This window comes from Sinorhizobium sp. BJ1 (genome assembly GCF_002531555.1).
GTDB lineage: Bacteria > Pseudomonadota > Alphaproteobacteria > Rhizobiales > Rhizobiaceae > Sinorhizobium > Sinorhizobium fredii_B.
This window is the reverse complement of the sequence record NZ_NWTH01000001.1, coordinates 113,260-338,441: the sequence shown is the minus strand read 5'-3', so window position 1 is coordinate 338,441 and position 225,182 is coordinate 113,260. Positions and strand designations below refer to the sequence as shown.

The 225,182-nt window shown below is 63.8% G+C and carries 215 protein-coding genes, 2 tRNA genes and 5 pseudogenes (2 of these 222 only partly in view); 114 read left to right on the top strand and 108 right to left on the bottom strand.

The features are described from left to right. Window positions 1–1,651, top strand: partial view of a CHASE2 domain-containing protein gene (locus CO676_RS01665; protein WP_179875390.1) — the 3' portion only. Its footprint begins 236 nt before the window's first position; 1,651 of the gene's 1,887 nt are visible here — the last part of the coding sequence; its start codon lies off the left edge, out of view; the stop codon is at window positions 1,649–1,651. Here CO676_RS01665 and CO676_RS01660 read toward each other — a convergent pair. After that, on the bottom strand, window positions 1,627–2,247 hold the full coding sequence (locus CO676_RS01660; protein ID WP_097519437.1) for a FecR domain-containing protein: 621 nt from the start codon (window positions 2,245–2,247) through the stop codon (window positions 1,627–1,629). The two genes, CO676_RS01665 and CO676_RS01660, sit on opposite strands and share 25 nt — an antisense overlap. A gap of 193 nt (window positions 2,248–2,440) precedes the next feature. On the opposite strand from CO676_RS01660, the gene CO676_RS01655 reads away from it, so the two are divergent. Next, window positions 2,441–3,004 (top strand): sel1 repeat family protein, encoded by a 564-nt coding sequence (locus CO676_RS01655; protein WP_097519436.1) that lies wholly within the window; start codon window positions 2,441–2,443, stop codon window positions 3,002–3,004. Window positions 3,005–3,021: 17 nt separating this feature from the next. Here the strand turns inward: CO676_RS01655 and CO676_RS01650 are convergent, their stop codons facing one another. Continuing rightward, window positions 3,022–4,056: a proline racemase family protein gene (locus tag CO676_RS01650; RefSeq protein ID WP_097519435.1), complete on the bottom strand. Its 1,035-nt coding sequence runs from the start codon at window positions 4,054–4,056 to the stop codon at window positions 3,022–3,024. A gap of 205 nt (window positions 4,057–4,261) precedes the next feature. On the opposite strand from CO676_RS01650, the gene CO676_RS01645 reads away from it, so the two are divergent. From CO676_RS01645 to CO676_RS01610, 8 genes are all read left to right on the top strand, one after another. Then, on the top strand, window positions 4,262–5,068 hold the full coding sequence (locus CO676_RS01645; protein WP_097519434.1) for a phosphodiesterase: 807 nt from the start codon (window positions 4,262–4,264) through the stop codon (window positions 5,066–5,068). A 50-nt stretch (window positions 5,069–5,118) separates the two neighbouring features. Further along, the gene (locus CO676_RS01640) at window positions 5,119–5,427 is read left to right on the top strand and encodes a YkgJ family cysteine cluster protein (RefSeq protein ID WP_014760896.1); all 309 of its coding nucleotides are present in this window, start codon (window positions 5,119–5,121) and stop codon (window positions 5,425–5,427) included. Window positions 5,428–5,613: 186 nt separating this feature from the next. Further along, window positions 5,614–9,321 (top strand): trifunctional transcriptional regulator/proline dehydrogenase/L-glutamate gamma-semialdehyde dehydrogenase, encoded by a 3,708-nt coding sequence (gene putA / locus CO676_RS01635; RefSeq protein ID WP_097519433.1) that lies wholly within the window; start codon window positions 5,614–5,616, stop codon window positions 9,319–9,321. Window positions 9,322–9,564: 243 nt separating this feature from the next. After that, on the top strand, window positions 9,565–10,149 hold the full coding sequence (locus CO676_RS01630) for a YigZ family protein (RefSeq protein WP_097519432.1): 585 nt from the start codon (window positions 9,565–9,567) through the stop codon (window positions 10,147–10,149). A 93-nt stretch (window positions 10,150–10,242) separates the two neighbouring features. Further along, window positions 10,243–11,229 carry an aldo/keto reductase gene (locus tag CO676_RS01625; RefSeq protein WP_097519431.1) on the top strand — a complete coding sequence of 329 codons (987 nt, stop codon included), beginning with the start codon at window positions 10,243–10,245 and terminating at the stop codon, window positions 11,227–11,229. Window positions 11,230–11,276: 47 nt separating this feature from the next. Further along, window positions 11,277–11,708 carry a DUF1810 domain-containing protein gene (locus CO676_RS01620; RefSeq protein ID WP_179875384.1) on the top strand — a complete coding sequence of 144 codons (432 nt, stop codon included), beginning with the start codon at window positions 11,277–11,279 and terminating at the stop codon, window positions 11,706–11,708. A 318-nt stretch (window positions 11,709–12,026) separates the two neighbouring features. Continuing rightward, window positions 12,027–12,704 (top strand): isoprenylcysteine carboxylmethyltransferase family protein, encoded by a 678-nt coding sequence (locus CO676_RS01615; RefSeq protein WP_097519430.1) that lies wholly within the window; start codon window positions 12,027–12,029, stop codon window positions 12,702–12,704. Window positions 12,705–12,832: 128 nt separating this feature from the next. After that, window positions 12,833–13,303: an aminoacyl-tRNA deacylase gene (locus CO676_RS01610; RefSeq protein ID WP_014760890.1), complete on the top strand. Its 471-nt coding sequence runs from the start codon at window positions 12,833–12,835 to the stop codon at window positions 13,301–13,303. 112 nt (window positions 13,304–13,415) lie between these two features. Here the strand turns inward: CO676_RS01610 and CO676_RS01605 are convergent, their stop codons facing one another. Together CO676_RS01605 and CO676_RS35900 are read right to left on the bottom strand one after the other, a co-directional pair. Further along, window positions 13,416–14,330, bottom strand: coding sequence for a helicase (locus tag CO676_RS01605; RefSeq protein ID WP_179875383.1), 915 nt, complete (start codon window positions 14,328–14,330; stop codon window positions 13,416–13,418). A 53-nt stretch (window positions 14,331–14,383) separates the two neighbouring features. Next, window positions 14,384–15,727, bottom strand: coding sequence for a hypothetical protein (locus CO676_RS35900; RefSeq protein WP_245424243.1), 1,344 nt, complete (start codon window positions 15,725–15,727; stop codon window positions 14,384–14,386). Window positions 15,728–15,742: 15 nt separating this feature from the next. Here CO676_RS35900 and CO676_RS35895 point away from each other — a divergent pair, with 15 nt between their 5' ends. Further along, window positions 15,743–16,321 carry a hypothetical protein gene (locus CO676_RS35895; protein WP_245424241.1) on the top strand — a complete coding sequence of 193 codons (579 nt, stop codon included), beginning with the start codon at window positions 15,743–15,745 and terminating at the stop codon, window positions 16,319–16,321. 213 nt (window positions 16,322–16,534) lie between these two features. Here CO676_RS35895 and CO676_RS36750 read toward each other — a convergent pair. The 6 genes and pseudogenes from CO676_RS36750 to CO676_RS01575 all read right to left on the bottom strand — a co-directional run. Further along, window positions 16,535–16,807, bottom strand: a pseudogene (locus CO676_RS36750) (polysaccharide biosynthesis/export family protein); the annotation flags it as partial. A 513-nt stretch (window positions 16,808–17,320) separates the two neighbouring features. Continuing rightward, window positions 17,321–17,397, bottom strand: a tRNA-Arg gene (locus CO676_RS01595). Window positions 17,398–17,549: 152 nt separating this feature from the next. After that, entirely contained in the window at window positions 17,550–19,031 is a 1,482-nt protein-coding gene (locus CO676_RS01590) for a HAMP domain-containing sensor histidine kinase (RefSeq protein WP_097519427.1), read from the bottom strand. 22 nt (window positions 19,032–19,053) lie between these two features. Beyond that, a complete protein-coding gene (locus CO676_RS01585) occupies window positions 19,054–20,478 on the bottom strand; it encodes an FAD-dependent oxidoreductase (RefSeq protein WP_097519426.1) in 1,425 nt (474 codons plus the stop codon). Window positions 20,479–20,497: 19 nt separating this feature from the next. Then, window positions 20,498–21,295, bottom strand: coding sequence for a TVP38/TMEM64 family protein (locus CO676_RS01580; RefSeq protein WP_097519425.1), 798 nt, complete (start codon window positions 21,293–21,295; stop codon window positions 20,498–20,500). A 195-nt stretch (window positions 21,296–21,490) separates the two neighbouring features. Further along, window positions 21,491–23,488 carry a methyl-accepting chemotaxis protein gene (locus CO676_RS01575; protein ID WP_097519424.1) on the bottom strand — a complete coding sequence of 666 codons (1,998 nt, stop codon included), beginning with the start codon at window positions 23,486–23,488 and terminating at the stop codon, window positions 21,491–21,493. A gap of 323 nt (window positions 23,489–23,811) precedes the next feature. Between CO676_RS01575 and rpmH the strand changes: the two genes are divergently transcribed. The 5 genes from rpmH to CO676_RS01550 all read left to right on the top strand — a co-directional run bounded on the left by rpmH (window position 23,812) and on the right by CO676_RS01550 (window position 27,648). Then, window positions 23,812–23,946 (top strand): 50S ribosomal protein L34, encoded by a 135-nt coding sequence (gene rpmH, locus CO676_RS01570; protein WP_012706673.1) that lies wholly within the window; start codon window positions 23,812–23,814, stop codon window positions 23,944–23,946. A 20-nt stretch (window positions 23,947–23,966) separates the two neighbouring features. Continuing rightward, a complete protein-coding gene (rnpA, locus tag CO676_RS01565; RefSeq protein ID WP_041413699.1) occupies window positions 23,967–24,365 on the top strand; it encodes a ribonuclease P protein component in 399 nt (132 codons plus the stop codon). Beyond that, entirely contained in the window at window positions 24,365–26,143 is a 1,779-nt protein-coding gene (gene yidC / locus CO676_RS01560; RefSeq protein ID WP_179875382.1) for a membrane protein insertase YidC, read from the top strand. Before rnpA ends, yidC begins: the two co-directional genes overlap by 1 nt. Before the next feature lie 167 nt (window positions 26,144–26,310). Further along, window positions 26,311–26,964: a ribosome biogenesis GTP-binding protein YihA/YsxC gene (gene yihA / locus CO676_RS01555; protein WP_097519422.1), complete on the top strand. Its 654-nt coding sequence runs from the start codon at window positions 26,311–26,313 to the stop codon at window positions 26,962–26,964. A gap of 144 nt (window positions 26,965–27,108) precedes the next feature. Continuing rightward, window positions 27,109–27,648 (top strand): DUF1269 domain-containing protein, encoded by a 540-nt coding sequence (locus CO676_RS01550; protein ID WP_014760881.1) that lies wholly within the window; start codon window positions 27,109–27,111, stop codon window positions 27,646–27,648. Between the two features lie 66 nt (window positions 27,649–27,714). Here the strand turns inward: CO676_RS01550 and CO676_RS01545 are convergent, their stop codons facing one another. Further along, window positions 27,715–28,428 (bottom strand): anti-sigma factor, encoded by a 714-nt coding sequence (locus tag CO676_RS01545; RefSeq protein ID WP_014760880.1) that lies wholly within the window; start codon window positions 28,426–28,428, stop codon window positions 27,715–27,717. 198 nt (window positions 28,429–28,626) lie between these two features. On the opposite strand from CO676_RS01545, the gene argB reads away from it, so the two are divergent. Beyond that, entirely contained in the window at window positions 28,627–29,514 is an 888-nt protein-coding gene (argB, locus tag CO676_RS01540; protein WP_014327106.1) for an acetylglutamate kinase, read from the top strand. A 170-nt stretch (window positions 29,515–29,684) separates the two neighbouring features. Here argB and CO676_RS01535 read toward each other — a convergent pair whose 3' ends face one another. The 3 genes from CO676_RS01535 to CO676_RS01525 form a co-directional block, all read right to left on the bottom strand. Further along, window positions 29,685–30,461 carry an isocitrate lyase/phosphoenolpyruvate mutase family protein gene (locus CO676_RS01535; RefSeq protein ID WP_097519421.1) on the bottom strand — a complete coding sequence of 259 codons (777 nt, stop codon included), beginning with the start codon at window positions 30,459–30,461 and terminating at the stop codon, window positions 29,685–29,687. Beyond that, entirely contained in the window at window positions 30,458–31,537 is a 1,080-nt protein-coding gene (locus tag CO676_RS01530; protein WP_097519420.1) for a trifunctional transcriptional activator/DNA repair protein Ada/methylated-DNA--[protein]-cysteine S-methyltransferase, read from the bottom strand. Before CO676_RS01530 ends, CO676_RS01535 begins: the two co-directional genes overlap by 4 nt. 71 nt (window positions 31,538–31,608) lie before the next feature. Next, window positions 31,609–32,523 carry a DMT family transporter gene (locus CO676_RS01525; protein ID WP_097519419.1) on the bottom strand — a complete coding sequence of 305 codons (915 nt, stop codon included), beginning with the start codon at window positions 32,521–32,523 and terminating at the stop codon, window positions 31,609–31,611. Window positions 32,524–32,625: 102 nt separating this feature from the next. Between CO676_RS01525 and CO676_RS01520 the strand changes: the two genes are divergently transcribed. Further along, window positions 32,626–33,339, top strand: a complete 714-nt coding sequence (locus tag CO676_RS01520; protein ID WP_014760876.1) for a pyrimidine 5'-nucleotidase — start codon at window positions 32,626–32,628, stop codon at window positions 33,337–33,339. Between the two features lie 18 nt (window positions 33,340–33,357). Here CO676_RS01520 and CO676_RS01515 read toward each other — a convergent pair whose 3' ends face one another. Continuing rightward, window positions 33,358–34,257, bottom strand: a complete 900-nt coding sequence (locus CO676_RS01515; protein ID WP_014760875.1) for an LOG family protein — start codon at window positions 34,255–34,257, stop codon at window positions 33,358–33,360. Between the two features lie 305 nt (window positions 34,258–34,562). On the opposite strand from CO676_RS01515, the gene dapD reads away from it, so the two are divergent. From dapD to CO676_RS01500, 3 genes are all read left to right on the top strand, one after another. Continuing rightward, window positions 34,563–35,420, top strand: a complete 858-nt coding sequence (gene dapD / locus CO676_RS01510) for a 2,3,4,5-tetrahydropyridine-2,6-dicarboxylate N-succinyltransferase (protein ID WP_014760874.1) — start codon at window positions 34,563–34,565, stop codon at window positions 35,418–35,420. Window positions 35,421–35,422: 2 nt separating this feature from the next. Next, window positions 35,423–35,806 carry a DUF805 domain-containing protein gene (locus tag CO676_RS01505; protein WP_097519418.1) on the top strand — a complete coding sequence of 128 codons (384 nt, stop codon included), beginning with the start codon at window positions 35,423–35,425 and terminating at the stop codon, window positions 35,804–35,806. A 152-nt stretch (window positions 35,807–35,958) separates the two neighbouring features. Then, entirely contained in the window at window positions 35,959–37,860 is a 1,902-nt protein-coding gene (locus tag CO676_RS01500) for a DEAD/DEAH box helicase (protein ID WP_097519417.1), read from the top strand. A gap of 111 nt (window positions 37,861–37,971) precedes the next feature. Here the strand turns inward: CO676_RS01500 and CO676_RS01495 are convergent, their stop codons facing one another. Then, on the bottom strand, window positions 37,972–38,880 hold the full coding sequence (locus CO676_RS01495; RefSeq protein WP_014760871.1) for a LysR family transcriptional regulator: 909 nt from the start codon (window positions 38,878–38,880) through the stop codon (window positions 37,972–37,974). A gap of 136 nt (window positions 38,881–39,016) precedes the next feature. Between CO676_RS01495 and CO676_RS01490 the strand changes: the two genes are divergently transcribed. The 5 genes from CO676_RS01490 (at window position 39,017) to CO676_RS01470 (ending at window position 46,327) form a co-directional block, all read left to right on the top strand. Continuing rightward, window positions 39,017–39,832 (top strand): alpha/beta hydrolase, encoded by an 816-nt coding sequence (locus tag CO676_RS01490; protein WP_097519416.1) that lies wholly within the window; start codon window positions 39,017–39,019, stop codon window positions 39,830–39,832. Between the two features lie 42 nt (window positions 39,833–39,874). Next, window positions 39,875–41,077 (top strand): efflux RND transporter periplasmic adaptor subunit, encoded by a 1,203-nt coding sequence (locus CO676_RS01485; RefSeq protein WP_097519415.1) that lies wholly within the window; start codon window positions 39,875–39,877, stop codon window positions 41,075–41,077. Between the two features lie 127 nt (window positions 41,078–41,204). Next, entirely contained in the window at window positions 41,205–44,390 is a 3,186-nt protein-coding gene (locus tag CO676_RS01480; protein ID WP_097519414.1) for a multidrug efflux RND transporter permease subunit, read from the top strand. 160 nt (window positions 44,391–44,550) lie between these two features. Continuing rightward, window positions 44,551–45,747 carry a succinyl-diaminopimelate desuccinylase gene (gene dapE / locus CO676_RS01475; RefSeq protein WP_097519413.1) on the top strand — a complete coding sequence of 399 codons (1,197 nt, stop codon included), beginning with the start codon at window positions 44,551–44,553 and terminating at the stop codon, window positions 45,745–45,747. Further along, the gene (locus CO676_RS01470; protein ID WP_014760866.1) at window positions 45,731–46,327 is read left to right on the top strand and encodes a hypothetical protein; all 597 of its coding nucleotides are present in this window, start codon (window positions 45,731–45,733) and stop codon (window positions 46,325–46,327) included. The genes dapE and CO676_RS01470 overlap by 17 nt, the downstream gene beginning before the upstream one ends. 20 nt (window positions 46,328–46,347) lie before the next feature. On the opposite strand, the gene truA is transcribed toward CO676_RS01470, so the two are convergent. The 3 genes from truA to def all read right to left on the bottom strand — a co-directional run bounded on the left by truA (window position 46,348) and on the right by def (window position 48,735). Then, the gene (gene truA, locus CO676_RS01465) at window positions 46,348–47,091 is read right to left on the bottom strand and encodes a tRNA pseudouridine(38-40) synthase TruA (RefSeq protein ID WP_014760865.1); all 744 of its coding nucleotides are present in this window, start codon (window positions 47,089–47,091) and stop codon (window positions 46,348–46,350) included. Then, window positions 47,091–48,026, bottom strand: coding sequence for a methionyl-tRNA formyltransferase (gene fmt, locus CO676_RS01460; protein ID WP_097519412.1), 936 nt, complete (start codon window positions 48,024–48,026; stop codon window positions 47,091–47,093). The genes truA and fmt overlap by 1 nt, the downstream gene beginning before the upstream one ends. 184 nt (window positions 48,027–48,210) lie before the next feature. Next, a complete protein-coding gene (gene def / locus CO676_RS01455) occupies window positions 48,211–48,735 on the bottom strand; it encodes a peptide deformylase (RefSeq protein ID WP_014760863.1) in 525 nt (174 codons plus the stop codon). Between the two features lie 117 nt (window positions 48,736–48,852). Between def and CO676_RS01450 the strand changes: the two genes are divergently transcribed. From CO676_RS01450 to CO676_RS01440, 3 genes are all read left to right on the top strand, one after another. After that, entirely contained in the window at window positions 48,853–50,091 is a 1,239-nt protein-coding gene (locus CO676_RS01450) for a DNA recombination protein RmuC (RefSeq protein ID WP_097519411.1), read from the top strand. A 51-nt stretch (window positions 50,092–50,142) separates the two neighbouring features. Then, window positions 50,143–51,042: a ribokinase gene (locus tag CO676_RS01445; protein ID WP_097519410.1), complete on the top strand. Its 900-nt coding sequence runs from the start codon at window positions 50,143–50,145 to the stop codon at window positions 51,040–51,042. A gap of 280 nt (window positions 51,043–51,322) precedes the next feature. Continuing rightward, the gene (locus CO676_RS01440) at window positions 51,323–53,683 is read left to right on the top strand and encodes a methyl-accepting chemotaxis protein (RefSeq protein ID WP_097519409.1); all 2,361 of its coding nucleotides are present in this window, start codon (window positions 51,323–51,325) and stop codon (window positions 53,681–53,683) included. 52 nt (window positions 53,684–53,735) lie between these two features. Here CO676_RS01440 and CO676_RS01435 read toward each other — a convergent pair whose 3' ends face one another. Beyond that, window positions 53,736–54,680: a nucleoside hydrolase gene (locus tag CO676_RS01435; RefSeq protein WP_097519408.1), complete on the bottom strand. Its 945-nt coding sequence runs from the start codon at window positions 54,678–54,680 to the stop codon at window positions 53,736–53,738. 252 nt (window positions 54,681–54,932) lie between these two features. On the opposite strand from CO676_RS01435, the gene CO676_RS01430 reads away from it, so the two are divergent. Beyond that, window positions 54,933–55,364 carry an Hsp20 family protein gene (locus tag CO676_RS01430; RefSeq protein WP_014760858.1) on the top strand — a complete coding sequence of 144 codons (432 nt, stop codon included), beginning with the start codon at window positions 54,933–54,935 and terminating at the stop codon, window positions 55,362–55,364. Window positions 55,365–55,413: 49 nt separating this feature from the next. After that, a complete protein-coding gene (locus tag CO676_RS01425) occupies window positions 55,414–55,671 on the top strand; it encodes a DUF1150 family protein (protein ID WP_014760857.1) in 258 nt (85 codons plus the stop codon). Between the two features lie 223 nt (window positions 55,672–55,894). Here the strand turns inward: CO676_RS01425 and CO676_RS01420 are convergent, their stop codons facing one another. The 4 genes from CO676_RS01420 to lnt all read right to left on the bottom strand — a co-directional run bounded on the left by CO676_RS01420 (window position 55,895) and on the right by lnt (window position 60,490). Further along, window positions 55,895–56,608: a tRNA (guanosine(46)-N(7))-methyltransferase TrmB gene (locus CO676_RS01420; protein ID WP_097519407.1), complete on the bottom strand. Its 714-nt coding sequence runs from the start codon at window positions 56,606–56,608 to the stop codon at window positions 55,895–55,897. Between the two features lie 230 nt (window positions 56,609–56,838). After that, complete coding sequence (gene metK / locus CO676_RS01415; RefSeq protein ID WP_097519406.1) at window positions 56,839–58,107, bottom strand: methionine adenosyltransferase; 1,269 nt, start codon at window positions 58,105–58,107, stop codon at window positions 56,839–56,841. Window positions 58,108–58,332: 225 nt separating this feature from the next. Beyond that, a complete protein-coding gene (locus CO676_RS01410; protein WP_014760854.1) occupies window positions 58,333–58,749 on the bottom strand; it encodes a helix-turn-helix transcriptional regulator in 417 nt (138 codons plus the stop codon). A gap of 145 nt (window positions 58,750–58,894) precedes the next feature. Then, on the bottom strand, window positions 58,895–60,490 hold the full coding sequence (gene lnt / locus CO676_RS01405; RefSeq protein WP_097519405.1) for an apolipoprotein N-acyltransferase: 1,596 nt from the start codon (window positions 60,488–60,490) through the stop codon (window positions 58,895–58,897). A gap of 379 nt (window positions 60,491–60,869) precedes the next feature. Between lnt and CO676_RS01400 the strand changes: the two genes are divergently transcribed. Further along, entirely contained in the window at window positions 60,870–61,445 is a 576-nt protein-coding gene (locus CO676_RS01400) for an NYN domain-containing protein (RefSeq protein ID WP_097519404.1), read from the top strand. A 40-nt stretch (window positions 61,446–61,485) separates the two neighbouring features. On the opposite strand, the gene CO676_RS01395 is transcribed toward CO676_RS01400, so the two are convergent. The 14 genes and pseudogenes from CO676_RS01395 to mutS all read right to left on the bottom strand — a co-directional run bounded on the left by CO676_RS01395 (window position 61,486) and on the right by mutS (window position 78,424). Then, complete coding sequence (locus CO676_RS01395) at window positions 61,486–62,634, bottom strand: hemolysin family protein (RefSeq protein WP_014760850.1); 1,149 nt, start codon at window positions 62,632–62,634, stop codon at window positions 61,486–61,488. 12 nt (window positions 62,635–62,646) lie between these two features. Then, the gene (gene ybeY / locus CO676_RS01390; RefSeq protein WP_014760849.1) at window positions 62,647–63,153 is read right to left on the bottom strand and encodes an rRNA maturation RNase YbeY; all 507 of its coding nucleotides are present in this window, start codon (window positions 63,151–63,153) and stop codon (window positions 62,647–62,649) included. Window positions 63,154–63,170: 17 nt separating this feature from the next. Next, window positions 63,171–64,226 carry a PhoH family protein gene (locus CO676_RS01385; RefSeq protein ID WP_014760848.1) on the bottom strand — a complete coding sequence of 352 codons (1,056 nt, stop codon included), beginning with the start codon at window positions 64,224–64,226 and terminating at the stop codon, window positions 63,171–63,173. 114 nt (window positions 64,227–64,340) lie between these two features. Next, window positions 64,341–65,741, bottom strand: a complete 1,401-nt coding sequence (gene miaB, locus CO676_RS01380) for a tRNA (N6-isopentenyl adenosine(37)-C2)-methylthiotransferase MiaB (RefSeq protein WP_097519403.1) — start codon at window positions 65,739–65,741, stop codon at window positions 64,341–64,343. Window positions 65,742–65,823: 82 nt separating this feature from the next. Continuing rightward, a complete protein-coding gene (locus CO676_RS01375; RefSeq protein WP_014760846.1) occupies window positions 65,824–66,639 on the bottom strand; it encodes a 1-acyl-sn-glycerol-3-phosphate acyltransferase in 816 nt (271 codons plus the stop codon). Between the two features lie 36 nt (window positions 66,640–66,675). Then, a complete protein-coding gene (locus CO676_RS01370; RefSeq protein ID WP_014760845.1) occupies window positions 66,676–67,173 on the bottom strand; it encodes an N-acetyltransferase in 498 nt (165 codons plus the stop codon). A gap of 82 nt (window positions 67,174–67,255) precedes the next feature. Continuing rightward, on the bottom strand, window positions 67,256–67,924 hold the full coding sequence (tsaB, locus tag CO676_RS01365; protein ID WP_014760844.1) for a tRNA (adenosine(37)-N6)-threonylcarbamoyltransferase complex dimerization subunit type 1 TsaB: 669 nt from the start codon (window positions 67,922–67,924) through the stop codon (window positions 67,256–67,258). A 214-nt stretch (window positions 67,925–68,138) separates the two neighbouring features. Next, on the bottom strand, window positions 68,139–68,705 hold the full coding sequence (locus CO676_RS01360) for a NifU family protein (protein WP_014760843.1): 567 nt from the start codon (window positions 68,703–68,705) through the stop codon (window positions 68,139–68,141). 107 nt (window positions 68,706–68,812) lie between these two features. Continuing rightward, window positions 68,813–69,304 (bottom strand): universal stress protein, encoded by a 492-nt coding sequence (locus tag CO676_RS01355; protein ID WP_014760842.1) that lies wholly within the window; start codon window positions 69,302–69,304, stop codon window positions 68,813–68,815. A 52-nt stretch (window positions 69,305–69,356) separates the two neighbouring features. Beyond that, window positions 69,357–70,421, bottom strand: a complete 1,065-nt coding sequence (trpS, locus tag CO676_RS01350) for a tryptophan--tRNA ligase (protein ID WP_097519534.1) — start codon at window positions 70,419–70,421, stop codon at window positions 69,357–69,359. A gap of 91 nt (window positions 70,422–70,512) precedes the next feature. Further along, window positions 70,513–70,903, bottom strand: a pseudogene (locus CO676_RS01345) (VOC family protein). Beyond that, entirely contained in the window at window positions 70,900–72,507 is a 1,608-nt protein-coding gene (gene murJ, locus CO676_RS01340; protein ID WP_097519402.1) for a murein biosynthesis integral membrane protein MurJ, read from the bottom strand. Before murJ ends, CO676_RS01345 begins: the two are co-directional and overlap by 4 nt. Beyond that, window positions 72,504–75,353, bottom strand: a complete 2,850-nt coding sequence (locus CO676_RS01335) for a [protein-PII] uridylyltransferase (protein WP_086018034.1) — start codon at window positions 75,351–75,353, stop codon at window positions 72,504–72,506. The genes murJ and CO676_RS01335 overlap by 4 nt, the downstream gene beginning before the upstream one ends. 323 nt (window positions 75,354–75,676) lie before the next feature. Continuing rightward, the gene (gene mutS, locus CO676_RS01330) at window positions 75,677–78,424 is read right to left on the bottom strand and encodes a DNA mismatch repair protein MutS (RefSeq protein WP_097519401.1); all 2,748 of its coding nucleotides are present in this window, start codon (window positions 78,422–78,424) and stop codon (window positions 75,677–75,679) included. A gap of 102 nt (window positions 78,425–78,526) precedes the next feature. Here mutS and CO676_RS01325 point away from each other — a divergent pair, with 102 nt between their 5' ends. Then, a complete protein-coding gene (locus CO676_RS01325) occupies window positions 78,527–80,812 on the top strand; it encodes an NADP-dependent malic enzyme (RefSeq protein ID WP_097519400.1) in 2,286 nt (761 codons plus the stop codon). A gap of 498 nt (window positions 80,813–81,310) precedes the next feature. On the opposite strand, the gene CO676_RS01320 is transcribed toward CO676_RS01325, so the two are convergent. The 5 genes from CO676_RS01320 to CO676_RS01300 form a co-directional block, all read right to left on the bottom strand. Then, window positions 81,311–82,201, bottom strand: coding sequence for a GNAT family N-acetyltransferase (locus CO676_RS01320; RefSeq protein WP_097519399.1), 891 nt, complete (start codon window positions 82,199–82,201; stop codon window positions 81,311–81,313). Window positions 82,202–82,317: 116 nt separating this feature from the next. Next, the gene (locus CO676_RS01315) at window positions 82,318–84,573 is read right to left on the bottom strand and encodes an ATP-binding protein (protein ID WP_097519398.1); all 2,256 of its coding nucleotides are present in this window, start codon (window positions 84,571–84,573) and stop codon (window positions 82,318–82,320) included. Window positions 84,574–84,620: 47 nt separating this feature from the next. Next, the gene (gene lspA, locus CO676_RS01310; RefSeq protein ID WP_097519397.1) at window positions 84,621–85,121 is read right to left on the bottom strand and encodes a signal peptidase II; all 501 of its coding nucleotides are present in this window, start codon (window positions 85,119–85,121) and stop codon (window positions 84,621–84,623) included. Next, the gene (locus CO676_RS01305; RefSeq protein ID WP_097519396.1) at window positions 85,121–85,978 is read right to left on the bottom strand and encodes an RNA methyltransferase; all 858 of its coding nucleotides are present in this window, start codon (window positions 85,976–85,978) and stop codon (window positions 85,121–85,123) included. Before CO676_RS01305 ends, lspA begins: the two co-directional genes overlap by 1 nt. Continuing rightward, complete coding sequence (locus CO676_RS01300) at window positions 85,975–87,099, bottom strand: class I SAM-dependent rRNA methyltransferase (RefSeq protein ID WP_097519533.1); 1,125 nt, start codon at window positions 87,097–87,099, stop codon at window positions 85,975–85,977. Before CO676_RS01300 ends, CO676_RS01305 begins: the two co-directional genes overlap by 4 nt. Before the next feature lie 193 nt (window positions 87,100–87,292). Between CO676_RS01300 and CO676_RS01295 the strand changes: the two genes are divergently transcribed. Then, window positions 87,293–87,745, top strand: a complete 453-nt coding sequence (locus CO676_RS01295; protein ID WP_097519395.1) for a carbon monoxide dehydrogenase subunit G — start codon at window positions 87,293–87,295, stop codon at window positions 87,743–87,745. Between the two features lie 24 nt (window positions 87,746–87,769). On the opposite strand, the gene CO676_RS01290 is transcribed toward CO676_RS01295, so the two are convergent. From CO676_RS01290 to sppA, 3 genes are all read right to left on the bottom strand, one after another. Then, on the bottom strand, window positions 87,770–88,111 hold the full coding sequence (locus CO676_RS01290; RefSeq protein ID WP_014760830.1) for a hypothetical protein: 342 nt from the start codon (window positions 88,109–88,111) through the stop codon (window positions 87,770–87,772). A gap of 121 nt (window positions 88,112–88,232) precedes the next feature. Beyond that, entirely contained in the window at window positions 88,233–88,535 is a 303-nt protein-coding gene (locus CO676_RS01285; RefSeq protein ID WP_014760829.1) for an integration host factor subunit beta, read from the bottom strand. Window positions 88,536–88,656: 121 nt separating this feature from the next. After that, window positions 88,657–89,616, bottom strand: a complete 960-nt coding sequence (gene sppA / locus CO676_RS01280; RefSeq protein WP_097519394.1) for a signal peptide peptidase SppA — start codon at window positions 89,614–89,616, stop codon at window positions 88,657–88,659. Between the two features lie 259 nt (window positions 89,617–89,875). Between sppA and lptC the strand changes: the two genes are divergently transcribed. From lptC to CO676_RS01240, 8 genes are all read left to right on the top strand, one after another. Next, window positions 89,876–90,544: an LPS export ABC transporter periplasmic protein LptC gene (gene lptC / locus CO676_RS01275; RefSeq protein ID WP_097519393.1), complete on the top strand. Its 669-nt coding sequence runs from the start codon at window positions 89,876–89,878 to the stop codon at window positions 90,542–90,544. A gap of 14 nt (window positions 90,545–90,558) precedes the next feature. Next, a complete protein-coding gene (locus CO676_RS01270; RefSeq protein ID WP_097519392.1) occupies window positions 90,559–91,119 on the top strand; it encodes an LptA/OstA family protein in 561 nt (186 codons plus the stop codon). Window positions 91,120–91,133: 14 nt separating this feature from the next. Then, window positions 91,134–91,946 carry an LPS export ABC transporter ATP-binding protein gene (gene lptB / locus CO676_RS01265; protein ID WP_041414872.1) on the top strand — a complete coding sequence of 271 codons (813 nt, stop codon included), beginning with the start codon at window positions 91,134–91,136 and terminating at the stop codon, window positions 91,944–91,946. A gap of 140 nt (window positions 91,947–92,086) precedes the next feature. Then, window positions 92,087–93,649 carry an RNA polymerase factor sigma-54 gene (gene rpoN, locus CO676_RS01260; protein WP_014760824.1) on the top strand — a complete coding sequence of 521 codons (1,563 nt, stop codon included), beginning with the start codon at window positions 92,087–92,089 and terminating at the stop codon, window positions 93,647–93,649. Between the two features lie 190 nt (window positions 93,650–93,839). Then, window positions 93,840–94,412 carry a ribosome-associated translation inhibitor RaiA gene (gene raiA, locus CO676_RS01255; protein ID WP_014760823.1) on the top strand — a complete coding sequence of 191 codons (573 nt, stop codon included), beginning with the start codon at window positions 93,840–93,842 and terminating at the stop codon, window positions 94,410–94,412. 174 nt (window positions 94,413–94,586) lie between these two features. After that, the gene (ptsN, locus tag CO676_RS01250; RefSeq protein ID WP_014760822.1) at window positions 94,587–95,051 is read left to right on the top strand and encodes a PTS IIA-like nitrogen regulatory protein PtsN; all 465 of its coding nucleotides are present in this window, start codon (window positions 94,587–94,589) and stop codon (window positions 95,049–95,051) included. A 263-nt stretch (window positions 95,052–95,314) separates the two neighbouring features. Beyond that, the gene (locus CO676_RS01245; RefSeq protein WP_014760821.1) at window positions 95,315–96,082 is read left to right on the top strand and encodes an SDR family NAD(P)-dependent oxidoreductase; all 768 of its coding nucleotides are present in this window, start codon (window positions 95,315–95,317) and stop codon (window positions 96,080–96,082) included. Between the two features lie 10 nt (window positions 96,083–96,092). Beyond that, window positions 96,093–97,328, top strand: coding sequence for a D-arabinono-1,4-lactone oxidase (locus tag CO676_RS01240; RefSeq protein ID WP_014760820.1), 1,236 nt, complete (start codon window positions 96,093–96,095; stop codon window positions 97,326–97,328). A gap of 262 nt (window positions 97,329–97,590) precedes the next feature. On the opposite strand, the gene grpE is transcribed toward CO676_RS01240, so the two are convergent. Both grpE and hrcA read right to left on the bottom strand, forming a co-directional pair. Beyond that, window positions 97,591–98,214: a nucleotide exchange factor GrpE gene (grpE, locus tag CO676_RS01235; RefSeq protein ID WP_014760819.1), complete on the bottom strand. Its 624-nt coding sequence runs from the start codon at window positions 98,212–98,214 to the stop codon at window positions 97,591–97,593. 158 nt (window positions 98,215–98,372) lie between these two features. Beyond that, entirely contained in the window at window positions 98,373–99,452 is a 1,080-nt protein-coding gene (gene hrcA, locus CO676_RS01230; protein WP_014760818.1) for a heat-inducible transcriptional repressor HrcA, read from the bottom strand. A gap of 157 nt (window positions 99,453–99,609) precedes the next feature. Here hrcA and rph point away from each other — a divergent pair, with 157 nt between their 5' ends. Genes rph through hemW form a run of 4 tightly spaced genes read left to right on the top strand, consistent with a single transcriptional unit; the run spans window position 99,610 to window position 102,667 of the window. After that, window positions 99,610–100,329, top strand: coding sequence for a ribonuclease PH (gene rph, locus CO676_RS01225; protein WP_097519391.1), 720 nt, complete (start codon window positions 99,610–99,612; stop codon window positions 100,327–100,329). A 51-nt stretch (window positions 100,330–100,380) separates the two neighbouring features. Further along, window positions 100,381–100,797, top strand: a complete 417-nt coding sequence (locus CO676_RS01220; protein ID WP_097519390.1) for a VOC family protein — start codon at window positions 100,381–100,383, stop codon at window positions 100,795–100,797. A 33-nt stretch (window positions 100,798–100,830) separates the two neighbouring features. Continuing rightward, window positions 100,831–101,475 carry an RdgB/HAM1 family non-canonical purine NTP pyrophosphatase gene (rdgB, locus tag CO676_RS01215; protein WP_097519389.1) on the top strand — a complete coding sequence of 215 codons (645 nt, stop codon included), beginning with the start codon at window positions 100,831–100,833 and terminating at the stop codon, window positions 101,473–101,475. Between the two features lie 7 nt (window positions 101,476–101,482). Further along, entirely contained in the window at window positions 101,483–102,667 is a 1,185-nt protein-coding gene (gene hemW / locus CO676_RS01210) for a radical SAM family heme chaperone HemW (RefSeq protein ID WP_014760814.1), read from the top strand. 59 nt (window positions 102,668–102,726) lie between these two features. Here hemW and CO676_RS01205 read toward each other — a convergent pair whose 3' ends face one another. From CO676_RS01205 to mutM, 9 genes are all read right to left on the bottom strand, one after another. Next, entirely contained in the window at window positions 102,727–103,341 is a 615-nt protein-coding gene (locus tag CO676_RS01205) for a glutathione S-transferase (RefSeq protein ID WP_097519388.1), read from the bottom strand. A 132-nt stretch (window positions 103,342–103,473) separates the two neighbouring features. Beyond that, window positions 103,474–104,334, bottom strand: a complete 861-nt coding sequence (locus tag CO676_RS01200; RefSeq protein ID WP_014760812.1) for a nuclear transport factor 2 family protein — start codon at window positions 104,332–104,334, stop codon at window positions 103,474–103,476. Window positions 104,335–104,348: 14 nt separating this feature from the next. Further along, on the bottom strand, window positions 104,349–104,831 hold the full coding sequence (locus CO676_RS01195) for an SRPBCC family protein (protein ID WP_014760811.1): 483 nt from the start codon (window positions 104,829–104,831) through the stop codon (window positions 104,349–104,351). Window positions 104,832–104,905: 74 nt separating this feature from the next. Continuing rightward, window positions 104,906–106,183, bottom strand: coding sequence for an RNA polymerase sigma factor (locus CO676_RS01190; RefSeq protein ID WP_097519387.1), 1,278 nt, complete (start codon window positions 106,181–106,183; stop codon window positions 104,906–104,908). Further along, complete coding sequence (locus CO676_RS01185; RefSeq protein WP_014760809.1) at window positions 106,180–106,554, bottom strand: YciI family protein; 375 nt, start codon at window positions 106,552–106,554, stop codon at window positions 106,180–106,182. The genes CO676_RS01190 and CO676_RS01185 overlap by 4 nt, the downstream gene beginning before the upstream one ends. Before the next feature lie 217 nt (window positions 106,555–106,771). After that, the gene (gene dnaA, locus CO676_RS01180; protein ID WP_245424237.1) at window positions 106,772–108,295 is read right to left on the bottom strand and encodes a chromosomal replication initiator protein DnaA; all 1,524 of its coding nucleotides are present in this window, start codon (window positions 108,293–108,295) and stop codon (window positions 106,772–106,774) included. A 925-nt stretch (window positions 108,296–109,220) separates the two neighbouring features. Beyond that, window positions 109,221–109,487, bottom strand: coding sequence for a 30S ribosomal protein S20 (gene rpsT, locus CO676_RS01175; RefSeq protein WP_014766820.1), 267 nt, complete (start codon window positions 109,485–109,487; stop codon window positions 109,221–109,223). A gap of 190 nt (window positions 109,488–109,677) precedes the next feature. Further along, entirely contained in the window at window positions 109,678–110,451 is a 774-nt protein-coding gene (locus CO676_RS01170; RefSeq protein ID WP_014766819.1) for an enoyl-CoA hydratase, read from the bottom strand. Window positions 110,452–110,488: 37 nt separating this feature from the next. Next, the gene (gene mutM, locus CO676_RS01165) at window positions 110,489–111,379 is read right to left on the bottom strand and encodes a bifunctional DNA-formamidopyrimidine glycosylase/DNA-(apurinic or apyrimidinic site) lyase (RefSeq protein WP_014766818.1); all 891 of its coding nucleotides are present in this window, start codon (window positions 111,377–111,379) and stop codon (window positions 110,489–110,491) included. A 229-nt stretch (window positions 111,380–111,608) separates the two neighbouring features. Between mutM and ubiE the strand changes: the two genes are divergently transcribed. The 6 genes and pseudogenes from ubiE (at window position 111,609) to coaBC (ending at window position 117,673) form a co-directional block, all read left to right on the top strand. Next, window positions 111,609–112,385, top strand: a complete 777-nt coding sequence (ubiE, locus tag CO676_RS01160) for a bifunctional demethylmenaquinone methyltransferase/2-methoxy-6-polyprenyl-1,4-benzoquinol methylase UbiE (protein ID WP_097519386.1) — start codon at window positions 111,609–111,611, stop codon at window positions 112,383–112,385. 4 nt (window positions 112,386–112,389) lie between these two features. Next, window positions 112,390–113,964, top strand: a complete 1,575-nt coding sequence (ubiB, locus tag CO676_RS01155; RefSeq protein WP_097519385.1) for a 2-polyprenylphenol 6-hydroxylase — start codon at window positions 112,390–112,392, stop codon at window positions 113,962–113,964. Window positions 113,965–114,168: 204 nt separating this feature from the next. Continuing rightward, window positions 114,169–114,672, top strand: coding sequence for a GNAT family N-acetyltransferase (locus CO676_RS01150; protein ID WP_097519384.1), 504 nt, complete (start codon window positions 114,169–114,171; stop codon window positions 114,670–114,672). 95 nt (window positions 114,673–114,767) lie between these two features. Further along, window positions 114,768–115,621: pseudogene (locus tag CO676_RS01145) on the top strand (helix-turn-helix transcriptional regulator). Window positions 115,622–115,760: 139 nt separating this feature from the next. Next, entirely contained in the window at window positions 115,761–116,303 is a 543-nt protein-coding gene (locus CO676_RS01140) for a YbhB/YbcL family Raf kinase inhibitor-like protein (protein ID WP_097519383.1), read from the top strand. Between the two features lie 164 nt (window positions 116,304–116,467). After that, window positions 116,468–117,673, top strand: a complete 1,206-nt coding sequence (gene coaBC, locus CO676_RS01135) for a bifunctional phosphopantothenoylcysteine decarboxylase/phosphopantothenate--cysteine ligase CoaBC (RefSeq protein ID WP_097519382.1) — start codon at window positions 116,468–116,470, stop codon at window positions 117,671–117,673. 13 nt (window positions 117,674–117,686) lie between these two features. Here coaBC and CO676_RS01130 read toward each other — a convergent pair whose 3' ends face one another. Continuing rightward, a complete protein-coding gene (locus CO676_RS01130; RefSeq protein WP_014766811.1) occupies window positions 117,687–118,535 on the bottom strand; it encodes a class II glutamine amidotransferase in 849 nt (282 codons plus the stop codon). A 257-nt stretch (window positions 118,536–118,792) separates the two neighbouring features. Here CO676_RS01130 and CO676_RS01125 point away from each other — a divergent pair, with 257 nt between their 5' ends. The 7 genes from CO676_RS01125 (at window position 118,793) to CO676_RS01095 (ending at window position 127,499) form a co-directional block, all read left to right on the top strand. After that, a complete protein-coding gene (locus tag CO676_RS01125; RefSeq protein WP_097519380.1) occupies window positions 118,793–119,923 on the top strand; it encodes a Gfo/Idh/MocA family oxidoreductase in 1,131 nt (376 codons plus the stop codon). Between the two features lie 116 nt (window positions 119,924–120,039). Beyond that, window positions 120,040–120,900 carry a MurR/RpiR family transcriptional regulator gene (locus CO676_RS01120; RefSeq protein WP_097519379.1) on the top strand — a complete coding sequence of 287 codons (861 nt, stop codon included), beginning with the start codon at window positions 120,040–120,042 and terminating at the stop codon, window positions 120,898–120,900. Between the two features lie 109 nt (window positions 120,901–121,009). After that, window positions 121,010–122,962, top strand: coding sequence for a 5-dehydro-2-deoxygluconokinase (iolC, locus tag CO676_RS01115; RefSeq protein ID WP_097519378.1), 1,953 nt, complete (start codon window positions 121,010–121,012; stop codon window positions 122,960–122,962). A 120-nt stretch (window positions 122,963–123,082) separates the two neighbouring features. Then, window positions 123,083–124,936: a 3D-(3,5/4)-trihydroxycyclohexane-1,2-dione acylhydrolase (decyclizing) gene (iolD, locus tag CO676_RS01110; RefSeq protein WP_097519377.1), complete on the top strand. Its 1,854-nt coding sequence runs from the start codon at window positions 123,083–123,085 to the stop codon at window positions 124,934–124,936. Between the two features lie 232 nt (window positions 124,937–125,168). Further along, complete coding sequence (iolE, locus tag CO676_RS01105; protein WP_097519376.1) at window positions 125,169–126,071, top strand: myo-inosose-2 dehydratase; 903 nt, start codon at window positions 125,169–125,171, stop codon at window positions 126,069–126,071. Window positions 126,072–126,213: 142 nt separating this feature from the next. Further along, window positions 126,214–127,014 (top strand): 5-deoxy-glucuronate isomerase, encoded by an 801-nt coding sequence (gene iolB / locus CO676_RS01100; RefSeq protein WP_097519375.1) that lies wholly within the window; start codon window positions 126,214–126,216, stop codon window positions 127,012–127,014. Between the two features lie 80 nt (window positions 127,015–127,094). Beyond that, window positions 127,095–127,499 carry a GFA family protein gene (locus CO676_RS01095; RefSeq protein WP_097519374.1) on the top strand — a complete coding sequence of 135 codons (405 nt, stop codon included), beginning with the start codon at window positions 127,095–127,097 and terminating at the stop codon, window positions 127,497–127,499. Window positions 127,500–127,605: 106 nt separating this feature from the next. Here the strand turns inward: CO676_RS01095 and CO676_RS01090 are convergent, their stop codons facing one another. Together CO676_RS01090 and CO676_RS01085 are read right to left on the bottom strand one after the other, a co-directional pair. Next, window positions 127,606–128,589 (bottom strand): NAD(P)-dependent oxidoreductase, encoded by a 984-nt coding sequence (locus CO676_RS01090; protein ID WP_097519373.1) that lies wholly within the window; start codon window positions 128,587–128,589, stop codon window positions 127,606–127,608. 73 nt (window positions 128,590–128,662) lie between these two features. After that, window positions 128,663–129,184, bottom strand: coding sequence for a helix-turn-helix transcriptional regulator (locus tag CO676_RS01085; RefSeq protein WP_097519372.1), 522 nt, complete (start codon window positions 129,182–129,184; stop codon window positions 128,663–128,665). 105 nt (window positions 129,185–129,289) lie between these two features. Here CO676_RS01085 and CO676_RS01080 point away from each other — a divergent pair, with 105 nt between their 5' ends. From CO676_RS01080 to CO676_RS01070, 3 genes are all read left to right on the top strand, one after another. Next, window positions 129,290–130,102, top strand: coding sequence for an AraC family transcriptional regulator (locus CO676_RS01080; RefSeq protein ID WP_041415715.1), 813 nt, complete (start codon window positions 129,290–129,292; stop codon window positions 130,100–130,102). A gap of 81 nt (window positions 130,103–130,183) precedes the next feature. Beyond that, window positions 130,184–131,095, top strand: coding sequence for a DMT family transporter (locus CO676_RS01075; protein WP_097519371.1), 912 nt, complete (start codon window positions 130,184–130,186; stop codon window positions 131,093–131,095). Between the two features lie 13 nt (window positions 131,096–131,108). Beyond that, entirely contained in the window at window positions 131,109–131,801 is a 693-nt protein-coding gene (locus CO676_RS01070) for a phenylalanine--tRNA ligase beta subunit-related protein (protein ID WP_097519370.1), read from the top strand. Between the two features lie 196 nt (window positions 131,802–131,997). Here CO676_RS01070 and CO676_RS01065 read toward each other — a convergent pair whose 3' ends face one another. Next, window positions 131,998–133,581: a peptide chain release factor 3 gene (locus tag CO676_RS01065; protein ID WP_097519369.1), complete on the bottom strand. Its 1,584-nt coding sequence runs from the start codon at window positions 133,579–133,581 to the stop codon at window positions 131,998–132,000. Window positions 133,582–133,679: 98 nt separating this feature from the next. Between CO676_RS01065 and dut the strand changes: the two genes are divergently transcribed. Further along, window positions 133,680–134,150, top strand: a complete 471-nt coding sequence (gene dut / locus CO676_RS01060) for a dUTP diphosphatase (protein WP_179875381.1) — start codon at window positions 133,680–133,682, stop codon at window positions 134,148–134,150. On the opposite strand, the gene CO676_RS01055 is transcribed toward dut, so the two are convergent. Beyond that, window positions 134,143–134,580, bottom strand: coding sequence for an Lrp/AsnC family transcriptional regulator (locus tag CO676_RS01055; RefSeq protein WP_097519531.1), 438 nt, complete (start codon window positions 134,578–134,580; stop codon window positions 134,143–134,145). The genes dut and CO676_RS01055 overlap by 8 nt on opposite strands. Before the next feature lie 133 nt (window positions 134,581–134,713). Here CO676_RS01055 and CO676_RS01050 point away from each other — a divergent pair, with 133 nt between their 5' ends. Then, window positions 134,714–135,625 (top strand): DMT family transporter, encoded by a 912-nt coding sequence (locus CO676_RS01050; RefSeq protein ID WP_097519367.1) that lies wholly within the window; start codon window positions 134,714–134,716, stop codon window positions 135,623–135,625. Continuing rightward, on the top strand, window positions 135,625–135,915 hold the full coding sequence (locus CO676_RS01045; protein ID WP_097519366.1) for an NIPSNAP family protein: 291 nt from the start codon (window positions 135,625–135,627) through the stop codon (window positions 135,913–135,915). Before CO676_RS01050 ends, CO676_RS01045 begins: the two co-directional genes overlap by 1 nt. 6 nt (window positions 135,916–135,921) lie before the next feature. On the opposite strand, the gene CO676_RS01040 is transcribed toward CO676_RS01045, so the two are convergent. After that, window positions 135,922–136,554 carry a LysE family translocator gene (locus CO676_RS01040; protein WP_097519365.1) on the bottom strand — a complete coding sequence of 211 codons (633 nt, stop codon included), beginning with the start codon at window positions 136,552–136,554 and terminating at the stop codon, window positions 135,922–135,924. A gap of 223 nt (window positions 136,555–136,777) precedes the next feature. Between CO676_RS01040 and cysK the strand changes: the two genes are divergently transcribed. Next, window positions 136,778–137,746, top strand: coding sequence for a cysteine synthase A (cysK, locus tag CO676_RS01035; RefSeq protein WP_097519364.1), 969 nt, complete (start codon window positions 136,778–136,780; stop codon window positions 137,744–137,746). A gap of 27 nt (window positions 137,747–137,773) precedes the next feature. Here cysK and CO676_RS01030 read toward each other — a convergent pair. The 9 genes and pseudogenes from CO676_RS01030 to rsmI all read right to left on the bottom strand — a co-directional run bounded on the left by CO676_RS01030 (window position 137,774) and on the right by rsmI (window position 147,461). Then, window positions 137,774–139,305 (bottom strand): annotated as a pseudogene (locus CO676_RS01030) (YifB family Mg chelatase-like AAA ATPase). A 129-nt stretch (window positions 139,306–139,434) separates the two neighbouring features. Further along, the gene (gene gshB / locus CO676_RS01025; RefSeq protein WP_014766789.1) at window positions 139,435–140,382 is read right to left on the bottom strand and encodes a glutathione synthase; all 948 of its coding nucleotides are present in this window, start codon (window positions 140,380–140,382) and stop codon (window positions 139,435–139,437) included. A gap of 284 nt (window positions 140,383–140,666) precedes the next feature. Then, window positions 140,667–141,554, bottom strand: a complete 888-nt coding sequence (locus CO676_RS01020; protein WP_348628049.1) for an endonuclease — start codon at window positions 141,552–141,554, stop codon at window positions 140,667–140,669. After that, complete coding sequence (locus CO676_RS01015; protein ID WP_097519363.1) at window positions 141,551–142,660, bottom strand: sn-glycerol-3-phosphate import ATP-binding protein UgpC; 1,110 nt, start codon at window positions 142,658–142,660, stop codon at window positions 141,551–141,553. The genes CO676_RS01020 and CO676_RS01015 overlap by 4 nt, the downstream gene beginning before the upstream one ends. A gap of 189 nt (window positions 142,661–142,849) precedes the next feature. Beyond that, window positions 142,850–143,692, bottom strand: a complete 843-nt coding sequence (gene ugpE, locus CO676_RS01010) for a sn-glycerol-3-phosphate ABC transporter permease UgpE (protein WP_097519362.1) — start codon at window positions 143,690–143,692, stop codon at window positions 142,850–142,852. A gap of 10 nt (window positions 143,693–143,702) precedes the next feature. After that, window positions 143,703–144,590: an ABC transporter permease subunit gene (locus CO676_RS01005; protein ID WP_041414866.1), complete on the bottom strand. Its 888-nt coding sequence runs from the start codon at window positions 144,588–144,590 to the stop codon at window positions 143,703–143,705. Between the two features lie 119 nt (window positions 144,591–144,709). Beyond that, window positions 144,710–146,008: an extracellular solute-binding protein gene (locus CO676_RS01000; RefSeq protein WP_097519361.1), complete on the bottom strand. Its 1,299-nt coding sequence runs from the start codon at window positions 146,006–146,008 to the stop codon at window positions 144,710–144,712. Window positions 146,009–146,173: 165 nt separating this feature from the next. Next, window positions 146,174–146,542: a YraN family protein gene (locus tag CO676_RS00995; RefSeq protein WP_097519360.1), complete on the bottom strand. Its 369-nt coding sequence runs from the start codon at window positions 146,540–146,542 to the stop codon at window positions 146,174–146,176. After that, window positions 146,532–147,461 (bottom strand): 16S rRNA (cytidine(1402)-2'-O)-methyltransferase, encoded by a 930-nt coding sequence (gene rsmI, locus CO676_RS00990; protein WP_245424235.1) that lies wholly within the window; start codon window positions 147,459–147,461, stop codon window positions 146,532–146,534. Before rsmI ends, CO676_RS00995 begins: the two co-directional genes overlap by 11 nt. A gap of 252 nt (window positions 147,462–147,713) precedes the next feature. Between rsmI and dnaN the strand changes: the two genes are divergently transcribed. The 7 genes from dnaN (at window position 147,714) to CO676_RS00955 (ending at window position 153,152) form a co-directional block, all read left to right on the top strand. Further along, complete coding sequence (gene dnaN, locus CO676_RS00985; protein WP_014766779.1) at window positions 147,714–148,832, top strand: DNA polymerase III subunit beta; 1,119 nt, start codon at window positions 147,714–147,716, stop codon at window positions 148,830–148,832. Window positions 148,833–149,140: 308 nt separating this feature from the next. Beyond that, window positions 149,141–149,743 carry a phospholipid N-methyltransferase PmtA gene (gene pmtA, locus CO676_RS00980; RefSeq protein ID WP_014766778.1) on the top strand — a complete coding sequence of 201 codons (603 nt, stop codon included), beginning with the start codon at window positions 149,141–149,143 and terminating at the stop codon, window positions 149,741–149,743. 14 nt (window positions 149,744–149,757) lie between these two features. Further along, the gene (locus tag CO676_RS00975; protein ID WP_097519358.1) at window positions 149,758–150,339 is read left to right on the top strand and encodes a histidine phosphatase family protein; all 582 of its coding nucleotides are present in this window, start codon (window positions 149,758–149,760) and stop codon (window positions 150,337–150,339) included. Window positions 150,340–150,346: 7 nt separating this feature from the next. Then, window positions 150,347–151,051: an orotidine-5'-phosphate decarboxylase gene (gene pyrF / locus CO676_RS00970; protein ID WP_097519357.1), complete on the top strand. Its 705-nt coding sequence runs from the start codon at window positions 150,347–150,349 to the stop codon at window positions 151,049–151,051. A 129-nt stretch (window positions 151,052–151,180) separates the two neighbouring features. Then, window positions 151,181–151,468, top strand: coding sequence for a DUF1330 domain-containing protein (locus CO676_RS00965; protein WP_097519530.1), 288 nt, complete (start codon window positions 151,181–151,183; stop codon window positions 151,466–151,468). Window positions 151,469–151,771: 303 nt separating this feature from the next. Continuing rightward, entirely contained in the window at window positions 151,772–152,752 is a 981-nt protein-coding gene (locus CO676_RS00960; RefSeq protein ID WP_014766773.1) for a complex I NDUFA9 subunit family protein, read from the top strand. Between the two features lie 238 nt (window positions 152,753–152,990). After that, on the top strand, window positions 152,991–153,152 hold the full coding sequence (locus tag CO676_RS00955; protein ID WP_041414863.1) for a hypothetical protein: 162 nt from the start codon (window positions 152,991–152,993) through the stop codon (window positions 153,150–153,152). A 111-nt stretch (window positions 153,153–153,263) separates the two neighbouring features. Here CO676_RS00955 and CO676_RS00950 read toward each other — a convergent pair whose 3' ends face one another. Further along, on the bottom strand, window positions 153,264–154,070 hold the full coding sequence (locus CO676_RS00950; RefSeq protein WP_014766772.1) for an undecaprenyl-diphosphate phosphatase: 807 nt from the start codon (window positions 154,068–154,070) through the stop codon (window positions 153,264–153,266). 156 nt (window positions 154,071–154,226) lie between these two features. Between CO676_RS00950 and CO676_RS00945 the strand changes: the two genes are divergently transcribed. The 10 genes from CO676_RS00945 to CO676_RS00900 all read left to right on the top strand — a co-directional run bounded on the left by CO676_RS00945 (window position 154,227) and on the right by CO676_RS00900 (window position 166,167). Then, on the top strand, window positions 154,227–154,919 hold the full coding sequence (locus tag CO676_RS00945; protein ID WP_014766771.1) for a glutathione S-transferase family protein: 693 nt from the start codon (window positions 154,227–154,229) through the stop codon (window positions 154,917–154,919). Window positions 154,920–154,929: 10 nt separating this feature from the next. Then, complete coding sequence (gene queG, locus CO676_RS00940; protein ID WP_097519356.1) at window positions 154,930–156,102, top strand: tRNA epoxyqueuosine(34) reductase QueG; 1,173 nt, start codon at window positions 154,930–154,932, stop codon at window positions 156,100–156,102. Continuing rightward, entirely contained in the window at window positions 156,090–156,965 is an 876-nt protein-coding gene (locus CO676_RS00935; protein WP_097519355.1) for an SDR family oxidoreductase, read from the top strand. Before queG ends, CO676_RS00935 begins: the two co-directional genes overlap by 13 nt. A gap of 460 nt (window positions 156,966–157,425) precedes the next feature. Then, window positions 157,426–157,800, top strand: coding sequence for a septal ring lytic transglycosylase RlpA family protein (locus CO676_RS00930; protein WP_014766768.1), 375 nt, complete (start codon window positions 157,426–157,428; stop codon window positions 157,798–157,800). Between the two features lie 132 nt (window positions 157,801–157,932). Further along, on the top strand, window positions 157,933–159,222 hold the full coding sequence (locus tag CO676_RS00925) for an RsmB/NOP family class I SAM-dependent RNA methyltransferase (RefSeq protein WP_097519354.1): 1,290 nt from the start codon (window positions 157,933–157,935) through the stop codon (window positions 159,220–159,222). A gap of 253 nt (window positions 159,223–159,475) precedes the next feature. Continuing rightward, window positions 159,476–160,750, top strand: coding sequence for an imelysin family protein (locus CO676_RS00920; RefSeq protein ID WP_097519353.1), 1,275 nt, complete (start codon window positions 159,476–159,478; stop codon window positions 160,748–160,750). A 48-nt stretch (window positions 160,751–160,798) separates the two neighbouring features. Next, window positions 160,799–162,541 carry a di-heme oxidoredictase family protein gene (locus tag CO676_RS00915; RefSeq protein WP_097519352.1) on the top strand — a complete coding sequence of 581 codons (1,743 nt, stop codon included), beginning with the start codon at window positions 160,799–160,801 and terminating at the stop codon, window positions 162,539–162,541. Then, the gene (locus CO676_RS00910; RefSeq protein WP_097519351.1) at window positions 162,541–163,659 is read left to right on the top strand and encodes an imelysin family protein; all 1,119 of its coding nucleotides are present in this window, start codon (window positions 162,541–162,543) and stop codon (window positions 163,657–163,659) included. The genes CO676_RS00915 and CO676_RS00910 overlap by 1 nt, the downstream gene beginning before the upstream one ends. Window positions 163,660–163,873: 214 nt before the next feature. After that, a complete protein-coding gene (locus CO676_RS00905) occupies window positions 163,874–164,863 on the top strand; it encodes a magnesium transporter CorA family protein (RefSeq protein WP_097519350.1) in 990 nt (329 codons plus the stop codon). Window positions 164,864–165,078: 215 nt separating this feature from the next. Continuing rightward, window positions 165,079–166,167 carry a DUF1513 domain-containing protein gene (locus CO676_RS00900; protein WP_097519349.1) on the top strand — a complete coding sequence of 363 codons (1,089 nt, stop codon included), beginning with the start codon at window positions 165,079–165,081 and terminating at the stop codon, window positions 166,165–166,167. On the opposite strand, the gene CO676_RS00895 is transcribed toward CO676_RS00900, so the two are convergent. Further along, window positions 166,164–166,715, bottom strand: coding sequence for a GNAT family N-acetyltransferase (locus CO676_RS00895; protein ID WP_097519348.1), 552 nt, complete (start codon window positions 166,713–166,715; stop codon window positions 166,164–166,166). The two genes, CO676_RS00900 and CO676_RS00895, sit on opposite strands and share 4 nt — an antisense overlap. A 224-nt stretch (window positions 166,716–166,939) precedes the next feature. Here CO676_RS00895 and CO676_RS00890 point away from each other — a divergent pair, with 224 nt between their 5' ends. The 4 genes from CO676_RS00890 (at window position 166,940) to CO676_RS00875 (ending at window position 170,899) form a co-directional block, all read left to right on the top strand. After that, window positions 166,940–167,326 carry a PaaI family thioesterase gene (locus CO676_RS00890; protein ID WP_223843474.1) on the top strand — a complete coding sequence of 129 codons (387 nt, stop codon included), beginning with the start codon at window positions 166,940–166,942 and terminating at the stop codon, window positions 167,324–167,326. Further along, window positions 167,323–167,961, top strand: coding sequence for a 5'-methylthioadenosine/S-adenosylhomocysteine nucleosidase (locus tag CO676_RS00885; protein ID WP_097519346.1), 639 nt, complete (start codon window positions 167,323–167,325; stop codon window positions 167,959–167,961). Before CO676_RS00890 ends, CO676_RS00885 begins: the two co-directional genes overlap by 4 nt. 106 nt (window positions 167,962–168,067) lie before the next feature. Then, window positions 168,068–169,630 carry a glutamine-hydrolyzing GMP synthase gene (gene guaA, locus CO676_RS00880; RefSeq protein ID WP_097519345.1) on the top strand — a complete coding sequence of 521 codons (1,563 nt, stop codon included), beginning with the start codon at window positions 168,068–168,070 and terminating at the stop codon, window positions 169,628–169,630. Between the two features lie 207 nt (window positions 169,631–169,837). Continuing rightward, window positions 169,838–170,899 carry a succinylglutamate desuccinylase/aspartoacylase family protein gene (locus CO676_RS00875; protein ID WP_097519344.1) on the top strand — a complete coding sequence of 354 codons (1,062 nt, stop codon included), beginning with the start codon at window positions 169,838–169,840 and terminating at the stop codon, window positions 170,897–170,899. A gap of 35 nt (window positions 170,900–170,934) precedes the next feature. Here the strand turns inward: CO676_RS00875 and CO676_RS00870 are convergent, their stop codons facing one another. Beyond that, window positions 170,935–171,399, bottom strand: a complete 465-nt coding sequence (locus CO676_RS00870; protein ID WP_097519343.1) for an Lrp/AsnC family transcriptional regulator — start codon at window positions 171,397–171,399, stop codon at window positions 170,935–170,937. Between the two features lie 211 nt (window positions 171,400–171,610). Here CO676_RS00870 and tatA point away from each other — a divergent pair, with 211 nt between their 5' ends. The 4 genes from tatA (at window position 171,611) to ybaK (ending at window position 174,341) form a co-directional block, all read left to right on the top strand. Beyond that, window positions 171,611–172,780 (top strand): tyrosine aminotransferase, encoded by a 1,170-nt coding sequence (gene tatA, locus CO676_RS00865; protein WP_097519529.1) that lies wholly within the window; start codon window positions 171,611–171,613, stop codon window positions 172,778–172,780. 14 nt (window positions 172,781–172,794) lie between these two features. Next, window positions 172,795–173,433 carry a YitT family protein gene (locus CO676_RS00860; RefSeq protein WP_014766754.1) on the top strand — a complete coding sequence of 213 codons (639 nt, stop codon included), beginning with the start codon at window positions 172,795–172,797 and terminating at the stop codon, window positions 173,431–173,433. Window positions 173,434–173,511: 78 nt separating this feature from the next. After that, window positions 173,512–173,862 (top strand): ArsC family reductase, encoded by a 351-nt coding sequence (locus CO676_RS00855; RefSeq protein WP_041414857.1) that lies wholly within the window; start codon window positions 173,512–173,514, stop codon window positions 173,860–173,862. Between the two features lie 5 nt (window positions 173,863–173,867). Then, window positions 173,868–174,341, top strand: a complete 474-nt coding sequence (ybaK, locus tag CO676_RS00850) for a Cys-tRNA(Pro) deacylase (RefSeq protein WP_097519342.1) — start codon at window positions 173,868–173,870, stop codon at window positions 174,339–174,341. A 5-nt stretch (window positions 174,342–174,346) separates the two neighbouring features. Here ybaK and CO676_RS00845 read toward each other — a convergent pair whose 3' ends face one another. Further along, window positions 174,347–174,802, bottom strand: a complete 456-nt coding sequence (locus CO676_RS00845) for a MarR family transcriptional regulator (protein WP_179875380.1) — start codon at window positions 174,800–174,802, stop codon at window positions 174,347–174,349. A gap of 85 nt (window positions 174,803–174,887) precedes the next feature. Here CO676_RS00845 and CO676_RS00840 point away from each other — a divergent pair, with 85 nt between their 5' ends. Both CO676_RS00840 and CO676_RS00835 read left to right on the top strand, forming a co-directional pair. Then, entirely contained in the window at window positions 174,888–175,574 is a 687-nt protein-coding gene (locus CO676_RS00840) for a glutathione S-transferase family protein (protein WP_097519341.1), read from the top strand. An 84-nt stretch (window positions 175,575–175,658) separates the two neighbouring features. Next, complete coding sequence (locus CO676_RS00835) at window positions 175,659–176,915, top strand: aminopeptidase (RefSeq protein ID WP_097519340.1); 1,257 nt, start codon at window positions 175,659–175,661, stop codon at window positions 176,913–176,915. 57 nt (window positions 176,916–176,972) lie between these two features. On the opposite strand, the gene CO676_RS00830 is transcribed toward CO676_RS00835, so the two are convergent. Then, a complete protein-coding gene (locus tag CO676_RS00830; protein WP_097519527.1) occupies window positions 176,973–177,848 on the bottom strand; it encodes an EamA family transporter in 876 nt (291 codons plus the stop codon). Window positions 177,849–177,975: 127 nt separating this feature from the next. Between CO676_RS00830 and CO676_RS00825 the strand changes: the two genes are divergently transcribed. Next, window positions 177,976–178,473: a MarR family transcriptional regulator gene (locus CO676_RS00825; protein WP_041415705.1), complete on the top strand. Its 498-nt coding sequence runs from the start codon at window positions 177,976–177,978 to the stop codon at window positions 178,471–178,473. Between the two features lie 5 nt (window positions 178,474–178,478). Here CO676_RS00825 and CO676_RS00820 read toward each other — a convergent pair whose 3' ends face one another. The 3 genes from CO676_RS00820 to CO676_RS00810 are packed head-to-tail and all read right to left on the bottom strand — an operon-like array spanning window position 178,479 to window position 181,521. Beyond that, a complete protein-coding gene (locus CO676_RS00820) occupies window positions 178,479–179,069 on the bottom strand; it encodes an NAD(P)H-dependent oxidoreductase (protein ID WP_097519339.1) in 591 nt (196 codons plus the stop codon). Between the two features lie 15 nt (window positions 179,070–179,084). After that, entirely contained in the window at window positions 179,085–180,668 is a 1,584-nt protein-coding gene (xseA, locus tag CO676_RS00815; RefSeq protein WP_014766745.1) for an exodeoxyribonuclease VII large subunit, read from the bottom strand. A 49-nt stretch (window positions 180,669–180,717) separates the two neighbouring features. Further along, a complete protein-coding gene (locus CO676_RS00810) occupies window positions 180,718–181,521 on the bottom strand; it encodes a helix-turn-helix transcriptional regulator (RefSeq protein WP_097519338.1) in 804 nt (267 codons plus the stop codon). A 123-nt stretch (window positions 181,522–181,644) separates the two neighbouring features. Here CO676_RS00810 and CO676_RS00805 point away from each other — a divergent pair, with 123 nt between their 5' ends. Then, window positions 181,645–182,052, top strand: a complete 408-nt coding sequence (locus CO676_RS00805; RefSeq protein ID WP_097519337.1) for a hypothetical protein — start codon at window positions 181,645–181,647, stop codon at window positions 182,050–182,052. A 52-nt stretch (window positions 182,053–182,104) separates the two neighbouring features. Here CO676_RS00805 and CO676_RS00800 read toward each other — a convergent pair whose 3' ends face one another. Then, on the bottom strand, window positions 182,105–183,091 hold the full coding sequence (locus CO676_RS00800; RefSeq protein ID WP_097519336.1) for a Gfo/Idh/MocA family oxidoreductase: 987 nt from the start codon (window positions 183,089–183,091) through the stop codon (window positions 182,105–182,107). A 260-nt stretch (window positions 183,092–183,351) separates the two neighbouring features. Here CO676_RS00800 and CO676_RS00795 point away from each other — a divergent pair, with 260 nt between their 5' ends. Then, window positions 183,352–184,302, top strand: coding sequence for an aldo/keto reductase (locus CO676_RS00795; RefSeq protein ID WP_097519335.1), 951 nt, complete (start codon window positions 183,352–183,354; stop codon window positions 184,300–184,302). 172 nt (window positions 184,303–184,474) lie between these two features. On the opposite strand, the gene CO676_RS00790 is transcribed toward CO676_RS00795, so the two are convergent. Together CO676_RS00790 and CO676_RS00785 are read right to left on the bottom strand one after the other, a co-directional pair. Beyond that, complete coding sequence (locus CO676_RS00790; RefSeq protein ID WP_014766741.1) at window positions 184,475–185,104, bottom strand: hypothetical protein; 630 nt, start codon at window positions 185,102–185,104, stop codon at window positions 184,475–184,477. A 30-nt stretch (window positions 185,105–185,134) separates the two neighbouring features. Then, window positions 185,135–185,905 (bottom strand): SDR family oxidoreductase, encoded by a 771-nt coding sequence (locus CO676_RS00785; protein WP_097519334.1) that lies wholly within the window; start codon window positions 185,903–185,905, stop codon window positions 185,135–185,137. A gap of 227 nt (window positions 185,906–186,132) precedes the next feature. Between CO676_RS00785 and CO676_RS00780 the strand changes: the two genes are divergently transcribed. Next, window positions 186,133–186,624: a ferritin-like domain-containing protein gene (locus tag CO676_RS00780; RefSeq protein ID WP_014766739.1), complete on the top strand. Its 492-nt coding sequence runs from the start codon at window positions 186,133–186,135 to the stop codon at window positions 186,622–186,624. Window positions 186,625–186,721: 97 nt separating this feature from the next. Here CO676_RS00780 and CO676_RS00775 read toward each other — a convergent pair whose 3' ends face one another. Then, window positions 186,722–187,612, bottom strand: a complete 891-nt coding sequence (locus CO676_RS00775; RefSeq protein ID WP_097519333.1) for a LysR family transcriptional regulator — start codon at window positions 187,610–187,612, stop codon at window positions 186,722–186,724. Between the two features lie 190 nt (window positions 187,613–187,802). Between CO676_RS00775 and CO676_RS00770 the strand changes: the two genes are divergently transcribed. The 3 genes from CO676_RS00770 (at window position 187,803) to CO676_RS00760 (ending at window position 189,716) form a co-directional block, all read left to right on the top strand. Continuing rightward, a complete protein-coding gene (locus CO676_RS00770) occupies window positions 187,803–188,798 on the top strand; it encodes an aldo/keto reductase (RefSeq protein WP_097519332.1) in 996 nt (331 codons plus the stop codon). Between the two features lie 158 nt (window positions 188,799–188,956). Continuing rightward, window positions 188,957–189,316 (top strand): nuclear transport factor 2 family protein, encoded by a 360-nt coding sequence (locus tag CO676_RS00765; protein ID WP_097519331.1) that lies wholly within the window; start codon window positions 188,957–188,959, stop codon window positions 189,314–189,316. 16 nt (window positions 189,317–189,332) lie between these two features. Then, on the top strand, window positions 189,333–189,716 hold the full coding sequence (locus CO676_RS00760) for a VOC family protein (RefSeq protein ID WP_097519330.1): 384 nt from the start codon (window positions 189,333–189,335) through the stop codon (window positions 189,714–189,716). Window positions 189,717–189,798: 82 nt separating this feature from the next. On the opposite strand, the gene pheT is transcribed toward CO676_RS00760, so the two are convergent. From pheT to infC, 9 genes are all read right to left on the bottom strand, one after another. Continuing rightward, window positions 189,799–192,225, bottom strand: coding sequence for a phenylalanine--tRNA ligase subunit beta (pheT, locus tag CO676_RS00755; RefSeq protein WP_097519329.1), 2,427 nt, complete (start codon window positions 192,223–192,225; stop codon window positions 189,799–189,801). A gap of 140 nt (window positions 192,226–192,365) precedes the next feature. Further along, on the bottom strand, window positions 192,366–193,448 hold the full coding sequence (gene pheS / locus CO676_RS00745; RefSeq protein WP_014766733.1) for a phenylalanine--tRNA ligase subunit alpha: 1,083 nt from the start codon (window positions 193,446–193,448) through the stop codon (window positions 192,366–192,368). Window positions 193,449–193,603: 155 nt separating this feature from the next. Then, on the bottom strand, window positions 193,604–194,008 hold the full coding sequence (gene rplT / locus CO676_RS00740; RefSeq protein ID WP_014766732.1) for a 50S ribosomal protein L20: 405 nt from the start codon (window positions 194,006–194,008) through the stop codon (window positions 193,604–193,606). Between the two features lie 33 nt (window positions 194,009–194,041). Continuing rightward, entirely contained in the window at window positions 194,042–194,245 is a 204-nt protein-coding gene (gene rpmI / locus CO676_RS00735) for a 50S ribosomal protein L35 (RefSeq protein WP_014330719.1), read from the bottom strand. Between the two features lie 168 nt (window positions 194,246–194,413). Continuing rightward, window positions 194,414–195,781, bottom strand: coding sequence for a sensor histidine kinase (locus tag CO676_RS00730; RefSeq protein ID WP_097519328.1), 1,368 nt, complete (start codon window positions 195,779–195,781; stop codon window positions 194,414–194,416). Further along, complete coding sequence (locus tag CO676_RS00725; RefSeq protein WP_014766730.1) at window positions 195,778–196,443, bottom strand: response regulator transcription factor; 666 nt, start codon at window positions 196,441–196,443, stop codon at window positions 195,778–195,780. The genes CO676_RS00730 and CO676_RS00725 overlap by 4 nt, the downstream gene beginning before the upstream one ends. A 7-nt stretch (window positions 196,444–196,450) precedes the next feature. Continuing rightward, window positions 196,451–196,921 carry a hypothetical protein gene (locus CO676_RS00720; protein WP_097519327.1) on the bottom strand — a complete coding sequence of 157 codons (471 nt, stop codon included), beginning with the start codon at window positions 196,919–196,921 and terminating at the stop codon, window positions 196,451–196,453. A gap of 187 nt (window positions 196,922–197,108) precedes the next feature. Continuing rightward, window positions 197,109–197,687 (bottom strand): hypothetical protein, encoded by a 579-nt coding sequence (locus CO676_RS00715; protein WP_097519326.1) that lies wholly within the window; start codon window positions 197,685–197,687, stop codon window positions 197,109–197,111. Between the two features lie 180 nt (window positions 197,688–197,867). After that, window positions 197,868–198,404 (bottom strand): translation initiation factor IF-3, encoded by a 537-nt coding sequence (gene infC, locus CO676_RS00710; protein WP_080605861.1) that lies wholly within the window; start codon window positions 198,402–198,404, stop codon window positions 197,868–197,870. Window positions 198,405–198,622: 218 nt separating this feature from the next. Between infC and CO676_RS00705 the strand changes: the two genes are divergently transcribed. Beyond that, window positions 198,623–199,429, top strand: coding sequence for an alpha/beta hydrolase (locus CO676_RS00705; RefSeq protein WP_014766726.1), 807 nt, complete (start codon window positions 198,623–198,625; stop codon window positions 199,427–199,429). Between the two features lie 256 nt (window positions 199,430–199,685). Then, window positions 199,686–200,306, top strand: a complete 621-nt coding sequence (locus CO676_RS00700; RefSeq protein ID WP_041414850.1) for a transglutaminase-like cysteine peptidase — start codon at window positions 199,686–199,688, stop codon at window positions 200,304–200,306. Between the two features lie 107 nt (window positions 200,307–200,413). Here the strand turns inward: CO676_RS00700 and mbfA are convergent, their stop codons facing one another. From mbfA to efp, 3 genes are all read right to left on the bottom strand, one after another. Then, entirely contained in the window at window positions 200,414–201,397 is a 984-nt protein-coding gene (gene mbfA, locus CO676_RS00695; RefSeq protein ID WP_097519325.1) for an iron exporter MbfA, read from the bottom strand. Window positions 201,398–201,515: 118 nt separating this feature from the next. Next, the gene (gene cfa1 / locus CO676_RS00690; RefSeq protein WP_097519324.1) at window positions 201,516–202,757 is read right to left on the bottom strand and encodes a cyclopropane-fatty-acyl-phospholipid synthase; all 1,242 of its coding nucleotides are present in this window, start codon (window positions 202,755–202,757) and stop codon (window positions 201,516–201,518) included. Between the two features lie 178 nt (window positions 202,758–202,935). Then, on the bottom strand, window positions 202,936–203,505 hold the full coding sequence (gene efp, locus CO676_RS00685) for an elongation factor P (protein WP_014766721.1): 570 nt from the start codon (window positions 203,503–203,505) through the stop codon (window positions 202,936–202,938). A 161-nt stretch (window positions 203,506–203,666) separates the two neighbouring features. Between efp and epmA the strand changes: the two genes are divergently transcribed. Beyond that, window positions 203,667–204,719, top strand: a complete 1,053-nt coding sequence (gene epmA, locus CO676_RS00680; protein WP_097519323.1) for an EF-P lysine aminoacylase EpmA — start codon at window positions 203,667–203,669, stop codon at window positions 204,717–204,719. Beyond that, on the top strand, window positions 204,716–205,768 hold the full coding sequence (locus tag CO676_RS00675) for a lysine-2,3-aminomutase-like protein (RefSeq protein ID WP_014766719.1): 1,053 nt from the start codon (window positions 204,716–204,718) through the stop codon (window positions 205,766–205,768). The genes epmA and CO676_RS00675 overlap by 4 nt, the downstream gene beginning before the upstream one ends. A 65-nt stretch (window positions 205,769–205,833) precedes the next feature. On the opposite strand, the gene CO676_RS00670 is transcribed toward CO676_RS00675, so the two are convergent. Further along, window positions 205,834–206,499, bottom strand: a complete 666-nt coding sequence (locus CO676_RS00670; protein ID WP_097519526.1) for an OmpA family protein — start codon at window positions 206,497–206,499, stop codon at window positions 205,834–205,836. Between the two features lie 228 nt (window positions 206,500–206,727). Between CO676_RS00670 and CO676_RS00665 the strand changes: the two genes are divergently transcribed. Then, entirely contained in the window at window positions 206,728–207,366 is a 639-nt protein-coding gene (locus tag CO676_RS00665) for an exopolysaccharide biosynthesis protein (RefSeq protein WP_097519322.1), read from the top strand. A gap of 16 nt (window positions 207,367–207,382) precedes the next feature. Here the strand turns inward: CO676_RS00665 and CO676_RS00660 are convergent, their stop codons facing one another. From CO676_RS00660 to CO676_RS00650, 3 genes are all read right to left on the bottom strand, one after another. Further along, on the bottom strand, window positions 207,383–208,408 hold the full coding sequence (locus CO676_RS00660) for a histone deacetylase family protein (RefSeq protein WP_097519321.1): 1,026 nt from the start codon (window positions 208,406–208,408) through the stop codon (window positions 207,383–207,385). A gap of 126 nt (window positions 208,409–208,534) precedes the next feature. Beyond that, on the bottom strand, window positions 208,535–209,062 hold the full coding sequence (locus tag CO676_RS00655; RefSeq protein ID WP_097519320.1) for a GNAT family N-acetyltransferase: 528 nt from the start codon (window positions 209,060–209,062) through the stop codon (window positions 208,535–208,537). 2 nt (window positions 209,063–209,064) lie between these two features. Then, complete coding sequence (locus tag CO676_RS00650) at window positions 209,065–209,643, bottom strand: XRE family transcriptional regulator (protein ID WP_041414849.1); 579 nt, start codon at window positions 209,641–209,643, stop codon at window positions 209,065–209,067. Window positions 209,644–209,786: 143 nt separating this feature from the next. Between CO676_RS00650 and CO676_RS00645 the strand changes: the two genes are divergently transcribed. Together CO676_RS00645 and lepA are read left to right on the top strand one after the other, a co-directional pair. Next, complete coding sequence (locus CO676_RS00645) at window positions 209,787–211,028, top strand: MFS transporter (RefSeq protein ID WP_097519318.1); 1,242 nt, start codon at window positions 209,787–209,789, stop codon at window positions 211,026–211,028. 61 nt (window positions 211,029–211,089) lie between these two features. Then, entirely contained in the window at window positions 211,090–212,925 is a 1,836-nt protein-coding gene (gene lepA / locus CO676_RS00640; RefSeq protein WP_014766713.1) for a translation elongation factor 4, read from the top strand. 59 nt (window positions 212,926–212,984) lie between these two features. Here lepA and CO676_RS00635 read toward each other — a convergent pair. The 3 genes and pseudogenes from CO676_RS00635 to CO676_RS00625 form a co-directional block, all read right to left on the bottom strand. Beyond that, window positions 212,985–213,541, bottom strand: a pseudogene (locus CO676_RS00635) (sugar O-acetyltransferase). Further along, window positions 213,538–214,029 carry a GFA family protein gene (locus CO676_RS00630; RefSeq protein ID WP_097519317.1) on the bottom strand — a complete coding sequence of 164 codons (492 nt, stop codon included), beginning with the start codon at window positions 214,027–214,029 and terminating at the stop codon, window positions 213,538–213,540. Before CO676_RS00630 ends, CO676_RS00635 begins: the two are co-directional and overlap by 4 nt. Window positions 214,030–214,149: 120 nt before the next feature. After that, window positions 214,150–214,605: a DoxX family protein gene (locus tag CO676_RS00625; protein WP_014766710.1), complete on the bottom strand. Its 456-nt coding sequence runs from the start codon at window positions 214,603–214,605 to the stop codon at window positions 214,150–214,152. A 187-nt stretch (window positions 214,606–214,792) separates the two neighbouring features. On the opposite strand from CO676_RS00625, the gene CO676_RS00620 reads away from it, so the two are divergent. Further along, on the top strand, window positions 214,793–215,074 hold the full coding sequence (locus CO676_RS00620; protein WP_014766709.1) for a SelT/SelW/SelH family protein: 282 nt from the start codon (window positions 214,793–214,795) through the stop codon (window positions 215,072–215,074). Window positions 215,075–215,159: 85 nt separating this feature from the next. Beyond that, complete coding sequence (locus CO676_RS00615; RefSeq protein WP_014766708.1) at window positions 215,160–215,507, top strand: VTT domain-containing protein; 348 nt, start codon at window positions 215,160–215,162, stop codon at window positions 215,505–215,507. Window positions 215,508–215,516: 9 nt separating this feature from the next. Here the strand turns inward: CO676_RS00615 and CO676_RS00610 are convergent, their stop codons facing one another. Then, window positions 215,517–216,143, bottom strand: coding sequence for a ribonuclease D (locus CO676_RS00610; RefSeq protein ID WP_014766707.1), 627 nt, complete (start codon window positions 216,141–216,143; stop codon window positions 215,517–215,519). Between the two features lie 212 nt (window positions 216,144–216,355). Here CO676_RS00610 and CO676_RS00605 point away from each other — a divergent pair, with 212 nt between their 5' ends. From CO676_RS00605 to CO676_RS00595, 3 genes are all read left to right on the top strand, one after another. Next, a complete protein-coding gene (locus CO676_RS00605; protein WP_097519316.1) occupies window positions 216,356–216,685 on the top strand; it encodes a hypothetical protein in 330 nt (109 codons plus the stop codon). Between the two features lie 100 nt (window positions 216,686–216,785). Then, complete coding sequence (locus CO676_RS00600) at window positions 216,786–217,817, top strand: hydroxyacid dehydrogenase (protein ID WP_097519315.1); 1,032 nt, start codon at window positions 216,786–216,788, stop codon at window positions 217,815–217,817. A 94-nt stretch (window positions 217,818–217,911) separates the two neighbouring features. Continuing rightward, a complete protein-coding gene (locus CO676_RS00595; RefSeq protein ID WP_097519314.1) occupies window positions 217,912–219,870 on the top strand; it encodes an adenylate/guanylate cyclase domain-containing protein in 1,959 nt (652 codons plus the stop codon). A gap of 87 nt (window positions 219,871–219,957) precedes the next feature. On the opposite strand, the gene CO676_RS00590 is transcribed toward CO676_RS00595, so the two are convergent. Continuing rightward, a tRNA-Leu gene (locus tag CO676_RS00590) sits at window positions 219,958–220,042 on the bottom strand. A 335-nt stretch (window positions 220,043–220,377) separates the two neighbouring features. Between CO676_RS00590 and CO676_RS00585 the strand changes: the two genes are divergently transcribed. After that, window positions 220,378–220,812, top strand: coding sequence for a hypothetical protein (locus CO676_RS00585; RefSeq protein WP_097519313.1), 435 nt, complete (start codon window positions 220,378–220,380; stop codon window positions 220,810–220,812). 102 nt (window positions 220,813–220,914) lie between these two features. Here the strand turns inward: CO676_RS00585 and CO676_RS00580 are convergent, their stop codons facing one another. Then, entirely contained in the window at window positions 220,915–221,244 is a 330-nt protein-coding gene (locus CO676_RS00580) for a DUF6665 family protein (protein WP_097519525.1), read from the bottom strand. Window positions 221,245–221,557: 313 nt separating this feature from the next. On the opposite strand from CO676_RS00580, the gene CO676_RS00575 reads away from it, so the two are divergent. After that, window positions 221,558–223,129 carry a hypothetical protein gene (locus tag CO676_RS00575; RefSeq protein ID WP_097519312.1) on the top strand — a complete coding sequence of 524 codons (1,572 nt, stop codon included), beginning with the start codon at window positions 221,558–221,560 and terminating at the stop codon, window positions 223,127–223,129. A 138-nt stretch (window positions 223,130–223,267) separates the two neighbouring features. On the opposite strand, the gene rpsA is transcribed toward CO676_RS00575, so the two are convergent. Then, a complete protein-coding gene (rpsA, locus tag CO676_RS00570; RefSeq protein WP_014766700.1) occupies window positions 223,268–224,974 on the bottom strand; it encodes a 30S ribosomal protein S1 in 1,707 nt (568 codons plus the stop codon). A 166-nt stretch (window positions 224,975–225,140) separates the two neighbouring features. Beyond that, window positions 225,141–225,182, bottom strand: partial view of a (d)CMP kinase gene (gene cmk / locus CO676_RS00565; protein ID WP_014766699.1) — the end only. Its footprint extends 594 nt past the window's final position; the window shows 42 of its 636 coding nt (coding positions 595–636); its start codon lies beyond the right edge, outside the window; it ends in the stop codon at window positions 225,141–225,143.

The following is a 225,182-nucleotide window of genomic DNA, read 5'->3' as shown; positions in this document are numbered from 1 at the left end:
GGCCGAACTGATATCGCGGCTTGCAGCCGCCGGCGCCAAGGCGATCGCCGTCGACTTCGTCTTCAGTTCCGACTGCGATCCGGCCGCGCCGGTAAACGCCGCGCTCGCTTCGGCGATCGGCGAAGCGCCCGTCGTCCTTGGCTTTCTGGCTGCCGAGCGCGCCCTGGAGCACCCGCGTCCCGTTCCACCGCTGGCGTTGCGGCGCCAGCTTGCCGTCCCTGAGCAATGGTTCATCCAGGGCGCGGAGACGGCCTGCCCCATGTTCATGGATCGGGCGAAAGCGGCGACGGCGGCGTTCCTGGTCGGAGACAAGGATGCCCGTGTCCGCCGCGCGCAGGCCTTCGCCGTTATCGACAACGACGCCTTTCCGGCCCTGGGTATCGAAGCGGGCCGGCTCGGCGCAGCAAGCAGCACGCCGGTGCTTGGCGGAGAGCCAGCCTGGCTGAGGCTCGACCACGCCATCATTCCGCTCGACGCGGACGGCAACCTTCGTTTCGTGGCGAGTTCGCAGGCGGAAATTGCCGCCCGGACGGTTTCGGCTGCCGACGTCATGGCAGACAGGATCGACGAGAGCCGGATCGCCGGCAAACTGGTATTCGTCGGCAGCAGCATGCCGAGCCTCGGCGGGCTGAGGCCTACCGCCTCCATGCCGCTCGAGCCCTCGGTGCAGATCCATGCCGACATAGCCAACGCGATCATGACCGGCTTCGTGCCCTATCGGGACGGCGATCTGCCCGTCATGGAGGCGCTGTTCAGCGTCGCCGCCGGCGTGGTGGCCGCCTATGGCGCGACCAAACTCCGTCCTATGATGACGCTGACGCTCGGCGGCGCGGCGGTGCTTGCCGTCAGTGCTTTCGCCGGCGTTATCTACGCCGCGACCGGCTGGCTCTTCGATGCCGTCGGCATCTCGGTCGCGATGGTGACGATCCTCGTCGTGACGAGCGCGTTGCAGCTCGCCCGGGTGCGCCGCGCCGAAGCGATCGCCCGGCAGAAATTCTCGCAATATCTGCCACAATCTGTGGTGGCCCGCTACATAGACGATCCGGACCGCGGCCGTGTGGCCGGTGAAGAGCGACCCGTGACGGCTGTTTTCACCGACATCGAAGGCTTCTCGACGCTATCACACAAGCTCAGCCCCCGGGAGCTCGTGGCCCTGCTCGACATCTATTTCGCGGAGGTCAACGCGCTCGTCTCCCGTCACGGCGGCATGGTCGACAAGGTGGTGGGCGATGCGGTCCACGCCCTCTTCAACGCGCCGGAGGACCTCGCCGACCATGTCGACAAGGCGATCGATTGTGCTATCGCGATCCACGCACTGGCCGAGGAAATGCGCGCGCGGCCGCAATTCGCCGAACAGGGCTTTGGCCGAACCAGGATCGGCATCGAGACGGGGCCGGCGGTGCTCGGCGAGGTCGGCGCCGGCGGCAAGCTCGACTACACGGCCCATGGCGATGCGGTGAACCTCGCCGCCCGGCTTCAAGAGGCGAACAAGTTCCTCGGCACGGCGATCTGCATCGGCCCGGCCGCCGCCGCGCAAAGCAGCGCCAGGCTTCGGCCGCTCGGCCGGCACGAAATCCGCGGCTTCGGCTCGATGGAGTTGTTCACCGTCGCCGACGGCGAAAGCCCTCACCTCAGACCGACGCTCGCATAGGCTTCCCGGATCCGCGCCTGTCCCCAATTCGTCTGCTCGCTCGGCGCCGCACCGGGACGGTCGATATCCACGCCCTGGCCGGCGGCAAGCATCCGGGTGACGCCGCCGCCTTCGACGCTGACGGCGCCGTGCTCGACGAAGACGGCGAAGGCAGCAGTGCGGCTGGGGCCGCAGAAGAATTTCGTGCCGCGGACGCCGATCATCCCGAAAGCCGTGCGGACCGCGACGTCGACCTTCGGCAGTCCCCGCGGCCTGTCGAAGACCATCCGGCCAACGCCGAGCTCGAGCGTGCCTCCCTCGCCGGCAATGAAGCTGTCGATCAAGAGCTCCGTCTGGGGGCCGAGAAGGATGCGCGTTTCGCTGAGGGCCAGATCGGCAAAGCTGTTGGTGCTCGTCATGACGTAGTCCCGGTCGAGAACGGAGCCGCCTGCAGCGAGCCGCTCCTCCGCCTCGCCCTGCCGGCGGCGAACATTGCCGCGGATCTTCGCCGCCTTGCCGACGACTGAACCGCTCGCGGCCGCGGCCGCTCGGCCGCCGATGACGGCCATGATCAGGCCGCCAAGCACCATCCTTCTTTTCATCTGTAGCTGCGGCATCGGCTTCTCCCCGCTGCTATTGCAGCGCTCCCTGTTCGAGCCTTCGTTCGAGGATAGACCGACGCATCGAGGATGCAAGACGCCCCTTGCTCCGTGCCAGGTTCGAAAGTCGCTCCCGGCCTTGGCTGTTTCGCGCGGAACAGGCACCGCCTCACGCCAGTTCTAGGATAGTGGACGGATAAGGGAGAGTACCATGGATAGCCATATCAAGCCGCCCATTCGCATCGCAAGCGCGTCACTGCTTGCAGCTGCGATGCTTCTGTCCTTCGCCACGATCGCGGCTGGATCGGCAAGCGCCGCCGAGCTCTCGGCCGCCGAACAGTGCGACCGGGAAGCCGGCAGCGACCTCGATCTCGAGCGCAACAGGGCCTTTCCGGCCGTGGCAACGCAAGATATCCGCATCGGTGTTGCGCTGTCTGCCTGCCGCGAGGCCTACAACCAGAATGGCGGCGCGCGGACACAGTTCCAGCTTGCCCGCGTTCTCGACCGGGCCGGCGAGAAGCTGAAGTCGCTTCGAGTTCTCGGCGAGGCCGCGCAAAACGGCCATGCGCTGGCGATGGCTATGTACGGAACACGGCTCGTCGAGCGTGGCGAGGCGGAAGCGGCTTTCGATCTTTACCAGCGCGCCGCGGCAGCGGGCAATGTCGTCGCCGCCCACAATCTCGCCGCCGCCTATCGGGACGGCGTCGGCACGCGAGCCGACGGCGCCTTGGCGGCGCAGTGGTTCGAACGGGCGCAGACGAACGAGCTCCAGTGAGCGCGCACAGCCTGGTTTTACCGGATCTCGCCCGCCTGCGGCCCCCAGGTATCGGTCAGTGCAAAGCCATCGGCGAGCGGATCGAACGGATCGAGCGCCACCTGATGCAGACCGAAGGTCCAGGCCCGGCCGGAAATGGTCGGGATGATCGCTTCCCGCCCGACGACCGTCGTTACGGCTTCGAGGCCCACTTCGAATTCCGAGCCGATAATGGAGCGGGATTTCAGCACGTCCCCCGGCTTGACCTTGCCGCGCGCATGGAGCGTGGCGAGATTGGCCGAACTGCCGGTGCCACAGGGCGAACGGTCGACGCGGCCCGGCCACATGGTCGTGCAGGTTCTGACGGTTCCGTCAGCTTCCGTATCGCGGAACATCACATAGGCAACGCCCTTGATTTCCGGGATTTCCGGATGCACCACCGGCAGCGCGCGGTTGACGATGTCCTTCAGAGCCATACCCGCTTCGACGATCCGGCGGGCATTCGCCTTGTCGATCGTGGTGCCGATCTGGCGGACATCGACCAGCGCGTAGAACACGCCGCCGAAGCAGAGATCGAGCTTGATGCGGCCCCATTCTGGCGTGTCCACCTCGACATCCAGTTCCTGGACGAAGGACGGCACCATGGTGAGTTTTACCCGCTCACAGCGTCCGTCGCGGCAGGTGGCTGTCGCCTTCACGAGGCCCGCCGCCGTATCGAGCATCACCACGGTTTCGGGCTCCTTCATCTCGATCATTCCGGATTCGAGCAGCGCCGTCGTCACGCAGATCGAATTGGAACCAGACATGGCATGGGCCTGGTCGGCCTGCAGGATGATGAAGCCGGCATCCGCCTCCGGCCGCTTCGGCGGCACCAGCAGGTTGACGGAACCGATCGATCCGGAGCGCGGCTCTAGGCAGAGGAAGCGGCGCAGGCTGTCATCCACCGTGTTGATGTGGTTCAGCTGCTCGGCGATCGTGTTGCCCGGGATCTTCGGCACGCCGCCGATCGCCACCTTGCCGATCTCGCCCTCGCAGTGAACGTCCAGCAACTGGATCGTGCGCTTCCATCTCATCACCGTATCTCCGGATATCGCGTCAAAAGGGCAAACTGATATATCAGAGCCGTAAGCTGACCCATAGCGCGTTCATGCTCGAGCCGCAAGAGATCGCCTGTCGGCTCTGGGCGCAACAGCATCACCGCGACCAGCCCAAAGATGCCGCTTGACCGTCGAACGCAAGCGGAGGAGCGTGGCCTATGCATTATTGCGACGCCCGCCCATGACAAAATTCATCGTCTTTACCGACCTTCATATGGTTCCCGACGGCACGACGATCATCGGGATCGACCCCTATCGGCGGCTCGCCAACGGCATCACCCATGTCAACCGCTACCATGCGGATGCGGATCGGGTGGTTTTTGCAGGCGACCTCACGCACCAGGCGGACCGCGCGTCCTATGAACGGTTGAAAGACCTGTTCTCCGAACTGATCCCTCCTGCAGCCACCATGCTCGGCAATCATGATCGGCGCGAGGTTTTCCTGGAGGTGTTCCCGGAGGCTGCGACAGACGAAAATGGCTTCGTGCAGCAGGTGATCGATTTTGCCGATTGCCGTGCCGTTTTGCTCGATACGCTGTTTGCGCCACCCTACGACTACCCGATGAGCCATGCCGGCCATCTGTGCGAAAGGCGCCTCGTCTGGCTCGACAGACAGCTCGGCAGCGCCGGTGACCGGCCGGTTCTGATCTTCATGCACCACCCGCCGCATGCCAGCGGATTTGCGGGTATCGACATGATCCGACTCATCAACGAGGAGCAATTCTACGGGCTCGTGAAACGGCACGGCAATGTCCGCCACATCTTCGCCGGCCACGTGCATCGCACCATCAGCGGTTCCAGCCGCGGCATTCCGTTCTCGATCTTCAAGAGTCCGGTCCACCAGCAGCCAATGCCGTTCGACATACCGGACGCCTCGCTGTCCGTCGACGAGCCGGCGGCCTACGGCATCGCCGTGATCACCGCCGACGGCGTGCTGGTGCATACCGAGGACTATGAGATCGCCAGGCGCGATGCGGTAGAGGCGTGAGAACCGGCTTGGCCATTTCGACGCTTACGGCTTCGTGCTAGGCTAGGCCCATGACTATTTCTCCCATCCAGGACTTCGATTGTCAGAGCTGCGGCGCCTGTTGCGCCTATTCGGCCGAGTGGCCGCGTTTCTCGATGGAAACGGAAGAGGAGCTCGAGCGAATACCGGCGGACTACGTCGCAGCCGACCTTGGCGGTATGCGCTGCGAAAACGAGCGCTGCACGGCGCTCGAAGGCACGCTCGGCAAATTCGTCGCCTGCAAGGTCTACGCCATGCGACCGATCGTCTGCCGGACCTGCATGCCGGGAGACGACGAATGCCTGATGGCCCGCCAACGCCATTTCGGCGCGGCGGCTTGAACATGGGAACATCCGGGTCATTTCCGCCTCACCCGCATGTTTCACCCGCCAGGGCGATCTACATAGAGAAACATCCTGCAGCAGGGCGAATTTGCCGGATGGATGTTCGGCGAATGAAAGCGTATTTTCGGCCACGAATTTCAGGGCGCAAGGCGCCTTGCTACCCCGCGTGGAGGACCGCGTTCGATGAGCCAGACCCAGCTTCAAAAACCCACCGTCACAACCGACGCCGCCCCCGTGCCGTTTACCGACTTCGCGCCGCCGATCCGGCCCCCGAGCACGCTACGCCAGGCGATCACGGCCGCCTATCGCCGGCCCGAGACGGAATGCCTGCCGCCGCTCGTCGAGGCCGCAGCGCTGCCCCGGGAAACGCAGGACGCCGCCGCCAGGACCGCCCGCAAGCTGGTCGAGGCGCTGCGTGCCAAGCATTCAGGTTCAGGCGTTGAAGGATTGGTGCAGGAATACTCGCTTTCGAGCCAGGAAGGCGTGGCGCTGATGTGCCTTGCCGAAGCGCTCTTGCGCATTCCGGACACGGCAACCCGTGACGCACTGATCCGCGACAAGATTGCCGACGGCAATTGGAAGTCGCATCTCGGCGGCGGCCGCTCGCTCTTCGTCAACGCCGCCACCTGGGGCCTGGTGGTCACCGGCAAGCTGACCTCAACAGTCAACGACCGCAGCCTCGCCGCGGCACTGACGCGGCTGATCTCCCGCTGCGGCGAGCCGGTGATCCGCCGCGGCGTCGATATGGCGATGCGGATGATGGGCGAACAGTTCGTCACCGGCGAGACGATCGACGAGGCGCTGCGTCGCTCGCGCGCACTCGAACAGAAGGGCTTTCGCTATTCCTACGACATGCTTGGCGAAGCGGCGACGACCGCCGCCGACGCGAAGCGCTACTACAAGGACTATGAGAACGCCATTCACGCCATCGGCAAGGCTTCGGACGGGCGTGGCATCTATGAAGGCCCCGGCATCTCCATCAAGCTCTCGGCCCTGCACCCGCGTTATTCGCGTTCGCAGGCAGGGCGGGTGATGAGCGAACTGCTGCCAAAGGTGAAGGCCCTCGCCTTCATCGCCAAGACATACGATATCGGTCTCAACATCGACGCCGAAGAGGCCGACCGGCTGGAACTGTCGCTCGATCTTCTGGAGGACCTCTGCCTCGACAAGGATCTCGCCGACTGGAACGGCTTGGGATTCGTCGTGCAGGCCTATGGCAAGCGCTGCCCCTTCGTGCTCGACTTCCTCATCGATCTGGCTCGGCGGGCCGGCCGGCGCATCATGGTCAGGCTCGTCAAGGGCGCCTATTGGGATGCCGAGATCAAACGCGCGCAGCTCGACGGGCTGGAGGACTTTCCTGTCTTCACCCGCAAGATCCACACCGACGTCTCCTATGTCGCCTGTGCCCGCAAGCTGCTTTCGGCGACCGACGTGGTCTTCCCGCAATTCGCCACCCACAATGCCCAGACGCTTGCCACCATCTACCACATGGCCGGCAAGGACTTTCACGTCGGCAAATACGAGTTCCAGTGCCTGCACGGCATGGGCGAGCCGCTCTATGAAGAAGTGGTCGGTCGCGAGAATCTCGGCCGCCCCTGCCGTATCTATGCGCCGGTCGGCACGCACGAAACGCTGCTTGCTTATCTCGTCCGCCGCCTGCTCGAGAACGGTGCCAATTCCTCCTTCGTGAATCGCATCGCCGATCCTAACGTCTCGATCGACGAACTGGTCACCGATCCGGTGGAAATCGTCCGCGCCATGCCGGTCGTCGGCGCGAAGCACGAGAAAATAGCGCTGCCGGCCGAGCTCTTCGGCGCTGCGCGCACGAATTCCGCCGGCCTCGATCTTTCCAACGAGGCGGCGCTCGCCTCCCTGACAGAGACGCTCAAGGCAAGCGCCACCACCGCCTGGACGGCAGCACCGCAACTCGCCGCCGGCTCGGCTGACGGCGAAACGCGCCCCGTCGCGAACCCGGGCGACCATCGCGACGTCGTCGGCTCGGTCGCCGAGACTTCCGAAGAGGATGCTCGACGGGCCGCTCGCCTTGCCGCCGAAGCGGTCCCGAGCTGGGCTGCCGTTCCCCCGGCCGAACGGGCCGCCTGCCTTGACCGCGCCGCCGATCTGATGCAGGCGCGCATGCCGACGCTTCTCGGGCTGATCGTCCGCGAGGCAGGCAAGTCGTTGCTGAACGCCAGTGCCGAGGTGCGCGAGGCGATCGATTTCCTGCGCTACTACGCCGAACAGACGCGCCGCACCCTCGGTCCGGGCCATAAGGCGCTCGGCCCCGTCGTCTGCATCAGCCCGTGGAACTTCCCGCTGGCCATCTTCACCGGCCAGGTCGCCGCCGCCCTTGTCGCCGGCAATCCTGTGCTTGCCAAGCCGGCCGAAGAAACGCCGCTGATCGCCGCCGAAGGCGTGCGCCTCCTGCACGAGGCCGGTGTTCCGGCAAGTGCGCTGCAGTTCCTGCCGGGCGACGGCCGGGTCGGCGCCGCACTGGTTGCGGCGCCCGAGACGGCGTGCGTGATGTTCACCGGCTCTACGGAGGTGGCGCGGCTCATTCAGGCACAGCTCGCCGAGCGGCTCTCGCCCGCCGGCCGGCCGATCCCGCTGATTGCCGAAACCGGCGGCCAAAACGCGATGATCGTCGATTCCTCGGCGCTTGCCGAACAGGTCGTCGGCGACGTCATCGCTTCCGCCTTCGACAGCGCCGGCCAGCGCTGCTCGGCGCTGCGGGTGCTCTGTCTGCAGGAGGATATCGCCGATCGTACCCTGACAATGCTGAAGGGCGCGTTGCACGAATTGGATATCGGTCGCACTGACCGTCTTTCAGTGGATGTCGGCCCGGTCATTTCGGCCGAGGCGAAGGACATCATCGAGAAACACATCGAGCGAATGCGCGGACTTGGCCGCAAGGTGGAGCAGATCGGCCTTGCCGCCGAGACGGAAAAGGGCACCTTCGTGCCGCCGACGATCATCGAGCTGGAGAAGCTCTCCGATCTGCAGCGCGAGGTCTTCGGGCCGGTGCTGCACGTCATCCGCTACCGCCGCGACGCTCTCGACCGACTGGTCGACGACATCAACGCCACCGGTTATGGGCTGACCTTCGGCTTGCACACGCGCCTCGACGAGACGATCGCCCATGTGACGAGCCGCATCAAGGCCGGCAACCTCTATGTCAACCGCAACATCATCGGCGCGGTGGTGGGCGTGCAGCCCTTCGGCGGCCGCGGCCTTTCCGGCACCGGACCGAAGGCCGGCGGGCCGCTCTATCTCGGCCGGCTGGTAACGACCGCCCCGGTGCCGCCGCAGCACAGCTCGGTGCATACCGACCCGACGCTGCTCGATTTCGCCAAGTGGCTCGACGGCAAGGGCGCCACGGCGGAGGCGGAAGCCGCACGCAATGCCGGCAGCACCTCGGCGCTCGGAATGGATCTGGAACTCCCCGGGCCCGTCGGCGAGCGCAATCTCTATGCGCTGCATCCGCGCGGCCGCATCCTCGCGGTGCCGGCGACAGAGAGCGGGCTCTACCACCAGCTCGCCGCGGCGCTCGCAACCGGCAACAGCGTCGTCGTCGATGCGGCCTCCGGCCTGCGGGCCACGCTGAAAAACCTGCCGCACAGCGTCGCGCTGCGCGTCTCCTGGTCGAAGGACTGGACGGCCGACGGCCCCTTTGCCGGCGCGCTCGTCGAAGGCGATGCCGAACGCATCCGCGAGGTTAACAAGGCGATCGCCGCCTTGCCGGGTCCGCTCCTGCTGGTCCAGGCCGCATCGGGCGAGGAAATCGCCCGCAATCCGGATGCCTATTGCCTGAACTGGCTGGTCGAGGAGGTTTCCACCTCGATCAACACCGCCGCCGCCGGCGGCAATGCCAGCCTGATGGCGATCGGCTGAGCCTCTGGCTTTGCCCTCCCCACAAGGGGAGGGTTTAACCTGCCGCACACTCTCCACTGTTCTGGGCGTTGCAGCAGGCTCGATTTTTCGAGCATGGTAGTCGGCCGCAGCGGACACCAAGCCCCTCCCCTCGTGGGGGGGTGGGGAGGGCGATGTCTCAACGCCCCCGTTGCGCCCCGCCAATCGACGACAGATGACCAAGCGCCGTCATTCCGTTATCAGCATTCCAAACGGAAGAAGCGGATGTTCACGCTCCAGCGCATCGAGACCTCGACACAGGAAATCAAGAAGAGCCGCTTTCTGGCGATCGCCGGTCCGATCGACGACGAGCAATCGGCCAAGGCTTTCCTCGCAGCACATTCCGCTCCGGCCGCCAATCACAATTGCTGGGCCTGGCGCATCGGCCAGACCTACCGCTTCAATGACGACGGCGAGCCGAGCGGCACGGCGGGCAAGCCGATCCTCGCGGCGATCGACGGTCAGTCGCTCGACCGGGTCGTGGTCGCGGTGACGCGCTGGTTCGGCGGCGTCCTGCTGGGCAGCGGCGGGCTGATCCGCGCCTATGGCGGCACCGCCGCACTCTGCCTCAGGACGGCGGAAAAGGTCGAGCTCGTCGAGACGCTGCGTGTCACGATCGCCTGCGACTTCGCCGATCTCGCCCTGATCAAGGCCCGGCTCACCGCCCGCGGCGTCGCGATCGCCAGCGAAAGTTTCACCGACACCGGTGCGGTGCTGGCAATCGACCTGCGCAAGGACGTGGCGGAAGCAACCCTCGCGCTCGTGAGTGATCTCAGTCGCGGCAGGGCGATCGTAACGCTTCAAAGCTGAGCGCTCTTTTCCTCGGCATCACAATCATCATACAAATGATCGATAAACCGGCGTGGCGCCGCCACGACGACAAGTGATCGAGGAGGCCTTCAGATGAAGACGAGGATTTTGGGACGGACGGGCGCAAGGATTTCGGAGATCGGATTCGGCGCCTGGCAGATCGGCGGCTCCTGGGGCGACGTCAGCGAGGAGGACGGCAGGCGCGCCCTTCACGCCGCGCTCGACAACGGCGTCACCTTCATCGACACGGCTGACGTCTATGGCGACGGGCGCTCGGAAAAGATCATCGCCGCGGTGCTGAAGGAACGCGGCGGCGAGAAGCCCCTCGTTGCCACCAAGGCCGGGCGGAGGCTCAACCCGCATGTCGCCGACGGCTATACGGGCGGCAATATCGAGGCCTTCATCGACCGCAGCCTCAAGAATCTCGGCGTCGAGGCGCTGGATCTCGTCCAGCTCCACTGCCCGCCGACGGACGTCTACTACCGCCCGGAGCTCTTCGGCGCACTCGACCAGCTGGTGACCAAGGGCAAGATCCGCCATTACGGCGTCTCGGTCGAGAGGGTCGAGGAGGCCCTGAAGGCGATCGAATATCCGGGAATCGCCACGGTGCAGATCATCTACAACATCTTCCGTCAGCGGCCGCACGATCTCTTCTTCGCCGAAGCGAAGAAGAAGAATGTCGGCATCATCGTTCGCGTGCCGCTCGCCTCCGGCCTGCTTTCCGGCAAGATCGGCAGGGACACGGCCTTCGCCGCGGACGACCACCGCAACTTCAACCGTCACGGCGAAGTATTCGACGTCGGCGAGACCTTCGCCGGCGTGCCGTTCGAGGCAGCGCTGGAAGCGGTTGAACAGTTGCGTGCTCTGGTGCCGGCGAATGTGCCGATGGCACAGTTCGCGCTTCGCTGGATCCTCGCGCAGGAGGCCGTTTCCGTCGTCATTCCCGGCGCCCGCAACGCCATCCAGGCTCAATCGAATGCGGCAGCAAGCGCCCTTGCACCGATCGACGGAGCGGCCATGGACGCGATCGCCGCACTTTACGAGCGGCTGATCAAGGTTCATGTTCATCAGCGGTGGTAAGGTGGCGAAGGCGCCGCCTTCCCGGCATTCCGGCCCAAGGCAAGGCCATGATGAGCGAAGCCTCCGATCTCGAGCGTTTCGTCAAGGCGCAGCAATGCGTCTATGAGACCGCGCTGGCGGAGCTTCGCGCCGGGGCCAAGCGGACCCATTGGATGTGGTTCATCTTCCCGCAGATCCAGGGCCTCGGCCATTCCCCGATGGCGCAGCGCTACGCGATCTCGAATGTCGATGAGGCGCGGGTCTATCTCAGGCACCCACTCCTCGGCCGGCGCCTTCTCGAATGCACGGAAGCCGTGAATGCAGTAACCGGGCGCAGCGCACTGGACATCTTCGGCCGGCCGGACGATCTCAAGTTCCGCTCGTCGATGACGCTCTTCGAGGCCGCCGACCCGACCGTCGGCGCTTTCGCAAGGGCGCTCGAGCATTATTACAATGGTGCCAGGGATCCTCGAACGAGGGAAATTCTCGGCAGGATCTGAATGCCGGCCAAACTCAAAGCGATGCGACCGAGATCTGCGTGACGAGCAGCATCAGAAGGGCACAGGCCATCAGACCAGCGATGATCAGCATCAACTCTTTCATCATATAGCGATACACTCAAACCCCTCCTTTCTCCTGGATGGCTTACCAACGGGAATCATGTGGGAATCCGACGCAGCGGTTTTGAGACGCGTCTCATGCACAACATCGTGAATGCGCCGAGAATGGGCACCGGGGCTTGCCGCAAACGTGCCCCACTGCGACGCTAGATTGAGAACACTCGGTTGGGGCGTATAGGCATTGCAAGGAGCTCACTGATGGTCGCCAGATTGATCGTCCAGACCCTCATCTGGTTCGGGATCATGGGAGCTGTTCTCTTCGCCTCGGCCGGAACCTTCGCCTGGCCGGCCGCGTGGATTTACCTCGCCATCATGCTGGCACTTTCGCTGGTCACCGGGCTGCTGCTGGCCTGGCACGATCCGGCACTGCTCAAGGAGCGATTGTCGGCGCCCATCCAGAAGGACCAGCCGAAGGCCGACAAGGTGCTCCTCTCCGTGCTTCTCCTCTTCCTGTTCGGCGCCTTCGCCTTCATGGCGCTCGATGCCGCTCGATTCGAGTGGTCGGCGGTACCACCATGGGCACAGGCCGCCGGGGCGCTGCTGCTCGTTCTTTCCATCGGCTTCAACTATCGGGTTCTGCGCGAAAACAGCTTCGCCGCACCGGTGGTGAAGGTGCAGAGCGAGCGTGGACAGAGGGTGATCACCACCGGCCCCTATCGTTATGTCCGCCATCCTCTCTACAGCGGCAGCCTGCTTTTCGTCGCCGGCACGTCACTGTTGCTCGGCTCCTGGTGGGGGCTGCTGGCTGCATTGGGGCTCGCGGCCCTGCTCGCCATCCGCGTCGGCATCGAGGAAAAGGCGCTCCGCGCCGGCCTTGCGGGATACGACGCCTATGCGGAACGGGTGCGCTATCGGCTCATTCCGTTCGTGTGGTGACCAACGTCAGGAACGTTCCCGTCCGCAAGTCGCCAGGACCCGCCGCGCCCATTCATCGTTGACTCCGCAGACGATCAGGGCAGAATAATTCCTTTCTGCGTCACCACTTTACAGAAGGGACGCCTACGATGACGATCGCAAGGAAACTCCAGAACTATATCGAGACCGAGGGCATCGACTACGACACCGTCCCTCACAACCGTACCGCAACGACCAGCCAGACGGCTGAGGCCGCCCATGTTCCTGGCAACAGGTTGGCCAAATCCGTGGTCGTACACCACGAGATGGGCTATGTGCTCGCCGTCGTACCGGCCACGCACCGGGTCGAGCTCTCGACGCTGCAGGATGTCATGAACCGGCGTCTGGGCCTCGCCTCGGAGGAGGAGGTCAGCACGCTCTTTAACGATTGCGAGATCGGCGCGGTACCGCCCATCGGATCGGCCTATGGTGTCCCTGTCATCCTCGACGAGAGCCTCGACAAGGCCAACGACGTCTATTTCGAGGGTGGCGACCATAGAACGCTGGTGCACATGAGCGGCACCAGCTTCCGCAATCTGACGAGAGATGCGCAGGTGGCCCGCTTCAGCCATCCCGGCTGAAGTGGGTCGAGTTTACGGGTTCTCCGAGGCATCGCGGGCAAATGTTGCCGCGGTGTCTCGTGACGCGACGCTGCACTTCCTGCAGGTACAGGAAAGACTCTAAGCGGCCGAGTCATGGAGCAATCACGGCGGTGACCCTGCCAGCCGGATCGAGGCGGCACCGGATTCGCGCCTGGCGGACTTCGACGCCGTGTTGGCCTCGATAGTCTATGCTCACCGCAAGCGGAGCCGTGAGCGCACCGCTGCGATGCCGCAGCAGGGAACCGGCGCTTGCCGCACGCACCTGCAGGGCGCCAAGCGGCGACGCAGCCGACGCGATTGCCCGACGGCAGACGCGGACCACGGCAGGTGGGGTACCCGGAATCGCTGCAAGCGACAACGGGAATCGCAAGGGGTAACCCCATTCGCCTCGCTCGTGTTGGGCGCGCTTCGCCTTCAACGGCCAAAGGATCCGCGGCAGGACGATGGGTCGTGCGCTCGTTGCGGGAGCGAAGCGGATGATCGTAGTGGCACTGCCACGCCCCGAGGTCCCTGCGGCCCAACCACCTGAAGCATTCCCCCGAGCAGCGGACGCTCCCCCAACGCTGGACAACCCGCCTGTCGAACCGGCACCGGCCGAAACTCCGCCATTGGCACGCCCGACATTGCCGGCCACGCCAGCGCTCGATCCCCCGTTCGTACCGAGCGAAGCCCCAGCTTTCGCACCGCCCACTCCGTTGACATTCGCTCCAAACCGTGCCGAGATGCCTTTGCTGCCGATCGCGGCTCCAGCCTTTGCTCCACCTACTCCGTTGACATCCGCACCGATCCCGGCCGAGGTCCCCTTTTTGCCGGCCGAGGCTCCGGCTTTTGCTCCGCCCACTTTGTCGACGTCCGCGCCGATCCCTGCCGAGGCGCCCTTCTTGCCAAGCCCCACACTGGTGCTGACCCCGACGGGGCCGACTTTGGCGCCGCCACGGATGTCAAGAGCCGAAGCGGGGCCGATTGCAACTGCGATCAAGAATGTGGCTGCTAAGTACTTGCGCATCACCAGGTTCCTCATCTGGGCCTAAGCAGCCCTCTGAAATGCATTCTACTTCTCTACCAGCGCCCAGGCATCGGCGACCGCTTAGGAAGCAACTCGTCGGGGAGCGCGACCGTCATCGATCGCCTTGGCTTGCGGACCTCCACCCTGCGGATTCCCCGCGATTCCGGTTCGCGGACCGATCGGGCGGCCGTCCGTGCAATGGCCTTTGCGCCGTGACTGGCGCGATTACCGGCGCCCACCTTCGGTACACGCTCGATAGCCGTCATCCGGCGTTCATTTTCCCTCCCTGCCGCTGGCAGATCGCGATTCTTCGTCCGATCCCGCTCGTCGTCCAACGCCTCCCGCCGCTCCGATGGGATCCGGCGCAGTTCGTCCTTTGCCGCGTCGCGTTCCCGGCGAGCAGTATCGAGATCGCGCGCGAGCTCCCTTCCCTTCTCGACCTCCAATGCGAACGCTTCGCCAGCCCGCCTTGCGGCGGTCTCGGCGACGTTGCGAGCCTGAACTGCGGCGGCCCGCTCTGTCGCGGCCAGCTTGGCGCGGGCCTCCAGGGCAGCGGCCGATTGGCGCACCACGCGCCCGTCCTCCAATGCCTTGTTCTGAGCCGCTGAGACCCGGCTCAACTCCTCCCTTGCAGCGTCGCGTTCCCGGCGAGCAGTGTCGATATCGCGCGCGAGCTTCCTTCCCTTCTCGACCTCCAAGGCGAGCGCTTCGCCAGCCCGCCTTGCCGCCGCCTCGGCAGCCTTCTGAGCCTCAGCCGCGGCGGCCCGCTCTGACACGGCCAGCTTGGCGCGGGCCTCCAGGGCAGCGGCCGATTGGCGCACCACGCGCTCGTCCTCCAATGCCTTGTTCTGAGCCGCTGAGACCCGGCTCAACTCTTCCCTTGCAGCGTCGCGTTCCCGGCGAGCAGTGTCGATATCGCGCACGAGCTTCCTTCCCTTCTCGACCTCCAAGGCGAGCGCTTCGCCAGCACGCCTTGCCGCAGCCTCGGCAGCCTTCTGAGCCTCAGCCGCGGCGGCCCGCTCTGTCGCAGCCAGATTAGCGCGGGCCTCCAGGGCGGCGGTCGATTGGCGCACTACGCGCTCGTCCTCTAACGCCTTGTTCTGAGCCGCTGAGACCCGGCTCAATTCCTCCCTTGCCGCGTCGCGTTCCTGGCGGGCGGCATGAAGATCACGCGCGGTCTCCCTTACCTTCTCGACCTCCGAGGCGAGTGCTTCGCCAGCCCGCGTTGCGGCGGCCTCGGCAGCCTTCTGAGCCTCAGCCGCGGCGGCCCGCTCTGTCGCGGCCAGCTTGGCGCTGGCGTCCAGGGCGGCGATCGACTGGCGGGCGGCGGCAAGATCGGCTTCGTAGGTTGCAAGCTTTTGCCGTTCCTCATCGACCGCGCGTCTCGCATCAGCCAAGGATACCTCCGCAGCGTGTCGCGCTCTGAGCGCGCCAGCCTTCGATCGAGTTGCTCCAGCGGCTTTGGCCCGCCAATCCAGCATCTCGCGCAATGCCGCCGTCAGATCGCGCGCAAGCCCTTCGGCTCGTTGGCGCTGCCCTTCAAGAGCTCGCCCTTGTTCAGCCGTCAGATCGGCCCCTCTTCGCGCCTGAGAGCCGGCCTCGGCGGCGGTGCGCCGCATCGCATCAAGGTCTCTCCTGGCCGCGGCCAGATCCCGGCGGAGCGTTTCCTCACGGTCATCAGCAGCCGTTTGCGCAGCGTTCTTGATTGCGGCGACTTCCCCGCGCGCCGCGAGGAGCTTCTGCTCCAGCGCGGCGCCCTTGGCGCGTTCGCGCGCGGCCATCTCATGAGCCTCGTTGACCGCAGCTTCCGCAGCCTCCCTCGCTCGCACCACCGCATTCGCTGCCTGCTCGCGTTGAATGCTCATCGCTTTGAGATCGGCCCGCGCGGCACTGAGTTCCTGCGTCAGGGTGGCACGCAGTTGACGCTCCGCAGCGTGATCCCGCTTGTATTGGAATGCATCGTTTTGTGCGGCCTGCCGCGCGGCGCGTGATTCTGCGCGAGCAGCTTCGAGATCCTTGCGCCCGGCCGCCAGGTTACGAAGTAGAGCGTCTGCCCTGAACCGTTCTCGTTCCAGAGCTTGCAATAGCTCCGTCGCCGGCTCTACCCTGCGCTGTTGTTCCGCTGGCGGGCGCCCCTCGACACGTTTGGTCGCGCGCGATGACTGCACGTCGGAAGCCGGCGTTCGTCGGTGGACAGTCGTGACTGGGCGTTCTTGGCTGCCGCTTCTGGCTTGCAAGCGATCGGCTATCAGCTTCGCCAGTTCACTCGCTCGTAGACCCGCCGCTGGCAGACGCCCGATTTCCGGAAGTTCCAGCGTTCCGGCTGTCCCGATCGTAAAAGTGTCGTTAAGCAGCGTCGCCTCGACGACACCGCCAAGCAAGGCATGCCATCCCGAAACGCGTATTTCGACCATGTCTTGCGGGGCGAGCCTGTCGTCAGTTGCTGTTTGATCTTTTGCGGGAGTTCCAAGCAGCATAAGGAGGCAGAACGGGATGAAACGGAGCGTAGCCCTTAAAGAGGCCTGCCGAGCGCGATAGCATGGCGCTGCCGTGGTTCGTCCGTCGCCACAGGGGGATGTAGCGCTCTCGCCCGTCGCCTCGGACGTTTTTGCAAGAGCCATCGTATACCCCTCCGGTCATGCGCCACTGGCACGAAAGCTGTACGTGCGCAGCGCTGATGATTCTCAAGCATAACGTTCAGATTACCAAAGCCAGTCCGCAGCGGTGAGCTTCAAATGAGGCTAGGGCCTATCCCCTATTTTGATTAACTCGCCGCCATCACCTGACTGCGATACCTCGTTAGGCTTAAGTTATGAGCGCTTTTCGTTCGATCCTTACGCAAGGAGGAGGCCCGCCTCAAAGTACAGCGACCTTTGTGCGTCTGAAGAGACGCACGGCGCTGTAGGCATGGCAGATAGGTCAATAAAACTGCCTCAAAGGCAACGTAGTAGCCAAGGAGGCAAAATAGCGTGGCAATAACACTTGGAAAATGGCGCACCCGAAGAGATTCGAACTCCTGACCCCCAGATTCGTAGTCTGGTGCTCTATCCAGCTGAGCTACGGGTGCGTGCCTGAAGCGGTGACCACCGCTTGCGTGGCGATCCTCTAAAGGGTCCTTTCGGGGATTGCAAGCGCCTTTCGGCAAAAAACTTCATTTTTGCAACGGCGGCGGATGGGCCGCAAACGCCGTGCGGCAGCACCCCCGCCGCAACGGAGAATTCAGGAGCGCCCTTTGGCGCGGAAGGCGTCGAGCCGCACCGGGCGGTCCGGCAGCTCGATGCGAAACAGCGTGCCGGGGGTCGGTTTTTCGACGAGCGCGATGGTGCCGCCATGGGCGAGCACCAGTTCGCGGGCGATCGCCAGGCCGAGCCCGGTGCCGCCGGAGCGTGCCGAACCGCGGAAGGCGGCGAAAAGGTTTTCTCGCGCTTTGGCCGGCATGCCGGGGCCGGTATCTTCGATCGAGATCGTCACGACGCTGCCCGTGCGGACAGCGGAGACGGAAATCATCCTCGAGCGGCCGTCCTCGGGCTGATGGTTCGCCAGCGCCTGAACGGCATTGCGGCAGATATTGTGAACGACGCGGAAAAGCTGCTCGCTGTCCGCATCGACCATGATCTCGTCGCGGATCTGGACATCGAATTCAATGCCGCTCTGGCGATCGACTGCCAAGAGTTCGCCGACATCCTGGACAAGCGGGCGGAGTGCCACGAAGCGGCGGTGCGGTTCGGCCTCGGCTGTGCGCCCATAAGAGAGCACCTCCTGCGTGTAACCGACGGCGCGGTCGATGGTTCTGAGCAGCGTCGGCGCGAAGCGCTTGACCACCGGATCGTCGACATCGGCCAGCCGGTCCGAAATGAGCTGCGCCGAGGACAGGATGTTGCGCATGTCGTGGTTGATCTTCGAAACGGCGAGGCCGAGCTCGGCGAGGCTCTTCTGCTGCTTCAAGGTCTTCTGCAATTCGCGCTGCATACTGGCGAGGTGCTGACCGGCGACCGCGAGTTCGTCCCCGCCGTCCGGCGGCACAAGGACGCGTTCCGGACTGGAGGGCTCGTCGGAAAATTCCTGCATGCTCGCCGTCAAGCGCTTGATCGGCACGATCAGCATGCGGTTGATGGCGAGGAAGATCAGTGCCGCGGTGATCAGCGAAATGACGATCGACAGCAGGAAGACGTTACGCGAGTAGACGAGCATGGCCTTGCGCAGGCTCGCATCCTTCATCACCAGCTCGATCGTCGCATCGCTCTCGCCGAGCGGCCCATAGACGCGCATGATGCGGTTGCCGCCGAAAAGCAGCGTATCGAAAGCGTCGCGGATCGCGCCGAGGGCGGTGAAATTGGCAATGTCGTACTCGCCGTCGATCGCCGGAGGCATGTCGACGGTCGCGATCATTCGCGAGGCGTCCTTGCGGCGGATGACGATCGCCTTGGTGCCGGTTGCCATCAGGGTCTCGCGCTGCACGGGGCGCGGCAGCTCTATATTCTGCAGCCCGTCGACGACGACCGCAGCGGCAGCCACGGTGTTCAGCCGGTCCTCTAGCCAGCGGAGCCGCATATTGGCGACGGACGGCACGAAGATCAGCACCTCCGCCAGCATGACGAAAGCGATCGTCAGCAGCAGGAGCTTGCCGGAGAGCCCGCGCAGAAATCCGACGGCCGCTCGCGGCGGCGCACCTTCATTGGCCGGACGTGCGTCTTCTACCATCACCAGTGACTATTCCTTGCCCTCAGCCGAAACACCGCAATAAGCGGATCGCAGAGCGAACGAAACGATTTCGCGCCATTGGAGAATAATAGGAGATCGCCGCCTGTTTTCCAATCTCGGATAGGGTGGGATAGGGCGCGACATAGTCGCGAAAATTCTTGAGCGTCAGCCGGTTGGCAGTGGCAAAGGACCAGAGATTGATCATCTCGCCTGCGCCGGCACCGGCGATACCGGCACCAAGAATCCGCCCGCCTCGGCCGACCACGATCTTGACCATTCCCCGCCCCAGGCCATCGGTTCGGGCCCGATCGTTTCCCGACAGGTCCCAGCGAACCAGTTCGATTGCGTCGAAGCTTGCGCGTGCCTCGTCTTCGGTCGGGCCGACCTGGGCAATTTCCGGGTCCGTGAAGGTGACCCGCGGCACGATGGCCCGGACCTCGCGCGACGGCAGACGGAAGAGGATCTGCTGCAGGACGAGCCGGGCGTGGTAACTCGCCGCATGTGTGAACTGCAGACCCCCGGCCGCATCGCCGATCACATAGACGCGGCGGTTGCTCGTGCGCAGGTCCGCGCCGACGTGGATCCGCTCCGCATCGTGACGAATGCCGGCCGCGCCGAGGTCGAGCGCGCCATAATTGGCAACGCGGCCTGTAGCCAGCAACAGCTCGCTGCCCTCGATATCGAACCGCCCGCTTTGATGTTCGCAGTGCAGCCGGACCCCACCGTCATCACGCTCGACCGAGCGAATGACGGTGCCTTCGTGAAGGACGGTGCCTTCGGACCGCACCGCATCGAGGACGACCGCTTTCAGTTCCGGATCCTCCTTCGAAAGCGCAGACGCCCTCTCGACGACCGTGACGCGGGCTCCCAATCGGCAATGGGCCTGGGCCATTTCGAGCCCGAATGGTCCACCGCCGACGACGACGAGATGTCGTGGCACGGGCATGACCTCGAACAGCGATTCGTTGGTAAGGTAAGGCGTCTCCGCCAATCCCGCGATCGGCGGAATGGCGGGCGAGGAACCCGTGGCGATGACGAAACGCCGGGCCCGTATGAGATGATCGCCAGCGGCGACGGTCCGGTCATCGACGAAACGGGCTGATCCCTGGATGACCTCTACACCGAGCCCCAAGAAGCGCTCGATGGAATCATGCGGCGCGATACCCTCGATCACCGAGCGGATGCGAGCCTGCAGCCTTTCGCCGTCGATGAAGGGTTCCGCCGCCACCAGGCCGAACTCGCCGGCCTGGCGCATCGCCTGTGCCTGCCTGGCCGCCGCGATCAGGGCCTTCGACGGCACGCAGCCATAGTTCAAGCAATCGCCGCCCATCTTACCCTGTTCGACAAGAACGACGGATACACCGAAAGCGGCCGCACCGGCGGCAGCCGACAGGCCGGCCGCACCGCCGCCGATCACGCAGATGTCCGGTTTGAGTATGTTCCCCACGCCACCGCCCTTTTCGCCGTCAGCCTTGTCGACGTGACTTTATTACCCTGTAGGCCAGAGGCAATGTCGCAATCACTGCCAGCGCGAGAAGAGCCAGCGAAATTTCCTTGGTGGCAAAATCCGAAAGCGACAGTGCGTGACCGCTCTCGCCGGCGCGCGCGATCACGTCATCGAGTTCGCAGCCCAGCCACGCATAGGCAAAGGTTGCTGGAACGATGCCGAGAAGAGTGGCGGCGACGAAGGTGCGCAGCTTCACGTCGAAGAAAGCGGGCGCGATATTGACGATGAAGAATGGAAAGATCGGCGCCAGCCGCAAGACCAACAAATAAAGGAACGCATTGCGCCGAAACCCTTCCGCGAGACGCTCCACGAAGCGTCCGGCACGCCGACGCAAGAGATCGCCGAGCACGCCGCGCGCAGCGACAAACAACAGGCTCGAGCCCAAGGTAGCGGCAAGCACCGTGATCGTGCCGCCAAGGAAGGGGCCGAACAGAAATCCGGCAGCAATCGTCAGAACCGATGCCGCGGGGATCGAGAGGACCACCGCCGCGACATAGACAAAAAAGAAAGCCAGGCCGGAGCGGACGGGATAGGCATCGACATGAATGCTCAGCGCCTCCTGATGATGGACGAGCGCCGACAGCGAAACATGGTTCTGCAGCCCGAGGGCGTAGCACGCAATTCCGCCCGCGATCAGCAGCGCAAGCGGCACGGCCCGCCAGAGCGACCGGCTCTCTCCCGATGTGCCATCCTTCCGGCCCAGACGGGCGCGCAGGGCCGTTTCTTCTTCCGCCCTGTTGCTGACACCATGGCTCATGAACTTTGCTTTCGGCGTGACTTACTCTTTGATTTAGAAGGACTCCGGGCCGCCGACCAGTAAAGAATGGTCGCGCCCTTAAACGACAGCGTGAACGGACGGCAATGACAACTCACGTTGCCGTGAGACAGGAAAGCCCGCCGGCGGCTGCCGGCGGGCTCCTCGGCGTCGATTGGCTCTAGCCGCTCTGGCGGCTCAGAACTCTTCCCAATCGCTGCGGGCCGCGGCTGCCGAACCGCCGCCGAAGGCGCGGGCAACCGTTCCCATCATGCGGCGGGCGGGCGATGCGACCGGGCGACTCATCTCCCTTGCAGGCGTGATTGCCCGGGCCGGCTCGCGATCGACCTTGAAATAGGTGATGAGGGTGGCAAGACCGTTGGCTTCGGCGGAGAGCTTGTGCGTCGCTGCATTCGCTTCTTCGACCATGGCGGCATTGCGCTGGGTCACCTGATCCATCTGGTTGATGGCGGTGCTCACCTCGCCCAGCCCCGTCGACTGCTCGCGCGCGGCGGTGGCGATCGAATGGATGTGGTCGTTGATCTTCAGCACGCGCGTCTCGATCTCGCCGAGGGCGGCTCCAGTCGCCTGCACCAGCTTGACGCCGGTCGCCACCTCGCTGCCGGATTTCGAGATGAGCGCCTTGATGTCCTTGGCGGCGCTGGCGGCGCGCTGGGCGAGTTCACGGACCTCCTGCGCGACGACGGCGAAACCCTTGCCGGCGTCACCGGCGCGCGCCGCCTCGACGCCCGCGTTCAGCGCCAGCAGGTTCGTCTGGAAGGCAATCTCGTCGATGACGTTGGTGATCTGACCGATCTCGCTCGAGGCCTGCTCGATGCGACCCATCGCGTCGATGGCGTTGCGGACGACGGAGGCGGATTCGGCCGCGTTTTCCTTCGCTTCCGTCACCATGAGGGTCGCTTCGTGCGCCCGCTCGGTCGAACTGCGCACCGCGGCGGTGATCTCGTCGAGGGCGGCGGAGGTTTGCTCGAGCGCGGCGGCCTGCTGCTCGGTACGCTTCGACAGGTCGTCGGCGGCCGAGCGCAATTCGGATGCGTTGCCGTTGATCGAATCGGTCGTCGAGCGCACTTCGCGCATGGTCTTCTGCAGGGTCGAGAACGTCTCGTTGACATTCTTCTGCAGTTCGGCGAAGGCGCCCTGGAAGTGCCCTTCCATGCTCTGCGTCAGATCGCCTGCCGCAAGGCTCGCGACCACCCGCCGCGTTTCGGCGATGCCACTGTCGACGCTGCCGACGAGCTCGTTGACGCTCGCGGCGAAGCGGTTCAGATCGTCGTTGTCGTAATCCTTGCCGATCCGCTGGGTGAAGTCGCCGGCGGCGGCGGCCGCGACGACGATGCCGATGCTCGACTGCAGGTCAGCGCTCTTTTCGCGCAGCGCCGTTTCCTGGGCATTGAGCTCGTGCACCGCAAGCCCGTTCTGCTTGAAGACTTCGACGGCCGCCGCCATGTCGCCGATCTCGTCCTTGCGCCCGGCAAAGGGCACGTCGACCGAGAGCTCGCCGCCGGCCAACAGCTTCATCCTGCCGGTCAGGTCGACGATCGGCTGGCTGAGATGGTTGGTGCCGATGTAGAAGGCTGCGCCGATACCGGCAGCCATGCCGAGGCCGGCAATGCCGAGGACGATGAGGACGACTGCGCTTTCGAAGGCGGCGATGCCGTTGGTGATGGCTTGAAGGGATTCGCGGTCGGCATCGACGACGACGTCGATCTCCGCCTGGAAGGCCTTGCGGTTGGCACGATTGGCCTCGTTGTTGCCCTGCTCGTTGGCTGCCTGCGGCGACACCTCGCGGCCGAGGCGAGCGGTTTCCGTTCGGAACGCCTTGAATTCATCGGCGCGTTTGGCCACAGCGTCGAAGGCCGCAAGCCTGTCGGCCGGGACCAGCGGGCGCCATTCCTTCAAAAGCGCGTCGATCTTGTCGAGGTTCTTGATGATGCCCTCGGCGAAGGGCGTGGCCTTCTCGATCGTCGGCGCGGCGTAAACCCCGCGCGATTCCATGACGACGGCGGTAACCAGACGATTGAGGCGCTCGCCCTTGAAGCTTCGTTCGGAGGCGTTCTGGAATTGCCCGACCTCGTCGTTGTACTTGGATACGATCAGCAGGGACATGCCGGTGATGGCGATTGCCAACAGGCTCATGATGCCGACGATCAGATAAATCTTTCCGCGAATTCTCATTTCCTGCTCCCCTCCCTGTTGCTCGCGCTTGGCGGGCACAGGCGCACGGTATACACCCATTAGTTAATTCTAAAATGCGTGTGGTTAAAAAAGGGCTCATGACTTCGCTGAAATTTGGCTGAGCGCGATATCGGCCTCCCCGAAGCCGCGTCTTTGGTCGGCCCCCTGTAAGAACGCGGCGGGAATTGACTTTCTCGGACATTTGTCCTTATAAGCCGCGCACGTCCGGTCAAGCTGCCCGAAAGGCGGAGCTGTGCCCGGTAACGTAAACGCTCTTGCAATTTGCAAACCCAAGAAGGGCCGCACACCGCGGTATTAAATAAATGAAGCGTACCTACCAACCGTCCAAGCTTGTTCGCAAGCGCCGTCACGGCTTCCGTGCACGCATGTCCACCAAGGGTGGCCAGAAGGTTCTCGCAGCCCGCCGGGCTCGTGGCCGCAAGCGTCTTTCGGCCTGAGCCGAAGCTGCCCGAAAGCATTGTTTGGGCACATGACGTCAGAAAAAGACAAGATCACTGTCGGACGGCTAAAAAGCCGTCCGCAGTTTTTGGCCGTCAGGGCCGGAGAAGCCCGAAAAGGGCCGCACTTCCTCCTTGAAGTGCTTGACCGCAACGATCCGGAAGGCGAAGCCCGCGTTGGCTTCACCGTTACCAAGAAACACGGCAATGCCGTCGAGCGAAACCGGATGCGCCGACGCCTCAAAGAAGCCGTGCGGCTTTCCGCCGGGTTTGCAATGAAACCCGGACACGACTATGTGATTGTCGCCCGACGCGATCTCCTGAACGTGCCTTTTGACGCATTGACCCGCGCCTTGCAGGATCGCATCGAAAACAAGCCGAAACCGAAGCGGCCGCCGGCCGGTTCCAGGAAACCATGATGGAAAACAACCGCAATTATTTCGTGGCGATAGCGCTCTCGGTGCTGATCCTCGTCGCTTGGCAGTTCTTCTATGTCAATCCAAGGATGGAAAAGGACCGGATCGCTGCGGAAAAAGCCCAGCAGACACAGCAGGCACAGCCCCAGCAGGGCGGCCAGCAGGCCACGCCCGGCCAGGGGCTGCCCGGTGGGGTGGTCCCCGGCGAAAACCGCGACCAGGCCGTCGCCAAGTCTGCGCGTGTCGCGATCGACACGCCGGCGCTTTCCGGTTCCATCAACCTGACCGGTGCACGCTTCGACGACCTGAAGCTCAAGGACTACCGCGAGACGGTCGATCCGAAGAGCCCGGTCATCACGCTCTTCAGCCCAGCGGAAACCGCGGACGGTTATTTTACCGAGATCGGCTATATCGGCGGCGACGCGACCGGCTCCGTACCCGGCCCGCAGACCGTCTGGACGCTTTCGGGCGGTGACAAGCTGGCGCCTGCAACGCCGGTCACCCTCACCTACACGAACGACAAGGGCATCACCTTCGCCCGGACGATCTCCGTCGACGAGCATTACATGTTCCAGATCGTCGACAGCATCAAGAACGGGACCTCCGCTCCGGTCTCGCTTTCCTCCTACGGCCGCGTCACGCGCTTCAACAAGCCGACGACGCCGAGCATCTATGTGCTTCACGAAGGCTTCATCGGGGTCGCCGGCGACAACGGCCTGCAGGAGGTCGGCTACTCGAAAGTTGAAGACGACCAGCCGGTCGAACCGGGCAAGTCGACGGGCGGCTGGCTGGGTATCACCGACAAGTACTGGGCCGCGACGATCGTCCCGCCGCAGGAGACGCCCTTCGATATCCGCTTCTCGCATTTCGCCGACGGCCGCCCACGTTACCAGAGCGATTACAAGAGCGATGCCATCACGGTCGCGCCGGGCCAATCCGCGGAGGTCAAGAACCTCGTCTTCGCCGGCGCCAAGGAAGTGCCGGTCGTCGATAATTACGAAGTGGCCTACGCGATCCCGAACTTCGACAAGCTGATCGACTGGGGCTGGTTCTACTTCATCACCAAGCCGATGTTCAAAATGATGGATTTCTTCTTCCGTCTGTTCGGCAATTTCGGCATCGCGATCCTGATCACCACGATCGTCGTCAAGCTGATCTTCTTCCCCCTCGCCAACAAGCAATATGCCTCGATGGCGAACATGAAAAAGGTCCAGCCCAAGATGGAGGAGCTGAAGAAGAAGTTCGGCGACGACCGCATGGGGCTACAGCAGGCGATGATGCAGCTCTACAAGGACGAGAAGATCAACCCGCTGGCCGGCTGCTGGCCGATCGTGATCCAGATTCCGGTTTTCTTCGCGCTCTACAAGGTGATCTACGTCACCATCGAGATGCGCCACGCGCCGTTCTTCGGCTGGATCAGGGACCTTTCCGCTCCCGATCCGACGACGATCGTCAACCTCTTCGGCCTGCTGCCGTTCGACGGACCGGCCTTCCTGCATCTCGGCGTCTGGCCGATCGTCATGGGCATCACCATGTTCCTGCAGATGCGCATGAACCCGACGCCGCCGGATCCGACCCAGGCGATGCTGTTCACCTGGATGCCGCTGGTCTTCACCTTCATGCTGGCGTCGTTCCCGGCGGGTCTGGTGATCTACTGGGCCTGGAACAACACCCTGTCGATCGCCCAGCAGTCGATCATCATGAAGCGCCAGGGCGTAAGGATCGAGCTTTTCGACAATCTGAAGTCGCTCTTCGCGAAGAGACCGAAGCCGGCGGAATAGCTCGCACCTTCGCTCCTTCCGCAGCCATTGGGGCCCCGGATCAAAGGTGATCCGGGGCCTTTCTTTTTGATGGAACGGCAACTAGCAGGGACGCCACCAGGCGCGGCCGCGCTTGACAAGCGGGCCTAAAAGCCTGATGCCGGCCCGGCAAAAAGGAACGTCAGGACATGTCCGGTAACAACAATCAGAACGCCTCCAGTGTCTTCGGCCGGCCGTGGATCTTCATCCGCGGCGTGCCGGCGATGAAGTTCCTGCCGCCGGAGGGGCCGACGGAGATCGCCTTCGCCGGACGCTCCAATGTCGGCAAGTCGTCGCTGATCAATGCGCTCGTCGGCCACAGGGGCCTCGCCCGCACCTCCAACACGCCCGGACGCACCCAAGAACTCAACTATTTCGTGCCGGACGGCTATTCCGGCGAGGCGGACGACCTGCCGCCGATGGCGCTCGTCGACATGCCGGGCTACGGCTACGCCCAGGCGCCGAAAGAACAGGTCGATGCCTGGACGAAGCTCGTCTTCGACTATCTGCGCGGCCGCTCGACGCTGAAGCGCGTCTATGTGCTGATCGACGCCCGCCACGGCATCAAGAAGAACGACGAGGAGGTGCTGTCGCTCCTCGACAAGGCGGCGGTCTCCTATCAGATCGTGCTGACCAAGACCGACAAGATCAAGGCCGCCGGCGTACCGCGGCTGATCGCCGAAACGCTCGACAAGATCAAGAAGCGGCCGGCTGCCTATCCCGAGGTGTTGTCGACGTCCTCGGAAAAGGGCGACGGCATCGAAGAACTGCGCGCTGCGATCGAACACGCCGTTATGCGCTGAAGCCGGCTTATGCAGCCCCGGAGGCTCTTCGAAAAGAGTCTGTCGCAACTCTTTGAGCCCTGCTCTACCCGGACGCTCCCGCCGCTCTATTTCTGGCTGGGCGACGGCGGGTGCGCGTCGCCTTAAGGGTCAGAGGAGAGAGAGATGTCCGACTTGATCGTCATCGGTTTCGACGCGCCGGAGGAGGCCGACCGGGTCCTCCTGAAGCTCCACAGCCTGAAGAAGGAATATCTGATCGATCTGGAAGACGCGGTCGTCGTGGTGCGCGACACCGAAGGCAAGGCGCATCTGAAACAGAGCATCAACCTTACCTCTGTCGGCGCAGCCTCGGGCCTCCTGTCAGGCTCGCTCTGGGGCGGCCTGGTCGGGTTGCTTTTCCTGAATCCGCTCGCCGGCTTCGCGATCGGCGGCGCGCTCGGCGCGGGGGCCGGAGCTCTTTCCGGTTCGCTTGCCGATTACGGCATCGACGACGATTTCATCAAGTCGCTCGGCAACACGATCCCGAACAACTCCTCGGCTCTGTTCATCCTGGTTCGCAAGGTGCAGCCGGAAAAGGTTCTGGCCGAACTCACCGGGCTCCGCGGCCGTGTGCTGAAGACCTCGCTTTCGCCGGAACAGGAACAGAAGCTGCAGGCCGCCCTCTCCGAAGCGCAGACGCCCTCGCCGCAGGCCGGGACCTTTTGATCCGCTGCCGTGCATCCTGAGAGCAACACCTTCTCCCGGCTTGCGGGGAGAAGGTCGGTCGCGACTTCAGCGATAACCGGCACTGCCCCGCGCCAGGTACGGGCCGCTAGGCGAACCGGTCGGTGAGCCGCCGCGCGGTTCGACGCTGACGGCAAGGGTCGAGCCTTCGGTGATCTTCGTCCGCATGGCGGGAGGAACCCGGAACTCGCCTTCGCCGGACTGCGGCAGCACGCCGAGCGAAATTGCAGGGTCGTTGCCCCGCAGCAGCCAGAATTCGAGGGATTTCTCCCCGTCCTGGCGCGCCGCAACCGGCGTCAAGCGCAAACGCCCGGAGCCGACGTCGAACAGGGCAACGAAACCTATGGCATTGCCCTGCCCCGCCAGGTCGGCCACGAGCGGCCGGCCGCCCGATCCGCCGCCGAACAACCCCGCCAAGGCGATCACAAGAACCGTGACGGCCGCCACGGAGGCAATGGCGAGACTGCGCCAGAAGGACAAGGAATTCCATAATCCGACGGAGTCGCCGACGCCCGCCTGCAGTTCGAACGCCCGGTGTTCGACGGAAGGCAAGGCGCGCAACGGCGCAATCGTTTCATCGGCGGAGTCGAAGGCGGCGAGATTGTTCCGCCAGCGGAGAACCATCGCCGCGAAGTCTCTGTCCGTCGCCATGCGCGCTTCGACCTGACGGCGGTCTGCGGCGGACAGAACGCCCAGCACGTATTCCCCCGCGATCACCTCGTCGCGGCGAGCATCCCCGCTCTCGGGCTTCTGAGTCGTCATCGTTCATTCTCTCTCAGATTGGAGAGATTTCACCGTAGGTTTAGTAGGATCAGCCAAATCACAAATCTCGTCAATCGTATAGACGACCCGTTTTCGCCATCAACCGACGCCATCCTTGAACGACTTATGTTGCGCCCGGATCATTCCATCCGGCGGAAACTTGCGCTAAACAGCAGCGGTATTTTTCGAGGGTCCGTCATGTCCGCATCAGAGAGTGAAATCCAGGCACGCCTGCTCGCCCAGGCCCTGCCCTACATGCAGCGCTACGAGAACAAGACGATCGTCGTCAAATATGGCGGCCATGCGATGGGCAATCCGGAACTTGGGCGCGCCTTCGCCAGCGATATCGCGCTGCTGAAACAGTCGGGCGTCAACCCGATCGTTGTGCATGGCGGCGGCCCGCAGATCGGCGCCATGCTCAACAAGATGGGCATTGAATCGAAATTCGAGGGCGGGCTTCGCGTCACCGACGAGAAGACCGTCGAGATCGTCGAGATGGTGCTCGCCGGTTCGATCAACAAGGAGATCGTCGCGCTCATCAACCAGACCGGCGAATGGGCGATCGGCCTTTGCGGCAAGGACGGCAACATGGTCTTCGCGGAAAAGGCGCGAAAGACCATCAAGGACCCGGATTCCAATATCGAGCGCATCCTCGATCTCGGCTTCGTCGGCGAAGTGGTCGAAGTGGACCGTACGCTTCTCGACCTGTTGGCGCGCTCGGAGATGATCCCGGTGATCGCCCCGGTCGCCCCCGGCCGCGACGGCCATACCTACAACATCAACGCCGATACCTTCGCGGGCGCCATCGCCGGCGCGCTCAACGCGACGCGCCTGTTGTTCCTGACCGATGTTCCGGGCGTTCTCGACAAAGAAGGCAATCTCATCAAGGAGCTTTCGGTCGCGCAGGCGCGCGCACTGATCGCCGACGGCACCATTTCCGGCGGCATGATCCCCAAGGTGGAGACCTGCATGGAGGCGATCAAGGCGGGCGTGCAGGGCGTGGTCATCCTCAACGGCAAGACCGCGCATTCGGTGCTGCTCGAGATCTTCACCGAGCGCGGCGCCGGTACGCTGATCGTGCCATGAAGGCAACCCGCTGTGAAAAATTGCCTCTCACCCTAACCCTCTCCCGGCAGACGGAGAGAGGGGACTGAGGTGCGCGCCGCGAGTACTTTCTCCCCGGGGGGAGAAGGTTCCGGCAGGCGGATGAGGGGCCGACCAGAGGGAAAGGCATTCCGATCAGCCTCCACTGGCAGCTACTTCACAGCGCTCCCGTAAACCTTCTCCGCCTCACCCTGCAGCCAGGCGATCATCGCCCGGTAGGGGAACGGCCCGTAACTGACGCGGCCGACGCCGGCGGCGGCCAGGGTGGGGAGATCCGGTGCCCCCGGCTTCATCATGACATTCACCGGCAGAGGTGATGCCGCGCAGAGCCGGGCGACGAGTTCGGTGTCGGCAAGCCCCGGTGCGAAGAACCCGCTGGCGCCCGCTCCTGCATAGGCCTTGGCGCGGGCGATCGCCTCGTTCATCAAGCCGGCATGGCGCGCCGCGTCGCTCTCCTGCAGGAACAGGTCGGTACGGGCATTGATGAAAAGCGGAACGTTCTGGCGTTCCGCCATCTCGCGGATCGCCCGTATGCGGGCCACCTGATTGTCGATGGGATGGATCCCGTTTTTGCCCACGATCTGATCCTCGAAATTGATACCGATCGCACCGGCATCGATCAGTTGCGCCACATTGGCGGCTCCCTGCGCCGGGTCCTCCGAATAGGCGCCCTCGAAGTCGACCGACAATGGCAGGTCGGTCGCGGCAACGATTTCGCGGGCGATTTCGACCAGCAACTGCAGCGGGATCTTCTGACCGTCGGCAAAGCCATGGGCCGCCGCCACCGACCAGCTTCCGGTGGCAAGCGCCTTGGCGCCGGCCTCGGCCACGCATCGGGCGCTGCCGGCATCCCAGATATTGTAAAGAACGACCGGGTCGCCCTTGCGGTGCAGCGCCGTAAAGGCGCGCGCCCTTTCCTCCTGGTTCATCGAATCTCCTCCGTAAACAGGCCCACAGGTCTCATCTTGCCTTCGTGCCGAAGCAGCCATTGCTTTCGCTCGAGGCCGCCGCCATATCCCGTCAGCGACCCATCCGCGCCGATGCAGCGATGACAGGGGACGACGATCGCGATGCGGTTGGCGCCATTTGCTCTCGCCACGGCACGCACCGCCTCGATGGTAGCGATTTCTCGGGCAATGTCGCTATAGGATCGCGTCTCGCCGATCGGGATTCGCATGAGCCTCGCCCATACCTGGCGCTCGAAGGCAGTGCCATCGAGAGCCAACGGCGTGCGAAATTCGCCCGACTGGCCGGCGAAATAGGCATTGAGTTCCGTAGCGATCTGCTCGATGGGCGCGGTCCTGCCCGGCACGACGGCGGACCGCGCCGTTCGCTTCAGCCTTTCCATCTCGGCCGGCAATGCCTTGCGATCGTGAAATTCGAGCAAATGAAGAAGCGTCTGGTCGGCGACGGCCACCATCGGCCCGAGCGGCGTATCGATCCAATCGGCAAAGAGCAGTTCACGGCCTTGCGCCTTCACCGGCGCCTCGCCGATCAGCCTCGCGAAGGCGGCGCGGAAGCCGCTTGGCGATTCGTAGCCCGCATCGACCTGCGCTTCAATGACGCTCACCCCGGCGGAAAGCTGACGGGCGGCTTCTCCCATGCGTCGCTGACGGGCAAGGTCGAGAAAGGTAACGCCGAGGCTCCGTTTGAAGGCCCGGCGAACGGTCGAGGGATCAAAGCCGCGCCGCACCAGATCGTCCTCGGTCCAGCGACGGTCCGGGGAGCGATCGAGGAGCTTCAGCAGTTGATCGACGAGCGGCTCCTTTCCGGCAGCCTGGTCCAGCGGCCGGCATCGCTCGCAGGGTCTGAAACCGGAATTGATGCAAGCGGCGATGCTGTCGAAAAACAGGGTGTTCTCCCGCTTCGGCTTGCGGGCGGGGCATGAGAGGCGGCAGAAGATGCCGGTGCTCTTCACGCAGGCGAAGGCCTGGCCCTCATAGTCGGAACTGCGGGCCAGGAGCGCATCATAGAGAGTATCGTCGTTCGGCAAATCGAAGAGCATACCGCTTTGTAGCACCGGGCGATCTAGCCGTCCGCCGAAATTCGGGCGTCTATTTCATCGGCTGGGCCCGATTACAGGACAAGCAGCATCACGACGCCGAGGACGATCAACAGGCAGCCGACGAGTTCCAGGCGGTTGATCCACTCGCGGAAGACGAAGAAAGACGTCGCGAAAGTGAACAGCATCTCGACCTGCGCCACCACCTTGACGATCGCCGCCTGCTGCAGCGTCATCGCCATGAACCAGCCGAAGGACGCCGACGAACCGACGAGGCCGACGATGAAAGCGGGCTTCCAGGCGGCGGCGATGCGCTTCAGCTCATTCGGCTCGCGCGCGACGATCCAAAGGAGCATGACGATGGTCTGCAGCAGGATGACGAAACCGAGCGTGAAGCTCGCCTGCATCATGTAGTCCGGCGCGGGCAGGCTGGGTGCCAGCACCAGGGAGGCGGAGCGGTAGGAAACTGCGGAGAGCCCAAAGAACGTACCGGAGAGCAGCCCGATCGCGGCCGTGCGGCTGAAGACCGAGGTCACCAGCGATCGGGCGCTGAGCGTCGTGCGGGCAACGGAAATCAGCATGACGCCGACGACCGAGATGGCGATCGCCACCAGTGTCCCATGGCTCGCTTTTTCACCCAGGAAAATCAGCCCAAAAAGCGCCGCCTGGGCCGGCTCGGTGCGGGAATAAGCGGTGCCGACCGCGAAGTTACGGAAGGAGAAGAGGTGAACCAGCAGGAAGGTCGCGGCGATCTGCGCCAGGCCTCCGACGACAGCCCAGAGGAAAAAGGTCCCGTTCGGCACCGGCAGCGGCTGACCGGCGACACGCCAGAGCACGAGGAGGTAGAGGAGCGCGAAGGGCAGCCCGAAGCCAAAGCGCACGAAGGTGGCGCCGGTCGTGCCCATGGCGCCCTTCAGGTGCTTCTGCATGGAGGAGCGGATATTCTGCAGAAAGGCTGCTGCGACGGTGATGAGAACCCAGGTTTCCATCTTCGCCGGCTAGCATGCGCGGGGGCGACAATCCATCCACAAGCGGACGAGGCGTCAAATAAATCCGTTTTCCTCGCCGGCGCGCCATGTCATAAGGCGGCCATGAAAAAACTCGATCGCCTGCCGACCCATGCCGATTTCGCCCATGTCACCGACTGGGTCTTCGATCTCGACAACACGCTCTACCCGCACCACGTCAATCTCTTCGCGCAGATCGATCGCAACATGACGGCCTATGTAGCCGAAATCCTGTCGCTCGAACCGACCGAGGCGAAGAAACTGCAGAAGGAATATTACCGCGATCACGGCACCACCCTGCAGGGCCTGATGATCCACCACGGCATCGACCCGAACGATTTTCTCGAAAGGGCGCATGCGATCGACTACAGCGTGGTGCCGGCGAACCCTGAACTCGGCGAAGCGATCAAGGCTCTGCCCGGCCGCAAGTTCATCTTCACCAATGGCAGCGTCGTCCATGCCGAGATGACGGCGCGCGCGCTCGGCATTCTCGACCATTTCGATGACATCTTCGACATCGTCGCCGCCGGCTACGTGCCGAAGCCGGCCGGTGATACCTACGACAAGTTCATGAGCCTTCACCGCGTCGACACGCAGCACGCGGCGATGTTCGAGGATCTGCCGCGCAATCTCCTGGTGCCCAAAGCACTCGGCATGAAGACTATTCTGCTGGTGCCGCGCAATCTCGAATATGAATTCGCGGAAGCCTGGGAGACCTCCAGCGACGCCGACGAGCAGATCGACTACGTCACCGAAGATCTGGCCGGCTTCCTGCGGCGGATCGTGGCCCCGGTGTAACGGGCACGCCCGACTAGCCTATCGCCTACCCGTGGCCATCGGTACGGCGCGCGGATCTACCGTTTCGTAGAAGCGGGCGATGATCTCCCAAGCCTCCTCGGCGGTTTCGACGAAATGCACGAGATCGATGTCGTCCGGCGCGATCGTGCCGAATTCGGCGAGCGCCTCGAAATTGATGATCGAGCGCCAGAACTTCTCGCCGAAGAGGACCAGCGGCACCAGCGCCAGTCGGCCGGTCTGCATCAGCGTCATGGTCTCGAACAGCTCGTCCAGGGTGCCGAAGCCGCCGGGGAAGACCGCCACCGCCTTGGCACGCAGCAGGAAGTGCATCTTGCGGATGGCGAAATAGTGAAAATTGAAGGACAGCTCCGGCGTAACGTAGCTGTTCGGCGCCTGCTCGTGCGGCAGAACGATATTGAGGCCGATCGACGGTGCGCCGACATCCGCGGCGCCGCGATTTCCTGCCTCCATGACGCCCGGACCGCCGCCGGTGACGATCACATATTCTTTGTGACCGAGCTTGGCGGACTGCTCGGAACAGAGTCTCGCGAACTTGCGTGCTTCGTCGTAGTAGACCGAAGCCGCTTCCAGGTTCTTGCGCTGCGTCTCGTTCTTGGCCGCCCAGGCTTCGCCGCCCGGCTCCGGAATGCGCGCGCCGCCGAACATGACGACGGTCGAGTTGATGCCGCGCTCCTCGAGCATCATCTCCGTCTTCAGGAGTTCGAGCTGCAGGCGCACCGGCCGCAATTCCTCGCGGCACAGGAAATCGTCGTCGATATAGGCAAGCCGATAGGTCGGAGAGGCCGATTGGGGCGTCACAGGAACGGTCGAAGCGCGCTGCCTGCTTTGCGAGCTGTCTGCCAGCGGATCCCAGACCCCGCCCTTGCTGCGCAAACCGCGCTTCTTCATGCGTCCCATATGTCTCCGTCCCGTCGCGTTCCGAACAGCCGGCATCTCGTCCGGACACGTTCATTCCTGTGCTCGTCAGCCATAAGTGCGTTCTCTGCCGGAAACGAGAGGGCTTGCCAAGTCCCCCGTTTGGAGAGCGGGCCGAAAGGCCCTTCAACTTTTCAGAGCCAGGCACCGCGGCGATACACTTCTTTCAGCTGCAAGCGGGCGCCGCAGCTCTCTGAATTGCCGGTCGAATCCGTCCTTTAATCGGTTCCGATTCGAGGAATTATGCAGTAGAGCTTGCTGGACAACGCGAACTTTAAGGAAATCCGATGACGAACCACGACCTCGCCTCCCTGTCGCAGACGATCGAGACCGCCTTCGATGATCGCGAGGCCGTCAGCACCGGCACGCGCGGCGCGATTCGCGATGCGGTTGAGGCGGCGCTGAACCTGCTCGACAGCGGCAAGGTACGTGTCGCCGAGCGCGGTGCGGACGGCACCTGGACCGTCAACCAGTGGCTCAAGAAGGCCGTGCTTCTCTCCTTTCGGCTGAACCCGATGGAACTCGTCAGGGGCGGCCCCGGCGAATCCGTCTGGTGGGACAAGGTCGCCTCCAAGTTCGACGGCTGGAGCGTCAACGAATTCGAGAAGGCCGGCTTCCGGGCGGTGCCGAACTGCGTCGTGCGCCGTTCGGCCTATATCGCCCCAAATGCGGTCCTGATGCCCTCCTTCGTCAATCTCGGCGCCTATGTCGGCGAGGGAACGATGGTCGACACCTGGGCGACCGTCGGCTCTTGCGCGCAGATCGGCAAGAACGTGCATCTCTCTGGCGGTGTCGGCATCGGCGGCGTGCTGGAGCCGATGCAGGCCGGCCCGACCATCATCGAGGACAATTGCTTCATCGGCGCCCGCTCCGAGGTGGTCGAGGGCTGCATCGTCCGCGAGGGTTCCGTCCTCGGCATGGGCGTCTTCATCGGCAAGTCGACGAAGATCGTCGACCGCGCGACGGGCGAAGTCATGTATGGCGAAGTGCCGCCCTATTCCGTCGTCGTCGCCGGCTCCATGCCGTCCGGCTCGACAATGGCCACCGGCCAGCCGGCGCCGAACCTCTACTGCGCCGTTATCGTCAAGCGGGTCGACGAGAAGACCCGTTCCAAGACCGGCATCAACGAGCTGCTCCGGGACTGACCATGGCCGAGGAGGGGCGGCCGCCGAGCATGACCTGGCTGTTCTTCAGCCCCTCCGGCCGGATCGGTCGCCTGCCCTTCTTTCTCTCCTGGCTTTTCTGGTTCGTCGTCGGCGGCGTCATCCTGATGCAGATGCTGAAATACGAAAATCAGGATGCGGCACTGGTGTTCTGGACGCTGGCGCTGATCGGCTCCGGCGTCGCGTCAACCGTTTCCATTGCCATGCTGGCGATCAAGCGCCTGCACGATATCGGCTATCCCGGACCGCTGGCGCTCTGCCTGTTCATCCCGGTTTTAAGCCCCATCGTCTTCATCGCACTCTGCCTCTGGCCCGGCGCGCAAGGCGCCAACGAATTCGGCGGGCGCCGCAATGGCCCCAGGCGCTGACCGCCCGCCCCTGTACATTCCCTCTCCCAACGCGTATGTAGCGCGCAAATGAACAGGCCGCGATGTTGGCCGCGGCTATCGACGCCTGATGACGACCCGATCCATGGTCCGCTCGTCTGCCGGTGCGACGACCGAAATCCGAAAGACAGGAAATGACAGAGTTCGAAGGGATCGCGCCCTCGATCGCCGAGGCGTTGGCGAAACGCGGATACACCACCCTGACACCGGTTCAAGAGGCGATGCTCGATCCGGCGCTCGACGGTGCCGACGCGCTGGTTTCGGCACAGACCGGTTCCGGCAAGACCGTTGCCTTCGGTCTGGCCCTCGGGCCGACGCTGCTCGGCCCTGCAAGGCAATTCGACGCCCCTGGCGTGCCGCTGGCGCTTGTCATTGCGCCGACGCGCGAACTGGCGCTGCAGGTCAAGCGCGAGCTCGAATGGCTCTATGAGATCACAGGGGCAACGATCGCGTCCTGCGTCGGCGGCATGGATATCCGCAGCGAGCGGCGTGCACTCGAGCGCGGCGCTCACATCGTCGTCGGAACGCCGGGCCGGCTTTGCGATCACATCCGCCGCGACTCGCTCGATACCTCGACGTTGCGCGCGGTGGTGCTGGACGAAGCGGACGAGATGCTCGATCTCGGCTTCCGCGAGGATCTGGAATTCATCCTCGAGGCGTCGCCGGCCGAACGACGTACGCTGATGTTCTCGGCGACCGTGCCGCGCTCGATTGCGACGCTTGCCAAGAGCTACCAGCGCGACGCCGTCCGCATCGGGGTCGCCTCCGAACAGAAGCAGCACGGCGACATCGACTACCGGTCCCTCCTCGTCGCTCCGAGCGACCGGGAAAACGCCATCATCAACGTGCTTCGCTATTACGAGGCCCGCAATGCGATCGTCTTCTGCTCGACCCGCGCCGCGGTGAACCACCTGACGGCCCGCTTCAACAATCGCGGTTTCTCGGTCGTGGCGCTTTCGGGCGAACTCAGCCAGAACGAGCGCACTCACGCGCTCCAGGCGATGCGCGACGGCCGCGCCCGCGTCTGCATTGCGACCGATGTGGCGGCACGCGGCATCGATCTGCCGGGCCTCGAACTCGTCATCCATGCCGACCTGCCAAACAATTCGGAGACCCTGCTGCATCGCAGCGGTCGCACCGGCCGCGCCGGCCAGAAGGGCGTCAGCGCGCTGATCGTACCGGTCAACCAGCGACGCAAGGCGGAGCGACTGCTGGATGGCGCTCGCATCACTGCGACCTGGGCAAAGCCGCCGTCGGCGGACGAAGTAACGCGCCGCGACGAGGAGCGCCTCATCGCCGATCCGACTTTTGATGAACCACCGCGCGACGACGAACAGGCGATCGTGCATGCGCTGATCGAGCGCCATGGTGCAGAGAAGCTTGCCGCCGCCTTCCTGCGGCAGTTTCGCGCTGGCCGCTCGGCTCCAGAGGATCTGGCGGACATCCCGCTTGGCGGCGATCGTGGCAAGACCCGACGCGACGGACCGGTCGCGCCGCGCGACGAGATCGACGCGCCGCGTGCGGACTTCACCGACGGCCAATGGGTTTCGCTCTCGGTCGGGCGCAAGCAGAATGCCGAGCCCCGCTGGCTGATCCCGATGCTCTGCCGCCATGGCAAGCTCACGAAGCGCGATATCGGCGCGATCCGCATGCAGCCCGAGGAAACCTATGTCGAACTGACGGCCGAAGGCGCCGAGCGTTTCCTCTCGGCGATCGGCCCGAACCGGGCGCTGGAAAAGGGCATCCGCGTCAAGACGCTGCCGGGTGCACCGGATAGCTCGCAGCCGCGACAGGACAAGCCAGACTTCGCGAAGAAGCGGCCGCGGCCGGCCGAGGCCGCGTCGGAGCATGGCCAAAGAGACTTCAAACCGAAGCGCAAGTTCGAAAAGAAGCCTCCCCTCACGCAGGACGCGCATCCGGAGAAGCGGGACGAAAAGCCCTGGAGCAAGAAGCAGGGCAAGCCTGAGGCAAAGAAGTCGGGCAGCGACTTCAAGCCGAAAGCCAAGCGCAACAACGCCAAGAACCGGCAGGCCTGATCTCGCAGCGAGGCGCGAAATTGAGGCGCTGCGGCGCCCATCCAACGCCCCGCTCCCTCGGCGAATTGCAGACACCGGCGACGGCGTTGCATGGGTCAAGCGCGAGTCGTGTTACGCGCCGTCGAGCTGTGACTGCGCGACCACCTTCACCACCCAGTCGGCAAAGACCCGCAACCGGCTGCTCAAATGCCTGTTTGGCGGATAGACGAGGTAGATCGGCGTCGGATCGACGTCCCAGTCGGGGAGGACCGGAACCATGGTGCCGGCGCGAAGATCGTCCCGCACCATGAAGAACGGCGCCTGGATCACGCCGAGACCTGCCCGCGCGGCGGCCAGATAGGTCGTCGATTCGTTTGCAGCCACGACATAGCGGCCGTTGATCTCGATCTCCTCGCTTCCGCGCCGGAAATAGAAGGGCATCTGTCGGCCGGTTGGCAGGAAATAGCCGACGACTTGGCAATTCTTCTCAAGATCCGAAGGATGTTGCGGCATCGAGTGCCGTTCGAGGAAGTCCGGCGACGCGCAGGAGACGAATTTCATTTCCGTGATGCGACGGGCAATCAGCGACTGATCCGTCAGCGTGCCGCCGCGGATGGCACAATCGACGTTTTCGGCCAGATAATCGACCGTGCGATCGGACACGCCGAGATCGATCTGGATATCGGGATACTTCCTGTGGAACTCCGGGAGTGCCGGAATGATGATCAGATTGGCGAAGGCACTCGCGGTTTCGACGCGCAGCCGGCCTTTCGGCAGGCTCTGGGCGCTCGAAAGGCTGCCGTCCAGTTCGTCGATGTCGGAGAGCAGGCGCGCGGCGCGTTCGTAATAGAGTGCGCCGTCCGGCGTCACCAGAACCCGCCGCGTCGTGCGGTTCAGGAGCTTGGTGCGAAGATGCGCCTCCAGACCCTGGATCAAGTTGGTGACGGTCGCCTTCGGCATGTTGAGCGAGACGGAGGCCCGGGTGAAATTGCCGGTCTCCACCACTCGAAGGAACACGCGCATGGCCGTGAGCTGGTCCATTTTCAATAGCCAATTGTTCGAAATGACGAATAGTGTAATCAGAAACCGCAGACTATTCCAAACAAAAGACAATGGTATGGTGTGAACGTCGCGGGTTGTCCCTCATCTAGGGATTCACCCATTGTCGAGGCAAGTGATGGAAACGCATTTTACCGAAGAGACGATGCAGACGGGCCAAGGCTCGTGCTGCGCGCGCGTCTACAAGGGTGCGTCGTTGCTCACGCCGCCGCCCGTCGTTTTGCATCTGCACGGCGGTGGCTTCACGGGAGATTCGGTCGCGGCCGGTGAGAAGGTCGCCGGTGCACTCGCCGCTGCCGGTGCAGTCGTCGTCTCGCCGGAATATCCGTCCGCCTGCCTCAATCCGTTTCCGGCGGCGCTCGACGCTGCCTATGCCATGCTGGCTTCGATGCGCAGCCGCTGTCCGCAGTTTGCGCACAAGAAGTCGCTGCTGTTCGTCGCCGGTGAGGAGGCGGGCGGCAACCTCGCCGCCGGCCTGGCGCTGATGGCGCGGGACCAATTTCTGACCGACCTCAAGGGGCAGATCCTGCTGTCGCCGCTCCTCGATCCTTGCCTGGCGACGCCGTCTTTCCGCAAGTTCTGTCCGCAGAGCTCGGTGCAGTCGATCGCCGACGGCTGGCAGCAATATCTGGGCGAAGGCAGCCGCCTGACCCACCCTTACGCGGCGCCTGGCCATTGCACCCGGCTTGGAGGCCTCGTTCCGGCCCTGGTCATTACCAGCGAGGAATGTCCGATGCGCGACGAGGCCAAGGCCTATGCCGAGCGCCTGCGTGGAGCCGGCGTGCCGGTGGAGATGCACGTTCTACCCGGCCGCGCCGCTTGGATTCCGGCCAATGTCTCGGCTCAGGAAAGCTGGCCCGCGCAGGAAGAAACCATATCCGGCATTTTCTCCCGCTTCTTCGAGAAAGCGGGAGCGAAGGCCACACAGACGTAAAGCAGACATTTAGAGCCGGCCCCCGACCGGCAAGGAGAGACCATGACGTCGAGCGTTGCACGCCGCGCCCTTTGGGGCGCTGGCTTCAGTATTCTAATGTCGATCGCCGGCGGAGGAGCCGTCCTTCTCGGCCTGCCGGCGCGCTTCGAAGCGGACGCCGCCACCGAGGCGCCGGCGGCACCGGCCGCGGTTCCGGTTTCCGTCGCCAAGGCGGAATCGCGCCGGATCACCACCTGGGAGAGCTTCTCGGGCCGGCTCGAGGCAATCGAGCGGGTCGAGGTTCGCCCCCGCGTCGGCGGCGCAATCCTCAGCGCTCATTTCCGCGAGGGTGCTCTCGTCGAGAAGGGCGATCTGCTCGTGACCATCGACCCAGATCCCTTTGCGGCGGCCGTCGAGCGGGCTGAAGCGGAGGTCGCAGCAGCCGAAGCTCGGGTGGCACTCGCGAGAACCGAGCTCGAACGTGCCCGCAAGCTTGTGACCACCAGCGCCATCCCGCAAAGCGGCGTCGACCAGCGGCTCAGCGCCTATGATGAGGCGCAGGCAAATGTCCGCTCGGCAAAGGCGGCGCTGCGCTCCGCCCGTCTCGACCTGCAATATACCGAAGTGCGCGCGCCGATCGCCGGACGCGTCGGCAGGCTCGAGGTGACGGCCGGCAATCTTGTTTCCGCCGGCACCGCCTCCCCGATCCTGACGACACTCGTCTCGATCGACCCGATCTATGCGAGCTTCAACGTCAACGAGGAAGTGGTCGCAGCCGCGCTGGCGAAGCTTTCCGCCTCGGCCGGTACCGATTCGATCGAGCGCATTCCGGTGCAGATCGGCACCGCCGCCGACGAGGGCACGCCGATCAGCGGCCATATCCAGTTGATCAACAACGAGGTGGATGCGGCGACCGGCACCATCCGCGTACGGGCGGCGCTCGAAAACCCCGACGGCCGGCTCATCCCGGGCCAGTTCGTCCGTATCCGCATCGGCGATCCGGCACCGGCCGAGAAGCTGGTGATCAGCGACCGCGCCATCGGTTCCGACCAGGACAAGAAGTTCGTGCTGGTCGTCGGTTCCGACAACAAGGTCGAATACCGGCAGGTCACCCTCGGGCCGACCGCTGACGGGATGCGGATCGTCGAGAGCGGCCTGAAGCCCGGCGAAAGCATCGTCGTCAACGGCCTGCAGCGCGTGCGCCCCGGAGTCGTGGTCGCCCCGCAGCCTGCCGAACAGGCAACGGCTTCGATCGCCAAACCATAGGTAAGAGCGCCCGCCTCTCTGAGAAGCAGGGCAGCGCAAAGCAATTCAAACGGCATGCATCGGCGCGCGGCGGAGTTTTCCGCCGTTGACGTCTTCCGCTTGCCTGAAGTTCCCAAGGGGGATCATTATGAACTTCTCACGCTTTTTCGTCGACCGCCCGGTCTTCGCGGGCGTTCTTTCCGTGCTGATCTTCGTCGCCGGCCTGATCGGCATGACCGGCCTGCCGATCTCCGAATATCCGGAAGTCGTGCCGCCGCAGATCGTCGTGCGCGCCCAATATCCAGGCGCCAACCCGGCGGTCATCGCCGAAACCGTCGCCACACCGCTCGAAGAGCAGATCAACGGCGTCGAAGGCATGCTCTACATGCAGAGCCAGGCGACTGCAGACGGCCTGATGACGCTGACGGTCACCTTCGAGCTCGGCACCGACCCGGACCAGGCCCAGCAGCTGGTGCAGAACCGCGTCTCGCAGGCCGAGCCGCGCATGCCGGAAGAGGTGCGTCGGCTCGGCGTCACGACGGTGAAGAGCTCTCCGGACCTGACGCTCGTCGTGCACCTGATCTCGCCGAACGGCCAATATGACATCAACTATCTGCGCAACTACGGAGTCTTGAACGTCAAGGACCGGCTGGCACGCGTCGAGGGTGTCGGCCAGGTACAGATCTTCGGCGGCGGCGACTATTCGATGCGCGTCTGGGTCGACCCGGAAAAGGCCGCCGAGCGCGGTCTCGCCGCGAGCGACATTGCCAATGCCGTCCGCGGGCAGAACGTCCAGGCGGCCGCGGGCGTCATCGGCGCCTCGCCCTCCGTTGCGGGGCTCGACCTGCAGCTCTCCGTCAATGCCCAGGGCCGCCTGAAAACACCGGAGGATTTTGCCAATATCGTCGTTAAGTCCGGCGCCAATGGCGAGATCACCCGCCTCGGCGATGTCGCGCGTGTCGAGATGGGGGCGGCGGACTATTCGCTGCGCTCACTGCTCGACAACAAGGCTGCCGTCGGCATGGGCGTCTTCCAGGCGCCCGGCTCGAATGCCATCCAGATATCCGAAAACATCCACAAGGCGATGGCCGAGCTGAAGCAGACCATGCCGGAGGGCGTCGACTACGAGATCGTCTACGACACGACGCAGTTCGTCCGCGCGTCGATCGAATCGGTCGTGCACACTCTGCTCGAAGCAATCGCCCTGGTCGTGCTCGTCGTCATCGTCTTCCTGCAGACCTGGCGGGCCTCGATCATCCCGCTCGTCGCCGTTCCCGTCTCGATCGTCGGCACCTTCGCGGTGATGTACGTCTTCGGCTTCTCGATCAATGCGCTGAGCCTCTTCGGCCTGGTGCTGGCGATTGGCATCGTCGTCGACGATGCGATCGTCGTGGTCGAGAACGTCGAGCGCAACATCGCGCAGGGCCTCTCGCCGGTGCAGGCGACCTATCGCGCCATGCAGGAGGTCTCCGGCCCGATCATCGCGATCGCGCTGGTGCTGGTCGCCGTCTTCGTGCCGCTCGCCTTCATCACCGGGTTGACCGGGCAGTTCTACCGCCAGTTCGCGCTCACCATCGCGATCTCGACGGTGATCTCCGCCTTGAACTCGCTGACGCTGTCGCCGGCGCTCGCCGCACTGCTCCTTAAGGACCATCACGCGCCGAAGGACCGTCTGACGCGCATCATGGATGCGCTGTTCGGCTGGTTCTTCCGCGGCTTCAACCGCTTCTTCGGAGCGAGCTCGGAGGCCTATGGCCGTGGCGTCGGCGGTATCCTGACGCGCAAGTCGCTCATCATGGGCGTCTACGTCATCCTGCTCGGGGTCACCTTCGCGCTCTTCCGCGCCGTCCCCGGCGGCTTCGTGCCGGCCCAGGACAAGCAATATCTGATCGGTTTCGCGCAGTTGCCGGATGCGGCAACGCTCGACCGCTCGGAGGACGTCATCCGGCGCATGAGCGACATCGCCCTCAAGCATCCGGGCGTCGAGCACGCGATCGCCTTCCCGGGCCTGTCGATCAACGGCTTCACCAATTCCTCGAACTCCGGCATCGTCTTCGTGTCGCTGAAGCCATTCGAGGAGCGCACGACGCCGGAACTCTCGGGCGGCGCGATCGCCATGCAACTGAACCAGGAGTTCGGCGCGATCCAGGATGCCTTCATCGCCATGTTTCCGCCGCCGCCCGTCCAGGGTCTCGGCACGACCGGCGGCTTCAAGCTGCAGATCGAGGACAAGAACGGACTCGGCTACCGGGCGCTCGACGATGCGGCCAAGGCCTTCCTGGCGCAGGCGGCGCAGACGCCGGAACTGGCCGGGCTCTATTCGAGCTACCAGATCAACGTGCCGCAGCTCTATGCCGACCTCGACCGTACCAAGGCGCGCCAGCTCGGCGTCGCCGTCACCGACGTGTTCGAGACGCTGCAGATCTATCTGGGCTCGCTCTATGTCAACGACTTCAACGCCTTCGGCCGCACCTACAGCGTGCGCATCCAGGCCGATGCGAACTATCGCAGCCATGCCGACGACATCGGCAAGCTGAAGGTCCGTTCGCAATCGGGCGAGATGATCCCGCTGTCGGCCTTGTTGAAGGTTGAGCAGACGGTCGGCGCCGAGCGGGCGATCCGCTACAATGGCTTCCTCGCCGCCGACCTCAATGGCGGGCCGGCACCGGGCTTCTCCTCCGGCCAGGCGCAGGCCGCCATCGAGCGGATCGCCGCCGAGACGCTGCCGCCCGGCATCTCTTTCGAGTGGACGGACCTCACCTACCAGCAGATCCTCGCCGGCAATTCGGGGATCCTGATCTTCCCGCTGGCGCTGCTGCTCGTCTATCTGGTCCTCGCGGCCCAGTATGAGAGCCTGCTGCTGCCGATCTCGATCATCCTGATCGTGCCGATGGGCATCATGGCGGCGCTCACAGGGGTTTGGCTGACCGGCGGCGACAACAACGTCTTCACGCAGATCGGACTGATCGTTCTCGTCGGTCTATCGGCGAAGAACGCGATCCTGATCGTCGAGTTCGCCCGCGAGCTCGAGCTCTCCGGCAGGAGCGCCGTCAGCGCCGCGATCGAGGCGAGCCGCCTGCGCCTCAGGCCGATCCTGATGACCTCGATGGCCTTCATCATGGGCGTCGTGCCGCTCGTCACTTCGACCGGCGCCGGTGCGGAAATGCGCTCGGCGATGGGGGTCGCGGTCTTTGCCGGGATGATCGGCGTTACCGCCTTCGGCATCTTCATGACGCCGGTCTTCTACGTGCTGATCCGCAAGCTTTCAGGCGAGCGTCCGCTGAAGCACGCAGGCGCCCATATCGAAGCTCCGCATCTCGCCCCGGGCGAATAGCGTTCCTGCGGCATCGGCATCCAGCGGGCCGGACGATCGTCCGGCCCGCTCTCGTTTCAACGGCTCGCGCCTGTCTCATCGGGCGTGACAGTTGAGGACCGATCGGATAAACCAGCAATCTCAGTTCCTTGGCCCACCGGCTCCGCAGGCATTCCGCTCGATGTTCCCGACCGATCCGATTTCTAATCTCGCCGCTCTCATCCATTGCCCCTCGGTCACTCCGGCCGAAGGCGGCGCGTTGACGGCTCTCGAAACGATGCTGGCGCCGCTCGGCTTCACAGTCGATCGGGTCGTCGCGAGGGCGGCGGGAACGCCGGATATCGAGAACCTCTATGCCAGGCTCGGCGCCGAGGGCCCGCATCTGATGTTCGCCGGCCATACGGACGTCGTGCCGGTCGGCGACGAAGCCGCCTGGACCCATCCGCCCTTTTCTGCCGCGATCGCCGGCGGCGAAATGTACGGGCGGGGCGCCGTCGACATGAAGGGCGGCATTGCCTGCTTCGTCGCGGCGGTCGCCCGCCATATCGAAAAGCATGGCCGTCCGAACGGCTCGATCTCCTTCCTCATCACCGGCGACGAGGAAGGCCCGGCGATCAACGGCACCGTGAAACTCCTCGAATGGGCTGCTGGAAAAGGCGAGCGCTGGGACGCCTGCCTCGTCGGCGAGCCGACCAATCCGGAGAGCCTCGGCGACATGATCAAGATCGGCCGGCGCGGTTCGCTTTCCGGCCGGATCACCGTCCGCGGCGTGCAAGGCCACGCGGCCTATCCGCACCTCGCCGACAATCCGGTGCGCGGCGTCCTGCAGCTCACACAAGCGCTGATGGATCCGCCCTTCGACAACGGTACCGAGAACTTCCAGCCGTCCAATCTGGAGGTGACGACGATCGACGTCGGCAATGCCGCCGTCAACGTCATCCCGGCCAAGGCGAGCGCCGCCTTCAACATCCGCTTCAACGACCGCTGGACAGCCGAGAGCCTGATGGCGGAGATCGTCGCCCGGCTCGATCGCGCCGCGCGCGATGGCGCGCTCCGGCCAGGGCGCGATCCGGTCAAATACGAGATCGTCTGGAACGAGCGGCCGAGCCACGTCTTCTTGACGCGCAGCAATGCGCTGATCGATTCGCTTTCCGGCGCGGTCGAGGCCGTGACCGGGCGGCGGCCGAAGCTCTCCACCACCGGCGGTACGTCGGACGCCCGCTTCATCAAGGACTATTGCCCGGTGGTCGAATTCGGCCTCGTCGGCCAGACGATGCACATGGTCGACGAGCGCGTCGCCACCGCCGATCTCGAAACCTTGACCGAGATCTACGAAACCTTCGTCGCCCGCTGGTTCGGCCATGCCGCTGATCGATGAGGTTCTTGCCTATATCAAGGGGCTCTGGCTGCTGGTCCAGGGCAACCGCGAAGGCTATCAATGGCTGGACATCAGCGAAGGCGGCCTGTGGCGCTCGTTCTCGGCGATCCTCTGGTCGCTGCCGGCCATGGCCGTGTCCTGGGCATCCTGGCGGCTCTACTATCTTTCGGCGATGCCGAGCGGCACGACAGTCGGCATCGCCTTTTTCCTAAAATTGCTCGTCGTCGATCTCGTCAGTTGGCTGCTGCCGATCGTGCTGGTCGCCGCCCTTTCGCGACCCCTCGGATTTAGCGCACTGGTCGTGCCTGTGGTCGTCACCACGAACTGGCTCTCGGTGCCGCTTTCCTATGCCATGGCAATCCCGGCTGCGATCCTCCTTCTCGCTCGAGGAGGCCATCAGCTCACGGCCCTTTTTTCGCTGATCGTCCTTATTGCCGGCGTCGTCCTGCTCTTCCGGCTGCTGCGCACGATAACCGGCAACCAGAACCTGCTCGCCTCGGCGCTGACGGCGCTTTACCTGCTGCCGTCGATGATGCTCGCACAATATCTTCAGCACTTCTTCGGGTTGATGCCCGGCTGAGTGAGATCAGCGCCGGACGGTCAGTAATCGACCTGCATGAAGTAAAGACCTTCCGGCGGGGCGACGGGTCCGCAAGCCTTGCGGTCGCGCGCTTCGAGTGCCGCCTTGAGGTCGTCGGGCGTCCACTTGCCCTCGCCGACAAGCTTCAGCGAGCCGGCGAAGGAGCGGATCTGGTTATGCAGGAAGCTCTGCGCCGTCGCCCGGATCTCGATCAGTTCGCCGCTGCGTGTCACGTCCAGCCGATCGATGGTGCGCAGCGGGCTGGTCGCCTGGCAATGGGCCGACCGAAACGTGGTGAAATCGTGATGGCCGACGAGGTGTTGCGCCGCCGTGTGCATCGCCTCGTGGTCGAGCGTCTTCGGCACCCACCAGGCGCGCCGCGCCTCGAGCGCCAGCGGCGAGCGGCGGGAGATGATGCGATAGAGATAATGCCTGCGGCGGGCCGAGAAGCGCGCGTCGAATTCCGGCGGCGCTTCCGCCGCGTCGAGGATCGAGACCCGCTCGGCGGCAAGCGCCAGGTGGGCGTTGAGCGCATTGCGCAGCGTATGGCTCGCCCATTCGCGCGTCAGGTCGAGATGCGCCACCTGGCCCATGGCGTGAACGCCGGAATCGGTTCGGCCGGCGCCGCGGATCGAGACGGTTTCGCCGGTCAAGGACAGGACCGCCTTCTCGATTGCCCCCTGGACGGAGGGGCCGTTCTCCTGCCGCTGCCAGCCGACATAGTCGGACCCGTCATATTCGACGGTCAGGCGATAGCGCGGCATCAGGCAATCCTCGTGCCGACGCCGATCGGCGTGCCGCGCAGGAACTCCGGCGTGGCAAGCGACTTGCCGCCCGCCCGCTGCAAGCGCGTCGGCCGAACTGCTCCCTCACCGCAGGCGATCGTCAAGGCATCGTCCAGAACCGTGCCGGGCGAGCCGGCCCCTGCCGCAGGCTCCGAGCCCAGCACCTTGATGCGCTCAATCCGTCCGGCGATCTCGAGTTCGAACCAGGTGCCCGGAAAAGGCGACAGACCGCGGATATGGTTGTGTACGTCGGCCGCCGATCTCGTGAAGTCGACGCGCGTCTCGTCCTTGGCGATCTTGGCGGCGTAGACGACGCCTTCCTCGGGCTGCGGCGTCAGCGTCAGTTCGTCCGCCTCGAGCTTCGCCATCGCTTCCTTCATCAGCGCCGCCCCGACATGCATCAGCTTGTCGTGCAGTTCGCCGGCCGTCATCGTCTCGCCGATCGGCACAGTCTTTGTGAGGGCGACGGGGCCCGTGTCGAGCCCCTTGTCCATCTTCATCACCATCATGCCGGTTTCGCGATCGCCGGCCATGATCGCCCGCTGGATCGGTGCCGCACCCCGCCAGCGTGGCAGGAGCGAAGCGTGACCGTTATAGCAGCCGTGGCGGGTGCCCGAGAGGATTTCCTCCGGCAAAAGCAGACCATAGGCGACGACGACCGCGACATCGGCGTCAAAATCGCGAAAGGTCTGCCGATCCGCCGCGTCCCTGAAGTTGACGGGCGTCAACACCGGAACGCCGAGAAGTTCGGCCGCCTGATGCACCGGCGACTTCTTGAGATCCAGGCCGCGCCGGCCGCCGGGGCGCGGCGGCTGCGTATAAACGGCGGCGATCTCGTGGCGGGCCTCGACGAGGGCGGAGAGCGTCGGCACCGAGAATTCCGGCGTGCCCATGAAGATGATGCGAAGCGGCAAGGCGGTGAACTCCGTCTCTCTACAGCGCCGCGCGCCTTATCAGGCGCGCAAAGGTCGCTGTAGCACTTTGAATTGCTGCATGTCTTTGTCCTTAAATCGAAGTCGATTTAAGGAGACATGCAGTAGTCGCCCGAAACAGGGCAGCGGCTCCGGTTCAAGCGTCGCTCGACGCAGTGTGCGACGATCAAATCGCCTTGGCGCCGCGTGTCTTGGCTGCCTTGGTGAACTTGCGGATCACCATGTCGCGCTTAAGCTTGGAGATATAGTCGATGAACAGAACGCCGTTCAGATGATCGATCTCGTGCTGCAGGCAGGTGGCGAGCAGACCGTCGGCCTCGACCGATTGCTCCTTGCCGTCGCGGTCGCGAAATTCGACGGTGATCGCCGCCGGCCGCTCGACCTCGGCATAGTAGTCCGGAATCGACAGGCAGCCTTCCTCGTAGACCGAGCGCTCCTCGGAGGACCGGACGATCTTCGGATTGATGAAAACCAAAGGCTTCTTCTCTTCGCCCTCTTTCGAGACGTCGAGGACGAGCAGGCGTCTCGGCACGCCGATCTGGATCGCCGCGAGACCGATGCCGGGGGCGTCATACATGGTCTCGAGCATATCGTCGGCAAGGCGGCGAATGTCGTCGTCGATCGTCTCTACCGGCGTGGATACCTGGCGCAGAACGGGATCGGGAAGAATGATGAGCGGCTTGATCGTCATGCTGCTCCCATAGCCGATCTTTCAGTGCGGGCGCAAGAAAATTGCCGAGCGACAGCATCCACAGTTTGTTCTTGGTTTGATCTGGTTTTTGGATGCGAATCTGTTTAGGCTGCGGCCATGGAGCCCAATGCCTTTGCCTTCGACCAGCCGTTGTTCCTCATCGGCACCTTTCCCGTAACGGCTGGCCACCTGGTCACCGTTGCCGCTCTCCTGTTCGTTTTGCTAGCGATTGCATCCGCTCGCAGGGCGCGCGCGCTTGACGCCGACGACCGGGACCGGCAGCTATCGGCGCTCCTGGCGGCGCAGACCGAGATGCAGGGACGCATCGCCGCGATGGCGGAGGTGTTCGGCACGCGGCAGACAGAACTCAATCAAACGCTCAGCCAGCGCATCGACGGTATGACGCACCGGATCGGCGCCTCGATCAGCGAGCAGACGAAGGCGACGCATGAGAACCTGCGGCGGCTGCAGGAGCGGCTGGCGGTCATCGACAGCGCCCAGAACAACATCCAGTCGCTCGCGAAAGACATGGCCGGGTTGCAGAGCATTCTTGCCAACAAGCAGACACGCGGCGCCTTCGGCCAGTCGCGCATGGAGGCGATCGTCGCCGACGGCCTGCCCATGGGCGCCTTCACCTTCCAGGCGACGCTCTCGAACGGCGCGCGGCCGGATTGCATCATCCGCATGCCGAACGACCAGCCGCCGCTCGTCATCGACGCGAAGTTCCCGCTCGAAGCCTGGAACGCCATGCGCGATGCGCCGAGTGCCGAGCGGCGCCAGCAGGCGGCGCAGTCCTTCCGGCGCGACATGGAGGTGCACATTCGCGATATCGCCAGCAAATACCTGCTCGCCGGCGAAACGCAGGACACGGCCTTCCTCTTCGTTCCGTCCGAATCGATCTTCGCCGAAATCCACGAGCATTTCGAAGCCATCGTGCAGAAGGCCCATCGCCAGCGTGTCGTCATCGTCTCGCCGTCGCTGCTGCTCCTCTCCATCCAGGTGATCCAGGCGATCCTCAAGGATGCCCGCATGCGCGAGCAGGCGCATCTGATCCAGGGCGAGGTGGTGCGGCTCATGGAGGATTTGTCGCGGCTCGACGAACGGGTCAGAAAGCTGCAGGGGCACTTCGCCATGACGCAGAAGGACGTCGAAGACATCTTGATCTCCTCGGACAAGCTGACGCGGCGCGGCGCCAAGATCGAGGCGCTCGAGCTGCAAGCGGTCACGCCGGTCGCGCAGGACGCCAAGGCGGCGGGAGACAAGGCGACGGGCGACAAGGCTGCGGGCGACAGGGGTGACCGGACGGTCGACAACCGCATCGGGCAATTGAAGCTGCGGGTGGTTGACGAGGACTGACAGGCTCGGGCACTCTCCGGCAAAATCAGCAACCCGACGGGATACCTTCACATGATCACTGTCTTTGGGTCCATCAACATGGACCTGATCGCCACGACCGCACGCCTTCCGAAGCCCGGCGAAACCGTCGCCGGAACGGGCTTTTCCACCGCCGCCGGCGGCAAGGGCGCAAACCAGGCGCTGGCAGCCCGTCGCGCCGGTGCTTCTGTCCGCATGGCCGGCGCCGTCGGCTCGGACAGCTTCGCGGAAGGCGCGCTTGCCCTGCTCAAGGCTGCTGGCACCGACCTTGGCCTCACCAAGACCGTCGGCGCACCGACCGGGACCGCGCATATCCTCGTCGGCGGCGATGGCGAGAACGTCATCGTCGTCGTCGCCAGCGCCAATGCCACGGTGAGCGAGGGCGACGCGGTTTCCGCCGTCGAGCAGATGTCGGCCGGCGACACGCTGATGCTGCAGCTCGAAATTCCCGCTGCCTCGATGGAAAAGGCGCTCGTAGAGGCAAAACGCCGCGGCATCCGCTCGATCATTAATATCGCGCCGCTGACGCCGGAGGCCGCCCGCCTCGGCCGCATGGCCGATATCGTGATCGCCAACGAGACCGAGTTTGAGCTGCTCGCGGGCAGAAGCGGGATCGCCGGCGCCGAACGGGAAGCGGCGATAAAAGGCCTCCACGATGAAACCGGACAAACCGTCATCGTCACGCTCGGCGCCGAAGGGGTTGCCGCCGCCCATCAGGGCGAAATCCATCGCGCCAGGGGGCTGGCCATTGAGCCGGTCGACACTGTCGGGGCCGGCGATACGTTCTGCGGCTATCTCGCGGCGAGCCTCGACGCGGGCCTCGCCTTCCCCGATGCGCTGCGCCGCGCCGCGGTTGCCGGGTCGCTCGCCTGCCTGAAAGCGGGAGCGCAGCCGTCCATACCGCTCGACTCCGAGGTCGCCGCGCGTCTTTGACCCGCGACAGCCAATTTCTGCCCGTTTCGCAATCTGGATAGGATTTGGCGCGGCAACGATGCTTGCCGCGCAGAATCCACTTTGGAGGGCCAGGAATTGGCCCGGATATTGGCCGTATTTTAATCTTTGATGATCTATCCAGATTGCGAGCGGCCCACGCGCAGCGGGCCGCTTCGTTCGTGCCGGTCGGCATCACGCGCTCCATGAGGGAGCTTCACCCATAATTTGGAATGTCATGCCGCAGGCACAAACCTGCGGACCTCTCGTGCGTGAGGATTTCATGTTCAACTTCCATGCCAAATCGCTAGCCACCAAGCTGATCGCCGTCACGGGCGGGACAATCGGGCTCGTGCTGCTCGCGTCGAATTTCGTTCTCATCTCGCAGACCCAGGATCGTGTCGAGACGCTAGTCTTCGACGGCGCCAAGACGGAGGCTCGCGCGATTGCCGCCGATATCGCCGGCAGCGTCGGAGAGCTCGCCGCCGCTGCCCGGACGATGTCGGGTGTGCTCGGCCGCGGGCATGCCGGGAAATCGACCGACCGTGCCGGCGCCATCAACCTGTTGAAGGCAAATCTCGACCAGCACGACTTCGCCTTCGGCAGCTGGTTCGCCGAAGCGCCGAAAGCCTTTGACGGCAAGGACGTCGTCAATAGCACCGAACTCGGCGGCAATGCGGAAGGCGCGTTCACGCCCTATTGGTCGAAGGATCGCAACGGCAAGGCACAGCTCTCGACCTTCCGTGCGGACTATGCGGCCGAATGGTACAGCCTTGCCGCCAAGAGCGGCAAAGGCGCCATCACCCAGCCTTACATGGCTGAAGGCACCGACGTTCCGACGACGATGACATCGCTGGCCTATCCGGTGATGTCCGACGGCAAGATGATCGGCGTTTCCGGCGTCGACATCTCGCTCGCCTCGCTTGCCGACCGGCTCGCAACGCTCAAGCCGTTCGGTTCGGGTCGCGTCTACCTGCTATCGCAGGATGGCAAGTGGCTCGCCGCGCCGATTCCCGATCTCCTGATGAAGGACTATGAAGGCGAGGGTGAAGACGTCATAAAGAACGCGCTGTCGTCCAAAGCGTCAGGCATGATCAGGAACCTGATCTATGACGGAAACGCGCCCTTCGACCGCGTCGTCTATCCCTTCAAACTGCCAGATGTGAATGCCAACTGGGTCATCCTTGTCGACGTGCCGCGCACCGCCATCAATGCGCCGGTCAACGATCAGACCTATATGATGATCATCGGCGGTATCGTCGTCCTCGCAGCCGTGCTCGCCGGCCTCTATCTCGCCGTCCGCCGCTTTGTTCAGAAGCCGCTCGCCGGGCTCGTCCGCGACGTCGAAACGCTCAGCAATGGCGACTATGCAAAGCCGATCTCCGGCCAGGACCGCTCCGACGAGACCGGCTCGGTCGCCAAGGCGCTCGAAGGCTTCCGTCACCAGCTTGCCGACGCAAAGCGCCTCGAAGGTGAAGCCCGTCACGAGCGCGAACAGGCCGAACTGGAGCGCAGCCGCTCGGAAACCGAGCGGGCCGAGACCGGCGCGCTGCAACGCGATATCGTCGCGCGCCTCGGCAAGGGCCTCTCGCATCTCGCTTCCGGCGACCTGGCCTACCGGATCGCCGACGATTTCCCGGGCGAGTACGCCCAGCTGAAGCGCGACTTCAATGCGACGATCGAGAGCCTCGAAGAGACGATCCGCACCGTCAATCATTCGGTCCTCAACATCGGCAGCGGCACCGGCGAGATTTCAAGCGCCGCCAACGACCTCTCGCACCGGACCGAGCAGCAGGCCGCAAGCCTCGAGGAAACCGCCGCCGCCCTCGACCAGCTGACGTCGCAAGTCGATGCCAGCGCCGAAAACGCCAAGATCGCGGCAAAGTCGGTCGAGCTCGCGAGCAGCGATGCCGAGCAGTCCGGTGCGGTCGTCCAGAAGGCGATCGCCGCGATGCAGGGCATCGAGCAGTCCTCGCACGAGGTCAGTCGCATCATCGGCGTCATCGACGAGATCGCCTTCCAGACGAACCTGCTCGCCCTCAATGCGGGTGTCGAGGCCGCTCGCGCCGGCGAGGCCGGCAAGGGTTTCGCGGTCGTCGCGCAGGAGGTCCGCGAGCTTGCCCAACGCTCTGCCAATGCCGCCAAGGAGATCAAGACCTTGATCAACACCTCGGCGGGACAGGTGCGCGAGGGCGTCGATCTCGTCGGCAAGACGGGCGGCGCGCTCAGGAAGATCGCCGATCAGGTGGTGCAGATCAACGGCCTTATCCGCCAGATCTCCAGCTCCGCCTCGGAGCAGGCCGTCGGCCTCAAGGAGATCAACTCGGCCGTCAACCAGATGGATCAGGTGACGCAGCAGAATGCGGCGATGGTCGAAGAGACGACGGCCGCCGGCATGACGCTGAACGAAGAGGCCCGGTCGCTGAGCGAACTGGTCTCGCGGTTCCGCGTGGCCCAGCGGGAGCAGACAAAGTCTTCCGCCGACATGCTGCGCGGCACCGCCGCCAAGATGCGAACCGCAGAGGCCCCCCGCCCGGCAGCGGAAACGCCGGCGGCACGCGGCTATTCGAGCTCGACGCAGCGGGTTCTCGTCCAGACCTCCGGCGCAAACGCCCTCGCCCAAGGCAGTTGGGAAGAGTTCTGATCGAACCAAACAAGATGAAAACGGCGCCCAAGCGGGGGCGCCGTTTTCATTTTCAGAGGCGCGCCAGGCGGTCGGTCAGGAGGTCGAAGAAGCCCTCGTCGTCGATGTGGCGCATCACCTTGGCATTGTGCTTGCGGCCGGTGACCTGCCACCAGTCGACCACCGTCATGCCGGTGGTCAGTGCCGAGGCCGTCTCGATCTCGACATTGCAGTCGCGGCCGGTGAAGAGCTCCGGCCGCAACAGATAGGCGATCACCGTCGGGTCGTGTAGGGGGCCGCCGTCGGTGCCGTATTTCTCGATGTCGAAGCGTTCGAAGAACTCCAGCATTTCAGCCAGTGCGACCGCTGCCGGGCTGCCGATGGCGCGTATCTTTTCGACCCGGACCTTGTGGGTGAGGACCCGGTGCGTCACGTCGAGCGGCATCATCACGATCGGGATGCCGGAACGGAGGACGATTTCGGCCGCTTCCGGATCGACATAGACGTTGAATTCAGCCGCCGGCGTGATGTTGCCGCCTTCGAAGAAGCCGCCGCCCATCATCACCAGTTCCCGCACCCGGGGCGCGATCTCCGGCGCCTTGGTGAGCGCCAGGGCGATATTGGTAAGCGGGCCCAGCGTGCAGAGCGTCACCGCGCCCGGCGCTTCGGCAAGCAGCGTCTCGATGATGAAATCGACGGCGTGCTGCTCTTGAAGCGGCATCGCCGGCTCGCTGAGTTCGGGACCGTCGAGCCCGGTCTTGCCGTGCACGTGCTCGGCAGTCACCAGCGGGCGCGCGACGGGCCGCTCGGCGCCGGCAAAGATCTTGACGTCGGTTCTGTTGCAGAGCTCGCAGACGATCCGCGCGTTGCGCGTCGTCAACGTCAGCGGCACGTTGCCGGCGACGGCGGTGATGCCGAGCACGTCGATTTCCTCCGGACTGCCGAAAGCAAGCATGATCGCGGCTGCATCGTCCTGTCCCGGATCCGTGTCGATGATGATCTTTCTCGCGTTTGTCACTTTCTTCCTCCTGCGAGCCGGATGGTCTCGGATACCAGGCCATGACCTAGTGGGCCAACGATCCGGCAAAGGGAGACTACCATGCAGCAGCCTGCACCTGCGCCGGATTTGCGCCTTCGCAGCGAACTATGATTTGCGTGCGCGGCCGAGGCAAGCCGCTTGCACTCGTTGCGCACAGCTACCATATTGCTTTCCAAGGATGCTGCCTGGCAGGTCCGAAAGATGGTCGCTTGAGCTCACAAGGACTTGGGAATGAGCAGGATTACGCCTTTTACGAGCCCGCTGCTGGTGGGCTTCGACAGCATGGAAAAGACCCTCGAGCGGATCGCCAAGGCGAACGACGGATACCCACCCTACAATATCGAGCGCATTCGCGGCGATAGCGCCGCCGGCACGCCGGAACGGCTGCGGATCACGCTCGCCGTCGCAGGGTTTTCCGATGAGGATCTGGAAGTGACGACGGAAGAGAACCAGCTCGTCATTCGCGGTCGTCAGGTCGAAACCGGTGAAAAGGATTATCTCCATCGCGGCATCGCCGCCAGACAATTTCAACGGACTTTCGTGCTTGCCGACGGTATGCGGGTGCTCGGCGCCGAGCTTCGAAACGGCCTCCTTTCGGTCGATCTGGTGCGCCCCGAGCCGGTCCGTATGGTAAAGAAAATTAACATTTCGGTCCCAGAATAGGATAACCGGCGGGATTTTCCTCCCGCGCCGGCGACCACGGAGCATCACCATGGGACTGAAAGCCATCACCTCATCGCTGTCGAAGCACGACCTTGCGCATCTCGGCGCGGGCGAAGTCGGCTATATCCGCAAGATGCGATCGGAGGAGGTCTCCCGCTGCTTTCCGGAAGCGCCCGAGATGGGACCGGGAATCGATCTCTGGGCCCTGTTCGCGGCGGACGGCACGCCGATTCTCTTGACCGACAACCGCTCGAGCACCTTCTTCAAGGCCGCCGAGGACGACCTTCGCACCGTCAGTCTGCATTGATTCCCGCGCGGGGTTGTCATCCGGCCCGCCCTCATTCCGCCTGCCGGCCACTTCTCCCCGCCGGCTGGACGAAGGTGACCCGCGGCAAGGCTCAGAGCCTTCCAATCCCCTCTCCGCGTCGCGAGGAGAGGGTTTACCCCTACAGCGCCGTGCGTCTATTCAGACGCACAAAGGACGCTGTAGCACTTTGAATTACTGCATGTATCCTTAAATCGAATGCGATTTAAGGATACATGCAGTAAGCGCGACGGAACGTCAGATAGGCGGAACTGCGCCCTTCCCGGCGGGCCTTGGCTTCGTAGCGCGTGCTCGGCCAGCCGGCGAAGGGGGTCAGCCAGTCGGCCGATGTTTCGGCTGTCCACTCGAAGGCCGCATGGTCGCGGCAATGGATGAGCGTCCAATTGACATAGCTGTCGATATCGGAGGCGAAACAGAAGCGGCCGCCGGGCTTCAGGACGCGCGCGAAGCGGTCGAGATTGACCTTCGAGACGAAACGCCGTTTCCAATGCTTCCGTTTCGGCCAGGGATCGGGATAGAGCAGATCGATCTGATCGACGGAGGCCAGGGGCAGCCAATCGAGCACCTGCGTCGCATCGTCGTCATGAAGCCGGACATTGTCAATCTCTCTGGCTTCGATCTGCCCAAGCAGCTTTGCCATGGAATTGACGAAGGGCTCCACGCCGATGAAGCCCGTGGACGGGTCCTCCGCCGCCCGATGAATGAGATGTTCGCCACCGCCGAAGCCGATTTCCAGACGGATTCGCGTCACGGCAGCAGGGAAAAGCGCCGGCAGTTCATCCGGCGCCGGCTCCTTGAGATCGAGCCTCAGGGCCGGCAGCAGGTTCTCGATCTGCGCGGCTTGGCGTTCCCGCAACGGCTTACCCTTGCGGCGGCCGAAAAAGGCCTCCGTTGCTCTGGCGCGGCGCGGTTCGGTCATATCGTTCTTCCTTTGATCGGGATGGTCTCATTCGATCGAAGATCACAAACATGATCGACTTCAGTATGTCCAGACACGGGCTCGCAACGTTCACACCTTCCCGCACGAACAAAAGGGGCGGAGGCTCCTTCCGAGCATCCGCCCCCAAATCTGCGTGTGTGTACATGAGCCCGACCAACGCCGTGGCGCTGTTGTCGGCGCGGGAGGCTATCGCCACCCCGCGAACAGACTTAAGCGGCGCGGCTGTTGATTGCCGTCGAGTCGAGCGAGATCGCCTCCTTCAGCGGCTTGACGAGATCGAGCTTCTCCCAGGAGAAGGAACCGTCGCGGCCAGCCTTGCGGCCGAAATGGCCATAGGCGGAAGTCTTGGCATAGATCGGCTTGTTGAGGTCGAGGTGGCGGCGAATGCCGGTCGGCGAGAGATCCATCGTCTTGCGGATGGCCTTCTCGACCTGGTCCTCAGAGACCTTGCCGGTGCCGTGCAGATCGACATAGATCGACAGCGGCTGGGCGACGCCGATCGCGTAGGAGAGCTGGATCGTGCAGCGTTCGGCAAGGCCGGCCGCCACGACGTTCTTCGCCAGGTAGCGGGCGGCATAGGCGGCCGAGCGGTCGACCTTGGTGGTGTCCTTGCCGGAGAAGGCACCGCCGCCGTGCGGTGCGGCGCCGCCATAGGTGTCGACGATGATCTTGCGGCCGGTCAGGCCCGCGTCGCCGTCCGGTCCGCCGATGACGAACTTGCCGGTCGGGTTGATGTACCAGGTGCAGTCGTCGGCGATCTTCAGGTCGCCCAGGGCCTCCAGGATATAGGGCTCCACGACCTTGCGGACTTTGGCGGAATCCCAGCTGTCGTCGAGATGCTGGGTCGAAAGGACGATGGAGACGACCTCGCTCGGCTTGCCGTCGACATAGCGTACCGTCACCTGGCTCTTGGCGTCCGGGCCGAGCCTAGCGACATCGCCCTCGCCCTTCTTGCGGGCCGCGGCGAGCAGATGCAGGATACGATGCGAATAGTAGAGCGGCGCCGGCATGAGCTCGGCGGTCTCGCGGCAGGCATAGCCGAACATGATGCCCTGGTCGCCGGCCCCTTCCTCGCCCTGCTTGTCAGCGGCGTTGTCCACGCCCTGCGCAATATGCGCGGATTGGAAGTGCAGGAGCACGTCGATCTTCGCCGTCTTCCAGTGGAAGCCATCCTGTTCGTAGCCGATGTCGCGGATCGCCTTGCGGGCGGCGGCCTTGAACTTCGAGGGATTGATGACGTCGTTGCCGTTCTTGTCCTTCTTCAGAAGGCTCGGCGGCAGGCGGACTTCACCGGCGATGACGACGCGGTTGGTCGTCGCCAGCGTTTCACAGGCAATGCGCACGGTCCATGGGTCGACGCCGGATTTGGCCGCTTCGCGGTAGACCAGATCGACGATCTCATCGGAAATGCGGTCACACACTTTGTCCGGATGACCTTCGGCAACGGATTCGCTTGTGAACAGGTAATTTGCGCGCATGCGGGAAGTCCCCTCAATGAAAGAAGTGGCCCAGTGTTTAGTGGTTTTGCCACCGAAAAACAAGCGCACAAGGACATAAATATATCTTTATATCAGCATCGCCGCACCGGATGGAACGGCATTGCTCGAACCCGCGCAGAGGAGCAAAAGTTATTTCTGGAGCGGCCACCCCATACGAAAAAAGCGGCACTCCGCCGCTTTTTTCGTATGGGTCGGAAATCTCCGCTATTCGCTTTCGGCCTCCGCCGCCAGCGCCTTCACAAGATCCACCAGCTTGCGCCGGACCTTCGGGTCGGAAATCTTCACGAATGCCCGGTTGAGCTGCAGGCCTTCGGAAGAGGACAGGAAGTCCACCACATAATTCGAGCTTGATGGTTCCGCCATTCCGGACCCGGCGCCGTCAGCGCCCGGAGCATCCTCGAAAAAGAACGAGACTGGGACGTTGAGGATGGAGGATATGTTCTGCAACCGGCTCGCCCCAACCCGGTTCGTCCCCTTCTCGTATTTCTGGATCTGCTGGAATGTGATCCCCAGACTCTCGCCGAGCTTCTCCTGGCTCATGCCAAGCATCGTTCGGCGAAGGCGAATCCTGCTACCGACATGAATGTCGATCGGGTTCGGCTTCTTCTTGTTTTCAATCATAGTCGCGTTCCTGAACACGCTGTTTCGATAAGCCACAACCAGTCATTGCCGTAGCGATTGACGACAGCCTGCCAGCGAAAGCAGGGCTCCAGTGGCAGGCAGAGGTTGATGGTAAAAATCACTATGCAATTTTAGGGGTTTTAGGTCAATTCGTCCGAAAATTTAAACTTCTACGCGATATCGCCGCAACCAACAATAGAAACGCTGCCGTGAACCAGAAGATCCTGCCACGCGTCATACTGTCGGTCGGGGTGGGCATCTTGCCCGGCAGAATTGCGTCCGTCACTCCCTTGTAATTGTATCCCAATCCTACCACTAAAACACCACGTGCATCAACAATTGCTGATATACCGGTGTTGGCGGCGCGAATCATCGGCGTGCCGGTCTCGACGGCGCGCAGTCGCGCCTGATGAATATGCTGGCGCGGGCCGGGCGTGTCGCCGAACCAGGCGTCATTGGTGACGTTCAGGAGCGCGTCGGACACGGGCGCATTGCCGTCGATCTCGTCGGCGAAAATCGCTTCGTAACAGATCAGCGGATACAATGTCCTACCGCCGGGCAGGGTCAGGACCGAACGGTTCGACGCCGCCGAAAAGCCGCCGGGCATCGCAACGGCGAGCGAATTCAACCCCCACGAATTGAGAACGTCCTCGAAGGGCACATACTCGCCGAAGGGAACGAGATGGACCTTGTCCGCTGCGCCGACGATCTGGCCGCGGTCGTCGATGACGTAGATCGAATTATAGTAGCGCGGCGGCAGGCCCGCCCCCGCATCCTCAGTGCGCACGGCGCCGGCCAAGAGAACCTGCCCCTCCTGGAGAACCTCCGCGATCTCGGTCAGCGCGTCGGGATTGTCCGTCAGGATGAAAGGAATCGAGGTTTCCGGCCAGACGATGATATCCGGCCGCTTGCCGCCCTCCTGTGGAGGCGCGGCCGTGAGGGCCAGATGCGTCTTGAAGATCGCCGCGCGCTCGCGATCATCCATCTTCTTCGCCTGGTCGATCACCGGCTGGACGAGGCGAACGGTGCGCTCCGGCGTCAGCGGCTCAGGCGCCGGCAGGGAAAGCCTGTAATAGCCGTAGCCGATATGCGCGGCGAAGAGCGCGGCAGCGACGGCTAGGCCGATCCGGGCGCCCTTGCCGGTACCGACGAGGGCCGGGGCGGCAAAAACGAAAACCGCCAGCATGTTGATCGTCGCCACGTTCACAACGCTCGCCGACTGCATCATCAGCGGCATCGGCATCGCGGCATAGCCCACCGCGTTCCAGGGAAAACCGGTGAACAGAAAGCTGCGCAGCCATTCGGCGACACCGAAGCCGACGGCAAGAGCAGCAATGCGACCGACACCATCGGACCATAGGCAACGGGCAATGAGCACTGCAAGCGCATAGAACAAGGCGAGGACGGCGGGAAGACCGACAACTGCCAGCGGAATCGCCCAGGCAAACAGTTCCGCTTCGACCAGGAAGGCGTTGCCGAGCCACCAGAGACCGCCGAGGAAATAGCCGAAGCCGAAACTCCAGCCGATCGAAGCGGCCGGCAGGAGCCGCCGAACGACACCGTCGTCCGGATGGGTGGCGACCCCGTCGATCAGCCAGACAAGCATCGGGAAGGAAATGAAGGCCGCGGCAAAAATGCCGAAAGGCGGCTGGGCGAACATCGCCAGAAGTCCGGCGAGAAAGCCGACGAATGCGCGAGACGCTCCCGAGAGCAATATGATCTTGCCTGCCAGTCTTTCCATGCAGCCTCCAAGTCGCGCGGGCTGGGCGGGCCGGACGCGTAAGATCGGTCGAATCATTGCCGGCAGCTTCCCAGAAAACCGCCTGCTTGTCCCGTGGCCGCGGCAGTCAGTAGCTTGTGCTGTTTCCCGATAGCGAAGTCAGTATCGATTGCCTGCGATCATGGCGACATGAAGGGGGCGCAATCAGCCAGATGACCTCGCCGACCGGTTGCGATATGATCGAGTTGGATTAACCACAGTTGCCGAAATTCCGGTCTCGGCCACTACAGGTTGTTCCCTCGCTGGTGCGATGCCGTTAGTCTGATTTCGGCACCACACCCGGCGACGCGTTTAGTGCAGGCGATCCAAAACAGCATCTCGGACAAAAAAAGGGGTCACCATGTTCGATTCCCGCGAGAAGATCGCGCTTTTCATCGACGGCGCCAATCTCTACGCGACATCGAAGAGCCTGGGCTTCGACATCGATTACCGTAAGTTATTGAGTGCATTCCAGAAACGCGGCTATCTCCTGCGCGCCTACTACTACACGGCGCTCATCGAAGATCTCGAATTTTCCTCAATCCGGCCTCTGATCGATTGGCTGGACTACAACGGCTACACGGTCGTGACCAAACCCGCCAAGGAGTTCACCGACGCCCTGGGCCGGCGCAAGATCAAGGGCAGCATGGATGTCGAACTCGCGATCGATGCGCTGGAGCAGCGTCATGTCGTCGACCATTACGTCCTCTTCTCCGGAGACGGCAATTTCACCACGCTTGTGGCAGCGCTGCAGCGCAACGGGCGGAAGGTCACCGTCGTGTCGACGCTTTCAACCCAGCCGCCGATGATCGCCGACGAGCTGCGCCGCAAGGCCGACCACTTCATCGACCTGACTTCGCTGCGCAGCGAGATCGACCGGCATCCACAGGAAGCGCCGGAGACGGTCAGGCCGACCAACGAAAGCGTCAATCCCTGAGGCTGCAGCAGATGGACGGAGGCGCCCGGCGACGCCGCGATCACTCCGCCGAGGTCGGCGGCGGGACGTTTGCCTGAGCCCCACCATTTGCCGGCAGCGCATCGGGCAAAGTTTCGGGCTTGACCATCCGCCGGCGCGCCGGCGGCCGCTTGCGCATGATGCGCACGCGCTTGACGCGACGCGGATCGGCGTCGAGAATCTGGAACTCGAAACCGGGAATGGCCTGCACAACCTCACCGCGAACCGGAATGCGGCCGAGGGATGCGAAAACCAGGCCGCCGAGCGTGTCGACGTCCTCGAGCTGCTCACGCACGTCGAAATCCGGACCGATCGCCTCGGCGATCTCCTCGAGCTCGACGCGCGCGTCCGCCACGAAAACGTCATCCGACGAGCGGGCGAACATCACCTCGTCGTCGTCATGCTCGTCCTCGATGTCGCCGACCACCATCTCGACGATGTCCTCGAACGAGACGAGGCCGTCGGTGCCGCCGTACTCGTCGATGACGAGCGCCATCTGAATGCGGGCGGCCTGCATGCGCTGCATGAGGTCTGAGGCCAACATCGAAGGGGGCACGAAGAGGACCTGACGAATGATGCCCGCTTCCTCGACCGTCTTGTTCAAGTCGACGCGCGAGAGATCGAAACCCGGCTTCGGCTGACGCGGCGTCTTCTCCGCGACGGCGGCCGGGTTTGGTGCCTTGCCGTTGCGGCGGCGGTTGCGGGCCTGCCGGGTCACGTAGGCCAGAAGGTCACGGATATGGACCATGCCGCGCGGGTCGTCCAGGCCTTCGCTGTAGACCGGCATGCGCGAGCGCCCGGATTCTTCGAAGAGAACCATGAGTTCGCCGAGCGTAATGCTCTGATCCACCGCCTCGATGTCGGCACGCGGCACCATCACATCCTCGACGCGAACCTCGCGGAAGCGGAGGATGTTGTTGAGCATCGCCCGCTCCTCGGGCGAAAACGCGGTGTTGCTGTCAGCATCCGTCATCAGCGCGTCGGCGAGATCCTCGCGCAGACTCGACGCACCCGCACCGCGCCACAGGCGGGCCGCACGGCTCCAGAAGGATGAGATGGGTTTGTTGCCCTCTGCTCGGGCGGTGGTACTACTACTGCCCGCGTCGGCATCGCCGGAGGCGTCGGCCTCCTCGCTGGCAACCGTTGCCGGCTGTGTCTTGAAGTCGCTCATTGTTCCAAACTGTCAATCCGGGGCTCGGTCCCCGTAGGGATCAGATAGGCCAAGACGCGCCAAAATGCGAGTCTCCAACCCCTCCATTCTTTCCGCTTCGTCGTCTTCGATATGATCATAGCCGAAAAGATGGAGGAATCCATGCACGAGAAGATGCATCAGATGCTCCTCGAACGGCTTCTCCAGTTCATCCGCTTCACGCTTCAGCGTCTCATAGGCGACGATGATGTCGCCGAGCATCGGCCCCGGCATCTTTCCGGGCGTCACCGGGAAGGCCGGAAAGGACAGCACATTGGTCGGCTTGTCCTGGTTGCGCCATTCGGCGTTGATCGTCCTCATCGACGTGTCGTCGGTAAAGACCAGCGACAGTTCCGGCGGCTCGTCCGGAAACGGCTGCTTCTCTTCCGCGGCGAGAAAATCCGCAGCCGCACCGAGAATGCGCGTGGAAAGGACGTGCAGCTCGTCCTCCGACGGCCAGTTTCCCTGCTCGACGCTGATCTGAATATCCAAAGCCATCATGACCGCTGGCGATCGCCTCAGCGGTCGCTCTGTTCGCTTTCATCGTGAACGGCCGTATGGCTTTCATAGGCCCTGACGATCCGCGCCACCATGGGATGGCGCACCACATCGGCATCCTTGAAGCGGATAACCGACACACCTTCCACCCCCTTGAGGATTTGCAGCGCCTCGACGAGACCGGATTTCACGCCGCGCGGCAGGTCGACCTGGCTCGGGTCGCCGGTGACGATCATCCGGCCGTTTTCTCCGAGGCGGGTCAGGAACATCTTCATCTGCATCGAGGTCGTGTTCTGCGCCTCGTCGAGAATGACGGCGGCATTGGCGAGCGTGCGGCCGCGCATGAAGGCCAGCGGCGCAATCTCGATGACGCCCGCCGTAATCGCCCGTTCGACCTTGTCGCCCGGCATCATGTCGTAGAGCGCGTCGTAGAGCGGCCGCAGATAGGGATCGACCTTTTCCTTCATGTCGCCGGGCAGGAAGCCGAGCCGCTCGCCCGCCTCGACCGCCGGCCGCGACAGGATGATACGATCGACCGCGCCGCGCTCCAGAAGCTGGGCCGCATGGGCGACGGCGAGATAGGTCTTGCCGGTGCCGGCCGGGCCGACGCCGAAGACGAGTTCGGCCCGCTCCAGCGCACGGATATAGGAGTCCTGCATCGGCGTGCGCGCAGCGATCGTCTTCTTGCGCGTTGAAATCTGCGCCATCGTCAACTTGGCCTTGCGCTCCATGGTCGGCAACTGCAGCTGGTCGTCGGCCGCGACCGCCATGCGGATCGCGCCTTCGACGTCGGACGTATCGATCGAGGCCCCACTTTGCAGCCTTCCGTAGAGATAGTCGAGCGCGCGCCGCGCCTGGTTGGTCGCCACGAGATCGCCGGAGATGGCAACGGAATTGCCGCGCGGCCTGGCATCGACGCGCAGCCGTTCCTCGAGCAGCTTCAAATTCTGGTCGAACTGGCCGAAGAGCTCGCTGGCGAACCGGTTGTTCTCAAATGTGAGCACGAAGTGATTGGCGTCTGTCGCGGTTGTGTTCGAATGGCGCGATGAGGATGAAATCATTTCGTGTCCGTTCAAGCGGTTCAGGCTCCTCACTTTTGATCTACAGCGCCGCGCGTAAAATGACGCGCAGAGAACGTTCTAACATCTTAACTGAGCAAAAGCTCCCGAGAAGGTGTCTCGTGCCCCTGCCTATTCGATCACCTCGGCGAACAGGCTGTTCGGGCCGGCCTTGGTGATTCGTACCTTGATAATGTCACCGATTTGCGATCGTTTTGCATCAACATTCACCGGCTGCAGCCAGGGCGAGCGGCCGACCAGCTGGCCCGGCATGCGGCCGTGCTTTTCCAGAAGCAGGTCGATCTCCCTCCCGACACAGGCGGCGGCGAAGTCGCGCTGCTGGGTGACGAGCAAACTTTGCAATCTTTCCAGACGCTTGGCCTTCACCTCTTCGGCAACCTGGTCCGTGAGATCGGCCCCCGGCGTGCCGGGACGGCTCGAGTATTTGAAAGAGAATGCCTGTGCATAACCCACCGCCTCGACGAGGCGCATCGTGTCCTCGAAATCCTCCTCGGTCTCGCCGGGGAAGCCGACGATGAAATCGCCGGAGAGCGCCAGATCGGGTTGGATGGCCCGGATCCGCTCGACAAGGGCGAGATACTCGGCCGCCGTATGGCGCCGGTTCATCGCCTTCAGGATGCGGTCGGACCCGGATTGGACCGGCAGATGCAGATAGGGCATCAGCTTGGCCATCGATCGGTGTGCCTCGATCAGGCTCTCATCCATATCGCGCGGATGGCTGGTGGTGTAGCGTAGCCGCGCCAGTCCGTCGATCTCGCCGAGACGCCACAACAGATCCCCGAGGCCCCAATCGCGGCCGTCCGGCCCGGTTCCGTGCCAGGCATTGACGTTCTGGCCGAGCAGCGTGATCTCGCGCACGCCGCCGTCGACCAGCTTTTCCGCTTCGGCGATGATCTGCGCCACCGGCCGCGAGACCTCTGCGCCACGGGTGTAGGGCACCACGCAGAAGGTGCAGAACTTGTCGCATCCCTCCTGCACGGTGAGGAAGGCGGTGACGCCACGGGCACGGGTCTTGGCCTTGTCCGGCGCCGGCAGGTGTTCGAATTTGTCCTCTATGGCGTAGTCCGTCTCGACGACGCGCTCGCCGCTCCTTGCCCGCTTCAACGCCTCGGGCAGCCGGTGATAGGTTTGCGGGCCGATGACGAGATCGACCGCCGGCGCGCGGCGCAAGATTTCGTTGCCCTCGGCCTGGGCGACGCAGCCGGCGACGCCGATTACCATTTCGCGGCCCTCGCTCGCCTTCGTCTTCTTCAATTCGCGCAGGCGGCCCAATTCGGAATAAACCTTTTCGGCTGCCTTCTCGCGGATATGACAGGTGTTGAGCAGGACAAAGTCGGCATCTTCCAGCACGTCCGTCGCAACATAGCCGTCCCGCGACAGGGCGTCGGACATGCGATCGGAATCATAGACGTTCATCTGGCATCCATAGGTCTTGACGAAGACCTTGCGCGCCGGAACGTGTTCGTCGCCCGCGACAGGCGATTTCGGCAGAAGAGCGGTTTCCTGGGTCATGCGGGTTCTTTAGTGCAAAGCGGCCCAAAATTGAAGCATTTTTGGACGCGGCGCCGAAGGCGGCAGGCGCCTCGCGCTTCAACTAGGCAGCGGTCTTCTCGCGCGCCGGAGCCCGCCCGCGCAGCCGGTCCGACAACATGCTGCGAATCCGCTGTTCGATAGTCCGGCTGACTTCCTTGCGGTTGGAACGGTGGTCGTAGTCCACCGCTTCGCCGAAATCGACCTCCACATCGAGCGCCCCTTCCCTGAGCACGCCGACGAGATGCGGCAGCAGCCCGATGTCGCCCGGCCATGCCGCGATCGGCCGGTAGTAGCGGCCCATGGGCATGCCGTGGATGCCCGTATAGGAAATCGCCACCGGCTGGACGTGCACGACACCCGTCGGCGACTGCGGCACGGCCGAGGCGGCGGCGCCGAACAGTGACGTCTTGATCTCGAGCAGGCGATTACCATCCGAGGTCGTACCCTCCGGAAAGAGAACGACGACCTCGCGGTCGGCGAGCCGCCGGCCGATCTCGCTCACCTGATCGCCGGTCGTGCGCTTCTGTTGGCGCTCGATGAAGACGGAAGCCTGCAGCCGGGCGAGGAGACCGAAGACGGGCCAATCCTTGACGTCCGACTTGGCGACGAACACGACATCGGCAATCGACGACAGGACCAGTATGTCCTTCCAGGAGACGTGATTGGCGCTGATGAGCAGCGGCCGCCGCCGATCCAACTCTCCGTGGACCCGAACCCGCATGCCGAGCAGGCGGCAGGCGGTGCGATGCCAAAATCGCGGCAGGAACCTGCGTGGCTTCAGATCCAACCAAAGGCAGGCGAGTTGGACCGGCATCAACAGGAGAGAAACAATGGCGAGCAGGATGGCGTAGAGCGCGACGCGTATCCAGTTGATCATCCGGAAAGACTTTCTGATCCCACCACTCGGATGGGACTAGCGGAGATCGAGCCGCATGACAAGCGCGGCGGTGCGCGCCCCGGCCGTCCCCTGATAGTAGGCCTTGCGCTCGCCGACCTTCGCGAAGCCAAGCTTGCCGTAGAGACCGATCGCGGCCAGGTTCGTCTCGTCGACTTCGAGGAACAGCGTCTCGGCGCCCTTGACGAACGCCTCGCGCATCACCGCCTGCATCAGCCGCCAGCCGAGACCGGAGCGGGCGAAGCGCGAATCGACGCCGATCGTGAGGATTTCGGCCTCGCCCGCGGTGGCACGCGACAGCACGAAGCCTCCGAAGGCCGGGCGAAACGTCCCATTCGTCTGGCGGGCGGCGAAGCCGAAAACCGTGTCTTGCAGCAGGAGTGCGTGGATTTCGCCGTCGCTCCACGGCGCAGCGAAACGCTGGCCGTGCAGAGTTGCCGCCGCCATGAGGTCCGCCTCCTCAAGCGGGAAGATGTCGAATTCAGTGCGACGCGTGAAATAGTCTGTGAAGCTCATTTCGGTCCTACGCATCCGGCTCGATGGTGCCGCGCCTCCTCATCGTAGTCGCCGGCCCGCTGTTTCGATTGACTGAACGGGTCTATCCCGCTGTCGCCCTCGTGACTGCGAAACCTGCTTGAGGCTTTGCATCGGGGCCGCGCAAATAGAGCGGTTTCGGCTTGGCCGAGGCTGGATCGGCCGCAGCACCCAGCCGGCCGACGAAAGCGACGTCGATCTCGTCCGGCCCGCCGGCCCGCTCGGCCGAGGCGACAAGCGGTGCGCCGGAGCCGCAAATGACGCCGGTGAACCCGGAAACCCGATCGCGCGCTTCGGCGAGCGGGAGAATTTCAGCTTCGCCTTCCGCCTCGCCGAGCGCTGTAAAGGATTGGACATAGACCTCGCCGCGTTTCGCGTCGATGGCCGCGAGCACCGGCCGCCCCGGCTGCTTCTCCCTGGCGTTCTCGGCAACAACCTGAAGCGTGGTAACCCCGACGGCCGGCTTCCCGAGGGCAAGCGCCAGGCCGCGCGCCGCCGCGACGCCGACGCGAATGCCGGTAAACGACCCCGGTCCGATGGTCACGGCGATGCGGTCGATCTCCGCAAGCTGCCTGTCGGAGGCGAGCAACGCCTCATCGACAAACTCCATCAGTCGCTCGGCATGCCCGCGACCTATATCGGCACCGGCGCGCGCGAGGACCTCGCCCGCCGCACCGTCATAGACTGCTGCGGCGCAACCGCTGCCCGATGTATCGATGGCAAGAACCAGCATTGTGAGCCGCCATGACCTCCCTGCGCTGCTTCTCCGGCCTGCGAAGACGCTCTTCCGTCTGCGAGCCGCGACTCACCTGAGCCGGCAGCTTCGCCTTCCGACGGTATTCCGAAATCTTGAGGGCCTCAATCAGCCTGAAATCGCTACAACTCCGAGTCCGCGGGAGCGGCCCGCAAGCGGCACCGCTACACACAACTTACCCGGCCGGTTTCGATCAGACCGATTCGACCGACTGGACCTCGGGCACGAAATGGCGCAGCAAATTCTGCACGCCGTGCCGAAGCGTCGCGGTCGAGGACGGGCAACCGGAGCACGCCCCCTTCATGTTCAGGAACACGGTGCCGTCCTTGAAACCCCGGAAGGTGATGTCGCCGCCATCCTGGGCGACGGCCGGCCGTACCCGCGTGTCGAGCAGCTCCTTGATCGTCGCGACGATCGCCTCGTCGCCCTCGTCAAAGAATTCGCCTTCCTGGTCGGTCTCTTCGGCGCGGCTCGCGCCCGACATGATCGGCTGGCCGGACATGAAGTGTTCCATGATCGAGCCAAGGATCGCGGGCTTCAGGTGCTGCCATTCCTGGCCTTCCTTGCTGACCGTGATGAAATCGTAGCCGAAATAGACGCCGCTGACGCCGGGAATCGAAAAGAGCCGTACCGCGAGCGGCGAACCGGCGCGCGCCTCGTCTTCGCTTCGGAATTCGGCCGTACCGCTCTCCATGACCACCTTGCCCGGCAGGAATTTCAAAGTGGCCGGATTCGGCGTGGCTTCGGTCTGGATGAACATGATTCTCTCCGTTGCGCCGGGAGCGCTTCCCAACCGGCTCTTTAGAATAGTTCAAAAGAATATAGGGGCAACGTTTCGACCCCGCAAGGGCGCGTTCTGCCACAGGGTCAGGTCAGCGCGTCGATCTCCTCGTCCGTCAGAAGATCGGGGATGACCGTGACGGGGATGGGAAAGGCCGCTGCCTTCCCCGCGATCGACGACACCAGCGGGCCGGGACCTTCCTTCGCCGATCCAGCCGCAAGCACGAGGATGGCGATATCCCGGTCTTCCTCGATCAGGGCGTAGATCTGTTCCGTGGCGATGCCTTCGCGAATGACGATCTCAGGCTCGATGCCGATCCTTTCGCGAACCGTCTGGGCGATCTTGGCGAGGGTCGCCTCGGCCTCTTCGCGCGCCTCCGCCCGCATAATCTCCTCCACCCCCAGCCACTGCTGGAAGTCGCCGTCGGCGATCACGTAGAGCAGCACGAGACCGCCATTGGAGTTCTTCGCGCGCAGGCCTGCATAATGCACGGCACGACCGCATTCGGGCGTGTCATCGATCACCGCCATGAACTTGCGGCGATGACCTTCCAGTCGTGAGAGTCGGGTGGAAACCATGCGGCGAACATTACATCGCCGCACGCGTCCCGCAAGGTCTCATTTCGGCGGATTACTGCAAAAAGCCGATGATCTCGCGAACCTCGCGCATGGTCTTTTCCGCCCTCGCCCGCGCACGCTCCCCGCCATCGCGCAGGATCGCGTCGATATGCGCCGTATCGTCCATCAGGCGGCGCATATCGCCGGTGATCGGCGACAGAACGTCGACGGCGAGATCGATGAGGGCCGGCTTGAAGACCGAGAATTGCTGGCCGCCGAACTCGGCGAGGATCTCGTCCTTCGACCGGTCGGAAAGGGCCGCATAGATGCCGACGAGGTTTTCCGCCTCCGGGCGGCCCTTCAGCCCCTCAACTTCGCTCGGCAGCGCATCAGGATCGGTCTTGGCCTTGCGGATCTTCTTGGCGATCGTCTCCTGATCGTCCATCAGATTGATGCGGGACAGGTCGGACGGATCGGACTTCGACATCTTCTTCGTGCCGTCACGCAGCGACATGACGCGCGGCGCCGGTCCGCCGATCAACGGCTCCACCGGCGGGAAATAGGCATGGATCGGTTCTTCGCCGACGACGATATCGACGCCGTAGCCGCCGCGCCGGATGTGCTCCATGAAGTCGATATTGAATTTCTGAGCGATGTCGCGGGTGAGTTCGAGATGCTGCTTCTGGTCATCGCCGACCGGGACATGGGTGGCGCGGTAGACGAGGATGTCGGCCGCCATCAGACTCGGATAGGCAAGCAGGCCAAGGGAGGCGTTTTCGCGGTCCTTGCCGGCCTTGTCCTTGAACTGCGTCATCCGGTTCATCCAGCCGATGCGGGCGACGCAATTGAAGATCCAGGCCAGCTCCGCATGCTGCGGCACGGCCGACTGGTTGAAGACGATGTGCTTGTCCGGATCGATGCCGGAGGCGACGAAGGCCGCGGCGATCGAGCGTATCTGGCCCGGCAGGTCCTCGTGCACGAGCTGGGCGGTGATCGAGTGGAGATCGACGACGCAATAGATGCAGTCGTTGTTCTCCTGCAGGGCGACGAACTTGCGGATCGCGCCGAGATAGTTGCCGAGATGCAGATTGCCGGTCGGTTGAACGCCGGAAAATACGAGCGGCTTGAATTCGTTCATGTCGTCCCCATCGGGCTTGTGGAGGGCCCACCAATTGATATCGCCGCGCTTATGCACGGCGGGCCAAATGCAATCAAGAGGCACGCAGCGGTCAGGCGGGTTGCAGGAGGTCCCAGCGATTGCCGAACGGATCGGCGAAGACGGCCACGGTTCCGTAGGCTTCATGGCGCGGCGTCTCGACGAATTCGACGCCGACCGCGAGCATGGCGGCGTGGTCGCGGGCGAAATCATCGGTGAAGAGAAAGAAGCCGACGCGCCCGCCGGTCTGGTTGCCGATGGCCGCCCGCTGGCGTTCACCCATCGGCCTTGGCGATGATCAGCGCCGTTTCGGTCGCGCCCGGCGGCCGCACCAGCACCCAGCGCTTGCCGCTGCCGAGATCGGTGTCCTCGATCAGGTCGAAGCCCAATCGGCCGCAATAGAAGGCGATACCCTCGTCATAGTCCGGGACGAGAATGGCGACACGGGCAATGAACTGCCTCATGGCGTATCTGCCCCTTCGCCGGCAGGCGATTCAGCCGCGCTTACCGCCTTGCGTTTCAAACTGCGGCGGATCATCCCCAGACTGGCGCCGCCGAGCCCGAAGGCAGCGGCGAAATAGATCATCATCGCAGCTGCCATCAGGCCGCAGACGGTCGCGGCTTGAGTCAGAACCGGCGCGGCGGAAGAAAGCGGGAAGGCCAGCCACTGGATGGCATAGTGGAGCGCGGCCGCCATGATCCCGGCGGCGACCACGAGACGCGGAATGCGGGTCAGCAGCGGAATGTCGCGGCCCCAGTGCCCGCGCCAGGCGAGCGTCGCGAAGAGGAGGAGCGCATTCACCCAGCCGGCAACGACCTCGGCTGTGGCGATGCCGCTTGCGGCCAGCGACGGAAACAGCGTCAGTGCCAGCGAGACGTTCACCGCCACGGAGATCGCCGCGAAGATCATCGGCGTGCGGGTATCCTCGCGCGCGAAGAAGCCTGGAATGAAGGCCTTGATCAGCACGAAGGCCGGCAGGCCGAGACCGTAGATCGCCAGGATATGCCCGACGACGACGGTCGCTTCGGGCGAGAACTTGCCGCGTTCGAAGAGGAGCCTGACGATCGGCTCGGACATGACGAGCAGCGCGGCGGCGGCCGGCAGGGTCAGGAACAGGGTGAATTCGACGGAACGGTTCTGGAGGTTCGACGCCTCGCTGAGATTGCCGGCACGAAGCGCGCGCGCCAACTCCGGCAAGAGTACCGTCGCGACTGCGATTCCGACGACGCCGAGCGGAAGCTGGTAGATACGGTCCGCATAGACGAGCGAGGAGACCGCCCCCTCCTTGGCCGAGGCGATGTTGGTGTTGATCAACAGGTTGATCTGGGTAATGCCGCCGGTGATCGCCGCCGGCAGCGCCAGGACGAGCAGGCGCGTGACATTGGCGGTCAACCGCGGGCGGCGAAAGCCGATCCGTATCCCGGCGTTGCGGACGGCGATCCAGACGATCGCCAGTTGAACGAGACCGGCGGCCATGACACCCCAGGAAAGGCCGTAGCCGACGGCAACCGCGTCCTGGCCGATGTACCATGCATAAACAAGTACCCCGATCAGGATGAAGTTCAGGAACACCGGGGCGATGGCGGCGGCGAAATAGCGATGCAGCGAATTGAGCATGCCCGCCATCATCGCCGCCAGCGACATGCAGGCGAGATAAGGGAACATAATCGTCGCGAAGGTGACAGTGCTCGCGAATTTCGCCGGGTCGTCGGCGAAACCGGGGGCGATCAGCTCGCGCACGATAAACGGCATCGCGAGTTCCATCGCGATCGTCAGGAGAAGAAGAACGGTGAAAAGCACACCAAAGACTTCTTCGGAAAAGCGGCGGGCGCCCTCCATGCCGCGCGCTTCGATCTCCTTGGCAAAGAGCGGCACGAAGGCCGCGTTGAACGCTCCTTCGGCGAAAAGCCGGCGGAAGGTATTCGGCAGCCGGAAGGCGGTGTTGAAAGCGTCGGCGACCGGTCCGGTGCCGAGTGCGGCCGCCATGAAGGTCTCGCGCACGAAGCCGAAAACGCGACTTCCGAGCGTCGCGCCCCCGACGGTTGCGAATTTCTTGACTAGGCTCATGTTTCGGCTTTTGTCGTTTTGGACGCGTTCGAGATCCGCGGCGGATGGGCCGGCGCGATGATGCCGGATGGCATGCGCTCGCGCGCCTCGTCGACCTCGCCGGCGAGCACCGCCTTCAAGCGCGCGGCAATATTGGCCTGCCGGTTCTCGTTGGTGATCTTCGCGCCCACCAGGTCGGTCACATAAAAGGTGTCGATGACCTTCTCGCCGAACGTGGTGATATGGGCCGAGGCGATATCGAGCGAAAGGTCGGAGAGCACCGCCGTCACCTCCGAAAGCAAGCCGGTCCGGTCGAGGCCCTCGACCTCGATGACAGTGAACTTGTTCGACAGCGTGTTGCTGATCGTCACCTCCGGCGTCACGGTGAAGGCCTTGCTGCGCTTCCTCGCCCGGGTGCGGCTGGCGATCACCTCCGGCAGGCGCTTGCGGCCGGAGAGCACGTCCTCGATCAGTTTGCCGATGCTCGCCGCCCGCCGCGTCTCGTCCTCGTCGACCGAAAACTCGCGGTTGACGAGGATCGTATCGAGCGCCCGCCCGTCCGCGGTCGTATGAATCTGCGCATCGACGATGTTGGCGCCCGCGGCTGCGCAGGCGCCGGCGATGACCGTCAGCAGGCGCGGATGGTCCGGCGAAAGCACGGTGATTTCAGTGATGGCGTGGAAGTGATGGGTGCGCACCATCGTCGCCAGAGTCTTGCCGGCGCGGTCCGCCTCGCGGATGAACTCGGCGTGTCGCACCTGATCCTCGACTGCCACGGTGAGGAGATAGGGCTGATAATGGAGCCGGACATAGGCGTCGCGCTCCTTCTTCGGCCAATCCTTGAGTGCGTCGCCGAGTATGAGCGCGGCGTGCTTTGCCCGTTCCTTGCGCGACAGTTCCGAGAAGCCGCCGGAAAGAAGCAGTTCCGTCTCATAGTAGAGCGTGCGCAGCAACTGCCCTTTCCAGCCGTTCCAGACACCGGGGCCGACGGCCCGGATGTCGCAAACGGTCATGATGAGCAGCATCTTCAGGCGATCGAGCGATTGCACCCGTTCGGCGAAGTCGAGGATAGTCTTTCGGTCGTTGAGGTCGCGGGTCTGGGCGACCATGGACATGGTCAGGTGTTCCTCGACCAACCAGACCACGGTTTCCGTCTGCTTCGGTGACAGGCCGAGGCGCGGGCAGAGCTTGCGGGCCACCTTGGCGCCGGCCACCGAATGATCCTCTGGGCGACCCTTGGCGATGTCGTGCAGCAGCACGGCAACGTAGAGTGCTTCGCGGTCTTCGATACTGGGCATGAGCATCGCCGTCAGCGGGTGCGCCTCCTCCTCGAGGCCGCGATCGATCCGCGAGAGAACGTCGACGGTGCGCAGGAGATGCTCGTCCACCGTGTAGTGGTGATACATGTTGAACTGCATCATCGAGACGATCTTGCCGAAATCCGGAATAAAGCGGCCGAGCACGCCCGACTCGTTCATGCGCCTCAGGATCAGTTCCGGATTGCGCCGAGAGGTCAGGATCGACAGAAAGAGCCGGTTGGCCTCGTCGTTTTCGCGCAAATGCGGAGTGATCAGGCTGAGCGAGCGCGTCACCTGCTTGAGCGCGGCCGGGTGGAATTCCAGGCCGTGAATATCGGCGATGTGGAACAGGCGCAGCAGGTTGACCGGATCGCGCTTGAAGACCTCCGGGCTCGCGAGCGCGATGCGGCCGCCATCGTCGACGAAGTCGAGCGTGCCGGCAATCTTGCGCGTGCGGTGCCTGAAGCGGCTGAAGACGCCCGAAATCCCCGGCGTATCCTTCGCCTGCTGGTCTTCAAGCGCCGCGCAGAAGATGCGGGTGAGATCGCCGACGTCCTTCGCGACGAGGAAGTAGTGCTTCATGAAGCGTTCGACCGCCGAGAGGCCCGGATGGTCGTGATAGCCGAGCGCTTCGGCAATCTCGCGCTGGATGTCGAAGGACAGCCGCTCCTCTGCCTTTCCGGTCAGAAAATGCATGTGGCAGCGTACCGCCCAGAGGAAATCATCCGATTTCTGGAAAAGCTTGTATTCCTGCCGCGACAGGACGCCGAGCTTGACGAGGTCGGCCGGATCCTTGACCCGGTAGAAATACTTGGCGATCCAGAACAGCGTGTGCAGGTCGCGCAGGCCACCCTTGCCTTCCTTGACGTTCGGCTCGACGAGGTAGCGGGTGTCGCCCGCCTTACGGTGGCGCCCGTCCCGTTCGGCAAGCTTCGCGGCGATGAATTCGGGGCCGGTGTTGCGGACGATCTCATGGTCGAAGCGCTGTTCGAGTTCACCCGCCAGGGCCTCGGAGCCGCAAATGTAGCGGCATTCGAGGATCGCCGTGCGGATCGTCATGTCGGCGCGCGATAGGCGGATGCATTCGTCGATGGTCCGCGTCGCATGGCCGACCTTGAAGCCAAGGTCCCATAGGACATAGAGCATGAACTCGATGGCGGGTTCCGCCCAGACCGCCTTCTTGGAGGGCAGCAGGAAGAGCAGGTCGATATCCGAGCCCGGCGCTAGCGTGCCGCGGCCGTAGCCGCCGACAGCCGTCACGGCAAGCCGGGTTGCCGGCGGCGCATGGGCGGCGTCGAACACCTCGTTCAACACGAAATCGTGCAGCACGGTGATGAGCTGGTCCTGCAGCCAGGAAATGCGCTCGGCGCATTTGATCCCCGCGCCGTCGGCGGCCAGCAGTTCGCGGGCCTTGGCTCGGCCTGCATTGTTCGCCTCCTTGAAGGCGGCAAGCAAGGCACGGCGCATCGGTTCGCGTTGCTCGGCATGGGCCGAAGCAATGAAGCCGCACTTCGCCCGCAGTGCGGCGACGTCGAGAATTTCGAGAAAGGAAGTTTCGTGTCTGGCCATATAGTGCCGGGAGGCGTCCTGTCCGACTGATCGTATGGTTCGCTGCAGGTGCAAGCGATCCTGCATGTCATTCGGATCGGCTTCTGTCTACCGCATGTCTCCTTAAATCGTAGCCGATTTAAGGATGAAAACATGCAACATTCGAAGTGCTACAGCGATCTTTGCGCGTCAGATAGACGCGCGGCGCTGTAGGGCCGGAATCATGCAGCATTTCAAGCACTACCGCGTGCCCCCATGAAAAGGCACGCGGCGCTGTATAGCCTTTTTGCCTGTCGATTGACAGGGAAAAACGGTGCATTACAAGACACGAGGCGCGCGCCAAGTCAGCGGCCGGCGAGGTCCTTTTTTAAGGCGTAGAGCGCATCGAGCGCCTCGCGCGGCGTCATGTCGTCGGGATTGATCGCCCTCAGCGCCTCTTCGACCTTGGAGGGGCCGGAAACCCTTGCCGCTTCCTCACGCCGAACCGCGACCTGGAAGAGCGGCAGGTCGTCGATGAGCTGGCTTGCCGGGTTCTTGCGGTCGGCATCTTCGAGCTTGGCAAGCACGTCCCTCGCCCGCGCGACGACCGACGCGGGCAAGCCGGCAAGCCGGGCGACCTGGATGCCATAGGAACGGTCGGCAGCGCCAGGGCCGACCTCGTGCAGGAAGATCACGTCGCCGTCCCACTCCTTGACCCGCATGGTGGCGTTCGACAGGCGTCCGAGCTTCTCGGAAAGCACGGTCAATTCGTGAAAATGGGTGGCGAAGAGACCTCGGCAGCGATTGACCTCGTGCAGATGCTCGACCGCCGCCCAGGCGATCGACAGACCGTCGAAGGTCGCGGTGCCGCGGCCGATCTCGTCGAGGATCACCAGCGATCGGTCGCTTGCCTGATTGAGGATCGCCGCCGTCTCGACCATTTCGACCATGAAGGTAGAACGGCCGCGGGCGAGGTCGTCCGAGGCGCCGACGCGCGAGAAGAGCCGGTCGACGATACCGATATGGGCGGCGTTGGCGGGCACGAAGGAACCCATCTGCGCCATGATGGCGATCAGCGCGTTCTGGCGCAGGAAGGTCGACTTGCCGCCCATGTTCGGGCCGGTGAGCAGCCATATGGCGCCGGCCTCAGGACCGTCCGTTGGCGACAGGTCGCAGCCATTGGCGACGAAAGGATTGCCCGCCTGGCGCCTCAGCGCCTGCTCGACGACCGGGTGGCGTCCGCCGTCGATCAAGAACATCCGCGAGTGATCGACGACGGGCCGCGCATAGTTCTGCTCTTCCGCCAGGACGGCAAGTCCCGCCGAGACGTCGAGCGTCGCGAGCGCCAGCGCCGCCGCCTTGATCGCCTCGGCATGGGCGACGACCTCGCGCGTCATCGCCTCGAACGCCTCGAGCTCGATCGCCAGCGCCCGGTCGGCGGCATTGGCGATCTTCGTTTCGAGCTCGGCGAGTTCCGTTGTGGTGAAGCGCATGGCGCTCGCCATGGTCTGGCGATGGATGAAGCGGGCGCGCCCGGCATCCGTGTCGGTCATCGCCCCGGCATTGCCGGCGGTGACTTCGATAAAATAGCCGAGCACATTGTTGTGCTTGATCTTCAGCGACTTGATGCCGGTCTCTTCGCAATATTGAAGCTGCAGTCCGGCGATGACGCGGCGCGACTGGTCGCGCAGCGCCCGAACCTCGTCGAGCTCGCCGCTCGCCGCTTCGCGAAGGAAGCCGCCGTCGCGCTTCAGGAGCGGCAGGTCTTCGGCAAGCGTCGAATCGAGACGTGCCAACAGGGATGCCGGCAGCGCGGCGATCGCGGCCTGCGCCTCGGCAAGCTCCGCCGATAACCGAGCGCCCGAAAGCAGCGTCGAGGTCGCCGCCGCCGCCCGGAGCCCGGCCTGGATGGCGCCGAGGTCCCGCGGCCCGCCGCGGCCGAGTGCGAGCCTGGACAGGGCGCGCGGCATGTCCGGCGCGCGCCGCAAGGTGTCGCGGACATCCATGGCGAAGCTTGGCTGGTCGAGCAGGACCTCGATCGAATCGAGCCGCCGGTTGATCCGCTCCGGATCGGTCAGCGGCGACATCAGCCGCTCGGCGACGAGACGCGCGCCGCCGCTGGTGACGGTCCGGTCGAGGGCTCTGAGCAGGCTGCCGTCACGGGCGCCGGACAGCGTCTTGACGAGTTCGAGATTGGCGCGGGTTGCCGGGTCGATGAAGAGGGTCGAGGCGGCGCTCTCCCGCTCGGGAATACCAAGCGGCGGACGCTCGGCGAGTTGCGTCTTCTCGACATAGGAGATCGCCGCCGAGGCGGCCGCAAGTTCGGCGCGCGAGAAAGTACCGAAGCCATCGAGGGTCTTGACGCCGTAGTAACGGGCGATCCGGCCCTCGGCGGTCGCGCTGTCGAAGAGGACGGCGGGCTGCGGTACCGCCACGCGGCCGAGCACGTCGAACACCGGGCGCAGTTCCGGATCGTGGAAGACGGTATCCGGCAGGATCAGCTCGCGCGGCTCGACGCGCAGGATGTCGGCCAGCAGGCGGCTCTCGCCCGTCTCGGCGAGACGGAAGATGCCGGTCGAGATGTCGATCCAAGCAAGCGCATAGGCGGGCTCCGAGCCGCTCCGGATGCGGGCAAGCGCCATCAGATAGTTGGAGTCCGAGGGCGACAGCAGCTTGTCCTCGGTGATCGTTCCGGGTGTCACCAGCCGCACGACGTCTCGGCGCACGACGGATTTGCTGCCACGCTTCTTGGCCTCGGCGGGATCCTCCACCTGCTCGCAGACGGCGACCCGGAAGCCGAGCGCGATCAGCTTCTGCAGATAGTCGTCGGCGGCATGGACCGGCACGCCGCACATCGGGATATCCTGACCGAGATGCTGGCCGCGCTTGGTGAGGGTGATGCCGAGCGCGCGGGAGGCCTCCACAGCATCCTGGAAGAACAGCTCGTAGAAATCGCCCATGCGGTAAAACAGCAGCGAATCCGGATTGTTCGCCTTGATCTCGATGAACTGCTCCATCATCGGCGTGGCAGTGGAGCGGCTCTCCTCACTCGCGAGTTCGGACACGGAAAGGACGTCGCCCGTGCGGCTCGATGCGTCACTCATGAAATTCATGATTGTTCCAAAAAAAGAGATGTCACACTATCCGCAAGCATTTATAGACGACAACAACAAAGCGGCAGACCGGAACGGTCGCCCACAGGAGGTTGAGGAAACATGCCGGCTACCGACAAGTCCGACCGCACGATGACGAGCGTCACCGCCCAGGAGGCGCTCGACTTCCACTCCCAAGGTCGTCCCGGAAAGCTGGAGATCTCGCCCACCAAGCCGATGGCGACGCAACGCGACCTGTCGCTCGCCTACTCGCCGGGCGTCGCCGTGCCCGTCAAGGCAATCGCCGAGGATCCGGCGACGGCCTACGACTACACGGCACGCGGTAACATGGTGGCGGTGATTTCGAACGGAACGGCGATCCTTGGCCTCGGCAATCTCGGGGCGCTTGCCTCGAAGCCGGTGATGGAGGGCAAATCCGTGCTCTTCAAGCGCTTTGCCGACGTCGATTCGATCGACCTCGAAGTCGACACCGAGAATGTCGACGAATTCATCAACTGCGTCCGCTTCCTCGGCCCCACCTTCGGCGGCATCAATCTCGAGGACATCAGGGCACCGGACTGCTTCATCATCGAGCAGCGGCTGCGCGAGGTCATGGACATCCCGGTGTTCCATGACGACCAGCACGGTACGGCGATCATCGCCGCTGCCGGGCTCATCAATGCGCTGGCGCTGACCGGCCGCGACTTCAAGACCACCAAGCTCGTCTGCAACGGCGCGGGTGCTGCCGCCATCGCCTGCATCGAGCTCATCAAGGCGATGGGCTTCAACCCGGAGAACATCATCCTCTGCGACACAAAGGGGGTGATCTACCAGGGCCGCACCGAGGGCATGAACCAGTGGAAGTCGGCGCATGCGGTCAAGACCGACCGCCGAACACTGGCCGAGGCGGTCGAGGGCGCCGACGTGTTCTTCGGTCTCTCGGCAAAGGGCGCGTTGTCGCCCGACATGGTGCGCTCCCTGGCGCCGAGGCCGATCATCTTCGCCATGGCCAACCCGGACCCGGAAATCACCCCCGAGGAAGTCGCCCAGATCCGCGACGATGCGATCGTCGCGACTGGCCGCTCCGACTATCCGAACCAGGTCAACAATGTTCTCGGCTTCCCCTATATCTTCCGCGGCGCCCTCGATGTGCGCGCCTCGACGATCAACGACGCGATGAAGATCGCAGCGGCGGAAGCGCTTGCCAGCCTCGCCAAGGAAGACGTTCCGGACGACGTCGCCGCCGCCTATCAGGGCAACCGGCCGCGCTTCGGACCGCAATACATCATTCCGGTGCCCTTCGATCCGCGCCTGATCTCGGCGATCCCGATGGCGGTCGCCAAGGCGGCCATGGAAACCGGCGTTGCGCGCAAGCCGATCACGGATCTCAATGCCTATGGGCAGCAGCTTTCCGCCCGACGCGATCCGATCGCCTCGACGCTGCAGCGCATTTACGAGCGCGTCCGCCGCCAGCCGAAGCGCATCGTCTTTGCCGAGGGCGAGGAAGTGCAGATGATGCGCTCGGCCATTGCCTATGCGAACCAGCAGCTCGGCACGGCCATCCTGCTCGGGCGCGAGGAACAGATGCGCGAAACCGCCGAGCGGGAGGGCATCGACCTCGATCGGCCCGGCATCCAGATCGTCAATGCGCGCCTGTCGAAACGCGTCGGCGCCTATACCGACTTCCTTTATGCCCGGCTGCAGCGCAAGGGTTATCTCTTCCGCGACGTACAGCGGCTGATCAACAACGACCGTAATCACTTCGCCGCCTCGATGGTCGCGCTCGGCGATGCCGACGGCATGGTGACCGGCCTCACGCGCAATTACTCGACGGCGCTCGAGGACGTCCGCCGCTGCATCGACGCGAAGCCCGGCCACCGGGTGATTGGCGTATCGATAGCCCTGTGCCGGGGGCGCACCGTGCTCGTCGCCGACACCGCGGTGCACGACATGCCCTCGGCCGAGGAACTCGCCGACATCGCCGAGGAGGCAGCCGGCCTTGCCAAGCGGCTCGGCTACGTGCCGCGCGTCGCCATGCTTGCTTACTCGACTTTCGGCCATCCGTCGGGCGAGCGTTCCGAGCGGGTGCGCGAGGCCGTGAAGATCCTTGACCGGCGCCGCGTCGATTTCGAATATGACGGCGAGATGGCCGCCGACGTGGCGCTCAATCACCGGGTGATGGAGCAATATCCGTTCTGCCGGCTTTCGGGCACCGCCAACGTGCTGGTGATGCCCGCCTTCCACTCGGCCTCCATCTCTACCAAAATGCTCCAGGAGCTGGGCGGCTCGACGGTCATCGGCCCGCTGCTCGTCGGCCTCGACAAATCGGTGCAGATCGCCTCGATGTCGGCCAAGGACTCCGACATCGTCAACCTGGCCGCGATCGCCGCCTATAATGCCGGGACATAAGCCGCTGCACGTGCCATTCTGGCGCAGCCCGCCTCATCGCGACAGAACGCATTAGCAAATCTGTCCGGTAACGGTACAAAGTCTCCAAATAAAACAAGAGCCCACTTCTTGGGAAAGGAAGTGGGCTCAATATAATGCGGCCGACCTACACCTTACGTCATACAAAATGGCAGGAACTTACCGCGATCGAGGCTCCCTCCAGCCGCATCGACGATCATCCCCTTTGTTTTCTACACTGCTTCGTGATGAAACTGAGATCCAACCACGACGATAAAATTCAATGCTTCTAACTTAGAAGTCAAACATATACTTAATAATTGGTTAATACTTGAACCGTGCCTAAAAAAGGCATGGCTTCGCCGGGCCGGATCGGCACTGCTGGTCGGCCTGCTGCATGGTTCCTCAAATCCTAGCCGATTTAAGGATAAAAACGTGCAGCAATTCAAAGTGCTACAGCGACCTTTGTGCATCTGATGGCACGGCGCTGTGGAAGAGGGATCAGGAAACTGACGAAGAAAAGCGTCCGGCGTCGGCACCGTAGTAGTTGAGATAGCGGCCGGATATATTGCTGATCGGCAGAACGATCAGCACGTCCGTCGTGCGGAAGGCATGATCGACCACGGCACCTTCTCCGACCATGGCACCGAGACGCATATAGCCCTTGATGAGGGGCGGCAGGGCCGCAAGCGCCTTCTTCGGATTGATCGCTTCGGATGGCATCAGGTCCATCGTGCGAAAGAGTTCCGGCCGGGCGGCGACCGTCCATTCGTCTCTGGCCAGGACATTGTGGTGCAGGAAGGAAAGCGCCAGCGCGTGCTCCTCGGGAACGACCCCCGGAAAGGAGCCGCAGCCGAACATGGCATCGATGCCATGTTTCAGCGCATAGGCCCAGTTGCCCTGCCAGAGCAGTTCCACCGTGCGCTTGGTCCGGTATTCCGGCAGCACGCAGGAGCGGCCGAGTTCCATGAAGCGCTTGCCCGGGTGGTGGGCGAGAAGATTGCCAATCGCAAACTCGGAAGCCGAGTAGAAGCCACCCGCCCGCGCGGCAACCTCCTGGCGCAGCAGGCGATAGGTGCCGACGATCTGCTCCTCCGGATCGCCCTCGATGGACGTGTCGAGGACCAGCAGATGGTCGCAAATCGCGTCCCAGCCATCGACGTCGCGCTTGCGCCGTTCGGCTTCCGGCGCCACCTGCGCCTTCATCTCCTCGACGAAGACCCGGTAACGCACGGCCTGCGCCGCGTCGATCTCGGCTGCGGAACGGGCAAGCCGGGTTTCGAGATTGGCAATGCGGCCGAGAACATCGGTTGCCGGTGCGGCAATCGTCTTGCGGACGCAAGCCTGTGAGGTGTCAACCACGCTCGTCGAATCCAGAAGGTCGATCGTCATGCCGTGTCATCCCGAGTCGTCACTGTCTGCCCGGGCTTAAACCACGTTTCTGCAACAACATAGTGACACGCGGACGCGAGGCAACCCCGATCCGGGACAATGTCGGAGAACCGAGGCTACGGTTGCCCGGTTTCGAGCAGCCGAGCGAGTTCGGCGAGGAACCGCGCCGGTTCGGCCGGCTTTGTGTGTACGGCGTCCGCACCGGCTGCAAGCAGCAGATGATGAAGATCGCTGCGCAGGTCCGACGTCAGAACGACCACCGGCACCCGGCTCCAGCTCCCGGGCGCTTCCCTCCCGCGGAGGCGCCGAAGCAGGGCGAGCCCGTCACCGCCCGGCATATTGAAGTCCGTTACGATCAGTCCCGGCGCCTCCTTGCCTTGCAGGGCGGTTTCGAGCGCGGCGAAGTCGCCGATGTGGTCTACGGTGTGCCCGGCTCTCTCCAGCATCTTCCGCAGGACCAGGGCGTTCACCGGGTCGTCCTCGGCGAGCAGCACCCGGCGGCCATCCTGCGAGACCGCCGCGGCCTTCCGCGGCTCTGCCCTGAGGATCGGTCTGTTGTCGTTGATCCCGTCACGTTTTTCGATGCCCGTCAGCCGGCCGAGCAGCACTTCCACCAGCGATTTCTCCCGCAAGGGGCGGATCAGCCAGGCTTCGTACCCGCCCATCCGGTTCACCGGATGGCTGGTGCGCTCTTCGGGACTGATCAGGCAGGTCTTGCGCAATCGGAGTCGTTCGAGTCCCGGCTCCAGGGACAGGAGTTCGCGGAATTGTGCCGCATGGCGGTGATCGACGATGATATCCGTCAGCGGCAAGTGACCGGCGAGCACCTGGGCCACCACGCCGCGCGCCGCCGCCAGAGTCTGCGCGCGACGGCATCGGCCGCCGAGCGTCTCTACGGTCGCAGCAAGCGCCGCCGAAGCGGGGCCGTCGGGAGCGAGCAGGAGCACATGCGCCTCGGCGAGAACGCCCCGGCGGAGCTGTGCCGCTGCATCAACCGCTTCGACAGGAAAGCGGACTTCGAAGCGGCTTCCCTCTCCCGTAACGCTTGACGCGGTCAGGCAGCCGCCGAAAGCCTCCATGATCCGACGGGATATCGCCAGTCCAAGACCTGTTCCCTTGGAGCGCTGGGCGTCGTCACCGGCCTGCTCGAACTCCTCAAAGACGCGCGCCAGTTCGTCGGCCGCCATACCGGGGCCGCTGTCATCGACTCGGATGCGGACCCGTCCTTCGCCGAAGTCGGCCGTGACGAGCACGCCGCCGGCTTCGGTGAATTTAACGGCATTGCCGATGACGTTGAACAGCACCTGCCGCAGACGCGCGGCATCAAACGCCACGCGAGACGGCACATTCGTATCGATCGCGGCGCCGATTTCGATGCCTTTCTCGTGGGCGCGATGGGAAAGCATCTCCACCACGTTCTCGATCACGAGGCGCAGGTCCTGCTCAGACGGATGCAATTGGAAGCGGCCGGCCGAGAGCGAGGAGAAATCGATCAGGTCTTCGACAAGTTGAACCAAAGCGTGGCCCGACTGCTGCATATCGGCAAGATAGTTCCGCTGCTCGGCCGTCAGTTTCGTCTGGGCGAGCAGATGGCTCATCCCGAGAATGCCGGAAAGCGGCGTGCGGATCTCGTGCGTGACCGTCGCAAGCAGCCGCGATTTCGCCTGGCTTGCCTCTTCGGCGCGCAGTCGTGCCTCCTCCCCCCGGCGCGCCGACTGCGCCTCTTCCGTTACGTCCCGGGCGATGCTGTGGCGCATCAGCCGACCGGTTGCCGGCTCGCGAATGACGACGTCGTGCCAATCGTAGAGGCGCAAGCCGGCCGGCGTCGCGAAACGGACGATGAAACGGTCGGGACCCGGCCGCGGCTCAAAACTCAGGCCCAGCGAAGCGCAGGTGAGACCCCGCACGTCGGCATGACCGCAGAGTCGGCTGAACACGGCGTTCGCCTGGACGATCCGGCCGTCCATCCCCCGGATGAGAGCGATGTCCCCCAGCGCGTCATGGATCGTCGAAAGCAGCTTCGCCGTTGCGGAACATTGCCGCTCCGCTTTGCCTGTAATCTCGCCCGTCGCCGAGGCGCGGACGGACGCCGCACTATCATCGGCGAGCAACAGGAATGCGCCGGCGAGAGCGCCGACGGCAGCAAGGGCCGGCAGCAGATGAAGACCGGCGCGCGCGCCCACGACGAGGAGAAGCGCCGCCGCAACGAGACCGGCGAGAGCGAAGAGAATGCGGCCAAGGGACGTTTCGCGATCAATCGCCGACCGGCGCACAGTCGCCGCGCCCACCGCCGATGGCACGAGGTCGACGGCTGCGGATCTTGCGCCCGAGCTGGCTTGTTTCCGCGGCATGACTGATGAAGGCTCGCTCATGTCTTCAATCTGACATCGCAAGCCTTCCGAATGGCTTCAACAGACTTCTAAAGTTTTAGCGACCGCGTTCTTTTCGCCTGCAGAAGCTCGTCGAGAACGATCGCCCCGGCGCCGACGGTGATGAAGCTATCGGCAAGATTGAAGACCGCAAAGGACCAGCTGGTGGTGTGAAACAGGATGTAGTCGATGACATAGCCGAAAAGCAGCCGGTCGACGAGGTTGCCGAGCGCGCCGGCAATAATCATCGCATAGCCTAGATGGGCGAAAAACCGGTCCTTCGGCGTGCGGCGCCACAGCCAGAGCACGAAGCCGACCACGGCCAGACGGATGCCGACGATGAACCAGCCTTCCATTCCCGAGAGCATCGAGAAGGCGACACCGAAATTATAAGTCCGGTAGAGGGCCAGCATCGGGACGACCGGCACCGCCTCCTGGAAGGGCAGGAACGCTTCCACCAGATATTTGACGGCCTGGTCGGCAACGATCGCGACGAGGATGAAGAGCGCGATCGGCAGCGGCCGGGAAAACAGGGTGTTGCGTTCGCTCATCAGCGGGCATCCATCGACAGAAGGTGGCGGCGCGCTTCGAACAGCATGATGCCGGTGGCAATCGCCAGATTGAGCGAGTCGGCGCGTCCAGCCTGGGGAATGCGTGCCAGCGCGGCGGCTTCGCGGGCGAGTTCGACCGGCAGGCCGGCCTGCTCGTTGCCCATCAGCAGGACGACCGGCTTCGACCGGTAGTCGATGGTGCGGTAGTCGACGGAGCCCGCCAGATGCGTCGCCACCACCTGGACCCCCGCCGAACTCTGCCAGCGGATGAAATCCTCGACGCTGGTCCGGACGATCGGCATGGCGAAGACGGAGCCCATCGTCGCCCGCACGGTTTCGAGCGAGAAAGGATCGGTGGTCTCGCCAATCAGGATGATGCCCGACGCCCCCGCGGCGTCTGCCGTGCGGATGATCGTGCCGAGATTGCCCGGATCGCGCACCCGGTCGAGCGCCACATAGGTCTGGTCCTCCCCGGGACGGATATCCTTCAGCGGGTGGTAGCGCTGCTCGAAGATGCCGACCACCATCTGCGGGTTGTCGCGGCGGGTGATCGTCGAGATCACCTTCTCGTTAACCTCGAGGACGAGCCCGCCCTTTGCCACAGTCTTCGCCGCGACCTGCTCCACCTGCGGCTTGCCCTTGGCCCCCTTGGCATAGACGAGCGTCTTGATCTTCCAGCCGAGATCGAGCGCATCGATGACCAGCTTCAGCCCTTCGGCCATGAAGGAACGCGTCTCGTCGCGATGCTTCTTCTGGGCGAGCGCGCGGATATCCTTGATGATTGGATTGGTGAGGCTGGTGACCTCCTTCACCTGGCCGACGCGCGGCGTGCGGTGATCGCTTCTGTCAGAGTTCATTTGGGTACCCAGCGGCTGAAGAGGGAAGTGGAAAGCGCCCGCCCCGGCGCCTTGCCGTCGAGACCGCCCTCGCGGATGATGAGCTCGCCCGATTCCACCCGGCCGCCGCAGCCGCGCATCGTTTCGCGCATGAGCTCGTGGATCGAATAGAAGCTCGCGCGGATGGAATAGGCGGTCAGCACCAGGCCGCGGGCGTCTGGCGAGAGGATTTCGCGGCAAATGTCGAGCATCGCAGCCAGATGATCGAAGAGCTGCCAGACCTCGCCGTTCGGCCCGCGGCCGAACTTGGGAGGGTCAGTCAGAATGATATCGTAGCGGCTGCCGCGTCGTTCCTCGCGCTGGATGAACTTCATAGCGTCATCGCAGATCCAGCGGATCGGCAGTTTCTCGGCGCGCGCCATCGTCTGGTTCTCGCGCGCCCAGCCGATCGCCTTCTTCGAGGCGTCGACATGGGTCACCTCCGCGCCCGCCTTTGCGGCGATCAGCGAGGCGACGCCGGTATAGCCGAAAAGATTGAGCACCTTCAGCGGTCGGCCGGCCGACGCCACCTGGTCCTTCATCCACGACCAATGGGCAAGCTGTTCCGGGAAGACGCCGACATGGCGGAAAGACGTGAAGCGGCCGAGAAAATCCGTGTCGAGAAGCTGCATCGGCCAGGTTTCCCCCAGCGCCTCGTTCGGGAAGCGCCAGCGGCCCATGCCGTCCTCGTCGGTATCGCCGGTGAAGATCGCGTCCGCCCTCTCCCAGACGGCGGTCGGCAATGCTTTCGGCCACAGGGCCTGGGCCTCGGGCCGGACGATGCGATAGGGGCCGTATTGTTCCAGCTTCTCGCCGTCGCCGCTATCGATCAGATGATAGCCCGCGGTCGGCACCGTTTCGAGGATGAGCGGCACCGTCTCGGCCGGCTTCTCGCCGGTCCGCGGCTCTATGGCGCGCGCCGGCGCGCTCTCCTGTGCAGCCGGTCGCTGCAATTTCTGCGGCGGCGGCACGCCCTTGCCCTTCGGAGGGCCGCTCTTTGCCGGGAGATGCCCGTGCTCGTGACGACCGCCACGCGCTTCCGCGCCGCGTCCCCTTGCCGCCGTGACCGAGGCGTTCTTCGATCGCCGATCTTTTTCCTTCACGCGCTGACCCTTGGATTTTCGCTCGACCACCGGCACATCCGCTCTCGCCTACAATCAGACGGAATGCGCCGCGCCCGCGCGCCCGGATGGATGCGCGGCATGCTCAGTGCGTGCAATAGCATCGTGGATGCTATTGGCAAAGCCGTTTCCAGTCTGCGAAGATCGGTGGCGTCACCAGACGGGAGGAAGCTCTATGGACATCACTGGAGAGGAGCGGCTCGCGGCACGCCGCGAAGCGGTTTGGCAATGCCTGAACGACCCCGACATCCTGAGGCGATGCATCCCCGGATGCCAGGCGATCGAAGCGGTCTCGCCGACGGAACTCACTGCCGTCGTGAAGGTCAAGATCGGCCCGGTTTCGGCGACTTTCAACGGCACGGTCATGCTCTCCAACCTGAACCCGCCCGAGAGCTACAGGATATCGGGTGAAGGAAAGGGCGGCATCGCCGGCTTCGCCAAGGGTGGTGCGGATGTCACGCTTACCGAAGCAAGCGATGAAACGGTGCTGCGCTACGATGTCAAGGCCGAAGTCGGCGGCAAGCTCGCTCAGCTTGGCTCTCGCCTGATCGATTCGACGGCCAAGAAGCTCGCGCAGCAGTTCTTCGCCAATTTGAACCTCGCCGTCAGCGGCGAAGCGGCGGATTGAAACAGAAGCCTGCGCCGACACCCGTCAGTTCTGCGGTGCCGGCAGGTTCGTCTGCGCCAGCCTTTCGGCCTCGCTACGGTGCTTTTCAGCCTCGCGATGCCATTTCAGCGCCTCATGGGCCTCGTTGCGCGCGCGGCGGCGGTATTTTCCCTGGCTGAGCCAGACCGCGGCCGCTCCGAGGATCAGACCGACGGTAACCGCGAGAAACAGGAAGAGAAAAAAGGGCGCGGATACGGAAAGCACGCTGTCGGCCGTATCGAACGGATTGAGCGCCAGCGTGACGGTCTGGCGGTTGGCGACGCTCAAGGCGATGAGGATCACCGCCAGCGGTACGAGCACGACGATGTTGACGATTTTCTTGAACATGCACGGCTCCGGCTATGGCACCGGCTCGGAATGCTCTCAGGCGGGCACGGCGCGCAGATTGGAATGAAAGGGACGGTGCCGTTTTCGGAAAGCGGGCCGCCCTGGTCGCTGCGCCTCTCGTTCAGTCTTCATCCTTATCGTTCATGCCGGGATTGAGCCGCTCGCGCAGCTCCTTGCCGGTCTTGAAGAAGGGAACCCATTTTTCCTCGACGAAGACGGAATCGCCGGTGCGCGGGTTGCGGCCCGAGCGCGACGGCCGGTTCTTCACCGAGAAGGCACCGAAGCCGCGCAGTTCGACCCGGTTGCCGCCCGCGAGTGCATCAGTGATCTCATCGAGAACCGCATTGACGATATTTTCGACATCACGGTGATAGAGGTGCGGATTGCGCGCGGCCACAATCTGCACCAGTTCTGATTTGATCACTTTCGCCCCCTTGGATTTTTTGCTTTTCTGTCTGCTTTGTGACGCTTGGAAGGTCTCTCCGGACGCACCGAACTCGGTGCGGGCCTCATCGCGCCTCAGGGGCAGCCTGATGGCGCCTTCCTTATTGGGCATCAACCTGCCAAACCGAAACAAGACCGTCAAGAAACAACTTGTCGCCGCCGATCTTTTCGAGCCCGTTCATCGCCGGAAAAGCATCATATCCCAACAGCTTGAGCCAATGGGAGACGACCGTCGAAAGCCCGAACGGAAAGGAGCCGCCCGGTTCTTCCCAATCCACCACCGGCAGGTCCTTCGACACCTTGCGCTCGGCGAGGAAGGCCCTGATCTCGTCGTCTCCGCCGATCGTGTCGACGAGTTTTCCCTTGAGGGCCTGCCGCCCGGTGAAGATGCGACCATCGGCCAGCGCCAGCGCCTCCGGCCGCGGCAGCTTGCGCCGCTCGGCCACGAGATCGACGAACCAGTTGTAGCTGTCGTCGATCATCGTCTGGATCATCGCCCTCGCCTCCGAGCTCGGCGGGTGGAACGGCGATGGCTCGGCCTTCAGCGGCCGCGACTTTATCGACTCGAGCGACACACCAACCTTGTCCATCAATTGCTTGACCTGCGGATACTGGAAGATGACGCCGATGGAGCCGGTGATGGAGGTTTCGCCGGCGACGATGCGATCGCCGGCGAGCGCGATCAGGTAGCCGGCAGAGGCGGCGAGCGTCCTGACGTCGGCGACCACCGGCTTTTTGGCTGCGACCTTGCGGATCGCCTTGTAGAGCACTTCGCCGCCATAGGTGGTGCCGCCCGGCGACGATATGGTGACGATCAGAGCCTTGGCGGAATTATTGTCGGCGATCCTCTCCAGTCTCTCGACCAGTTCGCGGTCGTCCTGGATAAGCCCGGACACGGTAACGCGCGCGACGTGCTCGCGGGCCCGTTCGCTGACCTCGGTCCAGCCGGAGAATGCGATGAGCGCGAAGCCGCCCAGGACGAGAATGGCAGCTGCCGTCCAGCGCCAGAAGCTCAGCTTCCTGCGCAGGCTGCGGCGATCGGCAATGGCGAGTTCGTCCATGGGCATCTCCCAAATTTTGGCGCGGGTCCTGTCAGTTTCCTCAGGAACATGCTATCTGCGCCCGCGGTGGCAGGCTAGATAGGCGCGGCTGGCGGCCGAGGAAAGCCGAAATCCGCGTTTTTCGCAGCCCTTTCAAAGTTTTTGCCGCTCCATTGCCCGACGATAGCAGAATAACCATATTCGCCGTGACTTACGCCATTGCATGTAAATGCGGATCTTGCGGATATCGCAGGAACCCAACGGAACTGACGGACCCTTGATGCTGAACCAAGCGCGCTTCCCCGATATCTTCTCCGATTCGGGCACGAGCTCCGCGGATGCCTATGCATCGGCGGCGCGGCACTCCGCGCGGGTGAAGCGCCTGAAAGTCGTCTTGCCGCTCGCGGCCGGCGTGATTGCTCTCATCTTTGCAGCCGTTTCCTTCGTGCGCGCATTTCTGCCGGAAGACTTGCAGCTCGAAACCGCGACGATCGAAAACGGCAAGATCGTCATGCAGAATCCGGCGATTTCCGGCCGTAACCGGCAGGACATCAGCTATTCCATGAAGGCCCAGCGTGCGCTGCAGGACATCGCCAATCCGGATATCATCACGCTCGAGCAGATCCATGCCGAAATGCCGGTCAACGACACGCTGGTCGCTACGGTGGACGCAACAAGCGGCATTTACGATCGCGGCGGAAATACACTCGACATGAACGCCCCGTTCACTATTTCGATGAATAATGGCGTCAATGCCGATTTCCAGTCGGCTTATCTGGATATCGACGCCGGCGAAATGGAAACGAAACGCCCGATTGCCATCAGCATGAAGGGCGGATCGATCATTGCGCAGTCGCTGCGAATGACAGATAAGGGACGTGTTGTAACATTCGAAGGCATGGTCCGGGTCAATGTCGAACCCAGCGCCATCCGCAAGAACGCCAAATAGGACTTGGTGCACCCATGTCGGTCACTTCTACCGTTTCTTTTAAGGTATCTGCCACCCTGGCTGTCGCCGGGATCGGCGCTTTGATGATTGCATCCGGCGCCCTGGCGCAGGCCACATCCAGCCGCATGAAGGGCATGCAGCTTTCCAACGACAAGCCGATCCAGATCGAGAGCGACAAGCTCGAGATCAAGGATCCGGAAAGCAAGGCGATCTTCACCGGCAACGTGAAGGTCGTGCAGGGCACGACGACGCTGCAGGCCGGCAGCATGACTGTTTTTTACAAGACCGGCGGCGGCACGATCTCCGGCGGCAATGCCGATATCGACCGGATCGAGGTCAGCAAACAGGTTTTCCTGAATTCCGGTGTGCAGCAGGCGACCGCCGACACCGGCTCCTTCGACCTGACCCGGCAGACTCTGGTTCTCAAGGGCGACAAGGTCGTCCTGTCCGAGGGCAAGAACGTCTTCGTCGGCTGCCAGTTGAATGTGCAAATGGATACGGGCGAAGCCCAGCTCGAGGCCTGCGGCGGCCGCGTGCAGATTCAGCTCGATCCGCAGTCCCGCAAGCAGAATTGATGCAAGATTCGGACGTGCAGATTCCATTTTTTCCCAAACGCAAACGGGTCAAGAAGCCGTCGGCGGCAGCCGTTGCTGCGCGGCCGGTCGACAAGGCGCGCTATGATGGCACGCTGATCGCCCGCGGTCTGACAAAATCCTACCGCTCGCGGCGGGTCGTCAACGGCGTCTCGCTCGTCGTGCGGCGCGGCGAGGCGGTCGGTCTGCTGGGCCCGAACGGCGCCGGCAAGACCACCTGTTTCTACATGATCACCGGGCTGGTCCCGGTCGACGAGGGTTCGATCGAGATCAACGGCAACGACGTCACGACCATGCCCATGTACCGCCGGGCGCGGCTCGGGGTCGGCTACCTGCCGCAGGAAGCCTCGATCTTCCGTGGGCTGACGGTTGAGGAAAACATCCGCGCGGTGCTCGAAATCCACGACAAGAACGTCGATCGGCGCGAGAGCAAACTCAACGACCTGCTTGGCGAATTTTCGATCACGCATCTGCGCAAAGCGCCGGCCATCGCCCTTTCGGGCGGCGAACGCCGGCGCCTTGAAATCGCCCGCGCACTTGCGACCGATCCGACCTTCATGTTGCTCGACGAACCTTTCGCGGGCGTCGATCCGATCTCGGTCGCCGACATTCAGGCGCTGGTCCGGCATCTGACCTCGCGCGGCATCGGCGTCCTGATCACCGATCACAACGTGCGCGAAACGCTCGGACTGATCGATCGGGCCTACATCATCCATGCCGGCGAAGTGCTGACCCATGGGCGTGCCAACGACATCGTTACCAATCCGGATGTGCGCAGGCTCTATCTCGGCGATAATTTCAGCTTGTAGCGACGCGTGCAGGCGAATTGGCCGGCATACAACGCCTCGGCGCTTGACCAAATCTAACTTATAAGCAATTTTTGGGCCAATTAGAAAAATGGCCCGTCCACGCAAGACAGGCCGAGATTTGACGGGAGTTTCGCGCCTGCATGGCTTTGTCCGCCAGCCTTCACTTGCGACAGTCACAGTCGCTGGTCATGACGCCGCAACTGATGCAGTCGATCCAGCTGCTTCAGATGACGCATCTCGAGCTCGCCCAGTTCATTGCCCAGGAAGTCGAAAAGAACCCGCTGCTTGAATTTCAATCAGGCGAGGAGACGGGCTTCGGCTCGGATCGTGCCGAACGCGACGAGGCAGGCCTGGCCCCCGAGGCCGGCGGCGGGGCGGAGGAGCCGATCGGCCAGGGCGACCTCTACGACAGCGCTACTTCAAGCTCCAGCGAGCGGCTCAGCGAAGAACTCGACGCAGACTTTGCCAATGTCTTCCAGGACGACACGGCGCCGCAGCGCGCCGATGCGCCGGAACTGCTCGGCCAATGGAAATCGATGCCGGGCGCCGGCGGCAGCGACGACGGCGAGGGATACGATCTCGACGATTTCGTCGCCGGCCGGAAAACCCTGCGCGAGACCCTGCTCGAGCAAATCCCCTTTGCCCTTGGCGCCCCCTCCGATCGGCTGATCGCGCAGCATCTCATCGACCAGCTCGATGAGGCCGGTTATCTGCATGCGGAAATCGGGGAAACGGCGGCCAGGCTCGGTGCGAGCGCGGCAGATGTGACGCGCGTCCTTCTCGTGCTCCAGCAGTTCGATCCACCCGGCGTCTTCGCGCGCACGCTCAGCGAATGCCTCGCCATTCAATTGCGCTTGCGCAATCGCCTCGATCCGGCCATGGAGGCGCTTGTCGCCAATCTCGAGCTTCTGGCGCGCCGCGACTTCGCGACGCTCAAGAAGATCTGCGGGGTCGACGAGGAGGATCTCGTCGACATGCTCGCCGAAATCCGCAAGCTCGATCCGAAGCCGGGGACAAGCTTCGAGACCAGCGTCACCGAGGCGATCATACCCGACGTTATCGTCCGTTCAGCGCCAGACGGCGGCTGGCTGGTCGAGCTCAATCCCGACGCGCTGCCACGGGTTCTCGTCAATCACGCGTATTTTGCCGAGATCTCGCGCCACAGCCGGAAGAACAGTACCGATCAGACCTTCCTCAGCGAATGCATGCAAAACGCCAACTGGCTGACGCGCAGCCTCGACCAGCGCGCCAGGACGATCATGAAGGTCGCGAGCGAGATCGTCCGGCAGCAGGACGCCTTCCTGGTCCATGGCGTCGATCAACTGCGGCCGCTGAACCTCAGGATCGTCGCCGACGCGATCAAGATGCATGAATCGACGGTAAGTCGCGTCACCTCGAACAAGTATATGCTGACCCCCCGCGGCCTTTTCGAACTGAAGTATTTCTTCACCGTGTCGATCGGTTCGGCGGAGAACGGAGACGCCCATTCGGCCGAATCCGTCCGGCACCGCATCCGCACGATGATCAATCAGGAAAGTGCCGATGCGGTACTGTCCGACGACGATATCGTCGATATCCTCAAGCAAGCCGGCGTCGACATCGCGCGACGCACCGTCGCCAAATATCGCGAGGCAATGAACATCCCCTCCTCGGTCCAGCGGCGTCGCGAGAAGCGCGCTCTTGCCAAGGCGGCCGGGTTCTGATTGCGGTTTTTTCGCGGCGGCAATTGACTCCCCGCGGCGCAGACGATATGAGGCCGCCGCGAATTGCCGAGGCCACCACTCCACTTCGGCGGCTCTAGGCGGCCCGTCCTGGCCCTTGCTGAAACGCTTGGATGACGGAAGCGCTTGGAATAGACTGGATACGCAAGTCACGAACGAGAGAGGAAACTCCATGAGTGTGCGTGTATCCGGTAAACATATGGAAATCGGCGAATCGTTTCGCTCGCGCATAGGCGAGCAGGTCCGCGAGGCCGTAACCAAATATTTCGACGGAGGATATTCAAGCCAGGTCACTGTGGAAAAATCCGGCTCACGCTTCAGCGCCGACTGCAAGCTTCATCTCGATACGGGCGTGGTCTTGCAGGCGAATGGTCAGGCGAATGAGCCACAGGCGGCTTTTGACGCGGCCTCGGACCGCATTGAGAAGCGGCTCCGGCGCTACAAGCGCAAGCTCAAGGACCATCACAACGGCAATGGTCAGAATGCCGCCGAGGTGGCCTACATGGTAATGGACTCGGTGCCTTTCGAGGACGAGGAAGTTCCCGATGATTATGCACCGACCATCGTTGCCGAAACCACGAAACAACTGAGGACGATGTCCGTCGCCAACGCCGTCATGGCGCTCGACATGACGGACGAACCGGTGCTGATGTTTCGTACCCCCGGCAAGGAAGATCTGAACATCGTCTATCGGCGCAACGATGGAAATATTGGCTGGATCGACGCCGCCAATATCAAAAGATGAGTGGGATTGGGGAACGCCGGCACGGTCGGCCTTCCCCGCCGCTCCGATCGGCGGGCCGCCGGGAAAGCTCGATTTTCCTGTGCATGGGATCCGCCAGGCTAAAGATGGTTAGAGCCATTGCGGCATATTTGTGATCAAGTTGTCGGGCCCTAACCGGCGAACGAGGATAAAAGAATGGCATTGGCAGGCTTGCTGCATCAAAATGCGATCATCCCGGCCATGAGGGCCAACTCGAAAAAACAACTCCTTCTGGAATTGGCGGCAAGAGCATCGAAACTCACCGGTCTGCCGGAGCGGGAGATTTTCGACGTCATCCTGCAGCGCGAACGACTCGGTTCGACCGGCGTCGGCAACGGCATCGCCATCCCGCACGGAAAGCTCGGCAACCTTTCTTCGCTCATCGGCATCTTCGCCAGGCTCGATACGCCGGTGGACTTCGAGGCGCTCGACGACCAGCCGGTGGATCTCGTCTTCCTTCTGCTCGCGCCGGAGGGAGCCGGAGCCGATCATCTGAAAGCACTGTCGCGCATTGCGCGGGTGCTGCGCGACCACGACATGGTGACGCGAATCCGCGGGACCGACTCCGCAAGCGCCATCTACATGCTTCTCAACGAAGACACGACCTCGCACGCCGCGTGAGAAGCGGCCGCCAGGAGCGGCAAGGCTCATCTGAAAGCTCGGCCTACGCCGACGAGCGGCGATCGTGTTTCCGTCGGCTTGTCGACGCAACGCGGGCTGCGTGAGGCCGGATTGACCAAGTAATTCAAGCGTTACGCTGCTCCTCGCCAATCTCCGAAAGACTGCTGCCGCATATTCCGAGGGGCTATCGACAGTTTCCCCGCCGTCAACAATAATCCACCACAGCATCCGATCCACGACCGGGGATGCGGGAGGAGGACATCATGACGGGCAGGCTTGCGGGCAAGGTCGCGCTGATCAGCGGCGGCGCCGGTGGCTGCGGGCTGGCGGCGTCCCAGCTCTTCGCGCGCGAGGGCGCCAAGGTCGGCATTGTCGACCTGCCGAAAAGCAAGGGCGAGGAGGTTGCCGAGGCCATTCGCGCCGAGGGCGGGCAAGCCGTGTTCGCGGCCGCCGATGTCTCGGTCTCGGCCGAGGTCAGCGCCGCGGTGCGTACCGTCGAAGATGCTTTCGGTCCGATAACCGTCCTCTTCAACCATGCCGGCATTCTTGCCGTCGGTCCCTTCCTCGAAACGGAAGAGGAAGAGTGGGACCGGCTGATGGCGGTGAACGTGCGCAGCATGTTCCTGATGACCAAGGCGGTGCTTCCCGGGATGATCGGCGCCGGTGGCGGCAGCATCGTTTGCACCTCGTCGATTTCCGCGGTCGCGGCGACGCCGATGGAAGTGCTTTACGATACGACCAAGGGCGCGTGCCACATGTTCGCCCGGGCAATCGCCGTCGAGTTTCGCGACCGGGGCATTCGCTGCAATGCCGTCTGCCCCGGCTTCATCGCCACCGATCACGGCAAGCGCGAGGTCGCCGGCTTGAGCAAATACGGGGTCGACGTGTCCGAAGCGGCGATCGCCGCCCAGCAGGGGCGGATGTGCGATCCGATGGAGGTCGCCAACGCCGCCCTATTCCTGGCGTGCGACGAGTCGAGCTTCGTCAACGGCACGCACCTGTTCGTCGACAATTGCTTCACGGCTGTCTGAGGAGATAAGGATGCTGCAAGCGGGTGGTCATTGGCGCAACTGGGTCGGCAATCAGTCGTGTATCGTCCGTCACCGGGGCGTGCCGGGGAGCGAAGCGGAACTTGCCGAGATGGTGCGGCAAGCGACGTCGGCCGGTCTCAACGTGCGCTGCGCCGGCTCCGGCCACTCCTTCACGCCCGTCGCCTTGACCAGCGGCTTGCACCTGACGCTTTCCGGCATGCAGGGCGTAGCCAATATCGACCAGACGCGCAAACGCGTGTCGGTGAGTGCCGGGACGACGATCAACCAACTCGGCAAGGCGCTGAAATCGAACGGCCTGTCGCTCATCAACCAGGGCGATATCGACAGCCAGGCGCTGGCCGGCGCGCTGACCACCGGCACGCACGGCACCGGCGCGGCGCTCGGCAACATGGCGTCGCAGATCGTCGGCATGCGCCTCGTCCAGCCGGACGGCTCGATCCTCGTCGTCGACGAGACGACCCCGGATCTCTTGGAGGCGTCCCGCGTCTCCGTCGGCATGCTGGGGGTCATCTCAGAAATCACGCTGCAGGTGATGGACAGCTACAACCTGCACGAAAAGCTCTGGCGCTGCGACTTCGACGAGTGCATGGAGCAGCATGACGAACTCGCCGCCAAGCACCGTCATTTCGGCTTCTTCTGGTGCCCGGTTCCCGAAAGCCGTCATTGCTACTGCCTTCCAGATACGTCGTCCGTCTCGACGACGGAGAAGACCGCCGACGTCTGCGAAATGAAGGTGATCGACATCACCGATCGGCCGCCGATGGATGACGCCTTCGAACGGATCGCCTATTCCTCGGAAATCTACCCGATCGAATATGTCCCCAACTTCCACGAGCTCGAATATGCGGTGCCGGTCGCGCACGGCAAGGAGGCCGTCAAGGCCGTGCGCAAGCTGATGCTCGAAAAGCACCCGACCTGCATCTATCCGATCGAATACCGCTTCACCGCCGGCGATTCCGGCTGGATCAGCCCGTTCTACGAGCAGGACTCGATCACGCTCTCCGTTTCCGGCGAGCCCGGCACCGACTATTGGGACTACCTGAAGGACGTCGACACGATCCTGCGCCAATACGGCTCGCGGCCGCATTGGGGCAAGCTGCACTTCCTCGGCGCCGAAGACGTGACGGCGCTCTATCCGCGCTCCGGCGATTTTCGGGCGCTAAGGGCGAAGGTCGACCCGGAATGTCGGTTTCTAAACGACCACCTACGGCAGCTCTTTGCCTAGGGCAACCCAATCTGGCTGGCGAGCATGCCGTTGAATTCAGCGGTTCGGCGGTTTGCAAACTCGCTGTCGGGCGGGCCTTTGCTTCTGGCCAATCTCCCTCCTCGTGGGGGAGATTGCCCGGCAGGCAGAGGGGGTATCGACCCCTTTTCCGACTTCAGCGGCAGCAATCGGATCGGATTTCCGCCTTAGCTCCAAATAGGCAAACGCCGCGCATCCGGGGAAGGCGCGGCGCTCTTTTCATAGTCTTAATCCGCGTCCGCCGTCAGGCGGCGGGCGTTTCGCTTTCCGCTGCGGCGACCTTCGGGCCGCCCTTGGCGACACCGACCATGGCCGGGCGCAGGACTCGTTCGCCGATCGTGTAGCCGGCCTGGACGACCTGAACGACCGTGTTGTTCGGGACCTCGGCGTTCGGAACTTCGAACATGGCCTGATGGAAGTTCGGATCGAACCTCTGGCCGGTCGGGTCCAACTGCTTCACGCCGTGGCGCTCGAGCGCCGCCAACATGGAGCGTTCGGTCATTTCGACGCCTTCGATGAGCGCCATGAGGCCGGCATCGCCGGATTCCCTCGCCTCGGCCGGAATGGCCTCCAGCGCGCGGCGCAGATTGTCGGACACGGCCAGCATGTCGCGCGCGAAACCGGCAACGGAATAGGACTTTGCGTCCTTCACCTCGCGCTCGGTGCGGCGGCGCAGATTGTCCATCTCGGCGGCGAGGCGAAGATATTTGTCACGCAGCTCCGCACTTTCCGCCTTGGCGAGCTCCAGCGCATCGGGCGCAGCGGCGGAAGCATCGGCTTCCGGCGCTTCCGCTTCCGGCGCGGCCGTCGTTACAGTCTCTTCCGGCGCTGCAGCCTCAGGTCCGTTCTTGTTCGTTTCGTCGGTCATGACGTTCTCCGAATGTCTTCTCATTGATGTGTTCGGTATCATCAAACCAGCGGAAGTCGCTTTGCTTGAACGCTCTGTTGCCTGGATTTGAAGCCGATATCGAGGTTTGGGCCCGAAAAATCAAGGGTCCAATCGGTCTATCGCCCAAAAGGATTCGCTCAGCGCGATAGGCGCGACATCAGCTGGGCAGTGTAATCCACCATAGGGACGATCCGCGAATAGTTGAGCCGCGTCGGTCCGATGACCCCGACGGCGCCGATGATCCGGTCGTCGCTGTCGCGATAGGGGGCGACGATCAGCGACGATCCGGAGAGCGAAAACAGCTTGTTTTCCGAGCCGATGAAGATGCGCACTCCGGGGCCGCTTTCTGCAAGATTGAGGAGTTCGATCAGGCTGTCCTTCTTTTCGAGATCGTCGAACAGCATGCGCAGCCGTTCGATGTCCTCGGTTCCTTCCAGGCCCTCGAGCAGATTGGCACGGCCGCGAACGATGAGTCGTGCCGGCTTCTCGTCGCCCTCGCTGCCCGACCAGATCGCAAGCCCCCGCTCGACCAGATCCTGCGACAGCGCGTCGAGTTCGCCGCGCACGGTCTGCTTGACCTTCTCGAGTTGGGACCGCAGTTCGGGGATGGTCTGCCCGGCAAGATGGGCATTGACGAAGTTCGCCGCTTCGGTGAGCTGTGCGCTGGTGACGCCCGCCGGCAGCTCGATGATGCGGTTCTCCACCTGGTCGTGCTCGCCGACGAGAACGGCAAGCGCCTTGGTCGGGGCGAGGCGGATGAATTCGACATGCTTCAGCACCGGATCGCTTTTCGTCGTGATGACGAGGCCGGCGCCGCGGGACATGCCGGAAAGCATCTGGCTTGCCTCGGCAAGAAGGCTGTCGATCGGCTGATCACGTTCTGCACGCCGCACCTGCCGCTCGATCGAGGTCCGCTCTTCGGGGGAAAGACTGCCGACCTGCATGAAAGCATCGACAAAGAAGCGCAATCCCGTCTGGGTCGGCAACCGTCCTGCGCTGACATGAGGGGAATAGATGAGCCCCAGACCCTCGAGATCGCTCATGACATTGCGCACCGAGGCCGGCGACAGCGACATCGGCAGGAGCCGCGAGAGATTGCGGGACCCGAGCGGCTCGCCGCTTTCCAGATAGGTCTCCACGATGCGGCGGAAGATCTCGCCGGAGCGCTCATCCAGCGTCGATGCGACCCCCTTCGTTTCAGGGTTGCGCAGTACCATGTCACTCCATGCAAACAGCCGTTCGTGTCCCCGCAGAATATAGTGGCCAGCGGGGACAATGGCAAAAGGGAAAAATCACCGCCCTGTCCCGATACGAACCGGTTCCCTTTACCCCCGCCATGATCTAGAAGGCTCAGCAGATAAATAGGAGTCGACGATGCGGCCATCGGGCAGAAAAACCGACCAAATGCGCAAGGTTTCCTTCGAGCGCAATTTCTCCAAGCATGCGGAAGGGTCCTGCCTCGTGCGCTTCGGCGACACGCATGTCCTGTGCACGGCGAGCCTCGAGGAAAAGGTTCCCGCCTGGCTGCGCAACGGCGGCAAGGGCTGGATCACGGCCGAATACGGCATGCTGCCGCGGGCGACCGGCGAGCGGATGAGGCGCGAGGCGTCAGCCGGCAAGCAGAGCGGCCGCACGCAGGAAATCCAGCGGCTGATCGGCCGTTCGCTTCGAGCCGTCGTCGACCTGCCGGCGCTCGGCGAGCGTCAGATCTCGATCGACTGCGACGTGATCCAGGCGGACGGCGGCACCCGCACCGCCTCGATCACCGGCGCCTGGATCGCGCTGCACGATTGTCTGAAATGGATGGAAGCGCGCAACATGATCAAGCTCGAAAGGGTGCTCAGGGACCATGTCGCCGCCATTTCCTGCGGCATCTTTGCCAACCAGGCAGTTGTGGACCTCGACTATCTGGAAGACTCGGCCGCTGAGACCGATGCCAATTTCGTCATGACGGGCAGCGGTGGACTGGTCGAGATCCAGGGAACGGCGGAAGGAAAACCCTTCACGGAGGAAGAATTCGCAAGCCTGATGCGACTCGCCAAGGACGGCATTTCCGAGCTCGTCGCGTTGCAGAAGCAGGCGATCGCCGGCTAGGGCTGCGCGGGCGCCTACGCCCGGGTTCCCTGAAATTCGAGAGGATCGACGTTGGCTCCCGCTCTTGAAGGCATCCTCGAAACCGCGCTCTACGCGGATGATCTCGACGCCGCCGAAGCGTTCTACGGCAACGTGCTCGGCCTTGAGCGGATCACCCGCGTCGGCGACCGCCATGTCTTCTTCCGCTGCGGCGACGGCGTGCTGTTGATCTTCAACGCGGCGGAAACGATGAAGCCGCCCGCGACCGGCGCGCTGCCCGTGCCGCCGCATGGCACTAAGGGCGAGGGGCATATGTGCTTCCGCATCGCGGCAGAGGCGCTCGACACCTGGAAGGCGAAGCTGGAGACGGCTGGCGTGGCGATCGAGGCGGATATCCGCTGGCCGAACGGCGCCCGCTCCTTCTACTTCCGCGACCCGGCCGGAAACAGTCTGGAGTGCGCGGAACCCGGCCTCTGGGCAATCGATTGATGCGGCTTTGAAGTTTGGACGGAACAAGAATAGATGCGCAAACTCGTTGACAAGACGCTCGTGGTCGCGAGCCACAATGCCGGCAAGATCCGCGAAATCCGCGATTTGATCGGACCGCTCGGCTTCGAGGCAAAATCGGCCGCCGATCTCAATTTCATCGAGCCGGAGGAAACCGGCACGACCTTCGAGGAGAATGCGGCGATCAAGGCACTGGCCTCGGCCAGAGCCTCCGGCCTGCCAGCGCTTTCGGATGATTCCGGCCTTGCCGTCGATGCGCTCGGCGGCGCCCCCGGTGTCTACACCGCCAATTGGGCGGAGCGCGAAGACGGCAGCCGCGATTTCGCCATGGCGATGGAAAGGGTCGAGAAGGCGCTTCAGGAGAACGGAGCTACTGAGCCGGAGGATCGGACGGCCCGGTTCGTCTCGGTGCTCTGTCTTGCCTGGCCGGACGGACATGTCGAACTCTTTCGCGGCGAGGTCGAGGGCAAGGTCGTCTGGCCGCCGCGCGGGACGAGCGGCTTCGGCTATGATCCTGTGTTCCAGCCCCAGGGCTACGACACCACATTCGGCGAGATGAGCGCGGAAGAAAAGCACGGCTGGAAGCCGGGCGACAGCGAAGCGCTTTCGCATCGCGCCCGGGCCTTCAAGCTCTTTGCCGAGACCTGCCTCGGCGCCTGAGAAACCAATGATCCAGACGGTCCCGCTTTCGGCAATCGGTGACGGCATGGACCCCGGCTTCGGGGTCTATGTGCACTGGCCGTTCTGCGCAGCCAAATGCCCCTATTGCGACTTCAACAGCCATGTCCGCCACCAGCCGGTGGACCAGCCGCGCTTCATCGCTGCCTTCCTCCAGGAAATGGCGTCGGTGCGGGCGCTGTCCGGCCCGAGAACCGTGACCAGCATCTTCATGGGCGGCGGCACGCCGTCGCTGATGGAGCCTGCGACCGTCGGTGCGATCCTCGAGGGCATCGCCCGGCACTGGCATGTGCCGGACGGCATCGAGATCACCATGGAGGCCAATCCCTCGAGCGTCGAGGCGACGCGCTTCCACGGTTACCGGGCGGCCGGCGTCAACCGCGTCTCGCTGGGCGTCCAGGCTCTGAACGACCGCGATCTCAAATTCCTCGGCCGGCTGCACAATGTCGAGGATGCGCTGAAGGCGGTACGGCTGGCGCGCGAGATCTTCCCGCGCATGTCCTTCGACCTGATCTACGCCCGTCCGAACCAGACCGTCGAGGAATGGGAGCGCGAGCTGAAGGAAGCGGTATCCTACGCCGTCGACCATCTCTCGCTCTATCAGCTCACCATCGAGGAGGGCACGCCCTTTTTCGGGCTGCACAAGGCAGGCAAGCTGACCGTGCCGGACGGCGAACAGTCGGCGGTGCTCTACGAGGCGACGCAGGAGATCACAGCGGCGATCGGCATGCCCGCCTATGAGGTCTCCAACCATGCCCTGCGGGGGGCGGAAAGCCGCCACAACCTCACCTATTGGCGCTACGGCGACTATGCGGGTATCGGCCCCGGTGCCCACGGGCGGCTTACGGACGGCCCTAGCAAGATTGCGACTGCAACGGAACGCAATCCCGAGGCATGGCTGCGGCTCGTCGAGGAGCGCGGCGAAGGCATCACCGAGCAGGAGCCGCTCGACCTCGAGGCGCAGGCCGACGAATTGCTGCTGATGGGCCTGAGGCTTCGGGAAGGCGTCGATCTCGCTCGCTGGCAGACACTTTCCGGCCGCGATCCGGATCCCGACCGCGAACAGTTCCTCATCGAGCACGGCTTCATCGAACGCATCGGCAATTCACGCCTGCGCTGCACTCCAGCCGGCATGCTCATCCTGGACGCGGTCGTAGCCGATCTCGCCTGCTGAAAATTTTGAGCGCGGCGGCCGTGTCAGAGCGCCGCTCGCTTGCCGGAACGTTCAGTCGTTCAGTCATGTGTATCGCCCGAGAGCGGCGTCGCCCTCATAGAAGGACGCCGCTCGAATTGGTCGAACCACCGGGTCAGCCTGGGTCGGTCGCGAAAGGACGGCAGAGCGCGGAACGCCATCCAGGAAAGCGCAGTCGCCAGCGCAATATGGCCGACATGCAGCGGCGCATCGAGGTCCGGAACCGTCTCCAACCAGTCATAGGTCGCCTCGATCTTTTCGTTATAGCCGTCCCGAAGCGCACCGTAGCGTAACGGTTCCGGCCGCCGCACGGTTTCCCAGCGTAGCGCTATGCCGGTCTGCGCCAGACCTTGCGCGACCGATTGCAGCGTCAGTGCCTGCCACCAGCTATCACCGCTCTCTGGAATGAGTTTCGTGCCGTCATGGATAGTGTCGAGATAGGCGCAGATCACGTCGGAATCGAAGATCGGTGCCCCTTCGGTGCGCAGCAGCACGGGCACCTTGCCGAGCGGATTCTCGGCGTAAACCCGATCGTTGCGCAAGGTCGGGCTCGTCTCATGATGAAGGATCTCCAGCCGGTCCGCGATCCCGGCTTCGTGGGCAAAGACGAGCGTCTTACGGGCAAAGGGAGAGTGGGTCTGATAATGCAGGATCATGTTACCTCGCGTGGGCCGTCCATCGGCACTTCGCGAAGATTAAGAAATCAGCCGCAAGAATTGCGCTCTGTTTCACCGCCCGACGCACAAGTTCGTTCACGCCGGGCGGTAGCTTATGCCCCGCCGGTCTCGTCAGTCGCTCTTCTTCACCGGAGCGACGATCCCCCATGTGACGCCGAAGGGGTCGCGCAACTGGCCGTAATAGTCGCCCCAGAAGGCGATCTCCAGCGGCATCGTCACTTCCGCCCCCGCGGCCACCGCGCGCTTCCACCAGAAATTGGCGTCGTCGACAATGAGGTGCAGCACGAAGCCCTCCGGCGGCTTCCAGGGAATGCCGAATTCCGGGAAGGGATCGTTCAGCATCAGCGCGCCGCCATTGATCGTCAGGTGGCAATGAATAAGGCGCTTGCCGTCCTCGGCATACTTGCGGTCCTCCTCCTTGGCGCCAAAGGCACGGCTGTAGAATTTGGCAGTTGCGTCCGCATTCTCGACGTTGAGATAAGCGACGACGCCGGCCATCGGCGGATGCGAGGGCGCGTCCCAGTCGACCTGCGACGTAGGATCGAGGTCGATCGCCGCCTTGACGCTTCCGTCCATATAGAAGGGGACGGATTCATGCTGATGAGCGATCTTCCATCCCTTGTCGGTGCGCTTCAGACCGAGCGTCTGGCGGTACCAGAGCGCCGGTTTGTCGCCATTTTGCTTTTCGCCGGAGAGATGCGCCAATGCCGTGGCGAACGCGACGTCATCGCTTGACGAAATCTCGAGGTCCTGAAGCCGGTAGCCGAGCGGACCTTTCCACGTCGAAAACCACTGCTCAAGTTCCCCGGCACCGGCGTCCGAGGCCTTGAGCGGCGGCGCCAGAGAAAAGACCAGGCAATCCTCCGTGCCGTGGGAAAGGACGCGGCCCGCATCCTTCTGCCGCATGGCCTCCGCCCAGTCTTCGATCACTGCGCGAATCTCCGCGGCGTTGCTGCTCTCGGTGATGGACATGAATTATCCTCCTCTCAGAGTCTTGCGACGAGTGCCGCTAGCTGGTCGGCGCATTGGCCCCAGCCCTCGTGAAAGCCCATCTTCTCGTGGGTCTCGCGGTCCGCGACGCTCCAGTGGCGGGCGCGAGCGGTGTAGCGGGTCTTCCCGCCCTCGTCCTCAAAGGTCAGGATCGCCGTCATGAACGGCTTTTCGGAGGGCTTCCAGGCTTCCGTATATGCGTCCGTCATGACCAGCTTCTCGTTCGGCACGACCTCCAGATAGACACCCTGATTGGGATAGAGCTCGCCCTCCGGCGATCGCATGACGAAGCGGTTCGTGCCGCCTGGCCTGACGTCGAGCTCCGCTTCGGTGATCGTCCACGGCAAGGGAGCGAACCATTGCTTCAGGAGCTCGGCATCCGTGAAGGCGCGATAGACCTTTTCGCGCGGTGCATCGATCAGGCGGATCAGAACCAGTTCGCGGTCATTGATGGGGTCGATTTCGGTAGCTGCAGTCATTTCCAATTCCTCCGTGGTGGGTTCGAACCTAGGACGACCGGGACGTTCGGATTCCGACAGCTGCCGACGACGTTTTATTGTTTTTCTTCTGCCGGCGTTATCGAAGCGATCGCGTCGGCCTCCAGGTGGTCGAGCTGCTTGCGGATATAGGCGGCCTCGGCGGCATTGGTGGCAAGCGCGATCGCCCGGTCGAAGGCGACGCGCGCCTCGCGGCTGCGGTCAAGCTGCTTGAGCAGGCCGCCGCGCAGGCCGTGATAATAGAAATAGCTGGAGAGCCTATCGGCGAGCGGTTCGACCAGCGCCAGCGCCGCTTCTGGCCCGTCGCGTTTCGACACGGCGACCGCCCGGTTGAGCGTGACGACCGGCGATGGCTGCAGCCGCTCGAGCGCTTGGTAGAGCAGCTCGATCTCGTTCCAATCCGTCAGCTCCGGACGCTCGGCGCGTGCATGCAGCGCTGCGATCGCGGCCTGAATCTGGTAGGGCCCGGGGCGACGATGACGTATCGCCTTGTCGATCATCGCCAAGGCCTCGGTGATCATCGGCCTGTTCCACAGCCGCCGGTCCTGGTCCTCGAGCAGGATGATGGCGCCATGAGCGTCGAAACGGGCGCGCGCGCGCGAATGCTGGAGGAGCAAAAGCGCCGTCAGCCCCATGATCTCCGGCTCCGACGGAAACAGCCGGAGCAACAGCCGGGACAGGCGGATTGCCTCGTCGCAGAGATCGGCGGAGACCCCGTCCGGGCCGTTCATGGCCGAATAGCCCTCGTTGAAGACGAGGTAGATCATCGTGGCGACCGCCGCGAGCCGCTCGGCGCGGTCGGCGGCGTCGGGCGTTTCGAACGGGATGCCGGCGGCAGCCACTCGCGCCTTGGCGCGGGTGATGCGCTGTTCCATCGCCGCCTCGCCGACAAGGAAGGCGCGGGCGATCTGCTTGACGGACAGGCCGGAAACGATCCGGAGCGCCAGTGCGATCTGCTGGGTGGCCGGCAGGGCCGGATTGCTGCAGACGAAGAGCAGCCGCAGGATATCGTCGCGGTAGTGCGCCCCGTCGAGGCGGTCGGCCAGTTCGCTCTCCCGGTCCTCGAGATCGGAGAGCAGCTCTCCCGGCGGCAGCGCCGTTTCACGCGCTTGCCGCCGCACCTTGTCGATACCGCTGTTGCGGCCGACGAAAATCAGCCAGGCGGCAGGATCGCGCGGCGGTCCGTTCTTCGGCCAGGTCTTCAATGCCCGGATGCAGGCCTCCTGGAAGGCCTCTTCCGCCAGATCGAGACTGCGGAAATAGCGCAGCAGCGCGCCCATTGCCTGCGGCCGCGCGGATACCAGGGCAAGGTCGATCCAGGCCGTGTCGGTCATGGGGCAAGCTCACCCGGTTTGAACAGAGACAGGGGGCGAATCTCGTAGGAACCCGCGGCCGGATTGGCGGCACTCAATTCGCGGGCGAAATCCAGCGCCTCATCGAGCGATACGCAATCGATCAGGTAAAAGCCGAGCAACTGCTCCTTGGTCTCGGCAAAGGGACCATCCATGACAACGGTCTCTCCCCGGCTGTGGCGCAATGTGGTGGCCGCGGTCGTCGGCAGGAGCCGCGCGACGGGGCCGAGCTTGCCGGCCTCGACATACTTTCGCTGGACGGCGGTAAGATCACGCATGACCTTGTCTTCCTCCTCCTGGCTCCAGGCGCTCGTTACGTCTTCATTGTTGTAGCAAAGCACAGCGTAAAGCATCGAGACCTCTCCCGCTTCGATCAAAAGGACGAATGACGAAAGAGATAGCCGACAAACGGGACGAAAAAAATGCCATCTGGCAATGCGTCTGACTTCGAGCCAAGCGGCGTTTCGGTTGCCGGCCATGCTGTGGAATACAGGTTGCCGGCAGCTTCGCACAAAAAAGCCCGGCTAACCCGGGCCCTTCGTAAGCTGTAGATTACACAAACGATCGCACCTACTCGTTGATCAGTCGTTTCAGGAGCTCGACTTCGTGGCTGAGCTTTGTGTCGCCGGCGATCAGTTCCTCGATCTTGCGTACCGCGTGCAAAACGGTCGTGTGATCGCGGCCGCCGAAACGGCGGCCTATTTCCGGGAAGGAGCGCGGCGTCAGCGTCTTCGACAGGTACATGGCGATCTGGCGCGGCTTGACGATGACGCGCGTGCGGCGGTTCGAGACCAGTTCCTGGCGCGAGACATTGTAGTGCTTGGCGACGACCCGTTGGATATCCTCGATGCGGACGCGGCGCGGCTCGCCGGCATTGACGAGATGGCCGAGCAGCTCATCGACACGCTCGATCGACAGCTGCGGCTCGAAGGAGCGGCGGAAGAGGAGCTGGTTGAAGGCCCCTTCCAGCTCGCGGCCGCTGGCTGTGACATTGCGCGCTACATGGCTCAGGATATCTTGCGGAATGTCGAGCGACGCATCGTCCTGGCGGGCCGCTTCGAGACGGCGCTTCAGCATTTCGAGGCGCATGTCGTAGTCAGGCCCCTCCATCTCGATCGCCACGCCGCCCTGCAGGCGCGAACGAACGCGGCTGTCGAGCGATTCCAGCTCCCAGGGCGCCCGGTCCGCCGCCACGACCACCTGTTTGGCCGAGTCGAGCAGCATGTTGAGCAGATGGCAGAATTCATGCTGGATCGACTTGCCCTGCAGGAACTGCATGTCGTCGATGACGAGAAGATCGATATTACGCAGCGATTCCTTCAGCGACAGCGCGTCGTTGTCACGGATCGCGGTGGCGAAACGCCACATGAAATATTCCGCCGTAAGATAGACGACACGCGGCGCCCGTGCGCTTTGCAGCGCAGCAAGCGCGACCGCCTGCAATAGATGCGTCTTGCCGAGGCCGACGCTGGAATGGATGAACAGCGGATTGAAGCGCACGGCGCCGGCGCCGGCCTCCGCGATCGTGCGCGCCGCAGCAAGCGCCACGCGGTTGGACGAGCCCTCGACGAAGCTCTCGAAATTGTAGCGCTGGTCGAGCGGCGAACCGAAAAGCGGCGCCTGCGTCGGCCTTGCGGCGGCTGCGACCGTGGCAGCGGCAGCGGCGACCGGCTGTGGCGAGGCCGCACGGCGGGCAGGGGCAGCCGGCGCCGGTTCGGCTGCCGCAAGCACTGCCTCTTCGTGAACCGCCGGACGCTGGCCGCGGGTCGCGGTACGGACGAGGACCTCCACCTTCAGGATCTCACCGTCTTCCTGCTGGAAAAGGTTGGTGATCAGATCGAGATAGCGATTGTTGATCCACGACTTCAAAAAAGTCGTAGGCACCGACAGGCGCACGACACTTTTCGATACCGAATGGAGCTTGAGACGCCCGAACCAGCTGGCGAAGACATCCGGACCGACCTGGGCTTTTAAACGCGCACTTACCCGCTCGAAAAGTGCGTCATGCCGCATGTCGTGCTTTTCCCCCGCCGCCTGAGACTGATTGCTTCCGGCCTGAATTCCTTCAGACGCCGTCGCCAAATTCATCTGCATTTTGCCGCCTTCCAATATCATTATCCGATGCCGTCATTCGCTGCCGGCCTCATCTTTATGTCCATCGGACACGGCTGCCTCCAAAGCCATGCCGCGCCCGACGAACGCCCTGTCGCAACGAAACCGGGCTCCTCATATCCCGTCCCGCCGCGCGCTGCGCTCACCCGCTCGCCTCGATCAAGCGAATGTCCCCTCGCGCCTAGTCCTATCGATTCCGTGCGGCCGTCTTCAAGCCATCCGGTCCTACCCATTGTGACTACACCGCACCCCTCGTACGAAGCGGGTAGCCGAGGTGGTCTCCTTTCCTCTTGAACGCACACCGACACAGTATCGATGGGAACCACACCCACAACCGTAAGGCGAAATGTCCTCGTTCCGCGACGAAGCTCGTCCGGCTTAACCATCTCGACTTGTCTGATTGAACGACGTGGATTTCCCCCGCCACAGGGAACAGATAATCCAAAGCCATCTCGTTGAAATGACTTCAAACCTCTTTATACAGATGTGATCCGTGTCCCCTGTGGAAGCCATTTAGGCAGGATCGAGGGGCAAGATCAATGGCGATTTTTACCGCTTCTTAAGCGCTGCCGGTTGACTCTCGTGCGGCGTTTTGCATGGGCGTTTGCGAGTCCCGCAAGAATCGCTTTTGAATCAAGGGTTTTGATTTTTGCCGCCATGATTAGCTGGCGAAAAAGAAAAAAAATAAAAATTTTCTTGACTCACATTGCGTCGAAGACGGCGCCACACGGAGACGTGACGCTGGCGGGAACCTCGCGCAACCCGTTGAAATCACTTGCACATTTCTGTCACGGCCCTGACACAACCGCCATCCGGGCAGGTTAGCTATGACAATGGCAGAATTATGAATCCGAAAAGCCCGGCGCGTGCGCCGGGCTTTTCGTCAATTGCTTATTATTTAGCCGGGTTAGGCCGAAAGGGCCTTCACGCGCTGCGCCAGACGAGACACTTTGCGCGATGCGGTATTGCCATGCAGCACGCCCTTGGTGGCGGCCCGCATCAGCTCCGGCTGGGCTGCCTGCAGGGCAGCAGCGGCGAGCGCCTGATCGCCGGAAGCGATCGCCTCTTCAACCTTGCGTACGAAGTTGCGGACGCGCGAACGACGAGCCTTGTTCACTGCGGTACGGCGCGCGATCTTGCGAGTCGCCTTTTTCGCCGAAGTTGTATTGGCCATTGATGCCTCTCTTCGAAAACTGACATGAACTCCGCCTTCGCCGTGCCGGGTCACTGCGACCTGTCAACCAAAGCAATTCGGGAGCAGTATCGGAAAGCCATGCGAGATGGCGTTTCAAACTGAGGGCGGCGTATAGCGGGAAACCGCCCTTGCGTCAACGCGCATTTTGCGAAAACCCGCGCTTCCGCATTCACCTGTGTTTGAAATCCGCCTTGCGCTTGCCGACGAAGGCGGCCATCCCTTCCTTCTGGTCTTCGGTGGCGAAAAGCGCCTGGAAGAGCCGCCGCTCGAAACGGAGGCCCTCGGCAAGCGTCACTTCCAGCGAGCGGTTGACCGCCTCCTTCGCCATCATCACCGCCGGAAGCGCGAGCGAGGCGATCTTTTCCGCCGCGGCGAGCGCCTCTTCCATCAGCCTCTCGGGTGCGACGATGCGCGCAACGAGGCCCGCCCGCTCCGCCTCGGCAGCGTCCATCATGCGGCCGGTCAGGATCAGGTCCATCGCCTTCGCTTTGCCGACCGCGCGCGTCAGGCGCTGCGACCCGCCCATGCCGGGAATGACGCCGAGGGTGATTTCCGGTTGACCGAATTTCGCCGTCTCCGATGCGATGATGAAGTCGCACATCATGGCGAGCTCGCAGCCGCCGCCAAGCGCAAAGCCGGAAACGGCCGCAATCATCGGCTTGCGGGCCCCGGCGACATGCTCCCAACCGCCGAGAAAGTCGCCAAGGTAGCTGTCGACGAAATCGAGCGACTGCATTTCCTTGATATCGGCGCCGGCCGCGAATGCCTTGTCCGAGCCGGTGATGACGATCGCGCCGACGCCCTTGTCCGCATCGAAGGTTTTCAACGCCGCGTCAAGCTCGCGCATCAGCGTCGAATTCAGCGCATTCAGCGCCTGCGGCCGATTGAGGGTGATCAGGCCGACGCGCCCGCGCGTTTCGACCAGCAGCGTCTCGTAACTCATGTCGTCTCCTCCACTTCGATCTCGATTGCGGCAAGCTCTATTTCTGGCAGCGCGGGCAATGGAAGGTCGAACGCCCTGCCTGAACGATGCGGGCGACCGTACCGCCGCAGTCCAGCGTACGGCAAGCCTCGCCCTCCCGATCGTAGACGGAAAAGGCATGCTGGAAATAGCCGAGGCTGCCATCTGCCTGGATATGGTCCTTGAGCGACGAGCCACCGGCAGCGATCGCGTCGGCAATCACAGCGCGGATCGCCTCCACAAGCGCGAACAAGGCCTGCTTCGGGCGTCCGCGCTTGTCGACCAGCGTTCCGGCAGCCCTGTTCGGCGACAAGCCCGATCGCCACAGCGCCTCGCACACATAGATATTGCCGAGGCCAGCGATCGTCCTCTGGTCCAGCAGCGCCGTCTTCAGCGGCTGCGACTTTCCGGTGAACCGGACAGCCAGATAAGCGGCGTCGAGCGCATTGCCAGTCGGCTCCTCGCCGAGATCGCGGAAGAAGGCGTGCTCGGCGATCGTATCGCGCCGCGCCAGGTCCATGAAGCCGAAGCGGCGCGGGTCGTTGTAGATGATGCGCGTCTGGCCGGACCCTCCCTCGAGATGGAAGATCACATGGTCGTGCTTCTCATCCTTGCTGCGCGGTCGATGGAATTCGCCGGGCACTGTCGGCTCCGCGCCGGCCTCGATGCGGAACGACCCGGACATGCCGAGATGCGCAACTATCACATCGCCGCCTTCGAGGTCGATCATCAGATATTTGGCCCGACGCGACAGCGCGAGGATGCGGCGGCCAGAAATGGCGGTGGCGAAATTGTCGGGAAAGGGAAAGCGCAGGTCCGGCCGGCGCAGTTCGGCGCGCACCAGCAGGGCCCCCTCCATCGTCGGCGCCAATCCCCGTTTGACCGTTTCGACCTCAGGCAGTTCCGGCATCGGCCGTCGTCCTTCATTCTTTGTTCATTCCGTCCGCAACATTCTTACAGGGAGCGTTGTGTGTCTCAAAGACGCACAACGCCGGAGTGCTGTGAACGCGCCATTCCCATAGCCAGATTGATATCCTATAGGGATGCGCTATGTCGCGCCCAGATCCCGCCGCTGAGATAGCGCGGGCGGGATGATTTCGCTATGGTGCCGGCAAAATTCGTTGGAGTGGAGTTTTCGTATGACGGATGAGCGCGTATCGGCCGATGGCGGAATGGAGACCTCCTTCGGTTTCCGCGAAGTCGGCACGGGCGAAAAGCAGCCGCTCGTCAACGACGTCTTCCACAAGGTCGCCAAACGCTACGACATCATGAACGACATGATGTCGGCCGGTCTGCATCGCGTCTGGAAGAATGCGATGATCGCCGCGCTCAACCCGCCGCGCCGGGAGCACTACCGGGTGCTCGACGTCGCTGGCGGCACCGGCGATGTCGCCTTCCGCATCGTCGAAGCCTCCGACCGCCGGGCGCATGCGACGGTGCTCGACATCAATGGCTCGATGCTCGCCGTCGGCGCCGAACGGGCCCGCAAGAAGGGGCTCCTCGCCAATCTCGAATTCGTCGAGGCGAATGCCGAGGACCTGCCCTTCGCGGCGAATTCCTTTGATGCCTATACGATCGCCTTCGGCATTCGCAATGTGCCGCGCATCGAGGTGGCGCTCGCGGAGGCCCACCGCGTGCTGAAGCGCGGCGGCCGGCTCCTGGTGCTCGAATTCTCCGACGTCGAGATGCCGCTCTTGGACCGCTTCTACGATGCCTGGTCGTTCAACGCGATACCGAAGTTCGGCAAGCTCGTCACCGGCGACGACGCGCCCTACCAGTATCTGGTCGAATCGATCCGCAAGTTCCCGAACCAGCGTGATTTCGCCGCGATGATCCGCACCGCCGGCTTTGGCCGCGTCTCCTTCACCAACTACACCGGCGGCATCGCAGCGTTACATTCCGGCTGGAAAATCTGACCGCATGAGCACGCCTGGAGCATATTTCCGTCTCGTGCGGATCGGCTGGGTGCTGGCGCGCGAGGACGCCTTTGCAGCGGTTCCGTCCGAACACCTTCCTCCGCTGGCGCGTTTCGTGCAGCGGCTCGCCGGGCTGCTTGCCCGCCGCAGAGCCCGGTCCGAGGCGCGCAGCGGCCGGCTCGCCCGGGCCGTCGAACGGCTTGGCCCCTCCTATGTCAAGATCGGCCAGTTTCTCGCCACACGGCCGGATGTCGTCGGCGCGGAACTCGCCGCCGACCTCTCGCTCTTGCAGGATCGGATGGCGACGTTTCCCGAGAGCGAGGCCCGCGCCGCCATACAAGGTTCCCTCGGCCGCTCCGTCGAGGCGCTGTTCGTCGAATTTTCCGAAGCGATGGCAGCCGCGTCGATCGCTCAGGTCCATCCGGCCGTGGTCCTGCGTGACGGCAGGCGGGAAAAGGTGGCCGTCAAGGTCATCCGTCCGGGCGTGCGCCAGCGCTTCGCCTCGGATATCGAGGCGATGTACCTGGTTTCGCGCATGCAGGAGCGGTTCCTGCCCTATACCCGGCGGCTGAGGCCGGTCGAGGTGACGAAAACGCTCGAACAGACGACCAAGGTCGAAATGGACCTGAGGCTCGAGGCCGCCGCACTTTCCGAACTCGGTGAGAACACCAAGGAAGACTCCGGTTTTCGCGTACCCAAGGTCGACTGGGAACGCACGGGTCGCGACGTCGTGACGATGGAATGGATCGACGGCGTGAAGATGTCGGACATCGAAGGTCTGAAGCGCGCCGGCCACGACCTCAACCGGCTCGCCGAAACGCTGATCCAGTCTTTCCTGCGCCACACGCTGCGCGACGGCTTCTTCCACGCCGACATGCACCAGGGCAACCTGTTCGTCGACGACGCCGGCCATATCGTCGCCGTCGACATGGGAATTGTCGGCCGGCTCGGCAAGAAGGAGCGCCGCTTCCTCGCCGAGATCCTCTTCGGCTTCATCACGCGCGACTACCAGCGCGTTGCCGACGTGCATTTCGAGGCGGGCTACGTACCCTCACATCACGACGCGGCGAGCTTTGCCCAGGCGATCCGGGCGATCGGTGAACCCATCCACGGCCAGCCGGCCGAAACGATCTCGATGGCCAAGCTTCTGACGCTGCTCTTCGAGGTGACCGAGCTCTTCGACATGCAGACGCGTCCCGAGCTCGTCATGCTGCAGAAGACCATGGTCGTCGTCGAGGGCGTCGCCCGCACCCTCAACCCACGCTTCAACATGTGGAAGGCGTCCGAGCCGGTCGTCGGCAAGTGGATCCGCGACAATCTTGGCCCGAAACGCATTGTCACGGATCTGCGCGACGGGCTGCACGCGGCGCTTCGGGTTGCCGAAGCCCTTCCGGAAATCGCGGCGCGCACCGAACGCTTCTCCGCGGAAATCATGGCGATGAGCGAGAACGGCCTGCGCTTCGATCCAGAAACGGCGGAGGCGATCGGCAAGGCGGAGGCGCGCCATACACGCTCGGGCCGCCTAGCACTCTGGGTGATCGCGGCAACGCTCGTTTTCATCGCCTGGCAGCTTGTCTGAGCGTCGGGAAAATCGCTTCAGAATTCCTGTATCCTGGAATAGTATCCGCCCATGGACAATCGTTTTTCGCTCGTGATGCTGGTGACCACGCAGACCTCAGGGTGTGCGGGAGACCTGTTGCGTTAAGCGAAGTGTCTTCAAGCCAACCCTGCCGAGGCGAGCAGGGTTCGGCTCTGTTTCCTCGGAAAAAAGAGAGAGGAAACAATGAACGCTGGTTCGCCCGCACTCCATATCCGCGCCGCATCCATTGCCGACTGGGAAGCGCTCGCCGCCTTACGCGATCTGCCCGGCGTTCGCAACGGAACGCTGCGCCTGCCCTTCGCACCGCCGGAGCAGACGCGCCGTTGGCTCGAAAGCCTAACGGAAAACGATATGATCATCGTCGCCGAGTTCGAGGGACAGATCGTCGGGCTCGCCGGATTGCACCGCCACAAGGGGCGGCGGCAGCATGCGGCTGACCTCGGCATGTCGGTCCATGACGACTACCGCCGGCGCGGTATCGGCAAGGCGCTGCTCGAGGCGTTGATCAAGGCGGCAGACCGCTGGCTCGGCATCTCCCGCATCGAATTGACGGTCTTCACCGACAACGAAGCGGCGATCGGCCTCTACCGCAACGCGGGCTTCGTCACCGAGGGCGTCCTGAAGTCCTACGCCTTGCGTGACGGTCAACTCACCGACGTGCTGACCATGGCTCGGCTGCGCCGATGAAAGAATGGTAGCAATGGGCAGAACTTGCGGGCGGCGGGCGTATCGGGATCGATGACCGGCCTGGCATTCGTCAACCGAGGAGGTTAAGAGGATGCATGAAGTACGAAACCCCTCCTGTTCCAGCCGGCGCCGTCATCCGTCAGGGAGGAAGGACGTGCTTTCATCGTCTGACGAATACCACTCCCGTGCTTATTCATGTGCGCTCGGGCAACAAGGTCGTGGTTATTCGCGACCCCCTTTGCGCCTCTCAGCCGGCGAGTTTGGGCTGTTGCCCGACCACCAGCCCATGACCATGGAGAACATTCCAAGGGCACCGCAGAACTACAAAGCGCGCATCCTGCCTGTACCACGTGCCTTCTTCGAAGAAACCTACGCCCGTTTGGCTTTCATCACGCCTCCCCGAACAGCGCTACCGGTGAAGGCTTTGGAGTTGCCCGCCGAGGCAGTGGAGCTGTTTGATCTCTGCTGCTCTTCGGAAAGCTTCGCGAAACTCCCCACCCCCATCGCCACGGTCCGCTTGATCGAACTCATCACCTGGTTCGCGCTCAGCGGCGCCGTGTTGGGAGACCAAGGAAGCCCTCTCTTGCAGCATCGCCTGCGCCAGATGATCGAGTTGGACCCCGCCCACAACTGGACCTTGGGCCAGGCGGCCCGCAGCTTCCACATGAGCGAGGCCACGCTTCGACGTAAGCTGGCAGCGGAAAACACCAGCTTCAGCGAAACGTTGAGCGATACGCGCATGACGCGGGCGCTGGCGCTGCTGCAAACGACCACCCTGCCGATCGCCCATGTCGCCCAGGAGGTGGGCTACGGCTCGCCATCTCAGTTCTCGGCCCGATTCAAGGAGCGGTTCGGCATCAATCCGCGCGAGATACGAGGAGATTTCGGACTATTTGAGCGGATCGGGACAGAAGTTGAGCATATCAGGAGAGACAGCGTGTCCGCCTGAGAATACGGTTGCTGAATTAGATCGTTTCGCTGTTTCATGGAAACGCTGAATGACCTAACCCTTTGAATTATGCAATTCCGGACGGAAAAACCGTTACACACTTTTCGTGGAATTGCTCTAGCAACTGCAGGAAAGACCCATGCGTTTCATCACGACACTTCTCGCCCTGAGTTTCATCGGCGCCACTGCTGCGCACGCAGAAATGAAGTTGGCCTCGAGCGACCTGGCGGCCGGAAAATCCATGGCCGATATGCAGGTCTTCAACGGCTTCGGCTGCAGCGGCAAGAATGTCTCGCCAGAATTGAAATGGTCGGGTACGCCCTCGGGCACCAAGAGCTTCGCCATCATGGCCTACGATCCCGATGCCCCCACCGGCTCCGGCTGGTGGCACTGGACGGTGTTCAACCTTCCCGCCGATGCCACTGAGATTGCGACCGGCGCAAGCGGAGAGGGAAAGCTCCCCTCGGGCGCGATAGAGGGCCGCACCGACTTCGGTTCGTCCGGCTACGGTGGTGCATGCCCGCCGGAAGGCCATGGGCCGCACCGGTACCAGTTCACGGTCTACGCTCTGTCCCTCGACAAACTCCCACTCGACAAAGACGCCCCGGCCGCCATGGTTGGGTTCTTCGTCCGGGCCAATGCGCTGGACCAGGCAACGATCGAGGTCACGTACGAGCGCTGACCGGCGCCAGAGGCAGAAACGCTCTTGTACCTGCTGCGGATTTCCCGCCGCAGGTACAAGCGTTGCCGGCCACGTCCTCGCCGGCGGCGCTCCAATTGCGCGCGGCGATCCCGTCGGCTAGGGTCCGGACAAAGGGACAAGGAGCGGCCAAGGGTCGAAGCGGAATGACACTGTCGGGCAAGCGTATTCTCCTCATCATTTCCGGCGGCATCGCGGCCTATAAGGGCCTCGACCTCATCCGCCGGCTGCGCGAGCGCGGCGCCGCGGTGCGGCCTGTGATGACGGCGGGGGCGCAGCAGTTCGTGACGCCGCTTGCAGTCGGGGCGCTTTCCGCCTCCTATGTCTATACGGACCTCTTTTCGCGCGAGGACGAGCAGGATGTCGGCCATATCCGGCTGGCGCGCGAATGCGACCTCGTCGTCGTGGCGCCGGCGACGGCCGACCTGATGGCCAAGATGGCAAACGGCCACGCGGACGATCTCGCCTCGACCGTCCTGCTCGCGACCGATCGTCCTGTGCTCGTCGCCCCGGCGATGAACCCGAAGATGTGGACGCATCCGGCGACGCGTCGGAACAGCGCGACGCTCGCCGCCGACGGCATCCGCTTCGTCGGCCCGGCCTGGGGCGAGATGGCCGAGAGCGGCGAGGCCGGCGAGGGCCGGATGGCCGAGCCCTTGGAGATCGTCGCGGCGATCGAGGATCTGCTCGCCGGCGCGAAGCCGCTTGCCGGGCGGAAGGCGATCGTCACCTCCGGGCCGACGCACGAGCCGATCGACCCGGTTCGCTATATCGCCAACCGCTCATCCGGGAAACAGGGCCATGCGATCGCCGCAGCGCTGGCGCGGCTCGGGGCGGACGTCACCCTCGTCTCCGGGCCAGTGACAATCCCCGATCCCGCCGGCGTGCGCGTCATCCGCGTCGAGCGCGCCGAGGAGATGCGCGACGCGGTCGTTACCGCCTTGCCGGCCGATGTCGCCGTGATGGTCGCGGCGGTTGCCGACTGGCGCGTCGCCTCGGCCGCCGGCAACAAGATCAAGAAGCGGCCGGGCGATGCCCCGCTGCCGCTGCAGCTTGCCGAGAACCCCGACATCCTGAAGACCATCGGGCATCATGCATCACGACCAAAACTGGTGATCGGCTTTGCGGCAGAGACGGAAAACGTCGCCGAGAACGGCCGCGCCAAACTCGAAAGGAAAGGCGCCGACTACATTCTGGCGAACGACGTTTCGCCGGCGACCGGCATCATGGGGGGTGACCGCAACCGGATCAAACTGATCGGCCGCGACGGCACCGAAGAGTGGCCGGAGATGGCGAAGGACGACGTGGCCGACAAGCTCGCAGCGCTGATCGCCACGAAGCTCTTGCCGTAACGGCCGCCCTCGATCAGGCGACAGGGGCGCTGCTTGCGCGCTTCAAGGACGTGGAGGCCGCGGCAACGGGCTCCCGAACCGGAACGTCGGTCGCGCTGAAAAGCCGGACGTCGACGCCGCTTTCGCCGACGATGACGGCCGAGCCGTCCGGAATCTCGGCCCAGGCGTTGTCGTCGTCATTGAGTGGCTCCGAGACCAGGCAATAGCCGCCCTGCGGTCCCATCGGGGCGGCGTAGAGGGTCGGGGCCTTGCGGTCGGAGGCATAGCGGACCGCATAGAGATCATTGCCGTTGGAAAACGCCGCGGTGAAGCGGACGAGCACCCTCAGGCTCATTTGCTCTGCCAGGCGTTCTACGAAGCCGAGTGCTTCGGCAACCGCGCCGAGGGGATTGCGGTCGAGGCCGAACTGCAGGGCCAGGAGGAACAGCAGCTCCGAATCCGTCGTGCCGGTGCGGGCCGCATAGAGATCGTCAGCGAGCACATTTTCCATCGGCCGGCGCAGATGCTCGAAATGGCCGACCTGGCCGTTGTGCATGAAAGCCCAGCGGCCATGCACGAAAGGGTGGCAATTGTCGCGTCGCGTGCCGCCGCCGGTCGCCGCGCGAACATGGGCGAGGAAGAGACGGGAGCGGATCTGCCGGGCAATGCTCCTCAGGTTGCAGTCGGACCAGGCGGGCAGGATGTCGCGATAGCGGCCCGGCTCGTCGCGATCGCCATACCAGGCGATGCCGAAGCCGTCGCCATTGGTGGCCGTCTTCGCTCGCGTCGCGCAATGGGACTGTTCGATCAGCGAATGGGCCGGTGAGGTGACCAGTTCCTCAAGATAAAGCGGCTCTCCACGATAGGCTGCCCAGCGGCACATGCGTCGATCACTCCGGTTCAAGGTCTTCTGATAAAACGCGATTCGCCGACCAGCGTCACGGCGATGTTCCCACGGAACATGGTAAAAATGCGTTAACGCTTTTTGCATGGCGTGCTTTTCAAAGTAGCGAAACCTCGGAGCTGTAACGCTCAGCACACGCAAACGCAATTTCGAACAAACATTCCACATTGACAAGCTTCGCACATTTCATTTCATTTCCACCCGTCATGCGAGGGGCTCGGCCCGGGAGGAACGACATGAGCGGCAAGCGCAAACTGGGCGTCGGCTTGATCGGTACGGGCTTCATGGGCAAGGCCCATGCGCTTGGCTTCGCGATCGCAGCACGGGTCTTCGACCTGCCCTTCGAACTGGATCTGGTGACCGTTGCCGACGCGACCGCCGAAAGCGCCGAGGTCGCCCGCGCGCGTCTCGGCTTCAGGAATGCGACCGCCGACTGGCGCGATCTCCTGACCGATCCGCAAATCGACATCATCGACATCACCACGCCGAACCTCTTGCACAAGGAGATGGCGCTGGCGGCGATCGCCCATGGCAAGCACGTCTATTGCGAGAAGCCGCTGGCGCCGACCGTTGCCGACTGCGCCGAAATGGTCGCGGCGGCCGAGAAGGCGGGCCTCGTCACCCAGGTCGGCTTCAATTATCTGAAAAATCCGCTGATCTTCCTCGCCAAGGACATCATCGACAGCGGCGAGATCGGTGAGATCCGATCGTTCCGCGGCATCCATGCCGAAGATTTCATGGCCGACGCCAACATTCCGTGGGCCTGGCGTCTCGATCCGAGGAGCGGCGGCGGCGCGCTTGCCGACATCGGCAGCCACATCATCGCCTGCATGCGCCACCTCGTCGGGCCGATCAAATCCGTTCTCGCCGAAACCGTGATCCATATACCGGCACGTCCGGTCTCGCGCGACGCGACAGAGACCCGTGCGGTCGAAGTCGACGACATCGCCCGTGCCTTCGTTCGCTTCGAGAACGGCGCGAGCGGCAGTTTCGAGGCGAACTGGATCGCCACCGGCCGCAAGATGCAGCATGACTTCGAAATTTACGGTTCCAAGGGAAGCATCGCCTTTACCCAGGAGCGACTGAACGAAATCAAGGTCTATTATGCCGGCGACGACATTCGCAGCCGCGGCTTCCGCACCATCTGGGCGGGGCCGGAACATCCACCCTATGGCGCCTTCTGCGTGGCGCCCGGACACCAGATCGGCTTCAACGACCTTAAGGCCATCGAGGTGCACGAATTCCTTGAGGCGATTGCCAAGGGCGGAAAGCCTTCGACCGATTTCCGCGAAGGTTATGAGGTCCAGAAGGTGCTTTCGGCCACCTACCGGTCGGCCAGGACCAACGAGTGGGTCGACATCGGCTAATCCTCGATTGCAGGCGGAAAAACATCTGCGAAATAGAATGTTTGTTCTATGCCGGCGACGGCTAACCAATTAGAGTGAGGCAAACGGAACGCGAGCTGGCCTGGAGACGCTGAACGATGTCAATGCCGGAGACGACCACGGATGTCCCGCAGGATTTCGAGGCACTGAAGGCCGTCATCCTGGAGCGCAAGGCGCAGTTGCCGAAGCGGCTGAAGCAGGTGGCCGCCTATTCGCTCGACAATCCGGACGAGATCGCCTTCGGCACGGCGGCAAGCATCGCCACCTCCGCCGACGTCCAGCCCTCGACGCTCGTGCGCTTCGCCCAGCATTTCGGCTTCGAAGGTTTTTCAAGCCTTCAGCAGATCTTTCGGGCTCGCCTGCGCGAGCGGACGCCGGGCTACGAGGACCGGTTGAAGGCGCTCAGAGGCAACGAGCACAGCAAGCTCGAAAGCGGCTCGATCTTCAACGGCTTCGTCGCGGCGGCGCATCGCTCGCTCGAAAACATTGCGACATCGGTCGACCCGAAAGCCTTCGAGCAGGCTGTCGACATTCTCGCCAAGGCGGATACGATCTACCTGATCGCCAAGCGCCGCTCCTACCCGATTTCCAGCTACATGGCCTATGCCTTCGGCAAGCTGAAGGTGAAGTACCAACATGTCGGCACGGCCGCCGGCATCGACGACGACATGCTGGCGATGGCGACGAAACAGGATGCCGCCTTCGCCGTCAGTTTCTCGCCCTATGCATCGGAAAGTGCGGCCCAGGCACGCCTGCTCGCCGGCCGCAGGGTGCCCGTCGTGTCGCTGACCGATTCCGCCTTCTCGCCGCTTGCCGAGTCGTCGAAGGTCTGGTTCGAACTCGTCGAGGCTGATCACGCCGGCTTCCGCTCGCTTTCGGCCAGCATGGCCTTCGCCATGGCGCTGACGGTGGCCATCGCCGAAAAGCGCCGGCGTGCGGAGGACCCCGCGTCAATATAGAACGGAAATTCCATATTGACGAAATGACGGAATTTATGTTTCATATGCGCATCGCCCATGACATAAAGATAACTGTCGGCGCCAGCGCGGCGTTCGCGGGGAGGAAGCAGTGAGCCAGAGTCCGTCGGCCCAAATTCCATCGGTACAGGGCGCCAAGCCCCTCGACATCATCACGATCGGCAGAGCCTCGGTCGACCTTTACGGTCAGCAGATCGGCACGCGACTTGAAGACGTGGCGAGCTTTGCCAAGTCGGTCGGCGGCTGCCCCTGCAATATTTCGGTCGGCACCGCGCGCCTCGGTCTCAAATCGGCGCTGTTGACGCGCGTCGGTAACGAGCAGATGGGCCGCTTCATCCGCGAGCAGTTGCAACGCGAGGGCGTGGAGACCCGCGGCATCGTCACCGATCCGGAACGCCTGACCGCACTCGCGATTCTTTCCGTAGAAAACGAGAAATCCTTCCCGCTGCTTTTCTACCGCGACAACTGTGCCGACAACGCCCTCAATGAGGACGATATCGCGGAAGACTTCATCCGTTCCGCCCGCGCCATCCTCGTCACGGGTACGCATTTCTCGAAGCCCAACACGAATGCCGCGCAGCGCAAGGCGATCCGGATTGCCAAGGAGAGCGGCGCGAGGATCGTCTTCGATATCGATTATCGCCCGAATCTCTGGGGTCTTGCCGGCCACGATGCCGGCGAAAGCCGCTATATCGCTTCCGACCGCGTCTCGGCGCACTTGAAGATCGTGCTCGGCGACTGCGACTTGATCGTCGGCACCGAGGAAGAGGTCCTGATCGCCTCTGGCGAGAGCGACCTGCTCCAGGCCCTGAAGACGATCCGTTCCCTGTCCCAGGCGACGATCGTTCTGAAGCGCGGGCCGATGGGCTGCATCGTCTATGACGGGCCGATCTCGGACGATCTCGAAGACGGCATCGTCGGCAAGGGCTTCCCGATCGAGGTCTATAACGTCCTCGGCGCCGGCGACGCCTTCATGTCCGGCTTTCTGCGCGGCTGGCTCAAGGGAGAGCCGCATGCAACCTCCGCCACCTGGGCCAATGCCTGCGGCGCCTTTGCCGTGTCGCGGCTGCTCTGCGCGCCGGAAATTCCGACCTGGGTCGAACTGCAGTTCTTCCTGGAAAACGGCAGCAAGGAGAAGGCGCTGCGGAAGGACGAGGCGATCAACCACGTGCACTGGGCGACGACGCGCCGCCGCGAGATCCCGCTGCTGATGGCGCTCGCCATCGACCACCGCAGCCAGTTGGAGGATCTCGCCGAGGGCAATCCGGAACTATTGGCGCGCATCCCGGCTTTCAAGGCGCTCGCCGTCAAGGCCGCCGCCGACGTCGCCGGCGGCCGGGCCGGCTTCGGCTTGCTGATCGACGACAAATATGGCCGCGACGCGCTCTATGCCGCCGGTGCCTACCGCGACTTCTGGATCGGCAAGCCGATCGAGCTTCCGGGCTCGCGGCCGCTGCAGTTCGAATTCAGCCAGGATCTCGGCAGCCGCCTCATCGACTGGCCCGTCGATCACTGCATCAAGGTGCTGTCCTTCTACCACCCGGACGATCCGGCGGAACTCAAAGCCACCCAGGTCGCCAAGCTGCGCTCGGCGTTCGAGGCGGCACGCAAGGTCGGCCGCGAAATCCTGATCGAGATCATTGCCGGCAAGCACGGCCCGCTCGACGACGACACAATCCCGCGTGCGCTCACCGAGCTCTATGATGCCGGCCTGAAACCCGATTGGTGGAAGCTCGAGCCGCAGGCGAGCCGCAGCGCCTGGGCCGCCATCGACACCGTGATCGAGACACGCGATCCGCTCTGCAGGGGCGTCGTCCTCCTCGGGCTCGAGGCCCCCTACGATGTCCTCAAGGACGGCTTTGCGGCGGCAAGGACCTCGAAGACCGTGAAAGGATTTGCCGTCGGCCGGACGATCTTTGCCGATGCCGCCAAGGCTTGGCTCACGGGCTCGATGACCGACGAAGAGGCCGTCGCCGACATGGCGGCGAAATTCAAGGCCTTGGTGGATCTGTGGCTGCAATTGGGTGAAACCAAGGCTGCCTGATCATGACGAGGATAAAGTGGGAAGCGCCCGCCTCCTGCTCTACCTTACGGAATCGATAGCCGCCGGCGGCATCAAACGACAATGGGCGGAGCGGACTTCGCCACCTGGAGGAAATTCCAAATGAGCCAGAAAACCGTGCGCCTGACCATGGCACAGGCCGTGGCGCGGTTCATGACCCGGCAGATGACCGTCATCGACAGCAGGCGCGTGCCGATCTTCGGCGGCGTCTTCGCGATCTTCGGCCATGGCAATGTCGCCGGCGTCGGCGAGGCGCTCTATCAGATCCGGGAAACCCTACCGACCTATCGCGCCCAGAACGAACAGGGCATGGCGAACGCGGCGATCGCCTTCGCCAAGGCGAGCTTCCGTCGCCGCTTCATGGCCTGCACGAGTTCGATCGGTCCCGGCGCCCTCAACATGGTGACGTCGGCGGCACTCGCCCATGTCAACCGCCTGCCGGTCCTCTTCCTACCCGGCGACGTTTTCGCCAATCGCCGCCCCGACCCGGTACTGCAGCAGGTGGAAAGTTTTGGGGACGCCACGATCTCGGCAAATGACTGCTTCCGCCCTGTGTCGCGCTATTTCGACCGCATCACCCGGCCCGAGCAGATCATTCCGGCGCTTCGCCGCGCCATGCAGGTCCTGACCGACCCGGCCGATTGCGGCCCGGTGACACTGTCGCTCTGCCAGGACGTCCAGGCGGAAGCCTACGACTATCCGGAATCCTTCTTCGACGAGAAGGTCTGGATGCCGCGCCGCATCGAGCCTGATCTCGACGAGCTGGCCTTGGCGATCGCAACGCTGAAGGAAGCCAAGAAGCCGATCATCATCGCCGGCGGCGGCGTGCTCTACTCGGAAGCAACCGTCGAGCTTAAGGATTTCGCCGAGAAGCACGGCATTCCCGTCATGGAGACGCAGGCTGGCAAGTCAGCACTGCCGCACTCGCATCCGCTCAATATGGGCTCCGTCGGCGTCACCGGGACCTCCGCTTCCAATGCACTCGCCGAGGAGACCGACGTGGTGCTCGCCGTCGGCTCGCGGCTGCAGGATTTCACCACCGGCTCCTGGGCGCTCTTCAAGAACGACGAACTGAAGATCATTGGCCTGAATGTGCAGCCCTTCGATGCCGGCAAGCATAACGGCCTGCCGCTGATTTCCGACGCACGGGCCGGCCTAAACCGGATCTCCGGCGGGCTCGGCGGCTACAGGGCTGACCCAAGCTGGACCGAGAAGGCAAGGGCCGGCAAGGCCGAGTGGCTTGCCGAGGCCGACAAGGCGACGGCCACGACCAATGCGGCGCTTCCCTCCGACGCCCAGGTGATCGGCGCCGTCCAGCGCGCCCGCGGCGGCCAGAAGACGACGCTCGTCTGCGCGGCCGGCGGTCTGCCCGGCGAGCTGCACAAGCTCTGGCAGGCCGAAGAGCCCGGCGGCTATCATATGGAATACGGCTTCTCGACGATGGGCTATGAGGTGGCCGGCGGCCTCGGCGTGAAGCTCGCCAGACCCGAACGTGACGTGATCGTCATGGTCGGCGACGGCAGCTACATGATGCTGAACTCGGAAATCGCCTCCTCGATCATGCTCGGCGCCAAGGTCACGATCGTGCTTCTGGACAATGCCGGCTATGGCTGCATCAACCGGCTGCAGATGGAAACCGGCGGCGCCAACTTCAACAATCTCTTGCAGGACACCCACCACGTCGAACTTCCTGAGATCGACTTTGCCGCGCACGCCGCCGCGATGGGCGCGGTCACCCGCAAGGTCCGCTCGATCACGGAACTCGAAGCCGCGCTTGCGGAAACCGCAAGCGCGCAGCGCACGACCGTGATCGTCATCGACACCCATCCGCTGATCACCACAGAGGCCGGCGGCCATTGGTGGGACGTCGCGGTTCCGGAGATTTCGGACCGCGAGCAAGTGAAGACGGCGCGCGAGGGTTATGAGAAAGCGCTCCAATCGCAGCGCTTCGGCTGATCAGAACTCGGCGCCTGCGTGTTCTCGCGCGGGCGCCGTTCTGCATGTGATTGCCCCTCACCCTAACCCTCTCCCCGTAAACGGGGAGAGGGGATATGGAGGGCGCGGCACATCCCTTCTCCCCGCCTGCGGGGAGAAGGTGGCGGCAGCCGGATGAGGGGCCTTGTCGCCCCCCGAACAAAAGACAACGAACCGTCCGCCTCCGCGGATAATGCAATGGAAAGCAAAAGACATGATCCGCTACGGAACCAACCCGATCGCCTGGAGCAATGACGACGACCATTCGATCGGCGCGCATCTGACCCTCGAAGACTGCCTGTCCGATTGCCAGAAGATCGGCTTCGACGGCATCGAGAAGGGCCACAAGATGCCGTCCGATCCGGAAGGGCTGAAGGAGAAGCTTGGCTCCTATGATCTCGTCTTCGTCTCCGGCTGGCACTCGACCAACCTGCTGACCCACGATGTCGAAGCCGAGAAGAAGGCGATCCAGCCGCATCTCGATCTGCTGAAGCACAATGGCTGCAAGGTGGCGATCGTCTGCGAGACCTCGAACGCCATCCACGGCGACGATTCCAAGTCGCTCGTCAAGGACAAGCCGGTCCTGCCGGCGGATCAGTGGAAGAAATTCGGCGCCGATCTCGAGGCAATCGCTGCGTATTGCGCCGACCAAGGCATCGACCTCGTCTATCACCACCACATGGGGACGATCGTCCAGACCGGCGAGGAAATCGACCTCTTGATGCAGAACACCGGCCCGGCGACAAAGCTGCTGCTCGATACTGGCCACGCCTGGTTCGGCGGCTCTGATCCGGCCGAAGTGGCCGAGAAATACATGCACCGCGTCCGCCACATCCATTGCAAGAACGTTCGTCCCGCGGTCCGCAAGCTGGTCGAGGGCGAAGGCCTCTCCTTCCTCGAAGGCGTGCGCCGCGGCGTCTTCACGGTCCCTGGCGACTCGGAGGGCGGCGTCGATTTTCTGCCTGTGCTGAAAATCGCCGCCGAACACGGCTATGATGGCTGGCTGGTGATCGAGGCCGAGCAGGATTCGGTCGTGCGCAACCCCTTCGAATACCAGTCGCTCGGACTGAAATCGCTGAAGGCCTTTGCGAAAGAAGCGGGGCTCGACCGGGCATAGCTGCCCCTCATCCGGCTGCCGCCACCTTCTCCCCGCTGGCGGGGAGAAGGGATATGCCGCACCGTCCAAGTCCCCTCTCCCCGCGCGCGGAGAGGGCTAGGGTGAGGGCGGACCACAGACACCAAGATCAGGAGCCCCTCATATGTCCAAACTGCTCGTTAAACCGAAAGCACAATCCGGCTTGATGCAGGACATCACGCCCGAGAGCGCCGGCTGGACCTATGTCGGTTTCGCGCTCAACCGCCTGAAGCCCGGCGAGAGGGCCGGTGGCGAGGCGGGAGACAAGGAACTCTGCCTGGTGCTCGTCAGCGGCAAGGCGAAGATCTCCGTCGACGGCGAGAGCTTCGGCGAACTCGGCGAGCGCATGACGCCCTTCGAGGGACAGCCCTATGCGGTCTATGTGCCGAAGGGCAGCAAGTGGCAGGCCGAGGCGACGACGGACCTCGACCTAGCAGTCTGCTCCGCACCCGGCGGCGAGGGTTTTGAGGCTAAGGTCATCGGCCCCGGCACGCACCCGCAGATGACGCGCGGCAAGGGTACCAATACCCGCTATGTCACCAACATCATGCCGGAGGACGACGGCTCGGCGCAGTCGCTGCTGGTCGTCGAGGTGATCACGCCGGGCGGCCATACTTCTTCCTACCCGCCGCACAAGCACGACCAGGACAACCTGCCGGCCGAAAGCTATCTGGAAGAAACCTATTACCACCGCCTCAACCCGCCGCAGGGCTTCGCCATGCAGCGCGTCTATACGGACGATCGTTCGCTCGACGAGACCATGGCGGTGGAAGACGGCGACGTGACGCTCGTTCCGAAGGGCTACCATCCGGTCGCCGCGATCCACGGCTATGATTCCTACTATCTCAACGTCATGGCCGGGCCGAAGCGGATCTGGAAGTTCCACAATGCCAAGGAGCATGAGTGGCTGTTCACCGGCATCTGAGCCGCTACGGCCATTCACTCGGCGACAGGAGTGGGCGCCCTATCGTATCCTGCTGAGGCAAAGCGACGAGGAGCTCTCCCATGCACATTGACGGCCAATGCCATTGCGGCTTCGTGACCTATGAGGCGGAGATAGACCCCGAGGACGTCACGATCTGCCACTGCACCGACTGCCAGCGACTGACCGGCTCCGCCTATCGCGTGACGGCGAGCACGCCGTCCACATCGTTCCGGCTGAGGGGCGGCGAGCCGAAGCTCTACGTCAAGATCGGCGAGAACGGCCGCAAACGCCTGCAATTCTTCTGCCCGCAATGCGGCTCGCCCATCTATACGACCGGCACCGACGAGGATGCGGAGGAGATCGGCATCCGCGTCGGCACGATCAACCAGCGGGGCGAGCTCACGCCGCGGGCGCAAATCTGGTGTTCCTCCGCCCTGCCCTGGGTCGGCGACATCGGCAAACTGCCGGGGCAGCCTCGGGGCTAGAGGGGGCGGAAAGTGTTGATACCCCCTCTGCCCGGCAGGGCAGAGGGGGTATCACCCTGGGTAGCTCTTGCAGATGCGGCTCCGTGCTATGCCCGCCACAGCATGGTCACGCGACCGGATAGGGCCCTTCGGCAAAGACCGTGTCGTGATAGCCCTTCGAGCCGATTTCCTGGGCGAGCGGGCTGCGGAAGTCCTCGCTGCGCCGCAGGCTTCTCAGCACGTGGGTAAAATCGTATTTCGGCCGCCAGCCGAGCGAGGCCGTCGCCCGGGCGCTGACATAAACCCGGTCGATCGTCGGGAAGAGCCGCCACCCGCGCTCGGCGTAGAGCGCCTCGCATTCGGGAAAGTGACGCAGGACGACGGATGGCGCATCCACGCGCAACGCGGCCAGATCGTCCGGCGTAAAAGGCGTCGGCGCCGAGACGATATAGCGGCCGAAGCCGATCTCCTTCGCCCTGTCCAACGCCGAGAGATGCGCGCTTACGACGTCCTCTATGTCCGCCCGCCGGTAGAGCAACTCGTTCGCCTGGGCGTTCTCCGTTTCATAGCGACCACGGACTTCCGCGTCGTCGTCCGCCTCGGGAAAGAAGCGCGAGGTGCGCAGGATGAGGACGGGCAGACCGTGGCGCCGCGCGAAGAGTTCGCAAAGCCCTTCCGCCGCAACCTTGCTGACGCCGTAAATATTGCGCGGGATCGGCGTCACGTCCTCGGTGATCCAGGCTGCCGGGGCATCGGGCCGCGGGGTCAGCGCCGAACCGAAGGCGCTGGTCGTGCTGGTGAAGACGAAGGCGCCGACATTCGCGTCCGATGCCGCTTCGAGCAGATTGAGCGTGCCGGCGATATTGGTTTCAACGAATTCGGAATAGCCGTGCGTCGCCACATGCGGCTTGTGCAGCGTCGCCGCATGGATGACGGCGCGCACGCCCTTGGTGGCGTGGCGGACGAAGGCGGGATCGGCGACCGAGCCAACTTGGTCGGTGAAATCCGAAGCCTTGATGTCGATGCCGCGCACCGGACGCCCTGCCCCGCGCAGCACCCGCATCAGCGCCTCGCCCAGATGGCCGGCGCTTCCCGTCACCAGTATAGTCATGCGTCTCTCCTCGTTTTCCTTGAGGCTAACCGCGGTCGGACGAGAGCAACAACGCATAAATTATGCGTTGCGATCACATCAACGTCGTCACCAGGCGCCCCGTCGCCCCATCGGCGAGCGGAATGCGTTCCCAGAGCACCCGGCTCGCGACGATCGGCACGTCGTCGCAACCGTTCGGTCCGGTTTCGACGACAAGCGTCGTTCGACCGTCGTACCAGCCAAGGTCCGGAAGCGTGCCCTCGGCCTGCTGGATAGCGTCAGATGCGTAACGGAACATCGGCGTCCCGAGCAGGTCTCGCCGCCATTCGCTCCGTCGGAGAGGTGATGCCGCCAGCAGCCGATGCGAGTGGTCGCAGATGAGGTGGGTGCGAGCCGTCGAGGTTTCGACCAGTCGCTTGACGGCGGCATCGGCGGTCGATGCCGGACGTGCGAAGAGGCGTTCAAGGGTGGCCCGCTGATCCTCGGCAGGTATGAGAACGCCGGTCTCCCAGCGCGATACGGTTGCCTGCGTGACGTCCAGGAGTTCCGCCACATGACTCTGCTTGAAGCCGCGCAAGAGCCGCAGGCGCTTCAACGCTCGCCCTGTGTAAAGCATTGCCACCTCCTTCGAAGCCGAACCGCGCGCCCGCTTTGCCGCCGGACAATGGAAAGGCTATACAAGCATTCCAGCTCAACGAAGAAAAGCAATGGCGATCGAAGCGTGACGAAAGGCCAATTCAGGGTGATGCCGCGCCGCATTGCCGGCGTCGACGTGGTCGAAGCCGCGACGCGCCATTCCTTTGCGCGCCACACCCACGAGCAGTTCGGCATCGGGCTCATTCATCAAGGCGCGCAGACGTCGCTGAGCGGGCGCGGCACCGTCGAAGCGGAAGCCGGCGACATGATCACCGTCAATCCGGGTGAGGTCCATGACGGAGCGCCGATCGGCGACGCCGGCCGTTCCTGGCGGATGCTCTATCTCGAACCGTCGCTGGTCGAGGCCGCTGTAAGCGACATCAGCGAAGGCCGAACAAAAACCCGCGAGTTCGCGGATCCTGTCATCCGCAGCGCCGCTCTTGCCGCCCGTTTTCGCTCGATCTTCGCGGTCGCGGCGACCGGAGGCTCCGCCGAGGCGACGCTTCAGTGGGAGGAACTGGCCGTGACGCTGCTCGCCGATGCGATGCATCTCGTGCCCCGGTCCCCCGACAGGCATAAAGTGCCCGCTTCAATCGCGGCGGCTGTCGCCCTGATCGACGACGATCCGCTGGCGCCCCTCACCCTCACCGACCTCGCCGCCGCCAGCGGATTGAGCCGGTTTCAGGTCGTGCGCGGCATTGACAGGGCAACCGGCCTGACGCCGCATGCCTATCTCATGCAGCGGCGGATCGACATCGTCCGCCGGCTGCTTGGCGAGGGCACACCGCTTGCGGAGGCGGCGATTGCCGGCGGCTTTGCCGACCAGAGCCACATGACGCGAGTCTTCGTCCGCAAATACGGATTTTCGCCCGGCGCCTATGCGCGGGCTGTGAATTGAATTCGGACCCTGCAATTCCGTTCAAGACCGCCAGTCCCTGATCCGGTTTTCTGCCGCCACAATCATGAGAGTGGCGGCAGCATGTCGAAGCAATTTCAAGGATATCTCTATCTGTCGCTCGCGATGCTGCTGGTGGGCAGCACGGTCGTCGCGAGCAAGATCATCGCCTCCGGCTTGCCGCCTTTCACGGCGACGGCGCTGCGTTTCGCCATTGCCTTGCCGCTTTTCCTCGTCCTCATTCGGCTGACCGCAACGCCGTGGCCGCGCGCCACAAGACGCGACTGGGTCATCCTGCTCCTGCAGGCCGGCGCCGGCAGCGTCGGCTATACGACCTTGCTGATTTCCGGTCTAAAGTTCACACCCGCAACGGACGCCGGCGTGATCATCGGTACGCTTCCCGTCGTCTCGGCCGCGATCGCCATCGTCGTCCTCGGTGAACGGCCGCAGCGCTCGGTTCTCCTGGCGGTCGCCCTTGCCGCCGCGGGGGTCTTGGCGATCGTTTTCCGACCCGATGCCGACCATCCGCATTCACTCGCGGGCAGCGCTCTGATTTTCGGCGCGGTCGTCTGCGAGGGCCTTTTCATCCTCCTCAACAAGCGTCTGAAAACGGAAATCCCGCCGCTCGCCCTGTCGAGCCTGATGGCGGGTCTCGGTGGCGCGATCGCCGCACCGATTGCGCTTGCGGAGCTTCCCTGGACCGGCCAGATGACCGTGTCGGCCATCGCGGCGGTGGTCTATTATGCGCTCGTGCCGACCGTCGGCGGCTTCGTGCTCTGGTATGCGGGGCTGGCGAAAGTGAGCGGTTCGGAGGCTTCGGTCTTCACCGCGCTGGCGCCGGTTTCCGCCGTGCTTCTTGCCTTCGCGGTGCTCGGCGAGCCCTTGGCGCTCAACCAGTTGCTCGGCATCGGCTGCGTTCTCGCCGCAGTCGTCGGCATTGGCCTGCCTGCATCGAGGACTCCGAGCGCCCTCAGCCCGCAATCCAAGGCACAGTGAGAAAGAGGACCCTATGTATTTCCGTCACTCGAGCGATATCTGGAGCGAGTTTCCCGAGCTTGCGGCGGGTGTCCTTCATGTAAAGGGCATCCATCGTGACGCATCCGTCGCAGCCCATGTCGCGCAGTTCGAGGCCGTGGCGAAAGCCCGACTTGCAGATGCTGCGGAGGGCGAGCTACCCGAAATCCAGGCCTGGCGCCGCGCCTTCTCGCGCATGGGGCTGAAGCCGACGCAATATCGCTCGGCCTCCGAGGCGCTGCTCCGGCGGTTCAGGAAGGAGGGAACGCTGCCAAAAATCCATCCGCTGATCGATCTTTGCAATGCGGCTTCGCTCGCCTTTGCCGTTCCCGTCGCCGTCTTCGATCTCGCCAAAGTGGCGGGCCATCTCGAGGTACGGCACGCTGCCGGAGACGAGATCTACGTGACGTTCGCCGGCGAGATCGAGCACCCCGAGCCGCACGAGGTCATCTATGCCGACGTGGAAGGCCGCGCCCATGCGCGCCGCTGGACCAATCGTCAGAGCGGCTATTCGGCCGTCCGGGACGACACTGCGAGCGTGTTGATCGTTGCCGAGGCGCTGCACGCCGGCGACGAAGCCGATGTCAGGCGGCTCGTGGACGACCTGCAGATGGCCATCCGCGCTATATGGTCCGTTGATCCGGGAACCGCGATGTTAGAACGCTCGGCACCGCGTTTCGATTTTTGACCGCCGCGCACGGCGCCTATCGGCTGTCGCGCAGTGGCGCCTCATCCGCCTGCCGGCACCTCCTCCCCGCAAGCGGGGCGAAGGGATATGCCGCGGCCTCCGAATCCCCTCTCCCCGCATGCGGGGAGAGGGCTGGGGTGAGGGGCAATTCCGCCCGAACTCCCGCGGCCGTTGAGATGGAATTCGACGGATCTCGTCAGGCCGCCTTGGCGACGTGATATTCCTTGATCGCCACCATCTTGATCGCCGGATAGCGTTCCGCCTCGTAGCGCAGCGAGAAGCCGTCCTGTGCCAAGAAGACCGGATCGCCGTCGAGGTCGCGGGCGATGTCGCCGCGGCGCGCCGTGAGGAACTTGTCGAGTTCGGCGGGATTGTCGGCGGAGACCCAGCGGCAGACGGAGAAGCGCGACATTTCAAAGGAGACGGGCAGGCCGTATTCCGCCTGCAGGCGCTCTTTCAAGACGTCGAGCTGCAGAGCGCCGACGACGCCGACGATTGCAGGCGCGCCATCCTCCGGCGAAAAGAGCTGCACGACGCCCTCTTCCGCCATCTGCTGCAGCGCCTCTTTCAGCTTCTTTGCCTTCATCGCGTCCTCGAGCCGGACACGGCGGAGAATTTCCGGCGCGAAGTTCGGGACGCCTTGGAAGACAAGCGGCTCGCCCTCGGTCAGCGTATCGCCGATCCGCAGCGTTCCGTGGTTCGGAATGCCGACCACGTCGCCGGCAAAGGCGGTGTCGGCAAGCTGGCGCTGCGAGGCGAAGAAGAATTGCGGTGCGGTCAACCCCATCTGTTTGCCGGTGCGCGACAACCGCGCCTTCATGCCACGCTCGAGCTTGCCCGAGCAGACCCGGACGAAGGCGATGCGGTCGCGGTGGTTCGGGTCCATGTTGGCCTGGATCTTGAAGACGAAGGCTGTCATCCGGTCGTCGGTCGCCTCGACGGTGCGGATGTCGGCGACCTGGGCGCGCGGCGGCGGCGCGAAGTCGCCGAGGGCATTGATCAGGTCGCGGACGCCGAAATTGCGGAGTGCCGAGCCGAAGAAGACCGGCGTCAGATGGCCTTCGAGGAAAGCCTTCCGGTCGAAGGGCTTGCAGGCCTCGATTGCCAGCATCGTCTCCTCGATGAAGGCGTCGCGCTCGTTTTCTGGCAGGCGATGCGAGGCCGTTTCCGGATCGTTGACTTTGGTCAGCCGCTCCTGCGTGTCGGCGCCGCGCACCTCGTTGGTGGCGAGATGATAGGTGCCGCAGAGGGTTTTCGCGCGGCCGATCGGCCAGGTGACCGGCGCGCAGTCGAGCGCCAGCTTTTGCTCGACCTCGTCCAATATCTCGAAGGGATCGCGGCTCTCGCGGTCCATCTTGTTGACGAAGGTGATGATCGGAATGTCGCGCAGGCGGCAGACCTCGAAGAGCTTCAAGGTTCGCGGCTCGATACCCTTGGCGGCGTCGATCACCATGACGGCGGCGTCCACCGCCGTCAGCGTGCGATAGGTGTCGTCGGCGAAGTCCTCGTGGCCGGGCGTGTCGAGCAGGTTGAAGACGGTGTCGTTGTATTCGAAGGTCATCACTGAGGTGACGACCGAGATGCCGCGCTCGCGCTCGATCTTCATCCAGTCGGAGCGGGTCTGGATACGATCCTTCTTGGCCTTGACCTCGCCGGCGAGCTGGATCGCGCCGCCGAAGAGCAGCAGCTTTTCGGTGAGCGTCGTCTTACCGGCGTCCGGGTGCGAAATGATCGCAAATGTGCGGCGGCGGGAGACCGCCTCGGCAATGCTTTCGGCCATGATCTGAGTATCCTGTGAGTTGCGGCGTCCTTTACAGGCTCGGGCGGCAATATGCAATTGACTGCTGGGAGGCAGACCCTGCTTATGGCGGAATGGCCATGCACAATTCCGAAGACCGCCCCGCTCTCACCCTGATCCGCCTGCCGCACGCGCAGGATCTCGACCTGCCGGCCTATGAGACGGCGGGGGCTGCGGGCATGGACTTGCGCGCCGCCCTTCCCGCCGACCAGCCGATAACGATACGACCTGGCGCACGGGAGCTGGTGCCGACGGGCTTCATCTTCGAAATCCCGGCCGGCTACGAAGGCCAGGTGCGGCCGCGCTCCGGGCTTGCCTTCAAGCATGGCATCACCTGCCTCAACTCGCCGGGCACGATCGACAGCGACTATCGCGGCGAGGTGAAGGTGCTGCTCGCAAATCTCGGCGACGAGGATTTCATCGTCGAGCGCGGCATGCGCATCGCCCAGATGGTGATCGCGCCGGTGACCCAGGTAGCGATCCGCGAGGCAGACGGCGTGACGACGACCGCTCGCGGCGCCGGCGGCTTCGGCTCGACGGGCGCTAAATAAGCGGCGGCAGGCGTCGTTTGACCGGGGTCGACTTGACGATCGAGGTGTTGGTCTGGGCCTTTTCGGCGATGCGGTCGAGGATCGTGTCGAGCTCTCCCATGTCACGCACGAGCATCTTGGCGATAAAGCAGTCATCGCCGGTAATCTTGTCGCATTCGACGATCTCCGGTGTCTCCTGGATCAGCCTTTCGACGATGTGCAGCATGCCCGGCATCGGCCTGACGCGGACCACCGCCTGCAGCGGATAGCCGAGCCGCGCCGGGTTGACCGAGACGGTGAAGCCGTTGATCACTCCGCGCTCCTCGAGCTTGCGCAGCCTTTCGGCCACGCTCGGCGAGGAAAGCCCCGCTTCCAGCGCGAGCTCCTTCAGCGAAACGCGGGCATTCGCCTCGAGAATTTCAAGAATGCGACGGTCAAGCTCGTCCAACATCGGCAGCCTTCTTAAAGCCAGATCGGCAAATTTGCCTTTCACTATTAGGCATGTTCGCACAACGTCCTTTTGTTTTCCATATAAAATCGCCGCATGACTCATTATCCTCTTCGCTGTCACAAGGAGCCATGCGATGAACGGCGATTTAGGGCGCGGAAGCGCGGAGATGACGGCGGCAATGCTGATTTCAGGAACGATCGGCTGGTTCGTGCTGATGTCGGGCCAGCCGGTGGCCGGCGTCGTTTTCTGGCGCTGCGTCTTCGGGGCCGTCACGCTCGCCATCCTCGCCGCGGCGCTCCGCCTCATCGATCTCAGGCATTTGCGGCCCAGGATCGTCGCCCTCGCCGTGCTTGGCGGTGTGGCGATCGTCGTCAACTGGCTGCTGCTCTTCAAAGCCTATTCGCACGCCTCGATCTCGATCGCAACGATGGTCTACAATACGCAGCCCTTCATGCTGCTCGGTCTCGGGGCACTTTTCCTCGGCGAGAAGATCACCCCTACCAAGCTCATCTGGCTCTCGGTCTCCTTTGTCGGCATGATGGCGATCGTCACCGCCAAGCCGGCGGGCGGCGCCGGGACCGGCCACTATCTCGCGGGCATCGCCCTCTCACTCGGCGCCGCCTTCTTCTACGCCATTGCGGCGATCGTCACCAAGCTTCTGAAAGGCACGCCGCCGCAGCTCATCGCGCTGATCCAGGTCGTCACCGGCGCGGCGATGCTCGCCCCCTTCGCCATCACTGCGCCGCTGCCGCAATCGGCGTTCCAATGGTCGCTGCTGATCACCATCGGCGTCGTCCACACCGGCATAATGTACATTCTGCTCTACGGCGCGATCCAGCGGCTGCCGACCCATGTGACGGGCGCGCTTTCCTTTATCTACCCGATCGCGGCGATCCTGGTCGACCGGATTGCCTTCGGGCATGAATTGCAGCCGGTGCAGATTGCCGGATCAGCCGCGATTTTGCTCGCAGCGGCCGGCACCAATCTCGGCTGGACGCTTCGTTCGGTCCCGCTTATCAAGAGGAAAGTCGAACGGAGCGCTTGATGATTACCTGCTATCTGAAATATGTCATCGACCCCTACAAGCTTGCGGAATTCGAGCACATTCCGCTGGTGAACAGGCTCGGCGGCACGCATCACGGCTATTTCATGCCACATGAGGGCGCCAGCAACATCGCGCTCGCGCTCTTCAGCTTTCCCTCGCTCGCGACTTACGAAACCTATCGCGAGAAGATGGCTGCGGATCCCGAATGCCAAGCGGCCTTCGCCTTTGCCGAACAGACGCGCTGCATTCTGAGTTACGAGCGCAGCTTCATGCGCCCGGTCTTCGAGTAACGCCTGTTACTTGCGAGCCTCGACAGCCAGGCTGACGGCGAGGCTTGCAAGCACCGTGCTCATCATCCAGCGCTGCACCAGCATGAAAAGCGGACGCCCAGCCAGGAAGGCGGCGATCGATCCGGCCGTCACCGCGATCAGCGCATTGACGGTGACGCTAATCATGATCTGCAGGCTGCCGAAGACGAGCGACTGCAGGAGCACGCTTCCGGTCTCCGGTCGGATGAACTGCGGCAGCAGTGAAAGATAGAGCGCCGCCACCTTGGGATTGAGCAGGCTGGTGACAAGCCCCATCACGAAGAGCTTGCGCGGTCCATCCTTCGGCAGGTCTCGGACCTGGAACAGCGAGCGGCCCCCGGGCTTCACGGCCTGCCAGGCAAGGTAAAGGAGATAGAGGGCACCCGCGAAGCACAGCGCGTTGTGGGCGAACGGGACCGCCAGCAGCAACGCAGTGATGCCGAGCGCGGCAAAGACCATATAGAAGACGAAGCCGATCGCCACGCCGCCGAGCGAGACGAGGCCGGCGGCCGGGCCCTGGCAGATCGAACGCGAGATCAGGTAGATCATGTTCGGCCCCGGCGTCAGCACCATGCCGAGCGCGATCAGGGCAAAGCCTATGAGGTTCTGAATGGCCGGCATGATGGGCCCCTTCCGCAATTTTCCGGAAGGTGTCCTTTCTCCTTGGTGCCGACAACGGCGTTCTTGTCACCCGGTCAAATTTCTTGCGAAATAATGATTTCCCAACCGGCGGTTTTGCAGCTGCTTTTTCTCTCCGTCGCGTCGTTCCGCGGCTGCCCCGCTCTGGTACGGCCGTCCCTTTGTCCCTATTCTCGCCACAGCACTTAAATGAAGGGAGAAATCCATGCCTGAAGCGCGCAAGCCCGGCCGCGGCCGCGTCTTTTCATCGATCACCGAAACGATCGGCGACACTCCGATCGTGCGGCTCGACAAGCTCGCCGGGGAAAAGGGCGTCAAGGCGAACCTGCTCGCCAAGCTGGAATTCTTCAATCCGATCGCCTCGGTCAAGGACCGCATCGGCGTCGCCATGGTCGAAGCGCTCGAAGCGCAGGGGAAGATCGCGCCCGGCCGCACGACGCTGATCGAGCCGACGTCGGGCAATACCGGCATTGCGCTTGCCTTCGTCGCCGCCGCCAAGGGCTACAAGCTGATCCTCACAATGCCCGAGACGATGTCGGTCGAGCGGCGCAAGATGCTGGCGCTGCTTGGCGCCGAACTGGTGCTGACGGAAGGGGCGAAGGGCATGAAGGGCGCCATCGCCAAGGCGCAGGAACTGGTCGAGACGCTGCCCGACGCGATCATTCCGCAGCAGTTCGAAAATCCTGCCAATCCGGAGATCCACCGCAGGACGACGGCCGAAGAGATCTGGAACGACACCGAAGGTAAAGTCGACATCCTCGTCTCCGGCATCGGTACGGGCGGCACGATCACCGGCGCTGGCCAGGTGCTGAAGGCCCGCAAGCCTTCGGTCAAGGTAATCGCCGTCGAGCCCGAGGAGTCTCCGATTCTCTCAGGTGGGGCGCCCGGTCCGCACAAGATACAGGGCATCGGTGCCGGTTTCGCGCCGGCGATCCTCGACACGAGCGTCTATGACGAGGTGATTACCGTCAACGCGAGCGAAGCGGTCGAGGCGGCGCGCCTCGTTGCCAGGCTCGAAGGCGTACCGGTCGGCATTTCCTCCGGTGCGGCGCTCCAGGCGGCGATCGAAGTCGGCCAGCGCGAGGAAAACGCCGGCAAGACCATCGTCGTGATCATTCCGTCCTTTGCGGAACGTTATCTTTCGACGGTGCTGTTCGAGGGGCTTGGCGCGTAGAGGCGCGGCGGCCGCCAGTCAGCATCGCTACGCCGCCGCCGGCAGCCGATCGCCGGCGACGCGGTAGGAGATCGCTTCGGCAAGATGGATGCGGCCGACCGTCGGCGCCTCGTCGAGATCGGCAAGCGTGCGGGCCACCTTCAAGACGCGGTGGTAGCCGCGTGCGGAGAACTTCATCTTTTCCGCGGCGTCCCTCAACAACTGCAGCCCCGCGGCGTCCGGCTCGGCAATCTTCTCGATCATCGCGGTCGCGCAGCGGGCATTGCTGGTCAGCCCTGGGTGGCCGAGGGCGGCGAAGCGGTCCACCTGAAGAGCCCGGGCGCGGGCGACGCGACTGGCGACTGCGGCGCTCGACTCGGCCGCGCCGGGCCGGATCAGATCGGCGGCGCTGACGGCCGGCACGTCGATGCGGATATCCAACCGGTCCATCAAGGGGCCCGAAATCCGCGCCTGGTAATCGGCCATGCAGCGTGGACCACGGGCGCAGCTGCGGCCCTGCTCGCCGGCCATGCCGCAGCGGCACGGGTTCATGGCGGCGACGAGCTGGATCGCCGCCGGATAGCTGACGCGGTGGTTGGCACGGGCGATGACACACTCTGCAGTTTCGAGCGGTTGGCGCAGCGCATCGAGCACCTGCGGCGGAAACTCCGGAAACTCGTCGAGAAACAGCACGCCGTGATGGGCAAGCGACGCCTCGCCCGGCTTTGCCCTGAGGCCGCCGCCGATCAGCGCCGCCATGGTGGCGGAATGGTGGGGCGCGCGGAACGGCCGGCGGTCGGAAAGCTTGCCGCCCGGCAATTGCCCGGCGATCGAATGGATCATCGAGACCTCGAGCAATTCGGACGGAGAGAGCGGCGGCAGGATGGAAGGCAGCCGCGCCGCGAGCATCGACTTGCCGGACCCTGGCGGGCCCACCATCAAGAGATTGTGGTTGCCGGCGGCCGCCACTTCGAGCGCCCGCTTGGCGCTCTCCTGGCCTTTGATGTCGGCGAGATCCGGAAGGTTGGCGGCCGCGGCCCGGATCGCCGGTTCGGGTCGCGAGAGCACTTGCGTGCCGCGGAAATGATTGGCGATGGCGATCAGGCTGCGCGGCGCGAGGATGTTGATGTCCGACCCGGCCCAGGCGGCTTCCGCTCCGCTTTCGGCCGGGCAGATCAGCCCCTTGCCGAGCGCATTGGCGCCGATTGCCGCCGGCAGAGCGCCGGCGACCGGCGCAATCGTGCCGTCGAGATTGAGCTCGCCGATGACGACATAGCCGGAAAGGGCGTCCGCGGGGATTGCGCCCAGCGACGCCATCAGGCCAAGTGCGATGGCAAGATCGAAGTGGCTGCCTTCCTTCGGCAGATCCGCGGGTGCGAGATTGACGCCACCCGTTTCGCCGGCAGCGCCAAGCCTGAGGCGTGGAGCGCCGCCTGGACGCGCTCGCGGCTTTCGGCAACCGCCTTGTCCGGAAGACCGACGATCTGCATGCCGACTTTTCCAGGCGCCACCATCACCTGGACGTCGACCGGAACGCCCTCGATACCTTGAAACGCAACCGTACTGACGCGCGCGACCATGATGCCCCCATTGCTCCAGCGCGCACCGCACAACCGCCGCCGGTAGCACGTCAAATCTTGCACGGTACACGCTTAAAAACAAGAACAATAATAGAACAAATGCCGCTGGCCGGTGTTGAACCGGCTTGATCAGCCGCGCTTTTTCTCGATCGCGTCCCAGAGCAGGCTCGCAACGTCGGCGCCGCCAAACTTCCTGACCTCGCGAATCCCGGTCGGCGAGGTCACGTTGATCTCGGTCATATAATCGCCGATCACGTCGATGCCGACGAAGAGGAAGCCGCGGGCTTTGAGCGCCGGCCCGATGCGGGCGCAGATTTCCCGTTCGCGGGCGGTGAGCTCGGTCGCCTCGGCCCGTCCGCCGACATGCATGTTTGATCGCGCGTCGTGCTCTGCGGGAACCCGGTTGATCGCACCGACCGGCTCGCCGTCGACGAGCAGGATACGCTTGTCGCCTTTTCTCACCGCCGGCAGATATTCCTGAGCGATGAAGGGCTCGCGGAACATCTGGCCGAACATTTCGAGCAGCGAAGAGAGATTGCGGTCGTCGCGCGCCGAATGGAAGACGCCGGCGCCGCCATTGCCGTAGAGCGGTTTCAGGATGATGTCGCCCATCTCCTCGCGGAAGCGGGCGATCTCGCTCGCATCGCGGGTGATCAGCGTCCGCGGCATCAGGTCGGGAAATTCGGTGACGAAGATTTTCTCCGGCGAATTCCTGACCCAGGCCGGGTCGTTGACGACGAGCGTCTTCGGATGCAGCCGCTCGAGCAGATGCGTCGAGGTGATATAGGCCATGTCGAAGGGCGGATCCTGGCGGAGCAGGATAACGTCCATGGTGGAAAGATCGATCCGTTCCGGCTCGCCGAGGGTGAAGTGGTCGCCCTTGACGTCGCGCAGCGTCATCTGCTGTGCGGTCGCAAAGACTTTGCCGTCGCGCAGCGAAAGTCTGTCGGGGGTATAATGGAACAGGCGGTAGCCGCGCGCCTGCGCCTCGAGACTCATGGCAAAGGTCGAATCGCCTGCAATGGTGATGCCCGACACATGGTCCATCTGGACCCCGACATTGACGATTCTTGCCATTCTACCGTTCCTGGTTGAACCTTTGCCGCATAAACCCGTGTGAACATCGCTTCGCGGCGAATTATACAGCGATTCAAAGCACTGCGGCGGCCTTGATCGGCTCCGAAGCGACGAGCGAGTCCGCCACGGCGCCCGCAACATGTAGAATGCGTGACGCGCTTAGGCAAGGAGACCGAAGCCTATTCAAAACCCTGGACGACACTGGTGATGAGATCGTGGTCGGAGAGCGGGCGGCCTGACGCATCGAGCGAAGGAATGATGCGGCTTTCGGCGATCGTCAGGCCTCACGTCAGGAACCAGTCGAGCTTCATCGCCCGCTTCGGCCAACGGGTGATGAGGCTCGGGCGTGTCGTCATCTGGTCGTTCGGGCCGCCATGTCGGGTGAAACCGCGCGCGGCGCTGACCGCAAAAAGCCCTTCGGCCTCGAAATCACCGCCCGCATGGTTGCCCGTATTGAGATCGCCGCCGATAAGGATGGGAAGGCCCGGAAAGGCAGCGTCGAGCCTATCAATCAGTTCCTTGACCTGCCGCTCGCGATGGGCGGCGGTCGTCTGACTTTCGAGATGGGTCGAAACGGCGACAAAAGGGCCCGCCTCCGTGTCGATCATCGCGCCGAGAGCGATGCGCTCGCCGAGGCGCGGCTGATCGCCGCCATCCATGAACCAAAGGCGCTCGCCCCAGAGCCTCAGCAGGAAGGGGCGCTGAATTTGAACGGACGCCATCAGCGCGTTTCCGTGGAAGCCCTTCTCGTTGAAGTCGTCCTTGCAGAATTCGCGTTCAGCATCGGATCCGAGGCCCAGTTCAATGTACTCGACGCCATAGGCGTATTGCATCGAGAGCGCCGCCGCGACCTCGGTCGTCGTGTGACGCTGACCGGTACGGGCCATGCCGTTGTCCATTTCGGAAAGCAGCACCAGCGCCGCCCCGGTCGTGCGGAGATGCTCGGCGCTTTCTGCGGGAAAGAGGCAGCGCTCGAGGTTCCAGGCCGCAACGGTGAGGGGAAAGGCGAGCGGTCCACTGGTGTAGGTGCCGCCACCGATCTCGATCGTGTTCATCGCCTCGAGCCTCGCCATGACGGCGTCATGGCCGGCGATGCTGCGTTTCATCCGGGCAAAGCCGTCGCGATCCTCCTGCGAGGGTATAGCGAGCGTCGATACGGTCTCTTCAATCACGATACAGGCTCCAGATTCACGGTTTGCTGGCGGGCCGGCGCGGCAGCTGTGTGGCGATGGAGCCGTGTGCCATTCTCCGCGGAGAAGAAATGCAGCCGCTCCGTCGGTATGGCGATGGCAAGCTGATCGGCGAGCGGCGTTTCCGGCGGCAACGCGGCTGTCAGCGCCTGGTCCTCGACCGTGCCGTGCACCAGGCGCTGCGCCCCGAGTTCCTCGACATAGTCGACCCGGAAGGCCAGTGCCTGTTCGCCGAAGGCTGCCGGACGCAGATCTTCCGCCCGGACCCCGACCGTCACTGGGCCTTCGGACGGCGCCGGATAGCCGAGCTCGATCACATGCGTGCCGATATGCAGCCGGCCACCCTCGAGCGTGCCGTTGACGAGGTTCATCGCCGGCGAGCCGATGAAGCTGGCGACGAAGGTCGAGGCGGGCGCGTGATAGACCTCGAGCGGTCGGCCGATCTGCTCGATTTTGCCGCCATTTAGCACCACCAGCCGATCGGCAAGCGTCATCGCCTCGAGCTGGTCGTGGGTGACATAGAGCGACGTGGTGCCGAGCCGCCTCTGCAGCCGCTTGATCTCGCCGCGCATCGAGACACGCAGTTTCGCATCGAGGTTCGAGAGCGGCTCGTCGAAGAGGAAGGCGGCCGGCTTGCGGACGATCGCCCGGCCCATGGCGACGCGCTGCCGCTGGCCGCCCGAAAGCGCCCTCGGCTTGCGGTCCAGATAGGGCTCGATTTCAAGCATGCGCGCCGCCTCGGCGACGCGCGCTTCGATTTCGGCCTTCGCCGTCTTGCGGTTCTTCAGGCTGTAGGCGAGATTGTCGTAGACGGTCATATGCGGGTAGAGCGCATAATTCTGGAACACCATCGCGATGTCGCGCTCGGCCGGATCGACATCGTTGATCAGCCGCGTTCCGATCGTCACGTTGCCTTTCGATATCGTCTCCAGCCCGGCGACCATGCGCAGCAAGGTCGACTTGCCGCAGCCGGATGGTCCGACGAGCACGATGAATTCGCCGTCCTCGATATCGATAGAGACCGATTTCACGGCCTCGACATTGCCCGAGTAGAATTTCGAAACCTCGACGATATCGATCGCGGCCATTGGCTGCCTCCGTTTGCGGGATTGGGAGTCAGGCGCGGCCTCTAAACCGCGCCGCCCTCTCTTCGTTCCGTTCGCAATCTTCGTTCTGCACATTTCCAGACGGCGAACCGCTGCACACTTCGCCTGGAATGCTTTTTTGCTCTGAGCATTTCCGGACGGCGAACCGCTGCACACTTCGCCTGGAATGCTTTATTTGTCGGTTTCGGTGAGCCCCTTGATGAACCAGCGCTGGAAGATGACGACGATCATCACCGGCGGCAGCATGGCGAGGATCGCCAAGGCAAGGGCTTCGTTGTAGTCGGGAATGTTGGAGCCGACCCAGACGAGCAGGATCTGCTTGATGCCGCGCACCAGAGTGAAGAAGCCTTCGTCGGTCGTCATCAGCGTCGGCCAGAGATACTGGTTCCAGCCATAGACGAACATGATGATGAAGATCGCCGCCATCATGGTGCGCGACAGCGGCACCAGCACGTCGATGAAGAACTTGAAGGGTCCGGCACCGTCGATGCGCGCCGCCTCGAGCAATTCGTCCGGCACCGACTTGAAGAACTGGCGGAAATAAAAGGTACCGGTCGCGGAGGCGAGCAGCGGCACGATGAGTCCCGTATAGGTATTCGTCAGCCGCAGCGTGTTCATCACCTCATAGGAGGGCAGGATGCGCACTTCAAGCGGCAGGAGCAGGGTCGTGAAGATGATCCAGAAGAAGAAGGCCGCCAGCGGAAAGCGGAAATAGACGATCGCGTAGGCCGCCAGCATGGAAAGGACGATCTTGCCGACCGCGAAACCGAGGCCGAGAACCATCGAATTCATCATCATGTTGAACCCGGTGACCTTGCCGGTGAACCCACCCTCGCGGCTCAGTACGGTCTCATAGGTCTCGGCAAAATGGCCGCCCCAGGTCAGGCTGAGGCCGTTGCGGTGGATGTCGGCCGCCTCGTGCGTCGAGGTCATGAAGGCGACCACGACCGGCGCCAACATGATGAAGACGCCGAAAAGCAGGATGACGTGGTCGAAGAACCGGGTGCGATGCATCGGCGTCACCTCAATTATAGTGCACGCGCCGCTCGATGAGGCGGAACTGGAAGACGGTGAGCACGAACACGATGATCATCAGGATGACCGACTGCGCCGAGGAGCCGCCGAGATCGTTGCCGCGGAAGCCGTCCATGTAGACCTTGTAGACAAGCGTGATCGGATTGTTGGCGGCCTTGTCCTTCACCATCACATCGATGATGCCGAAGGTGTCGAAAAGCGCGTAGGTGACGTTGATGATCAGCAGGAAGAAGGCAGTCGGGGCCAGCAGCGGCAGGATGACCGTCCAGAAGCGGCGCAGACCCGAGCGGCAGTCGATCGCCGCCGCCTCGCGGACCGACACCGGGATGCCCTGAAGTCCTGAGAGGAAGAAGATGAAGTTGTAGGGGATCTGCTTCCAGACCGAGACGACGATCATGGCGAAGGCTGTATCGAAATAATCGAGCCCGACCTTGATGTCCCAGCCGAACCACCGGGCGAGTTCGACGATCGGGCCGATGTGCTGGTCGAAGAACATCATGCCGATCAGGCCGGCAACGGGCGGGGCGATCGCATAGACCCAGATGAGCAGCGTCTTATAGGCCGAATTGCCGCGAATGACGCCGTCCGCCTTGACGGCAAGCAAAAGGCCGATCGACAGTGCGAAGAAGGTGACTAGGGCGGTGAAGATCGCGGTGAAACGCGCGATGCCGAGATATTCCGAGGACTTCAGGACGTCGGTGTAATTGCTCATGCCGACGAAGGTCGCGCCGAAGCCGAACGGATCCTCCAAGTAGAAGGACGACTGGATCGCCTGGATCGACGGCCAGTAGAAGAAGACGAAGATGATCGCCAGCTGCGGCGCGAGAAAGAGATAGGGCAGGAAAGGCGACGAGAACTGCACGCGCTTGGCAGCCATTTCGCCCCTGTCCGACTTGCCGCCAAAGAGCCGGAAAGCGCCGAGACGACGTCCTCCAGCCTTCGTTCCTGTTCCTCCCCGCGTCGCGGGGAGGAGATCTGTTCCAATCACCATCGAGATCAGCCGGCCGTCTTGGCGAAACGGGCCAGCAGTTCGTTGCCTTCGTTCTCGATCGTTTCGAGGGCATCCTTCACGGTCGTTTCGCCGGAGAAGATGCGACCGTATTCACGCTCCATGATCTCGCGGATTTGCGGGTAAAAGCCGAGACGGTAACCCTTGGACCATTCGCCGGCCGGCAGCAGGAGCTGCTTGATGCCGACTTCGGCGACCGGCTTTTCCTTGTAGTAGCCGTCCTTCTCGGCGAGCTCGTAGGCTGCCTTGGTGATGGCGACGTAGCCGGTGGACTTGTGGTAGAAGTACTGGATTTCCGGCGAGGTCAGGAACTGGAAGAAGCCGGCCACACACTTGTTTTCCTCGTCCGACTTGCCGGACATGGCAAAGAGTGCGGCGCCGCCGATGAAGGAGTTGGTACCGGCGCCCTTGATCGAGCCCCAATAGGGGAGGAACGTCGCGGAGAACGGCATCTGCGCGGTCTTCTGCAGGCCGCCGAAAGAACCGGAGGAGCCGATCCAAAGCGCTGCCTTGCCTTCTTCGAAGACCTTCTGGTTGTCGTTCCAGCCGGCACCGTAGAAGGCGAAATGGCCCTGGTCCTTCCAGGCCTTCAGCTTCTCGAACATCATTTCGAGATTCGGGTCGGTGACGTTGAGCTTCGTATCGACGACGCTGTCGTAGCCATTGTTGTTGGTGGCGAACTGGACGTTGTTGCGCGAGAAGAAATTCTCGGTGAACTGCCAGGTGAGCTGCGACTGGACGAGCGGGATGAAGCCGGCCCCTTTCAGCTTCGGCGCGATCGCCTCGAACTCTTCCCAGGTCTTCGGCGCCTCGACGCCGGCCTTCTTCAGGGCCTCGTCATTGATGTACATGATCGGCGCCGAGGAATTGAACGGCATGCCGACGAACTTGCCTTCGGCGTCGGCGTAGAAGTAGCGCACGCCGTCGATGAAGGCGTTGCGATCGAAGTTGTAGCCCGCCTTGTTGATCAGGTCTTCGGCCGGAATGACAGCGCCCTTGGCGTTGATGATGGTTGCGGCGCCGGCGTCGAAGACCTGCAGGATGTTCGGCTGTTCGCCGGAGCGGAAGGCGGCGATGCCGGAAGCGAGCGCTTCCTCATAGGTGCCTTTGCTGACGGGCGTCAGCGCGCAAGCGCTCTGGGATGCGTTGAATTTCTGGGCGACTTCGTTGATCACCTCGCCGTTGCGGCCGGCCATGCCGTGCCACCAGGTGATGTTGGTCGCGGCGAACGACGCGGTCGTCGAAAATGCAAGAGCAAGGGCTGCGAGCGAAATTGTTTTGAGCATGTCTGGGTCCCTCTCCACCGTGGTTCCGGTTGGCAGTGGACTAGTGATCTTCAATGACAGGCCGGTAATGCTTTTGTGTCGGAACGATTACAAATTTGCCGAGATCGCTTGGTCGCGGGATGCGGGCGGAAAACCGCGCGCACTTTGCCTCGTTCCGCTCGTCGATCAAAAAGCATTCGGCAGGTGCCGCGGCCAGCGCCAGGGCATAACGGCGACGATGTCGTAGCGGACAGAGAGGCGCTGGAAATCCGCCTGACGCGAGAGCCAGACGTCGCTGGCCGCCCTGATCCGCCGTTGCGCCGTATCGGAGACGGCGAAGACCGCCCCGTCGAAAGTGCCGCGGGCCTTCACTTCGACGCAGGCGATGAGGTCGCCGCGCCGAGCGATGATGTCGATCTCGCCCAGCTTGGTGCGGTAGCGCATGGCGACGATGCGGTAGCCCTTGACGATCAGGCAGAGCGCGGCGCGGTATTCGGCAAGATGGCCGCGCTTCAGCGCCTTCAGCTTGCGGGCATCCGGACGCTCAACCTTCATTGCTGTCCTTGAGACCCAGCAGCCTGTCGTAGAGCTCCTTGCGTGGCAATCCGGTTTGCCGGGCGGCTTCCGTCGCGGCCTTGCCCGTCGGCATGTCGCGGGAAAGTGTTTTCAGGAGCGCGTCCACATCCGCGGCCCCGGGGGCTGGCTTTGCATCGGGCGGTCCGATCACCAGAACGATCTCGCCCTTCACACTTGCGCCTTCGTCGTAAAACGCCTTCAGTTCGCCGAGCGTGCCGCGGCGAAATTCCTCAAAGGTTTTGGTTAGTTCGCGGCAGACCGCCGCCTTCCTCCCTTCGCCGAAAATCTCGGCGGCCGCAGCGACGGTCGCGGCGATGCGGTGCGGCGACTCGAAGAAGAGAAGCGTCGCTGGCACGTGGGCGAATTCCGCCAACCGATCGCGCTTCGCCTTGTCCTTGGTGGGCAGAAAACCGGCAAAGAGGAAGGCATCGCTCGGGAGACCGGATCCGACGAGAGCCGCGAGCGGCGCCGACGCACCGGGAATGGGCACGACCCGATGACCGGCGTCGATCGTGAGCTGCGCCAGGCGATAGCCCGGGTCTGAGACGAGCGGCGTGCCGGCATCGGAGACGAGCGCCACGGATTTCCCCGCGGCAAGCGCCGAAAGCAGCCGCGGCCCGGCCTCGGCCGCGTTGTGTTCATGATAGGCAACCGGCCGATTGACGATGCCGTAGCGGTCGAGCAGCACCCGCGTCACCCGCGTGTCCTCGCAGGCAAGCAGGTCGGCGCCGGCGATCGTCTCCAGCGCCCTCAAGGTGATGTCGGCGAGATTGCCGATCGGCGTCGCCACCAGATAGAGAGCCGGCTCCAGCGGGCGCGCCGGAATGCTTGCATTGTGCAGGCGAAAGCTGCGGTGCCTTTCCTTCCCCGCCGCTTCGGTCGATTGCTGCTTGTCCAACGCCCTGTTCCCGCTTATGCCCGGCTTGCCGGTTCGCGCCCTTTATGAGTGAGCCGCACGCGCAGGGCAAGGCCGCCGGCCCCGGCGGGCGCCTGCATTTGGGAAAAGCCCGCAAAACCGCTTGCGTTCGCGGCGATTTTTCTGCCATTTTGCCCGTCCACATCACTCCGGCCGGCCGGCCGGGACACACGCAGTCTGACGCTGCGGCGGGCGCACCGCCCGTCCGGCAATGGTTGAAAGCGGTAGCATCCCATGCGCATTACTCTTGAGCGGTCCAATCTTTTGAAATCGCTGAACCATGTCCATCGCGTGGTCGAACGGCGCAACACCATCCCCATCCTCTCGAACGTGCTCCTGCGCTCCGATGGCGCCAGCCTCGAAATGAAGGCGACCGACCTCGACCTGGAGATCACCGAGGCAACGCCGGCCCAGGTGGAACAGGCCGGCGCCACGACCGTTCCGGCCCACCTGCTCTATGACATCGTCCGCAAGCTGCCGGACGGTTCCGAGGTGCGGCTCGCCACCAATGCCGAGGGTACGGCAATGACGGTTGCCTCGGGCCGCTCCAAGTTCTCGCTGCAATGCCTGCCGCAATCGGACTTTCCGGACCTCACGGCCGGCAGCTTCTCGCATTCCTTCCGCGTCAAGGCGCCGGACTTGAAGATGCTGATCGACAGGACGCAGTTCGCGATTTCGACGGAGGAAACGCGCTACTACCTCAATGGCATCTTCGTTCACACGGTGGAGGACAAGGGGCAGTTGAAGCTGCGCGCCGTTGCGACCGACGGCCATCGCCTCGCCCGTGCCGACATCGAGGCGCCGTCCGGTTCGGAGGGCATGCCCGGCATCATCGTTCCGCGCAAGACCGTCAGCGAATTGCAGAAGCTGCTCGACAATCCGGACGTGGTCGTGACGGTCGAGGTCTCGGACGCGAAAATCCGCCTGACGATCGGCTCGATCGTCATGACCTCGAAGCTGATCGACGGCACCTTCCCGGACTATCAGCGGGTGATTCCTGCCGGCAACGACAAGGAGCTGCGCGTCGACTGCCAGTCCTTCGCGCAAGCCGTCGACCGCGTCTCGACGATCTCCTCCGAACGCGGCCGAGCCGTCAAGCTCGCCTTGAACGAAGGCCAGATGACGCTGACCGTCAACAACCCGGATTCCGGCAGCGCAACGGAAGAATTGCCGGTCGGTTATGAGAGCGACCCGCTCGAGATCGGTTTCAACGCCAAGTACCTGCTCGACATCACCGCCCAACTTACCGGCAATGAAGCGGTCTTCATGCTGGCGGACCCGGGTTCGCCGACGCTGGTGCGGGACCTCGCGGCGGACGACGCGCTCTACGTGCTGATGCCGATGCGCGTGTAAGACGTCAGCGTCTTGATCAGACGCACAAAGGTCGCTGTCGCACTTTGAATTGGTGCCGTTCTATCCTTAGATCGGCTGCGATCTCGGGAAGCATGCAGCGGAGCGATATCGGACTGAAACCCGCCACGCCCGCGTGGTGGTTTTTTCATAGATCCGACGTCGCCCTCTGTTGATAAAGTGTCGCTTTCAGACGCAGGCCGACTTGTTTTCGCCGCAGATGCGAGCACATTATGCACAGACGCTCACGCGGGCCGCCGATTTGCGGCGACGCGCGTGTTGCCATGGAACAATGAAGTCGAGGGGATTCGATGAGTCTGCGCCTGAAGGTGAAGGAAAAGTTCGGTCAGAAGTTCGACGAAGAGATTCGCTTCTTCAAGGGCTGGATGAGCAACACCCGGGCCGTCGGCGCGATCCTGCCGACATCCGCAGTGACGGCGCGACGCATGGCGAGCGTCGTCAACCCGCGTTCCGGTCTGCCGGTCCTCGAGCTCGGCCCGGGCACAGGCGTGATCACCAAGGCGATCCTGGAGCGCGGCATTTCGCCTGAAAGGCTGATATCGGTCGAATACTCGACCGAATTCTTCAATCAGCTGAAGGAGGATTTCGCTGGCGTGCACTTCATCAACGGCGATGCCTTCGACCTTTCGCGCACGCTCGGCGCGCTGAACGGTCAACAGTTCGACAGCGTCGTCTCCGCCGTACCGCTCCTGAACTTCCCGATGCACCGCCGCGTCGAACTGATCGACGACCTGCTCTCGCGCGTCCCCTTCGGCCGTCCCGTCGTTCAGATCTCCTACGGGCCGATGTCGCCAGTGGTTGCCATGCCGGATCGCTATCGCATCCAGCATTACGATTTCGTCGTGCGCAACATCCCGCCGGCTCAGCTCTGGGTCTATAGCAAGGCCCATTAGACCCCGGACCTGCCGTGTTCGGCGTCTATATCACCCACCCGCAAGTCAAGATCGATCCCGCCGTCCCCGTGCCGGAATGGGGCCTGTCCGATCTCGGGCGGGAACGGGTACGCATGACCTCCGAACAGCCGTGGGTCCGATTGCTCGGCCGCGTCATCTCCAGCGCGGAAAAGAAGGCGATCGAAACGGCGGCAATTCTCGCGGAGGCCGCAGGCGTTCCGGTCGAGACCGACGAGGAGATGGGCGAGAACGACCGCTCCTCGACGGGCTTCCTGCCGCCCGACGACTTCGAGAAAGCAGCGGACCGGTTCTTCGCCCAGCCCGAGGAGAGCCATTTGGGCTGGGAGCGCGCCATCGATGCGCAGGCGCGCATCTCGAAGGCGGTGTTCTCCATCCTCGACCGTCATGATCCGGCGATCCCGATCGCTTTTGTGGGGCATGGCGGCGTCGGCACGCTGCTGAAATGCCGGATGACGGGCGCGGCGATCTCCCGCAGCGCCGACCAGTTGCCGGGCGGCGGCAATCTCTTTGCCTTTCGTCTTGCGGATCGGGCCGTCACATGCGACTGGACGCCGATGGAGATTTGGCAGGGGTGATCTCGACATGAGCACAAGCGCGCGCGACCGGCTGATCGTCGGCCTCGACATTCCTACGATCGCCCAGGCCGAAAAGATCGTCTCGACGCTGGGCGAGGAGGTCGTCTTCTACAAGATCGGCTACCAGCTCGCCTTCGCCGGCGGCCTCGAATTCGCCCGCGATCTCGCCATGAGCGGCAAGAAGGTCTTTCTCGACATGAAACTGCTCGACATCGACAACACGGTGGCGAAGGGCGTCGAGAACATCGTCAGGATGGGCATGTCGATGCTGACGCTGCATGCCTATCCGAAGGCGATGAAGGCGGCCGTCGAAGCGGCGAAGGGATCGGACCTCTGCCTGCTCGGAGTGACGGTGCTGACCTCGATGGACGCGCGGGACGTCATCGATGCGGGTTACGGAACCGATCCACACACACTGGTGCTGCGCCGTGCCGAACAGGCGCGCACCGCCGGCATGGGCGGCATCGTCTGCTCGGCGGAGGAAGCCGCCGCCGTCCGCAACATCATCGGCGCGGAGATGGCGGTGGTGACGCCCGGCATCCGCCCCGCCGGTGCGGAGAAAGGCGACCAGAAGCGGGTGATGACGCCGGCCGAGGCGCTCAGTGCGGGATCGAGCCACCTCGTCGTCGCCCGACCGATCATCAAGGCGGTCGATCCGCTGGCCGCCAGCCGCGCAATCCTCGCCGAGATGGAGAGCACCCTCTCCGGTTGATCCGCCCTGAGGCGGCGCGACCAGCCTTGGCTTTGCCACTTCCTGTCAACCGGTGCGCTTGACCTCGACCCAGAATTGCCGGAAGTAACGATCCCGTCTGTGCTTTTCGAGAACGACGAGGAGTTCGTTATGGCAAAGGGATATTGGATTGCTCGGGTCGATATCAGAGACCCGGAACGCTACAAAGAGTACGTGGCGGCCGCAAAGCCGGCCTTCGAGAAATATGGCGCGACTTTCCTGGCGCGCGGCGGAGAATTCCACCGGTTGGAAGGCGCCGTCCGCGCCCGCAATGTGGTGATCGAATTCCCCTCCCTGCAGGCGGCGATCGACTGCTACAATTCCCCGGAATATCAGATCGCCGCTGCAATCCGCCAGGAGGTTGCCGATGCCGAGATGGTCGTAGTGGAGGGCGTCTGACCTCCCCGTCTGCTTCGAGCGGAGACACGGCGCCGTCCTCCGGGCAAGACCCCCTCCCCAACGCCTCCCCACAAGGGGGAGGGACTAGCCGTGGCACCGCCTCCGCCCCCTCCAACGCTTCCACACGCGGAAGCGGTTTAGGTGACGTGCCCAAGGCGCGGCATCGTGGCCCCTCCCCCTCGTGGCGAGGGGTTGGGGAGGGGTGAACCTGCCGCGAGCATGCGCGGAATGGCCTTCACCTTGCCCGCCGCTTCGGCTATGTAGCAAGCAATTCTTCCAAACGACTTCAGGAGTGCGCTTCCCATGACCTTGTCCAACCTTCCGCCGCTGGTGACGATTTTCGGCGGATCCGGATTTGTCGGCCGTCATGTGGTGCGCGCGCTTGCAAAGCGAGGCTATCGCATTCGCGTCGCGGTGCGCCGGCCGGATCTTGCAGGTCATCTCCAGCCGCTCGGCAGCATGGGCCAGATTTCCTTCGTCCAGGCCAATCTGCGCTATCGCAAGTCGGTCGACCGCGCCGTCGAGGGTGCCGACCACGTGATCAACTGCGTCGGCGTGCTCTTCGAGAGCGGCCGCAACACGTTTGACGCGGTACAGGACTTCGGCGCCCGGGCCGTCGCGGAAGCCGCCCGCGCGGCCGGTGCGACGCTGACGCATATTTCGGCAATCGGCGCCAACACGCAATCCGAGTCGAGCTACGCCCGCACCAAGGGCCGGGCCGAGATCGCCGTCCTCGAAACGGTCCCCGAGGCGGTCATCCTGCGCCCGTCGATCATCTTCGGGCCCGAGGACGACTTCTTCAACAAGTTCGCCAGCATGGCGCGCTTCGCACCCGCGCTGCCGCTGATCGGCGGCGGCCGGACGAAGTTCCAGCCGGTCTATGTGACGGATGTCGCCGAAGCGGTCGCCCGCGCCGTCGACGGGAAACTCACGGGCGGGACGATCTATGAACTCGGCGGCGCGCAGGTCCTGTCGTTCCGCGAATGTCTCGAGATCACGCTGAACACGATCGATCGCAAGCGTTCCTTCGTTTCGATCCCCTTCGGCATCGCATCGCTTCTCGGCAGCGTCGCATCACTCGTGCCGTTCATCGCGCCGCCGATTACCGCCGACCAGGTGGTGTTGCTCAAATCCGACAATGTGGTGTCCGCGGCGGCCGAGGCGGAAGGCCGGACGCTCCCCGGAATCGGCATCGAGCCGACCTTGCTCGAATCGATTCTGCCAACCTATCTGGTGCGTTTCCGCCCGCAGGGGCAGTATACGCGCGGCGGCCGCGCGGCCTGATTGCGCTACCAGCGATGTGGTTTGATTTCAGCCGCCGGTCCCGCCGGCGGCTTTTGCTTGTGGCCATGTTGCAACAGCGTTGCAGTTCTGCCGCAGTCGAAAACGGGAATGGTGTTTACCGCAGATTCAGCATGTCCTGATATTGATCATGACACGCCCGGCGAATAAACACCGCTCGCACCCACGGCGCGGCGAGCGCAGGCGGTGACAACATCATAGCTGAAAGGCATAACTTCCCATGGGCAAGTCGATCGCAATCTTTTTTGCGTCTGCGGCACTGATCATTCTGGCTGGCTCATTCATCGCACCGGGCACTGTGGCGAGCAGCAGCAAGGGCTGCACGCCTGGCTATGGCGTCGATCCGTGCACGACGGCGTCGATCGGGGCATCCGGCTGGTAAGCCGGTCTACTGCCTCGGCTTTGAGGCAGGCATCTTGAGTTATTGGCGGGGGCCAGGGGCCGCATGCGTTTCGCAAGAGACGCATGCGGCTTTATGTTTTGCGGGCTAAGCTTAGCCGAGCAGCCACAGACCGATCAGACCCGCAGTGCCGACCACGATGCGCCAGATCGCGAAGGGCGTGAAGCCGCGGTGCGAGACGAAATCGAGCAGCGAGCGCACGACGAAGATCCCCGCGACGAAGGCGGCGATGAAACCGACGGCGATGACGCTGATGTCGTCGAAGGAGAGCGCGTCACGGTTCTTGTAGAGGTCGAGGGTGAAGGCGCCGACCATGGTCGGCATGGCGAGGAAGAAGGAGAACTCGGCGGCCGAACGCTTGTCGGTTCCCATCAGCAGAGCGCCGGCGATTGTCGCGCCGGAGCGTGACGTCCCCGGAATCATCGCGAGGCACTGGAAGAGCCCGATCTTCAGGGCGAGCGACGGCGGGTAGTCGAACACGTCGGTATAGCGCGGCTTCAAGGGCAGGCGGTCGATCATGTAGAGAATGACACCGCCGACGATCAGTACGACGCAGATCAGCATCGGTGTCTCGAACAGGACCGCCTTGATGAAGCCATGTGCCGCGGCCCCGATCAGCGCAGCCGGCAGGAAGGCGAGCAACACCGACAAGACGAAGCGCCGTGCCTTAACGCTCGTCGGCAGGGCCAAGGCGATCGATAGGAGCTTCTGGAAATAGACGAGCAGGATGGCAAGGATGGCACCGAGCTGGATGAGCACGGCAAAAGTGTTTCCCGGCGACTTGAAGCCGAGGAAGTGCCCGGCGAGGAGTACATGCGCCGTCGACGAGACGGGAATGAACTCCGTCAGCCCTTCGATGAGCCCAAGCACGAGCGCGCTGATGATCGATTGATCGGCCATATATGAACGTTTCCTGATATTCTGGGATTTGGGAGGAGAAAGTCGATTCTCTTGTGTTTGCCACCACAACTACCTATAGCTCGTTGTCGCAAGCCGTGGCCAGTTGCATACGCCGCGACGCCGAGATCCTCGAAAACAGCTGCAATCTGATCATCGATGCCGACACTGTATCATCACCCCATGTCCTCTGCCTCGCGGTTCGTACGCCTTATTCTCTCAGAATATGGCTATCAGACGGAATTGAGCGAGGAACAGCCCTGGGAGAACCGGCGCGACTTCCTGGCGCTCAACCCGGCCGGCACCCTGCCGGTCTATGTGGATGACAGCATGCGGGCGCTTTGCGGCGCGACGATCATCTCGGAATATCTCGACGAGACCAGCGGCATCATGAAGCGCGATCGCCGGCTGCTGGCGGAGGATCCGTTCCAGAGGGCCGAGATCCGCCGGCTCACCGAATGGTTCCTGCAGAAGATGGAAGCCGACGTGACGCGGCCGCTGGTGCGCGAGCGCATCTTCAAGCTGCAGATGACACCCGACCAAGGCGGCGGCGCGCCGGATTCGAAGGTTCTCCGAACCTCGCGCAACAATATCCGTCAGCACATGAAGTATCTCTCCTGGCTCGCCGGCTCGCGCCCCTGGCTTGCCGGCGACCGAATCTCCTATGCCGATCTCGCGGCGGCCGCGGCGACCTCGGTGCTCGACTATCTCGGCGAAATAGACTGGTCCGACGCGCCATCCGCCAAGGAATGGTACCAGCGGCTGAAATCCCGGCCGTCCTTCCGTCCGCTGCTTGCCGAGCGGGTGCGCGGCGTAACCCCCGTCTCCCATTATGCGGATCTCGATTTCTAAGGACGCGACGATGCCTGGCGACGCTGCAAAGGCGGAGAACCAGGACAGGAAACGACGGACGCTCACCGCTTTCCTGAAGGAGGAAGCCGCGGCCAAGGGCTTCGATCTCTGTCGCATCACGCGGCCGGACGCGATTCCCGATGCGCCGGACCGGCTCCGGCAGTTCCTTGACGAGGGCTGTCACGGGACGATGGAATGGATGTCGGAGACGGCGGAACGGCGCTCCGATCCTCGCGTGCTGTGGAGCGAAGTCCGCTCGATCGTCCTGTTCGGGATGAATTACGGCCCCGACACCGATCCGCTCGCGATCCTCGCCAAGCAGGACCGGGGCGCAATTTCGGTCTACGCTCAGAACCGCGACTATCACGACGTCGTCAAGGGGCGGCTGAAGGAGATCGCCACGCGCTTTGCTGCTCGAGCCGGCGAGGATGTGAAGGTCTTCGTCGACACCGCACCCGTCATGGAGAAGCCGCTCGCGGAAAAAGCCGGCATCGGCTGGCAGGGCAAGCACACCAATCTCGTCAGCCGCGACTTCGGCTCGTGGCTCTTTCTCGGCAGCCTGTTCACCACCGCCGATCTCGACCCTGACGCGCCGGAACGCGACCATTGCGGCTCCTGCCGGGCCTGCCTCGACGTCTGTCCGACCGGCGCCTTTCCGGCGCCCTATCGCATCGATGCGCGACGCTGCATCTCCTATCTGACGATCGAGCACAAGGGGCCGATCGACCCTGAATTGCGCCCGCTGATCGGCAACCGCATCTATGGCTGCGACGATTGCCTTGCCGTCTGCCCTTGGAACAAGTTTGCGCGCTCCGCCTCCGAGATGAACCTTAAAGCGCGGGAAGACCTCCAGGAACCGGAACTCGCCGACCTGCTGACGCTCGACGACATCGCCTTCCGCAGCTTGTTTTCTGGCTCTCCGGTGAAACGCATCGGACGCGACCGCTTTGTCAGAAATGTCTTGATCGCCGCCGGCAATTCCGGTGAAGAGAGGTTCGTACACGCCTGCAAGGCGCTGGCGCGTGACGTCTCGCCGACCGTCAGGGCGATGGCCGTCTGGGCACTTTCGCGGCTGCTGGCAGCGGACGACCTCGCCGCCTTTGCCCGGGAGTGCGGGCGGGAAACCGACGATGAGGTGCTTTCGGAATGGGAAATGGCAGGAGTGAGCCGATGCATGTCCTGATACTTGGCGCCGGCTATTCCGGCACGGCCATCGCCCAGGCGCTTGCGCCCGCCGCGCAATCGGTGACGGGAACCACCCGTTCGCCGGACAAGCTGCGGGCGCTCGAGGCGGCCGGAATCGAGCCTCTGCTGTTCGACGGAACGACGATTTCCGCGGAACTCGCCGCCGCGATGGGCAAGGCGACCCACCTCATCCAATCCATTGCGCCCGGCCACGAAGGCGACCCGATGTTTCGCGCCGGCACGCCGCCGCTTACAGACCTGCTGCCGAAGCTTGAATGGGTGGGCTATCTTTCAACGGTCGGCGTCTATGGCGATCATGGCGGCGGCTGGGTTACCGAAGAGACGCCGATCAAGCCGGTGTCGCAACGCTCGAAGGAACGGGTCGAGGCGGAAAACGCCTGGCTGGACCATGGCGCCAGGCAGGGAATTCCGGTTGCAGTGCTTCGCCTTGCCGGCATCTACGGGCCGGGCCGCAATGCCTTCCGCAATCTCGCCGAAAGCACGGCGCGGCGCGTCGTGAAGGCGAACCAGGTCTTCAATCGCATCCGCGTCGAGGATATCGGCTCGGCCGCCGCTTTCCTCGCCAGCCGCGGCATGGGCGGGGTTTTCAACGTTACCGACGACGAGCCAGGACCGCCGCAGGACGTGGTGGCCGAGGCCGCCCGGCTGATGGGCGTCGAGCCGCCGCCGGAGATTCCGTTCGAAGCCGCCGACATGTCGCCGATGGCGCGCTCCTTCTACGGGGAGAACAAGCGCGTCTCCAATCAGCGGCTGCGCCAGGCCGGCTTCGATTTCGCCTTCCCGAATTATCGCGTTTCGCTTGCACAGCTATGGACGAGCGGCATCTGGCGCGGCGAATAGTTTACTTCGGCAATACTTTGATCAGAATATCTGCTCACCACCGAAAGCATGTGGTGAGATCATCCGAAAGTAATAGATTCGGGCCACTCATCTTGACTACCTCATACCGCCACATTTCAACTTATACTTCGCCGTTCCGCACAACCTTAGCGATAGTTCGGAATTCTAATGATGAAAGTTCGTGGAAATTCACGCGAATCGAAAATTTAAATGTTTTTTTACGTCGGCTTGGCAGCTGCGTGGAACCAAAGCTCGCAAAACGCGTTTAGGCGCTGTTTTTAAAGAATTTCTTTGAGCATTTTAAAACAATTAAACCGGCATTCAATTTTAAATTAGGAGCGCTTTTTAATAAATTCTAATCAAAGGTTAAAGGTTGAAGCACGCTTTTGCCACTTTTCGCCGTAATTAGCTCGAACTGCAAAGGGAACTAGTCGAACATTCAATCCGAAGGGATCCTCGCTTGAAACCCGCGAAAATCAAGACTGCTGCCGCCGCAGCGCTATTCACCGTCGGGATGGGTTTGGTCTCAGCATCCGACACTCAGGCAAAAGGGACGGGTTGCGGTGGCGCCTCCTGGTATGCCCTCACCTCGAAAACCGCCTCCGGCGAGCGCATGAATGCCGCGCGCCTGACGGCCGCGCACCGGAGCCTGAAATTCGGCACCAAGGTCCAGGTCACCAACAAGCGAAACGGCAAGACCGTCGTCGTCCGGATCAACGACCGCGGTCCTTTCATTCGCGGTCGGGTCATCGATCTTTCCAAAGCGGCTGCCTCGCAGATCGGCATGATCCGCTCCGGCACCGCCAGCATCTGCTATCAAGTCGTCAATTCCTGATCGGCCATCCGTCCCCCGACTTCGGGGTGGACGGATCTGCTCCGCCAGACTTCGCCCCCGCATATAATGCGACCGCTCACTTGCTCTTCGATGCCATCGCCGCTACCACGGCGAAAAAGGAGTTGATCGAAGATGCGATTGGGCGGACGGCTCTCGGGAGCCATTGACGTTCTTGACGATATCGAAAAGCGGAAGCGCCCCGTCGCCGACGCGCTCAAGGACTGGGGCCTCTCGCATCGTTTCGCCGGATCGGGCGATCGCGCCGCCATCGGCAACATCGTCTACGATGCGCTCCGGATGAAGCTTTCCCACGCCTATCTGATGGACAGCGACAGCGCCACCGCCCTTGCCCATGCGGTCATGTACCGCCAATGGGGCTTCGGGGTCGATAGGCTCACGGCGGAACTCGCCGACGACAAGTTTGCCCCGGAAGCGCCTTCGACGGAAATGATGAAGGCGTTCGGCGAGCGCCGCATCGACGACGCGCCGCTGCATGTGCAGGGCGACATCCCCGAATGGACGCAGGCGTCCTTCCAGGAAAACTTCTCCGACGACTGGCTCGATGAAGCCAGGGCACTGGCTGGCCGCCCGACCCTCGACCTGCGCGTCAACACGCTGAAGGCAAGCCGCGACAAGGTGCTGAAATCCTTGGATCGCAGCGGCGCCGAGCCTGCGGCGATCGCCCGCTATGGCGTGCGCATTCCCGCCGGCGAAGGCGCCTCGCGCCTGCCGAACGTGACCGCCGAGGTCTCGTTCCAGAAGGGCTGGTTCGAGGTTCAGGACGAAGGTTCGCAGATCGTCGCCGACCTGGTCTTCCCGCGGGAGGGCGAGCAGGTGCTCGACTATTGCGCCGGCGGCGGCGGCAAGACGCTCGCTATCTCCGCCGCCATGAACAACAAGGGCCAGGTGCATGCCTACGACACCGACCGCAAGCGGCTAGCACCGATCATCGAGCGACTGAAGCGCGCCGGCACCCGCAATGTGCAGGTGCACGAGTCGGCGGATTCGCTCGCACCGCTGGTCGGCCGCTGCGATCGAGTGCTTGTCGATGCACCCTGCACCGGGACGGGAACGTGGCGGCGCCGGCCCGACACGAAGTGGCGCCTGACCCAGAAGAACCTCGAGGAGCGGCTCGCGCCGCAGGAGGAGGCGCTTGCCGGTGCCGCCCAATTCGTCCGCCCCGGCGGCTACTTGATCTACGTGACCTGTTCCGTGCTGCCGGAGGAGAACGAAGCGCAGGTCTACGGTTTCTGCGAGGACAATCCGGAGTTCGAGATCCTCTCGGCAGCCGACACATGGGCGACACTGTTCGGCACCGAAAAGCCGCAGCCCTGGTCCGCCGATATGAAGACCGTCACCCTGACGCCTGGCTCGACCGGAACCGACGGGTTCTTCTTCTGCCTGATGGGCAGGAAAGGGTAGCAGGCCGGGTGCATGTCGCCCAAAGGTGTGCAGCGGTTTTGCGACAACGGCATGCACAAACAAATACCTAATGCGCATTGTATGGATACCATGAATGCCACGCTTTAGCTCCTGCAAGGGGAAGTCGCAAATTTGAAAGTGTTCTAAACTATACGCTTTGACACCAGTTTGCTTTTGGTTCATGAGAAATGGCGCTTTACCGGCCTCGAGCCGCTTCGCTCGGCCGGCCTGCGAGACGCCAAAGGAGAGGGTCATGACCAAGAATTTCATCCGCGCGGCCGCACTGGTGACGGCAACGTCGGCATTGGCGTTGCAGCCGGCGAATGCGGCGACTGACGCTGCCGCCGTCGTCAAGCATTATGCCGCCGTGGCGCACGCCAAATATGAGGACGCGCTGACAACGGCCGAGGCGCTCGACAAGGCGGTCGATGCGCTGATCGCAAGCCCCAGCGAGGCGACGTTGAAGGCGGCGCGCGAGGCTTGGCTCAGGGCCCGCAACCCCTATCAGGAGACGGAGGTCTACCGCTTCGGCAATTCGATCGTCGATGACTGGGAAGGCAAGGTGAACGCTTGGCCGCTGGACGAAGGCCTGATCGACTATGTCGATGCGAGCTACGGCACGGAGAGCGACGAGAACGCTCTCTTCACCGCCAACGTCATCGCCAACAAGACGATTAAGATCGACGGCAAGGACGTCGACGCGACGAATATCACGCCGGAATTCCTGGCCGGCACGCTGCAGGAAGCCGGCGGCATCGAGGCGAATGTCGCGACAGGATACCACGCCATCGAATTCCTCTTCTGGGGCCAGGATCTGAACGGCACCGGCCCGGGCGCCGGCAAGCGTGCCTATACCGATTTCGACACGAAGGCCTGCACGAACGGCAATTGCGACCGCCGCGCCGCCTATCTCAAGGCGGCGGCGAGCCTGCTCGTCTCCGACCTCAAGGAAATGGTCGGCAACTGGGCACCGGAAGGTGCCGCGGCCAAGGCGGTGGAGGGAGACCCCAAGGCCGGCCTCGCGGCGATCCTCACAGGCATGGGCTCGCTCTCCTATGGTGAACTTGCCGGCGAGCGCATGAAGCTCGGCCTGTTGCTGCACGATCCGGAAGAGGAGCACGATTGCTTCTCGGACAACACACACAACTCGCATCTGCATGACGCGATCGGCGTCCAGTCGGCCTATACCGGGGAATACACCCGGGTCGACGGCACGAAGCTCACCGGCCCTTCGCTTTCCGAACTCGTTGCCGCCAAGGACGCCGCCCTCGACAAGGAGTTGACGGCCAATCTCGCGACAACGGTCGAGAAGATGCAGGCGATGGCCAAGCGCGCCGAAACCGGCGAAGCCTACGACCAGATGATCGCGGAAGGCAATGCGGAAGGCAACGAAACCGTTCAGGCCGCCATCGACGGGCTGATCGCCCAGGCCAAGACCGTCGAACGCGTCATCGCGGCGCTCGACCTCGGCACGATCGAGCTTGAAGGTTCGGACAGCCTGGATAATCCTAACGCAGTTTTCCAATAAGCCGAGAAAGGCGGGCCGCTCCGACAAGCACGGCCCGGCCCTCGCACGATGAAAGTCCTGACCGCCCGCTTCCTTGCGCTGCCGATTGCCGCGCTCATCGGCCTTGCCGCCACGGCGTTGGCGATGTCGGGCGACATCGGACTCGGTGGTGGTGCCAGCACCCCCCTCTGCCCTGCCGGGCATCTCCCCCACAAGGGGGGAGATTCGATAGAAGCAAAGCCCTGCCCGACAATCAGCTCGCAAACGCCGAATTCAAGGATACGCGCGCGGCCCAGTTCGTTGAGCGGGACCTCGCCGCTTGCCGATCTCCCTCCTTGTGGGGGAGGTGCCCGGCAGGGCAGAGGGGGGTGCCTGGCTGCACGCGACGATCTCTCCGAACTGGACCTACAGCGCGTCGAGACTGTCACCGGGGCGGCGACCGACTTCTCCAAGGCCGAACAGTTCGAGGCGATGTCCGGGGGCGCGACGACGACGATCGCGCCGATCAACGAGAGGGTCTTCTCGCAATTCTCGGCCAACCTGCCTTTTGAGGACGAGCAGAATTTCAAGCTCGGCAAGGCACTGTTCGAAAAGCTTTGGGTCTCCGCCCCCTCCTCGACGCAGGCTTCAGATGGGCTCGGTCCGCTCTACAACGCCCGCGCCTGCGAGAGCTGCCATCCGCGCGACGGCCGCGGCCGTCCGCCGGCGGGAGCGGACGCGACATCGACGATCTTCCGTCTCGCCCGTCCGGCGCGCGACGAAGCCGAACGCCGCATGATCGCCGCCCACCAGGTGGCGAATTTGCCGGATCCCGTCTATGGCGCGCAGCTGCAGGATAGCGCCGTGCCCGGACTTGCCGCCGAGGGCCGCCTCGAGGTCACTTATCAGGATGAGTCGGTGCCGCTTTACGGAGGCGAAACGGTCTATCTTCGCAAGCCGCACTATGGCGTCACCGACCTTGGCTATGGCCCGATGGACCCGACGACCATTCTGTCGCCGCGGGTCGCCCCGCCGATGATCGGACTCGGCCTCATCGAGATGATCCACGAGTCCGACATCCTCGCGAAGGCCGACCCGAACGACCGGGACGGAGACGGCATCAGCGGACGGGCAGCGCTCGTGCGGGATCGAGATCGTGGCGCGCTCGCCCTCGGCCGCTTCGGCTGGAAGGCCCAGAACCCGACGATTCGCCAACAGGCCGCAGACGCCTTCGCCGCCGATATCGGCATTTCCACCCCTGCCTTCGACAACGGTCATGGCGATTGCACCGAGGCACAGGGCGCTTGTCGCAGGCTCCCGACCGGGGTGCAGGCGCGGCTCGGGCCGGTCGAGGCGCCCGACCCGGTGCTCGGCCTCGTCACCTTTTATTCCGCCAATCTCGCCGTTCCGGCGCGCCGCAAGGCAAGCTTTCCGGAAACGTTGAACGGCAAGCAGCTGTTCTACGAAGCGGGCTGTCCGGCCTGCCACGTGCCGAAATACGTGACCCGGCGCGATGCGCCGCACAAGGAGCTGGCGTTCCAGTTGATCTGGCCCTACTCCGACTTCCTGCTGCACGACATGGGGGAGGGACTGGCCGACGGCCAAGACGTCGGTGTCGCCAGCGGACGCGAATGGCGCACGCCGCCGCTCTGGGGGTTGGGCTTAACGAAGACCGTCAGCGGTCACACGTTCCTGCTTCACGATGGACGTGCCCGCAATTTCACCGAGGCCATCCTCTGGCACGGCGGCGAAGCGGAAAAAGCCCGCAATGCCTTCGCCGCGATGTCGAGGGACGATCGAAACGCCCTGCTTTCCTTTCTGGAGTCGCTCTGATGCGCCTTACCCTGACCCTCGGCTTGCTGCTTCTTGCAGTCGTCGCGCCTGCGGCGGCGCAGGAGGGCGCTACCCTCTCGCCGCGCGTCCTCGACGAGGCTGCCCTGCCGGGCGTGATGGCGAAGGCGGTGGATGATTTCATCGTTCCCGGCTATCGCGACCTGTCGCAGGCAACGGCCGACCTTGCCGAACATAGCGCCGTCCTCTGCGATAAACCGTCCGCCGCGGCCCTCGAAGAGACGCGATCGTCCTTCTCGGAGGTCGTGCGCAACTGGTCGACGATCGAGATCGTCCGCCTTGGACCGGCCCTCGAACAGAACCGCTTCGAGCGCTTCCTCTTCTATCCCGACCGCAGGGGCACCGGCCTGAAGCAGGTGCAAGCCATCCTCACAAAGCGCGACGAGAGCGCGACGCAGGCGGAGAGCCTGAAGACGAAGAGCGTCGCCGTGCAGGGCCTCGGCGCGCTTGAATATGTTCTTTACGGCACCGGAGCAGAGACGCTCAGCGGGGACGATAGCCGCTTTCGCTGCCGCTACGGAATGGCGATCGCGCAGAACCTGACGGCGATTGCCGGCGAGCTTCTTGCCGCCTGGGAGAAGCCCGACGGCATCCAGTCTGCCTGGAAGACGCCGGGCCTTGACAATCCGCTCTTCCGCGACAACAAGGAAGCGGCGACAGAACTGCTCGGGGTTCTCGTGCACAGCGTCGAGATGATCAAAGACCAGCGGCTGCGCCCCTTCTACAGCGGGGCGGTCAACGGCAAGCTTGACAAGGGTCGCCCGAAGCTCGCCATCTACTGGCGATCGGGCAATACGATGGCGGCGATTGCCGCGAACCTCCGCGGGCTGCAGACGCTCTTCAACAGCGCGGGCATGGAGAGCCTGCTTCCGGGCGACAGCCGCTCGATCGCCGGTTCGGTGAATTTCCTTCTCAAGGCCTTGATCAGCATGACCGAGCGCGTCGAGGGCCCGATCGATGCGGTGCTTGCCGATGAGAAACAGCGCTCCAGGCTCGACTTCATCGCCCTCAACACCGCCGACCTCCTCGACCGGCTGAACCGCGACTTCGGCGGCGCGATCGGGCTCGGGGCCGGGTTTTCCTTCGCGGACGGCGATTGACACGCGAACGTGAAAAGCCTGCAGCGGCCTATCGTTGACAAGCGGCGGATTTCGGAGCAAAGCGCATTCATGTCCGCTCCGCGGGCATGCTTCACCCACGAAGGATCAACCCAAGATGAACCCCGACAGTCGAAGTCGAGCCTTCATTGCGGCCATGCGGACCTGATCGATCAGGGCTCCAAGCGGTCGGATGACCTCGCCTATGGAGCCCAAAATGCTGCGTATCTACAAAAGCCAGGACGGCCATCTCGTGCTCGTCGATCGTGCCGCCGGTCTCGCCATCCAGGAGCCGGTGACCTGGTTCGACCTTTTCAACCCCTCCGCCGATGAGACGCGGTTTGTCGAGGACCATCTCGGCATCGCCATCCCGACCCGCGACGAGATGCAGGAGATCGAGCTTTCAGACCGCCTCTACCAGGAGGACGGCGCGGAGTTCATGACCATGACCGCGACCGCGAAGCTCGACAGTGACTATCCGGTGAAGGTGCCGGTGACCTTCGTCCTGAAGGGCGCGACGCTGGTCACGGTGCGCCACGCCGACCCGAAACCGTTTCAGATCTACGCAACCCGCATCCAGAAGCCGAACGGCGCCGTCTGCGAAACGGGCGAGCTGGTCATGCTGGGTCTGCTCGAGGCGATGATCGACCGGATTGCTGACGCCCTGGAGCGTTCCGGCAACGAGGTCGACGGGATCTCGCGCGAGGTGTTCCGCAAGTCGCATGCGAGCGCCACCAAGAAGACCCGCGACCTGCAGTCGCTGATCGAGCAGATCGGCCAGAAGGGCGACCTTCTGACGACTATCCGGGAAAGCCTGGTCAGCATCGGCAGGCTCGTCGCCTACCACGTCGCCCTTGAAAGGAGCACGGCGCGCAAGGCCGCCAAGGAGAGCCGGCAGCGGATCAAGCTGATTCAGCGCGACGCCGCCTCGCTCGGCGACCACGCGCTGTTCCTGTCGAACAAGATCAACTTCCTGCTCGACGCGACGCTCGGCCTGATCAATCTCGAGCAGAACCAGATCATCAAGATCTTCTCGGTCGCAGCCGTCGTGTTCCTGCCCCCGACGCTCGTCGCTTCGATCTACGGCATGAACTTCGATGTCATACCGGAGCTCCACTGGCGGCTCGGCTATCCCTATGCGCTGGTTGCGATGGCGATTTCCGCGCTGCTGCCGTATCTCTATTTCAAACGCCGGGGCTGGCTGTAGGATATAGAGCCGTGAGAAATCACCCCTCCCCAATCCCTCCCCACAAGGGGGATGGGCTTGCCCTCCGCGGCACGCTCGACGCCATCTCCGACATCCGCGCCTGCGGAACCGGTGAGGCTGAACGGACGCGTCGCGGCATTGCAAGTCCCTCCCCCTTGTGGGGAGGGGTCTTGCCCAAAGGACGGTCTGCGCCCATGCCCATCGCGGAAAATCGCATGAGCGCCAGGAACCTCATCGATCGACGCAGCTTCGTCAAGATGGCGGGTGCCGCCTGGATGGCGACGCTCGCCCCCGGCCGCGCCTTCGCACTCGAACGGACCGACGCCGTCTTCGCCTCGGCCTTCATGGCGCCGGACGGCAGCCATGGCGTCGCGACGCTGACGGAAGAAGGCGAGATCGTCGAGCGCACGCTGCTGCCGGCGCGGGCGCACGGCATGGCCTACTCGCCGTTGACCCGCCGCACTGTTGCCTTTGCGCGCCGGCCGGGGACCTATGCGATGGTCCTTTCGACCGACGCTACTGCCGAGCCGGTCGTGATCACCGCCGCCGAAGGTCGCCACTTCTTCGGGCACGGCTGCTTCTCGGCCGACGGCAGGCTGCTCTACGCCACGGAGAACGACTTTTCCGCCAATCGCGGCATTATCGGCATCTATGACGGGACACGCGGCTTTGCCCACATCGGCGAATTCCCGACCTATGGCATCGGCCCGCACGACATGACGCTTAGCGCCGACGGCCGGACGCTGGCGATCGCCAATGGCGGCATCGAGACCCATCCGGATTTCGGCCGCACCAAACTCAATCTCGATCACATGGAACCGAGCCTCGCCCTCGTCGACGCGGCGACCGGAGCGCTCATCGAGAAACATAGCCTGCAGCCGGACCTCAAGCAGCTTTCCACCCGGCACGTCGACATCGGCGCCGATGGGAGGATCTGGTTCGCCTGCCAGTACGAGGGCGCGCGCCACGACCGGCCGCCGCTTGTCGGGCATTTCGCCAAGGGGGAGACGCTGACATTTGTGCCTCTGCCCGACCGCATAACGGCCGCACTCGCCAACTACGTCGGCGCCATCGCCGTCAACCGCCGCGAGGGGCTCGTCGGCCTGACTTCTCCGAAAGGCAATGTCGCCGTCACGCTCGATGCGAAGACGGGCGCGGTCGTCAAGGAGGAACGGGTAGCGGAAGCGGCGGGCGTTGCCGCCGCGAAGCCCGGTCTCGCCGTCTCTTCCTATGACGGGCTGTTTATGGAACGCCGAAGCCCGGTCGCCTGGGACCAGCACATCGTCCGGCTCGACAAGGATTAGGTGATATTTCCCCGGCCGGAAAGCGTTGCGAGATCATCCCAGCGATAGGCGATCTGCTCCAGGCTCTCGCGGCCGACACTGACGCGCCCCTGTCCCACCGCCCGCGCCCCGAGCCGCTCATAGAACGCCCGGTTTGGATTGCCCGCCAGCACCCAGGCGAAAAGCGACGAGGCCTGCATTTCCCGGCAATGGTGAGCGACCGTGCGCACCAGTGCCGAACCGACGCCGGCGCCGTGAAACTCCGGCAGAAGATACAGCTCGTAAAGTTCCCGATCGAAGGCCGGCGGCATCGCCCTCGCCCGGCCGTAATTGGCGAAGCCGATCACCCGCTCTTCCGACAGGTCGACGGCGACCAGAAGGAAGGCGCCTGGAATGCGCATCCGCCGCGCATGCCCGATCGCCTGGTCTTCGACCTTCATCGCATCGAGATAGGCATCGGAAATGATGCCGCGAAAGGTGGCGCGCCAGGTCGTGACCAGGACCGAGGCGATCATCATCAGGTCATCCGGTACGGCCTGGCGGATCTCGATGCGTCTGAAGTTTCTCATCGAGAATGATATATGGATGCGGCCCGTCTGCCGAAAGTCCGGCTGACTGGATTCGCGGCTTGTGGCGCGCCGATGATTGCGCTTGTCCTCTCTCGCGACGCATGCAACTGTCGGCGGCGGGGCATTCAGGTCTGTTTTGGCAAGGGGCTTTTACATTGAGAGACGACAGCGAGCCGCACGATTTTCGTGCCCGCATCCGGGAGAGCTTCGGCCGCCAGGCCGCCATGCGCACGATCGGCGCAGAACTCACCCGTGTCGAGCAAGGCACGGTGGAGATCGAACTGCCGTTCGATCCCAAGCTGACGCAGCAGCATGGCCTCCTGCATGCCGGCGTGATTTCGGCGGCGCTCGATGCCGCCGGGACTTATGCCGCCTATTCGCTCATCGACCCCGACGCATCGCTGCTGACGATCGAGTTCAAGGTGAACCTTCTGTCGCCTGGTCGCGGCGAGCGGTTCCTTTTCCGCGGCGAGGTGACGAAGCCCGGCACGACGATCATCGTTTCGGACGGCAAAGCCTATGCGGTGAGGTCCGACGGGCCGGCGAAGCTGATCGCCTCGATGACCGGAACGATGATGGTGGTGCGCGGCCGCGAAGGGATCGAGGGATGAGTTACGAGTTGAAGCCGGTCGCCGGCAGGAAGGTCCTCTACGTGATGGCCGTCGATCCGGAATACGGCCCCTGCCTGCGTAAGCGGATCGCGCCGCTGATGACCGGCGTCGGCCCGGTCGAGGCGGCCGTCGGCCTGACCAAGGCGCTTTGCGAGCTCAAGGCCTCAGGTGGGCTGCCGGATCTCGTCGTCTCGCTCGGCTCGGCGGGCTCAGCCAGCCTCGAACAGACGGAAATCTACCAGGCGATCTCGATCGGCTATCGCGACATGGATGCCTCGCCGCTCGGCTTCGAGAAGGGCGCAACACCCTTCCTCGACCTGCCCGCCATCGTCGACCTGCCGCTGCGCATTCCGGGCGTGAAGGAGGCGCGGCTTTCGACCGGCGCCAATATCGTCTCCGGTCAGGCTTATGACAGGATCGACGCCGACATGGTCGAGATGGAGACCTATGCCATCCTGCGCGCTTGCCAGGTCTTCGGCGTGCCGCTCGTCGGGCTTCGCGGCATTTCGGACGGCAAGGCGGACCTGAAGCATGTCGACGACTGGACGGAATATCTGCACGTCATCGACGAAAAGCTGGCAGACGCGGTGGATCGGCTCGAGGAAGCGCTCTTGAGCGACGAAATCCGGGTCTGACGGTCCGGCAGCAGATCCTAAATTGTCGGGGTGCAATGTTATCGTTGCACCGGCGGCGGGCTTTGATTAAAGGCTCGCCATGATCAAGCTTGTTTGAAGGCCCGTCATGACCCAGACAGCCCATCCCGACACCGTCCTCATCGTCGATTTCGGCAGCCAGGTAACGCAGCTCATCGCCCGGCGCGTGCGCGAGGCCGGCGTCTACTGCGAAATCGTGCCGTTCCAGTCGGCCGACGAGGGGTTCAAGCGCCTGAACCCAAAGGCGGTGATCCTGTCCGGCAGCCCGGCCTCGACCCTCGACATCGGCTCGCCGCGCGCACCGTCGGTGATCTTCGAAAGCGGCCTGCCGGTCTTCGGCATCTGCTACGGCCAGCAGACCATGTGCGCGCAGCTCGGCGGCACGGTCGAAAGCGGCCATCACCGCGAATTCGGCCGCGCCTTCCTGGAGGTCGAGAAGGACTGCGCCCTCTTCGACGGGGTCTGGTCGCTCGGCTCCCGCCATCAGGTCTGGATGTCGCACGGCGATCGGGTGACCGCGCTGCCGGAGGGCTTCGAGGTGGTCGCGACCTCTTCCAACGCCCCCTTTGCCTTCATCGCCGACGAGAAGCGCAAGTATTACGCCGTGCAGTTCCATCCGGAAGTGGTGCATACGCCGGACGGCGCCAAGCTCATCTCCAACTTCGTTCACAATATCGCCGGCATCAGCGGCGATTGGACGATGTCGGCCTACCGTGCCAGGGCGGTCGAAGCGATCCGCGAGCAGGTCGGCGACAAGAAGGTGATCTGCGCGCTTTCGGGCGGCGTCGATTCTTCCGTTGCCGCGCTCCTCATCCATGAGGCTGTCGGCGATCAGCTCACCTGCATCCTCGTCGATCATGGCCTGATGCGCAAAGACGAGGCGGCAAGCGTCGTCGCCATGTTCCAAGAGCACTACAACCTCCACCTCCTCCACATCGATGCGTCCGACCGCTTCATCGGCGAGCTCGAGGGCGTCAGCGACCCGGAGACCAAGCGCAAGATCATCGGCCGCCTCTTCATCGAGGTCTTTGAGGAAGAGGCGAAGAAGCTCGGCGGCGCCGATTTCCTCGCGCAGGGCACGCTCTATCCGGACGTGATCGAAAGCGTTTCGTTCACCGGCGGCCCGTCGGTGACGATCAAGTCGCACCACAATGTCGGCGGCCTGCCGGAGCGCATGAACATGCAGCTCGTCGAGCCGCTGCGCGAACTCTTCAAGGACGAGGTGCGCGTGCTCGGCCGCGAGCTCGGCCTGCCCGACAGCTTCATCGGCCGCCACCCCTTCCCCGGCCCCGGCCTGGCGATCCGCTGCCCTGGCGGCATCAGCCGCGAGAAGCTCGAGATCCTGCGCGAGGCGGATGCGATCTATCTCGACGAGATCCGCAAGGCGGGCCTCTACGACGCCATCTGGCAGGCCTTCGCCGTGCTTCTGCCGGTGCAGACGGTCGGCGTCATGGGCGACGGGCGCACCTACGAGTTCGTCTGCGCACTGCGCGCCGTCACCTCGGTCGACGGCATGACCGCCGACTTCTACCACTACGACATGGAATTCCTGGGCCGCGCGGCAACCCGCATCATCAACGAGGTGCGCGGCATCAACCGCGTCGTCTACGACGTCACCTCGAAGCCGCCGGGCACGATCGAGTGGGAGTGAGGGCGGCGGCTTCTTAGCAATCGTCATTGCGAAGGTGTTCGCCGCGACGGCGACAGATTATGAGCGGGGCGCCGGAATGCTTCGCTCCGCGCTTACCTGTCGAGCGCCCAAGGGGCGTGACCCAGGCGTGGCGCTTGCTTGCCGTTTGGCTGTCGCCGTACTATCCGTCCGCAAGAAAAACCCACCGCATCCACCAGGACGATAGACGTGGAAATTTCCGACATCATCATCGCCGGCGACACGCCGGGTCTGGAATGGCGGTTGCCGGTGTTCCGGTTCAAGGGAACGAAGCCGGAGGCGCCGGCGACTTATCTTCAGGCGGCGCTGCACGCCAACGAACTGCCGGGCACGGCGCTGCTGCATTTCCTTATGGAGAAGCTGCGGCAGGCCGAGAGCGAAGGCGGCATCCTCGGCGACATTACCGTCGTTCCACAGGCGAACCCGATCGGCGCGGCGCAGTCGCAATTCGGCGAGTTGCAGGGTCGGTTCGATCTCGGCACCCGCACCAATTTCAACCGCGATTTTCCCTTGATTGTGCTTGGCGAGCGTGGCGGTCTCATCGATGATCTCGACCGGCATTCGGCGGTCGACCGACTGAAGCGACATCTCCTCTCCATGGCCCTCGGCGCCGAACTGGTGCTCGATCTCCATTGCGACGACGAGGGGCTGCAGTATGCCTATACCGACGAGGCCTTCTGGCCGGAGGCTTCGGATCTCGCCGCCGCACTCGACATGCAAGCGGTGTTCCTCTCCGACGGCGAAAGCTCCGCCTTCGAAGAGGCCGTTGCCCATGCCTGGAAGCACGCGAGCGCCGGGGAGAGGAATACTTCCCTGCCGGGGCGGCTCTCGGTCACGGTCGAGCTTCGCGGCACCCGCGACGTCTCTCCGGAACTGGCGCGCAAGGATGCCGAGGGACTCTACCGTTTCCTCGCCGGGCGCGGCGTCGTCGTGGCGGAAAGCCAATTCTTTCCGGCCTTCGGCGGCATCGTCGCGCCGCTCGACAATATCGAGATGATCCGCACGCCGGAAGCAGGCGCGATCCTGTTCCACCGCGACGTCGGCGAGCGCATCAAGGCAGGCGACCTGCTGGCGACGATCCTCGTGAAGCCCGGCATGACGGATGGCGCGATGGAGGTCCGGGCGCCGCAGGACGGTCTGATCGTCACCCGCGTCTCGACCCGCTTCGGGCGCCGGCGCGCCGATCTCATGAAGATCGCCTGCGCCGAGCCGTCGCGCGCGAGCCGCAAGCCGGGCACGCTGGAGGCGTAGGGTATCAATGGCGGCACGCGACGGGCTTTCCGCGACTATGGCGCGGCCTGTATTTTCGAGCTGTCGAGCAGAATGGTCGAGCGCAATGTCTTGATTTCGGCGATCTGCTCGAACTCGCTCCAGAGCAGGCGCTTGTAATCCGCGACATCGCGCACCGCGATCTTCAGCAGGAAGTCGAAATCGCCGGCGACCGTGTGGCATTCGACCACCTCCGGCATGCGCGACACCAGCTCGATGAACCGTTGCCCGACCTTGCTGGCGGTGCGTTCCAGCGTCACCTCCACAAAGGCCTGGAAGCCGATTCCCAGCACCTTCGGGTCGACGACGACCGTCTGGCGGATGACGCCGGCCGCGTAGAGTCGTGCCAGCCGCCGCGACAGCGGCGCCGGCGACAGCCCCACTTTGGCAGCAAGCTCGTTGTTGCTGCGCGACGCATCTTCGATCAGCAGCCTGATGATCCGCCGGTCGGTCGCATCCAGTTCCGTTCGTTCGATTTCCAAGCGACTCCCCAGGCTTCAGCAAAATTGATGCAGTTTCTGCCATTCTACCGCAAAAATGCGCATAGGCAGCAACAAAATCGGGCAATTATATCGTCGATTTTGCGGCAGGCTTGTTCTACAGAGGAAACCGGCAAGCCACTGGTGCAGCTTGCCTTTCGGCCGCCTCAAGACGACTATCGATCGATTTCTCAAACCCAAAGGGAATTCCAGCATGTTCGACGCCCTCGCCCGCCAACCCGACGATCCGTTGCTGGCCCTGATCGGCCTGTTCCGCAAGGACGAACGCCCCGGCAAGGTGGATCTCGGCGTCGGTGTCTATCGGGACGAAACCGGGCGCACGCCGATCTTCCGCGCCGTCAAGGCGGCGGAAAAGCGGCTTCTCGAAACCCAGGACACCAAGGCCTATGTCGGCCCCGAGGGAGACCTGGTGTTCCTCGATCACCTTTGGCGTCTCGTCGGCGGCGACACGGTCGAGCGCAGCCATGTGGCCGGCGTGCAGACCCCCGGCGGCTCCGGCGCGCTTCGCCTGGCGGCCGACCTCATTCACCGCATGGGCGGCCGGAGGATCTGGCTCGGCCTGCCGAGCTGGCCCAACCACGCGCCGATCTTCAAGGCGGCGGGGCTCGAGATCGCCACCTACGACTTCTTCGACATACCGTCGCAATCGGTCATCTTCGACAATGTCGTCAGCGCTCTCGAAGGTGCTGCGGCCGGCGATGCGGTGCTCCTGCATGCGAGCTGCCATAACCCGACCGGCGGCGTGTTGACCGGACCCCAATGGATGGAAATCGCGGCCCTCGTCGCCGAGCGCGGCCTGCTGCCGCTCGTCGATCTCGCCTATCAGGGTTTTGGCCGCGGCCTCGACCAGGACGTCGCTGGCCTCCGGCACCTGATCGGCGTCGTTCCAGAAGCGCTCGCGGCGGTTTCCTGCTCGAAATCCTTCGGCCTCTATCGCGAGCGCACCGGCGCGATCTTTGCCGTGACGACATCGCCGTCGTCTGCCGACACGGTGCGCTCGAACCTCGCCGGCCTTGCCCGCACCAGCTATTCCATGCCGCCGGACCACGGCGCGGCCGTAGTGCGTACGATCCTTTCCGATCCCGAGCTTGCCCGCGACTGGGCCGACGAACTGGAAGGCATGCGGCTGCGCATGACCGGCATCCGCCGGGCGCTCGCCGAAGGGCTGAGGTCCCGCTGGCAGAGCCTCGGGGCAGTCGCCGACCAGGAGGGCATGTTCTCGATGCTGCCGCTGACTGAGGCCGAGGTCATGCGGCTCAGGACCGAACACGGCCTCTACATGCCGGGCTCGGGCCGCATCAATATTGCCGGGCTGAAGACGGCGGAGGTCGCCGACGTCGTCCAGAAATTCACCAGCCTCTGATCGGATTCTCCAATATGAAGGTCGACGAAAAGACCAATGCCGGTGCCACGGCCCCCGCCGAGCGGCACCGGATCTACGAGGACGTGCTCGCGATCGTGACGGGCACGCTGATCATGGCGCTCGGCGTCGTCATCTATGGCAAGGCCATGCTCATCACCGGCAGCACCGCCGGCCTCGCTTTACTGCTGCAATATGCGACCGGTGCCGCCTTCTGGCTCGCCTTCTCGCTCGTCAACCTGCCCTTTTACATTCTGGCAGTGAAGCGCCTCGGCTGGCTCTTCGCGCTGCGCACCTTCGTTGCGGTCAGCCTCGTCTCACTCTTCTCCCGCCTGACCGCAGAATGGGTGGATTTTGCGCGACTCGATCCGCTCTATGCCGCTATCATCGGCGGCGCATTGATGGGGATGGGCCTGCTCATTCTCTTCCGTCACCGCACCGGGCTCGGCGGAATCAATATCCTGGCGATCTACCTGCAGGAGAGATGGGCAATCCGCGCCGGCTATTTCCAGCTCGGCGTCGATCTCGCAATCCTCGCGGCCGCCGTCTTCGTGCTGCCGCCGGCCAATCTGCTCCTGTCGGTCGTCGGCGCCATCGTCGTCAACATGACGCTTGCGATCAACCACAAGCCCGGCCGCTATGTCGGCGTGACCTGAGTTTGCCACGTTCCGGGCTTTTCTCCGGGACGGTGCACGGCTATGTGTGATGCCGATTTTGACGGAAGAGATTCGGCAATGACGGTCACGATCTACGGCATCAAGAACTGCGACACGATGAAGAAGGCGCGCGGCTGGCTCGACGGCCGCGGCACGACCTACCGGTTCCACGACTACAAATCCGAGGGCATCGACCGCGCAAGCCTCGAGCGCTGGTGCGCCGTGCTCGGCTGGGAGACGGTCCTCAACCGCCAGGGCATGACCTTCCGCAACCTGGCCGACGGCGAGAAGCAGAATCTGACCGCCGAAAAGGCGATCGCATTGATGCTCAAGCAGCCGTCGATGATCAAGCGGCCAGTCTTGGAGACCGAGGGCAAGCTGCTCGTCGGCTTCAAGCCCGGGCTCTACGAAGCCGAGTTCGGCGCCTAGCTCCCATGTCCAAGACGACCCGCGCCACGCAGACGCTGACAAAGGCCGGCATCTCCTTCACGCTGCACAGCTATGATTACGATCCGGGTGCCGAACGGGTCGGATTGCAGGCCGCGGAGGCGCTTGGCGAGAAACCATCCCGCGTGCTGAAGACGCTGATGGCGGAGGTGGACGGCAAGCCGGTCTGCTGCGTCGTGCCCTCCGACCGGGAAGTCAGCATGAAGAAGCTCGCCGCCGCCTTCGGCGGCAAGTCGGCGAGCATGATGAAACCGGCCGACGCCGAGCGGCTGACCGGCTATCACGTCGGCGGTATCAGCCCCTTCGGCCAAAAAAAGCTCGTGCCGACGGCGATCGATGAAAGCGCATTCGGCGAAGCGCTGGTCTTCATCAATGGCGGACAGCGCGGGCTGCAGGTGCGGCTTGACCCGAAGGATACGCAGGCCGTGCTCAAGGCGATTGCCGCTTCACTGATCGCCTGACCGCATCAGGACAGCCGAGAAAGCAGCGCGGTGAGCGCCTTTGCCTCCGGCTCGCTGAGCTTTGCGCCGACATGCCTCTCGATCGACCGCGAATAGGTTTCCCACATGCGGGCCCGCATCGCCCTCCCAGCCTCGGTGACGACGACCCAGCAGCCGCGGGCGTCCTCGCCATAGGCCTCGCGGCGCACCAAGCCTTCCCTTTCCAGCCGATCGATCAGTCGGGAGAGATTGTATTGGGCGAGCAGCGTCCGGGCCTCGACCTCGAACGGACGCAGCCTGCCGGCTTCGGTCCGCACCAATTCCCAGAGTACGTCGTACCAGCCGAGCGGCGGCAGCCCTGCCGTCTTGATGTCCTGTTCGATGGCCGCAAGCACACGCCGCTGCGCCCGCATGAGACCGATCCACGCCTCGGTGGTCGCCGAAGTCGGCACGGTTCGCTCTGATACGTTCTTTTCCTTCATAGATGCAATTACATCTATATTGACGGATTTAGCAAGGCATTATATATGCAATTACATCTACTTTCTCAAACAGCGGAGACCCCCGATGACCGCGCCTCTCACCCTGATCAGCCATCACCTCTGCCCCTACGTCCAACGGGCCGCCACTGCGCTTCACGAAAAAGGCATTCACTTCGAGCGTGTGTTTATCGACCTTGCGAACAAGCCGGACTGGTTCCTGAAGATTTCGCCACTCGGCAAGGTGCCGCTGCTGCGCATTCCGCAGGAAGAAGGCGAGGCGATCCTCTTCGAAAGCACGGTGATCTGCGAATATCTCGAAGAGACGCAAGGCGGCGCGAAACTCCACCCGGCCGATCCTCTGACCAGGGCCCGCCACCGCGGCTGGATAGAATTCGGCTCCTCCGCTCTTGCCGACCTCTGGGTCTACGAGACGACGCAGGACGGCGAGACGCTCGAAGCCAAGCGGAACACGCTGAAGACGAAGTTTTCGACCGTCGAGGCGGAACTCGGCGACGGTCCCTATTTTGCCGGAGCCGATTTCAGCCTTGTCGACGCCGTCTTCGCGCCGATCTTCCGCTATTTCGACGTATTCGACTCGATCGCGGAGCACGGCATCTTCGACGGCCTGCCGCGCGTCAGCGCCTGGCGCAAGGCTCTGGCAGCACGGCCGAGCGTCAAGGCGGCGGTCACCGACGACTACGCCGAGCGGCTGATGGCGTTCCTCAGGAAGCACGACGCAGCCTTACTCAAGACGGGAAAGATCGCCGCCTGATTTGGGGGATCGCAGAGCCTTCTGTTTTTGCGGGAAGCGGTTTAAAACCGCATGACACCCGCAGGAAGCAGAACAGGAGCTGCCATGAACGCCCCCCTCCAGTCGGCCAGAAATCCCGTCGATGCCGCCAAGCTCGATAAACTCGCCGAGGTCGCCGTCAAGGTCGGCTTGCAGCTGCAGCGCGGCCAGGACCTGGTGATGACCGCGCCGGTCGCCGCGCTGCCGCTCGTGCGTCTGATCACCCAGCATGCCTACAAAGCCGGCGCCGGACTGGTGACGACCTTCTATGCCGACGAGGAGGCGACGCTCGCCCGCTACGCTTATGCGCCGGACGAGAGTTTCGACCGCGCCAGTGACTGGCTCTACGAGGGCATGGCCAAGGCGTTTGCCGGCGGCGCGGCGCGGCTGGCGATCGCCGGCGACAACCCGATGCTGCTTTCGTCGCAGGATCCGCAGAAGATGGCACGCGCCAACAGGGCCAATTCGATCGCTTACAAGCCGGCGCTCGAAAAGATCTCCAATTTCGACATCAACTGGAACATCGTCTCCTATCCGAACCCATCCTGGGCGAGCCAAGTCTTTCCGGACGATCCGGAAGCGATCGCCGTCGAGAAGCTGGCAAACGCGATCTTCGCCGCTTCCCGCGTCGACGTCGACGACCCGATCGCCGCCTGGAACGAGCACAACGCCAATCTCCGCCGGCGGTCGGCCTGGCTGAACGAAGAGCGCTTCGCGGCGCTGCATTTCACCGGGCCGGGCACCGAACTGAGGGTCGGGCTCGCGGACGGCCACGAATGGCACGGCGGCGCCTCGACCGCCAAGAACGGCATCACCTGCAATCCGAACATTCCGACCGAGGAGGTCTTCACGACGCCGCATGCGCTGCGCGTCGAGGGGCATGTATCGAGCACCAAGCCGCTGTCGCACCAGGGTACGTTGATCGACAATATCCAGGTACGCTTCGAAGGCGGCCGCATCGTCGAGGCCAAGGCCTCGCGCGGCGAGGAAGTGCTGAAGAAAGTGCTCGACACCGACGAGGGCGCGCGCCGGCTCGGCGAAGTGGCGCTGGTGCCGCATTCCTCGCCGATCTCGGCCTCCGGCATCCTCTTCTACAACACGCTCTTCGACGAAAACGCCTCGTGCCACATCGCTCTCGGCCAGTGCTATTCGAAGTGCTTCCTCGACGGCGCCGGCCTCAGCGAGGAGCAGATCCGCGCCCAGGGCGGCAATTCGAGCCTCATCCATATCGACTGGATGATCGGCTCCGGTGAGGTCGACATCGATGGCGTGCGCGCCGACGGCAGCCGCGTGGCGGTCATGCGCCAGGGCGAATGGTCCTAAGCAATCAACGACATCTGCCGCGGCATGAACTGCGGCGGCAGCGCCCCTGCCAAGCGGCTAGGCGCGGACGGGCGCAGGGCGACGCGCCATCTGCGCCTGCTGGCTCATCCAGACGCTGGCAAAGACGACGACGATTCCCAGCGTTTGTATTCCCGCCATCTGTTGGCCGAGTACGCCCCAGCCGAGCAGGATTGCCACCACAGGGCTGAGGAAGCCGAGCGGCGAGACCTGCGACGGTTCCAGGCGTGAGAGACCGCGGAACCAGAGGAGATAGGTGAAGGCGGCGCCGATCAGGCCGAGATAGGCGAAACCCATCAGGTTCGATGCGGTGAGCGATGGCAGGGAGGGCTCGAAGAATAGAGCTACAGGAACGAGGAGAAGGCCGCCGGCCGCCAATTGCCAGGCGGTGAAGGTCAGCGGCGAGACAGGCGGCGCCCAATGCCGGCTGAGCACCGTACCGAAAGCCATGGAAACGGCGCCTGCGAGGCCCGCCGCGACGCCGAGAGGATCGAGTGCGGCCCCCGGGGTCAACACCAGCAGCGCGACCCCGGCCATGCCCGCCACGCCGGCAAGGATGCTCAGCACTCGGACCGGCGAACCAAGAACGAGCCGCGACAGCAGCACGACAATCAGCGGCTGGATGGCGCCGACCGTCGCGGCAACACCGCCCGGAAGGCGGTAGGCGGAGACGAACAGCATCGCCCAAAAGAAAGAAAAGTTGAGTGCGCCGAGCAGAAAGCTGCGCAGCCACCAGATGCCCGTCGGCAACTGCCGGACGACGAGCAGCAGTAGGAGGCCGGCCGGCAGGGCTCTCAGCATTGCCACGGTCAACGGGTAGCCGGCGGGCAGGAATTCGGTGGTAACCAGATAGGTACTACCCCAGATCGCCGGGGCTATGGCCGTAAGGGCAATGTCCAAGTTTTGTGTCCGCATTTTCTTCATCTCAAGAATCTTGATATCAAGATAACCGTAAATGGAAACTATCTTGACGTCAAGATATCGGTCTATTAGAGCCATGACAAAGGCGCGAGCGGCTCCGCCTGTCAGGCCATGGGTGCACATGAAACACGGCGATCAGGACCACGTGGACAAGATTCTGGCACAGTGGCGCAGCGAGCGGCCGGAGCTGGACATCTCCGCCATGGGTCCCCTCGGGCGCTTGGCGCGGCTCAGGGCCCATATCGCTCGGGAGCAGGAAACGGTCTTCGCCGAACACGATCTCACATCGGCAAGTTTCGACGTGCTGGCGACGCTCCGCCGCTCCGGACCGCCCTTTCAACTTTCGCCCGGCGAATTGCTTGCGGCAACAATGGTGACCTCCGGCACCATGACCAACCGCCTCGACCAACTCGAAAGAGCAGGCCTCGTCGAGCGGCTGGACAATCCCGAAGACCGGCGCGGCGTGATCATCGCGTTGACGCCGGAGGGCTTGAAGCGCATCGATGCCGCGGCGGCCGCCCACGTCGCCAACCAGCAGCGCCTAATCGCAGGCCTTGAGCCCGAGGAACGGAGTGCGCTCGACGCGCTGCTCAGGAAATTTCTTGCGACATTCGAATGAGCTGATCAGATACGGCTCACCAAGGCGCGCACCCGCTCGAGGTGACGCTTGCGCTTTGCGTCGGTTGCCCTGTCCAGGTCGTGCAGGTTGATCATCCGGAACTGGACGCTTTTGCTGCAGAAGGCGGCGATGCCGCGCTTGAGCAGGCGATGCACCGGATTGCCCATGTAGAGATGCACGACCCACCAGGGCGAGCCGGTGGTCGTCAGCGCCCAAAAGAGCTTGATGTTGGTAAGGCGCGGGATGATGCGTCCGCCCGCCGGGTCGTGCTCGAAAGCGACCCCCGGCGCGAAGACCCGGTCGAAGAAGCCCTTGAGGATCGCAGGGAAATTGAACCACCATTGCGGAAAGACGAGCACGATCCCGTCCGCCGCCTTCAGCCGGTCGATGCAGCCAGAGACCTCGGATGCGTCATATCGCTCCATGAAATAGCTGTCGCGCTCCGCTGCAGTCAGCCGTGGATCGAAGCCCTCGCGATAGAGGTCGAGCAGATCGACGACGTGGCCGCGGCCTTCCAGAACCTCCTTGGCGGCCCGCGCGGTGCTCGCCGCAAAACTGTCCTCGAGCGGGTGGGCGAACACCAACAGAATACGCATCCGGCCGCCCTTTTTTTAAAACAAGCTACCCTGCTTCGTCGGATCGGCCGGCCGCGCCGGACGCTTCTTCGGCGCCTGGGTCGGGGCCGACCCGCCCTCGCCCGCGACCGCCGCGACGTTGCCGTCGGCGAATTCGAGCGACAGCGCCATGCCTGGCGTCACCACCGCCGCCTGTTTGACCGGCTCGCCTGCGGCATCGCGCACCAGCGCGAAGCCGCGCTGCAGCACGTTGCGATAGGAAAGCGATTGCAGCACGCGATCCTGCGCCGCGAGCGCGCCTTTCAGCCGGCGCATCTCGGCGGCCATGGCTCCATCGGTCCGGGCGCTCAAGCCGGCAATGCGGTCCGATGCACGATGGATCTGGCCGAGGAGACGCGACGGCAGGGCTCGAAGCGATGCGTCGGCGGACGAAATGCGCGCCTGGCGCCGGTCGATCTGACGTTCCACGCAGCGTTCGGCCTTGTTCATGGCTTCGAGGAGATGCCGCCGATGTTCGCGGATCTTCGTCGTCAGCAGCTCGGATCGCAGGTGCGCCGCGATGCGCTCGAAGCTGCGGCGCTTGTTGGCGGTGTTCATCTGCAGGCCGCGGCCGAGCCCGGCGGCCGCCTCGTCGAAACGTCTTCTTGGCAAGGCGAGCAACTGATCGAGCGACGGCAGCGCCCGGGCCAGCGCCCGAAGCGCGTGGCGCCGGTGATCCATCTGCCGCGTCGCACCCACCTGCAGCCGGGCGGAAAGATTGGCGACCTGCGCCTCGAGGTCAGCCTTCACCGGCACCGCCATTTCGGCAGCGCCCGTTGGCGTCGGCGCCCGCTGGTCGGAGGCATAGTCGATCAGCGTCCAGTCCGTCTCATGGCCGACGGCCGAGATCAGCGGAATGGTGGAGGCCGCCGCAGCACGCACCACCGCCTCGTCGTTGAAACACCAGAGATCCTCAAGGCTGCCGCCGCCGCGCGCCACGATCAGCACGTCGGGGCGCGGGATTGGTCCGTCTGCATCGAGAGAATTGAAGCCGCGGATCGCCGCCGTGATCTCGTCGCACGCCCCGTCGCCCTGGACACGCACGGGCCAGACGACCACATGAACCGGAAAGCGGTCGGCGATGCGGTGCAGGATGTCGCGGATAACCGCGCCCGTCGGCGAGGTCACGACGCCGATCACTTTCGGCATGAAGGGAAGCGGCCGCTTCCGTGTTGCGTCGAAGAGGCCCTCTGCAGCAAGCTTGCGCTTACGCTCTTCGATGAGCGCCATCAGCGCGCCGGCGCCGGCCGGTTCGAGCGAATCGATGACGATCTGGTATTTCGACGAACCGGGGAAAGTCGTCACCCGGCCGGTCGCGATGACCTCCATGCCTTCTTCCGGGCGGAATTTCAGCCGTGCGAACGTGCCCTTCCAGATCACCGCCTCCATCCGGGCGCGATCATCCTTCAGCGCGAAATAGGCATGGCCGGAGGAATGTGGCCCGCGATAACCGGAGATCTCGCCGCGTACCCGGACATGATCGAAGGCCTGCTCGAGCGTACGCTTGATCGAGCCGGACAGTTCCGACACCGAATATTCGGCGACATTGGACTGAGAATCGGAATCGAAGAACGAGGTCATACGCCCTTTGTAGCCGACCGGAGGCAGAAGATCAGCAGCGAGACGCCGCCTATCTACGGTTTTTCCGGCCGGGAGAGGTCGCCTTCTCGAAAAAACACCGAGTCGCCTCGTCGGCCGGGAAGAAGGATTCGATCAGCACGCCCTCCACCAGCGCGTCCTGGGTCGAACCGAAGGTCGAGAGCGTCGTGATGAAGCGCAATTCCGCTTCCCCGAAGCGCAGTTCGATCGGCAGCACCGGCAAACGATCGGTGGCAGGATGATTGTCGATTGCCTTGACGACAGCCGGTTCTGCGGCGAGCCGGTCGAGCCGGCGCTGCAGCGGACTGCGCGGCCCCTGCAGCCAGGCCTCCATGCGGACCCTCTGGACAAGGTCGGCGGCAGCGGCCTCCCAATTCACGACGAGGGTACGGACGCTTTCGGAGTCAAGGAAGCCGTCGAGGAAGTTCTGGCCCGGACTGAGCGGAACATCGGTAGCCTCCACAAGCCCCGCGAAGGCCGGATTGGTCAGAAGCACCGTGTACTGATGGTCGAGGACAAGGCCGGGGTACGGATCATGTCGGTCCAGCATCAGGCGGATCGCACTGGCGACGGCGGCCGGCATCGCATCCAGTCCGGCGGCGGAGCGCGTCGCCATGCGCGGCCGATAGCCGGCGGCGGAAAAGAGCGAGCCCTGGTCGCGGGCGGGGATCTCGAGCACCGAGGCGAGCCGCAGGATCATCCCCTCGGTCGGCCGCGAACGGCCCGTCTCGAGGAAGGAGAGATGGCGGGTGGAAATGCCGGCAGCGGTCGCCAGATCAAGCTGGCTCATGCGGCGATGACCGCGCCATTCCTTCAAGTGACTGCCGAATTCCATCGATGCCTTCCTTCGTTGCGCGGCAAGAATGGGCCGAACGTGGCGCGAAATCCATTACCTCCGAGGTAATTGGATTGATGACCACGACAGGCCAGCATTGCTCCATCGACAAAGGAGACAGACATGCTCGATTTTTCCAACCGCTCGCTTCTCAACAAGACGTTCCTCGCCGACGGCATCTTCTCGCTTATCGCCGGCACGGTCCTGATCGTCGACGCGCAGCCACTGGCGGCGCTCGTCGGCCCCGCTGTTGCGCCGGAGGTCGTCGGCGTACTCGGTATCGGCCTGCTGCTCTGGGGCGCTTTCCACCTCGCCTGGTCGAGAAAGGAGGGCCCGAACGCGCTGGCGGCACGGATCAGCATCGCCGGCGATATTCTTTGGCAGATCGCGAGCCTCGTCATCATCGCCCTCGCCTATGCGTCGCTGTCGGCAATCGGGATCGGGCTGATCGTCGTGGCGATGGTCGCCGTCGCCGACTTTCTCTTTCTGAAGCTGAAGGGGGCCGCCCAGGTGGGCACGAGGGCTGCTTAGGTCCTCAAAATGCGCCGGCCCGCCGTCTGGCGGGCCGTCTTTTCAGCGGGCCTCAGACCGTTTCCCAGCCATCTTTGTCGCTGGCGCGATAGATCGCGTCGATGAACTTCTGATTGAGGCGCGAGCTCTCGAGCGTCACCACCTCTTCCGCCTCGCCCTTCGCCGCACGCGCGAAGGCTTCCGCCTCGAGCTTGTACTGGCGGGCATCCTGGAAGCGGAAAAGCTGCGACTGGGCGTGATTCTGGTTGGTGAGTTCCACCTCCTCGCGGCCGTAGCGATCCGCATTGAAGGGCGACTTCACCTCGATATAGCCCTGGTCGCCATGGAAGACCATGACCTGGCGGGCGGCGAGCTGGGTGGAGATGTAGAAGCTCAGTTCGAAATCGTCGAAGTCGGCGCGCACGCTCGAATAGATGTCGGTGCCGAATTCCGGATCGCGGTCGGTATTGGCCTGGACACGCAGCGGCTCCTTGCCGGTGGTGAACCGGGTGGTGATCGCCGGATAGACACCGATGTCAGGCAGGCCGCCACCGCCGAGCGCCGGAACGTTGCGCATGTTGCCGGGATCGCGGTTGTAATAGGTGAAGGCGCCCTGGACATGGCGCAGCTTGCCGATGGCACCCTCGGCGAGGAGCGAGCGCACTTTCCGCCAGACCGGGCTGTAGGTCACCATATAGGCTTCCGAAACCAGCACCCTGTTGCGATCGCGCGCCGCGATCACGGCGTCGATTTCCTCAGCCTTCAGCGCCAGCGGTTTCTCGCACAGAACATGCTTGCCGGCATCGGCGGCCTTGATCGCCCATTCCACGTGTTGCGACGTCGGGAGCGGAATATAGACGGCGTCGATCACGTCCGAGGCGAGCATCTCTTCATAGGAGCCGAAAGCATGCGGCACCGAGAAGCGGTCGGCCATGGCACGCGCCTTGGCGTGGTCGCGGCTGGCAATTGCCGAGACGACACAGTTCTCCGCGTCCTGGATGGCGGGCACGACCAGTTCGCGGCCGATCCTGGCCGTCGACAGAATTCCGAAACGCAGCATGGGGCAGTCTCCTGTTAGAGCGGACTCGCGAAGAAGGGAAGGGCTCCCTCGGCCGCACCTGTGTGGGGATCGGTCGCGTCCGGATTTATCCATCGCACGACCGGGGCGGCGCCGAGACTATCGCCGAGGTACGTGCCTAGCAAGGCTTGAACCGACCAGAAAAACCAAGCCGGCGGGTGTCATCGGCAGGGAACTGACCTATGTTTCCCCGGCAATCCTCCCGATCGCAGCTTGTCTTCATTCAACCGCGGAGCGAAACAATGGACTTGCGCAGACTTGGCCGTACCGATCTTTCAATTGCCCCGCTCGTCTTCGGCGGCAACGTGTTCGGCTGGACGGCGGACGAGAGAACGTCCTTCGCCCTTCTCGATGCCTTTTTCGATGCGGGCTTCAATGCCGTCGATACGGCGGATGTCTACTCCTCCTGGGTCCCGGGAAACCAGGGTGGCGAATCCGAGACGATCATCGGCAAGTGGCTGAAGCAGTCCGGGCGCGCGCGGGACAAGGCAGTGATTATCACCAAGGTCGGCTCCGAACTCGGCCCCGGCCGCAAGGGGCTCTCGCGTCGCTGGATCCTGCAGGCGGTCGAGGACTCGCTGAGCCGCCTGCAGACCGATTATATCGACCTTTATCTGTCGCACTGGCCCGATCCCGAAACGCCCTACGAGGAGACGCTCGCCGCCTATGAGACGCTGCTCGGCCAAGGCAAGGTGCGGGCGATCGGCGCCTCGAACCTCGATGCGGGACAATTACGCGATGCCCTGAATGTCGCGGCGGCGAGAGGCCTGCCGCGCTACGACGTGCTGCAGCCCGAATACAATCTCTACGACCGCGCCGCCTATGACGGCGCCTTGCGCAACCTCTGCCTCGCCGAGGAAATCGGCGTCATCACCTATTTTAGCCTGGCTCGCGGCTTTCTTTCCGGCAAATACCGCTCGCACACGGATCTCGAAGGCTCGGAGCGCGGCGGCGGGGTCGAAAAATACCTCGACGGGCGCGGCATGCGCATTCTCGGCGTGCTCGACGAGATCGCCGAGGAGACCGGCGCGAAACAGGCGGAGATCGCCCTCGCCTGGATCATCGCCCGCGACGGCGTCACCGCGCCGATCGCCAGCGCCACCAATCTCAATCAGCTGGCAAGCCTCGTAAGGTCGGCGGAGCTCACGCTGACGGAGGAGGCGATACAGCGGCTGAACGACGTGAGCCAGTAATGGCCGAAAAAGCCCCTCCCCAACCCCTCCCCACAAGGGTGAGGGGCTTGCGACGCCGCGCCCGCTCCACTCATGTCTCGGCGGTTCCACGATCTTGGATGTTGAAGGCGGCACTGGCCAGACGGCGGGTGCTAGGCCCTCCCCCTTGTGGGGGGTTGGGGAGGGGTGAAGCTTACGATCCCGCCACGTTCGCAAGCGGCGGATAGCCCGGGTATAGATACGCATGGCTGCCTTCGTGATTGGCCATGCCCGGTTTCGTCAGGAGGCCGCGCGGTTCGGCGAAGCTGCGGATCCTCCGTTGCGGCCGCTCGTGCCACTGGATGTTGAAGGCCCAAAGCTTCGGGAAGAAGCAGAGCGAGGCATAGGGAAGGTGGTCGTGGATCCACCAGGCGAGGCTCTGCCAACCGCCCTCCCTACGCTCCCGGTCCCAAACCCAGGGAATGACGATGCAAGCGGTGGCGCCCATGCAGCCGTCCGCATCGCGCATGTCCCAGATATGATCGGCCGCCGTCGAGGCATTGGTCGAGCAATTGAGCTTGTTGGCATTGCCGAATTCGTTGACGGCGCGGTTGCGATAGGCGGAGCGGATGTGCAGCCGTCCGAAGGTCGCCTGCAGCGGTTCGAGAAGCTCCTCGCAGAGCTTGCGACCGGCCTCGACGGCAAGCTCCGCATCGTCCGGGATGTTCGGAATACGATAGAAATCGGCGATCTCCGAATGGAGGAAATCGCGCAGGAAGAAGTTTTTCGACAGGCGTATGCGGCCGACATCCTCCAGCGACTTCATCGATCCAGGTTTCTTCATTCTTCCCTCCGCGCTGCTCGCACGAGCCGTTCATGTCCGGCTGATCGAAACGCCGCCATCGACCAGCAATGCGGTGCCGGTGATGAAGCTAGCAGCATCGCAGGCAAGGTAAAGCGCGGCCTCGGCGATTTCCGCCGGCTGCGCCATGCGCTTCAGCGCATGCAGGCCTTCGATAAAGCCGCGCGTCTCGGGAGAAGCACCGGGCAGGTTCGCGACGTTGGCGGGCGTGTCGGTGCCGCCCGGCAGCAATGCATTGACGCGCACGCCGTGGGCTCCGAGCTCAACCGCCAAAGACTGCACTAGGCCGATCAACCCAGCCTTGCTGGCCGCATAGGCGGCCATGCCCGGGAACCCTGCCGTATGGCCGACGAAGCTCGACGTGAAGACCAGCGAACCGCCGCCGCGAGCAAGCATGGCCGGAGCCTGATGCTTGGCGGCGAGAAAGGCGCTGGTCAGGTTGGTGTCGAGCGTCTCGCGCCATCCCTCGAGCGACAGCGAGGAGATCTCGCCCATGGCCCCCAGGGCGCCGGCATTGTTGAACGCGATGTCCAATCCGCCGAAGCGGCCGAGCGCCAGGTCCACCAGCGCCTTGTTCGGGCTTTCGTCGCGCAGGTCGCCGGCAAGCATTGCCGCTTCACCGCCTTCTTCGATGATCTCGCCCACGAGCTGCTCGAGGGCCTCGCCTCGCCTTGCGGCGATCACGATCTTTGCGCCTTCGCGCGCAAAGAGAGAGGCGGCCGCGCGGCCTATTCCCGAACTTGCACCCGTCACGATCGCCACTTTTCCTTCAAGTCTCGACATTCCACTTTCCTCGCGCCTGTTGTCGTTGACGAGCGGAAAGATCCCAGATGGCAGTTGTTGCGGCCACCCGATTTCCGTGCAGCGAAAGTGGCCGCACCTGCAGGAGGTCGACGGGTGGAAAGGCCGCACAAGCACGCATTTTCCCCGAGGCAGGAACAAATGCCTCTGTCTGATGTTGATTGGGCGTCACTGCCAACCTCCCCACCGGACAAGGAAGGAAATCGACAATGCCCAAGGAAAAGACAATGGACGACCTGTTCTACGACGCGCTCAAGGACATCTACTATGCGGAGCGCAAGATCCTGAAGGCTCTTCCGAAGATGGCACGCAGCGCGCAGGCACCGGAGCTCAAGGCGGCGTTCGAAAAGCACCGCGAGCAGACCGAAACCCATGTCGAGCGGCTGCAGCAGGTCTTCGAATTGATCGGCAAGCGCGCGCAAGGCAAAACCTGCGAAGCGATCGAAGGGATCATTGCCGAAGGCGAGGAGATCATGGACGAGTTCAAGGGCACGCAGGCCCTTGACGCCGGGCTGATCTCCGCCGCGCAGTCCGTCGAGCATTACGAGATCGCTCGCTACGGCACCCTGAAGACCTGGGCGCAGACCATCGGCCTCAAGGACGCGGTGCCGCTTCTCGACGCAACGCTGAAGGAAGAGGTCGTCACGGACCAGGATCTGACGAAGCTCGCGACGGCGAAATCGAACAAGAAAGCCGCATGAGCGCTACTGCATGTTTCCTTAATCGGAACCGATGCAGCAATTCAAAGTTCTACAGCGACTTTTGCTGCAGCGGCGACCGGAGAGGACCGGTCGCCGCTCAATCCGTATGCCGGAAGAAATCGATGAAGGCCCGGAGCGCCGGACGCATCTGGCGACGGCTCGGGTAATAGAGATAGGGGCCGGCATAGGGCGCACACCAATCCTCGAGCACCCGCAGCAATCTCCCCTCCGCCAGATCGCCGCTGACGCGCGGCTCGAAAAGGTAGGCGAGGCCCGCGCCGCCGATTGCCGCCTTGATGATCGGCCGGTCCTCGCCGACGATCAGCGGGCCATTCACCGAGACCGTGATCTCCTCGCCATCCTTCTCGAACTCCCAGCGATAAATCGTGCCGTTCGAAAAGCGCCGGCGGATGCAGCGATGCGCGGCGAGGTCGCGCGGGTGCAGCGGCCGCGGCAATCGCTCGAAGTAGCTGGGCGACGCGACAACCGCGCTCTTCAGATCCGGGCCGATCTTCACCGCGATCATGTCCGCCTCCAAGCTCTCGCCTAGCCTAATGCCCGCATCAAAACCCGCCTCGACGATATCGGTGAAGCCGTCCTCGTTGGCGATCTCCAGCACGATATCGGGATAGCGCGTCAAAAAGTCGCCGAGCCGCGGCGCCAGAATGAGGTCGGCGGCAAAGCGCGGCGCGGTGATCCGCAGATTGCCGGCCGGGCGTTGCCGCGCATCCACCGCCGATTCCAGCGCGTGGGCAATCTCGTCGAGCGCCGGCCGCAGGCGGTCGAGCAGCCGTCTGCCCTCCTCTGTCGCCGCGACGCTGCGCGTCGTGCGTGCAAGCAGCCGGACCCCGAGGCTCGCTTCGAGACTCGCGACGGCGTGGCTGACGGCCGACGGCGCAATGGCGAGTTCCTTGGCCGCGCCGCGGAAACTGCCATGGGCGGCGACGGCGGAGAGGACGGCGAGCTGGGAGAGCTGGGTGCGATTCATTGATCGAAATAATAGAACAAGCTGTGAGAATTGGCAGCGATTTTCAGCCGCCGACGAGAGACCTATCTTTCCCTGGTCGTCGTGGGCGCCGCGAACCGACCGGCGCCAACCCAGACGATCGCCCCGCATGTTCGACGCAGCCACTTCTGCGTGACGCGTCCAAGCGCATTCCAGCCGGAAAGGAAATCCCATGAGAACCCGCAAGCTCGGCAATGAACTCACCGTCTCGGCCATCGGCCTCGGCTGCATGGGCATGAGTTTTGCCTATGGCGAGGCCGACGAACGCCAATCGATCCGAACGCTCCATCGCGCCATCGAGCTTGGCGTCATCTTCTTCGACACGGCAGAGGTCTACGGGCCCTATGAGAACGAGAAGCTCCTCGGGCGGGCGCTGAAGGACAGGCGCGACCAAGTGGGGATCGCCACGAAATTCGGTTTTCTGATCGAGCCGGGCAAACCGGCCGCGGAGGCGATCAAGGGGGTCGACGGCCGGCCGGAAAATGCCAAGGCCGTCGCCGAGGCTTCGCTGAAGCGGCTCGGCACCGACGTCATCGATCTCTACTACCAGCACCGCATCGATCCGAACGTCCCGATCGAGGAAACCGTCGGCGCGATGGCGGAGCTGGTGAAGGAGGGCAAGGTACGGGCGATCGGGCTTTCCGAGGCGAGTGCGACCACCATCCGCCGCGCCCACGCGGTGCATCCGATCGCGGCGGTGCAAAGCGAATACTCGCTCTGGACGCGCGACCCGGAAGACGAGGTGCTCGCCACCTGCCGCGAACTCGGCATCGGCTTTGTCCCCTATAGCCCGCTGGGGCGCGGCATGCTGACCGGCACCATTCGCAAGGTCGAGGACCTCGCCGACGACGATTTCCGTCGCTCGCTGCCACGCTTCCAGGCGGAGAACTTCGACGCCAACGCCGCGCTCGTCGAAAAGCTGCAAAGGCTCGCCGCCGAGAAAGAGGTGACGGCCGCCCAACTGGCACTCGCCTGGGTCGTCAACCAGGGCGACAACATCGTGCCGATCCCCGGCGCCCGCAAGCTCGAGCATCTGGAGCAGAACGCCGCCGCCGCCGACATCGTCCTCTCTGCAGAGGAACGTGCCGAACTCGGCGAGGCACTGTCCCCGACGCTCGTCGCCGGCAGCCGATACACCGACGCGTCACTGGCGCTGACGAACCGCTGAAAACCGGCTACCGGCCGCGGGTATCGCAATTCCGTTGCGATACCCTAACTATGATGTGTCCGCCTTGACGATGGCTGGAGCGGCATCGGAGGCGGAAGAGCTTCAATCACGCGCAACAGTGTTGTGTTTTGGCCGCTCCAGGAACGGAGGAATGAGGTATGTCCGATGAGCAGGCCATCAGCGCAGTCGTCCATCTCTATGTCGACGGAATGGCATTCGCCAATGAGGCGGCGCTGCGCAAGGCCTTTCACCCGAGCGCCTCGATCGTTGGCAATTACCAGGATTCGGTTGAATGGCTGAGCCGTGACGCCTTCATCGCCGCTGTCGTGATGGAGGGCTCGGCGCCGCCGGAGACGCAGCCGCTCATGGAGGTGGAATTGATCCATATAACCGGCGACGCAGCGAGCGTGAAGGTCATCGATGAATTCGGCGGCGCGCGCTATACGGACTATCTGACCCTGCTCAAGGTCGACGGGCGTTGGCTGATCGTCAACAAGGTCTGGCATCGCCACACGTAGGGCTATTCGAGGGATCATGCGGCAAGGCGCATCCGGCAAGGTCGTCGCAATCGACCATGTGCAACTCGCCATGCCGGAAGGCGGCGAAGCGGAGGCGCGCCGGTTCTATGCCGGCCTGCTCGGAATTCCGGAAGTGACCAAGCCGCCCAATCTCGCGGCGCGCGGCGGCTGCTGGTTCGAGCAAGCCGGCCTCAAGATCCATCTCGGTGTTGAAAAGGAATTCTCACCCGCCCGCAAGGCGCACCCGGCCTTCGTTGTCGATGATCTTTTCGTGCTGGTCGCACGGCTTGCGGCAGCGGGATTCGACGCGACGGAAGACGAGCCGCTCGCGGGGTTTGTCCGTCGCTATGTGAGCGATCCGTTTGGTAACAGGATAGAATTGCTGCAGCCAAGCGATTGACGATCGTCAGCCACATGCCCCTCCCCAACCCTCCCCACAGGTGGGGTGTTGGGGAGGAGTCTTTCTCCAAACCGATCTATACTCAGGCGCGAAGCACGCCGCCGGTGCTTTTCGCCACAGTGGCGACGATGCGCGAGGTCAGCGCCTCGAAATCCTCGTCGGTCAGCGTGCGCTCGACCGGCTGGATCGTCACCTCGATGGCGATCGACTTCTTGCCTTCGCCGAGCGAGGCGCCTTCGAAGACGTCGAAGACATTGACGCCGGTCACCAGCTTGCGGTCGGCGCCGGAAGCGGCCCGGACGACAGCGGCCGCCTCGACCTCCTTGTCGACCACGAAGGCGAAGTCGCGCTTCACCGCCTGGAACGGCGAGAGCTCAAGCGCCGGCTTAGTGCGCGTCGTCTTCTTCTTCGGCTCCGGCATGGCATCGACATAGATCTCGAAACCGGCGATCGGGCCGGAGACATCGAGAGCGTCGAGCGTCTTCGGGTGGAACTCTCCGAAGCTGCCGAGAACAATCTTCGGACCGAGCTTGATCGTGCCGGAACGGCCGGGGTGATACCAGGCCGGGCCACCGGCCTCGAACTGGACATTGCCCATCGGCACGCCGCAAGCCTCGAGCACGGCGATGGCATCGGCCTTGGCATCGAAGACATCGACCGGCTTGCCGCCGCCCTTCGCTGCGTTCGACCAGAGCCGGCCGGCGCCGTTGAGCGAGGCGGTGCCGCGGCGGACGCCGCCGGCGACGCGGCGCTGCGCCTCGGGCGTGTCGCCCTCATAGGTGCCGGAGACCTCGAAGATCGCCACGTCACCATAGCCCTTGTCGGCATTGCGCTGCGCGGCGGTCAAAAGCCCCGGCAGCAGCGACGGCCGCATGTCGGACATGTCGGCAGCAATCGGATTGGCGAGCTTCAGCCCCGGCTGACCACCACCGAAGAGCTTCGCCTGCTCCTCCGAGATGAACGACCAGGTGACCGCTTCTAGCATGCCGCGGCTGGCGAGCCCGCGTCTCGCCTGGCGGGTGCGGATCTGCAAGGTCGTGAGGATCTTGCCGTTGACGGCGTTGTGGCTCGGCAGGGCCGCCGCGACGATGTTGTCGACGCCATGGATGCGCATGACTTCCTCGACCAGGTCCGCCTTGCCGTCGACATCCGGCCGCCAGGAGGGCACGGTGACGCGGAAGCGCTCGCCGGAGCCCTCGACGCCGAAGCCGAGCTCCTCGAGAATCGAAACGCTCTCCTCGGTGGAGACCTCGAGACCGGTCAGCCGCTTGACCTCGGAAACCGGGAAGTCGACGACTTTGGGCGTATGGCCCTCATAGCCGACGACGTCCAGCTTCGCGGCGGTACCACCGCAGAGCTCCAGCACCAGTTCGGTCGCCCGTTCGAGGCCCGGCACCATATATTCCGGATCGACACCGCGCTCGAAGCGATAGCGCGCATCGGTGATGATGCCGAGGGTGCGGCCGGACTTGGCGATGTTCATCGGGTCCCAAAGCGCCGACTCGATCAGCACGTCGGTGGTCGCCTCATCGCAGCCGGAATGCTCGCCGCCCATGATGCCGCCGATCGATTCGATGCCGTCCTCGTCGGTGATCACCACATTGGCGGGCGACAGCGTGTATTCGCGGGCATCGAGCGCCAACACCTTCTCGCCTTCCTTTGCCCGGCGAACCGTCAGGTTGCCGTTGACCTTGGCCGCGTCGAAGACGTGCAGCGGCCGGCCCTGGTCGAAGGTCAGGTAGTTGGTGATGTCGACCAATGCGTTGATCGGCCGAAGCCCGATCGCCGTCAGCCGCCGGCGCATCCAGACCGGGCTCGGGCCATTCTTGACGCCGCGCACAAGACGCAGCGCAAAGCCGGGGCAGAGATGCTTGTCCTCACCGAGCTCCAGCCGCACCTTGACCGGCGTTTCGCCTTCGACCGGGAAGGAGGGCGCCGGCCTTGTCTTCAGCGTGCCGAGGCCGGAGGCGGCGAGGTCGCGGGCAATGCCGTGAAGGCTGGTGCAATCCGGCCGGTTCGGCGTCAGGTTGATCTCGATCATCGGATCGTCGAGGCCCGCATAGGCGGCGTAGCTGGTGCCGACCGGCGCATCCTCGGGCAGGTCGATGATGCCGGTGTGGTTATCGGATATCTCCAATTCCTTTTCCGAGCACATCATGCCGCGGCTTTCGACGCCGCGGATGTTGCCGACCGACAGCGTCACGTCGATGCCCGGCACGTAGGTGCCCGGCGCGGCAAAGGCGCCGACGAGGCCCTTGCGCGCGTTTGGCGCGCCGCAGACGACCTGCACCGGTGAGCCGTTGCCGGTATCGACCATCAGCACCCTCAGCTTGTCGGCGTTCGGGTGCTGCTCGGCGGAAATGACCTTGGCGATGACGAAGGGCTTGAAGGCGGCCTTGTCGTCGACACCCTCGACCTCGAGCCCGATCATCGTCAGGCGCGCGCAGATTTCCTCGAGCGAGGCGTCGGTTTCCAGATGGTCCTTCAGCCAGGAGAGCGTGAACTTCATGATTTCACCTGTGTCCTAAGAATTCTACAGCGCCGCGCGTCTTATCAGACGCGCAAAGGTCGCTATAGCACTTTGAATTGCTGCATGTTTTTGTCCTTAAATCGGCTAGGATTTAAGGAAACATGCAGTAGCGCGAGCGATCAGGCCGAAAGACCGCCGAACAGCGTCGGCATGTCGAGCGGGCGGAAGCCGTAATGGGTCATCCAGCGGACATCGGCGTTGAAGAAGTCGCGCAGGTCCGGCATGCCGTATTTCAACATGGCGATGCGGTCGAGGCCCATGCCCCAGGCAAAGCCCTGATACTCGTCCGGATCGAGACCGCCGGCGCGCAGCACGTTCGGATGCACCATGCCGCAGCCGAGGATCTCCATCCAATCCTTGCCTTCGCCGAACTTGACGATCGGGCCGGAGCGGTCGCACTGGATATCGACCTCGAAGGACGGCTCGGTGAAGGGGAAGAAGGACGGGCGGAAGCGCATCGTCACCTGGTCCACCTCGAAAAAAGCCTTGCAGAACTCTTCCAGCACCCAGCGCATGTTGGCGACGTTCGCCGTCCTGTCGATCACCAGTCCCTCGACCTGGTGGAACATCGGCGAATGGGTGGCGTCGGAATCCTGGCGATAGGTCTTGCCGGGAATGATGATGCGGATCGGCGGCTGTTGAGCCTCCATCGTGCGGATCTGCACCGGCGAGGTGTGGGTGCGCAGCACCTTACGCTCACCCTTCTCGTCCGGCTGGAAGAAGAAAGTGTCGTGCATCTCGCGGGCCGGATGGCCCTCGGGGAAGTTCAGCGCCGTGAAGTTATAGTAATCGGTCTCGATGTCCGGTCCCTCGGCGATCGAGAAGCCCATGTCGCCGAAGATGGCGGTGATCTCGTCGACGATCTGGCTGATCGGATGGATGCGGCCGCGCTCAGCAGGCGAGGAGCGGACCGGCAGGCTGATATCCACCGTCTCGCGCGCCAGCCGCTCGGCGATCGCCGCATCCTTGAGGGCGAGCTTGCGAGCCGAAATCGCATCGGAAACGGTATTCTTCAGGGCATTGATGCGGGCGCCGCGCGTCTGGCGCTCCTCGGGGCTCATCGTGCCGAGCGTCTTCAAGAGCTCCGAAATCGAACCCTTCTTGCCGAGCGCACCGACGCGCAACGACTCGATCGCCCCCTCGTCGGCGGCGGCATCGATTTCCGCCAGCAATGTCCGTTCCAAAGTTTCCAGTTCGCTCATTCTGTCCTACCTCGATGCGGGATTGGTTCGATCTATCGGTTCAACACTTCAGCGATGTGATCGCCTGGCGGTGCGCCGAATAAGAAAAACCCGCGCCAGCCCTGCCAGCGCGGGTTTCCCAACAATTTCAGAAACGGTCTTGGGAAAACGCTGGCTTAACGGACAGCGCTTTCAAACTCGTTTGCCGTGCCGGCTTCCTTGAGATAGGCGAGCGCCTTCTTGGCGGCTTCGACGAGCGCCGTGAATGCAGCCGTCTCATGGATCGCCATGTCGGAGAGAACCTTGCGGTCCACTTCGATGCCTGCCTTGCTCAGGCCGTCGATGAAGCGGCCATAGGTCAGACCGTGCTCGCGGACGGCAGCGTTGATGCGCTGGATCCAGAGGGCGCGGAAATTGCGCTTGTTGACCTTGCGGTCGCGGTAGGCGTACTGCTTGGAACGGTCGACCGCTGCCTTGGCGGCGCGGATCGTGTTCTTGCGGCGGCCATAGAAACCCTTGGCGGCCTTGAGCGTCTTCTTGTGCTTGGCGTGAGCGGTTACGCCGCGTTTTACACGTGCCATGTCATGATCTCCTTGTCCAATGTGCCTGAAGTCTTAGAGACCGTTCGGCAGGTAATTCTTGACGACCTTCTTGCCATCAGGCTCTGCGAGAACCATGGTTCCGCGTGCGTCGCGAATGAACTTGTTGGACCGCTTGATCATGCCGTGGCGCTTGCCAGCAGCGGCAGCTCGAACCTTGCCGGTCGCGGTTACTTTGAACCGCTTCTTGGCAGACGATTTCGTCTTCATCTTGGGCATTTTGCTACTCCATTGTTCTTGATATGCGAAACCGGCTGACGAGGCTGGTTTCCAGCGTTAAGAACGGCCACGGCATGCCCTGCCGGACCGTTCGGACGGGGGGCTTGTAGCCGAAGTCCTGCAAAAGCGCAAGCCGCCCGTTGATCATGGCATACGCTGAGCCGCGGCTCAGGCGGGATCGCGCACCGGAAGCCGCACGACCCTGACCGGAAAGGTCAGCCGGGCTCTCAGTCCTCCGAGGTCGGACTGCTCTAGGGTCAATGAGGCACCATAGGCCTCGGCGATGTCGGCGCTGATCGCGAGACCCAGTCCCGCGCCTTCGGGCTCTCGGTCGTCGGTGCTGTCGAGCCGTGCACCGCGTCTGAGGATCGCCACGCGGTTCTGTTCGGCAATGCCAGGCCCGTCGTCCTCGATCAGGATGGTGATGGCGCCGTTGACCCGGCGTGCCGAGAAGCGGATGAACGAACGCGCCCACTTCGCGGCGTTGTCGAGCAGATTGCCGAGACATTCGGCAAGGTCGGCCGGATCGACGTCGAGCGAAAGCGAGCTGTCGATCGAAACTTCCCAGGCGACATCCCGCTCGGCGGTGACGGGACGAAGGACACTGACGAGCTTGCCGCCAAGGCCCATGACCGACGTCGTCGCCATTCGCTCGACGCCCATGCGCGCGGCCTGCAGCTGCCGGTCGGCCCGCTGGCGGGCGAGTTCCACCTGTCTGAGCGCCAAGGCGCGATCCTCCGGCGGAAGCCGCTCCGCGAGCTGCGCCAGCACCGTCAGCGGCGTCTTGAGGCCGTGGGCGAGATCGCTGGCGCGGGCACGCGCGCGCTCGACCGCCACTTCGCGTTCCTTCAGGAGGAGATTGATCTCGCTGACCAGCGGCTGCACCTCGCTTGGGCCGGAGGTTCCGAAATCCCGGTCGCGGCCGGCGCGCACCGAGGCCGCCCGCTCGCTCAGGCGGCGGAGCGGCTTGAGCCCGATGGCATTCTGGAAAAAGGCGGCGGCGGCCAGGAGCCCGGCGGTCGCAAGCAGCATCAGCCGCAGCGCCGCTTGGAAATCGCCCAGCGCTTCGTCGAGTTCCCGTTTAGGAAACGCCGCTGACGCGACGAACCGGATCGCCGGGGCACCTTCGCCAAGCGACAGGCTTTGGCTGTGGACCAGCATCGGATGTCCGTCCGGACCTTCACTGATGGTAAAACCCTCGTAGCGCGAAGGGACCGGAGCGTCGGCATCGATCGCCACGTCCCAGAGCGAGCGCGACCGCAGGTGACTGCCGTCGACGGGTGAGACCTGCCAGTAGCGGCCGCCGTTCGGCAGGTCGAAACGCGGATCTGCCGGCTCGCGCGCGAGCATAAGCTGGCCCTCTTGCAAGGCGAGTTCGGCAGCGAGCGTGTCGACGATCGTCATCATCTCGCCGCGGTACCGCCCGACCACGTAATCGGTGAACAGCCGGGTCAGGGAAAGCCACGCTACGAGCAGCACGAGGCCGATTGCGATCACTGCTCCGACCGCCAGTCGCAGCCGCAGCGAGCGCATCATGAAGGGTCGTCCGGCAGGAGATAGCCGAATCCGCGTCGCGTCTCGATGGCGCGGCTCTCGGTCTTGCGGCGCAGCCGGGCGATCATCGCCTCGACGGCGTTCTTGGCGGAGTCGTCGTCGCGTCCCTGGACATGGCTTGCCAGTTCGAGCGGCGACAGCACTTCGCCCTTGCGTTCGATGAAGTAGGCGACCATCCGGAATTCGAGCGGGCTGAGATCAAGCGCCTCTCCGTCGAAGGTGACCCGGCGGGTCGCCTCGTCAAGCGTGAAGCGGCCCGCCGATTTGATGATCTGGAATCGCGGGCCGGCGCGCCGCAGAAGCGCCCTCAGCCGCGCCAGCAGCTCCTCGGCGCGAAACGGCTTGGGAATGTAGTCGTCGGCGCCGGCCTCGAACCCGTCGACGCGCTCCATCCAGGATCCGCGGGCGGTCAGCACCACCACCGGCGTTTCCACGCCGTCGAGACGCCACCGCTTGAGGATCGACAATCCGTCGAGGCCGGGCAGGCCGAGGTCGAGGATGATGGCTGCATAGCCGCCGTCTTCGCCGCGCTCCCAGATGTCGGGGCCGTGGGCAAGCGTATCGACCGCATAGCCTTCAGCCTCGAGTTTCCCGCGGACATGGCCAGCAATGTTGAGGTCGTCCTCTGCCAGAAGTATGCGCATGTCTGCCTCAGAATTTCACGAAACTGCCGGTGCGCGCATCGATCCGGAGGTCGCGGATGACGCCCGCGCCATCCCGCGTCTTCAGCCGATAGACGTCGCTTCCCATGTACCGCACCAGATCAACCGCGATGACCATGCCGTAGAGATCGCGATCCACCAAGGCGAGCAGCTTGCTCAGCGGCAGGATCTCTCCCTTGACGACGGCGTCTCGCGCATCCTCCCGGCTTCTCGTTTCCCGACTCCCGTTCTCCGGGGCTGCCGTGCTGCGATCACCTCGGGTGCCGGTATCGCCGGTGCTGCCGCCGGCATCCGAGTTGCCGCGGCCGGTCTTGCCGTCATCGGCCAAAGCCGCGCCGCTCGCGGAGAACGGCACGACACAGGACGCAACCGACCAGCAAACAAATGCGGCCAGACTCCGGCGCATGAGCGAAGCGGGACGAGGCGGTGCGGCGCGCTCCAGGCAGATATGGTCTCTCATTATCCCCTCAACATAGGTCGCCGCAGCATCCGCCAGAAAAGTGACGGAAACAGGGGTGGAACGTCGATTTTCTTACTGAAACGGGCGTGCCCCTCGCAGCAGGAGTGATGCGAGAGGCACGAATTTGAGGAAGTCTGCGGCGATGGGACAGCCACCGCCGCAGTTAAGGGCTCAGGTCGGAATCGGATCAGTTCGCCGTCGGAGTTCCGCCGCCGTCCTGCCCGCCGCCGGTGCCGGTGTCCTGCCCGCCGCCGGTGCCAGTGTCTTGTCCGCCGCCAGTGCCGCCGCCTTCGCCGCCGGTGCCGCCGCCTTCGCCGCCAGTGCCGCCGCCTTCGCCGCCGGTGCCGCCGCCTTCGCCGCCAGTGCCACCGCCTTCGCCGCCACTGCCGCCGCCTTCGCCGCCAGTGCCGCCGCCTTCGCCGCCAGTGCCGCCGCCACTGCCGCCGCCTTCGCCGCCGCTGCCGCCGCCTTCGCCGCCGCTGCCGCCGCCTTCGCCGCCGGTACCGCCGCCTTCGCCGCCGGTGCCGCCGCCTTCACCGCCACCGGTGCCGGTGTCTTGTCCGCCGCCCGTGCCGGTGTCCTGTCCGCCACCGGATCCACCTTCGCCGACTGTGGTGGGGCTGCTGGTGTCGAAGCCACCGTTAGGTCCGGCTTCGAAGCTGCTGGCCGCGCCGGTATCCGCAAGAGCCATCGTCACTGGCCCTCCAACGACGCCGAACAAGCTCATTGTGGAAACGAGCAGCACTTTTTTGAATGCGCTGTGCATATCTTTACCCTTCCTTGTTTCGGAACGGGCAGAGACTGGCATTTGGCAACTGACAGGCGGCTGAGCACGGCTGTCAGCATTCTGTCAGGCGCCGGCAACGGTGCGCCGGAACGAAAAAAGCCGCCTCACGGCGGCCTTTTACATTGGATTGCTTTCACGTGCGATCCACGCTTTCGTGCCTTACTTGGGCGCAAGCACCATCATCATCTGGCGACCTTCCAGCTTCGGCTCGGCTTCAACCTTGGCGATCGCCTGGGTATCGTCCTTGACCTGCAGCAGAAGCTTCATGCCGAGCTCCTGGTGGGCCATTTCGCGGCCGCGGAACTTCAGCGTCACCTTGACCTTGTCGCCCTCTTCGAAGAAGCGGTTCATCGCCTTCATCTTCACCTCGTAATCGTGGGTGTCGATGTTCGGGCGCATCTTGATTTCCTTGATCTCGACGATCTTCTGCTTCTTGCGCGCCTCGGCCGCCTTCTTCTGGTTGGCGTATTTCAGCTTGCCAAGATCGAGGATCTTGCACACCGGCGGTTCGGAATTCGGTGCGATCTCCACCAGATCGAGACCGGACTCTTCCGCCATGCGGAGCGCCTGATCGATCGGGACGCTGCCCAAATTCAGGCCTTCGGCGTCGATGAGCTGAACCCGGGGGACCCGGATTTCCTTGTTTGCGCGCGGCCCTTCCTTGACTGGGGCGTCCGCTTTGAACGGTCTGCGAATGGTCGTACTCTCCTCGAGCTGTTTACGTATACTGGTCAATCAAACGATCAGCGTCATCTCAAACTTGGCGCTTGAAACAGTCACTGACGGCAATGTGTGAATTGCGGCTCCAGAGTCAATAGCATGGCCCGCAAGGAAAATCACCACCATCGAGGCTCTGGCGAATCTGTTTTTGGCAGGATATCTGATCGAAACGGGTGTTTGCGAGGAAATATGCGATGTCAGCGATGCCGGCCGAAACCGAAATCACGCGGATAATGGTGGGTACGGCCGGTGCGGCGCGCAGCATCGCCATGCGGGTTTTCAGCGCCGAACCGGCCTCGGAAAGCCCCGCCCTCGTCTGGCTCGGCGGCTACCGCTCCGACATGACCGGCACGAAGGCGGTCGAGGTCGAACGTCACGCGCAAGCGGTCGGAACGAACTGCGTCCGCTTCGACTATTCCGCCCATGGCGCTTCCGGCGGCGACTTCAAAGAAGGCACGATCTCACGCTGGCTCGAAGAAAGCCTCGCCGTCGTCGATCACGCGGTCGCCGGGCGCATGATCCTGATCGGTTCCTCCATGGGTGCCTGGCTCGCCCTGCGCCTTATCGAAGAACTGAGGGCGCGCGGCCAAGGGAAACGTGTGGCCGGCCTGGTGCTGATCGCCCCCGCCCCGGACTTCACCGCCGAGCTGATCGAACCCAATCTGACGACGGCCGAGCGGACTTCGCTTGCCGAACGGGGCTATTTCGAGGAGCCGTCGGAATATAGCCCCGAGCCCAACATCTTCACCCGCGCCCTGATCGAGGACGGGCGGCAAAACCGGGTCCTCAAGGGACCGATCGAGACGGGCTGCCCGGTGCATATTCTTCAGGGGATGCGCGATTTGGATGTGCCCTATACGCACGCGCTGAAGCTCATGGAGCACATGCCGGCGGACGACGTCGTCATGACCCTCATTCGTGACGGCGACCACCGGTTGTCGCGCGAGGAAGACATCGTCAAACTGAAACAGGCCATCAGCGCCATGCTTGCCAAGGCCTGAGTCCCCGGCCGGCTTCCGTTAACACTCCGACCCCATTTCAGAACGCATCCCGGATGGCCCGGAATGCAGGGCTTCCGCTGTCTTTCGATGGGTGATCTTAACCATAAAGGTCAATCCGACGAATCGGTAGATTGACTCACGCGGTCCGAGCATATTAACTCTTTGTTAACGATTAGAGCAGCGCTAGGGGAAGCCTACAAAAGCTGTCATCAACTTGAGATTGCGCGTGCGGCGCACGCGCTTGCAGGGGATCTGTATGGCATTTTGGACCGGGGTAAAGACAGGCGTCGCGGCATTCTGCGCAATTTTCATTTCGGCAAGCATGGCAATTCCCGCACAGTCGGGATCCACTCCCTGGATGCAGACCGGCTCGGCAACTTCCCAGCCGATCGGGCATTTCGAGTTCTGCCAGAAGAACAGGAGTGAATGCGGCGTCCGGTCTCGGGCGGGCGCGCCGCCGCGTGTCACGGCAGGCGGCTGGGCCGTCATCCGGCAGGTGAACGCCGCCGTCAACCGCGAGATTTCGCCGGTCACCGACCAGGAGCTTCTCGGCAGGGACGAGGTCTGGTCCTATCCGAAAGGGCGGGGCGACTGCGAGGATTTCGCGCTCGAAAAGCGCCGGCGCCTGATGCAGCGCGGCTTTGCTGCCGGCAATCTGTTGATGACCGTGGTGCGCAAACCCGACGGCGAGGGCCATGCGGTGCTGACGGTGCGCACCGCCCAGGGCGATTTCGTCCTCGACAATCTCGACAACGGTGTCAGGCTTTGGACCAATACGCCCTACCGCTTCCTGAAGCGCCAGGCTTCCAACAATAGCGGCCGCTGGGTCACGATCGACAACAGCGCCGAGGTGCTCGTCGGCTCCGTCGGCAGATAAGCAGCCAGACAATTCGAATGAAGAAGGGCCGGTTCTCGGCCCTTTTTTCATGCCGTCCGTTCATACGCATGTTCCCAAGACCACTGCGCAGTTTTCGGCAAGCTGCATCAGGCATTGCCGATGACGATGCCGGCCGCCAGCACCAGGCCGCCGCCGAGCACGACCTGGAAGGCCGCTCTGAGGAATGGCGTTTCCATGAAACGGTTCTGGATGAAGGCGATGGCCCAGAGCTCGAAGAAAACGATCGCCACCGCGGTCACCGTCGCCGTCCAGAAATGCGGTATCAGATAGGGGAGCGCATGGCCGAGACCGCCGAGCGCCGTCATGATGCCGGAGGCGAGGCCACGCTTGACCGGTGAGCCGCGGCCGGAAAGCTTGCCATCATCATGGGCGGCTTCGGTGAAACCCATGGAAATGCCCGCACCGACCGAGGCCGAAAGCCCGACCAGGAAGGTTTGCCAGGTATCCTGAGTTGCAAAAGCGGCGGCGAAGATCGGCGCCAGCGTCGAAACCGAACCATCCATCAAGCCTGCCAGGCCCGGCTGCACATAGGTAAGAATGAACTGGCGATGCGATGTCTGGTCTTCCTCGGCGCGGACGTCGGCGGGTGTATGCCTTTCGCCGAGACGGCGCGCGAGAGATTCATGCGCCTTCTCGGCGATCGCCAGATCCCCCAACAGCTTGCGCGTCGCCGCGTCGCGCGTCCGTGCCGCCGCCTCGATATAGAAGCGGTGGGCCGCCTCCTCCATGGCCTCCGCCTCGGCACGTGCCCTTTCGATCGGCATCTCGGCAATCAGCCAGTCCGGCTTGCGCTCCGGAAAGCCGCGCACATGCTCGCGCCGGATGAGCGGAATGCGATTGCCGAAGCGAGCGACATGCAGGTCGATCAGGGTCTTTCGATGGTGGCTCTCTTCTTCGGCCATGGCCTCGAAGACCCTGGCGGAGTGCGGATATTTTTCCCGCAGCGCATCCGCATAGGCGAGGTAGATGCGGCCGTCATCCTCTTCCGAAGAGACGGCGAGCGCCAGGATTTCCTGTTCGCTCAAGGACAGAAACGGGCGCTTGGAACGGGAGAAGAGGCGGGAGAACATCGGCAGCAACCTTCTTTAGAATAATTCTAAAGAAATAGGAGTCGCCGGGCGACGTCAAGTCGGCTTGGTGAACCGGCGCATAGGTCCTGCTGTATGCTTCCTCAATCTCGGGCTGGCCTCAAATCGCCAGATCCAGCGCCTTTTCCCGCTCGATATAGGCGCGTTGCTGGTCGGTGATGTAGTCGCGCACGATTGGCGCCGCATCGCGCGAGCGCGACAGCTGCATGTGGAAGACCAGCTGGCTGCCGGTGCGGAACATCATTTCGGCGCTGATCAGGTAGAACTCCCACATCCGGGCGAAGCGCTCGTCATACATCGCAATGACCTTGTCGCGATTTTCCTCGAACCGCGCGCCCCAATGGGCAAGCGTCGTCGCGTAATGGACGCGCAGGAATTCGAGATCCGTCACCCACAGGCTGTTGCGCTCGACGACTTCGAAGACTTCCGACAGGGCCGGCGAATAGGCGCCCGGGAAGATATACTTCCTAAGCCAGGGACTCGCCATGCCGGGCGGACTCATATGGCCGATCGAGTGCAGAACGGCGAGGCCGTCATCCGGCATCAGAGCGTTCAGCTTCTTGAAATACTCGTCGTAGTGATGCACGCCGACATGCTCGAACATGCCTACCGAGACGATGCGGTCGAAGGGCCCCTCGACATCGCGATAGTCCTTCAGCTCGAAGCGCACCCGGTCGGCCATGCCGGCAGCGCGGGCTCGCTCGGAGGCAAGCGCCTGCTGCTCCTTCGACAGGGTGACACCGAGGACCTCGACATTTTCGAGCGTCGCCAGATAGAGCGCCAGATCGCCCCAGCCGCAGCCAATGTCGAGCACTTTCATGCCGGGCTTCAGGCAAAGTTTTGCGGCCAGCAGCCGCAGTTTGTTGCGCTGCGCCGCCTCCAGCGTCTCGTCCGGCTCGCGGAAATAGGCGCAGGAATAGAGCATGTTCTCGTCGAGGAACAGCTTGTAGAAATCGTTGCCGAGATCGTAGTGATGGGCGACGTTCTGCTGCGCCTTGCCCTTTGGATTTGCCTGCTGGCGCTTGCGGAAGCGCATCTTGATCGCCCGCAACAGCTTCTGGAGAGGATAGGAGCCGAGCGACAGCCGGTTGATCGAGAAGAGCGTGAGAAAGTCACGCAGCGTCGACCCCTCCTCGAAGCGCATCGTCCCGTCCATATAGGCCTCGCCGGCGGCGAGCTCGGCATTGAGGACGAGACTGCGATAGAGCCGCTTATCGGTCAGCCGCATCGTGACGCTCGGCCCCTGCTCTCCGGCGAAGACGTGCCTCTTGCCGTCGGCGTCGATCACCGTCAGGCTACCCTTGCGGATGAAGGCTTTCATCATGTGCGACAGTGGAAACATGCAATTCCTCGATCTCGTCCCGCCTCCAGCGGCGGCACGTGACCCTAAACAGCGGGCCCCTAAAATGCACGCTCAATTTTGCAGGGTTTCCGCGATCGCATCTTGAGTTGTGGAAAGCACAAATAAAGGGGCGGCAGGCAAAGCCCGCCGCCCCTTTCGATAGCGGTGAGCGCGCTATTCAATCCTTGGCGCGCTCGACATAGGAGCCGTCTTCCGTGGCGATGACGACGCGGGTGCCCGCCTGGATATGCGGCGGCACGAGCGTGCGCACGCCATTTGAGAGGACCGCCGGCTTGTAGGATGAAGAAGCCGTCTGGCCCTTGACGACCGGTTCGGTCTCGGTGATTTCGAGGATAACGTGACGCGGCAGGTCGATGGCGATCGCGAGGCCCTCGTGGATCGACAGCATCACCGCCATGCCCTCTTGCAGATAGGCCTTCAAATCGCCGATGTCTTCGGTGGTCATGACGAGCTGGTCGTAGCTTTCGGGATTCATGAAGTGAAAGCCTTCGCCATCTTCATAAAGGAAGGTGTGCTCGCGGTCCTCGACGAAGGCGCGCTCGACCTGCTCGGTGGTGCGATAGCGCTCCGAGACCTTCACGCCGTCGGAGATGCGGCGCATGTCGACCTGGGTGACCGGCGTGCCTTTGCCCGGATGGAAGTTCTGGGCGGTGAGCACGACATAAAGCTTGCCGTCGACGTCGAGAACGTTGCCCTTGCGGACCGAAGAAGCGATGACCTTGACCATTAGTCTTCCTTGTAACAGAGGTATGCGCGACACGCGCGGGCCGCGACTGGCCCGGAAAGGACGCGAAAATTTCGATTTCGCGCCGCCACTACCCTAATTCCGGGCAAATAGCCAGCCTGAGCCGGCATTCGCGTGGAAAGAAAGCTTGGATCGAACCGACCATGCCGCATGCTTCACCCTGGTGGACCCCGGATGTCCATGCCGACCGGCGCCCCTTCCTGATCGGACGCAACCGCATCCAGTCGGCGCTGCGCCGGTACTTCGGCGAGCGCGACTTCATCGAGATCGATACGGCGACGCTGCAGCTGTCACCGGGCAACGAGGCGCATCTGCACGCCTTTGCAACGCAAGCGCTTGGGCCCGACGGATCGGTGCAGCCGCTCTATCTGCACACCTCGCCGGAATTCGCCTGCAAGAAGCTGCTCGCTGCCGGCGAAAGGCGCATCGTCTGTTTCGCCCATGTCTACCGCAACCGCGAGCGCGGCCCGCTGCACCATCCGGAATTCACCATGCTCGAATGGTACCGCGCTGACGAGAGCTATGAGACGCTGATGCGCGATTGCGCCGACATCCTCGCGCTTGCCGCCGAGACCGCCGGCGCGGCGTCTCTTACCTACCGGGGCAGAAGCTGCGATCCCTTCAAGGAACCGGAACGGCTTTCGGTGGTCGAGGCTTTCGCGCGCTTTGCCGGGATCGACCTCCTCGCCTCCCTCGCGAAGGATGGCACGACGGACCGTGAAAGCCTGGCCGCAGCCATGCGGGAGGCAGGTCTCCGCGTCGCCGACGACGACAGCTGGGCGGATCTCTTCAGCCGCGCGCTCGTCGAAAAGGTCGAACCCAATCTCGGCTTCGGCCGGCCGACGATCCTCGACGCGTATCCGGTCACTGAGGCCGCACTCGCCCGTCCGACGCCGCGCGACCGCCGCGTCGCCGAGCGTTTCGAGCTTTATGCCTGCGGGATCGAGCTTGCCAATGCCTTCGGCGAACTGACCGATGCGGCCGAACAGCGCCGCCGCTTCGAGCTGGAAATGACCGAAAAGGCGCGGGTCTATGGCGAAACCTACCCGCTCGACGAGGATTTCCTGGCGGCACTTGCCATCATGCCGGAGGCGAGCGGCATCGCCCTCGGCTTCGATCGTCTGGCGATGCTGGCGACCGGCGCCTCCCGCATCGACCAGGTCCTCTGGACGCCGGTGGCGGAGGTCAGGAGATGACCGCGGAACGCGCCCTCAGGACGGCACGCGAGCTCGTCGACGCCGGCCTGGTCGAAGCCTCGGCCGAGGCAGCGATCTCCCGCGTCGCCTCTCGATACGCCATCGCCATCAGCCCCGCTGTTGCAAACCTCATCGACCGAGACGATCCGAATGATCCGATCGCCCGGCAATTCGTGCCCGATGCGGCAGAGCTGATGCTCATGCCGGAAGAGCGGGCCGACCCGATCGGCGACAGTGCGCACAGTCCCGTCTCTGGCATCGTCCACCGCTATCCGGACCGGGTGCTGCTCAAGGCCGTGCATGTCTGCCCGGTCTATTGCCGCTTCTGTTTCCGCCGCGAGATGGTCGGTCCGCAGGGACTTGGCACGCTGACGACCGGCGAGCTCGACGCGGCAATCGCCTATATCGCCGATCATTCGGAGATCTGGGAGGTGATCCTCACCGGCGGCGACCCGCTGGTGCTCTCGCCACGGCGGCTCCAAGAAATCATGGAACGCCTCGGCGCGATCGGCCATGTCAAGGTCGTCCGTTTCCATACGCGCGTACCGGTCGTCGAGCCGGATCGCGTCGATGCGATTCTCATCGCGTCACTCAAAAGCAGCGGCAAGGCGACCTATGTGGCGCTCCACGCCAATCATCCACGCGAACTGACAGAGGAAGCGCGGGCCGCCGCTGCCCGGCTGATCGATGCGGGGATCGTCATGATCAGCCAATCGGTGCTGCTGAAGGGCGTCAACGACGACCCGGGGGTGCTCGCCGACCTGATGCGCGCCTTCGTCGAGACGCGGATCAAGCCCTATTACCTGCACCATCCGGATCTGGCGCCCGGCACCAGCCATTTCCGGCTGACGATCGAGGAGGGCCAGGCGCTCGTCGCCGCGCTGCGCGGCCGCGTCTCGGGCCTCTGCCAGCCGACCTATATCCTCGACATTCCCGGCGGCCACGGCAAGGCCGTCGTCAGCGCAAGCGCGATCGAGGCGGAAGGAGGTGGCTGCTACACCGTCACCGATTTCCGCGGAAACGAGCACAGCTATCCGCCGCAAGGCTGACGCGATCTACGCAGCAAAAAGGCCGCGCGGAACTCCACGCGGCCTTTGCAATTTTCCAAGAGAACTCAGCCCTGCTTGATCGGCGCGATGGAGATTTCGACGCGGCGGTTCTGGGCGCGGCCGGCCTCGTTGGCGTTCGATGCGACGGGCCGCTCCATGCCATAGCCCATGGTCGAGATGCGCCGCTGATCGATGCCGCGGCCGGCCAGATAGTTGGCGACGGAGGCGGCGCGGCGTTCCGAGAGGCCCTGGTTGTGGGAGGCGCTGCCGGTCGAATCGGTGTGGCCATCGACGTCGATCAGCGTCTTGTTGAACTTGCGCAGCACGATCGCGACCGAATCGAGCGTCGGGTAGAAGGGCGGGATCACCTGGTCGCGGTCGGTCGCGAAGGTGATGTTCGACGGCATGTTGAGAATGATGCGGTCGCCGGCACGCGTCACCGAGACGCCGGTGCCCTGCAGCTGGGCGCGCAATTCGGATTCCTGCTGGTCCATGTAGTTGCCGACCAGGCCACCGCCGAGCGCGCCGATGCCGGCGCCGACGAGCGCGGCATCACGGCGTCCGGCAGCACTGCCGCCGACCAGGAGGCCGGTTGCGGCGCCGAGGCCCGCGCCGATCAGCGCGCCACCGGCCGTGTTCGACATCTTCTGTTCTCCCGTATAGGGATCGGTGGTCGTGCATCCGGAAAGATAGATGGCCGCGACAGCCAGGATGGCGCATTTCTTGATCATCGAATCAATGGTCCCCATTGTGCTAAAGGTGCTTCATACTATCGATTGCGGCAGGAAGATGAAGGGGCGCCGCGCTTTCCACACGGACGGGCAATAGACGACGCTTCGGCACTGCAGCATTTGCGCCTTGCTTCGCCACATTGCTGTCCAGAGCGCCCGCTAACCGAAGCTTCACAGGCTCGCGCTAGGTATCGCTGCCTGGGCGGGATCAAGCGAGAGGAACGATATATGGCGATCGAGTTCGACGACACGCAGCGCAGTCTCAGCGATACGCTGACCGGCATGATCGCTTCGATCCGAGGCAATACGATCACGCTGCGCGAGCTGATGATCGAGATCGGCGAGCACGGCTTCCTGCTTTTCTGCGCGCTGCTGACGCTGCCGTTCCTGATCCCGGTGTCGATCCCCGGCGTCAGCACCGTGTTCGGCGCGGCGATAATTCTCATCTCGCTGGCGATCACCCTCAACCGCCTGCCCTGGCTGCCAAAGCGCATTCTCGACCGGCAGATCGAAACCGAAAAACTCGTGCCGACCTTGAAGAAGGGGGCGGCGCTCGTCGCGAAACTCGACCGCTATGTGCGCCCAAGGCTGCTTTTTTTGACTGATGGCGCCGTGATGAACCGCTTCAACGGCCTGATGATCATGGCCGGCGGCGTACTCCTGTTGTTTCCGCTCGGGCTGATCCCGCTGTCGAACACGCTGCCGGGCATCGCCATCCTGCTCTTGTCACTCGGTATCATCCAGCGCGACGGACTGATGGTGACCGGCGGCTATCTCTTTCTCGTCGCGACCGCAATCTATTTCGCCGTGCTCGCCTATCTCGCCTTCGCCGCCGGCCAGGGTCTGTCTCAGTTCTTCGTTTCGTGAGCCGGCTTCCGGGCGGTCACCGGGCGATCCCCTTCAGCACATTCGCGACGTTGAGGCCGATCTCCGGCACACCATAGCCGCCTTCCATGCAGACGACGACGGACAGGCCCGTCATTCGTAAGCGCTCGCCCATGCGCAAAAAATCCTCCGATTTCAGCTTGAAGAAGCTGATCGGATCGCGCTCGAACGTATCGACCCCGAGCGACAGGACGAGGGCTTCCGCGCCGAAACCGGCGATGCGTGCGAGGGCGTCGTCCATCGCCGCTACCCATGTCTCGAAGGTGGTGCCGCGCGGCAGCGGATAGTTCTTCGTCGAACCGAGCCCCTCTCCTGATCCCTCCTCGTCTGCAAAACCGAGGAAATGCGGAAACGCATCGACGGGATCACCGTGCAGCGAGGCGAAGAAAACGTCACCGCGCTCGTAGAAAATATCCTGCGTGCCGTTGCCGTGATGGAAATCGACGTCGAGGACGGCGACTCTTGTGGCGCCGCGGTCGCGCAGGCGCTGGGCGGCGCAGGCGGCGTTGTTGATGAAGGAGTAGCCGCCGAAGAGATCGATCGCCGCATGATGGCCGGGCGGCCGGCAGAGCGCGAAGGCAGCGCGGTTGCCGCCAGCGACACGATCGGCCGCCGAAATCGCGCAGTCCATTGCGGCGCGCGCGGCGGCAAAGGTGCCCTCGGTGATCGCCGTCTCGGCGGCGAAGGCATAGTAGCCGAGCGCCCCGTCGATATCCTTCGGGGGATGCTGGCGCATGCGGCGGGCGGGAAAGCAGGCGGGGATCGCCTCGCCACGATAGCCGTCGGCCACCCAGCGCTGCCAGGCGGTCTCGATGAATGCGAGATAATCGGCCGAATGCAGCTTCAGCGCCGTCTCCATACCATGCCGTTCGGGCGCGACGATGTCGGCGAAGCCTGCCTCCTTGACCGCTGCAAGGATCCACTCGGCCCGGAACGGCGCCTCGAAGGGCGGCACGAGCTCGCCGCCATGGAGTTCGGTCTTGGCGTCTCTGAGCTTATGGTCTTCGGAGTAGTAGACGCGCATTGTGGTTGTCCTGATTCACGGTGGTCTTGGGGAGTCACCCTCTTCACGATTCGGTGAAGCGGAATTGCGGCTGGCGACTGCCTCTCATCCCGCTGACAGCGGGATGAGAGGCAAGCCATTCTTCCACTAAGCCGATAGATGCTTGTAGAGGAAAGTGGTCGCGCAATAGCGTCCGTCTGGCATCAGCGCGTAGTCGGGAACGACGCCGGCGCGCAGCCAGCCGAGGCGCTCGTAGATCGCCTCTGCCGGCTCGCCGGTCGCGGTGTCGAGCACCAGAACTCTCCGACCACGCTTCCGCGCCTCGGCTTCTGCCTTTTCCATCAGCCGGCGGGCGAGACCCAGGCCGCGCGCGTCCCGGTGCACCAGTAGCTTCTTGATATCGGCGCGATGCGGCTGGTTCGGCATCGTCGACACACCGAGCTGCACCGTCCCGACCGCCCGTCCATCGACCTCGGCGACGATGAGCACGGTCTCCGCACGGCCGACGGCAGCAGCGATTCCCTCCCAGAACGGCACGGCGTCTTGCGGTCCGAAGGGCTGCATGAAGCCGACCGAGGCGCCGCCTTCGACGCAGTCGGCGAGGACCTCCGCAAGCGCCGGCAGCGCGACCCGGGTTTCTTTTTCGGTAAGCACGCGGATGCGGATATCGCTCATGATCAAACCTTGGTGCGGCAGAGGATGACGGCGTAATGCGCCGGGTCGTCATAGGGATTGTGGAAGATGTGGGCCTCTTCGAGCCCCATGAACAGGCAGTCGCCGGCCTCGAGCACCTGCGGCCCGCTCTCCATTGTCAGTTCCAGCCGGCCGGAGAAAAGCCAGAGATGCTGGGTGATGCCGCGGTCGCCGGGCTGGCGCTCGAAGACGACGCGGGCGCCCGGCGGAAACTCGACCTCGACGATATCGACCGGCGAGCCGAGACCCTCCGGCGATACTGATCGGCGCAGATAGCCGCTTTCCGGATCGCGCCAGAGCCGCTGCTCCGCCCGGCGTGCCACCGGGGAGACGTTCGCCGCGGTTGAGGCAAAAAGCGCCGAGAGCGTCGTACCGAGCGCGCTGCAGAGTCTTGCCAGCAACTGCGCCGTCGGGCTTGCCTCGCCGCGCTCGATGCGCGAGATCATGGCGCGGCTAACCCCGGAGCGCGTCGCCAGTTCGTCGAGCGTGAGAGCCTGAATCGTGCGCAGCTCACGTACACGTTCGCCGATCGTCTGTTCAAGGGAGGTGATCGCCTGTTCCATTATTTGAGAATGCATTTCTCATATAGTAGAGTCAAGCCACTCACCATGCTACAAAAATAAATTTCTCGAATGCCGCTCCGGCGACAATGCGACGGGCGACGCCGCGCTAGTTTGCCTTGAGGAAAGCGGCGGAGGACCGGCATATGGAAAGGGACCGTTCGTCGCTTCTGTCGATTGCCAGCATCGTCACGTCGATGACGGCTGTCGCGATCGGCAACGGCATGATGCTCGCCTACGTCCCCTTCGTGCTGACGCGCTCCGCGGCACCGGACTGGGTTCCAGGCGCTGCGGTCACGGCAATCGCCTTCGGCGGCCTGATCGGCTGCGTGCTGGCGGGCCCGCTGATCCGCCGCGTCGGACATGCGCGGGCCTTCTCCTGCTCAATGGCACTGGTCATTCTCGCGGCCGTGCTGATCAGCCTCGGCGTCCATCCCATTCTCTGGATCTTCGCGCGCGCACTCTATGGAGCGGCCGCAAACACGAATTTCATCATCACCCAGAGCTGGCTGAACCACGCGAGCGACAACCATTGGCGCGGCAAGGCCATGGCGCTCTTCTACATGGCCTATGTGATCGGGCTTGGGGCCGGCGCCTGGCTGTTTGGGCGCATCCCGGTCGAAGGCAATTTCGCGCCGATCGTGACGATCTTCTTCACGGCGCTCGCCATCCTGCCAATCGGGCTGACGCGCCTGCCGACGCCGCCCGCACCCGGCAAGGTCAGCATCGACATCGCCATGGCCTGGCGGAACTCCCCGGTCGCCTTTATCGGCGTGCTTGCCTCCGGCGGACTCTCGATGCTGGTGCAGGGCTTCACGCCCATCTATGCCGCCGCCAACGCGATGACCCAGAAGGACGTGGCGACGCTGATGTTCATCATGCAGTTCGGATTGCTGGTCATCCAATATCCGATGGGCGCGCTTTCCGACCGCATCGACCGGCGCATCGTGCTGATCGCCACCTGCGCCCTGATCGTGGCGGCGGGCTTCGCGGCGCTCGTCGTCTCCTTCGATAGCCTTCCCCTGCTGTTGCTCGCCTTCGCGCTCTTCGCCGGCGCCGTCGAAACGGTCTACTCGATTGCCAATGCGCATGCCAACGACCGCACCGATCCGGCCGATTTCGTGCCGCTCGCCAGCACCATGCTCGTCGCCTGGTCGGCGGCGGCGACGCTGGTGCCGATGCTGGTGACCCTGCTGACGCCCGCCTTCGGGCCGCAGCTGTTTATCTACGCGACGATGACGGTGGCGGTCCTCTATGCGGCCTTCGTGCTGGTTCGCCTGCGGCTGCGTGAACGCGTGCCGCCGCAGCAATGCGAGACCTTCGAACTCAGAAGCGCGCAGGTGCCGAATGCGGGGGCGCTCGCCGAGGCCGAAGCGCCTTCGGAATAGCCGGATTTATAGTGAACGAAGCCTTCATTTCCCGCTTTGCGCCGCCTGATCGCACTGCTATATGCGGCCCATGAGCACACCATCTTCCAAGACGCCCCTGTCGCATATCCGCAACTTCTCGATCGTGGCCCATATCGACCACGGCAAATCGACGCTGGCCGATCGGCTGATCCAGTCGACCGGCGGTCTTGCCGAACGCGAGATGTCCGAGCAGGTGCTGGACAGCATGGACATTGAGCGCGAGCGCGGCATCACCATCAAGGCCCAGACCGTGCGGCTGCACTACAAGGCCAATGACGGCGACACCTATGTGCTGAACCTCATCGACACGCCCGGCCACGTCGACTTCGCCTACGAGGTTTCGCGCTCGCTGTCGGCCTGCGAGGGCTCGCTGCTCGTCGTCGACGCCAGCCAGGGCGTCGAAGCCCAGACTCTCGCCAACGTCTATCAGGCGATCGACAACAACCACGAGCTCGTCACCGTGCTCAACAAGATCGATCTGCCGGCGGCCGAGCCCGAACGGATCAAGGAGCAGATCGAGGAGGTGATCGGCATCGACGCCTCCGACGCCGTGCTGATCTCGGCGAAGACCGGCCTCGGCATTCCGGACGTGCTCGAAGCGATCGTCCACAAGCTGCCGGCGCCGAAGAGCCTCGGCGGCGACGCCGCTCCGTTGAAGGCGCTGCTCGTCGACAGCTGGTACGACGCCTACCTCGGGGTCATGGTTCTGGTGCGCGTCATCGACGGAACCCTGAAAAAGGGCATGACCATCCGCATGATGGGAACGGATGCGAAATACCAGGTGGAGCGCGTCGGCGTGCTGACGCCGAAGATGGTTGCGATGGATTCGCTCGGCCCCGGCGAGATCGGCTTCATCACCGCCTCGATCAAGGAAGTGGCCGATACCCGCGTCGGCGATACAATCACCGAAGACAAGCGGCCGACGGCCAAGGCACTGCCGGGTTTCAAGCCGGCCCAGCCCGTCGTTTTCTGCGGTCTATTTCCCGTCGACGCCGCCGACTTCGAGGACCTGCGCTCCGCGATGGGCAAGTTGCGCCTTAACGATGCGTCTTTCTCGTTCGAAATGGAATCCTCCGCCGCGCTCGGCTTTGGCTTCCGCTGCGGCTTCCTCGGCCTTCTCCACCTTGAAATCATCCAGGAGCGGCTGGAGCGCGAATTCGATCTCGATCTGATCGCGACCGCGCCATCGGTCGTCTACAAGCTGTTCATGAACGATGGCTCAGAGCGTGAGCTTCACAACCCCGCCGACATGCCGGATGTCGTCAAGATCGCTGAAATCCACGAACCGTGGATTCGCGCGACGATCCTGACGCCCGATGATTATCTCGGCGGCATCCTGAAGCTCTGTCAGGATCGGCGCGGCATCCAAGTCGAGCTCACCTATGTCGGCAGCCGAGCAATGCTGACCTACGACCTGCCGCTCAACGAAGTTGTTTTCGATTTCTATGACCGGCTGAAGTCGATTTCCAAGGGCTACGCCTCCTTCGACTACCAGATCACCGACCACCGGGAAGGCAACCTTGTGAAGATGTCTATCCTCGTCAACGGCGAGCCGGTAGACGCGCTGTCGATGATGGTGCACCGCATGGCGGCGGAAAAGCGCGGCCGCGAAATGTGCGAGAAGCTGAAAGAGCTGATCCCGAAGCATATGTTCAAGATCCCGATCCAGGCCGCCATCGGCGGCAATGTGATCGCGCGCGAAACCATCTCGGCACTGCGCAAGGACGTGACCGCCAAGTGTTACGGCGGCGACGCTACCCGCAAACGCAAGCTTCTGGAAAAGCAGAAGGCCGGCAAGAAGCGCATGCGCCAGTTCGGCAAGGTGGAGATCCCGCAGGAGGCGTTTATCGCCGCGCTGAAGATGGGCGATGAGTGATTGACACGGAATCGGTGCAGTCGGAACGTTCTCGCGGGAGAACAGCGGGCAGCAGCCCGCTACTGCCCCACAATCACCCGCGCTGGATTCCCCACCACCGTTGCGCCTGGAGCCACATCCCGCGTCACCACCGCGCCCGCGCCGACGATTGCGCCATCGCCGATCGCAACACCGGCCAAAATGATCGCCCCGCCGCCGATCCAGACGTCCTTGCCGATCGTCACGGGCCGGGCGATCTCGAGGCCGGCGCGGCGCAGCGCGACATCCTTGTGGTGCTCGGCGCAGTAGATTTGGACGCCCGGGCCCAGCATCGACCCACCGCCGATGACGACCGGGGCACTGTCGAGAATAGTGCAGCCGGCGTTGAGGAAGACGCCGGCGCCGAGCGTGATATTGACGCCGTAGGAGCAATGGAACGGCGCTTCGATAAGACGTCCTGAGCGGCGGCCGCGAAGAGCGCCTCCAGCGCCGGGGCCATCCGGCCGCGCTCGTCCGGTGCCATCGTGTTGTGCTGGTGGACGGCATTGCGGGCGCGTTCGCGCATCGCATCGAGTTCCAAATCGAGGCAACGGTACCATTCGCCCGCCGCCATCTTTTCGCGCTCGCTTTTCATCACGACCGCGCCTGCCCCTTCCCCTTGGCGCGGGCCTCATTCAATCGCGCCAGACTCTCCTCCGGCCATTCCGCCTGAACGTCGTAGTAGGCGTCGAAGACCCTCGTCCCCGCCATCAGCGGCACCCAGCCGAGTTTCGAGCGCGTGTAGATATGGACGTCCGGCGCAAATGCCGACGGCCGGTCGAGCGTCGCGAGACGCAGGAAGGAGAGCCACTTGCGCCGGCCATAATCGCTCCAGAGCGCCGACTGGCAATCGGCGCAGCGATAAACGTCGTGCGGCCGGCCGCTGTCGGTTGAAAGCGACACTATTGCGGGCTCTCCCTGCAAGAGTACGACATTTTCCGCCTCGACGATGCCGTTGATCACGAAGGCGCTGCCAACCTGCCGCTGACAATCGCGGCAATGGCAGCAATGCACGAACATCGGCGGCCGCCTCAGCCGATAGCGGACGCGACCGCAGAAGCAGCCGCCTTCGATCGCTTCACTCATGCCATCACCTCCTCAGTAGCCCGAGATGACCACGGCTGACGGCGCCGTTCAAGGGCTGCCGACGAGAAGAGGCGATACCGAAGACGCGGCCGGACCACTCCGGCCGCGCCTCGACGCAGTTCAGAACTGCTTGCCGACTTTGGCGTCGACCGACTGGCCGTTGGCGCCGCGGATGGCGAAGAAGAAGGTGATCGCCGCCCAGAGGATCGACTTTTCGGCGCCGCCGAGGCCCTGGCCCTGGACGATACCGTGGAAATAGACTGTGACGAGCAGAACGATGGTGGCGGCAAGGGCCGCGGGCCGGGTCAGGAAGCCGATGGCGATGAAGATACCGCCGAAGAATTCGGTGGCGGAAAGCAGCGGCGACCAGAAGACGCCCGGATAGAAGCCGAGCCCCTCCACCATGCCGACGGCGCCGAAGGGGTCGAGGATCTTGCCGTAGCCATGGGTGACGAGCAGCGCACCGGCCAGGACGCGCAGCAGCGTTTCGGCGAAGGTGTCGAGCGGCAGGTAGATCTTTTCAAGCGCCGGCAGGATCGGGCGCGGGCGGCTGTTGGTTGCGGTGGTGTCGGTCATCGAATCCCTCTCGCAGTGTGTTCGCAATGCAAAAGTCTCTCGCCGCACATCCCTTCGAAAACAAGGACCTGGCGATAAAAACATGATTGTTCAAGTTGACATTTGTGTGAAGAGCCGGTGATGGGCCGGTTGCTCCGGGCCGTTCGCGAAGCTATCTTCGCCGGACGAGCAAACAGGACATTTTGAAATGAGTGACAAGCCGCGCGTCACGATCCTCTACTGCACCCAGTGCAACTGGCTGCTGCGCGCCGGCTGGATGGCGCAGGAGCTGCTGTCGACCTTCGCCGACACGCTTGGCGAAGTGGCGCTCATCCCCGGCACCGGCGGCAATTTCGAGATCCGCGTCGATGGCGAGCTCGTCTGGGAACGCAAGCGCGATGGCGGCTTTCCGGGTCCGAAGGAATTGAAGCAGCGAATTCGTGATGTGATCGAGCCGGAGCGCGATCTCGGCCACGTCGACAGGACTTGAAGCCCTGGATTTCAGTGTCCTAGCCAGCGTCTTTACCGCAGCCTTTCTTTCCGCGACCCTGCTTTTCGGCCTGTCGGAGGCGGCAGTGGTGGCCGCGGCCCTTTCGGCCGAAACGAGCCGGACCGCGCTGTTTTTTGCCGCGACCGGCGGCAATGTGCTCGGCGCCCTCGTCAATTTCGCACTCGGCCGCTTCGCAATCCGATTCGAAAACCGGCGCTGGTTTCCGGTCTCGCCGCAGGCGCGGCAAAAAGCCGAGGCGCTCTTCGGGCGCTACGGCCAGCCGGTGCTGCTTTTCTCCTGGCTACCGATCGTCGGCGATCCGCTGACGCTTGCCGCTGGACTGCTCCGGACACCGCTCGCCGTGTTCCTCGCCTATGTGACCATCGGGAAGGCGGCGCGCTATGCCGCGCTGCTGTGGCTGACGCCCTCCTGACTCAGAGCCTCAGCTATGGGCGAAAATATCCGTCTCCTCCCAGCCGAGCAGGTCGAGCTTGGCGCGCGTCGGCAGGAAGGCGAAGCAGGCGTCGGCGTGTTCCATGCGGCCGTCGCGCAGCAGCCGTGCCGTCAGCTTGTCGCGCAGCGCATGCAGGTGAAGCACGTCCGAGGCGGCATATTCGAGCTGCGCCGGCGAGAGGATATCGGCGGCCCAATCGGAGGACTGCTGCTGCTTCGAAATATCGACGTCGAGCAGTTCCTTGAGGTTGTCCTTGAGGCCGTGGCGGTCCGTGTAGGTGCGGGTCAGCCGCGAGGCGATCTTGGTGCAGAAAACAGGCGTAGAGGTCACACCAAAGGTGTGGAACAGCACCGCGATGTCGAAGCGGCCGTAATGAAAAATCTTCTGACGCGCTGGGTCGGCAAGCATCGCCACGAGGTTCGGCGCCTCTTTCTGGCCGGCGGCGATACGGATCACGTCGGCGGTACCGTCGCCCGGCGAAAGCTGCACGACGCAGAGACGGTCGCGGCGGGGAACGAGGCCGAGCGTTTCCGTGTCGATGGCGATCGCGCCGCTATAGCGGGTCGCGTCGGCCGCGGAAATGTCACCTTCGTGGAACCGTATTGTATTCGCCATCGAGAATCCCCAGATCGTTGTTGCATGATTTCTTTAATCGGAATCGATTCAAGGACAAAATCATGCAGCGATTCAAACTGCTACGGCGGCCCTAGCGCGTCTAACACGCGCGGCGCTGTAGAGTGTAGCTGGCCTATAGCGCAAGTTTGTCGGCCGCGATACCGTGTCACCGCGTCGGCGTCTCGCCGCCGTCCTCCCGAAAGTTCACCGGCATGACTTCGTTCCGTTCCTCGCTGTCGCTTACCTTGGCCGCCCTGATGCTGAGCCTCTCCGCCAACACCGGCCTGGCGGGCGAGGCGCGCCTCAACTTCGCGCAGAGCTTTCGAGACCTTCCCGGCGTGCGGCCGCTCAACCCGCTGCAGGATGGCGAGAGCACGGTCTGCGAGCAAGTCTTCATCGACCGCTATTCGCCCTTCGAGTCTTCCCATGGCCGGCCCCGCTACGACACCATCTACCGATGCCGCAAGGGCGACGGTCCGGTCTTCCAGAGCGGGCGGCTGCCGCCATCGCTCGAACGGCAGAAGCGGGGCCTGAACTATTGAGGAGGCTAGGCCGCGGAACTCTGTTCGAAGCGGCCGCTTTCCGCGATAAGGTCGAGAACGCCGCGGCTGAATTTTGCCGACGAGGAATGGAGGAAAGACGATGCCTGAAACGACCCGACCGCTCGTCATCAGCGCGCCGGCGCCGCGCACGCTCGAGCTGATTTTCAGTCGGGAAGCGCTGGACGCACTCCACGGGCGGTATCGGGTCGTCGAAGCCGACCCGGAGAACATCGCCGGGCTTGACGACGCGACGCTTGCCGAGGTCCGCTACATCATCGGCCAGCCGCCGCTGGATGAGCGGACGCTCCAGCGCATGCCGCGGCTGCGCGCCATTCTCAATGTCGAAAGCAATCTCCTCAACAACATGCCCTACGAGGTGCTTTTCCACCGCGGCATCCATGTCGTGACGACCGGCCAGGTCTTCGCCGAGCCGGTGGCCGAGCTGGGGCTTGCCATGGCGCTCAATCTCGCCCGCGGTATCGTCGATGCCGAGCTCGCCTTCCGCGAGGGACGCGAGCTCTGGGGCGGCGAAGGCAACCAGACGGCGCGGCTTCTCTCCGGCTCGGAAGTCGGCATCGTCGGCTTCGGCGATCTGGGGAAGGCGCTGAACCGGGTGCTTTCCGGCTTTCGCGCCAGGATACGCGTCTACGATCCGTGGCTGCCCGGTTCCATTCTGCGCGACGCCGGGGTGGAGCCGGCATCGCTCGAGACGGTGCTTTCGAGCAGCGATTTCGTCTTTGTCGTCGCCGCAGTCACCAGCGAGAACGAAGGTTTTCTCGGTGCCGAGGCCTTAGCGAAAATGCGCTCCGGAGCGGCCCTCATCCTGCTCAGCCGCGCCGGCGTCGTCGATTTCGATGCGCTGATCGCTGCGGTCGAAGCCGGCCGGATCGTCGCAGCGAGCGACGTCTTCCCCGAGGAACCGCTGCCGCTCGGCCATCCGGTGCGGCGGCTTGCCGGCTTCCTGCGGTCGGCGCACCGCGCCGGCGCGCTCGATTCGGCCTTCAAGAAGATGGGCGAGATGGTGCTCGAGGACATGGAACTGATGGACCGCGACCTGCCGCCGATGCGCTGCAAGCGGGCGGAACGGGAGACAGTGGCGCGGATGCGGTCGCGGCCGATCAGCGTCAATTGACGCCGGCCTGCTGACACGGCAATAAACGGCCCTATGCTAGGCAGCACGATAGCGGCAAGATCAATATAGCCAATCCGCATAGGGGCAGGGAAACATGCGCGGCTCAGAGAAGAAAAAGCGTCCCGAGACCTGGACGCTGCGGTCGCTGCTGAGCCTCGTCATGATCGCTGTCCTCGTTGTCGTTTCCGGCACCCTCGTGGGGCTGGATTACCGCCGCGCCCGCAACGCGGCGATCCAGAATGCCGAAGCCCATATGGGGGCTTTCGTCGACCGTCTCGTCGATCGGCTCGGCGCGCTTTCCGGAGATACATCGGCCCTCGTCAGCCTCGTCGCGTCCGTCGCCAATGCCTTTCTGCTGCCGCCGCCGCAGCGGATGAGCGACAAGGTGGCCATGCTGCGCGAAGGTATCATCCGCTCGCCCCATATCGATGGCGTCTATGTCGGCTATCCGGGAGGCGCCTTCTTCCATGTGGTCGATCTTCGTTCGGCAGCCTGGCGAATGGCGCTCGACGCGCCACGAGGGGCGACGCTCGCGGTGCGTTCGATCGAGCGAGACGACCAGGGAAAGCCCGTCGACCGGGTCCTTTTCCTCGATGCAAGCGGCCTGCAGTTCTCCGAACGCCGCGTGGCCCCGACCGGCTATGATCCGCGAATGCGCCCGTGGTACCGCGCCGCCGTCAACGGCAAGGCGCCGGTGGCGACCGGCCCTTACGAGACGGCGACGACCGGCAAGCTCGGCATGACGATTTCGCAGGCCCATCGCGGCAACCCGCGGATCGTCATCGGTGCCGACGTAGTGCTCGACACGATCACCGACTTCCTGTCCCGCGAACGGCTGACGGGCGACTCGGTGTCTCTCGTGCTCGACGCCGTCGGGAGGCCCATCATCCATTCCGACCCGACGGCGATGAACCGCATCCTCGCCACGAAGGATAACACCGCGCCGGTTGCGGTGCCCGAGCCCGATCCGCTCATCGAAAGCACTCGGCGCAACCCGCCAGCACCAGGCAAGGCGAGCTTTGTCGATGTCGGCGGCCGCACCTATCTGGTCATGGTGGCGCCGCTCGGATCGGCGCAGCTGCTGGCGGGGCACCGGGTGGTCGTCGCCGCGCCGCTCGACGAGTTGATGGCGGCCGCCAACGATGCGCTTGTCCAGAGCCTGGCAATCTCGGGTTCGGTGGTCGTGCTGGCCGTCCTGTTCTCGCTGGTGCTCGCGCATCTCATCACAAAGTCGCTCAACCAACTCACCGCCAGCGCCAACCGGCTGCAGGAGCTCGATTTCACCACGCCGATCGACGTGCCCTCGAATGTCACGGAAATCTCGACCCTCAACAGTGCGATGAACAAGGCGCGCGATGCCATCTTCACCTTCGCGCTCTATGTGCCGCGTGAACTGGTGCGCAAGGGCATCGAATCCGGTCAGTTCACCGGCCGCGCCGGCTGGCGCCAGGAGGTGACGGCGCTGTTTTCCGATATCTACGACTTCACCACCATCAGCGAGCACCACTCGCCGGAGGCGGTGGTCGCGATGCTGTCGGAATATTTCGACATCTTCAGCGAGGTGGTCGCCGCCCATGAGGGCACCATCATCCAGTTCCACGGCGACTCTGTCTTCGCCATGTGGAACGCACCGGTGTCCGACCCGCACCACGCCGAACACGCCTGTCGCTGCGCGCTCGCCGTCGAGGAACGCCTTGGCACCTTCAATGCGCAACAGAAGGAGAGAGGCCTGCCGGAATTTCGCACCCGGTTCGGCATCCATACCGGCACGGCGGTGGTCGGCAGCGTCGGCGCGAAGGAACGCCTGCAATACACCGCCATGGGCGACACGGTGAACGTCGCCTCGCGGCTCGAGGGCATGAACAAGGACTACGGCACCACGACTCTGGCGAGCGGCGCCGTGGTGGCGCAATGCAGCGACGCTATCGCCTTCCGTCCGCTCGGCTCCGCCCAGGCGAAAGGAAGAGCCAGCGCCTTGGAAATCTACGAAGTGCTGGCGGCCGCCGCGATCGCCGAACAGCAGGCTGGCGAGCAGACGGGCACGGCGGCATAGAGGCGAGCTCGGCCCGCGCCGATCACACGTCCAGAAAACGCAAAAAACCCGGAAAACCGGACTTTTGATGCATTTCTTTAAAGGGAATGGTGCCCAGAAGAGGACTCGAACCTCCACGCCTCGCGGCACAGGTACCTGAAACCTGCGCGTCTACCAATTCCGCCATCTGGGCGACGGACCGGCATGTAAAAGGCCGGGGGCGAAGTGTCAACAGGCATTTTGAAGATTTCCCGCTTGGACGCGAAAAAGCGACCGGGAGCAGCGCCGCTGCGTTGGCCCCGCCTTCCGCGATCGGCCCCGGCGTTGCAACGCCACAACGATAGGGCAAGAATTTCAGTGACATGAGCACCGCAGAGGCGCATGCTTCTTGTGACGACTGACGGGCGCGGAAATCCGGCGGCTGAGTAGGCGTACACGCGCCCCGACGTCATGCAATAATCAACGAAAACAAAGGTCTGTGGAGAAGGGATAAACCGGAAAGCACGTCTTTCGGAAAGTGAGGAGAAAATGACGGGATTTCGGAATTTCGTTATGAGCTGCGTGCTGGCGGCCGCCTCCATGGTTCCCCCTGTTGCGCCTGCCCAGGCCATGCCGCAGCCGGCGCTGGATATAGAGATCAAGGCACCTGCGGATGTCCAGAGCGCTACCCACCGTGGATACTATGGCCAGGGCTATTATCCGCGCTGGCGCGGTGGCTACTACGGCGGCCGGCGCGGATACTATCCCGGCTACGGGCACGGGTATCGCAGGGCCGGCATCAGCTTCTATTTCGGGCCGGGCGCCGGATACTACCCACGCCGCTACTACGGGAACCGGTATTATTACGGGACCCGCTATTACGGCCCGGGCTATTATCCGGGTTACTATCCGTACCGCTACTATCGCCCCGGCCATCGGTACTACCGACCTGGTTTCTATGGGGGCGTCGTCCGGGGTTGGTAAGGCTTCGCTTAAACGAGGCGCGGCGGCTTCCGCCGGGCCTCCTTGATTGCTGAAGCTGGGGCGAGGGTAGACTGCCTGCGTCCGGCGTTGCGGAAGCTCGGTCTATCGTTTTCTTACAATGCCGAGCCGCGCCATGACTTCCTTTGGAATGCCGTAGCGGCGCACCGCGTCACGGCTGTCGCGCAGGCCGCAGATTTCGCGCTGGATAAAGAAGGCCCAGACGGCGTCGGCCGCCTCGTCGAGAAGCCGTCGGCGCTCCTCCGGCTGGCCTTTTTCCCGATCGAAGCCGTTCAGGGCTGCAATCGCCTTTTCGACCTTGAGGCCGTGGCGCCCGAGCGCATCGGCACGCTCGGCCATGAGCTCGTATTCGAGCACGTTCACACCGCTTCCGGCATCGAAACGGCGCAGCGATTGCGGCGGACGGAATGTCATCGGCAGCTCCATCGAGGCTAGCTTCGACAGGATGGACTCGCAGCGGCCTTCCCGCAAGGTCGAAGCATCGAACATATGATCGGGTGCATGAGGCCCGCGGAGAACGCGCTCCCGTGTTGCTGCCGCGGCGGTCATGGTTAAGATTTCTTAAACTTCTTTACCCTATTCTTGGTGATCATGCCCAAGTCCCATGCCGGCGGCCAGGCCGCGGCGGGCCCGGCCCATTGGCCGCTACGCGCATGAGGCGCCCTCCAGCAGCAAGGACGTTCGATGGCGAGCGCGGCTCCGCCGCCGCACGCAATTGGAGACGAGGATGCCGATACCGATTGGCACGATCAGGAACGCAAGCACCCCCGGCGACGATATCGTCCAGATCGTCCGACGCGCCTTGCCGCCGGCCGGCCAGCGCGCCGAGGCGATCCAGAAGCTGCTCGATACGCTTGGCCGTCACCTTTCCGGCAAGGAGGTTCTTCCCCGCGACGCGCTGGTGCGGCTCATCGAGGATCTTGCCCGCGTTCTCAAATTTCCGCCGCTGCCGCAGGAGACCGGCCGCGCCTTCCTTCGGCGTCTGGTCGAGGTCGTGGAGTCCCTGCCGCTCCCGCAACGTCTGGCGATCGAGAGGCAGCTTGGCGGCGGCGGCCTCGCGCGCCTCCTGGCGGCCCTGACGCAAAGCGGGCCATCGGCAGGGCCCGGAAACCCCACCACGCCCCTGCCCGCCGGCCAACCGGGAATCCGCAACCTGCCGCTGCAGCTGCCGGTGTCGCCGCACTTTGCTGCAGCCCAAACGCCCCTGTCAGGCGACCCGGCGCTGCTGCAGGCGATACTGAGGAAAACATTCGGCGCAGATGATGACGGAGCGTCCGCCGCGCTGCCCCTCGAAGACGCGCCGCAAGCGCCTGAGCCCGGCGAGACGGCGGAGCCGGCGCCCGACCGAGGATCGACCCCAACCGCACGGCACACGCCAACCCCGATCAGCAATGGCGATATTGCTGCGCCCACGGCGTCGGGCGGGGCCGCAGAGGGCGTCGCGGCGGCGGAGGCGATGCCGCCGGCACCGGCGGACACTTTGGCTGCTCAGACCGGAGACGAGGCCTTGCCGCCACGCTTCGAAGGTGGCGCAGCGGCCGGCCACCAACCGGAGGTCGCGGCGCCCGACGAAAGGCCAAACCGGACTTTTGGCGAAGCGGAAGCGGCCAGCAAGCAAGGCACTGCCGTGGAAGCCGACGCTTTCGAGGCGGACGGCACCTATGGGCCGACCGGTGCCAACGGGAACGACGCCCGGCAGCCGGCCGAGGCCCCGACTCCACCGGAGGCCCTCCCGGAGTCCCCGCTCGACGAGGCCGCCGAGGCGCTGCTGGAAGGCAGCCTCGATCTGCCGGACATCGTGGCGGAAGAGCGCCAAGCGTTGGTGGCGAGGGCCGGCGAGCGAGAACCCGAGCCGACCCGGGCGCCGCCTGCTCCGCACGAGCGCCTGCCGGGCGGACCGCGGCCGGACAGTGCTAGCATGGGCACCGAGCCCATCGCCGAACCGACCGTGGCGGAAAAGACGGAGACGCCCTCCGGCGGCCCGCCATCCGCTCAACGGCAAGCGCCGGCCGGCGAGGAATTCGCCATGCAACAGGCCATCGCCCTCCTCGTTGAAAGCGGGCTGCCGGAGATCATTCCCTTCGCAATGGTGCCCTATTTACCGGCCCAAGAGGAAGCGGATGGCGAGCACGACAGGTCCGGCGGTTACCCGCGCGGCGACGGCGACGGCGGCACGGAGTCGGAGGACGGGGAAGAGCAGAAGGACGGGCAGGATCCCGAAAGCGACGGCGACAATGGGGCCGAACCGGAGGCGAGCGATGCCTATGACCTCTACAGAAAACTCGGCGGCCTGGTCTGAGCGCTCTAACGGCACTCCTTGCTCGAGAGAACTCGGACATCTCCGCGACCTACCTCGCACGGGCGGATCTCCGCCCCGCCACGAAAAAGCCCGCGGAGATCGCTCTCCGCGGGCTCGTCATTTCAAGCCTGACAACGATTACTCGTTGCTCTGGCGGTTCTTCAGCGCTGCGCCCAGGATGTCGCCGAGCGATGCACCCGAGTCGGACGAGCCGAACTGAGCGACGGCTTCCTTCTCTTCCGCGATTTCCAGAGCCTTGATCGACAGCTGGATCTTGCGATCCTTCTTGGAGAAGTTGGTGACGCGGGCGTCGACAACCTGACCAACCGAGAAGCGCTCCGGACGCTGTTCGTCACGGTCACGCGACAGATCGGCGCGGCGGATGAACGCAGTGATGTCTTCGTGATTGACGAGCTTCACTTCGATACCGCCGTCGTTGACTGCGATGACTTCGGCCGAAACGACGGCGTTCTTGCGCAGTTCGCCGGAAGCGGCAGCTTCACCGACGGCATCCTTGCCGAGCTGCTTGATGCCGAGCGAGATGCGCTCCTTGTCGACGTCCACATCGAGAACGACAGCACGGACGACATCGCCCTTGTTGAATTCCTCGATGACCTGCTCGCCCGGACGGTTCCAGTCGAGGTCGGAGAGGTGGACCATGCCGTCGACATCGCCGTCGAGGCCGATGAACAGGCCGAATTCGGTCTTGTTCTTGACTTCGCCTTCGACTTCGGTGCCAGCCGGGTGGCTATGCGCGAATGCCTGCCACGGGTTCTCGAGCGTCTGCTTGAGGCCGAGCGAGATACGACGCTTGGTCGGATCGACTTCGAGAACGACCACGTCGACTTCCTGGCTGGTGGACAGGATCTTGCCGGGATGGACGTTCTTCTTGGTCCAGGACATTTCGGAGATGTGGATCAGGCCTTCGATGCCCGGCTCCAGCTCGACGAACGCACCGTAATCGGTGATGTTCGTAACCGTACCGGTGATCTTCTTGCCGACCGGATACTTCGCACCGATGCCATCCCACGGATCGGACTCGAGTTGCTTCATGCCGAGCGAGATACGGTGGGTTTCCTGGTTGATGCGGATGATCTGAACCTTGACCTGCTGGCCGATGCTCAGGATCTCCGACGGATGGTTGACGCGGCGCCATGCCATGTCGGTGACGTGCAGCAGACCGTCGATTCCGCCGAGGTCGACGAACGCACCGTAATCGGTGATGTTCTTGACGACGCCTTCGACAACCTGGCCTTCCTCAAGGTTCTGAACGATTTCAGAACGCTGCTCGGCGCGCGACTCTTCGAGAACCGTGCGGCGCGAAACCACGATGTTGCCGCGGCGCTTGTCCATCTTGAGGATTTCGAAGGGCTGCGGGTTGTGCATGAGCGGGGTTACGTCGCGGATCGGACGGATGTCGACCTGCGAACGCGGCAGGAAGGCTACGGCGCCGTCGAGATCGACGGTGAAGCCGCCCTTAACCTGGTTGAAGATGATGCCTTCGACGCGTTCGCCGGCTTCGAACTTCACTTCCAGGCGCATCCAGCTCTCTTCGCGGCGAGCCTTCTCGCGCGACAGAACCGCTTCGCCGAGCGCGTTTTCGATACGCTCGACATAGACTTCGACTTCGTCGCCGACCTTGAGCGAGCCGTCCTTGGCCTTGGCGCCGAATTCCTTCAGCGGAACGCGGCCTTCGACCTTCAGACCGACGTCGACGATGGCGACGTCCTTTTCGATGGCCGTGACGACGCCCTTGGCGACATAGCCTTCGGCGAGGTCCGTCTTGGCGAAGGACTCTTCGAGAAGTGCGGCAAAATCATCACGGGTGGGGGTAGTTGCAGACATATAATCTCCTGCTGCATCTCCTGCCGGAGACGCATATGCGCCGGGGGCTGGTGTTAAACGGGCCTGAACCCAGTCCGCCCCTACTGAAGGGCAATCCGGCGCATGGACGGAATTTCAGGCTTATCGAGGAAAGCGCGTCCGGCCGGGGCCGAAGCAGAGCCTTTCTTCAAATCTTTTCTTTCAGGACAGCGTCGATCAGCGTCTTCGC

Coding starts and splice junctions, on each gene's coding strand:
- CO676_RS01660 (WP_097519437.1), bottom strand. CDS start 2,247: ATGCCGCAGCTACAGATGAAAAGAAGGATGGTGCTTGGCGGCCTGATC.
- CO676_RS01655 (WP_097519436.1), top strand. CDS start 2,441: ATGGATAGCCATATCAAGCCGCCCATTCGCATCGCAAGCGCGTCACTG.
- CO676_RS01650 (WP_097519435.1), bottom strand. CDS start 4,056: ATGAGATGGAAGCGCACGATCCAGTTGCTGGACGTTCACTGCGAGGGC.
- CO676_RS01645 (WP_097519434.1), top strand. CDS start 4,262: ATGACAAAATTCATCGTCTTTACCGACCTTCATATGGTTCCCGACGGC.
- CO676_RS01640 (WP_014760896.1), top strand. CDS start 5,119: ATGACTATTTCTCCCATCCAGGACTTCGATTGTCAGAGCTGCGGCGCC.
- putA (WP_097519433.1), top strand. CDS start 5,614: ATGAGCCAGACCCAGCTTCAAAAACCCACCGTCACAACCGACGCCGCC.
- CO676_RS01630 (WP_097519432.1), top strand. CDS start 9,565: ATGTTCACGCTCCAGCGCATCGAGACCTCGACACAGGAAATCAAGAAG.
- CO676_RS01625 (WP_097519431.1), top strand. CDS start 10,243: ATGAAGACGAGGATTTTGGGACGGACGGGCGCAAGGATTTCGGAGATC.
- CO676_RS01620 (WP_179875384.1), top strand. CDS start 11,277: ATGATGAGCGAAGCCTCCGATCTCGAGCGTTTCGTCAAGGCGCAGCAA.
- CO676_RS01615 (WP_097519430.1), top strand. CDS start 12,027: ATGGTCGCCAGATTGATCGTCCAGACCCTCATCTGGTTCGGGATCATG.
- CO676_RS01610 (WP_014760890.1), top strand. CDS start 12,833: ATGACGATCGCAAGGAAACTCCAGAACTATATCGAGACCGAGGGCATC.
- CO676_RS01605 (WP_179875383.1), bottom strand. CDS start 14,330: ATGCGCAAGTACTTAGCAGCCACATTCTTGATCGCAGTTGCAATCGGC.
- CO676_RS01590 (WP_097519427.1), bottom strand. CDS start 19,031: ATGGTAGAAGACGCACGTCCGGCCAATGAAGGTGCGCCGCCGCGAGCG.
- CO676_RS01580 (WP_097519425.1), bottom strand. CDS start 21,295: ATGAGCCATGGTGTCAGCAACAGGGCGGAAGAAGAAACGGCCCTGCGC.
- CO676_RS01575 (WP_097519424.1), bottom strand. CDS start 23,488: ATGAGAATTCGCGGAAAGATTTATCTGATCGTCGGCATCATGAGCCTG.
- rpmH (WP_012706673.1), top strand. CDS start 23,812: ATGAAGCGTACCTACCAACCGTCCAAGCTTGTTCGCAAGCGCCGTCAC.
- yidC (WP_179875382.1), top strand. CDS start 24,365: ATGGAAAACAACCGCAATTATTTCGTGGCGATAGCGCTCTCGGTGCTG.
- yihA (WP_097519422.1), top strand. CDS start 26,311: ATGTCCGGTAACAACAATCAGAACGCCTCCAGTGTCTTCGGCCGGCCG.
- CO676_RS01550 (WP_014760881.1), top strand. CDS start 27,109: ATGTCCGACTTGATCGTCATCGGTTTCGACGCGCCGGAGGAGGCCGAC.
- CO676_RS01545 (WP_014760880.1), bottom strand. CDS start 28,428: ATGACGACTCAGAAGCCCGAGAGCGGGGATGCTCGCCGCGACGAGGTG.
- argB (WP_014327106.1), top strand. CDS start 28,627: ATGTCCGCATCAGAGAGTGAAATCCAGGCACGCCTGCTCGCCCAGGCC.
- CO676_RS01535 (WP_097519421.1), bottom strand. CDS start 30,461: ATGAACCAGGAGGAAAGGGCGCGCGCCTTTACGGCGCTGCACCGCAAG.
- CO676_RS01530 (WP_097519420.1), bottom strand. CDS start 31,537: ATGCTCTTCGATTTGCCGAACGACGATACTCTCTATGATGCGCTCCTG.
- CO676_RS01525 (WP_097519419.1), bottom strand. CDS start 32,523: ATGGAAACCTGGGTTCTCATCACCGTCGCAGCAGCCTTTCTGCAGAAT.
- CO676_RS01520 (WP_014760876.1), top strand. CDS start 32,626: ATGAAAAAACTCGATCGCCTGCCGACCCATGCCGATTTCGCCCATGTC.
- CO676_RS01515 (WP_014760875.1), bottom strand. CDS start 34,257: ATGGGACGCATGAAGAAGCGCGGTTTGCGCAGCAAGGGCGGGGTCTGG.
- dapD (WP_014760874.1), top strand. CDS start 34,563: ATGACGAACCACGACCTCGCCTCCCTGTCGCAGACGATCGAGACCGCC.
- CO676_RS01505 (WP_097519418.1), top strand. CDS start 35,423: ATGGCCGAGGAGGGGCGGCCGCCGAGCATGACCTGGCTGTTCTTCAGC.
- CO676_RS01500 (WP_097519417.1), top strand. CDS start 35,959: ATGACAGAGTTCGAAGGGATCGCGCCCTCGATCGCCGAGGCGTTGGCG.
- CO676_RS01495 (WP_014760871.1), bottom strand. CDS start 38,880: ATGGACCAGCTCACGGCCATGCGCGTGTTCCTTCGAGTGGTGGAGACC.
- CO676_RS01490 (WP_097519416.1), top strand. CDS start 39,017: ATGGAAACGCATTTTACCGAAGAGACGATGCAGACGGGCCAAGGCTCG.
- CO676_RS01485 (WP_097519415.1), top strand. CDS start 39,875: ATGACGTCGAGCGTTGCACGCCGCGCCCTTTGGGGCGCTGGCTTCAGT.
- CO676_RS01480 (WP_097519414.1), top strand. CDS start 41,205: ATGAACTTCTCACGCTTTTTCGTCGACCGCCCGGTCTTCGCGGGCGTT.
- dapE (WP_097519413.1), top strand. CDS start 44,551: ATGTTCCCGACCGATCCGATTTCTAATCTCGCCGCTCTCATCCATTGC.
- CO676_RS01470 (WP_014760866.1), top strand. CDS start 45,731: ATGCCGCTGATCGATGAGGTTCTTGCCTATATCAAGGGGCTCTGGCTG.
- truA (WP_014760865.1), bottom strand. CDS start 47,091: ATGCCGCGCTATCGCCTGACCGTCGAATATGACGGGTCCGACTATGTC.
- def (WP_014760863.1), bottom strand. CDS start 48,735: ATGACGATCAAGCCGCTCATCATTCTTCCCGATCCCGTTCTGCGCCAG.
- CO676_RS01450 (WP_097519411.1), top strand. CDS start 48,853: ATGGAGCCCAATGCCTTTGCCTTCGACCAGCCGTTGTTCCTCATCGGC.
- CO676_RS01445 (WP_097519410.1), top strand. CDS start 50,143: ATGATCACTGTCTTTGGGTCCATCAACATGGACCTGATCGCCACGACC.
- CO676_RS01440 (WP_097519409.1), top strand. CDS start 51,323: ATGTTCAACTTCCATGCCAAATCGCTAGCCACCAAGCTGATCGCCGTC.
- CO676_RS01430 (WP_014760858.1), top strand. CDS start 54,933: ATGAGCAGGATTACGCCTTTTACGAGCCCGCTGCTGGTGGGCTTCGAC.
- CO676_RS01425 (WP_014760857.1), top strand. CDS start 55,414: ATGGGACTGAAAGCCATCACCTCATCGCTGTCGAAGCACGACCTTGCG.
- CO676_RS01420 (WP_097519407.1), bottom strand. CDS start 56,608: ATGACCGAACCGCGCCGCGCCAGAGCAACGGAGGCCTTTTTCGGCCGC.
- metK (WP_097519406.1), bottom strand. CDS start 58,107: ATGCGCGCAAATTACCTGTTCACAAGCGAATCCGTTGCCGAAGGTCAT.
- CO676_RS01410 (WP_014760854.1), bottom strand. CDS start 58,749: ATGATTGAAAACAAGAAGAAGCCGAACCCGATCGACATTCATGTCGGT.
- lnt (WP_097519405.1), bottom strand. CDS start 60,490: ATGGAAAGACTGGCAGGCAAGATCATATTGCTCTCGGGAGCGTCTCGC.
- CO676_RS01400 (WP_097519404.1), top strand. CDS start 60,870: ATGTTCGATTCCCGCGAGAAGATCGCGCTTTTCATCGACGGCGCCAAT.
- CO676_RS01395 (WP_014760850.1), bottom strand. CDS start 62,634: ATGAGCGACTTCAAGACACAGCCGGCAACGGTTGCCAGCGAGGAGGCC.
- ybeY (WP_014760849.1), bottom strand. CDS start 63,153: ATGATGGCTTTGGATATTCAGATCAGCGTCGAGCAGGGAAACTGGCCG.
- miaB (WP_097519403.1), bottom strand. CDS start 65,741: ATGACCCAGGAAACCGCTCTTCTGCCGAAATCGCCTGTCGCGGGCGAC.
- CO676_RS01375 (WP_014760846.1), bottom strand. CDS start 66,639: ATGATCAACTGGATACGCGTCGCGCTCTACGCCATCCTGCTCGCCATT.
- CO676_RS01370 (WP_014760845.1), bottom strand. CDS start 67,173: ATGAGCTTCACAGACTATTTCACGCGTCGCACTGAATTCGACATCTTC.
- tsaB (WP_014760844.1), bottom strand. CDS start 67,924: ATGCTGGTTCTTGCCATCGATACATCGGGCAGCGGTTGCGCCGCAGCA.
- CO676_RS01360 (WP_014760843.1), bottom strand. CDS start 68,705: ATGTTCATCCAGACCGAAGCCACGCCGAATCCGGCCACTTTGAAATTC.
- CO676_RS01355 (WP_014760842.1), bottom strand. CDS start 69,304: ATGGTTTCCACCCGACTCTCACGACTGGAAGGTCATCGCCGCAAGTTC.
- trpS (WP_097519534.1), bottom strand. CDS start 70,421: ATGAACGAATTCAAGCCGCTCGTATTTTCCGGCGTTCAACCGACCGGC.
- murJ (WP_097519402.1), bottom strand. CDS start 72,507: ATGAGCCTAGTCAAGAAATTCGCAACCGTCGGGGGCGCGACGCTCGGA.
- CO676_RS01335 (WP_086018034.1), bottom strand. CDS start 75,353: ATGGCCAGACACGAAACTTCCTTTCTCGAAATTCTCGACGTCGCCGCA.
- mutS (WP_097519401.1), bottom strand. CDS start 78,424: ATGAATTTCATGAGTGACGCATCGAGCCGCACGGGCGACGTCCTTTCC.
- CO676_RS01325 (WP_097519400.1), top strand. CDS start 78,527: ATGCCGGCTACCGACAAGTCCGACCGCACGATGACGAGCGTCACCGCC.
- CO676_RS01320 (WP_097519399.1), bottom strand. CDS start 82,201: ATGACGATCGACCTTCTGGATTCGACGAGCGTGGTTGACACCTCACAG.
- CO676_RS01315 (WP_097519398.1), bottom strand. CDS start 84,573: ATGAGCGAGCCTTCATCAGTCATGCCGCGGAAACAAGCCAGCTCGGGC.
- lspA (WP_097519397.1), bottom strand. CDS start 85,121: ATGAGCGAACGCAACACCCTGTTTTCCCGGCCGCTGCCGATCGCGCTC.
- CO676_RS01305 (WP_097519396.1), bottom strand. CDS start 85,978: ATGAACTCTGACAGAAGCGATCACCGCACGCCGCGCGTCGGCCAGGTG.
- CO676_RS01295 (WP_097519395.1), top strand. CDS start 87,293: ATGGACATCACTGGAGAGGAGCGGCTCGCGGCACGCCGCGAAGCGGTT.
- CO676_RS01290 (WP_014760830.1), bottom strand. CDS start 88,111: ATGTTCAAGAAAATCGTCAACATCGTCGTGCTCGTACCGCTGGCGGTG.
- sppA (WP_097519394.1), bottom strand. CDS start 89,616: ATGGACGAACTCGCCATTGCCGATCGCCGCAGCCTGCGCAGGAAGCTG.
- lptC (WP_097519393.1), top strand. CDS start 89,876: ATGCTGAACCAAGCGCGCTTCCCCGATATCTTCTCCGATTCGGGCACG.
- CO676_RS01270 (WP_097519392.1), top strand. CDS start 90,559: ATGTCGGTCACTTCTACCGTTTCTTTTAAGGTATCTGCCACCCTGGCT.
- rpoN (WP_014760824.1), top strand. CDS start 92,087: ATGGCTTTGTCCGCCAGCCTTCACTTGCGACAGTCACAGTCGCTGGTC.
- raiA (WP_014760823.1), top strand. CDS start 93,840: ATGAGTGTGCGTGTATCCGGTAAACATATGGAAATCGGCGAATCGTTT.
- ptsN (WP_014760822.1), top strand. CDS start 94,587: ATGGCATTGGCAGGCTTGCTGCATCAAAATGCGATCATCCCGGCCATG.
- CO676_RS01245 (WP_014760821.1), top strand. CDS start 95,315: ATGACGGGCAGGCTTGCGGGCAAGGTCGCGCTGATCAGCGGCGGCGCC.
- CO676_RS01240 (WP_014760820.1), top strand. CDS start 96,093: ATGCTGCAAGCGGGTGGTCATTGGCGCAACTGGGTCGGCAATCAGTCG.
- grpE (WP_014760819.1), bottom strand. CDS start 98,214: ATGACCGACGAAACGAACAAGAACGGACCTGAGGCTGCAGCGCCGGAA.
- hrcA (WP_014760818.1), bottom strand. CDS start 99,452: ATGGTACTGCGCAACCCTGAAACGAAGGGGGTCGCATCGACGCTGGAT.
- rph (WP_097519391.1), top strand. CDS start 99,610: ATGCGGCCATCGGGCAGAAAAACCGACCAAATGCGCAAGGTTTCCTTC.
- rdgB (WP_097519389.1), top strand. CDS start 100,831: ATGCGCAAACTCGTTGACAAGACGCTCGTGGTCGCGAGCCACAATGCC.
- hemW (WP_014760814.1), top strand. CDS start 101,483: ATGATCCAGACGGTCCCGCTTTCGGCAATCGGTGACGGCATGGACCCC.
- CO676_RS01205 (WP_097519388.1), bottom strand. CDS start 103,341: ATGATCCTGCATTATCAGACCCACTCTCCCTTTGCCCGTAAGACGCTC.
- CO676_RS01200 (WP_014760812.1), bottom strand. CDS start 104,334: ATGTCCATCACCGAGAGCAGCAACGCCGCGGAGATTCGCGCAGTGATC.
- CO676_RS01195 (WP_014760811.1), bottom strand. CDS start 104,831: ATGACTGCAGCTACCGAAATCGACCCCATCAATGACCGCGAACTGGTT.
- CO676_RS01190 (WP_097519387.1), bottom strand. CDS start 106,183: ATGACCGACACGGCCTGGATCGACCTTGCCCTGGTATCCGCGCGGCCG.
- CO676_RS01185 (WP_014760809.1), bottom strand. CDS start 106,554: ATGCTTTACGCTGTGCTTTGCTACAACAATGAAGACGTAACGAGCGCC.
- dnaA (WP_245424237.1), bottom strand. CDS start 108,295: ATGCAGATGAATTTGGCGACGGCGTCTGAAGGAATTCAGGCCGGAAGC.
- rpsT (WP_014766820.1), bottom strand. CDS start 109,487: ATGGCCAATACAACTTCGGCGAAAAAGGCGACTCGCAAGATCGCGCGC.
- CO676_RS01170 (WP_014766819.1), bottom strand. CDS start 110,451: ATGAGTTACGAGACGCTGCTGGTCGAAACGCGCGGGCGCGTCGGCCTG.
- mutM (WP_014766818.1), bottom strand. CDS start 111,379: ATGCCGGAACTGCCTGAGGTCGAAACGGTCAAACGGGGATTGGCGCCG.
- ubiE (WP_097519386.1), top strand. CDS start 111,609: ATGACGGATGAGCGCGTATCGGCCGATGGCGGAATGGAGACCTCCTTC.
- ubiB (WP_097519385.1), top strand. CDS start 112,390: ATGAGCACGCCTGGAGCATATTTCCGTCTCGTGCGGATCGGCTGGGTG.
- CO676_RS01150 (WP_097519384.1), top strand. CDS start 114,169: ATGAACGCTGGTTCGCCCGCACTCCATATCCGCGCCGCATCCATTGCC.
- CO676_RS01140 (WP_097519383.1), top strand. CDS start 115,761: ATGCGTTTCATCACGACACTTCTCGCCCTGAGTTTCATCGGCGCCACT.
- coaBC (WP_097519382.1), top strand. CDS start 116,468: ATGACACTGTCGGGCAAGCGTATTCTCCTCATCATTTCCGGCGGCATC.
- CO676_RS01130 (WP_014766811.1), bottom strand. CDS start 118,535: ATGTGCCGCTGGGCAGCCTATCGTGGAGAGCCGCTTTATCTTGAGGAA.
- CO676_RS01125 (WP_097519380.1), top strand. CDS start 118,793: ATGAGCGGCAAGCGCAAACTGGGCGTCGGCTTGATCGGTACGGGCTTC.
- CO676_RS01120 (WP_097519379.1), top strand. CDS start 120,040: ATGTCAATGCCGGAGACGACCACGGATGTCCCGCAGGATTTCGAGGCA.
- iolD (WP_097519377.1), top strand. CDS start 123,083: ATGAGCCAGAAAACCGTGCGCCTGACCATGGCACAGGCCGTGGCGCGG.
- iolE (WP_097519376.1), top strand. CDS start 125,169: ATGATCCGCTACGGAACCAACCCGATCGCCTGGAGCAATGACGACGAC.
- iolB (WP_097519375.1), top strand. CDS start 126,214: ATGTCCAAACTGCTCGTTAAACCGAAAGCACAATCCGGCTTGATGCAG.
- CO676_RS01095 (WP_097519374.1), top strand. CDS start 127,095: ATGCACATTGACGGCCAATGCCATTGCGGCTTCGTGACCTATGAGGCG.
- CO676_RS01090 (WP_097519373.1), bottom strand. CDS start 128,589: ATGACTATACTGGTGACGGGAAGCGCCGGCCATCTGGGCGAGGCGCTG.
- CO676_RS01085 (WP_097519372.1), bottom strand. CDS start 129,184: ATGCTTTACACAGGGCGAGCGTTGAAGCGCCTGCGGCTCTTGCGCGGC.
- CO676_RS01075 (WP_097519371.1), top strand. CDS start 130,184: ATGTCGAAGCAATTTCAAGGATATCTCTATCTGTCGCTCGCGATGCTG.
- CO676_RS01070 (WP_097519370.1), top strand. CDS start 131,109: ATGTATTTCCGTCACTCGAGCGATATCTGGAGCGAGTTTCCCGAGCTT.
- CO676_RS01065 (WP_097519369.1), bottom strand. CDS start 133,581: ATGGCCGAAAGCATTGCCGAGGCGGTCTCCCGCCGCCGCACATTTGCG.
- dut (WP_179875381.1), top strand. CDS start 133,680: ATGCACAATTCCGAAGACCGCCCCGCTCTCACCCTGATCCGCCTGCCG.
- CO676_RS01055 (WP_097519531.1), bottom strand. CDS start 134,580: ATGTTGGACGAGCTTGACCGTCGCATTCTTGAAATTCTCGAGGCGAAT.
- CO676_RS01050 (WP_097519367.1), top strand. CDS start 134,714: ATGAACGGCGATTTAGGGCGCGGAAGCGCGGAGATGACGGCGGCAATG.
- CO676_RS01045 (WP_097519366.1), top strand. CDS start 135,625: ATGATTACCTGCTATCTGAAATATGTCATCGACCCCTACAAGCTTGCG.
- CO676_RS01040 (WP_097519365.1), bottom strand. CDS start 136,554: ATGCCGGCCATTCAGAACCTCATAGGCTTTGCCCTGATCGCGCTCGGC.
- cysK (WP_097519364.1), top strand. CDS start 136,778: ATGCCTGAAGCGCGCAAGCCCGGCCGCGGCCGCGTCTTTTCATCGATC.
- gshB (WP_014766789.1), bottom strand. CDS start 140,382: ATGGCAAGAATCGTCAATGTCGGGGTCCAGATGGACCATGTGTCGGGC.
- CO676_RS01015 (WP_097519363.1), bottom strand. CDS start 142,660: ATGGCCGCGATCGATATCGTCGAGGTTTCGAAATTCTACTCGGGCAAT.
- ugpE (WP_097519362.1), bottom strand. CDS start 143,692: ATGCATCGCACCCGGTTCTTCGACCACGTCATCCTGCTTTTCGGCGTC.
- CO676_RS01005 (WP_041414866.1), bottom strand. CDS start 144,590: ATGGCTGCCAAGCGCGTGCAGTTCTCGTCGCCTTTCCTGCCCTATCTC.
- CO676_RS01000 (WP_097519361.1), bottom strand. CDS start 146,008: ATGCTCAAAACAATTTCGCTCGCAGCCCTTGCTCTTGCATTTTCGACG.
- CO676_RS00995 (WP_097519360.1), bottom strand. CDS start 146,542: ATGAAGGTTGAGCGTCCGGATGCCCGCAAGCTGAAGGCGCTGAAGCGC.
- dnaN (WP_014766779.1), top strand. CDS start 147,714: ATGCGCATTACTCTTGAGCGGTCCAATCTTTTGAAATCGCTGAACCAT.
- pmtA (WP_014766778.1), top strand. CDS start 149,141: ATGAGTCTGCGCCTGAAGGTGAAGGAAAAGTTCGGTCAGAAGTTCGAC.
- pyrF (WP_097519357.1), top strand. CDS start 150,347: ATGAGCACAAGCGCGCGCGACCGGCTGATCGTCGGCCTCGACATTCCT.
- CO676_RS00965 (WP_097519530.1), top strand. CDS start 151,181: ATGGCAAAGGGATATTGGATTGCTCGGGTCGATATCAGAGACCCGGAA.
- CO676_RS00960 (WP_014766773.1), top strand. CDS start 151,772: ATGACCTTGTCCAACCTTCCGCCGCTGGTGACGATTTTCGGCGGATCC.
- CO676_RS00955 (WP_041414863.1), top strand. CDS start 152,991: ATGGGCAAGTCGATCGCAATCTTTTTTGCGTCTGCGGCACTGATCATT.
- CO676_RS00950 (WP_014766772.1), bottom strand. CDS start 154,070: ATGGCCGATCAATCGATCATCAGCGCGCTCGTGCTTGGGCTCATCGAA.
- CO676_RS00945 (WP_014766771.1), top strand. CDS start 154,227: ATGCCGACACTGTATCATCACCCCATGTCCTCTGCCTCGCGGTTCGTA.
- queG (WP_097519356.1), top strand. CDS start 154,930: ATGCCTGGCGACGCTGCAAAGGCGGAGAACCAGGACAGGAAACGACGG.
- CO676_RS00935 (WP_097519355.1), top strand. CDS start 156,090: ATGCATGTCCTGATACTTGGCGCCGGCTATTCCGGCACGGCCATCGCC.
- CO676_RS00925 (WP_097519354.1), top strand. CDS start 157,933: ATGCGATTGGGCGGACGGCTCTCGGGAGCCATTGACGTTCTTGACGAT.
- CO676_RS00920 (WP_097519353.1), top strand. CDS start 159,476: ATGACCAAGAATTTCATCCGCGCGGCCGCACTGGTGACGGCAACGTCG.
- CO676_RS00915 (WP_097519352.1), top strand. CDS start 160,799: ATGAAAGTCCTGACCGCCCGCTTCCTTGCGCTGCCGATTGCCGCGCTC.
- CO676_RS00910 (WP_097519351.1), top strand. CDS start 162,541: ATGCGCCTTACCCTGACCCTCGGCTTGCTGCTTCTTGCAGTCGTCGCG.
- CO676_RS00905 (WP_097519350.1), top strand. CDS start 163,874: ATGCTGCGTATCTACAAAAGCCAGGACGGCCATCTCGTGCTCGTCGAT.
- CO676_RS00900 (WP_097519349.1), top strand. CDS start 165,079: ATGAGCGCCAGGAACCTCATCGATCGACGCAGCTTCGTCAAGATGGCG.
- CO676_RS00895 (WP_097519348.1), bottom strand. CDS start 166,715: ATGAGAAACTTCAGACGCATCGAGATCCGCCAGGCCGTACCGGATGAC.
- CO676_RS00890 (WP_223843474.1), top strand. CDS start 166,940: ATGCGCACGATCGGCGCAGAACTCACCCGTGTCGAGCAAGGCACGGTG.
- CO676_RS00885 (WP_097519346.1), top strand. CDS start 167,323: ATGAGTTACGAGTTGAAGCCGGTCGCCGGCAGGAAGGTCCTCTACGTG.
- guaA (WP_097519345.1), top strand. CDS start 168,068: ATGACCCAGACAGCCCATCCCGACACCGTCCTCATCGTCGATTTCGGC.
- tatA (WP_097519529.1), top strand. CDS start 171,611: ATGTTCGACGCCCTCGCCCGCCAACCCGACGATCCGTTGCTGGCCCTG.
- CO676_RS00860 (WP_014766754.1), top strand. CDS start 172,795: ATGAAGGTCGACGAAAAGACCAATGCCGGTGCCACGGCCCCCGCCGAG.
- CO676_RS00855 (WP_041414857.1), top strand. CDS start 173,512: ATGACGGTCACGATCTACGGCATCAAGAACTGCGACACGATGAAGAAG.
- ybaK (WP_097519342.1), top strand. CDS start 173,868: ATGTCCAAGACGACCCGCGCCACGCAGACGCTGACAAAGGCCGGCATC.
- CO676_RS00845 (WP_179875380.1), bottom strand. CDS start 174,802: ATGAAGGAAAAGAACGTATCAGAGCGAACCGTGCCGACTTCGGCGACC.
- CO676_RS00840 (WP_097519341.1), top strand. CDS start 174,888: ATGACCGCGCCTCTCACCCTGATCAGCCATCACCTCTGCCCCTACGTC.
- CO676_RS00835 (WP_097519340.1), top strand. CDS start 175,659: ATGAACGCCCCCCTCCAGTCGGCCAGAAATCCCGTCGATGCCGCCAAG.
- CO676_RS00830 (WP_097519527.1), bottom strand. CDS start 177,848: ATGCGGACACAAAACTTGGACATTGCCCTTACGGCCATAGCCCCGGCG.
- CO676_RS00825 (WP_041415705.1), top strand. CDS start 177,976: ATGAAACACGGCGATCAGGACCACGTGGACAAGATTCTGGCACAGTGG.
- CO676_RS00820 (WP_097519339.1), bottom strand. CDS start 179,069: ATGCGTATTCTGTTGGTGTTCGCCCACCCGCTCGAGGACAGTTTTGCG.
- xseA (WP_014766745.1), bottom strand. CDS start 180,668: ATGACCTCGTTCTTCGATTCCGATTCTCAGTCCAATGTCGCCGAATAT.
- CO676_RS00810 (WP_097519338.1), bottom strand. CDS start 181,521: ATGGAATTCGGCAGTCACTTGAAGGAATGGCGCGGTCATCGCCGCATG.
- CO676_RS00805 (WP_097519337.1), top strand. CDS start 181,645: ATGCTCGATTTTTCCAACCGCTCGCTTCTCAACAAGACGTTCCTCGCC.
- CO676_RS00800 (WP_097519336.1), bottom strand. CDS start 183,091: ATGCTGCGTTTCGGAATTCTGTCGACGGCCAGGATCGGCCGCGAACTG.
- CO676_RS00795 (WP_097519335.1), top strand. CDS start 183,352: ATGGACTTGCGCAGACTTGGCCGTACCGATCTTTCAATTGCCCCGCTC.
- CO676_RS00790 (WP_014766741.1), bottom strand. CDS start 185,104: ATGAAGAAACCTGGATCGATGAAGTCGCTGGAGGATGTCGGCCGCATA.
- CO676_RS00785 (WP_097519334.1), bottom strand. CDS start 185,905: ATGTCGAGACTTGAAGGAAAAGTGGCGATCGTGACGGGTGCAAGTTCG.
- CO676_RS00780 (WP_014766739.1), top strand. CDS start 186,133: ATGCCCAAGGAAAAGACAATGGACGACCTGTTCTACGACGCGCTCAAG.
- CO676_RS00775 (WP_097519333.1), bottom strand. CDS start 187,612: ATGAATCGCACCCAGCTCTCCCAGCTCGCCGTCCTCTCCGCCGTCGCC.
- CO676_RS00770 (WP_097519332.1), top strand. CDS start 187,803: ATGAGAACCCGCAAGCTCGGCAATGAACTCACCGTCTCGGCCATCGGC.
- CO676_RS00765 (WP_097519331.1), top strand. CDS start 188,957: ATGTCCGATGAGCAGGCCATCAGCGCAGTCGTCCATCTCTATGTCGAC.
- CO676_RS00760 (WP_097519330.1), top strand. CDS start 189,333: ATGCGGCAAGGCGCATCCGGCAAGGTCGTCGCAATCGACCATGTGCAA.
- pheT (WP_097519329.1), bottom strand. CDS start 192,225: ATGAAGTTCACGCTCTCCTGGCTGAAGGACCATCTGGAAACCGACGCC.
- pheS (WP_014766733.1), bottom strand. CDS start 193,448: ATGAGCGAACTGGAAACTTTGGAACGGACATTGCTGGCGGAAATCGAT.
- rplT (WP_014766732.1), bottom strand. CDS start 194,008: ATGGCACGTGTAAAACGCGGCGTAACCGCTCACGCCAAGCACAAGAAG.
- rpmI (WP_014330719.1), bottom strand. CDS start 194,245: ATGCCCAAGATGAAGACGAAATCGTCTGCCAAGAAGCGGTTCAAAGTA.
- CO676_RS00730 (WP_097519328.1), bottom strand. CDS start 195,781: ATGATGCGCTCGCTGCGGCTGCGACTGGCGGTCGGAGCAGTGATCGCA.
- CO676_RS00725 (WP_014766730.1), bottom strand. CDS start 196,443: ATGCGCATACTTCTGGCAGAGGACGACCTCAACATTGCTGGCCATGTC.
- CO676_RS00720 (WP_097519327.1), bottom strand. CDS start 196,921: ATGAGAGACCATATCTGCCTGGAGCGCGCCGCACCGCCTCGTCCCGCT.
- CO676_RS00715 (WP_097519326.1), bottom strand. CDS start 197,687: ATGCACAGCGCATTCAAAAAAGTGCTGCTCGTTTCCACAATGAGCTTG.
- CO676_RS00705 (WP_014766726.1), top strand. CDS start 198,623: ATGTCAGCGATGCCGGCCGAAACCGAAATCACGCGGATAATGGTGGGT.
- CO676_RS00700 (WP_041414850.1), top strand. CDS start 199,686: ATGGCATTTTGGACCGGGGTAAAGACAGGCGTCGCGGCATTCTGCGCA.
- mbfA (WP_097519325.1), bottom strand. CDS start 201,397: ATGTTCTCCCGCCTCTTCTCCCGTTCCAAGCGCCCGTTTCTGTCCTTG.
- cfa1 (WP_097519324.1), bottom strand. CDS start 202,757: ATGTTTCCACTGTCGCACATGATGAAAGCCTTCATCCGCAAGGGTAGC.
- efp (WP_014766721.1), bottom strand. CDS start 203,505: ATGGTCAAGGTCATCGCTTCTTCGGTCCGCAAGGGCAACGTTCTCGAC.
- epmA (WP_097519323.1), top strand. CDS start 203,667: ATGCCGCATGCTTCACCCTGGTGGACCCCGGATGTCCATGCCGACCGG.
- CO676_RS00675 (WP_014766719.1), top strand. CDS start 204,716: ATGACCGCGGAACGCGCCCTCAGGACGGCACGCGAGCTCGTCGACGCC.
- CO676_RS00670 (WP_097519526.1), bottom strand. CDS start 206,499: ATGATCAAGAAATGCGCCATCCTGGCTGTCGCGGCCATCTATCTTTCC.
- CO676_RS00665 (WP_097519322.1), top strand. CDS start 206,728: ATGGCGATCGAGTTCGACGACACGCAGCGCAGTCTCAGCGATACGCTG.
- CO676_RS00660 (WP_097519321.1), bottom strand. CDS start 208,408: ATGCGCGTCTACTACTCCGAAGACCATAAGCTCAGAGACGCCAAGACC.
- CO676_RS00655 (WP_097519320.1), bottom strand. CDS start 209,062: ATGAGCGATATCCGCATCCGCGTGCTTACCGAAAAAGAAACCCGGGTC.
- CO676_RS00650 (WP_041414849.1), bottom strand. CDS start 209,643: ATGGAACAGGCGATCACCTCCCTTGAACAGACGATCGGCGAACGTGTA.
- CO676_RS00645 (WP_097519318.1), top strand. CDS start 209,787: ATGGAAAGGGACCGTTCGTCGCTTCTGTCGATTGCCAGCATCGTCACG.
- lepA (WP_014766713.1), top strand. CDS start 211,090: ATGCGGCCCATGAGCACACCATCTTCCAAGACGCCCCTGTCGCATATC.
- CO676_RS00630 (WP_097519317.1), bottom strand. CDS start 214,029: ATGAGTGAAGCGATCGAAGGCGGCTGCTTCTGCGGTCGCGTCCGCTAT.
- CO676_RS00625 (WP_014766710.1), bottom strand. CDS start 214,605: ATGACCGACACCACCGCAACCAACAGCCGCCCGCGCCCGATCCTGCCG.
- CO676_RS00620 (WP_014766709.1), top strand. CDS start 214,793: ATGAGTGACAAGCCGCGCGTCACGATCCTCTACTGCACCCAGTGCAAC.
- CO676_RS00610 (WP_014766707.1), bottom strand. CDS start 216,143: ATGGCGAATACAATACGGTTCCACGAAGGTGACATTTCCGCGGCCGAC.
- CO676_RS00605 (WP_097519316.1), top strand. CDS start 216,356: ATGACTTCGTTCCGTTCCTCGCTGTCGCTTACCTTGGCCGCCCTGATG.
- CO676_RS00600 (WP_097519315.1), top strand. CDS start 216,786: ATGCCTGAAACGACCCGACCGCTCGTCATCAGCGCGCCGGCGCCGCGC.
- CO676_RS00595 (WP_097519314.1), top strand. CDS start 217,912: ATGCGCGGCTCAGAGAAGAAAAAGCGTCCCGAGACCTGGACGCTGCGG.
- CO676_RS00585 (WP_097519313.1), top strand. CDS start 220,378: ATGACGGGATTTCGGAATTTCGTTATGAGCTGCGTGCTGGCGGCCGCC.
- CO676_RS00580 (WP_097519525.1), bottom strand. CDS start 221,244: ATGACATTCCGTCCGCCGCAATCGCTGCGCCGTTTCGATGCCGGAAGC.
- CO676_RS00575 (WP_097519312.1), top strand. CDS start 221,558: ATGCCGATACCGATTGGCACGATCAGGAACGCAAGCACCCCCGGCGAC.
- rpsA (WP_014766700.1), bottom strand. CDS start 224,974: ATGTCTGCAACTACCCCCACCCGTGATGATTTTGCCGCACTTCTCGAA.